Origin of the sequence: Enterovibrio calviensis DSM 14347, from assembly GCF_000621165.1 — a bacterium.
In the GTDB taxonomy this organism is placed as follows: Bacteria; Pseudomonadota; Gammaproteobacteria; order Enterobacterales; family Vibrionaceae; genus Enterovibrio; species Enterovibrio calviensis.
Genome location: NZ_JHZA01000001.1, coordinates 115,343 through 346,028, shown reverse-complemented (window position 1 = coordinate 346,028; position 230,686 = coordinate 115,343). Strand labels below are relative to the sequence as shown.

General features: G+C 47.7%; 192 protein-coding genes and 2 pseudogenes (1 of these 194 only partly in view). 92 read left to right on the top strand and 102 right to left on the bottom strand.

The genetic code is table 11. The features are described from left to right. Positions 1–15: 15 nt before the first annotated feature. Complete coding sequence (locus Q365_RS0101535) at positions 16–1,092, bottom strand: D-alanine--D-alanine ligase (protein ID WP_407637568.1); 1,077 nt, start codon at positions 1,090–1,092, stop codon at positions 16–18. A 47-nt stretch (positions 1,093–1,139) separates the two neighbouring features. Continuing rightward, a complete protein-coding gene (locus Q365_RS0101530; protein WP_028021684.1) occupies positions 1,140–1,718 on the bottom strand; it encodes a DedA family protein in 579 nt (192 codons plus the stop codon). A 291-nt stretch (positions 1,719–2,009) separates the two neighbouring features. Between Q365_RS0101530 and Q365_RS0101525 the strand changes: the two genes are divergently transcribed. The 5 genes from Q365_RS0101525 to Q365_RS0101505 all read left to right on the top strand — a co-directional run bounded on the left by Q365_RS0101525 (position 2,010) and on the right by Q365_RS0101505 (position 10,748). Next, positions 2,010–2,384 carry a nucleotide pyrophosphohydrolase gene (locus Q365_RS0101525; RefSeq protein ID WP_028021683.1) on the top strand — a complete coding sequence of 125 codons (375 nt, stop codon included), beginning with the start codon at positions 2,010–2,012 and terminating at the stop codon, positions 2,382–2,384. Positions 2,385–2,641: 257 nt separating this feature from the next. Then, positions 2,642–6,385: an EAL domain-containing protein gene (locus tag Q365_RS0101520; protein WP_028021682.1), complete on the top strand. Its 3,744-nt coding sequence runs from the start codon at positions 2,642–2,644 to the stop codon at positions 6,383–6,385. 172 nt (positions 6,386–6,557) lie between these two features. Further along, on the top strand, positions 6,558–7,748 hold the full coding sequence (lhgO, locus tag Q365_RS0101515; RefSeq protein ID WP_028021681.1) for an L-2-hydroxyglutarate oxidase: 1,191 nt from the start codon (positions 6,558–6,560) through the stop codon (positions 7,746–7,748). A gap of 179 nt (positions 7,749–7,927) precedes the next feature. Beyond that, positions 7,928–9,031 (top strand): membrane-bound lytic murein transglycosylase MltC, encoded by a 1,104-nt coding sequence (gene mltC, locus Q365_RS0101510; protein WP_028021680.1) that lies wholly within the window; start codon positions 7,928–7,930, stop codon positions 9,029–9,031. Positions 9,032–9,332: 301 nt separating this feature from the next. Then, positions 9,333–10,748 (top strand): coniferyl aldehyde dehydrogenase, encoded by a 1,416-nt coding sequence (locus tag Q365_RS0101505; RefSeq protein ID WP_028021679.1) that lies wholly within the window; start codon positions 9,333–9,335, stop codon positions 10,746–10,748. Positions 10,749–10,843: 95 nt separating this feature from the next. Here Q365_RS0101505 and Q365_RS0101500 read toward each other — a convergent pair whose 3' ends face one another. Beyond that, entirely contained in the window at positions 10,844–11,413 is a 570-nt protein-coding gene (locus tag Q365_RS0101500; RefSeq protein ID WP_028021678.1) for a TetR/AcrR family transcriptional regulator, read from the bottom strand. A 164-nt stretch (positions 11,414–11,577) separates the two neighbouring features. Between Q365_RS0101500 and Q365_RS0101495 the strand changes: the two genes are divergently transcribed. Both Q365_RS0101495 and Q365_RS0101490 read left to right on the top strand, forming a co-directional pair. Beyond that, positions 11,578–12,279: an NAD(P)H-binding protein gene (locus Q365_RS0101495; RefSeq protein WP_028021677.1), complete on the top strand. Its 702-nt coding sequence runs from the start codon at positions 11,578–11,580 to the stop codon at positions 12,277–12,279. 22 nt (positions 12,280–12,301) lie between these two features. Then, positions 12,302–12,697, top strand: coding sequence for a hypothetical protein (locus tag Q365_RS0101490; RefSeq protein ID WP_028021676.1), 396 nt, complete (start codon positions 12,302–12,304; stop codon positions 12,695–12,697). Positions 12,698–12,817: 120 nt separating this feature from the next. On the opposite strand, the gene Q365_RS0101485 is transcribed toward Q365_RS0101490, so the two are convergent. From Q365_RS0101485 to Q365_RS0101445, 8 genes are all read right to left on the bottom strand, one after another. After that, the gene (locus tag Q365_RS0101485) at positions 12,818–13,303 is read right to left on the bottom strand and encodes a GNAT family N-acetyltransferase (protein WP_028021675.1); all 486 of its coding nucleotides are present in this window, start codon (positions 13,301–13,303) and stop codon (positions 12,818–12,820) included. A 70-nt stretch (positions 13,304–13,373) separates the two neighbouring features. Further along, positions 13,374–13,856 carry a GNAT family N-acetyltransferase gene (locus Q365_RS0101480; protein ID WP_028021674.1) on the bottom strand — a complete coding sequence of 161 codons (483 nt, stop codon included), beginning with the start codon at positions 13,854–13,856 and terminating at the stop codon, positions 13,374–13,376. A gap of 76 nt (positions 13,857–13,932) precedes the next feature. Beyond that, positions 13,933–14,304, bottom strand: a complete 372-nt coding sequence (locus Q365_RS0101475) for a hypothetical protein (protein ID WP_028021673.1) — start codon at positions 14,302–14,304, stop codon at positions 13,933–13,935. A gap of 686 nt (positions 14,305–14,990) precedes the next feature. Then, a complete protein-coding gene (locus Q365_RS0101465) occupies positions 14,991–16,196 on the bottom strand; it encodes a sensor histidine kinase (protein ID WP_028021671.1) in 1,206 nt (401 codons plus the stop codon). Beyond that, the gene (locus tag Q365_RS25245) at positions 16,193–16,972 is read right to left on the bottom strand and encodes a response regulator transcription factor (protein WP_245621468.1); all 780 of its coding nucleotides are present in this window, start codon (positions 16,970–16,972) and stop codon (positions 16,193–16,195) included. The genes Q365_RS0101465 and Q365_RS25245 overlap by 4 nt, the downstream gene beginning before the upstream one ends. Before the next feature lie 26 nt (positions 16,973–16,998). After that, the gene (locus Q365_RS0101455) at positions 16,999–17,256 is read right to left on the bottom strand and encodes a hypothetical protein (RefSeq protein ID WP_035024241.1); all 258 of its coding nucleotides are present in this window, start codon (positions 17,254–17,256) and stop codon (positions 16,999–17,001) included. Between the two features lie 125 nt (positions 17,257–17,381). Further along, positions 17,382–17,933, bottom strand: a complete 552-nt coding sequence (locus Q365_RS0101450; protein ID WP_028021669.1) for a PepSY domain-containing protein — start codon at positions 17,931–17,933, stop codon at positions 17,382–17,384. Between the two features lie 268 nt (positions 17,934–18,201). Continuing rightward, a complete protein-coding gene (locus Q365_RS0101445; protein WP_028021668.1) occupies positions 18,202–20,409 on the bottom strand; it encodes an esterase-like activity of phytase family protein in 2,208 nt (735 codons plus the stop codon). A 247-nt stretch (positions 20,410–20,656) separates the two neighbouring features. Here Q365_RS0101445 and Q365_RS0101440 point away from each other — a divergent pair, with 247 nt between their 5' ends. Beyond that, positions 20,657–21,097, top strand: coding sequence for a DUF3291 domain-containing protein (locus Q365_RS0101440; RefSeq protein WP_028021667.1), 441 nt, complete (start codon positions 20,657–20,659; stop codon positions 21,095–21,097). A gap of 28 nt (positions 21,098–21,125) precedes the next feature. Beyond that, positions 21,126–21,479, top strand: coding sequence for a VOC family protein (locus Q365_RS0101435; RefSeq protein WP_028021666.1), 354 nt, complete (start codon positions 21,126–21,128; stop codon positions 21,477–21,479). 89 nt (positions 21,480–21,568) lie between these two features. On the opposite strand, the gene gltS is transcribed toward Q365_RS0101435, so the two are convergent. The 4 genes from gltS to Q365_RS0101410 form a co-directional block, all read right to left on the bottom strand. Continuing rightward, a complete protein-coding gene (gltS, locus tag Q365_RS0101430; protein ID WP_028021665.1) occupies positions 21,569–22,798 on the bottom strand; it encodes a sodium/glutamate symporter in 1,230 nt (409 codons plus the stop codon). Positions 22,799–23,061: 263 nt separating this feature from the next. Beyond that, entirely contained in the window at positions 23,062–23,502 is a 441-nt protein-coding gene (gene alaE, locus Q365_RS0101425; protein ID WP_028021664.1) for an L-alanine exporter AlaE, read from the bottom strand. A 211-nt stretch (positions 23,503–23,713) separates the two neighbouring features. Next, the gene (locus Q365_RS0101420; protein WP_028021663.1) at positions 23,714–24,232 is read right to left on the bottom strand and encodes a hypothetical protein; all 519 of its coding nucleotides are present in this window, start codon (positions 24,230–24,232) and stop codon (positions 23,714–23,716) included. 351 nt (positions 24,233–24,583) lie between these two features. After that, positions 24,584–25,039, bottom strand: coding sequence for a hypothetical protein (locus Q365_RS0101410; RefSeq protein WP_028021662.1), 456 nt, complete (start codon positions 25,037–25,039; stop codon positions 24,584–24,586). A 286-nt stretch (positions 25,040–25,325) separates the two neighbouring features. On the opposite strand from Q365_RS0101410, the gene Q365_RS0101400 reads away from it, so the two are divergent. The 3 genes from Q365_RS0101400 to Q365_RS0101390 all read left to right on the top strand — a co-directional run bounded on the left by Q365_RS0101400 (position 25,326) and on the right by Q365_RS0101390 (position 27,083). Then, positions 25,326–25,631, top strand: coding sequence for a hypothetical protein (locus tag Q365_RS0101400; protein ID WP_245621467.1), 306 nt, complete (start codon positions 25,326–25,328; stop codon positions 25,629–25,631). A 250-nt stretch (positions 25,632–25,881) separates the two neighbouring features. Next, complete coding sequence (locus Q365_RS0101395) at positions 25,882–26,403, top strand: CreA family protein (protein ID WP_035024237.1); 522 nt, start codon at positions 25,882–25,884, stop codon at positions 26,401–26,403. 101 nt (positions 26,404–26,504) lie between these two features. Beyond that, a complete protein-coding gene (locus Q365_RS0101390; protein WP_028021659.1) occupies positions 26,505–27,083 on the top strand; it encodes a DUF1415 domain-containing protein in 579 nt (192 codons plus the stop codon). Here the strand turns inward: Q365_RS0101390 and Q365_RS0101385 are convergent. Next, positions 27,080–27,745, bottom strand: coding sequence for a fumarylacetoacetate hydrolase family protein (locus tag Q365_RS0101385; RefSeq protein WP_028021658.1), 666 nt, complete (start codon positions 27,743–27,745; stop codon positions 27,080–27,082). The genes Q365_RS0101390 and Q365_RS0101385 overlap by 4 nt on opposite strands. Before the next feature lie 381 nt (positions 27,746–28,126). Here Q365_RS0101385 and yieH point away from each other — a divergent pair, with 381 nt between their 5' ends. Then, positions 28,127–28,819, top strand: a complete 693-nt coding sequence (yieH, locus tag Q365_RS0101380; protein ID WP_028021657.1) for a 6-phosphogluconate phosphatase — start codon at positions 28,127–28,129, stop codon at positions 28,817–28,819. Positions 28,820–29,007: 188 nt separating this feature from the next. On the opposite strand, the gene putP is transcribed toward yieH, so the two are convergent. From putP to Q365_RS0101360, 4 genes are all read right to left on the bottom strand, one after another. Continuing rightward, positions 29,008–30,504: a sodium/proline symporter PutP gene (gene putP / locus Q365_RS0101375; RefSeq protein WP_028021656.1), complete on the bottom strand. Its 1,497-nt coding sequence runs from the start codon at positions 30,502–30,504 to the stop codon at positions 29,008–29,010. A gap of 53 nt (positions 30,505–30,557) precedes the next feature. Beyond that, positions 30,558–31,295, bottom strand: coding sequence for a hypothetical protein (locus tag Q365_RS0101370; RefSeq protein WP_028021655.1), 738 nt, complete (start codon positions 31,293–31,295; stop codon positions 30,558–30,560). Next, complete coding sequence (gene putA / locus Q365_RS0101365; RefSeq protein WP_028021654.1) at positions 31,292–34,411, bottom strand: bifunctional proline dehydrogenase/L-glutamate gamma-semialdehyde dehydrogenase PutA; 3,120 nt, start codon at positions 34,409–34,411, stop codon at positions 31,292–31,294. The genes Q365_RS0101370 and putA overlap by 4 nt, the downstream gene beginning before the upstream one ends. Positions 34,412–34,613: 202 nt before the next feature. Further along, positions 34,614–35,387, bottom strand: coding sequence for a helix-turn-helix domain-containing protein (locus Q365_RS0101360; protein WP_028021653.1), 774 nt, complete (start codon positions 35,385–35,387; stop codon positions 34,614–34,616). 662 nt (positions 35,388–36,049) lie between these two features. Here Q365_RS0101360 and Q365_RS0101350 point away from each other — a divergent pair. Both Q365_RS0101350 and Q365_RS0101345 read left to right on the top strand, forming a co-directional pair. After that, the gene (locus Q365_RS0101350; RefSeq protein WP_028021652.1) at positions 36,050–37,888 is read left to right on the top strand and encodes an SUMF1/EgtB/PvdO family nonheme iron enzyme; all 1,839 of its coding nucleotides are present in this window, start codon (positions 36,050–36,052) and stop codon (positions 37,886–37,888) included. A 478-nt stretch (positions 37,889–38,366) separates the two neighbouring features. Further along, on the top strand, positions 38,367–39,071 hold the full coding sequence (locus Q365_RS0101345; RefSeq protein WP_028021651.1) for a helix-turn-helix transcriptional regulator: 705 nt from the start codon (positions 38,367–38,369) through the stop codon (positions 39,069–39,071). Between the two features lie 107 nt (positions 39,072–39,178). Here Q365_RS0101345 and pdxH read toward each other — a convergent pair whose 3' ends face one another. Then, the gene (pdxH, locus tag Q365_RS0101340) at positions 39,179–39,817 is read right to left on the bottom strand and encodes a pyridoxamine 5'-phosphate oxidase (protein ID WP_028021650.1); all 639 of its coding nucleotides are present in this window, start codon (positions 39,815–39,817) and stop codon (positions 39,179–39,181) included. Positions 39,818–39,937: 120 nt separating this feature from the next. Here pdxH and Q365_RS0101335 point away from each other — a divergent pair, with 120 nt between their 5' ends. The 8 genes from Q365_RS0101335 (at position 39,938) to Q365_RS0101300 (ending at position 51,337) form a co-directional block, all read left to right on the top strand. Then, entirely contained in the window at positions 39,938–41,746 is a 1,809-nt protein-coding gene (locus Q365_RS0101335; protein WP_028021649.1) for a sensor histidine kinase, read from the top strand. Then, on the top strand, positions 41,743–43,050 hold the full coding sequence (locus Q365_RS0101330; protein WP_028021648.1) for a sigma-54-dependent transcriptional regulator: 1,308 nt from the start codon (positions 41,743–41,745) through the stop codon (positions 43,048–43,050). Before Q365_RS0101335 ends, Q365_RS0101330 begins: the two co-directional genes overlap by 4 nt. Before the next feature lie 181 nt (positions 43,051–43,231). Next, positions 43,232–44,632 carry an HlyD family type I secretion periplasmic adaptor subunit gene (locus Q365_RS0101325; RefSeq protein WP_028021647.1) on the top strand — a complete coding sequence of 467 codons (1,401 nt, stop codon included), beginning with the start codon at positions 43,232–43,234 and terminating at the stop codon, positions 44,630–44,632. 54 nt (positions 44,633–44,686) lie between these two features. Further along, a complete protein-coding gene (locus Q365_RS0101320) occupies positions 44,687–45,997 on the top strand; it encodes a TolC family outer membrane protein (RefSeq protein WP_028021646.1) in 1,311 nt (436 codons plus the stop codon). A 13-nt stretch (positions 45,998–46,010) separates the two neighbouring features. After that, a complete protein-coding gene (locus Q365_RS0101315) occupies positions 46,011–46,604 on the top strand; it encodes an OmpA family protein (RefSeq protein WP_028021645.1) in 594 nt (197 codons plus the stop codon). A gap of 16 nt (positions 46,605–46,620) precedes the next feature. After that, complete coding sequence (locus Q365_RS0101310; RefSeq protein WP_028021644.1) at positions 46,621–47,289, top strand: transglutaminase-like cysteine peptidase; 669 nt, start codon at positions 46,621–46,623, stop codon at positions 47,287–47,289. Positions 47,290–47,295: 6 nt separating this feature from the next. After that, the gene (locus Q365_RS0101305; protein WP_028021643.1) at positions 47,296–49,227 is read left to right on the top strand and encodes a bifunctional diguanylate cyclase/phosphodiesterase; all 1,932 of its coding nucleotides are present in this window, start codon (positions 47,296–47,298) and stop codon (positions 49,225–49,227) included. Continuing rightward, the gene (locus tag Q365_RS0101300; RefSeq protein ID WP_028021642.1) at positions 49,220–51,337 is read left to right on the top strand and encodes a type I secretion system permease/ATPase; all 2,118 of its coding nucleotides are present in this window, start codon (positions 49,220–49,222) and stop codon (positions 51,335–51,337) included. Before Q365_RS0101305 ends, Q365_RS0101300 begins: the two co-directional genes overlap by 8 nt. A 105-nt stretch (positions 51,338–51,442) precedes the next feature. On the opposite strand, the gene Q365_RS0101295 is transcribed toward Q365_RS0101300, so the two are convergent. From Q365_RS0101295 to Q365_RS0101270, 6 genes are all read right to left on the bottom strand, one after another. Further along, positions 51,443–53,101, bottom strand: a complete 1,659-nt coding sequence (locus Q365_RS0101295) for a DUF342 domain-containing protein (protein ID WP_028021641.1) — start codon at positions 53,099–53,101, stop codon at positions 51,443–51,445. 297 nt (positions 53,102–53,398) lie between these two features. Further along, positions 53,399–53,788: a hypothetical protein gene (locus Q365_RS0101290; protein ID WP_028021640.1), complete on the bottom strand. Its 390-nt coding sequence runs from the start codon at positions 53,786–53,788 to the stop codon at positions 53,399–53,401. Positions 53,789–53,930: 142 nt separating this feature from the next. Continuing rightward, entirely contained in the window at positions 53,931–54,680 is a 750-nt protein-coding gene (locus Q365_RS0101285; protein ID WP_028021639.1) for a phosphatase, read from the bottom strand. Then, complete coding sequence (locus Q365_RS0101280; protein WP_245621465.1) at positions 54,677–56,743, bottom strand: GNAT family N-acetyltransferase; 2,067 nt, start codon at positions 56,741–56,743, stop codon at positions 54,677–54,679. The genes Q365_RS0101285 and Q365_RS0101280 overlap by 4 nt, the downstream gene beginning before the upstream one ends. 113 nt (positions 56,744–56,856) lie before the next feature. After that, positions 56,857–57,825: a ParB N-terminal domain-containing protein gene (locus Q365_RS0101275; RefSeq protein ID WP_028021637.1), complete on the bottom strand. Its 969-nt coding sequence runs from the start codon at positions 57,823–57,825 to the stop codon at positions 56,857–56,859. Positions 57,826–57,829: 4 nt separating this feature from the next. After that, positions 57,830–59,038 (bottom strand): AAA family ATPase, encoded by a 1,209-nt coding sequence (locus Q365_RS0101270; protein ID WP_028021636.1) that lies wholly within the window; start codon positions 59,036–59,038, stop codon positions 57,830–57,832. Positions 59,039–60,413: 1,375 nt separating this feature from the next. On the opposite strand from Q365_RS0101270, the gene Q365_RS0101265 reads away from it, so the two are divergent. The 7 genes from Q365_RS0101265 (at position 60,414) to Q365_RS0101235 (ending at position 69,065) form a co-directional block, all read left to right on the top strand. Then, the gene (locus Q365_RS0101265) at positions 60,414–62,396 is read left to right on the top strand and encodes a replication initiator protein RctB domain-containing protein (protein WP_028021635.1); all 1,983 of its coding nucleotides are present in this window, start codon (positions 60,414–60,416) and stop codon (positions 62,394–62,396) included. A 412-nt stretch (positions 62,397–62,808) separates the two neighbouring features. Further along, positions 62,809–63,177: a glyoxalase superfamily protein gene (locus tag Q365_RS0101260; RefSeq protein WP_028021634.1), complete on the top strand. Its 369-nt coding sequence runs from the start codon at positions 62,809–62,811 to the stop codon at positions 63,175–63,177. 29 nt (positions 63,178–63,206) lie between these two features. After that, positions 63,207–64,469 (top strand): ABC transporter substrate-binding protein, encoded by a 1,263-nt coding sequence (locus Q365_RS0101255; RefSeq protein WP_028021633.1) that lies wholly within the window; start codon positions 63,207–63,209, stop codon positions 64,467–64,469. A gap of 61 nt (positions 64,470–64,530) precedes the next feature. Next, positions 64,531–65,451 carry a carbohydrate ABC transporter permease gene (locus Q365_RS0101250; RefSeq protein WP_028021632.1) on the top strand — a complete coding sequence of 307 codons (921 nt, stop codon included), beginning with the start codon at positions 64,531–64,533 and terminating at the stop codon, positions 65,449–65,451. A gap of 1 nt (position 65,452) precedes the next feature. Continuing rightward, on the top strand, positions 65,453–66,283 hold the full coding sequence (locus Q365_RS0101245) for a carbohydrate ABC transporter permease (protein WP_028021631.1): 831 nt from the start codon (positions 65,453–65,455) through the stop codon (positions 66,281–66,283). A 7-nt stretch (positions 66,284–66,290) separates the two neighbouring features. Further along, on the top strand, positions 66,291–67,922 hold the full coding sequence (locus Q365_RS0101240) for an alpha-glucosidase (protein WP_028021630.1): 1,632 nt from the start codon (positions 66,291–66,293) through the stop codon (positions 67,920–67,922). A gap of 9 nt (positions 67,923–67,931) precedes the next feature. Then, on the top strand, positions 67,932–69,065 hold the full coding sequence (locus Q365_RS0101235) for an ABC transporter ATP-binding protein (protein ID WP_028021629.1): 1,134 nt from the start codon (positions 67,932–67,934) through the stop codon (positions 69,063–69,065). Positions 69,066–69,156: 91 nt separating this feature from the next. On the opposite strand, the gene Q365_RS0101230 is transcribed toward Q365_RS0101235, so the two are convergent. Next, positions 69,157–70,743 carry a glutamate synthase-related protein gene (locus Q365_RS0101230; RefSeq protein WP_281173687.1) on the bottom strand — a complete coding sequence of 529 codons (1,587 nt, stop codon included), beginning with the start codon at positions 70,741–70,743 and terminating at the stop codon, positions 69,157–69,159. A gap of 141 nt (positions 70,744–70,884) precedes the next feature. Then, on the bottom strand, positions 70,885–72,501 hold the full coding sequence (locus Q365_RS0101225) for an alpha-amylase family glycosyl hydrolase (RefSeq protein WP_028021627.1): 1,617 nt from the start codon (positions 72,499–72,501) through the stop codon (positions 70,885–70,887). A gap of 302 nt (positions 72,502–72,803) precedes the next feature. Here Q365_RS0101225 and Q365_RS0101220 point away from each other — a divergent pair, with 302 nt between their 5' ends. The 4 genes from Q365_RS0101220 (at position 72,804) to torA (ending at position 78,633) form a co-directional block, all read left to right on the top strand. After that, positions 72,804–74,519 (top strand): PAS domain S-box protein, encoded by a 1,716-nt coding sequence (locus Q365_RS0101220; protein WP_028021626.1) that lies wholly within the window; start codon positions 72,804–72,806, stop codon positions 74,517–74,519. Positions 74,520–74,734: 215 nt separating this feature from the next. After that, a complete protein-coding gene (gene torE / locus Q365_RS0101215) occupies positions 74,735–74,914 on the top strand; it encodes a trimethylamine N-oxide reductase system protein TorE (RefSeq protein WP_028021625.1) in 180 nt (59 codons plus the stop codon). A gap of 43 nt (positions 74,915–74,957) precedes the next feature. Further along, positions 74,958–76,136: a pentaheme c-type cytochrome TorC gene (torC, locus tag Q365_RS0101210; protein WP_028021624.1), complete on the top strand. Its 1,179-nt coding sequence runs from the start codon at positions 74,958–74,960 to the stop codon at positions 76,134–76,136. 13 nt (positions 76,137–76,149) lie between these two features. Continuing rightward, on the top strand, positions 76,150–78,633 hold the full coding sequence (gene torA / locus Q365_RS0101205) for a trimethylamine-N-oxide reductase TorA (protein ID WP_028021623.1): 2,484 nt from the start codon (positions 76,150–76,152) through the stop codon (positions 78,631–78,633). A gap of 197 nt (positions 78,634–78,830) precedes the next feature. Here torA and Q365_RS0101200 read toward each other — a convergent pair whose 3' ends face one another. Further along, the gene (locus tag Q365_RS0101200) at positions 78,831–79,244 is read right to left on the bottom strand and encodes a globin family protein (RefSeq protein ID WP_028021622.1); all 414 of its coding nucleotides are present in this window, start codon (positions 79,242–79,244) and stop codon (positions 78,831–78,833) included. Between the two features lie 527 nt (positions 79,245–79,771). On the opposite strand from Q365_RS0101200, the gene Q365_RS0101195 reads away from it, so the two are divergent. The 3 genes from Q365_RS0101195 to Q365_RS0101185 all read left to right on the top strand — a co-directional run bounded on the left by Q365_RS0101195 (position 79,772) and on the right by Q365_RS0101185 (position 84,064). Further along, a complete protein-coding gene (locus Q365_RS0101195) occupies positions 79,772–80,335 on the top strand; it encodes a GNAT family N-acetyltransferase (protein WP_028021621.1) in 564 nt (187 codons plus the stop codon). A 306-nt stretch (positions 80,336–80,641) separates the two neighbouring features. Then, positions 80,642–81,481, top strand: a complete 840-nt coding sequence (locus tag Q365_RS0101190; RefSeq protein ID WP_028021620.1) for an isopenicillin N synthase family dioxygenase — start codon at positions 80,642–80,644, stop codon at positions 81,479–81,481. Between the two features lie 150 nt (positions 81,482–81,631). Further along, complete coding sequence (locus tag Q365_RS0101185) at positions 81,632–84,064, top strand: methyl-accepting chemotaxis protein (RefSeq protein WP_028021619.1); 2,433 nt, start codon at positions 81,632–81,634, stop codon at positions 84,062–84,064. A gap of 312 nt (positions 84,065–84,376) precedes the next feature. Here Q365_RS0101185 and Q365_RS25240 read toward each other — a convergent pair whose 3' ends face one another. The 3 genes from Q365_RS25240 to Q365_RS0101170 all read right to left on the bottom strand — a co-directional run bounded on the left by Q365_RS25240 (position 84,377) and on the right by Q365_RS0101170 (position 89,130). Next, the gene (locus tag Q365_RS25240; protein WP_051563701.1) at positions 84,377–87,286 is read right to left on the bottom strand and encodes a methyl-accepting chemotaxis protein; all 2,910 of its coding nucleotides are present in this window, start codon (positions 87,284–87,286) and stop codon (positions 84,377–84,379) included. A gap of 7 nt (positions 87,287–87,293) precedes the next feature. Further along, entirely contained in the window at positions 87,294–87,914 is a 621-nt protein-coding gene (locus tag Q365_RS0101175; RefSeq protein ID WP_051563699.1) for a hypothetical protein, read from the bottom strand. Between the two features lie 325 nt (positions 87,915–88,239). Then, the gene (locus Q365_RS0101170; protein ID WP_028021617.1) at positions 88,240–89,130 is read right to left on the bottom strand and encodes a LysR substrate-binding domain-containing protein; all 891 of its coding nucleotides are present in this window, start codon (positions 89,128–89,130) and stop codon (positions 88,240–88,242) included. A gap of 205 nt (positions 89,131–89,335) precedes the next feature. Here Q365_RS0101170 and Q365_RS0101165 point away from each other — a divergent pair. After that, positions 89,336–90,196: pseudogene (locus Q365_RS0101165) on the top strand (DMT family transporter); the annotation flags it as partial. Positions 90,197–90,651: 455 nt separating this feature from the next. On the opposite strand, the gene Q365_RS0101160 reads toward Q365_RS0101165, so the two are convergent. Then, positions 90,652–91,569 (bottom strand): LysR family transcriptional regulator, encoded by a 918-nt coding sequence (locus tag Q365_RS0101160; protein ID WP_028021615.1) that lies wholly within the window; start codon positions 91,567–91,569, stop codon positions 90,652–90,654. A gap of 113 nt (positions 91,570–91,682) precedes the next feature. On the opposite strand from Q365_RS0101160, the gene Q365_RS0101155 reads away from it, so the two are divergent. From Q365_RS0101155 to Q365_RS0101145, 3 genes are all read left to right on the top strand, one after another. Further along, positions 91,683–92,402, top strand: a complete 720-nt coding sequence (locus Q365_RS0101155) for an SDR family oxidoreductase (RefSeq protein WP_028021614.1) — start codon at positions 91,683–91,685, stop codon at positions 92,400–92,402. Positions 92,403–92,816: 414 nt separating this feature from the next. After that, positions 92,817–94,148: a hypothetical protein gene (locus Q365_RS0101150; protein WP_028021613.1), complete on the top strand. Its 1,332-nt coding sequence runs from the start codon at positions 92,817–92,819 to the stop codon at positions 94,146–94,148. 162 nt (positions 94,149–94,310) lie between these two features. Continuing rightward, positions 94,311–95,417 carry a hypothetical protein gene (locus tag Q365_RS0101145; protein WP_028021612.1) on the top strand — a complete coding sequence of 369 codons (1,107 nt, stop codon included), beginning with the start codon at positions 94,311–94,313 and terminating at the stop codon, positions 95,415–95,417. Between the two features lie 1,605 nt (positions 95,418–97,022). Here the strand turns inward: Q365_RS0101145 and Q365_RS0101130 are convergent. After that, complete coding sequence (locus Q365_RS0101130; protein ID WP_028021610.1) at positions 97,023–97,361, bottom strand: hypothetical protein; 339 nt, start codon at positions 97,359–97,361, stop codon at positions 97,023–97,025. Positions 97,362–98,081: 720 nt separating this feature from the next. Between Q365_RS0101130 and Q365_RS0101125 the strand changes: the two genes are divergently transcribed. Next, complete coding sequence (locus Q365_RS0101125; RefSeq protein ID WP_028021609.1) at positions 98,082–101,456, top strand: Ig-like domain-containing protein; 3,375 nt, start codon at positions 98,082–98,084, stop codon at positions 101,454–101,456. Positions 101,457–101,846: 390 nt separating this feature from the next. After that, complete coding sequence (locus Q365_RS0101115) at positions 101,847–102,599, top strand: TSUP family transporter (protein WP_028021608.1); 753 nt, start codon at positions 101,847–101,849, stop codon at positions 102,597–102,599. A 116-nt stretch (positions 102,600–102,715) separates the two neighbouring features. On the opposite strand, the gene cydB is transcribed toward Q365_RS0101115, so the two are convergent. Next, positions 102,716–103,708: a cytochrome d ubiquinol oxidase subunit II gene (gene cydB, locus Q365_RS0101110; protein ID WP_028021607.1), complete on the bottom strand. Its 993-nt coding sequence runs from the start codon at positions 103,706–103,708 to the stop codon at positions 102,716–102,718. Next, a complete protein-coding gene (locus tag Q365_RS0101105; protein WP_028021606.1) occupies positions 103,705–105,045 on the bottom strand; it encodes a cytochrome ubiquinol oxidase subunit I in 1,341 nt (446 codons plus the stop codon). The genes cydB and Q365_RS0101105 overlap by 4 nt, the downstream gene beginning before the upstream one ends. Before the next feature lie 443 nt (positions 105,046–105,488). Here Q365_RS0101105 and Q365_RS0101100 point away from each other — a divergent pair, with 443 nt between their 5' ends. The 4 genes from Q365_RS0101100 to Q365_RS0101085 all read left to right on the top strand — a co-directional run bounded on the left by Q365_RS0101100 (position 105,489) and on the right by Q365_RS0101085 (position 109,536). Next, positions 105,489–106,400: a DoxX family membrane protein gene (locus tag Q365_RS0101100; RefSeq protein ID WP_028021605.1), complete on the top strand. Its 912-nt coding sequence runs from the start codon at positions 105,489–105,491 to the stop codon at positions 106,398–106,400. A 156-nt stretch (positions 106,401–106,556) separates the two neighbouring features. Next, positions 106,557–107,072 (top strand): RNA polymerase sigma factor, encoded by a 516-nt coding sequence (locus tag Q365_RS25235; protein WP_028021604.1) that lies wholly within the window; start codon positions 106,557–106,559, stop codon positions 107,070–107,072. A gap of 2 nt (positions 107,073–107,074) precedes the next feature. Beyond that, positions 107,075–107,662, top strand: coding sequence for a hypothetical protein (locus Q365_RS0101090; RefSeq protein ID WP_028021603.1), 588 nt, complete (start codon positions 107,075–107,077; stop codon positions 107,660–107,662). Between the two features lie 164 nt (positions 107,663–107,826). Beyond that, a complete protein-coding gene (locus tag Q365_RS0101085; protein ID WP_028021602.1) occupies positions 107,827–109,536 on the top strand; it encodes a methyl-accepting chemotaxis protein in 1,710 nt (569 codons plus the stop codon). A 125-nt stretch (positions 109,537–109,661) separates the two neighbouring features. On the opposite strand, the gene Q365_RS0101080 is transcribed toward Q365_RS0101085, so the two are convergent. From Q365_RS0101080 to Q365_RS0101050, 7 genes are all read right to left on the bottom strand, one after another. Further along, positions 109,662–111,347: a BatD family protein gene (locus Q365_RS0101080; protein WP_245621464.1), complete on the bottom strand. Its 1,686-nt coding sequence runs from the start codon at positions 111,345–111,347 to the stop codon at positions 109,662–109,664. A 71-nt stretch (positions 111,348–111,418) separates the two neighbouring features. After that, complete coding sequence (locus tag Q365_RS0101075; protein WP_028021600.1) at positions 111,419–113,308, bottom strand: vWA domain-containing protein; 1,890 nt, start codon at positions 113,306–113,308, stop codon at positions 111,419–111,421. Beyond that, a complete protein-coding gene (locus tag Q365_RS0101070; RefSeq protein WP_028021599.1) occupies positions 113,301–114,266 on the bottom strand; it encodes a vWA domain-containing protein in 966 nt (321 codons plus the stop codon). Before Q365_RS0101070 ends, Q365_RS0101075 begins: the two co-directional genes overlap by 8 nt. Next, positions 114,259–114,765 (bottom strand): DUF4381 domain-containing protein, encoded by a 507-nt coding sequence (locus Q365_RS0101065; RefSeq protein ID WP_028021598.1) that lies wholly within the window; start codon positions 114,763–114,765, stop codon positions 114,259–114,261. The genes Q365_RS0101070 and Q365_RS0101065 overlap by 8 nt, the downstream gene beginning before the upstream one ends. A 30-nt stretch (positions 114,766–114,795) precedes the next feature. Continuing rightward, entirely contained in the window at positions 114,796–115,782 is a 987-nt protein-coding gene (locus tag Q365_RS0101060; RefSeq protein ID WP_028021597.1) for a DUF58 domain-containing protein, read from the bottom strand. Further along, positions 115,779–116,735 carry an AAA family ATPase gene (locus Q365_RS0101055; RefSeq protein WP_028021596.1) on the bottom strand — a complete coding sequence of 319 codons (957 nt, stop codon included), beginning with the start codon at positions 116,733–116,735 and terminating at the stop codon, positions 115,779–115,781. Before Q365_RS0101055 ends, Q365_RS0101060 begins: the two co-directional genes overlap by 4 nt. A gap of 248 nt (positions 116,736–116,983) precedes the next feature. Then, entirely contained in the window at positions 116,984–117,490 is a 507-nt protein-coding gene (locus Q365_RS0101050; RefSeq protein WP_028021595.1) for a DUF3087 domain-containing protein, read from the bottom strand. A 168-nt stretch (positions 117,491–117,658) separates the two neighbouring features. On the opposite strand from Q365_RS0101050, the gene Q365_RS0101045 reads away from it, so the two are divergent. From Q365_RS0101045 to Q365_RS0101030, 4 genes and pseudogenes are all read left to right on the top strand, one after another. Next, positions 117,659–118,600 carry a hypothetical protein gene (locus tag Q365_RS0101045; RefSeq protein WP_028021594.1) on the top strand — a complete coding sequence of 314 codons (942 nt, stop codon included), beginning with the start codon at positions 117,659–117,661 and terminating at the stop codon, positions 118,598–118,600. A 14-nt stretch (positions 118,601–118,614) separates the two neighbouring features. Further along, positions 118,615–118,831, top strand: a pseudogene (locus tag Q365_RS27085) (GFA family protein); the annotation flags it as partial. A gap of 96 nt (positions 118,832–118,927) precedes the next feature. Further along, positions 118,928–119,302, top strand: coding sequence for a hypothetical protein (locus Q365_RS0101035; RefSeq protein WP_028021593.1), 375 nt, complete (start codon positions 118,928–118,930; stop codon positions 119,300–119,302). A 262-nt stretch (positions 119,303–119,564) separates the two neighbouring features. Further along, positions 119,565–120,536 carry a coiled-coil domain-containing protein gene (locus Q365_RS0101030; protein ID WP_028021592.1) on the top strand — a complete coding sequence of 324 codons (972 nt, stop codon included), beginning with the start codon at positions 119,565–119,567 and terminating at the stop codon, positions 120,534–120,536. Between the two features lie 209 nt (positions 120,537–120,745). On the opposite strand, the gene creD is transcribed toward Q365_RS0101030, so the two are convergent. Then, a complete protein-coding gene (gene creD, locus Q365_RS0101025; protein ID WP_028021591.1) occupies positions 120,746–122,182 on the bottom strand; it encodes a cell envelope integrity protein CreD in 1,437 nt (478 codons plus the stop codon). Between the two features lie 212 nt (positions 122,183–122,394). On the opposite strand from creD, the gene Q365_RS0101020 reads away from it, so the two are divergent. Then, positions 122,395–122,772: a nuclear transport factor 2 family protein gene (locus Q365_RS0101020; protein ID WP_028021590.1), complete on the top strand. Its 378-nt coding sequence runs from the start codon at positions 122,395–122,397 to the stop codon at positions 122,770–122,772. A 5-nt stretch (positions 122,773–122,777) separates the two neighbouring features. On the opposite strand, the gene Q365_RS26610 is transcribed toward Q365_RS0101020, so the two are convergent. Then, positions 122,778–122,942 (bottom strand): hypothetical protein, encoded by a 165-nt coding sequence (locus Q365_RS26610; protein ID WP_155858972.1) that lies wholly within the window; start codon positions 122,940–122,942, stop codon positions 122,778–122,780. Between the two features lie 578 nt (positions 122,943–123,520). Here Q365_RS26610 and Q365_RS0101010 point away from each other — a divergent pair. Beyond that, positions 123,521–125,059, top strand: a complete 1,539-nt coding sequence (locus Q365_RS0101010) for a trypsin-like serine protease (RefSeq protein WP_051563737.1) — start codon at positions 123,521–123,523, stop codon at positions 125,057–125,059. Positions 125,060–125,136: 77 nt separating this feature from the next. Here Q365_RS0101010 and Q365_RS0101005 read toward each other — a convergent pair whose 3' ends face one another. Both Q365_RS0101005 and Q365_RS0101000 read right to left on the bottom strand, forming a co-directional pair. Further along, positions 125,137–125,433, bottom strand: coding sequence for a DUF6506 family protein (locus Q365_RS0101005; RefSeq protein WP_028021588.1), 297 nt, complete (start codon positions 125,431–125,433; stop codon positions 125,137–125,139). A gap of 81 nt (positions 125,434–125,514) precedes the next feature. After that, complete coding sequence (locus Q365_RS0101000; RefSeq protein WP_028021587.1) at positions 125,515–126,402, bottom strand: LysR family transcriptional regulator; 888 nt, start codon at positions 126,400–126,402, stop codon at positions 125,515–125,517. 104 nt (positions 126,403–126,506) lie between these two features. Here Q365_RS0101000 and Q365_RS0100995 point away from each other — a divergent pair, with 104 nt between their 5' ends. The 3 genes from Q365_RS0100995 (at position 126,507) to Q365_RS0100985 (ending at position 128,615) form a co-directional block, all read left to right on the top strand. Beyond that, positions 126,507–127,412, top strand: a complete 906-nt coding sequence (locus Q365_RS0100995; protein WP_028021586.1) for an MBL fold metallo-hydrolase — start codon at positions 126,507–126,509, stop codon at positions 127,410–127,412. Positions 127,413–127,622: 210 nt separating this feature from the next. Next, complete coding sequence (locus tag Q365_RS25225) at positions 127,623–128,174, top strand: GNAT family N-acetyltransferase (protein WP_051563697.1); 552 nt, start codon at positions 127,623–127,625, stop codon at positions 128,172–128,174. 60 nt (positions 128,175–128,234) lie between these two features. Beyond that, a complete protein-coding gene (locus tag Q365_RS0100985; protein WP_028021585.1) occupies positions 128,235–128,615 on the top strand; it encodes a nuclear transport factor 2 family protein in 381 nt (126 codons plus the stop codon). A gap of 56 nt (positions 128,616–128,671) precedes the next feature. Here Q365_RS0100985 and Q365_RS0100980 read toward each other — a convergent pair whose 3' ends face one another. Genes Q365_RS0100980 through Q365_RS0100970 form a run of 3 tightly spaced genes read right to left on the bottom strand, consistent with a single transcriptional unit; the run spans position 128,672 to position 131,581 of the window. Next, a complete protein-coding gene (locus Q365_RS0100980) occupies positions 128,672–129,325 on the bottom strand; it encodes a hypothetical protein (RefSeq protein ID WP_028021584.1) in 654 nt (217 codons plus the stop codon). Further along, a complete protein-coding gene (locus Q365_RS0100975) occupies positions 129,322–129,867 on the bottom strand; it encodes a sigma-70 family RNA polymerase sigma factor (RefSeq protein ID WP_028021583.1) in 546 nt (181 codons plus the stop codon). The genes Q365_RS0100980 and Q365_RS0100975 overlap by 4 nt, the downstream gene beginning before the upstream one ends. Before the next feature lie 19 nt (positions 129,868–129,886). Further along, positions 129,887–131,581, bottom strand: a complete 1,695-nt coding sequence (locus Q365_RS0100970; protein ID WP_028021582.1) for a vWA domain-containing protein — start codon at positions 131,579–131,581, stop codon at positions 129,887–129,889. A gap of 209 nt (positions 131,582–131,790) precedes the next feature. Here Q365_RS0100970 and Q365_RS0100965 point away from each other — a divergent pair, with 209 nt between their 5' ends. Beyond that, positions 131,791–132,144, top strand: coding sequence for a hypothetical protein (locus tag Q365_RS0100965; RefSeq protein ID WP_028021581.1), 354 nt, complete (start codon positions 131,791–131,793; stop codon positions 132,142–132,144). A 145-nt stretch (positions 132,145–132,289) separates the two neighbouring features. After that, entirely contained in the window at positions 132,290–132,505 is a 216-nt protein-coding gene (locus Q365_RS0100960; RefSeq protein WP_028021580.1) for a hypothetical protein, read from the top strand. A 359-nt stretch (positions 132,506–132,864) separates the two neighbouring features. Here Q365_RS0100960 and Q365_RS0100950 read toward each other — a convergent pair whose 3' ends face one another. The 7 genes from Q365_RS0100950 to Q365_RS0100920 form a co-directional block, all read right to left on the bottom strand. Next, on the bottom strand, positions 132,865–133,722 hold the full coding sequence (locus tag Q365_RS0100950; protein WP_028021579.1) for a universal stress protein: 858 nt from the start codon (positions 133,720–133,722) through the stop codon (positions 132,865–132,867). 11 nt (positions 133,723–133,733) lie between these two features. Then, entirely contained in the window at positions 133,734–135,725 is a 1,992-nt protein-coding gene (locus Q365_RS0100945; protein ID WP_028021578.1) for a tripartite tricarboxylate transporter permease, read from the bottom strand. A 74-nt stretch (positions 135,726–135,799) separates the two neighbouring features. Further along, the gene (locus Q365_RS0100940) at positions 135,800–136,921 is read right to left on the bottom strand and encodes a Bug family tripartite tricarboxylate transporter substrate binding protein (RefSeq protein WP_035024234.1); all 1,122 of its coding nucleotides are present in this window, start codon (positions 136,919–136,921) and stop codon (positions 135,800–135,802) included. Positions 136,922–137,269: 348 nt separating this feature from the next. Continuing rightward, positions 137,270–138,334, bottom strand: a complete 1,065-nt coding sequence (locus Q365_RS0100935) for a 4-oxalomesaconate tautomerase (protein ID WP_155858971.1) — start codon at positions 138,332–138,334, stop codon at positions 137,270–137,272. 110 nt (positions 138,335–138,444) lie between these two features. Beyond that, entirely contained in the window at positions 138,445–139,485 is a 1,041-nt protein-coding gene (locus tag Q365_RS25220) for an ABC transporter substrate-binding protein (protein ID WP_081796098.1), read from the bottom strand. Then, positions 139,482–140,933: a sensor histidine kinase gene (locus Q365_RS25215; RefSeq protein WP_051563692.1), complete on the bottom strand. Its 1,452-nt coding sequence runs from the start codon at positions 140,931–140,933 to the stop codon at positions 139,482–139,484. Before Q365_RS25215 ends, Q365_RS25220 begins: the two co-directional genes overlap by 4 nt. Further along, positions 140,933–141,598: a response regulator transcription factor gene (locus Q365_RS0100920; RefSeq protein ID WP_028021575.1), complete on the bottom strand. Its 666-nt coding sequence runs from the start codon at positions 141,596–141,598 to the stop codon at positions 140,933–140,935. The genes Q365_RS25215 and Q365_RS0100920 overlap by 1 nt, the downstream gene beginning before the upstream one ends. Before the next feature lie 225 nt (positions 141,599–141,823). On the opposite strand from Q365_RS0100920, the gene Q365_RS0100915 reads away from it, so the two are divergent. From Q365_RS0100915 to Q365_RS0100870, 10 genes are all read left to right on the top strand, one after another. Then, complete coding sequence (locus Q365_RS0100915; RefSeq protein ID WP_028021574.1) at positions 141,824–142,249, top strand: GNAT family N-acetyltransferase; 426 nt, start codon at positions 141,824–141,826, stop codon at positions 142,247–142,249. 2 nt (positions 142,250–142,251) lie between these two features. Beyond that, a complete protein-coding gene (gene fos, locus Q365_RS0100910) occupies positions 142,252–142,650 on the top strand; it encodes a fosfomycin resistance glutathione transferase (protein WP_028021573.1) in 399 nt (132 codons plus the stop codon). Positions 142,651–143,021: 371 nt separating this feature from the next. Continuing rightward, positions 143,022–143,537: a transcription termination/antitermination protein NusG gene (nusG, locus tag Q365_RS0100905; protein WP_028021572.1), complete on the top strand. Its 516-nt coding sequence runs from the start codon at positions 143,022–143,024 to the stop codon at positions 143,535–143,537. A gap of 172 nt (positions 143,538–143,709) precedes the next feature. After that, a complete protein-coding gene (locus Q365_RS0100900; protein WP_028021571.1) occupies positions 143,710–144,183 on the top strand; it encodes a 2TM domain-containing protein in 474 nt (157 codons plus the stop codon). A 271-nt stretch (positions 144,184–144,454) separates the two neighbouring features. Further along, entirely contained in the window at positions 144,455–145,555 is a 1,101-nt protein-coding gene (locus Q365_RS0100895) for a substrate-binding domain-containing protein (RefSeq protein ID WP_028021570.1), read from the top strand. 30 nt (positions 145,556–145,585) lie between these two features. Further along, on the top strand, positions 145,586–146,947 hold the full coding sequence (locus tag Q365_RS0100890) for an ABC transporter substrate-binding protein (protein ID WP_028021569.1): 1,362 nt from the start codon (positions 145,586–145,588) through the stop codon (positions 146,945–146,947). A 70-nt stretch (positions 146,948–147,017) separates the two neighbouring features. Next, positions 147,018–148,280, top strand: coding sequence for a carbohydrate ABC transporter permease (locus Q365_RS0100885; protein ID WP_028021568.1), 1,263 nt, complete (start codon positions 147,018–147,020; stop codon positions 148,278–148,280). Beyond that, on the top strand, positions 148,277–149,521 hold the full coding sequence (locus Q365_RS0100880; protein ID WP_028021567.1) for a carbohydrate ABC transporter permease: 1,245 nt from the start codon (positions 148,277–148,279) through the stop codon (positions 149,519–149,521). Before Q365_RS0100885 ends, Q365_RS0100880 begins: the two co-directional genes overlap by 4 nt. Positions 149,522–149,575: 54 nt before the next feature. Further along, positions 149,576–150,823 (top strand): MGH1-like glycoside hydrolase domain-containing protein, encoded by a 1,248-nt coding sequence (locus Q365_RS0100875; RefSeq protein ID WP_028021566.1) that lies wholly within the window; start codon positions 149,576–149,578, stop codon positions 150,821–150,823. 4 nt (positions 150,824–150,827) lie between these two features. Continuing rightward, positions 150,828–151,883, top strand: a complete 1,056-nt coding sequence (locus tag Q365_RS0100870; RefSeq protein ID WP_028021565.1) for an ABC transporter ATP-binding protein — start codon at positions 150,828–150,830, stop codon at positions 151,881–151,883. A gap of 144 nt (positions 151,884–152,027) precedes the next feature. On the opposite strand, the gene Q365_RS0100865 is transcribed toward Q365_RS0100870, so the two are convergent. Next, entirely contained in the window at positions 152,028–153,323 is a 1,296-nt protein-coding gene (locus tag Q365_RS0100865) for a hemolysin family protein (protein ID WP_028021564.1), read from the bottom strand. 227 nt (positions 153,324–153,550) lie between these two features. On the opposite strand from Q365_RS0100865, the gene Q365_RS0100860 reads away from it, so the two are divergent. After that, the gene (locus Q365_RS0100860; RefSeq protein WP_028021563.1) at positions 153,551–154,144 is read left to right on the top strand and encodes a LysE family translocator; all 594 of its coding nucleotides are present in this window, start codon (positions 153,551–153,553) and stop codon (positions 154,142–154,144) included. A gap of 51 nt (positions 154,145–154,195) precedes the next feature. Next, positions 154,196–155,017, top strand: a complete 822-nt coding sequence (locus Q365_RS0100855) for a helix-turn-helix transcriptional regulator (RefSeq protein ID WP_028021562.1) — start codon at positions 154,196–154,198, stop codon at positions 155,015–155,017. Positions 155,018–155,116: 99 nt separating this feature from the next. Here the strand turns inward: Q365_RS0100855 and Q365_RS0100850 are convergent, their stop codons facing one another. The 5 genes from Q365_RS0100850 to murQ all read right to left on the bottom strand — a co-directional run bounded on the left by Q365_RS0100850 (position 155,117) and on the right by murQ (position 159,532). After that, the gene (locus tag Q365_RS0100850; RefSeq protein ID WP_028021561.1) at positions 155,117–156,325 is read right to left on the bottom strand and encodes an ammonium transporter; all 1,209 of its coding nucleotides are present in this window, start codon (positions 156,323–156,325) and stop codon (positions 155,117–155,119) included. A 398-nt stretch (positions 156,326–156,723) separates the two neighbouring features. Then, positions 156,724–157,533, bottom strand: coding sequence for a hypothetical protein (locus Q365_RS0100845; RefSeq protein WP_028021560.1), 810 nt, complete (start codon positions 157,531–157,533; stop codon positions 156,724–156,726). Continuing rightward, positions 157,518–158,060: an RNA polymerase sigma factor gene (locus Q365_RS0100840; RefSeq protein ID WP_028021559.1), complete on the bottom strand. Its 543-nt coding sequence runs from the start codon at positions 158,058–158,060 to the stop codon at positions 157,518–157,520. Before Q365_RS0100840 ends, Q365_RS0100845 begins: the two co-directional genes overlap by 16 nt. Positions 158,061–158,069: 9 nt before the next feature. Continuing rightward, positions 158,070–158,324, bottom strand: coding sequence for a COG4315 family predicted lipoprotein (locus Q365_RS0100835; protein ID WP_028021558.1), 255 nt, complete (start codon positions 158,322–158,324; stop codon positions 158,070–158,072). A 305-nt stretch (positions 158,325–158,629) separates the two neighbouring features. Beyond that, positions 158,630–159,532: an N-acetylmuramic acid 6-phosphate etherase gene (gene murQ / locus Q365_RS0100830; protein ID WP_028021557.1), complete on the bottom strand. Its 903-nt coding sequence runs from the start codon at positions 159,530–159,532 to the stop codon at positions 158,630–158,632. Positions 159,533–159,760: 228 nt separating this feature from the next. On the opposite strand from murQ, the gene rlmC reads away from it, so the two are divergent. The 5 genes from rlmC to Q365_RS0100805 all read left to right on the top strand — a co-directional run bounded on the left by rlmC (position 159,761) and on the right by Q365_RS0100805 (position 166,154). Continuing rightward, positions 159,761–160,897: a 23S rRNA (uracil(747)-C(5))-methyltransferase RlmC gene (rlmC, locus tag Q365_RS0100825; RefSeq protein WP_028021556.1), complete on the top strand. Its 1,137-nt coding sequence runs from the start codon at positions 159,761–159,763 to the stop codon at positions 160,895–160,897. A gap of 255 nt (positions 160,898–161,152) precedes the next feature. Then, positions 161,153–162,136 (top strand): glutathione S-transferase family protein, encoded by a 984-nt coding sequence (locus tag Q365_RS0100820; protein WP_028021555.1) that lies wholly within the window; start codon positions 161,153–161,155, stop codon positions 162,134–162,136. Between the two features lie 54 nt (positions 162,137–162,190). Beyond that, complete coding sequence (locus tag Q365_RS0100815) at positions 162,191–163,165, top strand: glutathione S-transferase family protein (RefSeq protein WP_028021554.1); 975 nt, start codon at positions 162,191–162,193, stop codon at positions 163,163–163,165. Positions 163,166–163,234: 69 nt separating this feature from the next. Beyond that, the gene (locus Q365_RS0100810; RefSeq protein WP_028021553.1) at positions 163,235–164,419 is read left to right on the top strand and encodes a questin oxidase family protein; all 1,185 of its coding nucleotides are present in this window, start codon (positions 163,235–163,237) and stop codon (positions 164,417–164,419) included. A 208-nt stretch (positions 164,420–164,627) separates the two neighbouring features. Beyond that, the gene (locus Q365_RS0100805) at positions 164,628–166,154 is read left to right on the top strand and encodes a phospholipase D family protein (RefSeq protein WP_028021552.1); all 1,527 of its coding nucleotides are present in this window, start codon (positions 164,628–164,630) and stop codon (positions 166,152–166,154) included. A 49-nt stretch (positions 166,155–166,203) separates the two neighbouring features. Here the strand turns inward: Q365_RS0100805 and Q365_RS0100800 are convergent, their stop codons facing one another. The 9 genes from Q365_RS0100800 to Q365_RS0100760 form a co-directional block, all read right to left on the bottom strand. Further along, complete coding sequence (locus Q365_RS0100800) at positions 166,204–166,758, bottom strand: 4Fe-4S binding protein (protein ID WP_028021551.1); 555 nt, start codon at positions 166,756–166,758, stop codon at positions 166,204–166,206. A gap of 16 nt (positions 166,759–166,774) precedes the next feature. Further along, positions 166,775–167,428, bottom strand: a complete 654-nt coding sequence (locus tag Q365_RS0100795; protein ID WP_028021550.1) for a TorD/DmsD family molecular chaperone — start codon at positions 167,426–167,428, stop codon at positions 166,775–166,777. A gap of 148 nt (positions 167,429–167,576) precedes the next feature. Further along, positions 167,577–168,419: a dimethyl sulfoxide reductase anchor subunit family protein gene (locus Q365_RS0100790; RefSeq protein ID WP_028021549.1), complete on the bottom strand. Its 843-nt coding sequence runs from the start codon at positions 168,417–168,419 to the stop codon at positions 167,577–167,579. Continuing rightward, positions 168,416–169,042, bottom strand: coding sequence for a DMSO/selenate family reductase complex B subunit (locus tag Q365_RS0100785; RefSeq protein ID WP_028021548.1), 627 nt, complete (start codon positions 169,040–169,042; stop codon positions 168,416–168,418). The genes Q365_RS0100790 and Q365_RS0100785 overlap by 4 nt, the downstream gene beginning before the upstream one ends. A 14-nt stretch (positions 169,043–169,056) precedes the next feature. After that, positions 169,057–171,483, bottom strand: a complete 2,427-nt coding sequence (locus Q365_RS0100780; RefSeq protein WP_028021547.1) for a DMSO/selenate family reductase complex A subunit — start codon at positions 171,481–171,483, stop codon at positions 169,057–169,059. Positions 171,484–172,012: 529 nt separating this feature from the next. After that, positions 172,013–172,408, bottom strand: coding sequence for a DUF2750 domain-containing protein (locus Q365_RS0100775; RefSeq protein ID WP_028021546.1), 396 nt, complete (start codon positions 172,406–172,408; stop codon positions 172,013–172,015). Between the two features lie 80 nt (positions 172,409–172,488). Next, entirely contained in the window at positions 172,489–173,250 is a 762-nt protein-coding gene (locus Q365_RS0100770) for an ABC transporter ATP-binding protein (protein WP_028021545.1), read from the bottom strand. Next, positions 173,247–174,005 (bottom strand): ABC transporter permease, encoded by a 759-nt coding sequence (locus Q365_RS0100765; protein ID WP_245621463.1) that lies wholly within the window; start codon positions 174,003–174,005, stop codon positions 173,247–173,249. The genes Q365_RS0100770 and Q365_RS0100765 overlap by 4 nt, the downstream gene beginning before the upstream one ends. 29 nt (positions 174,006–174,034) lie before the next feature. Further along, positions 174,035–175,027, bottom strand: coding sequence for an ABC transporter substrate-binding protein (locus Q365_RS0100760; RefSeq protein WP_028021543.1), 993 nt, complete (start codon positions 175,025–175,027; stop codon positions 174,035–174,037). A gap of 218 nt (positions 175,028–175,245) precedes the next feature. Here Q365_RS0100760 and Q365_RS0100755 point away from each other — a divergent pair, with 218 nt between their 5' ends. Further along, positions 175,246–175,563 (top strand): antibiotic biosynthesis monooxygenase family protein, encoded by a 318-nt coding sequence (locus Q365_RS0100755; protein ID WP_028021542.1) that lies wholly within the window; start codon positions 175,246–175,248, stop codon positions 175,561–175,563. A gap of 66 nt (positions 175,564–175,629) precedes the next feature. Here the strand turns inward: Q365_RS0100755 and Q365_RS0100750 are convergent, their stop codons facing one another. Both Q365_RS0100750 and Q365_RS0100745 read right to left on the bottom strand, forming a co-directional pair. Continuing rightward, the gene (locus Q365_RS0100750; RefSeq protein ID WP_028021541.1) at positions 175,630–175,818 is read right to left on the bottom strand and encodes a DUF1289 domain-containing protein; all 189 of its coding nucleotides are present in this window, start codon (positions 175,816–175,818) and stop codon (positions 175,630–175,632) included. A gap of 46 nt (positions 175,819–175,864) precedes the next feature. Continuing rightward, a complete protein-coding gene (locus tag Q365_RS0100745) occupies positions 175,865–176,302 on the bottom strand; it encodes a hypothetical protein (protein WP_028021540.1) in 438 nt (145 codons plus the stop codon). A 219-nt stretch (positions 176,303–176,521) separates the two neighbouring features. On the opposite strand from Q365_RS0100745, the gene Q365_RS0100740 reads away from it, so the two are divergent. Next, complete coding sequence (locus Q365_RS0100740; protein ID WP_028021539.1) at positions 176,522–177,427, top strand: Gfo/Idh/MocA family protein; 906 nt, start codon at positions 176,522–176,524, stop codon at positions 177,425–177,427. Between the two features lie 105 nt (positions 177,428–177,532). Here Q365_RS0100740 and Q365_RS0100735 read toward each other — a convergent pair whose 3' ends face one another. Further along, positions 177,533–178,081, bottom strand: a complete 549-nt coding sequence (locus Q365_RS0100735; RefSeq protein ID WP_028021538.1) for a porin family protein — start codon at positions 178,079–178,081, stop codon at positions 177,533–177,535. Between the two features lie 370 nt (positions 178,082–178,451). Continuing rightward, complete coding sequence (locus tag Q365_RS0100725; RefSeq protein ID WP_028021537.1) at positions 178,452–179,264, bottom strand: SGNH/GDSL hydrolase family protein; 813 nt, start codon at positions 179,262–179,264, stop codon at positions 178,452–178,454. A 208-nt stretch (positions 179,265–179,472) separates the two neighbouring features. Between Q365_RS0100725 and Q365_RS0100720 the strand changes: the two genes are divergently transcribed. Both Q365_RS0100720 and Q365_RS27300 read left to right on the top strand, forming a co-directional pair. Next, positions 179,473–180,789, top strand: coding sequence for a hypothetical protein (locus tag Q365_RS0100720; RefSeq protein WP_028021536.1), 1,317 nt, complete (start codon positions 179,473–179,475; stop codon positions 180,787–180,789). A gap of 266 nt (positions 180,790–181,055) precedes the next feature. Continuing rightward, positions 181,056–181,184, top strand: coding sequence for a hypothetical protein (locus Q365_RS27300; protein ID WP_281173685.1), 129 nt, complete (start codon positions 181,056–181,058; stop codon positions 181,182–181,184). A 286-nt stretch (positions 181,185–181,470) separates the two neighbouring features. Here the strand turns inward: Q365_RS27300 and Q365_RS0100710 are convergent, their stop codons facing one another. Beyond that, positions 181,471–182,379 carry a nuclear transport factor 2 family protein gene (locus Q365_RS0100710; RefSeq protein WP_028021535.1) on the bottom strand — a complete coding sequence of 303 codons (909 nt, stop codon included), beginning with the start codon at positions 182,377–182,379 and terminating at the stop codon, positions 181,471–181,473. A gap of 352 nt (positions 182,380–182,731) precedes the next feature. On the opposite strand from Q365_RS0100710, the gene Q365_RS0100705 reads away from it, so the two are divergent. Continuing rightward, the gene (locus tag Q365_RS0100705) at positions 182,732–183,043 is read left to right on the top strand and encodes a cyclic-phosphate processing receiver domain-containing protein (protein WP_028021534.1); all 312 of its coding nucleotides are present in this window, start codon (positions 182,732–182,734) and stop codon (positions 183,041–183,043) included. Here the strand turns inward: Q365_RS0100705 and Q365_RS0100700 are convergent. The 5 genes from Q365_RS0100700 to Q365_RS0100680 form a co-directional block, all read right to left on the bottom strand. Then, on the bottom strand, positions 183,024–183,299 hold the full coding sequence (locus Q365_RS0100700) for a hypothetical protein (RefSeq protein WP_028021533.1): 276 nt from the start codon (positions 183,297–183,299) through the stop codon (positions 183,024–183,026). The genes Q365_RS0100705 and Q365_RS0100700 overlap by 20 nt on opposite strands. A 1-nt stretch (position 183,300) precedes the next feature. Continuing rightward, positions 183,301–188,040, bottom strand: a complete 4,740-nt coding sequence (locus Q365_RS25210; protein WP_051563691.1) for an RHS repeat-associated core domain-containing protein — start codon at positions 188,038–188,040, stop codon at positions 183,301–183,303. Continuing rightward, positions 188,037–188,768 carry a DUF4123 domain-containing protein gene (locus tag Q365_RS0100690; protein WP_028021532.1) on the bottom strand — a complete coding sequence of 244 codons (732 nt, stop codon included), beginning with the start codon at positions 188,766–188,768 and terminating at the stop codon, positions 188,037–188,039. Before Q365_RS0100690 ends, Q365_RS25210 begins: the two co-directional genes overlap by 4 nt. Further along, positions 188,756–190,792, bottom strand: coding sequence for a type VI secretion system Vgr family protein (tssI, locus tag Q365_RS0100685; protein ID WP_028021531.1), 2,037 nt, complete (start codon positions 190,790–190,792; stop codon positions 188,756–188,758). Before tssI (Q365_RS0100685) ends, Q365_RS0100690 begins: the two co-directional genes overlap by 13 nt. Positions 190,793–190,951: 159 nt before the next feature. Beyond that, positions 190,952–191,470, bottom strand: coding sequence for an Hcp family type VI secretion system effector (locus Q365_RS0100680; protein ID WP_028021530.1), 519 nt, complete (start codon positions 191,468–191,470; stop codon positions 190,952–190,954). A gap of 338 nt (positions 191,471–191,808) precedes the next feature. Between Q365_RS0100680 and Q365_RS0100675 the strand changes: the two genes are divergently transcribed. Next, positions 191,809–192,162 carry a hypothetical protein gene (locus Q365_RS0100675; protein ID WP_028021529.1) on the top strand — a complete coding sequence of 118 codons (354 nt, stop codon included), beginning with the start codon at positions 191,809–191,811 and terminating at the stop codon, positions 192,160–192,162. 10 nt (positions 192,163–192,172) lie between these two features. On the opposite strand, the gene Q365_RS0100670 is transcribed toward Q365_RS0100675, so the two are convergent. The 5 genes from Q365_RS0100670 to Q365_RS0100650 form a co-directional block, all read right to left on the bottom strand. Beyond that, positions 192,173–193,162 carry a hypothetical protein gene (locus Q365_RS0100670; RefSeq protein WP_051563689.1) on the bottom strand — a complete coding sequence of 330 codons (990 nt, stop codon included), beginning with the start codon at positions 193,160–193,162 and terminating at the stop codon, positions 192,173–192,175. 11 nt (positions 193,163–193,173) lie between these two features. Then, positions 193,174–196,734, bottom strand: coding sequence for a hypothetical protein (locus tag Q365_RS0100665; RefSeq protein WP_028021527.1), 3,561 nt, complete (start codon positions 196,732–196,734; stop codon positions 193,174–193,176). Continuing rightward, positions 196,724–197,596, bottom strand: coding sequence for a DUF4123 domain-containing protein (locus tag Q365_RS0100660; protein ID WP_028021526.1), 873 nt, complete (start codon positions 197,594–197,596; stop codon positions 196,724–196,726). The genes Q365_RS0100665 and Q365_RS0100660 overlap by 11 nt, the downstream gene beginning before the upstream one ends. 4 nt (positions 197,597–197,600) lie before the next feature. Then, positions 197,601–199,703 (bottom strand): type VI secretion system Vgr family protein, encoded by a 2,103-nt coding sequence (gene tssI / locus Q365_RS0100655; RefSeq protein ID WP_028021525.1) that lies wholly within the window; start codon positions 199,701–199,703, stop codon positions 197,601–197,603. A 149-nt stretch (positions 199,704–199,852) separates the two neighbouring features. After that, positions 199,853–200,371, bottom strand: a complete 519-nt coding sequence (locus Q365_RS0100650) for an Hcp family type VI secretion system effector (protein ID WP_017007402.1) — start codon at positions 200,369–200,371, stop codon at positions 199,853–199,855. A 258-nt stretch (positions 200,372–200,629) separates the two neighbouring features. Between Q365_RS0100650 and Q365_RS0100645 the strand changes: the two genes are divergently transcribed. The 3 genes from Q365_RS0100645 to galM all read left to right on the top strand — a co-directional run bounded on the left by Q365_RS0100645 (position 200,630) and on the right by galM (position 202,721). Further along, entirely contained in the window at positions 200,630–201,157 is a 528-nt protein-coding gene (locus Q365_RS0100645) for a DUF4395 domain-containing protein (RefSeq protein WP_028021524.1), read from the top strand. A 147-nt stretch (positions 201,158–201,304) separates the two neighbouring features. After that, positions 201,305–201,520, top strand: a complete 216-nt coding sequence (locus Q365_RS0100640; protein WP_028021523.1) for a DUF3820 family protein — start codon at positions 201,305–201,307, stop codon at positions 201,518–201,520. Between the two features lie 136 nt (positions 201,521–201,656). After that, on the top strand, positions 201,657–202,721 hold the full coding sequence (gene galM / locus Q365_RS0100635) for a galactose-1-epimerase (RefSeq protein WP_028021522.1): 1,065 nt from the start codon (positions 201,657–201,659) through the stop codon (positions 202,719–202,721). Between the two features lie 83 nt (positions 202,722–202,804). On the opposite strand, the gene Q365_RS0100630 is transcribed toward galM, so the two are convergent. Together Q365_RS0100630 and Q365_RS0100625 are read right to left on the bottom strand one after the other, a co-directional pair. Then, positions 202,805–203,770, bottom strand: coding sequence for a nucleoside hydrolase (locus Q365_RS0100630; protein WP_028021521.1), 966 nt, complete (start codon positions 203,768–203,770; stop codon positions 202,805–202,807). Between the two features lie 167 nt (positions 203,771–203,937). Beyond that, positions 203,938–204,504 (bottom strand): pyridoxamine 5'-phosphate oxidase family protein, encoded by a 567-nt coding sequence (locus Q365_RS0100625; protein WP_028021520.1) that lies wholly within the window; start codon positions 204,502–204,504, stop codon positions 203,938–203,940. Between the two features lie 161 nt (positions 204,505–204,665). On the opposite strand from Q365_RS0100625, the gene Q365_RS0100620 reads away from it, so the two are divergent. The 3 genes from Q365_RS0100620 to Q365_RS0100610 all read left to right on the top strand — a co-directional run bounded on the left by Q365_RS0100620 (position 204,666) and on the right by Q365_RS0100610 (position 208,475). Then, positions 204,666–205,871 (top strand): iron-containing alcohol dehydrogenase, encoded by a 1,206-nt coding sequence (locus Q365_RS0100620; protein ID WP_028021519.1) that lies wholly within the window; start codon positions 204,666–204,668, stop codon positions 205,869–205,871. A 150-nt stretch (positions 205,872–206,021) separates the two neighbouring features. Continuing rightward, positions 206,022–207,458 carry a DEAD/DEAH box helicase gene (locus Q365_RS0100615; protein WP_028021518.1) on the top strand — a complete coding sequence of 479 codons (1,437 nt, stop codon included), beginning with the start codon at positions 206,022–206,024 and terminating at the stop codon, positions 207,456–207,458. 441 nt (positions 207,459–207,899) lie between these two features. Further along, positions 207,900–208,475, top strand: coding sequence for a hypothetical protein (locus tag Q365_RS0100610; RefSeq protein WP_028021517.1), 576 nt, complete (start codon positions 207,900–207,902; stop codon positions 208,473–208,475). A 337-nt stretch (positions 208,476–208,812) separates the two neighbouring features. Here the strand turns inward: Q365_RS0100610 and yegD are convergent, their stop codons facing one another. Continuing rightward, the gene (gene yegD, locus Q365_RS0100605; RefSeq protein ID WP_028021516.1) at positions 208,813–210,165 is read right to left on the bottom strand and encodes a molecular chaperone; all 1,353 of its coding nucleotides are present in this window, start codon (positions 210,163–210,165) and stop codon (positions 208,813–208,815) included. Positions 210,166–210,739: 574 nt separating this feature from the next. Between yegD and Q365_RS0100600 the strand changes: the two genes are divergently transcribed. Beyond that, positions 210,740–211,528: an HAD-IA family hydrolase gene (locus Q365_RS0100600; protein ID WP_028021515.1), complete on the top strand. Its 789-nt coding sequence runs from the start codon at positions 210,740–210,742 to the stop codon at positions 211,526–211,528. A gap of 59 nt (positions 211,529–211,587) precedes the next feature. On the opposite strand, the gene opgC is transcribed toward Q365_RS0100600, so the two are convergent. From opgC to Q365_RS0100585, 3 genes are all read right to left on the bottom strand, one after another. Further along, entirely contained in the window at positions 211,588–213,162 is a 1,575-nt protein-coding gene (opgC, locus tag Q365_RS0100595; protein ID WP_028021514.1) for an OpgC domain-containing protein, read from the bottom strand. A 217-nt stretch (positions 213,163–213,379) separates the two neighbouring features. Next, positions 213,380–215,494 (bottom strand): methyl-accepting chemotaxis protein, encoded by a 2,115-nt coding sequence (locus Q365_RS0100590; protein WP_028021513.1) that lies wholly within the window; start codon positions 215,492–215,494, stop codon positions 213,380–213,382. Positions 215,495–215,853: 359 nt separating this feature from the next. After that, positions 215,854–217,377, bottom strand: coding sequence for an FMN-binding glutamate synthase family protein (locus tag Q365_RS0100585; RefSeq protein WP_028021512.1), 1,524 nt, complete (start codon positions 217,375–217,377; stop codon positions 215,854–215,856). Between the two features lie 297 nt (positions 217,378–217,674). On the opposite strand from Q365_RS0100585, the gene Q365_RS0100580 reads away from it, so the two are divergent. Beyond that, positions 217,675–218,211 (top strand): DUF924 family protein, encoded by a 537-nt coding sequence (locus Q365_RS0100580; RefSeq protein WP_028021511.1) that lies wholly within the window; start codon positions 217,675–217,677, stop codon positions 218,209–218,211. A 77-nt stretch (positions 218,212–218,288) separates the two neighbouring features. On the opposite strand, the gene Q365_RS0100575 is transcribed toward Q365_RS0100580, so the two are convergent. The 4 genes from Q365_RS0100575 to Q365_RS0100560 form a co-directional block, all read right to left on the bottom strand. Further along, the gene (locus Q365_RS0100575; protein WP_028021510.1) at positions 218,289–219,152 is read right to left on the bottom strand and encodes an ABC transporter permease; all 864 of its coding nucleotides are present in this window, start codon (positions 219,150–219,152) and stop codon (positions 218,289–218,291) included. Positions 219,153–219,156: 4 nt separating this feature from the next. Beyond that, positions 219,157–220,017: an ABC transporter permease gene (locus tag Q365_RS0100570; RefSeq protein WP_028021509.1), complete on the bottom strand. Its 861-nt coding sequence runs from the start codon at positions 220,015–220,017 to the stop codon at positions 219,157–219,159. A gap of 9 nt (positions 220,018–220,026) precedes the next feature. Beyond that, entirely contained in the window at positions 220,027–221,136 is a 1,110-nt protein-coding gene (locus Q365_RS0100565; RefSeq protein ID WP_028021508.1) for an ABC transporter ATP-binding protein, read from the bottom strand. A gap of 104 nt (positions 221,137–221,240) precedes the next feature. Continuing rightward, positions 221,241–222,305 (bottom strand): extracellular solute-binding protein, encoded by a 1,065-nt coding sequence (locus Q365_RS0100560; protein ID WP_028021507.1) that lies wholly within the window; start codon positions 222,303–222,305, stop codon positions 221,241–221,243. Positions 222,306–222,749: 444 nt separating this feature from the next. Here Q365_RS0100560 and Q365_RS0100555 point away from each other — a divergent pair, with 444 nt between their 5' ends. After that, on the top strand, positions 222,750–223,025 hold the full coding sequence (locus Q365_RS0100555) for a DUF3081 family protein (RefSeq protein WP_028021506.1): 276 nt from the start codon (positions 222,750–222,752) through the stop codon (positions 223,023–223,025). A gap of 126 nt (positions 223,026–223,151) precedes the next feature. On the opposite strand, the gene Q365_RS0100550 is transcribed toward Q365_RS0100555, so the two are convergent. Then, complete coding sequence (locus Q365_RS0100550; protein ID WP_028021505.1) at positions 223,152–224,234, bottom strand: acyltransferase; 1,083 nt, start codon at positions 224,232–224,234, stop codon at positions 223,152–223,154. A 380-nt stretch (positions 224,235–224,614) separates the two neighbouring features. Here Q365_RS0100550 and fusA point away from each other — a divergent pair, with 380 nt between their 5' ends. Further along, positions 224,615–226,699, top strand: coding sequence for an elongation factor G (gene fusA, locus Q365_RS0100545; RefSeq protein ID WP_028021504.1), 2,085 nt, complete (start codon positions 224,615–224,617; stop codon positions 226,697–226,699). 121 nt (positions 226,700–226,820) lie between these two features. Here the strand turns inward: fusA and Q365_RS0100540 are convergent, their stop codons facing one another. From Q365_RS0100540 to Q365_RS0100530, 3 genes are all read right to left on the bottom strand, one after another. After that, positions 226,821–227,282, bottom strand: coding sequence for a DUF302 domain-containing protein (locus Q365_RS0100540; RefSeq protein ID WP_028021503.1), 462 nt, complete (start codon positions 227,280–227,282; stop codon positions 226,821–226,823). A 379-nt stretch (positions 227,283–227,661) separates the two neighbouring features. After that, positions 227,662–228,354 carry a response regulator gene (locus Q365_RS0100535; protein WP_028021502.1) on the bottom strand — a complete coding sequence of 231 codons (693 nt, stop codon included), beginning with the start codon at positions 228,352–228,354 and terminating at the stop codon, positions 227,662–227,664. After that, positions 228,355–229,914, bottom strand: coding sequence for an ATP-binding protein (locus Q365_RS0100530; RefSeq protein WP_028021501.1), 1,560 nt, complete (start codon positions 229,912–229,914; stop codon positions 228,355–228,357). 189 nt (positions 229,915–230,103) lie between these two features. Between Q365_RS0100530 and Q365_RS0100525 the strand changes: the two genes are divergently transcribed. Next, on the top strand, positions 230,104–230,686 hold the 5' end (the start) of the coding sequence (locus Q365_RS0100525) for a cytochrome-c peroxidase (RefSeq protein WP_028021500.1). 968 nt of this gene lie beyond the right edge of the window; 583 of the gene's 1,551 nt are visible here — the first part of the coding sequence; it begins with the start codon at positions 230,104–230,106; the stop codon falls past the right edge of the window.

Genomic DNA, 230,686 nt, shown 5'->3' with positions numbered 1-230,686 from the left:
TGACGCTGACTGACATTAGTCAGTCGACGGATAGTGACGTACCAAGGCTTTTTCACGCTGCCAAGCCTTGTAAAGTTCCATTAAGGTCGGCACTTTGTGCCCCGATTTACGCTGTAAATCGCCGATTTCGAACAAGATGCGATACTGCTCTAGCAGAGTGGAAAACGCGTCTTTCAGCGAAGCCCCTCTATCCCAAATATGTGCCGCTTCACTGCTTGCTCCATTGACTTCGATAAGCGCAAAATCGTCACCTCGCATTAAGCTGTTAATATCTCGGAACTTGAGATCGATGCGCCCATAGTGATAACCGGGGAAGTCATCAAAAATTTCATCTAAACGCGCCACCAGCGCATCGGTAATATATTCACTGCCATTTCTAAATATAGCGCCTCGACTATGGCTACCCGCAAAGGCCAACCTAAATGTTTCACCTTCTGCTAATACAAGGTCGAGCTTGTCTTCATGGCGGTCGCGATATAGATGTCGGACTTTGCTAGCACGAGGATCATCATCAATCAGCTCTGCCAATGATCGTTGGCCATCCCCAATAACGAACGGGTTGTATTTCAGAGTGAGTGAAAAAATTCGGCCTCTTTCTTCGCCGGGATAACGGACATAAAACACGCCTGCTTCAGCGTTATAGGGCGCTTTTTGTTGCAGCATTAAACGTGCGCCGCCGGGAAACAGACGCAAGTAGTCTTCCAATTCGGCTTTGTTTTCCACTAAACGTACGCCTGCGCCTCGGCAACCCAGATCAGGCTTAGCAACAACGGGAAAACCCAAGCCTGCGTTATGCAGAGCAGCAAGTGCGAGGTGCGCTTGAGATTCCGGCGAGGTAGTGTTCTTTTCCCACATCACGTAGGGCAGTATCCACGGCTTGGCTTGTTCGCCAGCAAGAGACAAGATGGCGTCTTTGGACTCTCCCACCATGCCGCTCAGCTCAATGCCAGGGTTCGCGATCAATGGCAAACTCGCACTGCGGTATTTAATGCCATGCCAAATCCACTGCACCGCAACGGGTGCATAAAATATCCATCCCGGCCAAAACTCGAAGGCAGACACTGCCTTACCTTTCATGTTCAATGGCGGCATTCCATGGTTAACGGGCAGCGCGGGGTTTGTCTTCTCGTCTACCAGTTTTAATCTATGCAAACCGCTTTCTCCTTAAGCTTGTTTCCAGCAAAACGGTTAATGCCGTACAACAAAATCAGTACGACCGGAATAAGGCCCCAACTTAGCGTGCTATTGATCCATTCAATTTCACCAAGCTGATACACCAAGGTGAACACCACAGCAGTCCACAATGCCGTCGCCAGCAACACCGCAGGCAAAAATGCTCGAAGCCCAACGTGGAAAAAGCCACTCAGGCAGAAACCAACAAAACGCAGTCCGGGAACAAATCGAATAAGGAAAAGATTGCTGACGGGATTCGCTCGCAGTTTTTTACGGATCAGACGCACACTGGGCTTTGTCAGCAATAAACCGCGTAAACGGCGCCATTTCCTTGCCCATATACCCAGAGCGTAAAGCCCCACATCGCCGCTCGCGATTCCTACGAATATAGATAACAACGCCATAGGGACCGTCATGACACCTTGAGTCGCTGCCACACTCGCGGTAATAATGGCGAGATCTTCAAGCAAGTAAGACAACAAAATCACCGCGAAGAAAAGGGTCAACGGCGAATATTGCAAAAGGGTCGTTGTCACATCATTCAAAATCTTGCCCTATTCGGCTGTTTCTCTCTTACAGAGTAGACAGGTTAAAAAGCAATTCGCTTTCAGATTGTTCAGAAAGTCTTTAAATTCACAAAAATAGGACACTGCACACGCCAAATTTGTACCATGACCTCACTAATGCAAATGTCTTATTCTCTGAACTTTCTAACGATTTGCGTTGCAAGATGATCGTGACACACTATTGCGTAACCCCGAGCACCCTGTAGATGATCGCTGAATCCTGAATATCCAGATTGTTTGGTATCAATTTAATGAACGAGCAGGCACACCATGACAAAAACAACATCGACTAAAGCAACATCCCCGTTTGTGCGGTTGCAGGACGAAATGTCCGAATTCGCCAAAGCTCGTGACTGGGAACAATTCCACAACCCAAAAAATCTAGTGATGGCGTTAAGCGGTGAAGTGGGAGAACTCGCAGAATTGTTTCAATGGCTAACGCCAGAACAAGCCGCCAACTTCCCTGCAGAAAAAAAAGAAGCGCTCGCGCACGAATTGGCTGATATTCAGCTGTACTTACTGCGCATCGCCGATAAGTGCCAGATCAACATTGAAGAAGCGTGTGACAAGAAACTTGCCCTCAACAACGAAAAATACCCCGTCGAAAAATGCTATGGGCGTGCAGTCAAATACAACGAACTGTAAATCCCAAAGTCGTATCAAGCCCCCCTTACACCCTCAAAAAACAGATTGATGCCAGCGTCCTTCATTGGCATCAATTTTAAATCCACGTCCCATTTATGAGACTTGCGCTAAACTTTCATTTACGTGCGTTCACTTGCAAATGCTTTGCATTGTCACTGCGGGTACAAAGTGCATGGTGACCCCAAGCCCATGGCCGTTAAACATAGGTGGCTGGATGTCATCATCGGAACTTTCAACTGGGAATGATGGGACTGTAAATGGCATTGGTTGGAGAGCAAGAACATGCAACAGACGGCTTCTCTCATGGTGCCTTGTTGACGCGTGCAGTCTTGGTTTTTTTTGGTTGTTTGTTCACAGCGCTCCTTGCCATTTATTTGCTTCGCCAACCCGGCAGTTCTGCATTCACTTGGTATGCCAATGGCCTCGCGATCGCGCTCATCACTCTTGCACCTAAATCACAACGGCTTTTCCTGATTGGTACTGCGTTTGGCGCGATCGTGCTCGCCAATATCCTGTTCGGTGATGCACTCATGCAAAGTGTGCAACTTGCACTCGCCAACACATCAACTATCGCGGTTGGCAGTCTTGCTCTCGCACACATCAACCGTACCTCCTCACCGTTTATTTCAATGCCTGCGTTTTATGTATTCGTGCTGTTGGTCGTCGTGATTAGTCCACTGTTTGGTGCCATTTCTGGTGGCTTTATCTTGCACAAAGCACTGTCGATACCTCTGATTGAGATCGTGATGGATTGGTACTTTGGCGACGTGATCGGTATTTTGTCCATCACACCATTTACCTTTATATTGCTATACCGCCCAAACTATCTGCCCTCGTCCCTTGTAAGCGTCAAAGCACTCGGCTTGATTATCGGCATTGGCGTACTTTGTGGATATGTGCTTTCACATGTGGCTTATCCATTCATTGCCATTGCGTTTGCGCTCATTCTTGCTAGCTCCATCCTTGATCGACTGTCTGCGTTCGCAGCCGCATTTACCGTGTCATTAGTACTCGACTTTCTCTTGATGTCGCCGTCAACCAACCTTGTTGAAGGTTTGTCTACAACCGCTCCCTCACTCTTACTCCCTCCAGTCGCCGGCGCCATGTTTATAGGCGTATTGCTGGCTGTGAAATCTGCACGTTTACAAGAAATACAAAAAATGAGCGATGAGAAAGCCTCACTGTTTTCGGATGCCATGGACGTCTCGGTTGTGGGTATGGTGATGGCGTCACCAGACGGGACGGTATTGAATACAAACCGAAGCTTTCTCGCCATGCTTGATCTGAATGCCGATGAATTAGACGGCAGTGACTTTAATCAGCTTATTTTTCATGCAGATCGCCAAAAGCTTCGAGAGCAATGCCATGACCTGGCCATGGCGAACAACACTCACTTTCAAATTTCTGCCCGCTTACTCACGAAAAAAAAGCGCGTGATTTGGACGCAAATTGGCGTGTCGGCTGTGCAAGATCGATGGTCAGGGGAAATTACCAATTTTATCTACCAAATTAGGGATATAGACAAAGAGCGACGAATTGATACAGAGCGAAATTTGTGGGCCCAGAAGTTTGAATTTGCTTTGGGTATTAACCGCATCACTGTCTATGAAATGGCGACGAATACTAAGTATATTCAGTTGTCTGAGAATGCATTTCAGGCCATTGGCATTAATGCCTTTAGCATACGGAAAATGTACGAATGGATGGCGCGCATCCACCCCGAGGACCTACGAGAGTACCAACATTCCATAAGCCAAATTGGGTCGGAAGCATTGGCGATGGAGTATCGAATATTAGATGACAACAACACCTATCGATGGATACGCGATTGTAGCCAACCGGTAGAAAACAAAAATGAAGACGCGGTTGAAAAAGTCATCGGCACCATCACCGACATTAGCCATGAGCGCGATAAACTTTCTAGAAGCACACAGCAAGGCGATTCATGCCATAGCTTGGAAGCTGGCCATATTGCCGTTTGGGAATACCATAGGGACACTGATGAGCTTGTCTGGGATGCGGAAATGTACGCAATCTTTGGCTTAACGAATAACGACGTCATCAATAAGCAATCTTGGAGCGATCTACTTCACTCAGATGATCAGCCGCAATTTGACGCGCTATTTACCACAATGCCGACATCCCAACCACATGATCTCCATCAAATCCATGTTCGAAGCGCCGCCAACCTCGACGAAAACACCCGCTACGCCATCATGGCAAAATCAACCGACGACCCTCAGCACCTTGTCGGTATTTGTACAAACATGCCCAATATTGCCTCGCAGGCACAGCATGCCACCAACAGCCTGCTGACAGCGGCCATTCATGCCTCTAACGACGGTGTTATTGTGTTGGATGCGAACCTCAACATTCAGGCGTTTAATCAAAGCTCTTGTGACATGATGCATTGCTGCGACAGTGACGTCGGCAAGCCAATCGACTCTCTGTTTTTACTGTTTGATGGCGACCAATTATTGACTTTTGAACACATGCTTAAATGCGCAAGCGGTGAGTATTTTTCGATTAATAATGTCTTTTGGTTACAGACCGCAAGAGGTGTCAATATCCAAATCGCACTCCGAGCCAAGCCAGCTCTATCGGAAGTAAACACTCTTGAAGGGTGGATCATTACCCTTCAGCACATATCTAAAGCCAGTTGGGTCGATGATTCAAACAAACACGTTTTGGTCGATCCGTTAACCGGACTCCCGAATCGGAGAGATTTCGAAGGCGTACTCCAACACTATATCGATTCGGAGACGGATAAACCCGGAGAACACATTGTCGCTGTCATTAAATTGAAGGGACTGCGCTCACTATCAGACTTACTCGGAAAACCAGCACGTGATCAAATCATCAAATCTTCCGCCATTGTGCTGAGAAGCATGATTAAAAGTGATGAATACTTGGCTCGAATTGATGACAACAAATTTGCTGTGCTTTTGCCTCAGCATTCCCTCATTGCCGCAAAATCACGCGCTGAAAACATCGTTGCTCGACTGGATCAACTCCAGTTTCAACATGACTCTCCAAGTCTTAGTGTTTCGAGCGCTATTGGCTTGGTTGCCATTGATGACCAATACACAGCGGCTTTGCTGTCGCTTTACCACGCCGATATCGCATTGACATCAGCATTAGCCCTTCCCTACGAAAAGGTGGCAGCATTCGATGGCTCAGTTCCCGATAATTACCAACCATATGGCAATGACAACCTCCTACAACAAATCGATGCCGCCATATCTAACAATGCCTTTACGCTACTATGCATGCCTATCGTCGCCCATCGCAAAGACCTAACAACATGGCACGAAGTACTCATTAGAATGATCACTGATGACGGCAAACTATTATTGCCACATGTGTTTTTCAATGCGGCAGAAAAAACAGGTCGACTTATCAATATTGAACGCTGGGTATTTCGTGAAGTATTGGAAACACAAGGCAAGGCATTGCAAGAATCGGGGTTGTCCATTGCCATTAATATTTCATCGTCCGCTTTCTACGACGATACGTTTATTGAACATTGCATTGCACTGATCAAAAAAAGCCCATTACCACCTGCGAATCTTTGCATTGAAATACATCAAAGCACCCTTCTTATTGATAAGGCAAAAGCCAAAGAAGTCATCTCGTCTTTTAGAGAGTTAGGCTGTGAAGTGGCAATTGATAATTTCGGCTCTGACGTTGGCGTCTTTAGCGATTTGAAAACGCTTAATATCACTTTACTAAAAATCGACAGCAGTTTGATTTCGCTGATGAAATCGAGCCGCGTCGAGCAACGTATTGTTGAGTCTATCAAACAAATCAGTGATTCGATGAACGTCAAAACCGCAGCGACAAAAGTAAACAACGAAGATGATTACCAACAGGTGAAACTGGCTTGTTTGGATTACTCTCAAGGCTATGTTTATGGAGAACCAACGCCACTCACACGCATCATTTCGTCTTCAAAAGCGGGAATAAGTCACCCTCTAATTTATCCAAAATCCGCCAGCTGAACCTGACAAAATTCGAACATCTCCATCACAGAGTCATCATTGCTTACTTTCTATTTTTTCGTTTTTCACATTCAATGCTAAACACTCAAGTATCCTGAAGGCGCAGTTTTCAGCGAGTTTTACTCGACGTTGCTTGAACATAACAACTGGCATTGAACGCAAAGGCAGGCAAATGAAAGATTGTGACTATCTGGTGATTGGCGCTGGCATTGTTGGGCTTAGCGTCGCGCATGAACTGCAAACGCGTTACCCCAACGCCAAAGTCATTGTTGTCGAAAAAGAAATTCAAGTCGCTAATCATCAAACGGGCCGTAATAGCGGTGTGATTCATGCTGGGGTCTACTATACGCCAGGCAGCATGAAGGCCAAATTTTGCACCGAAGGTAACCTCGCAATCAAAGCGTTTTGTCGAGAGCATGCCATTGCGTTTGAAGAGTGTGGCAAGTTACTGGTGGCAACCAATGACACCGAACTTCAAAGAATGGAAGCGCTGAAAGTTCGCGCAAAAGACAATGGTCTTGAATTTGATGTTCTGGATACTGCGCAGCTACGCCTGAAAGAACCCAATATTGAAGGTGTTGGCGCGATATATGTTCCATCGACAGGCATTGTCAGTTATCGACAAATCTGTGAGAGACTTGGAACGATGATCAAGAGCCATGGTGGTGACGTCATATTTCACGCCAGTGTCGAGTATATTCAAGAAACCGACGACGGAGTCACGGTTGTCGCGGGCACACAGATTATTCATACCAACAAAGTAATTGCCTGCGCAGGTATCATGTCTGACCGCATTATTCGGATGCTTGGCGAAACGCCAGATTTCCAAATGGTGCCTTTTCGTGGCGACTACTTTCAATTGCCCCATCAGCACAACAACATCATTTCTAGCCTGATCTACCCAATCCCCGATCCGGCTCTCCCCTTTCTGGGCGTGCACCTTACCAAAATGATCGATGGCTCAGTTACCGTGGGACCCAATGCCGTGTTAAGCCTCGCTCGCGAAGGCTATTCTCGGTTTTCATTCTCCATGAAAGACACCGCTGAGATGCTGCAATATAGCGGCTTTTATAGCCTTCTTCGACGCAACTTTTCATCTGCTATGAAAGAGCTTCGCAACGGTGTTTGGAAGCAAGGTTATTTAAAAGAAGTCCAAAAATACTGCCCATCACTGACGCAAGACGATCTCCTCGCTTACCCCTCCGGTATTCGCGCACAGGCGGTTTACCAGAACGGCGACATGGTGGATGATTTCCTCTTCCACCAAACAGCGCATACGTTGGTGGTGTGTAATGCTCCCTCTCCAGCAGCGACGTCCTGCTTCCCTATCGCGCGGCACATTGTTGACAAATTAACCGATTGAGGTCAACGCACGAATTTGGCACTGCTTTCGTCACGATTTCCCACAAACTTCTTTCCTTTTTTTAAGGCTGAGCATAGCATCGTCGCCACTATTCTAGAGTCGGCGACAGTCCCTCTCGGCCTTACGCCAACCATTTGATAAAAGCACGCTTCACGCTGAAAAAGAGATAAAATTCCGCCATGAGAAAAGCAGTTCTCCTTCTATGCACGGCGCTGTTCACAGGGTGTACGATAGCCCCTGAAAGCAACGACATTGTTACCCCTCCTATTGCTGGGCAACCCCTCTCAGACGCTAACAAAAAAGCCATTGCCACCCTGTTTTCGCTGCTCGCCAAAGAAGCCAAGAAACACTGGGGAGATGACGATTATGTTGAATCCAGTAAACACCGCTATGTGAAGTATCTTGATGGCTATCAAACACGTGCCCACATTGATTTTGATGCGGGCAAAATTTACGTTTCAACGGTGTCTCAGCATCAACCGATGGAAAAACTGCACAAAGCCATCGTACAAACCGTGCTGATGCCCGCCGATCCGAAAGACGTTGAACAGTTCAGCGACAAAGACGTAAAGCTATCAGGAAAGCCTTTCTTTATGGGGCAGATTGTCGATCAAGAAGGCAAGTCCATTGAGTGGGAATGGCGCGCCAATCGCTTTGCGGGCTATATGATTAACAACAAACTGCAATCGAAGCCTATCAAGCAAGGGAAAGCGTATTACGTTCAAATTGACATGGTGAAAGACCACCTCGAACAACGCGAATACCAATACGCCAGCATGGTGCGCGACGCGTCAAAGCGCTATGACATACCTGAAGATCTGATTTACGCGGTGATCAAAACCGAAAGCAGTTTCAACCCTTATGCGGTCAGCCACGCTGGCGCTTACGGTTTAATGCAGGTCATCCCAAAAACGGCGGGCGCGGATGTGTTTAATCTGGTCAAGAAAAAGCCGGGCATGCCGACCAAAGAATACCTTTTCGACCCCGCAAGCAACATTGATACGGGTACAGCTTACCTGCACATTCTGAAAACCCGCTATCTGCGTGAAGTCACCAATCCTTCGTCGCGCCACTTCAGCATGATTTCGGCATACAACAGCGGCACTGGTGGCGTACTGTCTACCTTCCATACAGACAGAAAAAAAGCCATGGTGATGCTTAACCAGAAATCACCAACGCAAGTATATGACGCGCTGACGACTGAGCATCCCAAAGGTGAAGCAAGGCGCTATCTGCAAAAAGTGCTGTATTTCCAAAAAGACTTCACTCAAGGGAAGATATAACGCTGGTGAGACACAATCTGACTACACCTCATAAAAATGAGCGGTTCTGACATGTTGTTGATCAGCTAAATCTTTTATCAGCAGATTCAACAGAAATGCCGCGATGTTCGCGGCATTTTTTATGCTCGCTCAATATCGAAAGTCGTCGCCATTTACCATCCACACCCTCAACCGCTTTCCCCCCTCACGCGCTGGTTAACGCTACCCCGAATAATAATGAGAAAATCTCTTGTCACAAAACACTAGACCGACCGGTTTGTTTTATTGTATTTTAGCCACTCCTAAAACAAGAGATCGCGGCATGAACACCATGACATCCATCGAGCAAATGAAAAAACACCACCTTCAAATGAAGCAAGCGTTCAACCGCAACCCCATGCCGACAATCGATGCACGGGTTGATAAGTTAGTACGTTTGAAAGCAGCCCTGATCAGCTATAGCGATAATATCTGCCAAGCCATGAATCAAGATTATGGAAGACGTAGCGTGCAAGACACACTAATGGCCGACATATTGCCGTGCGTTGCCAACATCGATTACAGCATCGACATGCTCAGTGACTGGATGTCACCTTCTGTTCGACACCCAAGTGCGTTGCTCGCTAGTTCTCACGTTGAGGTGATATACCAACCTAAAGGGGTTGTTGGTATCGTCACACCTTGGAATTTCCCGATCATGTTGTCGGTCGGGCCATTGATTGGGGCAATCGCGGCGGGCAACCGTGCGATGATTAAAATGAGCGAATTTACACCCGCCACCAATCAAGTTTTGGCCATCATGTTGGCATCGGTATTCGATATCGATGAAGTGATCGTGGTTGAAGGTGAGGCGGACGTATCGTCGCAATTTACTGCACTTGCGTTTGATCATTTGCTGTTTACTGGATCAACAGCCGTAGGGCGCTTAGTCATGAGAGCCGCTGCCGACAACTTAACACCTGTTACGTTAGAGTTGGGGGGCAAATCTCCTGTCATTGTCGCGGACGATGTTTCCATGGAGCTAGCAGTAGAGCGCATCATTTATGGCAAAAGCCTTAACAATGGCCAAGTGTGTGTCGCGCCTGATTATGTTCTTGTACCTGAACAACAAAAAGACGCGTTCATTGCAGAGTACAAAAAGCAGTATCAAACGTTGTTTGTCGATGGCGTAGATTCTGAGAACCTCACCTCGGTCGCCAATGATCGTCAATTCCAGCGCATCTCATCATTACTGAACAGTGAAATTGAAGCAGGCACGCGTGTTGAGCCTTGTCATGAAAACCGTATTGATGCAGGACAACATCGTCTAGTGACACACCTTGTTGTTGAGCCAAAACTCACAGCAAGCATCATGGAAGAAGAAATTTTTGGTCCACTGCTGCCAGTGATTGGCTACACCGACATTGAACAGGCGATTGCGATTGTGAATAGCAAACCGCGCCCATTGGCCTTGTACCTCATGTCATTTAATGTCGATTTACAAACACGTATTAAAACCACCATTCATTCCGGTGGTATGTGTATCAATGATTGTGTTTTCCACCTTGCGGTAGACGATGCGCCATTTGGTGGCATTGGAGAATCAGGACAGGGAAATTATCATGGGAAAGAAGGTTTCACGACGTTTTCACATGCAAAAACAGTGATGACGAGCGGCAAAGACCACCCAATCAAACTCCTATTTGAAACTGGCGACAATAACTTTAAATCACAAGTCCTGTCGCTATTAGGAAAATAAGAAAACTCTGGGTGGCTCTAGGTGACCCTAGGTGGCTATGGGTGGTGAAAGAAAAGGCAATGTCATGCTGAGAAGCTCACCTTGGTGAGCTTCGTTTACTCCATCACTTCAAGCGTTTTTTCCATCGCGACATTCAAGAAGCCGCGATCTCTTTGTATCGCTGCCAGCAGCGTGCTGCCAAGCCAAAGGCTAAAGATAGAGCGCGCCGCGTCGTAACCATTGGAAATATGAAAATGCCCGAGCGATGTTCCTTCAGAGAAAAAGTCACCCATGCGTGTGATCACTTTCTCTGCACCGTCACTTAATACCGCCTGCATGTGAGTGGAGCCGCCAGAAACTTCGCCAGAGAGTTTTACAATTAAGCACTTAATTCTAAAGTCTTCGGTCAGTTTCTCGTCAGTCCAATACTGAAAATAGGCATGAACACGCGCTTTATAGCTCAGTTCAGGATCCGTTAAAAAGCGCTCTAACGTGGCAAGGTGCTCGTCATAATAATTGTTGAGTAGCACAGTGCCGAAGTACTCTTTGGACTTAAAGTGATGATAAAAAGATCCTTTCGTCGCATTGGCAGCGTTGATAATGCTCATCAAACCTAAGCTGGCAAATCCCTGTTCGCTAATCAAATCAAAGCCAACATCTAACAGTGTTTGTTTTAAGTCTTTCATCGTGATCACTCAATATCATCAGGTGCCAATTATAAAGGCTAGGCATACCAACCGTACAGTCTAGGTTTTACTCACAACATGCGCAGATCGGTCTCAGGTCTGCAATAGCCGATAACGGCGGCTCTCCCTACAATTAAACGTGCATAGAGAAACGGGCATACAAAATGACGACATTATCCATTGTGCTAGCTGGGGCTACGGGCTTAATCGGGCACAGCATTTTACAACAAGCATTAAAAGACCTTTCCATCGATAAGGTCTCTGTTTTAACGAGGAAAAATCTCGATATTGAGCATGAAAAATTAACGCAATGGGTCAGTATTGATTTAAGCCTCATTGAATCTGATCAGCAGTTACCGCCGCCGGCAATTGGTATTATCGCTTTGGGAACAACGTTAAAAAAAGCAGGCACCAAAGAAAAACTGCACGACATTGATGTGGTGCTGGTGGTTAATACAGCTCGGCGCATGAAAGATCTGGGCGTTCAACACATTGTGGTCGTGTCTTGTTATGGTGCAAGCACCAATGCCAAATCGCACTATTTACGTTGTAAAGGAGAGATGGAAGACAAGGTCGAAGCGCTAAAGTTTGCGCGAACAACGTTTTTACAACCGGGGCCGCTGACAGGCACTCGTGACGAATCAAGGCAGGATGAAGCCATTCTTCAATTTGTATTAAGAGGGCTAACACCACTAATGAAAGGCCGTTTTAGCAACTATATTCCCATTCACGCCAACACGGTTGCACAGGCAGCACTCGGTGTCATTCACACTCCCATTCAATATGACGTAGAACGTCTGTCATCAACGTCAATAAACCTTCTCGCTAAAACATACGGCGATAACGTCGATTCTGCCTTCCCTTAGCCAACCCATGCAGGAGTAACTTATGAATAGACAAACCATCAAATGGGGATTCATTGCAGCAGGCGCAATGAACATCGGCGGAGTATTGCTGTTTTCACGTGCCTTCACCAATAGTGTTATCAATCAAACAGATCCCGTCGTGATGTCGAATTTCGGATTAATGATGATCGCGGTATGGGGACTGGCGTACCTTGGTGCTTCGACGATCCAGTCAAACATCCGTTGGCTCGCTGGCGCATTTGCATTAGAGAAATTGGTATATGTGGTGACTTGGCTAAGTTGGTTCAGCCAAAACAGCTTAGGAGACGTATACGACAAAGACCTTTTCGCTGGCATTTTCTACACCATCTACGGGGCAAACGATCTGATCTTTATGCTGTTCTTTGCGTTGGTCTTTTGGGCACAGAGAAACAGGTAACGCATTGAATTTTCGGTTAGGCAAGCCGGAGACGTGTCAGCCTCTGAGCACCAGAGAATTACAGTTCAGCAACAGAAACGCCGCGCATTGTCGCGGCGTTTTTAGCATCAATCGCGTGGGTTAGCTTGTTAGCCATTTATGCATCACGTAGCTATCAACCAACCCTAGCTGAGCGTGCCTATAGGCTTTTGGAATCGTCCCGATAATCGTAAACCCTAGCTTTTCCCAAAGCCTGATAGCCACATCGTTAGTAGATACAACACTGTTGAATTGCATGGCTTCGAAGCCAAGCTCAACGGCAATGTGCTGTGAGTGTTCACACATCCGGCGCGCGACGCCTTTGCCTCTGGCTTCACTGGATACCATATAGCCACAATTACAAATGTGGCTGCTCGGGCCCATCGCATTTGGCTTAATGTAATACGTGCCAAGTATCTGACCGTTTTCAACGAAGACAAAGGTTCTTTGCGGCATTTCACACCATAGGGTATAGGCCTGCGCTTTCGTCATATTAGGGTCGAATGCATAGGTTTCTTGAGCGTGAATAACCGCAGAAAATGTCGGCCAAAATGAATCAAAATCCTCTTTGGTGATTTCCCTAATCATGGCGCTTCCTTATGAACATTCCGTTAGCGGTAACTGGCAATTTTATCCAATCAACCTGACGATGCGAAATTCAGATTGATTGAGTATATTCAAACCGCCCACTTTTGACGTTAAAACCCAATTTTTCAAACAAAGCCTGAGAGCGAAAATTGCCACTTTCAATGTCAGCATAAAGCTTTCCGATACCCAATGATTTTGCATGGGAAAACAACAAAGGGAGCGCTTCTGACATATAGCCCTGTCGCCAATACGCTGAATTTAGCAAGCAGCCAACTTCACAAGCATCCCCGCTGTGACTAAAACTATGCAAACCACACGTACCGATAACCTTGTTAGTTGACCGCTCTACCACTGCCCATTCTAAAGACTCACCAGAGGCTTCTAGACGCGTTACGCTTTCCAACAGTTGCTTAATCATACCTTGGGAACTAAATGCGGGGTCAGATGCAAATTCCATCGTTTGGGCGTTGCCATAAATCTCAAACAGATCTTCGGCATCACGCGTTTCGATGGTTCTTAAATCAACTCGGTTTCCTGATAAATCAGGTTTCATTTGTCTGCTTTGCCTTAAACAAGATGATACGGAAGTTCGGAAGATACTGATTCACATATCAGCGGAGAAATACCTCCTATCGCCAATTGTCTGGATTGTCGCATTTCTCACTTTCTAAGTACTTTTCTGGAAGTGTGGCGATATAGGCTTCGCCTGCACATGTCCCAACAATAGTTCCCCAGTGTGCCCCATCATTTGGCTGAACGAATGTCTCAGGCAAGCTATCTTGATAGTTGCTCAAACAAACTCGCGTTGCTGATGCCGCGGTTTCTTCGCACTGCACGGGAGTGACATCAAAGCACTGTCGAAAATACTGTTGAGGGGCACAGAATGCAGTGGGTAGCGCTGTTTTCATCGCGTTGACCCAGTCTGCTTTCTCTACTTCAAATGCACTTGTCGAAAATGACCCTGCGATAGAGAGTAACGCGATATATGTTAAAACTTTCATTGACCTTCCTTGTTGATACAACGTTAATTCACACATCACTCTTTCTTGCTCGTTCGCTCGTCACATCAGTGGTATCCAAGAGCAAGTATCTCTCATTCTATGGCCTTGATATTTATCCTGATCTCTTAAAGCACCATACGACTTAAATAGGTCATACACTGCGGGGAACGCTAACAGTGAAAGCAACCACAGAAAGAAATCATCAATACCTAAGAACACGATTGCTGCTAGGCAAGAGAGACTCATCGTGAATACGACCCAGTTCATCACAATATGCATACGCTTAAAACTAACAAATGCGGCCCAATCATAAATGTACCAATCATTTGAGAACATGCCACATTGCTTGCACACATGAGATACAGGGAGGTTCTCCGTAATAGCATCACAATGAGAGCAACGAGCTTTCTTCATTGAAATGAACCTTTTTCGGCTTTTATCCGACACTAAAATAACGACACTTCAAAATCTTACGATATGACGCCGAACTTACTTAAGCCTTTTGGCGACCTGTTAGTGACTCTTAGAGGCATGTTTGATCGTTATGAATAGGCATCCCATTCAGGCAACAAAATCCTAAAGCGAGGGTATGCCCATGTGCAGATGGCTTTGCGGTAGAAAAGCGAAAGGAGTGCAGGTGGGAACGATAGAATGCGATTTATCACTGATGACAAATCGCAAAACTATCATGATTGCGGCATCGACACAGTAACCCCCAAGCCTGGCTTACTGTCTGTGAGCGTGATGGTGCCGTGATGCAAGCCTGCCACGGCTTTGGCAAGCGATAGTCCCAGCCCTAAACCACCGTCAGTGCGGCTTTTATCGACGCGATATAGACGCTCAAACACCCGCTCTCTTTCCGGTTCAGGAATACCTGGGCCGTTATCTTCAACAGTGAGCCAAAGATCGTGACTCGTTAACGAACTGCCGCAACTTAGCTGGATCTGACTGCCTTCAGGGCAGTATCTCAAGGCATTTTCAATCAAGTTCGCGACTTGTTGAATAAGCAGCTCTCTGTCGCCCTGCAACAAAAGCGGTTCGGTTGGCATATTCACCACCAGCAGCATTCCGGCATCTTCAGCGACATCACCATAGATTTCCGTCACGGTATCCATGATTTGTACTAAATCCACTTGTGTAAAACGGCTTCGACGCGCCCCTGATTCAATTTGGGAGATACGCAAAAGCGCATCAAAAATAGAAGCTAGTCGTTGTGAATCCGCCAATGCATGATCAAGCTCCTGCATAAAGGCATCTTGCTCAGTCACGTTCAACGCTTCTGCCTCGTCGCGGAGCGTCAGAAGGTTATGACGTAAACGCGTAATGGGCGTTTTTAGTTCGTGAGCGATGTTGGCAGAAATGTCACTCATTGCTGCGACCGAGCCTTCAAGGCGGGACAGCATTTCATCGACGGATACCGATATTCGGGCTAGGTCGTTATAGGTATGTCGCTCACCGGTACGCGCAGATAAATCTCCATCGGCGGCTAAATTCAATACACGTTCAATGCGGTTGATACGCTTTTGGCTCAAGCGCCCCATCGCTATCACGATGACGGTCGTAAACAGTGAAACCAAGATACCCGCAAGGATGAATCCTGACGTGAGTACAGCCAGAATTTCGTCATCTTCGATGGGGTCGTCATCAACCTTTTTGTCATGCCTCTTCGCCAATTCACGAGACTCTTTGACGATTTCGCGATTTTGGCTACTCAGTTCATGGTCAACATAAACAAACGTCACTGTCGCCATGAGCACAAGGCTGAGCAAAGAGACGGCACCAAACATTAATCCTTGCTGTGTCGCGGAGGTTTTCATCCAAGGCGGGAGTCGATCCAATAATCTGCGGCGAGAGAAAAACCGTCGTGCCGATGCGAGATAGGAGGCGATCATTTATCGCCCCCGAGATCACCCGAGTGCGATGTCTTTTCGCTGTCTGCACTGTCTGCACTGTCTGCACTGTCTGCACTGTCTGCACTGTCTGAGCGTACCTTGCGATCAAGCTTATAGCCCGCGCCACGCACGGTTTGGATCAAGCTGTCGCCAAAGGGTTTTTCAATCTTGTTTCTTAAGCGGCTGATATGGGTTTCTACCACGCTGGTTTGCGGGTCGAAGTGAATGTCCCACACATGCTCAAGCAGCATGGTACGCGTGATCACGCGCCCCGGGTGGCGCAAAAATAGTTCGAGGATACGAAACTCTTTGGGCTGCAAATCGAGCGCCACACCTTGTCGCGTTGCCGTGTGTTCAAACAAGTTGATCACCACGTCGTCGTAACTCAGTTCTGGCTTGGTTTCGTTGGCTTTCAATACCGAGCGGCGAGATAGCGCAGTGACTCGCGCCAGCAGTTCAGAAAAAGCGAAAGGCTTGGTCAGGTAATCATCGCCACCCGCTTCAAGCCCTTCCACGCGATCATCAACGCCGCCCAGTGAAGTAAGAAATAATATCGGTGTGCCGATTTGAGCGGCGCGGAGTGCTTTCACTAAGGACAAACCGTCTAAGCCGGGAAGCATGCGATCCACCACCGCCACATCGTATTGTTCGGTCATGCAAAGGGTTAACGCATATTTACCATTGTCAGTCACTTCAACCTGATGGCCCGCTTCACGAAACCCTTTTTCAACAAAACTGCTAAGACTAACATCGTCTTCAACCAGTAATATTCGCATGCATTTTCTCTCTGTCACGCTGGGGTTTACACCGCAGCAATTGGCTCGTCGTTAGCGTTTTTATACGTTGGGTTGGCAACGTCGTTTTCAAACTGACGTTGTTTCCATGCAGCGATGACCATGGCCGCCACACCCGCTAACAGTGTGATTCCTAGTGTAACCAGTCCCAGCATGAAAAGCAGAGAAAAACTCACAACGCCAATGACTGTCGTCAGGCCGTCTTCTCGTACTCGTTTCGACATTGCTTTTGCACGTAACCATAGGTTTGACATCAATTTACGCATAATGACTCCTCATCGGCACAGCGATATCTGTGCCGTAATCAATGTGGGCAGTGGCGTTGCCACCACTCGTTCATCGTATTGTGGTTTTGTTTTGATTGAGTGTGTGATTGTAAGGTTGTGCGGTTTTATTTGGCCGCTTGCACCATCGCATCAATGTGTGTTTCTACGCGTTTACCATTGGCATCCAACAGTTCGACTTCATAGGTAATGTCACCCCAGTGATCATCAACATCCACACTCCAAGCTTTGCCGCCAAACTCGGCTTCTGCTTGCGCAACGGCTTGCTCTAAAGACACATAGGTGTTGTTCTTCAGTCCAGATACCCACATGGCGTTTTCCACTTGGTCATCATGATCGTCGTGGTCATGATTACGACGTTTTTTCGTCAAGATGACATCGCCCGTTTGGGCATCAATGATGGTTTTAAGCTCTTGACCGTCAGCAGACGCGAGTTCAATTTCGTAAACCGCCTGCCCTTTTTTCATATCACGCTCAGCTTCTAAAGCCACCGCGCCCGTTTCATTTTTGGCTATTTCAACCGCTTGAAGCAGAGAAACCGCATCTTGATTCAGTGATGTTGGCGCATCACTCGCTTGGGCGGCACCCATCGCCATCATGGTGCTCATGCCAAGAAGTACAGAAACAGCAGCAGGTTTAAAATTCATGGTATTTTTCATGGTCACGTCCTCGTTATTGTTTTTTGTGCGACAGTCTGTGTTGCTGTCGATGAGATAACTTTACGCGGTGTCGTTTTCAAGGAGCTTTCCTGAACTATACATTTTTGTAAGGTTCGCTTTGGCGCGCTGTCTTGTTCACAACAAATCACAAAATCGAGGTTTTACAGTGTAAAAATAATTGGGCGGCGTGAAATAAAAAACGCCAGTAGGCACTGGCGTTTGAATAGGTTTTCAAATCAACACATTAAGCGTGTCGGAGCTGTCGTTGTTACGGACGCAATGTGGCAAAGTCCACAGCCTTGCCGCCTTGTTTTAGCGAGAAGAACAAGGTTTCACCGCTGCTGTCATCCACACCGTCATTATCGGTAATGGCGAAGGCATGACCACTATTGGTGATGGCAAAGCCCTCAATTTTGTCAGTAACGTAGCCACCAGTCGCTTTCAAATCAGGGATGAAGTCATACACCACCTCTTTTTTGACCAAAGGCAACGACTCACCCAGCGGCGCGGGTTCTACACCCGCCATGACAACGCGAGTCAATTGCTTCACCTTGGCCGCATCACCAATTTGATTGTCGCGTTCAATGATGTACAACGCGCCGTCATACGCTGTAATTTCTGACAAGCCAATCCAGCCTTTTTTTGCCACATCGGTTGGGTAACGTACGGCTTTCCACTCACCTGTCTTGGTGTTGTATTGCACCAACTTAACGGTGTTTTCTGGGTCATCTTTCCAGCTACGCTGAATCGCAATCCAAAGGTGGTCGCCAACGCGGGTGATACCCTCTGCGCCATAACGCTCTTCTACCGCCAATAGCTCCGCAGGGAAACCAACGGTATCAATGATCTTTCCGTTTGCATCTGTTCGGTACAGCGCATGCGGAACGTTTTTGTCTTTTCGCCCTTCAGAGGCTAGCCAAAAACCGCCCTTTCCATCCGTGGTGATCCCTTCCAAATCCAGTTTTTGTGCAGGCTTACCGTTGGCGGTAACCGAAATGCGCTGGGTGATTTTCGCAGGTTGAGTTGACGCATCAATCACGAAGATAGAAGGCTGCGCTTTGTAGAAGCTGTCATTGACTGCATACAAGGTGTTTTCGTTATTAGGATCGGCAACCAAACCGGACAATGCGCCCCAGCCAATAGGTTTGCCATCTTGCATCACCGATTCAATTTGCGGATAAGCCGGTGCATCCGTTGTCACTTGGTACAGCATCACGTGCGAACGTGCGCCGCCATCTTCAATCAAATCCGTTTCGTTTGCGGTCGCCAATAAACCACGGCTTGGGATCGCCACAGCGGATTCAGGGGAAATGCCAGAAGGCAGCAATTGCACAAATTCCGGCGCTGAACCCGTATCGCGATAAACGCCAACCAGTGACCCGCGCTCAGAGGTAACAAAGATAAACCGTTCGCCATTAAACGTGCCCACTTCTAGGCCTTCTGGCTCTACCCCTTTGTTGCCCGAGCGTTTTTCTGGGTAGTGCCCTGCCAGCGCCACGCGGTATTCAAAATCTAATCCAGATTCAAACAGCACTTTCCCGCTCTTATCGAAGATAGTAAAGCTGCGCGAACCGCCTTGATAATCGCCTTCGTTTGCGGTGACAAAGCGTGTGTCATCGAGCCATTTCACGGCATCAGGTTCGCGTTTGCGCGCCATTTGCTTACCGTCAAACGTTAGGGCGCGTTCTTCATCCAAATCGACGTTGTTTAGATCCACATCTCCGGCAGAGAAGTCGTTGATCACCGTCCCCGTTTTACCATTGACCACAACGAGGTGGTTGTTCTCTTGCAGCGTCACCACCACTTCGCCCAAGGCATTAATGTCAACGAACTCAGGTTCCGGATCGCTAGGCGCGATATCAGACAACCCCGTCATCGCGACTTTCTTTTGTCCATCACAATCCAACACGCCATTGGCTAGCGGAATGAGTGACAAATGGCCGGCAGGGAATTGAGGTAACACGCCGTCGTTCAAGTCTTCGTCGCGCTCATTTTCAATGGCAATCGCGACAAAGCTGCCGTCTTTTGCCACGGCAACAGAATCCGGCTGTCCGCCTAAATCACACTTGGCAATTTGCTTGCCTGTATCCAAACGGCCTTGTAGCAAAAAACCGGACGGTTGCGTGTAGCTTTGCGAGGTATTAATGGCGCTAACAAAGGTGTTTCCTACCACGTCGACGGCGGTTGGTTCACCTCCCATTGAGATAAAACCTTTGCTTCGTGGTTGTTTAGGGTCGCGGATATCCACCATGCCGATGCCATCTAACGGGCTGTCGGAATACACCAAGGTGTTGCCATCTTCACTGACGGCAATGATTTCCGCAGAGCTTTCATGCGTACGTTCTACACCTGCCGGAATATTATTGTCCGTTGAAAACGCACTGATTCGGTGGAACGACTGCTTGTCTGCAGCGTGAACGCCCGCCGTCACCGATGCCGCTAGAAAAGAGAGAAGAAGGGTATGCTTCGCACGCATGGGAAAACTCCTAAATACCAAAATAAGACGGCGCTACTTTTTCCTCTGGCGGTGACAATCACATGACAGTGAGATGGCAATTTGGTGATGCCGCGTAAATGTGCCTCAGAACAGTCAATTTGAGACATGCCGGTTTCACGTTGCAACATTATTGAGATCAAACATCGGGTTGATGACATGTTCTATGGTCTCACGCTCACAGACATGACAATGTTTTCGTTTGTCGCCACGATAACGGAGCCCTGTCATGCAACTTGCAGAACTGAACATTGCCCAAGCAAAAACCGCGATGGATGATCCGGTCATGAAAGATTTTGTCGATAACCTTGACCCTGTGAATGCCATGGCGGAAGCCTCACCGGGTTTTGTGTGGCGACTGAAGGATGATTCGGGCAATGCGACAGACATTCAGGTCTTTGACGACCCAAACCTATTGGTCAACTTATCTGTGTGGGACTCGGTGGAATCGTTGAAAACCTTTATGTTCAAAACCCACCACTTGAACATCATGAAACGTCGCAGTGAATGGTTTGAAAAGCCGAAGACTCACACCTATGTCATGTGGTGGGTCGAAGACGGACATATCCCATCGTTGCAAGAAGCCGTCGAGCGTTTGGAATACCTCCGTGAACACGGTGATAGCGCACACGCCTTCACGTTCGCAGACATCTTTTCGCCACCCGCCTAGCCCTCACGCAACCCAAAAGGAGCACTTCATGAACCCGAACGGAAAAATCAATTACGTTGAATTCCCAGCTTGCGACTTAGACGCGACAAAATCATTCTTTTCAGATGCCTTCGGCTGGACGTTTACCGACTACGGGCCAGATTACACTGCCTTTGCTGATCAAGGGGTGGATGGCGGGTTCTTCCGTGCCGATCAATGTGCAAATACTGCCAATGGCTCAGCGCTCATCGTGTTGTACAGCGATGCATTGGAGGACACCCAAGCCAAAGTACAAGAAAGCGGCGGAAAAATCGTCCAATCCATCTTCTCTTTTCCTGGAGGACGACGCTTTCACTTCACCGAGCCGAGCGGTAATGAACTGGCGGTTTGGTCAGACAAATAAGCAAAAAGCCGCATCAGCGGCTTTATCTTTTTGTGAATCGGCTTCATTCCAAAAGCGACGTTTGACTCTCGCCCACGTCGCGCTTGTCATTAGAAGTTTGAAAGGAAGAACGGAATCATCAGTGCGTTCACCAAATCAATAAAGAAAGCACACACTAGCGGCACGATAATGAACGCAAGGTGAGAGTTACCGTAACGTTGCGATACCGCTGACATGTTAGCCATGGCGGTTGGTGTTGAACCCAATGAAATCCCGCCAAAGCCACTACAAATGACAGCCGCATCGAAGTTCTTGCCCATGGCTGGAAACACCACATAGATATTGATCAAAATCGCCACCAAGAACTGCGCAGCAAGAATGGTGAAAATAGGCCCCGCCAAATCGATCAGCGTCCATAGCTGCATGCTCATCAAAGACATGGCTAAAAAGGTACCTAGTGAAATGTCAGCCAGCAGCGCAACCGCCGGTTTACGAGAAGGCCATTTGGTACCCGTGAGTCGTGGAAGTGAGTTAGGCACAACGTTCGTCATTATGATGCCGGCAAACAAACAGCTCACAAATAACGGTAACTGCAAACCTAACTGGCTAATGCCTTCATTGATACCAAAGCCCAAAATAATACAAACATGAATAGCAAACACGGCATCAAGAAAATCAAAGCTGTTGATTTGCTCTGGGGCTTTGTTATCCGCAGAGCCAATATCTAACGGTTCGACACTATTGGGCGTTAACTGGTGCTTATTGATCAAGAACTTGGCAATGGGTCCCCCCATCAAACTGGCAAGGATCAAACCAAAGGTTGCGCTCGCAATGCCAATTTCCATTGCATTCGAAATACCGTACTCTTCCGCGATCCGCGGTGACCAGGCAATCGCCGTACCGTGACCGCCAATCAATGAAACACTGCCACCTAACAGACCCACAGGCGCATCTAGCCCAAACAGACTTGCAACACTAATGCCCGTTAAGTTTTGAATCACCATGTAACCAATCGTAATGAGCAGCAAAACCACCAGCGGCTTTCCGCCTTGCATCAGGTCTTTCAAGCTAGAGTTAATGCCAATCGTGGTAAAGAAGTAGACGAGAAGAATGTCTCGCGCCACTAGGTTGAAAGACACCTCAAGGCTGGTAAATGCATAGAAAAGAGAGAAAAGCACCGAGAACAAAATACCGCCAGTGACGGGTTCTGGAATACTGAATTCTTTCAAAAAGGGAATCGCTTGGTTAAGTCGTCGACCAATAAAGAGCACGAGGATCCCTATCGTTACGGCGAAAAACGCATTAATTTGAATGAGATTTTGTTCGAGTAAAACGTCCATTGTTTATCTGACCCATCATTGCGAATGATTACTGAGTGCAGATAGCTAACCACAGGGAAAAAATCGAAACAGCAATAACTTAGCTGAGTGGTGGATAATGGATTCTGGTACTTTCTTTTTGCGAGGAAGTCTACATTGCTATCAATTTACAGGCATGATGATAAGTGAGGAAAACAGTCAGCGGCGAAGTGTGTGTTTGGCAAACATACACACGTGATGTTCACGCTCGCTGACCCTCTTTTTTCATGGCATGGTTTACGACATTACGCCGCAGTGAGCACCTCGACGCGGAACACTCGGCGACAACGCTCAAGAAACACGCCGTAGAACATACCCAAAATGCCTGATAACACAGCATTACTCGCGACAGCGGTGATGATTTGACTCGGCTCTGCGCCCACACTAAACAAGATGGCCGCGTACACTGGCGATTGAAACGTCACGTAAGCAAAGAAATCGGCGGCACGTTTGCTCAACCGTGAAGACGAGCGGCGTTTCGCAAATGAAAGGATGCTGTCTCGAAACACGCCGTAAGGCCACGCGATCATAATGTTCACTGGGATCGATAACAGTCTAGATGCCAGCGATTGTTCAAACGACATACCAGACACGAAGATCTCGATCATCATGCCCGTCACAAAGCAAAACACCACCATGGCAAACATGTCAGCCACGACAGAACGAACGCGGTTAGCGCCTTTCATTTCTCACCCCAAAATCGCATCAAAATAGTGCAGCAAAACGCTGCTAAAAAGTCTTAAAACGTGAACACGTTATTCGGCTATTAGAACAAAAGACGGGCAAATTTTGACAACATATTTATCGAAATGTGTAGTGATTAATTCTTATTTAAATGACAAAAATAGAATTAAACACCAAAGAATATTGGAGGAGTATCTTGCTGTGTTTACAGGCTTATTTTGACTTCCTAGAAAGGTCTCTTGCCATGATAAGCGCCAGCCCAAGTACCTGTAGGAACAATGCGAGGTTTCGATAGGCAGAAATCTTCCCAGCCAAATCGCGTTGAGTTTCCGCCAAGGTTAGGTTATCGAGATATAGCGTATCAATCTTATTTCTCAGGAGATCCTGCTTCTTATCGATACTGGACATAATCATGGGCATGTTCTGCAGAGAAATGTTGATATCAGCCATGTCGTTAAACGAAGACAGTAGCCTTTGGCTGAACATCGCCGTCAAAGCCTCACTGTCGGTATTACTCGCCAAGATAATAGTGATGGTCTCACGACGGCGCTCAAGGGCATCAACTTGTTGCCACGTAAGTTGAATGATTTGGTTATTGTTGGTTTGCGTCTCAATCACTAAAGCGGCCTCCTCGCCCAAGTCATCAATCACAAAGTTTGTCATTAAGGCGGCAACAATGTTCAGCACAAGACCTATGGCCACAATCACCCACGTTGGCATTCCTACTCGCAAACCTTCACTCCTTGTTTATCATCTTGCATAGCGATTCTCAAAATCGTTGACGCCTCGGCCTAATGGGCGAATATCCAAGCCATCTATAGATGCAGGAATCCGCAGATATCTTCAGACCGTTCAGGTTGATACACCTTCAGGTATAGTTGAGAACAGAACGAGCGGATACCCGATAGCTTTCAATACTGTGTTTTTCTTAGCATTAAAACGGAACAAAGCCAGCATAATGCTGGCTTTGGCAATGTTTGGAGCGCGAGAGCTAAGCGAGAAAACTAAGCGTAAAAATTACGCGAAAGATCTAAGCGAAAAGTCTATGGCGAAAGAGCTATGCGAAAAATCTATTCGAAAGATCTAAGCACTTTGCGCGACGGGCATGATGTGGGCAAGTTTCAAATAAGAGTGCAGTTCGCCGTTCTTATATTCGATGGCGGAGTGAATATTGACCGACTTGTTGGCTATCACTCGGCTCCGATAGGTATTACTACCCTTGAAGATTTCAATGTCCAATACGCCTTGTTCCAGCTTCCAACTGCCTTTTGTTGGCAACCGATTAAAGAGTGTGAATTCTTCCAGCGAGCCATCAGTGTGCAAAAACAATTCAGTGATATAACCCGCGCTACACGTTTTTATCCAACGCTGACCACTCACGTCGGCGGTTGAAAAAGACCGCTTGCTCGACATCCAATCAAAAAGTGCAATTGCATCGACATCAGACACATCTGGCAATCGGTCGATATCGAGCATGGCTGCGGTGTCTGACTCACGCATAAAGAGTTGTAAGTATGAACTATTAACCTGTTTTGGCATCTGCTACGTCGCTGTCGTTCCATCGAAAAGAAGAAGATAACGCCAAACCTTCCTTCGCTTCATCTCTCTTTTCGCAAGAATGTTAACCCACACCGATATCAGTGCACATTTTCAACAACTCTAATCATCTCGTCTTCCATTGAGAGCAAAGGGTTTTCAACAATAAATTTCCCTGCATCAACAATCATTCACCTGTCTCACTGGAGAGGCGGTCGCGTGTGAACTATCTTTAATTTAGGCGATTCATTATGAGGTTCACTCGATGCGTTATCTCTTTGTAACAACGATGCTTTTTACTCTTCTGACGACATCCACAACGTTTGCAGCAAAGAAAGAAACGTTAGGGGAAGTGGTAACAGAAAGAAACGAGTCGATTTGCAAACAAAAGTTCACGCAAGAGTTGTTCACTCAGCAGCGTATTTTTAGCTCAAATCGCAACGGCGCTGACAGTCGTCGTATCGCAGAACGTAAAATCGAGGCGGCTCGTGAGAAATACAACCTTACGGCAAGTTATTGCGATGCTTATGATGAACTTCGAACGTTCAACCCTGAAAGTTTGGAGCGCAAACCTGGCGACGCACAATTTAACTAATTTCACCTTAACGCTTTAAGATTGCTTTTATCACCGAAAGTCGCCACACGCATTTAACCCCTCATGCATGACTCACGACAATGACAACGCAGGTCGCGCCGTTTCAATGCGTCGCGCCCTATTGTCACTTCCTGTGACTGTTTGCTTCGATGATAAGTCGTTGTTAGACAAATGGTGCAGGCCACTGTTAAAGTGAATCTCTTCACGGTTATACCCATTTTAAACCAACCAATAAGCAGGTTATCCCGCTATGCGACCTAAAACGCGACCTAACACTTCAGTTCTGGCTTCACTTCGTGCTTTTTCACGCCCATTGCTTGCGGCTTCAGTTCTCGCACTTTCCTTGGCAGGTTGCTCAGACAATGAAGTGGGAGACGTCAGCTTGGGCTTGTTCACCACCAAAGACATCAAAATTCAAATTTTCAATGACCCAGAAGTGCCGGGCGTAACCTGTCACATCAGCCATGTTAAAGCCGATTTGGATTTTTCAGACCCATCAGACATGGGGATCTCGTGTCGTCAAACCGGTGAAATTACCGCAGCGATGATTGAAAATGTGGATCGTTCAAAATCAGGTGAAGTGGTCTTTACCGCATCAAAAAGTATTCTGTTCAAATCCATGAAGATTCGCCGCATTTTCGACAGCGAAAACCAAACCTTGATGTATCTGTCTTACTCAACCAAAGAGACCCAAGGTAGCCACAAACACAGCCTTTCTACCGTTCCTCTTTGGGGAACCAAAGCGTGGACAGCCCCTGTCGCGACCAATTAAGCAGCAACCAAGGGTGATTTACACTGCAAATCACCCTTGTTCGTAGGCTTTTCCCGTTCCGCTCGCTAAGATACCCGCTTGCATCTAATAGGGTACTTACCATGACTACGCAGCTTTCCGTTGAAGACATCGAACACGTAACCACACAATGGTTAGAACAGGTCGTGATTGGCCTCAACCTCTGCCCTTTTGCTGCCAAGCCACAACGTAACAAACAAATCAAAATCGAAGTGTGTGAGGGAACGGACGATCAAACAGTCATGGATTGCTTGCTTGCCGAACTGACACTGCTCGACACCAGTGACGCGGCAGAGCTCGAAACCACCTTGGTTGTTACCCCAAATATTTTCCAAGACTTTGACGAGTATAATCAGTTTTTGGATGTCGCAGACATGCTCGTTGACCAGTTTGGCTGGCGAGGGATTTATCAGATTGCCAGTTTCCACCCAGATTATTGTTTTGCAGATGTAGAGCCAGAGGACGAAAGTAACCTCACCAATCGTTCGCCATACCCGGTTTTTCATCTCATCCGCGAAGCGAGTATCGAGAAAGCGTTCAAATACTATGGTGGGAACGCGGAAGACATTCCTCAGATCAACATCGACCGCGTGTGTGGGCTTTCCGAATCGGAAAAGAAAACCCTGTTCCCCTATTTGTTTAGGGCGACGCCACGCAACTAACTTTCTACACAGTTAAATTGTGCGACCGTTTCACCAGACAATGAAAGCGTGAGCGCGTCGCCGTCATTGAGTTGACCGACACCTTTTGGTGTCCCTGTCAGCACAATGTCTCCAGGCAGCAGCGTGAAATACTGAGTAAGATGGCATATCAAACTAATAACCGGTGTGATCATCAAGCTTGTATCTCCCCGCTGACGCGACGCGCCATTGATGTCTAGCCCATATTGCAGCGCAGCAAGGTCATCGGTTTCACCCATATGAACAAACGGAGATTGCACACAACTGCCGTCAAAAGCCTTGGCAATCTCCCACGGCAAACCTTTCTCTTTAAGCGCGCTCTGTGCTTCGCGCCTTGTTAAATCAAGGGCAACACCCACACCTACAATGGCCTCACGCACTTCATCCGCTGACGCATGGGTCAAAGGCTTATCAATCAACACGGACAACTCGGCTTCATAATGAATAGGGGACAGTGCAGCTTGAAGCACGACGTCAGAGGCTGTACCGACGAGTGCGGTTGAAGGTTTAATAAATAACACAGGTTCATCGGGCACTGGGTTGTTGAGTTCCTGCGCGTGCTCAACATAGTTTCGACCAATACAGACCACTTTCCCTGTTGGTAACTTAATCTCATCACCGTTTAGCCATTGATGTGAATACATGTCTTCTCCTTCCCTGCGTTTCTGTTTTCAATGTCTCTGATTCGTAGCCAATCTCGTCAGTGTACCTGATCTAATCGTTAACAAAGAAAGACACTTTCCCTGTTAAATGAATATGCCCAATGACGACAAGATGGCGATTTGATGAATCACGAACTCTGACTGACGTTGCATTGAACATGGTTGATTTCAATGGAAATACGTCTCACTTTTAACGCATTGACTTACTTATAATAAAACTAGATCTGGCGTTGATTTTTCCGGCTAGTCACGCGGAATGGTAAGACCTAGTTGGCAATTTACTAAATACCATGTTGTTGAATTAACTAGTCAGGTCAAGGCTTACTGTATACCCGATCATTCAACTAGGTTAACTGAAATCGAATGAATCTTTTTGACTACGATATGCCCTTATCTTGCGTCATCTTCGATTGCGACGGTACGTTAGTCGACAGTGAAATACTCAGCCAGAGAGCCATGGTTGATGTGTTTGCACACTATGGTGTCGAGCTTGATTTACAAGAATGTTTAGATAACTTTCAAGGTGGCAAGCTCGCAGATGTTCTCTTGCAAACCTGCGAGCGACACGGGCTGTCGATTTCGCTAGATGAACTCGAGCCTCTGTATCGTCAAAAGTGTGAAAAGCTGTTCAAGACCCATCTTCAGCCGATAGAAGGCGTGCCTGAGTTACTGAGCATGCTGGAAGAGGCCGGAGTGGACATGTGTGTGGCATCCAATGGACCTATTGAGAAAATGGAGATGTCGCTTGGAATGACAGGGCTGTTACCACATTTTACAGGTCGCTTGTTTAGTGCTTTTGATGCGAACAGTTGGAAACCTGCGCCAGATTTACTTCACTACTCTGCCATGAACATGGCTGCGCCAACGGATCAGTGTTTGTTCGTAGATGACACGATTATTGGCGTCCAAGCGGGCGTGAATGCGGGTATGAGGACAATATACTTTAACAGCGGAAAACGGGCTCAGGTGGATCACCCGCTGGTGACATGCGTTAGATCCATTAAAGAACTTCAATCATTGATGTCTCGTCTTCCCCTCTCTAACAGTTGGGCGTAAATTCGTTTAGATAACATCGTTCAAAAGAAGTGCTATTCCTCTCCCTCTGCACGATCAACATCAATAAAAAAGGAGGAATGCTTACGCACTCCCCCTTTATACCCAAGCAACCTGAAGATGCTCGATTTCAGAGGCCATCAGGTTGATTGGGTATAGATATCTCTAAATTATCGCGTTTGTGTTCTGTCTTAAGGCAGAGTTTTCAAGCTTTTCTCATAATCATCAAAACGCTGCATCACAGTGGCTTTCGCACCACCAGTCATTTTACTCACGGCAATGATAGCGACAGATGCAAGGATAAAGCCTGGAACAATCTCATAAATATCGAAGATACCACCAGAAACTTGCTTCCAAGCCACAACAGTGACACCACCGACGATAACACCCGCTAATGCGCCATTACGGTTCATGTCTTTCCAGAACAAGCTCAATAGCAAGGCAGGGCCAAACGCTGCACCAAAGCCTGCCCACGCATAAGACACGAGGCCTAGAACCGAACTTTCAGGGTTCATCGCCAATGCCAGTGCCACAATGGACAAGCCAATCACTGCAAAGCGACCCACCATGACCACTTCGTTCGTAGAAGCGTCTGGACGGAACACTTGTTTGTAGAAGTCTTCCGCCAGTGCAGACGACGACACCAGAAGCTGAGAATCCGCGGTACTCATAACGGCCGCCAGAATTGCTGCCAGTAAAATGCCCGCGATCACTGGGTGGAATGCTGCGTTCACCAAGTACATGAAAATGGTCTCACCATCGGCCAGCTCACCGCCAAGGTGTTGATCAACATACAAGATGCCGACCAAGCCAATCAGAACGGCACCAATCATTGAAACCGCGCTCCATACCACGGCAATACGACGTGCAGTGGTGATGTCTTTGTTGGTTCGGGTCGCCTGAAAACGCGCCAGAATATGCGGCTGACCAAAGTAACCTAGGCCCCACGCGACAAGAGAAATGATCGCAATGGCAGACAGTGGTTCGCCGCTGACATCGTTCCAAAGGGTTAGCAACTCTGGGTTTTTCGCTGCCAATTGACCGGGTAAGTCAGTAAACGAGCCTTCCATTGTGGCGATCGGCACAATCATTAGCGCCGCAGACATCAATAAACCTTGCACCAAGTCGGTCCAAGAAACCGCCAGAAAACCACCAAAGAGAGTATATGACACCACGCAGACTGTACCAATGACCACTGCGACACTGTAATCAAGACCAAAAACGGTTTCAAACAGCTTGCCACCCGCTACTAGGCCAGAGCTGGTGTAGAAGAGGAAGAACAACAAAATGAAAAAGGCAGAGATCGTTTGCAGAAGTTTGGAGTTGTCTTCAAAGCGACGCGATAAAAATTCAGGAATGGTCAGCGCATTGTCGACTTCAATACTGTAAGTACGAAGCCTTTTGGCGCATATCAGCCAGTTTAAGTAAGTACCCGCTAACAAGCCGCCCGCTAACCATAGCGATTCAACACCTGCAGCATAAGCGTAGCCAGGCAACCCGAGCAGTAACCATCCGCTCATGTCTGATGCACCCGCAGACAATGCTGCAGGCCAAGGGCCAAGCGAACGACCACCCAAGAAGTAATCTTCCGAGTTCGACGTTCGTTTGTAGGCGTAAACGCCAATACCAAGCATAAGAATCAGGTACACGATAAACGTGGCACTGATTGCAACGCTGTTTCCAATCATTCTATTTCCCTCAATACACGGGCGCCAAAATCAGGCGCCCAATTCTGGTTGGATTAATGTTCACCACTGCCGAGTTCCAATAACGTCGCATTGCCTCCTACAGCAGTGATATTGATAGAGCGCGTTCGCTCGGTAATAAAGCGAAGCAGATAGGTTGGCGACGCGACAATAGGGAGCTGCTCTGTGTTGCTTTCAGCAACAAACTGAACCAGTACCCCATCGCGAGAGGCCAAAATACGGTTAATTTCAATCAGACGTGTTTCGCTTGCGATGGCCGCAGCGCCGCAAATAGGCGCGTGCTTCAACACGTCATCTAACGTTTCGAATTCTGTGGTTAGTACAAGACGGTGTGGTGCACTCGCTTTCACTAAATCAGCCAATAGCGCGTCAGTTTCATGGCGAAGTGTGTTCGGTACTGCGGCCAACACACAATTTCCTGCCACTAGCGCCGCCACGATTTGCCCAGCTAAACCCGCTAACGACAACGACTCATCACCAGCGACCAGAAATAACCCACGCCCTGCGGTATACAGTTCATTGGTTTCTCCCGTTGGGCCCGGCATATCATGCACTGGCTCAAGTAATGCTTCTGCTTGCTGCAAATGGAAGCGAATCATTTGGGCAGCAATCGCGAAGTCACCCCCTCGTTGACCCACGTTCTCAGCCCAAGCGCCAAGCAACACGCGACGACCACTCACGCCAAGACCATTCCACTCTTCCCATACAGACAAGCTTTGTGCTGCCAAGCGCTCGATATCCGTCATTTTCTGCAATCCTTGAAGTTTGTTCATGCCACTACCTCCTCTTTAGTGAAGCGATAGAGGTAATGCGGCCCACCCGCTTTTGGCCCTGTTCCAGACAAGCCCTGCCCACCAAAGGGTTGCACGCCCACAACCGCGCCAACTTGATCGCGGTTGATATAGCAGTTACCCACTTTTGCGCGTGATTCAATGTGGCGGTAGGTACTTTCATTTCGGCTATGAACACCAAGAGTAAGGCCGAACCCTGCGTGGTTAATGTCGTCAATCACGCGATCGAGATGATCAGCGTGATAGCGCACCACGTGCAAAATCGGGCCAAAGTGTTCTTGCGACAACTGAGAGATGCTGTTGATTTCAAACGCGACAGGGGCGATATACGTCCCTATGCGGGTTTCGCTGCCCATCGGCGCTTTGGCAATGAAGGTGCTGGTTTTGAACAGTTCATCGATGTGTTTTTGCAGTTTTGATTGTGCGAGCTCATCGATCACTGGCCCTACGTCGGTCGCATGTAAGTAAGGCAAGCCAACGTGCATTTCTGCCATTGCGCCTTTGATGAGACCAATCACTCGCTCAGCAACATCTTGCTGCACATACAGCACGCGCAGCGCAGAACAGCGTTGGCCCGCTGAAGCAAACGCTGAACGCACAACATCACGAGCTACCTGCTCTGGCAATGCTGTGCTGTCGACGATCATGGCGTTCTGTCCACCCGTCTCTGCGATAAACGGCACTGGCAGTGCTTGGCGAGAAGCAAGGGTTTGGTTGATGCGCTGCGCGGTTGGGGTTGAACCTGTAAATGCCACACCTGCGATACGTTCATCGCCCGTTAACGCACTACCGACCACCGCACCGCTTCCTGGTAGGAGTTGTATAACACCTGCTGGGATACCTGTTTCCAGTAATAGCTCTATCGTGCGGAAGGCAATTAATGACGATTGTTCAGCCGGTTTTGCCACCACGGTATTACCTGTCACTAACGCAGCAGAAATCTGGCCGATGAAAATCGCAAGCGGGAAGTTCCATGGACTAATGCAGGTAAACACGCCACGACCTTCACGGCGAAGGGTCGCTGTGCTGCCGTCAAAACGCGTAAAGTGCTGGCCGTTTTCCATTATTTTTTCCGCTTCTACTGGGTAGTAGCGAAGAAAATCAACCGCTTCACGCACTTCATCAATACTGTCGTGTATTGTCTTGCCAGCTTCGCGATGGCAAAGTGCCACCAGCTCGCCCAAGTTCTCTTCAAGCTTATCCGCCAGTAGGAGTAAGTACTTACCCCTTTCCTTTGCGCTAACAGCTTGCCATGTATCGACGCTGTTTGTCGCCGCCACTAACGCGGCATCCGCATCTTCCGCTGTCGCCCAACGCATTGAACCGACTTCAAGACGGTGATCATAAGGCGCGACAACGGTGTGATTGTCTGTATGGTGGTCTCCCAATAAACGTTCACCATTGATAATGGGACCCGCTTTCCATTGCGTCGTCATGTGTTGCTGAACGCGTGCATCGTAGCTCTGCCATTCACTTTCAATATCAATGGCCACACCCGCAGAGTTTTTACGTGATTCACCAAAAATCTCGCTTGGCATTGGTATGCGCGGATTATGAAGCGAAGGACGCGAAACAAGCATATCGACAGGGTGTTGTGTCAAATCGCTGATTGGGCATCTTGCATCCACAAGACGATGAACAAACGAACTGTTAGCGCCGTTTTCCAAAAGACGACGCACCAAATATGGGAGCAGATCTTTGTGATTGCCGACTGGCGCATAGATTCTGACAGATTGGCCGAACATATCGTGGGCATGCGCGTATAAAGCATCTCCCATGCCATGCAGGCGTTGGAACTCATACTGATCATGGCGTGCCATGGCAGAAATGGCCGATACCGTCTGTGCGTTGTGGCTGGCAAATTGCGGAAAAATAAGGCCGCTAACATGCTCAGACAATAGAAAACGAGCACAAGCAAGATAGGCGACATCAGTGCCTTCTTTACGCGTATAAACAGGATAACCTTGTAAGCCGTTTTGTTGAGACAGTTTGATCTCGCTGTCCCAGTACGCCCCTTTCACCAGTCGCATTGGAATCATGGTGCTGTTCTCGCGCGCAAGCGCAGCCAGCCACACGATCACAGGGAGTGCGCGTTTAGAATAGGCTTGCACGACCAATCCAAACTGACCCCAGCATTTGATATCTTCATGGGTAAATAGTTTTTCGAACAGCTTCAATGACAGCTCTAAGCGATCGGCTTCTTCCGCATCAATGGTAATGGCGACGTTCAATTCACGAGCGCGTTTCAATAAACCCAGCACAGTCTCAAACAACTCGCTCAGCACACGTTCTTCATTCGCGACTTCATAGCGCGGATGAAGCGCTGAGAGTTTGATGGACACAGAAGGGGCTGGCGCATCGCCCACACTTAGGTGGTCAGACACGGTCTCAATGGCTTGGATATAATCGTTGAGGTATTTTTGCGCGTCTTGCCTGGTCAGTGCCGCTTCACCCAACATATCAAAGGAGTAGGTAAAGCCTTTCTGTCGTTGCGGTTTACCATTGCCAAGTGCTTCATTGATGTCGCGACCCAATACAAACTGATGGCCCATCACTTTCATCGCTTGGTGCATGGCTTGGCGGATCACGGGTTCCGACATCTTGTTCACCAAGCGGTTAATCACTTTGCTTGGTGTACTTTCTTCTCGCTCATCCAAATTGACGACTTTACCCGTCAACATTAAGCCCCACGTCGACGCATTCACGAAGAGAGAGTCCGACCCTTTAAGGTGCGCTTTCCAATCTGCCACGCCGAGTTTGTCACGGATTAGAGCATCTGCCGTCTTCGCGTCTGGCACGCGCATTAGCGCTTCAGCCAAACACATCAGCAAGATGCCTTCGCGGGTATCAAGACTGTATTCAAGCAACAGGGCATCGATCATCTGAACGGCTTTTTTGTCCGCTCTTACACGTTCGATCAACTCGGCGGCGCGCGATTGTGCTTCATCACGCTCTTGCGCTGAAGGCGTCGCCAAAGGAATCAATGATTCCAACAGCTCACTTTCATCCACGCAATAGTGCGACGAAATTGACGCCCACAGTTCCTTTGTTGACTGCTCAAGATAGCTTGGCAACAACACATCGGTCGCTTTCAACATAAGCAGATTCCTCTCTCCTATGACCACAACACAGTGGCATATGTTACTAATATGTTAGATTAACGACCGATTCTAGGTAGGATGCGATGCGGAGTCTTTCAAAATTCTGCGGCATTATTGCAAAAAACTCCGATCATTAACAAACAGAGAACCGCAGCTTCTGTTGCCTGATAACAATTTGTTTCATATCTCTTGATTTAGATCAGTCTTGCTGGCGGAAGCGAGAAGGGGAAATGCCAAACTGGCGAGAAAATGCAGAGGTGAATCCGCTCTGAGAAGCAAAACCACAGCTGTCTGAGATCTGCGTGAGATTCAGTTCGCTGGAGCGTAACAATTCTTGTGCAAGCTCAAAACGTCGCATCAAAACGTATTGATGCGGGGTCATACCCACTTGTGTCTTAAACAGCTGGTGGAACTGACTTTCGGCCAAAAATACCGAGCCTGCCATTTGTGCCACGCTGATCTTGCGACTGATGTGTTGTCGAATATAGAGATCAATAATATCCATATTCAAGCGATGCCCATGACGGCGCGGAGCGAGTTGGTCACGAAAATGTCGTTCCATCACACACAACAAGGTATCGGCACAGGCGCGCCCCAACAGCTTGTCATTTGGATTTGCCACCATTTCAGCGGTCAGCGCCTTCACTAAGGTTTGTGCTTGGCTATCCAATTGGAAGTACGCTTCTCTTGCAAACAGCGTATCGACTTTCTGTTTCATGCTTAGCTCCCCCAACAACAGAGGCTCGGGAAGGTTTATCACCAGGATTTCATTGTGCCCTACGCCGGAAAACGCATGAAGCTCTGACTCAGACACCAGACATCCTTGACCCGGCCCGACAAGACTGCCGCGCCCAGAAAGCTCAAACTCTGTTTGGCCTTGCAACCCAATCACAACCTGACGGTAGTCGTGCGCATGCAACGACGGATGATTGGGAAGAGCCATGACTTGCGAGTGCTTAAATTCAGATGCCATAGATATAATGATAGGTGACTTAACAACTTGTCATTCTGCCACGCATCACATAAAAACGAGAAGCAAAATCACCACGGAAAGATGATCAAGAGATGCGTAAACTACGGGCAATGTCATTTCGACTCGATTTTTGTGCATGATCTCAACGAAAGCGCGAGTTTGATCAAGGTAGACAAGAACACCCATATACTCTGCACTTCACGAAAATACACATAAGTAACTGTAAATTAATAACTTAATATCAGTCGGCCACTGATTCTGTAGGTTTTACAACGCTTGATCATGCTTTCGAATCAATACACGCAAGATCCCTTCATGATCATCGTTCCGATGAAAGCGATCCTCACTGTTTCATTGTGTCGTTAACCTACCCGCGGAATTAAAATTATTTTCCACGTCGTCAATAATATGACGCTAAATAATAATTGAACGTCAAACTCGCCATTATTTCTATTTCATTAAGCAGTTAACGCGTTATATTTTTGGCGTCAACTAAATGTCACCGTTAATTATTGAGTTGTTTATCAAAATATAGATATTGATTAATAACGATAAGCATCAAATAATTAGTAACATGGACGAGCTAAATGACACTGACGTGTTAATCTAGCTATTTGGGACAACGCTTTTCTATTGAAATTCTGAGAATACGCAAGGGACATATGAAAAGTAATCGCATCACCGCGTTGGTCTTCGCGCTAACGCCGATTCTTCTTAGTGGTCAATCGCTTGCCAATGAAACCAATGTAGCAACCAATGACCCGGTCGTTGCTCTGGAACAAAAGCTAGCAGATAAAAGAAGTGAAATCGGCTCTCATGCTGAAAACCTCCAGACGCAAAGAGATAGACTGGACGCTTTACTCTCCGAACGTGAAAATTTGGCGACTAAAGCGATTGATTTGGAAAAAAGACGGACAATGGCGCAAGAGCGTCTAGACGAACAATTCCGTCGCCTCATTGAAAATCCTGACACCGATCTCACGCAGTATAAAGATGATTACCAAGCTGCATGGAAAGCGGTAAAAGAAAATCAAACTTTGACGCTGAGTAATGATCAAGCCGTCGCCGAACAACAGCGCATTGTCGAAGGCGAAAACCGCCAGAAACAATTGTTGGTGAGCTCGCTTGAAAACTTACAAGAGTCGAAGAAAGAAGCGCGTGTGAAGCGCCTTCGTCAAGAACTGACGTTTGCCGATACCATCGAAGTGGTTCACACCATTACGTGTAGCGAGTCGATGACGTTAGCTGCATGTTCCAATCAGGGTAAAACCCTGACCATGCAAAAAGCCGTTAACACCTTTCAATCACACGTTTTAGACAAAGTAACGGAATCTTCGACAGCCAAGCTGAATGCCAACCGTGTCTCGTTCAACATTCACGTAATGAACAGCAACGTGGTGGACAGCGGATTTAGCGGTAACAACCGTTACATCACGCGCTTGCAAGCGGAAATGCGCAGCAAGCCTGATGACAACGCTGCGTGTAAGTTGCTTGATTTTGCAGAGCGTTACTGTGTTGATAAATCATTTACTGCTGCAAAAGCGACACCAAAGCAGCAAGCTAAACGTTGGGTTAACGTCAAAATTCGCTCAAATCGCTTTGAAGACAATGTCACCATTAACGGCGTTACCTACGGATCTACCCCTGTGGAAATCATGTTGCCTGCGGGCCAACATCAACTGACAGTGGAAAAGCCAGGGTTCGAACCTTATAGCCGTCAAATGAACATGAACAAAGATTCCGTTGTATGGGCCAGCCTCAGAGAGCAGGAGAACCGCCCAAAACCGGGAAAGCGATTCGCTGACAAGCTAACCAACAACCGTCAGGCACCGAAAATGGTCGTTATCGGCGCAGGCCAATATAACGTTGGTTTTGAAGCCAAGCAGCCTGTGGTGGTCGATCAGCCCTTCTCTATCGCTGCAACGCCAGTCACGGTGAAGCAGTTTGGTGAGTTTGTTGCTGCAACCGGCTATGTGACGGAAGCAGAAGAAGGTCAAGGTTGTACCTCTCTTGTCAATGGCGAGCCTAAACAGCTACTCAATCATAACTGGCGCAAGCCGGGCTTTGACCAAGCAGACAACTCCCCTGTTGTTTGTATTACTCGTCAAGATGCAGTCACCTATTCTTCGTGGCTAAGCAAGCAAACTGGCTTTAACTACGCACTGCCTTCTGAAGTTCAGTGGGAAGTTGCAGCACGTGCTGGTAGCGCATCAGATTTTTGGTGGGGCAACGACATCGGTGTTGGCAACGCTAACACAGGTTGGAGCGGTACCGCTTGGTCAAACAGAAGTACGTCGCCCGTTGGCAGTTTCCCAGCTAACCCATTCGGCGTTTACGACACCGCAGGGAATGTGTGGGAGTGGGCAGAAAGCCAAGCACCCGTAGCTCGTGGCGGCGCATGGAGCTTTTCTCCAAGCAGCGCACGCGTCTCAGAACGCTTGGAACTGAAGTCCGACCTCAGCGCGAATTATTTGGGATTCCGAGTGGTTAGAAATATCTAGTCTCTCGCTATGACTCAATGATTGATGAAAGCCCGTCTCAATGTGTGACGGGCTTTTCTTTTGTAATCAACATGCTCTCTCAGGCACGAATAACAAGACACCCAATCGCGATCTTGATCTCTAGTTAAAAACAAATTAATCAATTAAATGCAAACTAGTCCATTCCCCCCCTGTCCGACTTTCTAGTAACTCTGTATAGTCATTCGCGAACAGAACATATTGCAGTATGTATCTGTTTAAACACTGAATTTACCTCGGTGTCCCACTTATTTATCGACGTTATTACGCTGATAACAAGAAAATAAGTGGCTCTTCTACACGTCGTACAAGACTCAGTGCTTAGTCGCTGTGATCTTGTCTTTACCGGCTTCTACGAGCCGGTTTTTTTTCGCCTAAAAAGCCCAAAATATGATACATTTGCAACTAAATGTAAGAAATTACAATACACTTAATGTTAAGGCGTATATCTAGTCGCGTTATGAAAAACCTCTCTCTCCCACCGCTAGCTTCCGTGTTTGAACAAATGCCAGGATGCTGGGGATGTAAAGACACCCATTCTTGCTTTGTTTACGTCAACAACGAGTTTTCTACGCTTGTTGGTGCCAGTTCTCCTGATGCTCTTATTGGTAAAAAAGGCACTGAATTTTCAGATTCTCTCTCTGTTTTTGCTGACGTTTTCCAACGGCAAGACACTCAAGTCATGGAAACCGAGCGCTGCATGCGCATTTTAAATGTCCATCCCTACCCAGATGGTCAGTGGCGTGCGCATATTTTCACGAAAGTGCCTTGGTACGATGATGAGGGGAATATAAAAGGGATTCTTTTCCACGGGCAAGCTATCAACAACAGCGCCATGTTGGAGGCAGGACAGTGGTTGTGCAAAGCCATAGAAAATGAGAATGAAATACATCATGACAAGAAAGAGCACTCAACACGCCCATCTCTGACGCCACGAGAATCTGAAGTCCTCTTTCTTCACCTATACGGAAAAAAACCTAAATCTATCGCTGATATGCTAGGGCTGTCGGTCAAAACCATCGAGAATCATTTTGCCAATCTTAGGGTAAAACTCGGTGCATCATCGAAAACCGAATTGGCCGACAAAGCGCTTGAATTCGGCGTAGGTTCGAGGATCCCCGATTCCTTGCTGAAAAAACAAATGGCCATCGTGATCGCAGAGTAATACCCACCGAATGGGTACCAGCACACTCACAGCGTCTATGCATCTCACCAGCACAAAAAAAGCAGCCTAAGCTGCTTTTTTACTGTGTATTTGGCAATGAATGGCGGCTAAGGCGCTAGACGCTCGACGTCCCATGACCCATCTTGGTCATCTTGATAGACGAACCTGTCATGCAATCGGTGCTCGCCACCTTGCCAGAACTCAAATGATGAAGGTTTAACACGAAAGCCTCCCCAAAATGTCGGCACTGGCACTTCGCCCTTCTCAAACTGTTGTTTGAGTTCCATGTACTTACTTTCTAACGCAGTACGCGCAGTAATGCGCTCGCTTTGACGACTTGCCCACGCTGCAAGCTGGCTCTCTTTTGGACGTGACATGAAATACTTCATCACTTCTAGCTTGCTTAATTTCTCTGCAACCCCTGTGATGTGTACTTGGCGCTCTAAGGGATGCCAAGGAAAATGCAAACTAATGCGTGCATTATCAGCAAGTTGTTTTGCCTTGCGGCTACCGAGATTGGTATAAAAAACAAAGCCGCCATCATCCACGTGCTTCAACAATACAATACGTTGAAAAGGCTGACCATTTTCGTCAACCGTCGCCACTGTCATTGCAGTGGGATCGGGAAGCTTCGCGTCAATGGCTTGTTTGAGCCAGTGCTCAAAGAATTGAACAGGGTTTTCAGGCAGGTCTTTGCGTCTCAATCCGCCTTGGTTATATTCTCTTCGAATATCATACAAATCCATTGTGGTGCTCCGATTTCTGTTTTCATCATTTTGATGTGGCTGGTCTCTTTTCTCAAGAGAATTTCATGGCATTAATAGGTATTCAATTAGCAGAACGCCCCATCACTCATCAGGGAAGCTATGCCTCGCCAAGTTTTTATTACGATCGTCACTCTCGTTGGCTTACTTTTAGCGTCGATAGTTGCGACGGTTACATACTTATCCGTTGAAGAGCGCCTTAATGATGACGTTGAAAATGATGTCTATCAGCTTCAAGAAAAGCTCACCGCAGAGCTCGCGCGATATAGCGAGATCCCTGTCGTGCTCTCCGCTGACCCGCGCTTAAAGCGGCTATTGAGAGTCCCCAACAGCCACCGTCTTCTTAAAAATACCCATCAACTTCTTTCTGATTGGAATACACGCTTAAACAGTGATGTTATCTATTTGATGGATCGCAATGGCTTAACGCTGTCTTCCAGTAATCATCAAGAAGAGGCCAGTTTCGTTGGGCACAACTACAACTATCGTCCTTACTTCCAACAAGCGATGGAAGGCAACAAAGGTCGGTATTATGCGTTGGGCGTCGTGTCGGATAAACGTGGCTACTATTTTTCTTATCCCGTTTGGGATGAGGGCGCTATTACTGGCGTGTTGACCCTGAAGGTCGACCTATCAATCATTGAGCGAATTTGGGATCAGCAAAAGTTTGACTACTTGATTGCCGACCCACTCGGTGTGGTCTTCTACAGTTCACGTGATGAATGGCTCTACCAATCTCTTGCCAAACTGACAGAAAATCAAAAACACGCCATCCGTGCTTCTCGTCGCTATGGCAATTCATCACTCAGCAGTCTGACTCATTACGCCGATCTCGCGTCGCTTAAGCCTTTGTCTACCCTGTCCTTGGGGATCCAAGCACAAGATAGATCTCGCGTTTTGTTATCAAGTACGGATCTCGGCAGTGCTGGCTGGCGGATTTATGGTTTTATTCCTACCACCCATATTTGGCCTGTTGTTATCCAAGCCATGTTACTTTTCGCGACGTTTTACGTGCTTCTTGTCTTGGTGATCACCGCTTGGATACAAACCTTAAAAACCCAAAGGAAACTGGCCAAACTCAATGATGGTCTGGAACAAACGGTCGCAGATCGTACCGCCAGCCTTGAAGAAACCAACTCCGCATTACGTCAAAGTATTCAACAATATGAAGAGACGCAACAAGCGCTGCGCCAAACTGAATCAGAGCTAATTCAAGCCGCCAAACTGGCCATGTTAGGGGAAATGTCAGCCAGTATTAACCATGAAATCAACCAACCTCTTGCTGCCATGCGCACCTATACAGAGAACAGCATTAAGCTGATGCAAAGAGAGCGCTATGACGCCGTTAACAGAAACCTCTCCACGATGAATGAGTTAATAGGTTTGGTGGCCGACATCGTTGCAAGATTTAAGATCTTTGCGCGCAAACAAAACAGTGACAGCAAATCACGCGCTGCCATTGAAGATGTGGTCAATGCATCCATCAAATTGTCTGAGGCTAGCTTCAACAAAATTGGTATCCATATTGATTGCCAGATCCCAGAGCAGGGGCTGATTGTGAATGCCGATACCGTTCAACTTGAGCAGGTGATCCTGAATCTGTTAAGTAATGCGTCTCAAGCAGTCGCCAACCAACCTTCTGCACAAATAGGCATGACCATTGAAACGCATCTAGACCGAGTGTCGATCCATGTGTGGGATAACGGCCCCGGCATGGATAACAGCACCAAAAAGCACATTTTCTCTCCTTTCTACACAACGAAAAAGGAAGGCCTTGGGCTTGGTTTAACGATTTGTCGTCGAATTATTGAAGGCTTTGGCGGCAGCTTACAAGTGCGAGATCATACCTCTGGAGGCGCAGAATTTATTGTTAACCTGCAGCGGCTTTACGATGGAGATACGCCAGCATGACGCACGAGATATGGATCATTGATGATGAGCGCGCTATTCGAGACGCTTTAAGCCAAACCTTGGAGATTGAAGGGTATCAATCACGGGCTTTTTCATCGGCGACAGAGGCCCTAGCGCAGCTTTCTTCCACTTTTGAAGGCGTGATTGTCTCTGACATCAACATGCCCATCATGGATGGGATGACGTTTCTCACCCAAGCGCAACAGATTGATCCTGAATTGTCCGTGGTCATGCTGACCGGACATGGCGATATTTCAACCGCCGTATCGGCGATACGAAAAGGGGCTTACGATTTTATCGAAAAACCCTTTTCTTCAGACCACCTTTTGGATGTTCTACGACGGGGGATCGAAAAGCGCCGCTTGGTCATTGAGAACAGAGAGTTGAAACGGGAATTGGAGACGCAAAGCGCACCAGGCCCCCGAATCCTTGGAAACTGTGAATCAATAAAACAACTACGGCGCTCTATTTTTCATCTAAAAGATCAATCCGGCGACGTATTGTTGCAAGGCGAACGTGGCACAGGTAAAGAGCTAGCCGCGCGATTTATCCACGATCACGGCAATCGCCAAGATGAACCCTTCGTGGCTTTTAAATGCCGTCAAACACCCGAAGCCCTAATGGAGCTAGAATTATTTGGCTCACAACATGGTGCTTTGTCCACATTGCCCACCCACAAAAACAGCAAGGTAGCAGCGGCAGGACAAGGTACTCTCTTTCTTGATGGTATTGAATCACTCCCCCCTCAAGTGCAAAGTAAACTCAATCAATGGCTTTTGGTGTCTCCTCGGCCGCGAGTTATCGCATCAACGCGCATAGATCTCTCCGAAAGCGCCAAGCAAAACAGGTTTTCTCAACCACTGCTAACGTCACTCTCAGAAACCACGCTAGTGTTCCCGCCATTACGTCAAAGACAAGACGACATCATCACCCTGTGCCAAAACTTTTTAAGAACAACCGCCTCTCGGTTCGGCATTGCGCCACCAAATATCGATTCAGCGCTAAAAGCGAAGATCAGTCATCATCCGTGGCATGGCAACGTGCGAGAGTTGAGGTCTTATGCGGAACGTTGGGTTCTTATGGGCGAGCAGCCTCTTAGCCAAGACGGTCAAAGTACCCATGACAATGAACATGATTCTCTGAGCGAACGCATGCAAAAGGTTGAACGGGCGATTCTTTTTGATTCCCTCAATAGACACAACGGCATGTTAAAGGAAGTGCAAACCGAACTGGGTTTGGCGCGTAAAACTTTATATGAAAAGCTAAAGAAACACGATTTAGACAAAGAAAACTTCAAGGGCTGATTCCAGCCCTTAATTCCTCTACAGCCCGCATATTTACTGACACTGACAATAATATCAACATTCTCATTTTTAAGAGCATTGAGACAGAGCACTGTCAGTAGACTGATTCAAATTCGTGAGATTCTCATAGTTAAACTACTCTTACATAGTAAGTTTCGTTGATTTTATAGTTGGTAAAACAATGACAAAACGGGATCAGTCTGGAGCCAGACTGCCAGCCAGTGAACACCTCGATTATATCGACGATAAAACGGCCGCACTTTTACTGTCTTCACCCAAAAGTGCCAGAGTTTTATTGTGGGTTATCGTGCTATTTCTTTCTATCAGTGTTGTCTGGGCATCATTTGCAGAATTAGACAAAGTCACCGTTGGGCAAGGAAAAGTGATTCCGTCGTCTCAGCTTCAGGTTGTGCAAAACCTAGAAGGTGGATTGGTGAAGGAACTGCTCATCCGAGAAGGGGATGTTGTCACCAAAGATCAGCAGCTGCTGTTGATCGATGACACCATGTTCCGCTCGGACTTTCGAGAGCGTGTCCAAGAATTAACGAGCTTGCAGGGTGACTCCGTGACCTTAAGCGCGCTGGTTAACTCCGTGGTAGTCAACCCAGATACAGACATTAATAACTGGCAGCAGTCCGTCACGTTGCCACGCAACGATTTGGTTTTTCAGCCCAAGTTTGAAGACGAACACCGCTCGGTAGTATCGAGACAACGTGCGGCGTACCGAGAAAAACTCAACAATTTGCAAAATCAGCTTTCCGTTACCTCTCAGCAAATACGTCAGAAAGAACAAGAACTGATCGAGGTGAAGTCTCGCGTACAAAACCTCAGGCAAAGTTACAACTATGCTCTCGAAGAGTACAACATCACGAAGCCCTTGGCGGATGAAGGTGTGGTTCCTCAAATTGATCTGTTGAAATTACAACGTCAGGTCAACGATACCAAAAGAGAGCTATCTTCGGCGGAGCTTTCGTTGCCCTCCCTTTCTTCATCACTGCAAGAGATGGTGTTCAAGCATATTGATGTCGCGTTGAAGTTCAGAGGTGAACAGCAAGAGCGATTAAACGACGTTGAAGACAAACTGCTCGCCATGACAGAGACCCGAGTCACGCTGGCTGACCGTGTTCAACGTACCGTCGTGCTCAGTCCCGTTGATGGAACCATTAAGAAACTACACGTCAATACGGTAGGCGGGGTTATTCAGCCGGGCATGGATTTGGTGGAAATCGTCCCCAGTGAAGACAATTTGCTTATTGAAGCCAAAATCGCCCCTCAGGACATCGCATTCTTGCGTCCAGGCTTAGAAGCTATCGTCAAATTCAGTGCGTATGACTTTACCGTGTATGGCGGATTAACCGGGATTCTAGAAACCATCAGTGCCGATACGATTCAGGATGAAGAAGGCAATAGCTTCTATCTTGTCAAAATTCGCACCGAATCTAACAACATTGGTGATGGCGAAGAACTGCCTATTATTCCCGGAATGACCGCGTCGACAGACATCATTACCGGTAAACGCAGTGTGCTTGATTATTTATTGAAACCAATTTTACAGGCTCAGAAATCAGCACTCAGAGAATAAGCTGATCGGTCAAGTTTTGGGTTGGTTATTCAGCCAATTAAGGGGGAATGTGCTTTGAACTGGAAAATGCTACTTATTGCGTCAGCCGTCAGTACGCTATGCACACAAGCATGGTCGATGTCGGTCGAACAAGCTGTTGCTACCACGATGGCGACAGATCCCGAATTGAAAAGTGCATTCAATGACTTCATGAGCAATCGTGAGGACATTAACTCTGCACAAGGTGAATACCTGCCCGATATTAATTTAAACGCGGGATATGGCTTCGAGAATATCGACAACAGTTCCACACAAGCCAGCGGAAAACAGGACTACAACAGAAAGGATGCCAATCTCAGTCTTACTCAGCTAATTTGGGATGGCACCACGAGTAACAATATCGATCGCACCGAATTTGAAGCCGAAGCGCAGCGTTATCAATTGCTGTCAGATGCTCAGGACAAGTCCCTGAGAGTGACCGAAGCTTACGTGGCAGTGCTGCTTGCCAAACAACTGTTGTCACTGTCGGAAGCCAATGTTGAAGTGCACAACAAAATGCTGTCAGACATTCAGCGCCGTGCAGAGTCAGGCATTGGTTCCACCGCCGATCTATCGCAAGTTCAGGCACGTGTTGCTCGCTCATTTACCAATATGCTCGCAGCAAAAAGCAATCTTGATGACGCTCATACTGAGTTCTTCCGTCTTGTCGGTGTGAGACTTGATTCGCCGGTTGATCCCGAAGTGGACTCGCTCTACATGCCGCAAAACCAAGCTGAGGCGATCGAAGTGGCTTTCGCCACCAACCCTGTGATTAAACTCGCCACCTACGACATTGATGCTGCGCGAGCGCAATATCGACAAAACAAAGGTAATTTCTATCCAACCCTCTCTTTCGAAGCCAGCCAGAATTGGACGGAAGACGCCAATGGCGTCGAAGAAGAGGTCAACGAATTCAGCGCCATGCTGCGCCTTCGTTTCAACATTTATAATGGAGGAAGCGATCGCGCGAACGTTCGCCGCAGCGCTTACCAACTCAACAAATCTAAAGATGTTTTCGAAAATGCATCTCGTCTATTAGGAGAAAGTACTCGTCTCGCGTGGAGCGCATATGAATTGACGGAACAACAAAAAACCTATCTCGCACAACATGTTGATGCGGCTTCCGAAACGGTCATTGCTTATGAGAAGCAGTTTCGAATCGGCCGAAGGACACTGCTTGATTTGTTGAACACCGAAAACGAATTGTTTGAGGCCCGTCGTTCATATTTAGATGCTCATTACGCTCACATCACCGCCAAGTACCGCGTGCTCAACAGCATGGGCAATTTACTTGATGCCCTGCGTGTCGATGTTCCGGAGGAATGGCTTGATCCCGTTATTGAATAAGAAGGTTTGATTCATGAAATACGTTTGGCTTTTCAGCAGCATTCTGTTGGCCATTAGCGGATGCTCTATCTCCGCCGATGCACCTCCCCTTGCTGAACAACGTTCCGATTTACTCGACGCCGATAACGATGGCGTTATTAACGCACGCGACTATTGTGACGATACGCCAAGCGTGGCGATAATCGACAATGATGGCTGTCCAACATACCTTTTACATGAAAGTGACAATTCACTAAGAATCCAGTTTGCTAACGATGCTGCAATTGTCGAACCTGCTTACTTAGAAGCACTGGACAAAATGGCGGAATTCCTTAATCTTTATCCCGAAACCTCTCTTGAACTTCAAGGACATACAAGTTCGATTGGGTCTAACGATTACAATTCTGACTTGTCTATCCGACGTGCGGAAGCAGTAAAAGCACAACTTATTGAAAGAGGCATAGATGCCAGCCGTCTCACCATACTCGGTCTTGGTGAAGGCGATTTGATGTTGGCTGACAGCACGGAAACCACACAATTGGTTAACAGACGTGTCGTTGGTCGGGTTAAAGGATTGAAAGGAGATATAAAAGAAGCATGGACCATCTTTACCCGACGGGAACAATAAGTGTTGAGATCGCTTAATGCTTAAGCGTGCGGCGCTTTTTTCATTGTTCCTGTTGCCGTCGATAATGACGTTTGCACTTAACAGCACTGATGCTCAGTGGGTTAACAAAGTGGCAAGTTTTTATGGCGAAAGAGCAGGAAAGCGCGTTACGGCGTGGCGTAACGTGGTTGCGGACTCTGCCAACCTCTCCGAGCAGGAGAAGTTGGCAGCGGTTAACAATTTCTTTAACCAACTCTATTTTGTCAATGATATCGACCTGTGGGGAAAGAAGGATTACTGGGCAACGCCACTGGAGTTTTTAGGTAGCGCTGCGGGTGACTGTGAAGACTTTAGTATTGCCAAGTACTTCACGTTACGAGAGTTAGGTGTCGATGATAAGAAGCTCAGGCTTGTTTACGTAAAAGCCATAGAGCTAAACCAGTTTCACATGGTTGTTGCTTATTATCCCACTGCTTCTTCAGAGCCGGTTCTGCTAGACAATATTAATCCTGAAATAAAAAAGGCGTCGAAACGACGAGATCTGCTTCCGGTATACAGTTTTAACGGTAGCCGGTTGTGGCTCATGAAAGAACGCGGTAAAGGTGAGCTTGCAGGTAAATCATCGCGCTTAGGATTGTGGAACGATCTCAGAGCGCGTATGGGGTCTGTCAAGCTAAACAGACCGATCAAAAACTATGATGGGTAAATGTCTATGACTTTATACCGGCAATTGTTTACATGGATGTTGGCAATATTCTTCCTGCTAATCTTAGCAGTGACGGGCGTTGAACTTAACACCACTCGTAACTTCCTGCTGACTCAGCAATCTGCTGAGGTTAATAACACAATCAACTCGATGGGGCTCGCGCTCGCACCGTATCTAGAAGACGATGACAAAGTCGCTACTGAATCTGTTATCAATGCCCTATTTGATGGCGGCTTCTATCAAGAAGTTCGCTTGAAAATGCTCTCCGATGGCAGTGAGATCATTCGCAAGTATCCCGTTACCGTCGAAGGGGTGCCGAATTGGTACATTTCATTGGACCTCTTCCCTGTTATCACAGAAGAACGGACGTTTACCAGCGGTTGGCTTCAGCTAGCAGAAGTCAAAGTGGTCTCTCACCCTGGTTACGCGTATCGCGAAATGTGGCACTCCACCATCCAACTTGGTATTTGGATTGGTGCGTTGTTTGTTGCCGCCATGCTGATCATCGCTGTTCAGCTAAGTCGATCGCTTAAACCATTGGCGAGTATCACCGAACGCGCCAAAGACATTGCGCGTAATAAATTTGGTGAACCGATCGAACTGCCGCCGACCACCGAACTCAGAACCGTTGTAAAAGCCATTAACCAGATGAGTAGCCAGCTTGAAGCTTACTTCGACCAGCAAGCGAAAGAAGCAGACAGACTAAGAGAGCATGCTTATCGAGATACCGTTTCCGGCCTCGGTAACCGCAGCTTCTTCGTGGGTCAGCTAAAATCGTGGCTCGCCGAATCAGCCGTGGGTGGCCTTGTGATGGCCAAGGTAGATTTGATCACTGACACCTACCAGAGCCAAGGCTTTGCGCAAGGTGACACACTGGTCACTCAGTTCTCCAAAAAACTGAACACAACCCTTACCGATGCAGACGTCACGGCTTCACGTATTTCAAAAGACGAATTCGTCATTCTGGCGCCTAATTGCAGCAGCGAAGAACTGACACTCATTGGTGAAAGCCTCCTTGCCATCGTCAACGATATGCAGCACGACCCTATGGGGATCACACCACCCAAAGTGGCTATTGGTTTAGCGGTCAACAACTCCGTAAACCGCGACCCAAGTGTATTGCTATCTCAAGTGGACAACGCACTGACACAGGCGCGTAACTCGCCTAGCCACCCAATCTCGATGATTGACCAAACCGCCAACGATTCATCCATGGGCAAACAACAATGGAAAGCCCTTATTTTGGATGCCATCGCGCATGATTGGTTTGTATTTAAGCTCCAGCCAGCATCAACCAGCGACCAGCAGGTTATCCACCGTGAAGTATTCTCAGCCATTGAAAGAGGCGACGACTATTACGGTGCTGCTCACTTCCTCGGGGCTGTTGAACAATTGCAATTGGGCGAATCGTTCGACCGGTACGTAGTGAACCACATGATTGAACGGTTAACAGACGAACCTGACCTTGGGCCAGTGGCTATCAACATTACGCAAAACAGTGTTACCAATGCATCGTTCATTCGTTGGCTAACGACTGCAATGCAAAAACATAGAAACTTAGCAGGACGTCTATTCTTTGAAATACCCGAGAGTGTATTCGTTCGTTTCCCAGACCACGTCAGTTTGCTGACCGAACAAGCACACAGATTCAACTTTGGATTTGGCGTTGATAACTACGGGCGTAACTTCCAGTCATTGGATTACCTCAACAAGTTCAAACCGTCATACGTCAAAATTGACTTTGCTTACACCAGCAACCTTGATGACGAAGCGCAAAGCCATGTGCTTGCTTCCATTTGTCGAACGGCACACAACTTAAACATAACCACCATTGCAACTCGAGTAGAAACGGAAGCCCAGCTCAACAAGCTTTCTGAACTGTTTGTTAGCGGTTTCCAAGGGTTCATCTTTGAGAAGAAAGTAGAGAATCATGGTTAAAGATCCACTCTTGCAATCTTTGGTTTACGTTAGCCGCTACTTCGGTCAATCAAACTCGCCTGATGCATTAGTATCAGGCTTGCCGATTTCAGACGGCTACCTAGCGCCATTTCTGTTTCCTCGCGCAGCAGAACGCGCTGGCATCGATGCCAAAGAAACAAGAATGAGTCTTAGTGATCTCTCGAGCCTCTTGTGCCCTTGTATTTTACTTCTCAAAAACAATGAAGCCTGTGTACTACTGGGTATCAACCAAGAAAAGGGGGAAGCAGAAATTGTTACCCCCCATACTGAAACCACGTCTAACGTTGTTCTGATCACCGATTTGGATGAAGAATACTTAGGCCGTGTTTTCCTACTGAAAAAACGCTTTCGATATGACGAACGCTCACCGGAGATATTAAAGGAACGTTCCGGACACTGGTTTTGGAGCACCCTTTGGGAATCCAGATCCATTTATCGAGATGTATTGATTGCGTCGATATTCATCAACACCTTTGCAATAGCAACACCGATATTTTCGCGCATTGTCTATGACAAAATTGTGCCTAACCTTGCCTTTGATTCTTTGTGGGTATTAGCCAGTGGCGTCTTCGTCATCTTCATCTTCGACCTCGTGCTCAAGATGTTGCGAAGTTACTTTATCGATATTTCTGGCAAGAAATCTGACCTTTTGATTTCTGCCCGTATTTTCCAAAAAGTCATGGGCATTCGGATGGAGGCTCGTCCTCCTTCTGTCGGCGCGTTTGCGCGGCATATGCAGGAGTTTGAGTCGATACGGGACTTCTTCACCTCAGCGTCCGTATCCGCATTAATAGATTTACCTTTTGCGTTCTTCTTCCTGTTCGTCATTTGGATAGTGGCTGGCCCCTTGGTTCTCGTCCCCATTGTGGCTGTGTTAATACTCATGATTCACGCCATGATTATTCAAAAGCCGCTAAGACACACCATTGAAGAAGGCTCTCGCCTTTCTTCACAGAAGAATGCCAACTTGATTGAGAGCCTTGCGGGGCTAGAAACCATTAAGTTATTTGGCGCAGAAAGCCAGTTTCAATATCGTTGGGAAGAAGCCGTGGCGCACATGGCTAACTGGGGGATTAAAACGCGTCGCTTAACCGACTCAGTGCAAAATGCCGCAGGGTTTATCCAACAGTTTGTTAGCGTCGCAATGATCGTATTCGGTGTTTATCTCATCTCCAATGGTGACCTCACCATGGGTGGCCTGATTGCTGCAACCATGTTGAGCTCTCGTGCAGTTGGGCCACTGGTACAGCTTTCTCTGTTATCTACCCGATACAACCAAGCGAAATCAGCGATGGAAATCATCAACCAGTTGATGGAGATGCCGTCAGAACAAGAAGAAGGTAAACGCTATATTCACCGCCCCATCATTCGCGGGAAAATCGAATTTGATCGCGTTAACTTCAACTACCCCAATTCAGAAGTATCAGCCCTACGCGATATCTCCTTTACCATTCTTCCTGGAGAGAAGGTCGCGATCATCGGGCGTATTGGTTCGGGTAAGACAACCCTAAGTCGCTTGCTAATGGGCCTGTATCACCCTACAGAAGGCTCAGTAAGGATTGATGAGACCGACATCAGCCAAATCCATAATATCGACATACGACGTAATATAGGCTGTGTACCGCAAGACCCTACGCTCTTCTTTGGTTCTATTCGCGACAACATCACGCTTGGACGCCCATTGGCGGATGACCGCGACATTCTCGATGCAGCCAACCGTTCAGGGGTGACCACATTTACACAACGTGACCCTGCTGGTTTGGAGCGACAAGTGGGTGAAGGGGGTAATCAACTGTCTGGAGGCCAACGCCAAGCTATCGCCATTGCACGCGCCTTACTTAGCCGACCACCCGTATTGATGATGGATGAACCAACCAGCGCCATGGATAACCGTTCAGAGCAATACATTAAGCAGCAACTGGCGACGCTGCGTCGTGACGAGACGTTAATCTTGAACACCCATAAAACGGGCATGCTAGATATCGTCGATCGCATCATTGTGATCGAACAAGGCAGCATTGTTGCTGACGGGTCGAAAATGGCAGTGCTTCAAGCACTCAAAGAAGGCAAGGTTCAGAAAGCCGGCTAACTAGTACAAAACGTTACCCATTAAAAAAGCACCCGAAGGTGCTTTTTTTTCGTTTCAATTTAGCGTCTTATTTACAGTTTTACAGTGTAAATGACGGTATCGGTATCAAAGCGGCTCGGCGACAACCTCTCTACCATTTGTGACAAAGCGACCAGCCCCATACTCGTTAGAGATATTCAAGACAGTGTCGCCGATATGAACATGTGCTCCTGGGTAGCAATTTTTCAATACATCAATGGAATACCTGCGGTATAACGCACTCATCTCAGAAGCGCTGCTCTCCATTTTTGACTTAATCTCAGCAATACGTTCAAAGTGGTGTGTTTTAGTCCACGACAAGCGCTCTATAAGCTCGTCAGGTCGCTTATTTGCTGGTTGCTGCAATAGTTTTAATTCAGCATCTTTAACCTTCATCAACTGTTCGTGCTCGTGGTCGAGTTCTTTCGACAAACTCTGCGTTTCTTCCATCAACTTACTCAAGCCAGTAAACGCATAAACATGAGTATGTACACCTGAAGCCGCACCAAGCGTCACAACTTGAACGCCTCGCTCAGCAATGTGAGTGCCGCCAGTCAGTGTACCGGTTCGCTTAGCCTGATCACTGACAATGAGATGATTATGGGTGTATGTTTTACAGTGCATGGCGTGCTGACTAATGGTGATGTCTTTTTTTGCTTCAATACTCGCATACTGAGCAAACTTTGCGATCACAGAACCATTTGCTTTAATGCTGGTAGTAATTTCCTGATCTGACTGAACTTGACGCCCCAAAATGCCGTTGTGGATGACAATGTCTCCGCCAGCTTCAAGTGTCGCTGACTCCACCACACCACCGACAGTAATTGAGCCAGTCGCGTTGACTTTCATGCCCGCATGAACGTCACCGTTTATAACCACACTACCTTCGAAGTCAATGTGACCCGTGGCAACAGTGACCGCCTTCATGCATAGCGCATTGTCCACTTCCACGCCGTCAGGATGAAGAATCGGCATGCCAGCAGTTTCAGACACGATAACGTTCTCGTCATTCGCACTGAACTTACTACCAGGATAAAGCTTAAGTGGTAAGTCTTTGCCCGTTGTTGTTGGAAGGACTTCTCCAGTGACTCGAAATCCTTCGATACCTTTAGTGGGCGGAATTCGTTTAGCGAGTGGTTGTCCTTCTTGTACCGTGATCATCTTACCGAGGTCACGCATGTCTACGGTCCCATCTTCACGTTGCTGAGGTCTTAGTACACGCGCTTTACTGTCTTGAACTAGGTACGCAATCTTTGAATCTTCACCGGGTGTCGGCCATTTTCCAGAGGCAATAGGAACTTCCAGGTATTCACCTGGTTTTAAACGAGCAGACGCTGTCAGCAACTTCTGCAAAGTTTGCTTTTTAACGCCTCGAACAATCTGAGATTTTTTTAACGCTCCAAGTAAATCGTTACCTTTTATTGGGTTACCGCCGCAAGCGCCATTTACGCGAAGAAGCGCTGTCATTTTTTGCTCGTCGAATCGAGCGCTAACCGTCGCATCGCGGCGTTCTGCCACAACAACGTCATCAGGCTCCCCTTTCCATTCATCATTCGATGCATTGATTTTATCGAGAACAGTTTCTATTGTTTCGTCGAAACGAAAAAAGCTGGCCACATTATGTTCTTGTAACCAGTTTACAATATGTTTTTTCTCTATACGGGGTGCATCTTCTTCTGCCTTTGATACTACGGTCATGTATACCCTGCGACCATCATTAGACAGCCGCAAAAGCTGTTGCAGCATGGAATCCCCTAAATCAGAAAATTAAAAATACGAACGAACATCACGCTAGCATTGTACCCAGATGCAAGACTCAGACAGTATCACCGTTAGGGGCAAGTTAGATTCAGATCGCATTAAATAAATTACAAGTGACTCAGTTATCAAACACGAGTCATATAAATGAATTATAGAGAGTTTTAACCATTCTGCTTTAATTGAGCGGGATTAATCTTGATAAGCCATATACAAAAAAAGCACACTGCATCAGTGTGCTTTTAAAATCAGTGAGTTACTCAGGATATTGTGTGGATATCACACCTAAGGTGACAGTGTTTGGTGCATTTCATCAGAAAGCCATTCATCTAAACTAAAACCATATCGAAACTTGCCTTCTTCCTCGCTATTTTGATAGACGAGGCTGCCCTTTAACTGTGGGACATCAACCACATTCAAATAGCAGCAGGCTGCAAGTTCAATATCTTCATCGGCCACAAGTCCAAGGCCACTTCTGCTGACATCACGAATGAGGACGCGGTGTCCAAACTCAGATTCTTCGTGATCATTATCTATATGGTGTGGAGCAACATGTAATCGGGCATGGATTCCACCATTCCCTAATTCGACGCGCTCTTGAAATCGCTTACACGCACTTTCGCCGCCAGATTGTTCAATCAATACATCGCATAGCTTTTCATAGGTCTTAATCATACTGGCTCCCCCCACCGCACCAACGAAGCGTTTTGCAGCAAGTTTGTATTATATTAGCATTCCGTTACACCAAGTGTATTGAAAGTTAGACGCGCAAGTCATGAAAGAATGTTTAATTTTGAGGGTTTACAGTGTAAATCACTTACAGAGATGAATCAGCCTGCACCCTTTGCTTTCGTATCGATTGGCGCTTGGTGACAAACGCTTCAAATAGAGTGGCGTCAGAGGTAATGATTTGGTCTTTAGGTAAGCCCACTTTCTGGATCAATTCAGACACACTGGCAAGGTCGCCCACATTATGTGAAAAATGCGCATCCGAGCCCGTTGTGACCCAAGCGCCCAATTCTTTCGCTAATGAGGCAAGAGTCAAGCAGTTCGGTTCGCTACCTTTTCTGGATCCATTAAGCGATGAATTATTAAGTTCGATGGCCACACCACACTTAACCGCTTCGCGTACAACGGCTTCCGCATCGATGGGATAAGAAGGGTTACCTGCATGTGCAATGGCGTCTACGCGCTCAGATCTCATTGCATTAATCAATGCCTGCGTGTGTGTGGCTTTATCAGAAGCGCGGAACACTGCCTCATGAAGACTCGCATTCACCCATTCAAGATCGCTGTAGACGTAGAGGGGCATATCAAGCTCACCTTCCCCATTCAAGATATTGGCCTCGACGCCTTTTAGGAGTCGAACGCCGCTCAGTGACGAAGGCAATACACGTTGATTGACAAAATGCCAGTGATGCGGTGCGCCTGGCATGGTTGTGGCGTGGTCAGTGACACACATAAACTGAAGGCCAGCTTTCGCTGCAGCGGCGGCATTTTCGATCACTGTACTATATGCGTGACCACTTGCCAGTGTATGCGTATGGGTGTCGGCGATAAATTTCATACGAGTTCCTTTTCGTTGGAGAGTTGTTCTGACACCCATAAGCGAATGGCAGACTCGGTTTCTTTCCGTCCCTGATAGCCACAATCCTTGGCAACATCTTGCCAAGAATGACGATTTAGAACGCGTTCAATCAGTGCCATACACGCGTTGCTTTGGTAAGCAAACGCGTTGTTTCGTGATAGCCAATAGATAAACCAACGCCATAGGCTTCCTGTCACCAAATCATAACCGAGCGCACCTTGTGCAAAAAGACTTACCTGCTTTTCTGCCAACTCACTAGGTGTGTCGATGCCCGGCACCTGATACAAAAGCTGAGCAATCAGATAGGGACTCATCACAGTGTATTGTTCATGAAGTTGAAGCGGGAAGTTCAAAGCAAAAAGCGTATGTGCCTGATGTATCCACTTTGGAGGAGACGAGAGTGCCTTTGCCATCTGCAATGAATACGTGCCGCTTGCGGCGTCTCTGGACACACCAAGCCGCACAGGAAGATATTCTAACGATGACCAGAATTGGAATAGATCAGAATTGACGCCAAAGCTGGTACCAATCGTGGCAATCCCCTTTTGCGTCGCCAAGCGTTCCATCGCATCAATGAGCGAACGCCCTATTCCGCAGTGACGAACGTCAGCCAAAACTGCGATACGGGTTATACGAAGCAAAGGACTTAACAAAGGGTCAATGATTCCCGTATGCGTCGCTAAGCTCTGAGCGAGAAGATGACCTTTCACACGACGCTTACCAGCCACGACGGATCTCGCCAGCTCATCGTCAAACCCACCTTCTTGTTGTGCGAAAACGACGCCAACCAGCGATTCGCCTTTAAACGCAGCAATCAGAAACTGATCATGACCATCAAGTAACTGAACCAAATCATTGGGAGAGGTTTGGTAATGAGCACTGACCAAAAGCGCGAAGACTTGTCTTAACAAAGATTCGTCCGCCAACAGTTCGCTTTGCTCGATAACGCGAAGACTCACATCATCTTTCGTCGCGACATAATCGGGCTCTGCATCAAACAAGAAAGCATCGAATAGCCACTGCTCCAGAAGATCATTTTCAGACCAACGGATAGGCTGAGCCAATCGAACCTCGTTCCAGCTTTTTGTTTTCTCATCCAGCAATTGACGGAAGCGGATACTGAAAGCGCGGCCAGTACCTTCATAACCGTGCTCAGTAGAAGAAAATACCACGCGGCTATAGTGTTCAAGGCAAGTATCTAACATAGGCAGCGGAATTGCTGCCGCCTCGTCAACGAGCAACAAATCGCAATCAGGTTTGTTTAGCAGCAAGGAGTCAGGAGCAACAAAGGAGAGTTCACTGCCATTTTCGCCCTTTAACCCATACTTGCCGTTGCGACTAATCCCACTCATAGAAGCAGCATGCTTAAGCAAAATTTCGACATTAGCGACGGTTGGTGAAGTGACAAGGAGTCGCTTCTTCGCGGTCTGCATCATCTTGGCGGCAGCTAACCCCATAGCAGACGACTTCCCTCGCCCGCGGTCAGCAACCAACAATGCAGGACGACGACGATGGCCAGACAATACGCGAACAATCGCGTCAATAGCGATATCTTGATCCGACGTTGTGTCCGTTCTCATTACGGTTGGGGATTCATTAATAACGGTTTTGGGTAGCGATATAAGTCCCGACTGACAAAACAACGCCGCATTAGCATGGGAGGCAAAACCCAAAAAGCGCTGGCGAAATGCTGACGTAGCCTTTTCTTCCCCATTATCGACGAGAAAAATCAGGAGTTCACCACCACGAATACAGCCGCTAATCGCACATAGTTTTTCAACATCAATGTGCTGGCGTACATCAAGCGCCAGAGAACCCGTTTCCTGCCCTAATAACTGCTTAGCATCGCCCCACCGTAAACGCTGAAACGTAAACGCACTGACGTCATTCGAATCATCGGTCACGACTGTGATGTCGGGTATTGCTTGCATCAAACTGAACGCGAAGTCTCGGTCACCGCGAATGAAAACAGGCACGCGCACATTGCCACGCGTTACCAATTGGTGGAGTTGTCGTAGAGCAGAGTTGGGTTCTGAAAGCACAGGGTCGCCACAAGTTATCAATCACTAAGTCATGATACCGGAACGACGTAGAATTCAAAAAAAAACGTGCCTTTAGGCACGTTTAATTTGGCGAGAAATGAAGAGAGAATACGTCAATCAAGACGCGACTTAATGAATGATAGAATCGCTTCCGCGTCTTCTTCGCTCATCTTCTTCAAATTTATCGACAGCGCGTCACCCTTACGGCGATACGTTGCACGGCCTTTAACCAGTTCAGTTGAGGGCGCTTCAGCCTTGGCAACCACAGGTTTCAAAGACTCGCACCACTGTTCCAAAATCAAAGTGACTTCACGAGTAATTCGGCTTACGCCTGAAGCATCCACGGTTTTCCAAACAGGGTTCTCATCCAACTTCACCAAGAACACGGTTTGTTCTTCTTGAGTCAGTGAGAAAAACATGCGGTGCAACTTAACGATGGTTGGTCGACCAAGTTCGCCCACGCTTGGGTAAGCTTGCAACAGCGCCAAAGGCAACGCTGCCGCCTTAAGCGCCCCACTCACTAGCGCTTCACTGCATTGGCAGACTTTTGCCAGTTCTTTTTGGTCAAGCACATCGCCACGATCAAGCATGGTCTGCATTTCTTTACCACGTTCAAAAAGCGAAAGTGGCTTATGTGCATTCGCAACATCGGATAAGAACTTCGCATGCTTACTGTTGATGCCCTTAGCGACATAAATCAGAAAGTCTTGGTTTGCTAAGATACAAGACATGCGACGGCGACTACCGTCTAGCACTTCAATCTTGTTACCTTCTAGCCAGCGTCCAACGGCCGGATACTGTTGACCACGATCTTTCAGGGTCACCAAAATATCTGACAGCGCCAACTCGTTTAGGAACGATTGTTCACGCGCATTTTCAGCAAACACTGAAGTTCGGGTCACGACATCTGCTGAAGCGACACGAACAAGTTCGAACTCTACCGTCGCTTCACCCGCAACGGACAACTCAATCACAGCCGCTTTTTCTGAGGCCGCCTTTTGCGCTTCCTGTACCGTGGATGCGCGTCGCTTATCCGCTTTACCAAACAAACGCGCATTTAATTCAGAGGTTTTAATGGCCATTTAATCACTCCTGATTGCGTTGCGACCAGTGACTGTGAAGCACGCGTTCAAGCTCCAGTCCTGCTCGGTGAACCGCTTCTTGTGCGGTAGAGAGTGTTTTCTTGCCGCCCTCAAAATCCTGAGAAGTCAGGTCAAACACTGTGCTGTAGGTATCGGCACACGTTTCAAACGCACGACTACGTGGAATGGTTGCCATCATCACTTGATCACTGAGCAGATAATTCATCTCAGTAAGCACAGATACCTGCTTTTTGTTGTCATCTTCAAACATAGTCGGAACAAGGCGAACAAACTCCAACCCAGGCCAATCTTCTGGAAACATTTGATAAACCGTCGGCAAATGTTGGAAGAAGTTAACCGTCGAAGCCCAATCCAGGCGTTTTGCCGCACAAGGGATCAGCAAGGCATTTGACGCATACATCGCGTTCCAAACCAGTGGATCAATATGCGGGCCAGTGTCCACCATGATCACATCAAATTCGTCAGCAATTTTATCGATGACCTTCTCTTTGAGAAGCTGCACCACATCCAATGAGCCATCAGTCGCAAGGCTTTGCCACGCTTCGGCATTAAACATCGCATCTTCAGGGAAAGCTGCAATGGTTTTCAAATTCGGGTATTGAGTCGGCAAGAGCACATTTTTCATCATGAACTCTTTATCAGCTTCCTGAGGCGTGTTTTCCAACATCACATCAACAGCAGAATATATCCCCTCTTGCTCAGTAACACTGATTTGAGGGTTTAAGAAAAGACGCAGTGACCCTTGAGGATCAAGGTCAATCAAACAGATACGGTAACGTTTCTCCAAATTTAGCGCCAAACACGCCGCGAGATGTACCGCAGTCATTGACTTACCGGTACCCCCTTTTTGGTTTTGAATGTTGATCACCCAAGGCTTATGGTTTGCCCCTTTACCTTGATGGAACGCTGGCATTTTTGCCGCTTCCATAATCTTGTGGGCTTCATCTAACGTAATCGAATAGTGGTTGGCGTTGTTTTTGGTGAACTGATGTCCCGCTTCTTCCATTCGCGTAATCGCTTCATCAAGCTTGCGACGGGTTAAACCAGAACGCGTTTCCATCAATGCTTTAGACATTGGCGGGAACAACTGATCGTGACGTTCTTCCATCACGATTTCAATTCTGTCGGCTTGTACCTGTTTGGTTTGCTCTGCAATAGTTTGCAGGTTTTCTATCGTCTTTTCCCTATTCATTTTTCTTTTCGCCATAAAAGAGAATTAAAATGATTGTACAACATATAACAGTACTTACAATAAAAAGCTGAACGAGTTGCTAAAAAAGCAAGATCGCGGTCACTTTACGTCAATATGGCAAATAACTGTGCAAAATTCTGAGTCTTATGCACGTCGAAATCATTCACTTTTTAAAGTGTTACGGCGTCACCTTTTTACAATGTAAACCGATATAACGACGATAAACAAGACAAAATAACCGGAACGTTGAAAACATCCGACTAGATTACGGCATAGTGCATTTCAACATGGCATCTTTCATTACGAGTGACAAAAACGGCAAAAAGAAAGGGGAGGGTACATCAATTGAGCGGGCAACGGCTGTCTCTTGATCATGTTTACGGAACAATGATCAAGAAGTAGATAGGTATGCCCATGTAAAGAAGGACGTTGCGGAAAGATACCTTGATCATCTTTCCAAAGAATTAGAAACACAAAGGAACTATGATCAAGGCGATATTCAGTGCAACAAATCACCATATCTCTCTGCAGTTGGATCCTCTTAGACCGAAAAAATGATCAAGACATTATCGACTGTAAATGCGCAGGGATTTAACCTCGGAACGATGAATGACACCGTCTAAATTACGGCTCATGCCTTCTCAATACTGAATCGAGAGCAGAATCAGGCACTAAAGAGCCCGATCAGAGCGAGAGAACGATGAATGCACGTATTCAATTGAAATACCAAATGACCGTCTTGATCATTCTTTCGTATCACGGACACATATGCATACGCGACTAGAATACGCTTGATGCTATTTCAATTGAACATATCCAAGCACAAACTTGTGTCAGTATCGTCCAACTTACCGCTCAGTATGCGCAGAAACATGTAAAAATAAGTCCAAATAGCATTTTCATGATCATCTTTCCGCAGCTATTTAAGCGCTAACGACCAAATTAGACGTACAAATCAAACGTTATACCCAATAGGGCCGCAACGATCTGTGGATAACCTGTGATTCAACCATGATCATTCTTTTGGACCATTGATGATCACGTTTTCATGCGTTTGATGATCATAGTTTCGGGCTTCTAATGATCATGCTTTCAAACATTTAATGATCATCTTTCCGCTCTTAACATGATCATTCTTTCGGAGAGTGCGAAAATAATAAATATTAATTTCAATGCCTTACAGGAAAAAACTCAACCTGATCATAAGATCATATAATCAATTAGATCCTATATAATCATAAAGATCAGTTAAAAAGACTCTTCAAAAAAGATCTTTCATTCTTGTTTTTTTTCTATTAATCTTCTCGGAAAGATGGCCTAATTACGGTCAAGTGTATTCTGATAACCTATCAGCTTAACAAGGAGCTGTGGCGAGATGGCCTCAAACCCCGTGGAAAAAATACTGATCACAGCGCCAAGATCACACAAAGATGGACACTTATTTCAAGTTCATGGTCAATTGATCGATTGGCTCCCTCAGTATGAACATTTCAAAGGGGTGACCAAAAGCATTCTCGAATTGCTGAACTTAATTTCGTTACGTGGATTTGCATCGAAAGATGGCTACGTTTCTACAACGGAACTGATTGAAGCCACAGATGGCCATCTCACTCGTGCTGCAATCCAACAGCGCCTTCGTGCCGCAGTACAGATTGGATTGTTTAAGCAACAAGGCGTTCGATTCGAAGAAGGCTTGGCTGGTAAAACCATGCTTCATCACTTTGTGAATCCAAGCCAGCTAATCTCTGTTCTTGGCGCTTCAGGTCTAATGTCTGAAAAGACAAAAGTGATGGAGAAACAGAAGCGCTCCAAAGCATTAGCTCAGAATCATGTCAATAAACAACTGCTTAGCGAACATGGTTTGGGCATTCCTCCGTCGATGCAAGATGAGAAAGATCATATTGTGATCGCACCAACCAGTTGGGCTGGGATCATCGACCAAGCGCTTGCGCCACCACGCACGAAAAAGAGCTATCAAAAATCCATGGTCGCAATCAGCGGCACCAAAGCGATCATCGAAACACGATCTTCCAAGTCGATCATGACTGTGGATGATCTGATGACCTTATTTGCATTGTTCACGCTGACGGTTCAATACCACGATCACCATCTGCCAAATTATGAACTGCAAACGCAAAAGGTCGGCAACAAAACGCCCGTGTATATCACTGATATTTTGTCACTTCGTGGTAAAAAAGACAGTGGTCCTGCCCGTGACTCGATCCGAGAAAGTATCGATCGTATTGAATTTACAGATTTTCAGTTGCATGAATTAACGGGCCGTTGGCTGAGTGAAAACATGCCTGAAGGTTTTAAGAGTGACCGATTCCGATTTATTGCTCGTACGATCACGGCCTCTGAAGAGGCACCTCGAGAAGGTGAAGACGGCGAAATTCGTATTAAACCGAATCTATATATCTTGGTTTGGGAACCATCGTTCTTTGAAGAATTGATGACACGCGATTACTTTTTCTTGTTCCCGCCAGAGATCCTGCGTCAACATACCCTGGTATTTCAGCTCTATAGCCTCTTCAGAAGCCGTATGTCGCGTCGATTAGAAGATTCCATGACATTGAGTGACTTGAACCAGAAAATCGCTAGAAACATCGAATGGCGACGTTTTTCGAGTGATTTGATCCGCGAGCTTCGCAAAATGGCGAAGAAGGAAACACAAACTGAGGATGTGTTTGCCCTGAATCTTTACGGTTACCATCTGACCGTGTCCCGAATGGATGACGACAAAAAGCATTCCGACTTCAGAATTGACATCAAGTGTAACGTCGACGAAGTGATCCGTTATTCGCGAGCAAAAACATACAACGAAGGGAAACGATCCTTAGCACCGACTATGCCTAACCCGCTTCGTAATGAGATCTTGCCTAAGCAAGACCTTGATCAGCTTTCCGGGATCATTGATGGTGAGTTTGAACCGATCCAGCGTAAAGAAAAGCGCGGAGGCCGTTTGGGGCGTCGTGTTAAGCAACGTAAGCACCTGGTTGAGATCAACGCGGATGAACTGACGATCACCTTGTCGAAGTACACTTCCCCAGAAGCGCTGCAGCGCAGTATTACCGCGTTGTCTGCAATGACGGGCCATCCTGTTGCAACGATTGCGGAAGAGTGTCAGGCATTCATGGAGAAGCTTGATTGGCTGAGGGTAGACGGCGATATCATGCCGTATGAGACCTTGAGTAAAACCATCGAGTTTTATAATCAGCAGCAAGATGTTAAACATCTGTCAATAGAACGTCTGATCTCCGGACTGGCTGTACGACGTAAGGTTTGTCGCCAAGTGTATGACGGTCATTTAGACAATTCAGTGCTAACAGTTCTCGATGAAGTCGCGTCTGGTGGTTAATAAACATGACGCTGTATTGACAGAACTCTGACATGGCAATATTGCGAAGCTACTAGGATTAAAGGCGAATAGATACCTTTGTCCTATTGGCATTCGGGGCCACCCGATGCATTATTTGCTAACCCTTTACGAGCCCGATGGCTCGTTTTTTTTGCCCAAAATTTCGGCAATAGACTTATCAATATGACAATTTGATAAATTAGTCACACCTTGAGATGTTGCAAAGTCGTTAATGCAGTGCTAGCGTTTAACCAGTGCCGCAGATATCGGCCTGCCGTCCACACTGGCAAAGCAAGCGCAATATCCCCCCAATTAAAACTTCTAAGAATTTGGTTGTCACCCGGAAGGGATGCTTGTCGTGAGTGGGCCGCGCAGCGCGTATTTTCACCGGTCAATGATCCAAAGGAACACTGTGACTTCCAAGATCCTGAGCGCCTCAGATCTCAAAGCCTTTAAACGGCAAGCGAAACAACAGCGACGTATCCTGCAATGTACCCACATGCAGGCGCTGGAAGCGATCGCACGCCAAAATGGTTTTGAAAGCTGGCATCAGGTGCTAAAAATTGCCGAGCATTGCGCCAATAATCAGGCCAAAGGCGAAGCATCGAGCACGCAACGTGTGCTCTTGGATAACTCACTGTACACGTCTGTTCCTTTCGGTTGGCTGATCGGTCGAAAACCTTACTCGGATTTTTCTCTTCACATTGAAGACAACCCTAGCGTCGATGCGTCGGAGCTAGAGGTGCCGTCATCACTGTGGAAAATAGAAAAAGATGGGTAACACCGGGATGACGCGACAGGGAGTTTTTCATGAAACGTTCTATCATCGGAGCTATGTTCGCCTCTTCTCTACTCAGTGTTAGCGCATACGCAGAGACGATTTCTATTTCATGTGGTGCGGTAGGCCAAGAATTGGAACTATGTCAGCAAGGGGTTGCGGCATGGGAAGCAGAGACGGGTCACACCGTAAAAATTGTCACGACGCCTAACTCAACCACTGAACGACTTGCCTTGTATCAACAGCTACTCGCAGCGGGTGCTAACGATATTGATGTGTTCCAGATTGACGTGATTTGGCCGGGTATCCTTGGCAACCACTTCATCGATTTGAAACCGTATTCGAATGGGGAAGAAGCCAGCCACTTTCCTTCCATTGTTTCCAACAACACAGTGAAAGATCGCTTGGTGGCTATGCCATGGTTTACTGATGCAGGCGTACTCTATTATCGCACTGATCTCCTCGAAAAATATGACGAAGAGCCGCCTAAGACGTGGGAAGCGTTGACGGCGACGGCTGAGAAAGTCATGAACGCTGAACGCGAAGCCGGCAATGACAAAATGTGGGGCTTTGTTTGGCAAGGTCGTGCTTATGAAGGCTTGACCTGTGACGCATTAGAGTGGGTGGCTTCCTACAATGGCGGCACCATTGTCGATCAAGATGGCAAGATCACCATCAACAATGACAATGCCAAACAAGCACTCACCACGGCGGCAGGCTGGGTAGACACGATCTCTCCACCAGGCGTGCTCAACTACGGTGAAGAGGAAGCGCGCGGTGTTTTCCAAACGGGTAACGCGGTATTCATGCGCAACTGGCCATATGCGTGGTCTCTTGGTAACAGCGAAGATTCACCAATCAAAGGCAACATTGGCGTCGTTGCTTTGCCTAAAGGCGGCGAAGATGGCAGCCATTCAGGCACCTTGGGCGGCTGGCAGCTTTCGGTTTCCAAGTACTCTGAAAATCCAGAGCTAGCAGCAAGCCTCGTGATGTACCTGACCTCGCTTGAAGAGCAAAAACGTCGCGCGATTGTTGGCTCGTACAACCCTACCATTGAATCCCTCTATGAAGATGAAGAAGTACTGACTGCGGTTCCTTTCTTCGGCAGCCTCTATGACACCTTTGCAAATGGTACGCCGCGTCCATCGACTGCGACAGGCGTGAAATACAACCAAGTTTCTAATGCGTTTTGGAATGCGACCCATAGCGTTCTGTCTGGCAGTAAAGATGCAGACGCTGCATTGACGAAATTGCAAAAAGATCTGAAGCGCATCAGTCGCGGCGGTCGTTGGTAAGGTGGCTTTCATGCAGTCAGGCGCTCTAAGCGGCTGACTGCAGCATTCAAAAGGAAATAATATGGAACAGACAAGCGCTCTCACGCGGAAACGCGTACGCGCCGCTTGGTGGTTTCTTGCGCCTATGCTCATTACCCTTGCCATGGTGGCGGGGTGGCCATTGCTGCGAACATTCTGGTTCAGCATGACCAATGCCACGCTCGACGGCAGTGGCGTTTCTGAGTTTATTGGATTTGATAACTACTTTATCTACGAAGACGGCGAATACTATGGGATTTTGTTTGACCCAACATGGTGGCAGGCGGTGTGGAACACCCTGTATTTCGCCGTCGTGTCAGTCAGCCTTGAAACTGTTTTCGGCATCATTGTCGCCTTGGTGCTCAATACCAAGTTCAAAGGGCAGGGGCTAGTTCGTGCTGCCGTGCTGGTGCCGTGGGCGATACCTACCATTGTGTCTGCAAAAATGTGGGGATGGATGCTGCATGATCAGTTCGGCATCGTGAACGACTTCTTGATGACGTTTGGCTTGATTGCAGCGCCGTTGGCATGGACCGCTGACAGTGACATGTCGCTCAACGTGGTGATTGCTGTCGATGTGTGGAAAACCACGCCGTTTATGGCGCTGTTAGTGCTCGCAGCATTGCAAATGCTGCCTTCCGATTGCTACGAAGCCGCCAAAATTGACGGGATCCATCCTGTGCGCGTGTTCTTTAAAGTAACGCTTCCCTTGATCATGCCTGCGGTCATGGTGGCGGTAGTATTCCGCGCCCTTGATGCATTGCGGGTCTTTGATCTGATTTACGTCCTCACACCCTCGAATGAGGCCACCATGTCGATGTCGATATATGCGCGGCAAAATTTGGTGGATTTCCAAGACGTCGGCTACGGATCAGCGGCTTCAACCTTGCTGTTCTTGATCGTGGCACTGTGCACCATTTTCTACCTCTACATCGGGCGTAGAAACATGAATGAGGGGACCTAATATGTCAAAGAAATGGTATTGGCGAGTCGGGTTTTATCTTTTAGTCGCGGTGATTGTCGTGTTCTCCGTGTTCCCGTTCTATTACGCCATCGTGACGTCATTTAAGTCAGGCTCTGCCTTGTTTGAGGTCGAATATTTCCCATCCGTTTTTGATTGGAGTAACTACGCATCCGTCTTCTCTGGCGGCACGTTTGGGCGAAACTTGCTCAACTCCGTGGGTGTATCCACCGTGGTCGTGGCAATTTCCCTGCTGCTTGGCGTCACCGCTTCTTACGCATTGGGGCGTATCCGCTTTCGTGGGCGAAACGTGGTCTTGCTAACGATATTGGGTGTGTCCATGTTCCCGCAAGTGGCGGTGCTGTCAGGGCTGTTTGAGTTGATCCGCGCATTGGGGCTTTATAACTCCATGCCTGGCTTGGCCTTGGCCTACATGATCTTCACCTTGCCGTTTACGGTGTGGGTGCTGACCACCTTCATGCAGCAATTGCCGCTCGAACTCGAAGAGGCTGCAATTGTGGATGGCGCAACGCCGTGGCAAATCATCACCAAGGTGTTGATGCCTCTGCTTTGGCCTGCGTTGGTGACGACGGGCTTATTGGCGTTTATTGCCGCATGGAATGAGTTCTTGTTCGCGCTGACTTTCACCCTCACTAACGAGGAGCGCACAGTGCCTGTGGCGATCGCCTTGATATCGGGTGCAGGTCAATATGAATTGCCTTGGGGCACAATCATGGCCGCATCGGTCATCGTGACGGTGCCGCTTATCGTTATGGTTCTGGTATTCCAGCGCCGCATTGTTTCAGGCCTCACCGCGGGCGCAGTTAAGGGATAAACACAAGATGACACAACAACAGATGCCTTGGTGGCGCGGTGCGGTGATTTACCAGATTTATCCGCGTAGTTTCTATGATGCAAACCAAGACGGAATTGGCGATTTACCGGGGATCACCCAACAGCTGCCTTACATTGCAGCGCTGGGTGTCGACGCCATTTGGCTATCACCCTTTTTCACATCGCCAATGAAAGACTTTGGCTATGACGTCTCTGATTATTGCGATGTCGATCCTTTGTTCGGATCGTTAGATGATTTCAAACAATTGGTTCGCGCCGCACATGATCTCGGCCTTAAAGTCATGATCGATCAGGTACTCAGCCATACCTCGGACGAGCATGCGTGGTTTGAGGAAAGTCGTGTGAGTCGCGACAACCCGAAATCCGATTGGTATGTGTGGGCGGATCCCAAGCCTGATGGCACGCCACCGAACAACTGGCTTTCGATTTTTGGTGGCTGTGCGTGGCAGTGGGAAAGTCGGCGCCAGCAGTACTATCTTCATAACTTCTTGGTCAGCCAGCCTGACTTGAACTTCCATAACCCAGAAGTGGTTGAACACTTATTGGAAGTGGTGAAGTTTTGGCTTGATTTGGGCGTTGACGGTTTTCGACTCGATACCGTTAATTTCTACACCCATGACCGCCAATTGCGCGATAACCCGCCGCTGTCGGCAGGCGACAGCAAATCACTTGGGGTACCGGGCACCAATCCTTACTCGATGCAAAAGCACCGCTACGATATTTCGCAGCCGGAGAATATTGGGTTTCTGAAGCGCTTACGAACACTGTTGGACCAATATGATGACATCACGACAGTGGGGGAGATTGGCGATGACAACCCACTGGCATTGATGGCGGAATACACCAGCGGCAACGACAAACTCCATATGGCGTATACGTTTGATTTACTCAACGTGCATCGCTCTCCAGCGTATTTGGCATCAGTGATCACCAACATTGAAGCGGCTATTGGCGATGGCTGGCCGTGTTGGGCACTGTCAAACCACGATGTAGTGCGTTGTATCTCGCGCTGGGGAGACCAAGAAGCCGATCCGTTCGCCTATGGCAAGGTGCTGTTGGCGCTGCTGACCACGCTGCGTGGCAGTGTCTGCTTGTATCAAGGCGAAGAGTTAGGGCTTCCTGAAGCCGATATTCCCTTCGATAAAATTCAAGACCCTTACGGCATTCCGTTTTGGCCTGAATACAAGGGCCGAGATGGCTGCCGAACGCCCATCCCGTGGGAAGCAAAGCAAGACCATGCGGGATTCAGTGTGAATGAACCTTGGCTACCTGTTGACGCGCGACACAATGCGCTGGCCGTTGATCAACAGGAAACGGACGTGAACAGCATGCTCGCGCATTACCGAGGCTATTTACGTTGGCGTAAACAGCATCTCGCGCTGGTTAATGGCGATCTCACCAATCTGACGTCCAACGAACAAGGCTTGAGCTTTGTTCGACGTGAGGGGGATCAAGCCGTGCTGGTGGCGTTTAACCTAACGGATTCTCCGATGACCATGACGTTGCCAGCAGGTGATTGGCACGCACTGGAAGGGCATGGATTTACCTTCGATATTCGCGATGACTCGGTCATCTTGCCACCGTATCAGGCGGCATTTGCAACAAAATTAAACGGGTAAGGACGCATTATGGCTGAGGTCATTTTAAAGCAAGTAAATAAGAAATTTGGCAAAGTTCACGTTACCAAAGACGTGGATCTCGATATTCATTCCGGTGATTTTGTGGTGTTTGTCGGCCCGTCTGGCTGTGGTAAATCGACATTGTTGCGATTGATCGCAGGGCTTGAAGATATCACCAGCGGCGAACTCATGATCGAAGGGCGGGTTTGCAACGATCTTCCTCCACCGGAACGTGGGATCGGCATGGTGTTCCAGTCCTACGCGCTCTACCCGCATATGACGGTCTACGAAAACATGGCCTTTGGTCTACAACTGGCTAAAACTGAACCGAAAACCGTGGACGAGAAAGTGCGCGACGTGGCGGCGGCGTTGCAATTAGAACCGTTACTAGAGCGTAAACCCAAAGAGTTGTCAGGTGGGCAACGTCAGCGTGTGGCGATTGGTCGTGCGATTGTGCGTGAGCCAAAAGTGTTCTTGTTTGATGAACCATTGTCGAATTTGGATGCGTCTTTACGTGTGCAAATGCGCATGGAGATCGCGCGACTGCACGAGCGTTTGGGGGCAACCATGATCTACGTGACACACGATCAGGTCGAAGCCATGACGCTTGCCACCAAGATCGTGGTACTCGATGCGGGTCGTGTGGAACAAGTAGGTTCACCCCTTGAGCTATACAACCACCCCGCTAATACATTTGTGGCGGGCTTTATTGGCTCACCGAAGATGAATTTCCTCACTGCGGATATTGTGGAAGCGGGGGAGTTAACCACACGTGTTCAAATTCACCGTGGGCAAGAGATTACTGTGGCTGCGAATACCTTGGGCGCGAGCGTGGGTGACCCGTGCGTGGTGGGTATTCGTCCCGAACATATTCAGTTTGGAGAGAACGACGCTATTCAAGAAGGCGGCGTTGAGCTGAGTGTGGTTGAGCAATTGGGTAACGAATGCTTGATGTATTTCAACACGCCGCAAAGCAACGATCCTGTGGTTATTCGTATCGAAGGACAAACTACGATCCGCGCTGGTGACAAGCGCTGTATCGAGTTTCCTCAAGAATACTGTCACTTGTTTGACCGTGACGGAAAAGCGTTTAAACGTTCAGTGGTGGGTGAAACCAAGCCATCACTGGTCGTCACACCGTAAAATATAATAAAACAACGTTAGAAGGCCAAAGAGGCAGGGTTAACCTGCCTCTTTTTTTATCTTCGTGTTACCAAGTTAGAACGTTAGCAGGCTACCTGTTTCGCGGTCCTACGCCGGAATACGGGATCCCCGTCAGCTCCGCCATGTCTTTGTGGAAAGTCGCCAGATCATCCATCACAAATTTATTGAGGTGATCATGCCCACATGCTCTCGCCATCACTTGCATCAAGTGTGTCGATGCATTGAAGAAGTTTTGCAGACGCTCTGCGCCAACTTCCACATTCATGCGTTTGCGAAGCTCAGGGTCTTGCGTGGCAATACCAGACGGACACATGTTGGAGTTACACATGCGCGCGCCGACACAGCCAATGGCTTGCATGGCACTGTTTGATAGGGCGATACCGTCTGCACCCAATGCCAACGCCTTCACGAAATCACTCGGTACACGTAAACCGCCCGTGATGATCAGCGTCACGCCGTTCACGCCCTGAGAATCAAGGAAGTGACGAGCACGCGCCAGCGCTGGAATGGTGGGCACACTGATATGATCGCGGAACATCACAGGCGCTGCACCTGTGCCGCCGCCGCGTCCATCAAGGATGATGTAATCAGCGCCGGCTTCCAGAGCGAAAGCCATGTCTCGTTCAACGTGGTTAGCACTGAGCTTAAAGCCGATTGGAATGCCGCCACTTTCTTTTCGAACCTCATCCGCAAAACGGGCAAAATCCGCCGCGGTTTTCATGTCCGTAAACGTTGAGGGTGAAATCGCATCTGTGCCTTCGGCAATGCCACGGACTTGGGAAATCTTCCCTTTGTTTTTGATCCCCGGCAGGTGGCCACCTGTGCCCGTTTTCGCCCCTTGACCACCTTTGAAATGGAAGGCTTGGACTTTTTTCATCAAGTCCTTGTTGTAGCCAAACTCCGCACTGGCAAGTTCATAGAAATAGCGGCTGTTCGCCGCTTGTTCTTCTGGCAGCATGCCGCCTTCGCCAGAGCAGATCCCCGTGCCTGCCAATTCCGCGCCGGTGGCGAGTGCAACTTTGGCTTCTTCAGACAGCGCACCAAAACTCATGTCAGAGACAAACAGCGGCGTTTTCAATGTCAGCGGCTTTTTCGCGTTCGGGCCAATCACCAATTCCGTCCCGACAGCGTCTTCATCCAGCAATGGCTTGGCCGCCATTTGCGCCACCATTATTTGGATTTGATCCCACTCCGGCAATTGGTAGCGGGGGACACCCATCGATGTCATCGGGCCATGGTGACCAAACTTGGTGAGGCCATCTTTTGCGAGCTGGTGGATAAGCTCCACATTCGGTTCTTCTTTGGTGGCTTTCGCCGCGGGTTGTGTCGCAGCGTCGGTGACGATCACTTCAGGTGCGGGTTTTCCCACATCTTCTGCGCTGTATCGGGTATGGGTGCCATCGCAAAACGGCATGTTGGCAGAGTGTTTACAGGCGCAGAAATAGGCTTCGCCATCTTTCTCTGCCTTGTACGCAAGCGGCGTGATGCCCGTGCCTGCATGGGAACCGTCACAGTAGGGTTGAGACGCTGATTTACCGCAGCGACAGTAGTAATACTCTTTCCCTTTTTCGAGGTCGACTTTTGTAGGTTTGTTATCAAACACGACAGGATCTGTCATCGTTAGCTCCTTATGAACGACATGACTTCCAGAGTCCAAGCTTGTTAGTTTATGTAAGGTGCTTGGTGATAACAGTATGGCTGTATGTTGCACTTTGTGTGTGTTCAATAATGAGCTTCATCTAAATTAGCATGCGCTCAGAATGGGCTTACTAGATCAGCTATGTGACTGAATAAACAACTAGTTGCTATGAATCTCTCCGACCCAAACTTGCCAAGGTCGTAAGTGCAGCGCCTCGTTGTGTGGTGGAGGTGACACCTGCATATGCGGAATAGGCAGTGTTTTCGCGGGGCTGGGTAAATTAAGGCGGATAGTTGCGTCTTGGTTTGAGCCATTGATGGCAATGACTAAGGTCTGTGACTCATGGTGACGTTCAAACACCATGAGTGCTTCATTATATGCCAGCATGCGGCAACTGCCTTCGCACAACGCGGGTTGCTGCTGTCGCCATGCCAGCATTTCGCGGGTGAAGTTGAGCGTAGATTGAGGATCTTCTTGCAGAGCATCAATTGAAAAGGCTTGGTGCTCGTCATCAATGGGTAGCCATGGTGACTGGGAACTGAACCCAAAGAAAGGGGCGTCTTTTTCCCATGGCAGGGGAGTGCGACACCCATCTCTTCCCACGTAGTTAGCAATCACTTGCTGGCCGAATAAATCTTTTCGATCGGATGGGGAAACATTCGCTTCGGGTAAGCCCAGCTCTTCGCCTTGATAAATGCTAATCACACCTTGCAGCGAGCAAAGCAACGCAAGCAGCATTTTCGCCGCCGCGGGTTGGTTGTTGGCCTGTTGCCAGCGGGAAACCGTGCGCGCGATATCGTGATTCCCCAACCCCCAGCAGCCTAATCCTGGATGAACGGCATTGAAGAACTGGGTGAACTGCTCGCCAACTTGCTGCACATTCTGGCAAAGACTCAGCGATTCAAAGATGTTGGCCGCATCAAGGGCATCCCCTTCACTGGTGTAGCGGTCGATCACGGCATAGGGTGAAGGGTCGCTTAATGAACCGAGCAGCCACTTTCTTTCATCATACCCGTCAGCAATCACCCGCAATTGTTTGAGCAAATGAATGTTTTCAGGACGACTGATGTTATAGCGTTGGCTTTGGTACAGATATGGGTCGTTTCTGGCTTCGTCTTGCCACCCCAAATGACGGGGGGGATTATTGCGTAGCTTATCATCGTGCAAAAACAGGTTCACTGAATCAAGACGAAGACCGGTGATGCCCGTGTCGAGCCAAAATCGTACATCTTTCATTAGCTGACGGACGACATTGGGATTTCGGTAATTTAAATCCGGCTGATTACTGAGGGTGTTGTGCAGATAATACTCACCACGCGTCGGGTGCCATCGCCACGCTGATTCGCCAAAAATAGTGAGCCAGTTATTGGGCGGCGTGCCATCAGCGCGAGCGGGCGACCAAATATACCAATCCGATTTTTCGTTGGGAGTTCCACTGGCGCTTTCCAAAAACCATGGATGCTTACTTGAGGTGTGGTTGGCCACGAAATCTAGAAAAACCGCAATGCCACGTGCTTTGGCTTCTTCCACCAGCGCCGCGAACGTCGACATATCGCCGTATTCAGGATTGATCGCGCAGAGATTGGTAATGTCGTATCCAAAGTCGCTCAATGGCGATTCAAATATTGGAGACAATAAAATGCCGTCGACATTTAGCCACGCAAAGTAATCGAGCTTTTCTCGAATGCCATTGAGATCACCAACCCCGTCGCCATTGCTGTCGAAGAAGCTTCTAACGTAGATGTGGTAGAGAATTGGCGATGCACTGAGTTTCATGGTTTTTCTTTATTTCCTAGTGGTTTACCCCCTATAGCGTAGCGCATGGATACGTGGTGTTCGTGATTTATTATCTAGACTTTCGGTTTACAGTGTAAATAGAAGTACATACGCAAATTGAGACTCAAAATGAGAAATCGCCTAAACCAACGGTGACCGATTAAACCATTTAGCTCGCAAGCTCTCCCATTGGTGACCTTCTCAAATAAACATATTTGTTGGCCTTAGAATATCTGTCTACGCTTTATACAAATGTCGTGTATGTGACACGGTTGTTCCTTTTACTCAGTACAGGTCGAGATATGGGATTGTTTGGAAGCAACACAAATGGCGTGAGCAAACAGATTCTGGATAAAGCGTCGGACGCTATTGTTTATACAGATAAGAAAAACAGAATTCATTACATGAATGCCGCTGCGGAACGTTTCTTTGGCGTGTCAGAGAAAGACAAAATAGGGCAAGATTTCAGTACGTTACAGATTGGTGCGCTTCAGGAAGGCACGACACGCGTTGAGCTGAAAGATCAGGGAAACAAGAAAGTGTGGTGCGATATCACACTAAACAAAGTGTCGGTTTCTGGTGGCGTTGGTTGGTCAGCCTTTCTCCGTGATGTCACTGAAGAAGTGCTCGCGCGCGAACGCTCAGAACAAATGGTGTCGCAATCGGTGAATGCCGTTGTCTCCATTGATGGCCAAAACTGTGTCACTTACATGAACGATGCTGCCGTTGAGTTGTGGGGTTACAGCAAAGAGGAAGTGATTGGGAAAAACGTCAAAATGCTCGTTCCCAAAGATATTCGCGCCTTCCACGATACCTACGTCAACACTAACCGTGAGTCCAAAGTCGATATGATTGTTGGAACAAGCCGGGATGTCGAACTGGAGCGAAAAGATGGAACAACCCTGTGGGCAAATCTGTCACTTTCTCGTATCGAAGTCGGCGATGAAGTGGGGTACACAGCGTTTACTCGAGACATCAGTAAAGAACGCCTCGCTCGCGAAGAAAATGAACAAGTGCTTCGACAGGCGATCGATGCCGTGGTCAGTATTGACTCTGACAATAATGTGACATTCTTTAACCCTGCGGCAGAAGAGCTTTGGGGATTCAAAAGTGATGAAGTCGTGGGCAATAACGTTCGCATGCTGGTGCCTGATGAGTTTCAAGCGAACCACGATAACTTCGTGAACGCGAACCGTCGCACGGGTAACAACAAGATAGTGGGTTCTGCCCGTGAGTTGGAAATGCAGCGTAAAGATAAGTCACGTATTTGGGTGAACTTTTCGCTGTCAAAAGTCGATATTGGCGGCAACATTGGTTACACCGCCTTTGTTCGGGATATTACAGAGCAACGCACAGCGCAAGAAGCAATCAATCAAACCTTGTCACAGGCACTGGATGCGGTTGTCACCATCGATGAAAACAACATCGTGACTTTCTTCAACCCTGCCGCTGAAAAACTGTGGGGCTATGACCCTTCGGAAGTCGTCGGGCAAAACATCAAAATGCTAGTACCGCCAGAAATCCAAGCCAACCACGATAGTTACGTTAACGCGAATCGTACGACAGGACAGGACAAAATTGTCGGCTCTAGCCGCGAAGTCCCTGTTCATCGTAAGGACGGCAAATTGGCCTACGGCTTACTGTCATTGTCTAAGGTCGAAGTAGATGGGAAAACCATGTACACCGCTTTTGTCAAAGATGTCACGGCGCAGGTTCAACAGCGCGAAGGCATGAGTGAAATCATGGGTGGCGTAGCAAACTCAAGTGCAGAAATATCCAACATCGCGAAAGTGATCGATGGTATCTCTGAGCAAACCAACTTACTGGCATTGAATGCTGCGATCGAAGCGGCGCGTGCGGGTGAACATGGCCGAGGGTTTGCCGTCGTGGCAGATGAAGTCAGACAATTGGCTTCGCGCTCATCAGAGTCGACCAACGAAATCAACCGTCTTTCTGATGATACCCAGAAGCTGTTGGACGAACTGGCTGCCGTTCTCAAAGTATCAACGGGTCAGTAATTTTAGACATGGGGACGCCCTGTCCCCATCCTTACATTTTTCGTCGTTATGTTCTTCTCGCCCTACCACTTACCGTACTGTAAACAATGACTTTATATTTATCCCAGAGTCAATAAAGAGACACGTTTTTATCTCCAATCTCCTAAACTACTTTTGTACATAAATTTAATTCTGGAACCATTTCGGTGTCGACACCGAGACAGAGGAAATAGGTCATGAGCCAACACGAAGCAGATATTGTTCAAGAGCCAGAGAAGCAGAGCTACGAGTGGCGTGCGTTCTTATTTATTACTGTGTTTCTGTTTCCGATTTTGAGCGTGATGCTCATTGGCGGTTACGGGTTCGCCATTTGGATGAGTCAGGTGTTCTTTTTCGGCCCCCCTGGGCATGGTTAGTACCCCGCAACACTTCCTGAGCGATGAATAAGAGCAGATAACCATGAAAGAATTCTTAATGAAACTCTGGACGACGCTGAAACGTCCAGCAACCAAAATCAGCCTTGGCACCTTGACCCTTGGTGGGTTCATTGCAGGGGTGATTTTCTGGGGTGGATTCAACACCGCATTAGAAGTCACCAATACTGAGAAGTTTTGTATCAGCTGTCACTCCATGCGTGACAACGTATATCCTGAGCTTCAGCACACCGTGCATTGGTCTAACACATCTGGCGTGAGAGCGACGTGTCCTGATTGTCACGTTCCTCATAATTGGACAGATAAAATTGCGCGGAAAATGCAGGCAAGTAAAGAAGTGTACGCGCAGATTTTTGGCGTGATTGGTACACGTGAAAAATTCCTCGATAAGCGCTTAGAGTTGGCTCAGCACGAATGGGCAAGGTTTACAGCCAATGGTTCGGCTGAGTGTAAAACCTGCCATAAATACGAAAGTATGCAGATTGAAAACATGCGCCCAGCGGCACGTCTGCAAATGGCGCAAGCGGCAGAACGTGACCAAAGCTGTATTGATTGTCACAAAGGGATCGCCCACGAGCTACCCGCTGAAATGGACTCAACAGGCGGCATGCTCGGTAAGTTGATTTCCATGTCTCACAGCACCAGTTACGACAAAGACAAACCCGTTTATAGCGTCAACTTCTTAGAAATGTATGTCGATAAAGAACTGACCACTGACGGTGGTGTGCTTGAGCCTGCAACCAAAGTGACTGTGATTGATGACAGTAAAGAGGCCATCAGAGTGTCTATCACTGGCTGGCGTAAAATGAAGGGTTTTGGTCGGGTGATTTATGAAGACTTCGGATTGAATATTGCTTCTGCCGCCTTGTCGAAAGCCGTCGCACAGAGTGATACCGACGTGAGAACCTTCGAGACCAAAGAAGATGACCTGACTGGCCTGACATGGCAGCGTGTTGAAGTGGACTTGTGGGCGAAAAAAGCCAACTTCCTCGACAACATTGACCCTGTGTGGACCGAAGCGAAGCAAGCATACGACACCAACTGTAGCTTGTGTCACACCCAACCCGATGTTGCGCACTTTGATGCCAACACGTGGCCGGGCATGTTTGACGGCATGATGGGCTTTGTGAATTTCGATCAGGCAACACAGTCGCTGGTGCTGAAGTATCTCCAAAAACACTCCAGCACATTTGCTGAACACTGAGAGGAATAGCGACATGGCGATGAATAGACGTTCTTTCTTAAAACGCATGTTGTCTGTCAGTGCAACCGTAGCTATCGGGCCAAGCCTGTTGGTTGCGACGGACGCAGAGGCGAATGCGGAATTACTCGAAGGTGCATGGCGCACGTCGGGTTCCCACTGGGGCGCTTTTAGAGCGCGAGTGGTGGGCGGTGAAGTGGCAGAAGTCGTGGCATTTAGCCATGACAAACATCCCACCGAAATGATCGAAGGGATCAAAGGATTGATCTACAACCCATCTCGGGTGAGATACCCGATGGTGCGATTAGATTGGCTGAAAAAAACCGAAGGCTGGAATACCACACGTGGCGATAATCGCTTTGTGCGTGTGACGTGGGATCAAGCGCTCGATTTGTTCTACGACGAACTAGAGCGGGTGCAGAAAACCTACGGGCCTTCAGGCTTACTTGCGGGTCAAACAGGTTGGCGACAGACCGGCCAGTTCCACAGCTGTACCACCCACATGCAGCGCGCTGTTGCGATGCATGGCGCCTTTGTTAAGAAGATCGGGGATTACTCCACAGGAGCAGGGCAAACCATCATGCCTTATGTTCTTGGGTCAACAGAGGTGTATGCACAGCAAACCTCGTGGCCTTTGGTGTTGGAGCATGCCAAACAAATCGTTATTTGGGCGAACGATCCGATCAAGAATGCGCAAGTGGGCTGGCAGTGTCCGACCCATGACGTGTATGGCTATTTTGCCGAGCTAAAAGACAAAGTGGCCAGCGGCGACATTAAAGTGATTTCTGTCGATCCTGTGGTGAGCAAAACACAGAACTATCTGGGTTGTGATCAGCTCTATATCAACCCGCAAACTGATGTTCCCTTCATGTTGGGGATTGCCCACACGCTCTATACCGAAGACCTCTACGACAAAGATTTCATCAAGCTCTATTGTCTTGGCTTTGAGCCCTTCGTCGATTATGTGATGGGTAAAACCAAAGACAAGGTAGAGAAAACACCCGAGTGGGCAGCGGAAATCTGTGGCGTACCTGCCGAAAAAATTCGCGAGTTCTCCCGCATGATAGCGAGCGAGCGCACTCAGCTGATGTTTGGCTGGTGTGTTCAGCGTCAACAACATGGTGAGCAACCTTATTGGATGGGTGCCGTGATCGCAAGCATGCTCGGAGGCATTGGCCTTCCTGGGGGTGGGGTGTCGTATGCGCACCACTACAGCGGTATCGGTGAGCCAGCAACAGGAGCAGCAGGCCCGGGTGGTTTCCCTCGTAACCTCGACCCCGGAATGACGCCGCTCCACCCCAATGCAGATTACAAAGGGTATGCCAGCACGATTCCTGTGGCGCGATGGATAGAATCCATTGAAGAGCCGGGTAAAGTGATCAATCACAATGGTAACAAAGTGAAGTTACCACCGATTAAAATGGTTGTGGTCAGCGGGAACAACCCATGGCATCACCACCAAGATCATAATCGGATGAAGAAGGCGTATTACAACATTGAAACCGCCGTCACCATTGATTTTGCATGGACAGCGACCTGCCGTTTCTCTGACATTGTATTGCCTGCCTGTACCCAGTTTGAGCGCAACGATTTAGATCTCTATGGCGCTTATTCAGCCACGGGCATCATTGCTATGCACAAGCTGGTGGACCCGCTTTATCAATCGCGAACCGACTTTGACATCTTCAAAGGGCTGGCACAGCGTTTTGGCGCGGGTAAAGATAAAGAATATGCCCAAGAAATGACGGAAATGCAGTGGGTTGAGAAGCTCTACAACGAATGCGTTGCCGCCAACAAAGGTAAGTTTGAGATGCCAGATTTCAGTACCTTCTGGAAAGATGGCTATGTCAGCTTCGGCGAAGGCAGCACCTTTGTTCGTCATGCACTGTTCCGAGAAGACCCAGAGTTGAACCCGTTAGGCACCCCTTCCGGCTTTATTGAGATCACCAGCCGTAAAATCGGCAGTTTTGGTTACGAATATTGCCAAGAACACCCGATGTGGTTTGAAAAGGCCGAGCGTTCTCATGGTGGGCCCGGGTCAGCATCCTTCCCCTATTGGCTGCAGTCCTGTCACCCTGATAAACGCCTTCACTCCCAGATGTGTGAGTCACCCGCTATCCGTGAAACCTATACGGTTCAAGGGCGCGAGCCAGCCTATATCAACCCAGATGATGCCAAAGCAAAAGGCATTAAAGATGGTGATTTGATTCGGGTGTATAACGACCGAGGCCAACTCATTGCGGGGGCCGTGGTGTCCGCCAACTATCCACCGGGTGTGATTCGCATCCAAGAAGGTGCTTGGTATGGCCCAACAGGCTCTGAAATCGGTGCGATAGATACTTATGGCGACCCGAACACGATGACCTTGGATATCGGCACGTCTGAGCTTGCGCAAGCGTGCAGTGCGTATACATGTTTGGTTGAATACGAGAAATTCAGCGGTGAAGCACCTGCAGTGAATGCCTTTAGCGGACCGATTGTCGTGGTACCGTCAACGTAAGTTCGTAAAGACGTTTTTCGTCAGTAACAGAAAGCACAAAAAAGAGCCGATGAGAGGCTCTTTTTTTTTGTGCTTTTTTACGGCGCTAACGATGACTGACTTACCACTACACCCAAACAACCTGAAGATGCAGGATTCAGTAAAAATCGAGCATCTTCAGGTTGTTTGGGTATCCATGCACATGAGTTTAACGCACGTTATGCGGCCATTTCAGCTTTCATCGTATCCGCAACGAAGTGCAACAGTGCGACCCAAGCAGCGCGAGTTTCTGGGGTGAAATCGTCCCCCAACCCGACTTTCAGGGTGTGAAGCAGGGCATTGCCGACAGGCGTGAAGTGGGATTTTTTTACCCCGTATCCTTCATGTCGTTTTGCCAATTGCTGCAATACAGGGAGCAACTGTTCGGGTGCATTCAATGTACTTACCGCTGCGTGGAGCATGGCCATCAACTTGCGACCTTGTTGTTTCATATCACCTTTAAACAGAGATTTAAGCGACGGATCATAAGAGAACAAGGTGTCGTAAAATATCTCTGCGGCTTTGAGCGAGATGGGCTCTACTTTTTTAAAGCTCTCTGTGATCAAAGTGACTTGGTGTGCTGTTAACGCCATGACAGGAATCCCCAAAAGATGATGCAATGAATATATACCCAAGCACCTTCAGGTGACTTGGGCATAAATATTTGTAGTGTCTTCTATCAAAAGGTTAGGAAAACCTAGCTCATTGTCCAGTTAACTTTTTCGTAACATGACGTGCGGTGATCTTTGATGTAAATGGAACGCGCTTAACATCCATAATTGGATCTCACCAATGTTATTGACTTTCCTATTAGCGATTTCAGCGGTTTGTTAGATAATTTAATTGAAATCATCTTCATACACTATTCAGAGTGAGCTTCTATATACCCAAGCAACCTGAAGATGCAGGATTCAACTCGTCCGAAGGTAGGCCGTCAAGTTGCTTGGGTATATAAGGCGAACTCTCGCTGATCAAGCACGTGATAGCAGCTTGGGCACAGCGTCAAACACTTTGCATGCAGATGATTGAAGCGCATAACTGGTTTGTCCTGATGGGTATCGGGTTCGCGCTACATTATCAAAAAAAAGACCGTCACAGCGGCGACATGACAAGGAGCAGCATGTTTACATTTAGCGATATTTGCTTGCGGCCTGCTAAAACAGAAGAGCGGGATCATCTTTGGCACTTTATCTATGTGGAAAATGAGTGGAAAGCGCATGATGCCCCTTATTTTCCATTGGAGCATCAATCCAAATTTCAGTTTCGCCGACATTTGTTTAAACGCCTAAAAGAAGCAAAAACGGCCATCGTCATTGATTATCACGGCGAAGCGATTGGTTATCTCTCGTGCTACTGGGAGGATCAGTCAACACGCTGGCTAGAAGTTGGCATCACCATTTTCACCTCAGCACACTGGGGAAAACAATTGGGCCGCAAGGCACTCACATTGTGGATCTCCCATCTGTTCGAACACTATGACGTCGAACGAATTGGACTAACCACGTGGTCTGGTAATCCTCGTATGATGAAATGTGCCACTGCTTTAGGTATGCAGGAAGAAGGAAGGATCCGTAAAGTCCGTTTCCACCAAGGTCAGTACTATGACTCTTTACGTTATGGCGTATTGCGTGATGAGTGGCAGGCTCTGCAAAAAAAGGACAATAAACTTCGCTGTGTTAGCTAGGGTCTGTCGGCCTTGGCTGGTTGAGTTTTTTCAAGCGAACAGCATGAAACGCTTTTCGCTCGGGACGTGCAGTCGAACTCTTCGGGCTGCGATTGTGACGATTCTCTCCTGCGTTATTGAGTGATTTGAGTATACTAAAAGCCCCACGACAGGTTTCGACGTCTCGTCGATTTAATTGCATAGATGCTCAACATGCTATTGCAGACGCCCAAACAAACCTGATGGTCTCTTGCATATGGCATCATCAGGTAACTTGGGTTGGTGTGGGTATTACAATAATCACAAACCATAAGAAAGTGAGTCACCATGAAATTGGAAGCCGTCGATTTCAATGCGCCCGATGCCGCGGCGCGTTTTGTTGAATCTCTGCGAAATACAGGATTTGGCGTACTGAAAAACCACCCGATTAACCAAGACCTTGTCGCGTCTATTTATCAAAATTGGCAGCAGTTCTTCGACAGTGAAGACAAACTGCGTTTTCGTTTTAACCCCGAAAGCCAAGATGGTTTGTTCCCTTCAGAAGTGTCAGAAGTCGCCAAAGGTCAGCAACAAAAAGACATCAAAGAGTTCTTCCATTACTACCCGTGGGGACAATGCCCCGACACACTCAGAGATGAGCTACAAGACTATTACGATCAGGCAAATGGCTTAGCCCAACAACTTCTCGCATGGGTAGAAACGCACTCCCCAGCAGAGGTTTCTCAGCATTATTCGCAATCGCTATCGAGCATGATTGATGGAAGCGACAAAACTCTGCTTCGTGTTCTGCACTACCCGCCAATGCAAGGCGATGAAGCCCCCGGAGCGATTCGCGCTGCAGCGCATGAAGACATTAACCTATTAACTATTCTGCCTGCTGCGAATGAACCTGGCTTACAAGTAAAGGGCAAAGATGGCGAATGGTTGGATGTGCCGTGCGATTTTGGCAACCTTATCATTAACATCGGTGACATGTTGCAAGAAGCGTCTGGAGGTTACTTCCCGTCAACCACGCACCGAGTGGTTAACCCTGAAGGTGCTGACATGCGTAAATCTCGCATCTCTTTGCCATTATTCTTGCACCCAAAGCCTGATGTCGTGCTGTCCGAGCGTTATACCGCAGACAGTTATTTGATGGAACGTCTACGCGAACTTGGGCTGATTTAGCCGATTCGATATGAATAAATACCAAAGCCAGCATCACGCTGGCTTTTTTTGTGGACAGTCGCCCAAAATATTATTGATTTAAAACGAGTCTTAGCAGGAAGAATATGTCTCATCGACTAGAATTCTAGTAACGGACTAGGAGAGGCGTAAATGCAAAACTCAATACTATCAAACTTGAAGCGAGCCATAGGCAGTGTGATTGGCTCTCACACCGACATTGGCAGTGATGCCAAGGCAAAGATAGCTGCGCTTGATAAATCGATAGCCATCATTGAATTTGATCCTTCTGGCAAAGTGCTTTCCGCGAACGATAATTTTCTGAAAGTGATGGGATATCAACTGTCAGAAATTCAAGGAAAGCATCATTCAATATTTGTTGAGTCCTCTTATTCTAATTCGCCAGCTTATCGAGATTTTTGGGCGCAATTGAACCAAGGGAAATCCTTTTCTTCGCAATATAAGCGACGTGGGAAAAACGGCGTGATTGTCTGGATACAGGCAACCTACAATCCCGTTTTTGCTGAAGATGGCAGTGTGGAGAAAGTTGTAAAGTTTGCCGCAGACATCACTCAGGAAAAGAATCAGAGCTTAGATTTTTCCGGGAAAATGGATGCAATAAACAATGTTCAAGCGGTGATCGAGTTCGATTTGCAAGGCAATATTCTCTCAGCCAATGAGAATTTCCTGAGTGTAATGGGATACAAGATCGAAGAAATTCTTGGTAAACATCATTCCATTTTTGTCGAATCTGAATTTTCGCGCTCTTCAGACTACAAAAGATTTTGGGAAACACTAGCCACAGGCAAAACCGTGTCTGAGCAATTCAAGCGCTTGGGCAAAGGCGGCAAAGAAGTGTGGATCAGTGCGTCTTACAACCCCATTTTTGATGACGAAGGCAACCCCTTTAAAGTGGTGAAATTTGCCACCGACATTACCGAACACAAACTGCGTAATGCTGACTTCGCGGGGCAAATCAGGGCCATTGGTAAATCGCAGGCGGTGATTGAATTTGAACTTGATGGCACCATTCGCAATGCCAACGAGAACTTCCTCAATGCGGTTGGCTACAAGCTGGAGGAAATTAAGGGCAAGCATCACTCAATGTTTGTCACGAGCGACCTGGCTTCTTCTAATGAGTACAAGAGTTTTTGGAATTCTCTTGCACAAGGGGAATTTCAAGCCGGCGAGTACAAGCGAATAGGAAAAGGAGGCAGAGAGATCTGGATTCAAGCCTCATACAACCCCATTTTGGATGCCTCTGGCCGGCCTTTTAAAGTGGTTAAATACGCCAGTGATATCACCGAACAGAAACTGAAGAATGCTGATTTTGAAGGCCAGATTGAAGCCATTGGCAAGTCGCAGGCAGTTATTGAGTTCGACATGGACGGCACGATTCGCTTTGCCAACGAGAACTTTTTGAATGCAATGGGTTACACCTTAAGTGAAGTTAAAGGTCGTCACCATTCTATTTTCGTTGATCCGAAAGACAGCAAATCTGCAGAGTACAAAGCGTTTTGGGCGAAGCTCAATAGCGGTGATTTTGAAAGTGCAGAGTTTCGCCGCATTGCCAAAGGTGGGCGAGAAGTCTGGATTCAGGCATCTTATAACCCGATCCGCGACATCAATGGCAAGCCCTTCAAGGTAGTGAAATACGCATCGGATATTACGGCAAAAAAACGTGCCGTGTCTTTAATCAGCGGCTGTTTGCTGTCTTTGTCTAAGGGCGACCTTGACCATACCATTACAGAAAAATTGGATGAAGAGTTTGAGCCTGTGAGGGATGCTCTGAACTCAATGATTGCGCATCTTAATACCTTGGTAAAAGACATTGTGAAAGCGTCAAACTCGGTCAGCTCCGGCGCGCGCGAAATTAAATTGGGAACCGGTGATTTGAGTGACAGAACCGAAACCCAAGCGGCAAGTTTGGAAGAAACTGCCGCAAGCATGCAAGAAATCACAGCGACCGTGCAGCAAAATGCGGAGACCTCGCAAAATGCCGTTATGCTCGCGACCGAGGCAACGAAGAAGGCTGAACTGGGTGGGAAAGTGGTCACGGAAGCTATTAGCGCCATGGCTGAAATTGAGAAATCGAGCAATCAAATCTCAGACATCATTGGCGTGATCAATGAAATTGCCTTCCAAACCAATCTACTGGCTTTGAATGCTGCTGTTGAAGCCGCCAGAGCGGGTGAACAAGGAAGGGGTTTTGCGGTTGTGGCAGGTGAGGTTCGAAATTTGGCGCAACGAAGTGCGAAAGCATCCGTTGAAATTAAAGAGCTGATTAACGCCAGCGTTAACAAGACCAAAGATGGCACACATTTGGTGAGAAAATCTGGCGAGAACCTTGATGAAATTGTTGAAGCCATTAAGAGCGTATCGACCCTGATCAATGACATGAGCACGGCGAATACCGAGCAGTCGCAAGGCATCGCTGAGATAAACCGTGCTGTGACGGAAATGGACAACATGACCCAACAAAACGCGGGTTTGGCGGAAGAGGCCACGGCAGCCAGTGAGAACTTGCTCGTTGAAGCCGAAGGACAACGAGACTTGGTGTCTTTCTTTAAAACGAAAGCAGGCTAGCACGCAGACAAATAGCCAAAGCGACTAAATCAAGCAACAAAAAACGGGCGAAAGCCCGTTTTTTTGTGTCCGAGGTTGCCCAGTTTCAACGCAATAATTTGGGTTTATGTATGTTTAGGTTTGGTTTATGGGGTAGTGCCTCTGTATTCAAGGCGCTGCATGCTAGATCTTGCGTACTTGGGCTTCGTGTTATCCGTTGCGGGTTTGGTTTCTTGCATCCAAACAAACGCAACATACGCTATTTAAGATGCCTATAGGTGACGCTTTCCCAATAAGAGGGTTGGTGAACTACCACGTTACCAAGTTATCTCGTTAAAACTCGCTGGTATCTTTATTGGTGCTGCTTCCTTGAGCCTCATCGTCGTCGTCATCATCCTCATCGTCGTCTTCAAAAATAAGGTGATCAGCAAACGAATTTGAAGGGGAAGCCTGTTGATTTCGTGGTTCGGTGCCGTCGTCTGGCAGGATAAAAAAGGCCAGCATTTCGGTCATGTCTTGCGATAGATGCCACATGCTTTCACTTGCCGTTGTTGCTTGTTGAACCAGCGCGGCATTTTGTTGCGTCATGTCATCCATTTTGGTGATGGCTAAGTTAACTTGCTCAATGCCGACACTTTGCTCTTGGGCGGCATCTGATATGTCTTCCATTTTGCTGCCGACCTCTTCGACCATGGCGACGATTTCTTTCAGCGTTTTTCCTGACTCTTCAACCAAATCGGATCCAACCGCCACTTTTTTCTTACTGGCTTCAATCAAGTCTTTGATTGCTTTTGCTGCGCTGGCGGAGCGTTGGGCGAGATTGCGCACTTCACCAGCGACGACAGCGAACCCTCTGCCTTGTTCGCCAGCGCGAGCCGCTTCCACCGCCGCATTGAGGGCGAGCAAGTTGGTTTGAAAGGCAATTTCATCAATCACGGTAATGATTTGGGCAATCTCGTTACTGGCCTCGGTAATGTCTCGCATTGCTTCAATAGTTCGGGAAACTGAATGCCCACCCTCACGGGCTTTTGCGCGCGCTTTCATGCTAACCATTTTCGTTGAAAAGGCATTCTCAGCGCTGTGTTTCACTGTCCCTGTCATTTGCTCCATGCTCGCGGCGGTGGATTGCAAAGACGTCGCCTGCGCTTCTGTTCTCGCGCTTAAATCTTGGTTGCCAGTCACAATTTCGCGCGAAGATGCAGCAACTGTCGAGCTGGTTTCGCGAATGCTATGGATCACGTCAGTTAATTTATCGATGGTTTGGTTGGTGTCTTTTTTCAGTTGGGCGAGTCGGCCACTGTAATTTTTTTCAACTTGCTGAGTAAGGTCGCCTTTCGCCATGGCGGCGAGAATGTGTTGCATGTCGGCCAATGAGTTATCGACATTCTCTGTGAGCAAATTCAACCCTTCAGCCAAATTGAAGAAAAACCCCTCTTTACCTGAGATTTCGATGCGTCCGCCAAACTCCCCGCGTGTGGCGCGAGAGATAACCTCGGCAATTTCACGCTCAATAGCGACTTCAGCAGTGCGATCTTTCCATTCTATTGCCGTTCCTATGCGTTCGCCGTTTGGGTTGCACATGGGCATGGCGTTGATGGCCATCACTCTATTTCCAACACTGAATTCACTGGAAAAAGGCTGCGTGAGAGAGGATAGGATTTTATGTTGTTTGGACGGTTCCTTGTGAAAAACATCAATCGGTTTTCCGATAACGTTATCAGGGTTAAAGCCAGTAATTTCTAGTGCAAAATCGCTTTGTGTTTCGTTTAGCATCGTTTTTGCAGCATCGTTGAGATAAATAATTTCATTGTCGTTATTCGCCAGCATGATGTTGTTTGATACACCATCTAACGCCTGTCTAACCTGCGCATTTTCCTCTGCAATAATGTTTGATGAATGCTCATACTCACGTTTAGCTTGCTCAGCCAATTCCGCATTGTTGAGAGAGAGGTTAGTGGCTTCTTTAATTGACAGTAGATCACCACAATAATCTCCTTTAATACGAACACTGTGGTCACCTTCAGAAATCCGTGCCATGACTGTGTTGATTTCGCTAAGTGCATTTTGAGTGGCATCCATCAGCGAGTTGAACGCGGCTGATGACTGGCTGATTTCGTCGTTCCCTTTAACGACAAGGCGAAGGGAATAGTCGCCCGATCTTGATACCTGCTTTAAGCTGCGCGTCATTTTTGTCAGAGGCGTTGTGACTGATCGCGTAATTAATACGGCAATCACAAGACCTAAAATGACCCCAACAATACCCGTTAACGCGAGGACGGTGGAAATCTCTTGGTTTAGCGAGTCGAGCGTTTTCACCTCGGTGTTTAACGCTTCCTGCTGAAGAGCGACAATTTCGCCAATCAGCGATAGAGATTGTGTCGCAAGCGGTGACGCTTTCGTGCCTAAGAGGTATTGCGACATGTTCCACTGTTCAGAGTCCCTCACGTTGAACATCTGCATCACCACGGGGGAAAACTGATCACGGTAATCACTGTATTCTTTGAATAGCTTTGCTTGCTCGCGAGTCAGCAGATGGGCTTTATCTTCAATGCTAAACAGGTGATTTTCATTGGTTGTCCATTTCTCGAAAAAAGACGCTTTGAATGCGGCTTCGCCAGTGATGAGGTACGAACGGGCAGCGGCAAGGCCTAAAGAAAACGACGCGCTTGATTCCGCAAATAAACCGAGTAATTCCTTACGTTCTGGCGTGGCAGGCAAGCCTCGTTCGATACTGGTGAGAAGATTGATGGCAGACACCAGACGAATCATGATGGGTTCGCCTTGCTCCCTGTAGATCTTCATGGCGGGTTGTTCATCGGCGGTGTTTGCAATGCGCTCAATGTCATCTTGTGCTGCGCGGTAAAGACTAAGGCTTTCTTTCAATCTTTCTATTTTGGCAATGTAGTCGTCGCTACTAACATGTGAACTGCTGATTGAACGGTTGAGAACAAGGAGTTGTTTGTCGATGTTTTCCCATGTCGTTTGCCGTTTTGACAAAAACTCCTCGTTACCAAGCACCACGTATCCTCGCAGAATGGCCAAAGAGCGATTCACCTCCGCCACTAACTGATTACTCGCCAGCGTGGCTGGGAATGTGGAGCCTACTAGCTCACGCTCCACGATATTCACATCGGCGAGACGTTGATTCGACAAACTCACTGCTGTCACTAAAATCGCAATGATCAAGCCAAAACCAAGTGTTAGGCGTTTACCAATCGTGTAGCGGAAATATCGACGATTCATGGATTCTTCACTTAATGGGTTCTAATGGTTGGCCAAGCAATATGGTCAGCTTTCTGTTAATCAGATCGACAAGGGCATAAACATCGGAGGGCGTTTTGTTGCGTGAATAGGTTCGGTGCGCGTAGAAATCGCCAAATGTATTGTTGGGTTCAAGGACTGCCATTGCTGCGGAAAACGTATCTAAACTGGCGCCAGCAAGTAAAAACACCTCGGCTGGAATGGCGTCTTTGGCTTCACGTTTGATACGTGTGACTGGCGGGACATTCTGTTGCTTTGCGAACACATCAATATCGTCACTGAGCTTTCCGAGCGCAACGAAGACTTGTTCTGGTCGGTAGCCGTTAACCGGTATGATTTTTCGAGGCAGTTTGCTTGCTGTCTTTGGTTTGTATCGATACGCGTAGTGCATCACCATCGAATCGATGTTTTTGACCAATGAGTAAACCTGAGTGGGCGTGAGTTCGCCGTACAATTTTGAGTAGCCGTAGTCGACATTAGCCGTTTTTGAGGCGTCAGCGGCAAGTGCAGGCCAAGCGCTGGCCCACGTGATAAGGGTGATGAATAAGGTCGCGCTAACCTTCAAAGAGGTCGCGATTGAGCGAACATAAATCTTCGTTAAATGTTTCATTCCCTAATTTCTCACTGCATCAAAATTAATAAGAACGGCTCAAAACTAAGTGATGGCTCACATTTGAGTTTAGACGGATTTCATCTAAATGCATGTTTAGACAAGTGCTTGTGCCAACTGCATTGCAAGGGGTGCTGCAAGAGGTGTAGCAAGGGAGCGAAGGAGTAGGGCAGTGGAGTAGGACGAAGGAGTCGAGCGAGGGGATATTTTGACGAAACGCTAAAACGAGCAAAAAAAGAAGAAACCCGTCAATGAAGGAACGCGTGAACGCGGCAACATCGGAATCGATACTGCGTCATGTCATATCCTCAGAAAGCGTGGCTTTTTAGTTGCCCAGTTCCTCTTGTGCCGAGATTTGCTGCAACCAGCGTCCAAGCTTGAGGATTTCTGGCTGACGGGCGCGATGCTTCTTATAAACAAAATACAAACTGTCGCCAGTCGGCATTTCGTGCATAGGAATGCGCACCAGTTGCTCGCGGTCGATTTCGTTCATGAAATAGTAATTCAAAAAAGTAATACCATGCTCATATCGCGCCGCTTCCGTGGCAAGCAGCATGTGGCTGAAAGAATGAATTTTCACATGATTAGGCAGCGCAAAGCCGCCCAATTTGCACCATTGCGCCCAGTCGTTTTCCATCAATGACGTGACAGACAATAGCGGGTAATCCCAAAGGGCGTCAGGAAGGGGTTTATCTTTGATCTGCTGCCAAATCTTATTGCTACAAACAGGGTACAGATACTCTTTGTACAGCAAATCATATTGGTAGTTTCGCCCCGGCTCAAAATCGACAATGAAGCAATCTGCCAACTTGTCGGAAAGGTGAGGGTGGTCGGCAAACATTTCGAGCGCAAGGTCGATTTCTGGGTGCTGCTGACGGAAATCAGACAATTGCGGCATCAGCCATTTCACGGCCAATGAGCTAAAAACCGCAAGCCTCAGTTGGCCTGATACGCCCTCTCGAACTTGGTGACTGGCTCGGGCAATGGCCTGCAATGGGTCGGCGACATCATCATAGTAACGCTGGCCAACAGGCGTCAGTTGCAACAACCTTCCTTGGCGATCAAACAATGATTCACCCAGAAAATCTTCCAACAAGCGTATTTGGTGGCTCACGGCGCTTTGGGTCACGCTGAGTTTTTCGGCGGCTTTAGAGAAACTATTGAGTCGGGCAACCACTTCAAAATATTGCACCGCTCGCAGTGGGGGAAGCTTCATTATCTAAAAAACTCATGAATAGCGAATTTTCATCATTATACGTCATGCTAAAGCAGCGCTACTATGCCCATTCTGTGATCCAGATTAGATCTTTGGGCCCTTAATCTCGAGAGGTTGCATGTCTGAATGGCGATAACTCAATCCGCTATTTTGAACGCCGCAACATCGTGAGAGAGGAAATACGACATGAACAGGAGCCTTTATCATGCGTAATATTTCAATTGGGATGGCCATGACCTTGTTGGTCATTGGTAACCTTAGCGCGACGTTTTCGGACGCGCTGGTTAAAACGATGGAAGGCGGGCCTGATGGCGCTATCTTCCAATTTGCTTTGTTTCGTCAGGTGTCAGCCGTTCTCATTTTACTTCCTTTCTGTTTAACGGCACCGAAGAAGAACCTGACACTTGGGCTTAAGTGGCACTTTCTACGTGCTCATGTGTGGCTAGTCGGTGTGTTCTTTTCGGTGATTGCGTTAACCACCTTGCCATTGGCAACGGCGAACGCGATCTTCTACGCAGCACCCTTGATCATGCTTCCATTGGCTGCCATGTTCTTGCGTGAAAAGCTGTCATCGGCATCTATTGCTGCTGCCGTGGTGGGCTTTATTGGTGTGCTTATCTTGGTGCGCCCGACAGAACTCAGCTGGGCGGCAATTTCCGCCATGATCGTGGCGGTCACGCTGGCGGTGAACAACTTGTTGATCCCGAAAATTCCGCGTGAACAAACCGTGCCGCAAACCTTGTTGCTGCATAACCTGATCGGTATTCCTATCGCATTGGGGTTGGCCTTGTATGAAGGTGCGCCATTTAGCATGGATTTATTCCTGCGTGCGTCTGGTTCAACCGCGTTCATTTTGGTGTATGCCGCCACGTGTGTAATTGCCTACCGCGCTGCGGAAAGTAACAAGATCGCGAGTGCAGAATACAGCGGCTTGGTTTGTGCAGTTGGCGTCGGCCTTGTTCTGTTTGGTGAAGTACCAGACATGCTAATGATTGTCGGAACCTCGTTGATTGTTGTGCCTCTCATCTGGCTTGCTGGCCTAGAAAAGCGCAAAACAAAACGCGCGGCGAGAGAAGAAGCGTTGGCGACAGAGACAACGTTTGCGAGCTTAACCGAAGACATGCGCACGGAAGATGATGACATCGCACTGGCTGAAAAGTCTGCGATGGCTGACAGTATCATTTTGCCCGATGATGACGTTGTGGCGAGTGAAGAGGAAACGCGAGAATCTTGTGTTCATGCTGACCACATCATTACGCCAAACAAAGTGACGGGCGCTGTTTGATAACGGTGGCGACTTTGGAGATAGTGGAGATAGTGAGTTAGCGGAGGTTGTAGCGATGAAGAAGATCGTGGCGACGGCTATCGACGATAAGTCATCGTGAGAAATGATATGCTAAAAAAACCACGCTATTCAGCGTGGTTTTTTATTGCCTGAAACCAATAGATAGGTAAGAAAATCAGCTTGTTTTAGCCGAAGTGTGTACTCACACTTAATCGTTCGGTTATTCGGCGTAACCGTTATGAAAGCTGAGGTGGTACGTCTGCAACCATGCGTTGTATTAAGGCTTTCAATCGTTTCGGCTGGTGGCGGTCTTTGTGATAAAGCAAATACAACGGGACTTTCTCCACTTCCCACTCGGTAAAGACGTTTTCTAATCTTCCCGCTTGAACATGGCTTTCGCAGTACAGCGATGGGAGTCGACAAATACCGTTTCCTTGTAACGATGCGCTCATCAACACATGGCCGTTTTTACATTGTAAATTGCCTTTCACATCGACATCGACATGTTGGGAATGGTCATCCGCACGGACATAACGCCAACGTGTCACAGACCCCGTTAAGCAATCGTGTTTCAGTAAATCCCTTGGGTGCTCAAGGCGACCCCGTTGCGATAAATAATGTGGCGCGGCATAGGTACCAATTTCAATGTCACCCAAGTAGCGACCAATCAATCGCGAATCATTCAGCGCACCCATGCGCAGTACCAAGTCAAAACGGGACTCAATCAGATCCACCCGTTCGCTGCTGAAATCCAATTCAACATGAATATCAGGGTGGTCAAAACAGAATCGGTGGATCACATCGCCCACCAGTGATTCTCCCAATATTCCTCCCACGCAGTTCACCGCAATGCGACCGCGTAGTTGGTCGGAATCATCAATGGCATCGGAAATAGCATCATCAATTTGCATCATCGCCGCTTGGCAACGTGTAAAGAAGGCCTCGCCTGCTGTGGTTAAACGTTGAGAACGGGTGGTACGAATAATGAGTTGCACACCTAGGCGGCTTTCAAGCTGACTAAGCTGACGTGACATGTGCGCGCGCGATGCACCGAGCTTTTCAGCCGCTTTGGAAAAGCTGCCCGATTCGGCAATCGCCACGAAGGCGCGGATATCAGCAAGGTTGTCATTCAATGGGTCTTTATTGGTGCTCATAGCGTAACACTGAGTTTTATTGTGACATATATATCAACAATCATGACTTATTTAGAATGCAGCCTCAATAAGAAATAGTTAATAAAAAACAAACATTCCGATCGAGGTAGAACATGAAAAAGTTAGTTGTTATCACTGGTGCAAGCTCAGGTATTGGTGAAGCCATCGCAAAACAATTATCAGCACAAGGTCACCCGTTGTTGCTGCTTGCGCGCCGTGCAGATCGCCTAGAAGCCCTTAACCTACCTAACACACTGTGCAAGAAAGTCGATATCACTGAAAAAGCCTCGTTTGACGACGCTGTTGCTGAGGCAGAAGCGATGTACGGTGAAGCTGATTTGTTGGTTAACAATGCAGGGGTGATGTTGCTGGGCGACATGGCAACGCAAGACGCTGCTGAATGGCAAAACATGTTCAACGTTAACGTGGTCGGTTTGATGAACGGGATGCAAGCCGTACTTGCCCCAATGATTGCGCGTAACAGCGGCACCATCATCAACATCAGCTCAGTGGCAGGCCGTAAAACCTTCCCTAACCACGCGGCTTACTGCGGCACAAAATTCGCGGTACACGCGATTTCTGAAAACGTGCGTGAAGAAGTGGCAGCCGCCAACGTGCGTGTTATCACCATCGCCCCTGGCGCAGTAGAAACCGAATTGCTTTCTCACACCACCAGTGAAGAAATCAAAGAAGGCTACGAAAGCTGGAAAGAAGACATGGGCGGCATCCTAGCCGCGGATGACATCGCGAACGCAGTGACTTACGCATACAACCAGCCGCAGAATGTCTGCGTACGTGAAATCGTGATTGCCGCAACACGCCAGCAGCCATAAAGCTTTTCAACAATTATTGAGAGCCCCAAAGCCATCTTTTTAGATGGCTTTTTTGTGTTGCGTGCGTGGGGAGTGGTCAGGGTTTTCTCTAGGATGATTGGGGTAAAGCCTGAGTTTTGGGGGCACTCTAAACTGTTTCTGCCCCATTCCTTCTTAGCGAAAGTTAACCTCATTATTGTCACATCGAGAGTTTTCGATAGATTTTCTAATCCAGTCGTGAGGTGTGGAGAAAATCCCGCACTTTGTCGTATTTTCCCGTTCGTGATTTTGTAGAGTATGATGATACTCTATTCAAAACATGCGCTTATGCTAAGTCCAAGTGTCCGGCGGATGCGCAAAAAATCCCAAAGTGGAGTGTTTAATTACCCCACTTTGGGATCTAATAAATTGTTATATTTTAAGGAGAGTTCATCAATGTCTTCAGTGTTATTGGACAATGCAACTATATCAAGTGTGCAGCGTGCTTTAGGTAAAGCTCCTACAAAGGAGCCTGCGTTACTTGATGTTGAGCATGTTGCACTTGAGCGTTTCAGTGAGGCATTTTTACTAAGCGATAGAATTATTGTTCCTGACACTTATAAACAAGCTCTCACTCCAGCTCGAAAAATAATGTTATCAGATCCAGTGTTCTCTTTTACTACTGTTGACGCGAAAGAGGATTCTGATTTGTTGACGATATCCAACGCTCTTTCTGATGCTTGGACGACCGCATACAAGGCAGGGTCAGATAGAACTTTATTCTCTCAATATTTTGAGCAAGCGAATGCATTTAGTAAATTTATTTGGGAGCATGCTAGTTCAGAGTTCTATTTGGTTTTTCGTAGTATGGGGGTAGAAAAAGAAAATCCATTAATTGAAGCTGTGTTGGCTAGTCCTGCTGATTATGGTTTAGGTGAAAAACTAAAAATTAGAGGGACAGATGGTCTCCCTGTAAACTGGGAAAAGTTATCGGGACATGTAAAGCGTATGCTTTCGGTTATGGCATGGCTTGGTAATCAATATATTTGGCATCAAGTATATGCAGCCAAACTTGGTGTCAATTATATGTCGCACCCTTTGAGAGATTTCTTTTCTTATGACTTCCTTGACCGATTAAATCATGGAGCAAATTCATCTGGTGATTTCGCGAAATCATTTCATGTGGGTATGCGAGGTTTTCAAAAGAAGATGCTCCAAACATACGGTGACCTAGATCTAGTACCAAATTCAGATGAATTACGCCTTCCTAACTTTATTCCAATGCTGGTAAAGGAGTGTGCAAATGGTCAAGAATACCTAGATGCACTATCACATTATAGAAAAACAGCGGAAGTTATTGAAATTAGAGAGCGTCTTACTGATATCGAGCGTGACATGGAACTTGGTCACTATCAGAAGCATTCAAAGATGGTTCGCGAAATTGAGGCCGTAGGAGATAACCTCTTAAAAGAGAAAGGTGTAGATCCTAGGTTTATAAAATTATCACCACCAACAAAAATGTTAGGTATTAGTGTTTCTGGTGATGATGCAAAAGTTGAGCTACCGATTCCTGCAGTATTGTATAAACAGTATTTTGTTGGTAAACGCTATCGTTCATTTGTCAAAAAGGTTATGAACGAACTTTCAATGCCTTCACAATATGGTGCTCTAAAAGACCGCTTAAATGGTTATGCCTGGGTTCAAAAGGAACAAATGCCTAAGTTTTATCTGAAGCAGGATGAAATGTCGTCACTGTATCACAAGCCATTCACGAAATCATCGGCATAAAAACAAGGTGATGCGTTACACTCTGCGGTTTTGGCATGGATTTCAGTGTGCTTTGCTGGTTTGGAGGGGCACACCTTATTGCAGACGTTGCATTCTTGTTTGGTTTATATCAAGTAAGGTTGAGTACCACTTAATTTGGTGTTGAAAATCAGAGGAAAAATTGTGGGACATAAATTCATTTCTCAAAAGAAACAAAATAAAGAAGAGATGTTTGATGCATTAGTAAAAAATGCAGTTGATTTTTTGGATTCCTCACTGGACGACCTTGATAAGAGACCAAAAAACTCTATTGTTGATTTTTACTCATCTGTCGAACTATTTTTGAAAGCAAGGTTAATGCATGAACATTGGACATTAATCCTTAGCCGTCCAGAGTTAGCGAACCTAAATAGTTTTCAAGTCGGAGATTTCCATTCTGTTTTCCTCGATGATGCGGTTAAAAGAATGAAAAACATTCTTTGTGAACCAATTCCCACGAAAGCGGTGGATGCATTCAAAGCTCTAGGAGAGCATAGAAACCAAATCGTTCATTTCGCGCATACGAAATATCATGACATTGATGCTACCAAAGTGAGTGTTGTAGTTGAACAATGGTGTGCGTGGCATTACCTGCATGAGTTACTAGTTACAACTTGGTCTCCTGTTTTTGATGATTACATCGAGGAAATTCAACGAATTCATAAACGAATGATGAGGCAGCAAGACTTCATTACAGCTCGGTTTACTGAAATTTACCCTGATATTGAAAATAAGAAGAAGTCTGGTAAACAAATTGAAGTTTGTAATCATTGCAATATGGCTGCTGCTGAGGTGATTGAAGAAAACAGATGGGGCAACGACTTCGAATGTTTAGTCTGTGGTGTCAAAGACACTTTGCTTAAAAAAACTAAGGCTACAATACCTTGTCAAAGTTGCAATGAGGACTTTGAATTCTTCAATAAAGACCTAAAAAACTGTCCTCATTGTGACGCGGAGATCGAGCATGAATATGTATTGAAAGCGTGTAAGGAGCAATACTCTGATGGCGATGGCTGGTGTGAGGAAGGTGAGTGGGTAGCTTACTGTCACGGATGCCATGACGATACTCCGTCCGTATTCTACATTGATGGTCTTTGGAGTTGCGTCTCTTGTTTTGATAGAGGCTGGGGAGCAATTTCATGTCCCAATTGCGATGAGTTTGTTACAGGAGACATGGATACTATTCAGTATTTTGCTTGTGTTAGATGCGAGGATGATGTTAGGGCAAGTATTGCGGAAAATGGTTTTTAACACATATGATCCCTTCTTCGGTCAATAGACTATAATCTTCTTTGGGCTGCATCAGCAGTCAGTGCGTTCGAACAACAAAGTCGACGACTTCGTTTTCTCCTATCGGAGTTTATACGAAGTGAACACACGAGTGCGTAGCCGCCAAATAACTTCTTTCTAAACTCGTCTAGCTTCTACTGAGATGTTGATGGTTTAGTGGGTATTTATGCTCATGATATTTTTAACTATTTTTTAATGTCATGAGGTCTGATGGGTTGTAGTTTTATTAGCTTCAATAAATAAACACATATTTATTTATTTCTTGTCTCGAAGTATAGAAAGCAAGGGTTATTTAACTAGCTATACTTTCATAATTGAATTTATCAGTATGTCAAGATTATGATTTATATGTTATTTGAACATCTATTAAAAGAATGGTTTCTTTCTAGGAGTAGTATTTATAGGAAGTTATACTTTGGACTGGAGGTGGTTGTTGGGGCATTAATCCTCTTGCTGTCTGAAAATTCTGTCATGGCAATAGTTTTATTGTTTTATATTTTTTGGATGCTGGTGAAGTATTTTGACCTAACATACCTTTCATACAAAAGAGAAAATAAAATATGGAATCCGTCTACTGAAGTGATTGTACTATACTCTATATATTTCATTTTGAAGATTGGTATACTTTCTTGTGCTTTTTTCTTTGTTTTATTTTTGTTATCATCCTTTATCATTGAGAATGAATATGGAGTTAAAGTTATATTTATTATATTGGTTTTGTGTTCCATTCCGTTACTCGCAAAGCTATTTGATGTATCTGAAACCATAAGGAAGTTACGCAATAAAGAGTGGCCAGGTGATGTAATTTAGTATACCTGTATTAGACAAAAAATAGAGCATTTTTTGTTTTAATAAATTAATTTAAGCTATTGAATTTTAACTAATATTTCCAATAGGATTTAAAGGTGGTTAGTGGTGAAATTAACAGCCATATGCTAATCTTTTATATGTGATATGCCTCTCATTTGAAATATAACTATAGATTAAATGGAGGGGGTATGCGGTGGTTTTTTACATTACACCAAAGCAAAGAGAATTTAGAGTTCAGGTAATGCAGTAAAGTCTGCTAAGAATATGATTTAGTCTAAGATATATAAGTAAGTAGTGTGTGAGGAAGCTCATTCCTCAATAATTTATAAGAATATTTTATTTACAATAGTCCAGTTCGCTGGTGCTCGCCAAGGAGGAAAAGGTTGATTTTTTACTATCTTAAGTGGTTAAAACTCAGCTTTTTGATCCGGGGAATACGATTTGTTGCTTGAGTAAGTTAAAAATAGGATCACTAGCTAATGTTTAAAATCTCGCTAAATTTTAAATTTGGGTTCGAAGTTGAAATTTTTAAGATAGTAAAACGAAAGCTAAGTAACTACATAAAGTTGACACTACGAAATCTTTGGGTGAGCGCATATCATATACAAGTTCTTCTCAGATAAGTAGACATTAGAGCTCTTTTGGCTGCGCCAACAGCCAATGCAATAGTCACTAGCTCAAAAGTGCCGAAATTCATGTCAGGTCGGTTTGCTCCGGCTCCGTTCAATTCGCCGATTTCAACTGACTGAACGATTTTCAGTCCATTCGGGTAATAAAGGTTTGCTCGTCACCCACAAAAGCCACAAAACCACCCCAGTAGATAAACACTCGACCACGACCTTCAACGAGGCAGGCAAGCAGTGGGTTCAAATCTTCTTCGTTGTCCTTGCTTTGAAAGACGCCTGTATCGGTGATCACGCCGCTGAGTGTCGGCAAATATCCATATGTGCGCTTGGCTTGATCAATCAGGTTCAATTCGCTGGCGGTAGAGAAGCAAGAGGGGATCGCACCGGCTTCTTCGATAAACATCGTTTTCAGTTCTTCAAAAGCTGTAATCACCAGCCAGTCGATGCCATTAACATGATGGATATACATAGAGTTTCTCGGTAATTCTGATGCGGAGATTTTATCACTATCAGGGAAGAACCTAGTAGAGGTTTAGCGGCGAAGGGCAGTAATACTGTGTTGTTCCGGCACATTCACTAGGTTAGCTTGAAACCCGTTTTTGTCCCTTTCCCATTTGGCGAAAGCCAGAGTATTCGATACCAACACAACCCAATGATTTTCTAGTCACGCTTAGTGTTGACCAAGAATCTGTGCAAGAAGCCACGAAATCTTCGTTCTGTTTAACCTCAGAATATCTCCAAATAGAGCCCCGAGATACTAAAGGTGGGTTGCTCGCCTTCAGCCAAGTCAATTCTATCCTTCCGCTTAAATAAACAAGCCACCGCGAAATCAGTGGCTTTGTTGCTTTTTTATACGTTAAAGGAATAGCGGCACATTATTACCTGGTTACTTAACACACGTGCTCCAATTATAAAATGAAGCAATGCCTCAAAATTAAAATAAATAACGCGGGGGATGCGATTTTTCATAGTTAAATTCAGAAAAATTAGAACGTTAACTTACATCGGTTAGTTGGGACTCCAAGCTTGGAGGATTTACGGACACACGGTGGCTGTTATTTAACCTGTCCGCTGACTTGCAAATCCTATCTTTGCTAAGTCGCCGTAGATAATAAATTCCCTCAATTCCCCGCAGTGTAAGTTAATAATGAGCTTGTCTGAAAAGATAGATAATTGAAGAGCTGAACCTTTGAGAAAACTAAATAATATAACCATCGCACTGGCGGGTGTGATGGTTAGTGGCTATTTGTATGCTGCTGAAGCGAGTGCGTCTGGTGTGGTCACTTTTGTTCCGGGTGAAACGAAAGTGCAGAATGGCGAGATGGTTTCGTATAACGGCGAGTGTTTTGTCGCTAAAAACAATCCAGGCGTATGGGAAACCCCGAATGCGAGTTCTTGGTTTTGGACGGCGGCTGAATGTTCAGGCGATCCAACGCCCGACCCCGATCCAACCCCTGACCCAGACCCAACGCCGGATCCTGACCCGACACCAGACCCAGATTTAGGCGATGTTATTCCTTTTATTCCTGGTCAGACGAAAGTGAAAAACGGCGATGTCGTTTCTTACGACGGGCAATGCTTTGTCGCCAAGAACAACCCTGGCGTGTGGGAAGCCCCAACCGCAAGTTCATGGTTCTGGGATGCCACCGAATGCCCGGGTGAGCCAGGTGGCCCTGATCCAGAGCCTGAACCAACTGAGCTGTCTATCCTGTCTCCCGTTGCCGGCCAAGTTGTTAACGCAGGCGAAGTGATTGCTATCAACACAAGTGTTGATAGCGAACTGGCGGCAGAGGTTGAGTTCTGGGTAAACAACCAGAAATTGGCAGTGAAGACCGTCGATCAAAGTCAAACTCGCTACTCACATAACTGGACGCCGACTGACGCCGGAAACGCGACGGTAAAAGTGGTTGTGCTGGATAAAAGCAACCAAGCACTGAAACAGCAATCTGTTGCTGTAACCGTTAAAGTGGACGTGAATGACGATTTTACTGCGCCAGTGGTAGCGTTCCTGACGCCAGCAAACGGCTCGACGTTCAATAAAGCAGACACCGTTTCAATTTCAGTGAACGCATCAGACGTTGATAACGATCTGTCCAAGCTGGTTGTTAAGGCGAATAACAAGCAAATCTGTTCGTTCGATGCCGCCAATACCTCTGCGTTCCAGTGTGATTGGCAACCAACGCAAACAGGCAGCTTTACACTGAATGCGATTGCAACCGATGCGCAGAATCTGTCTTCATCCGCACGTGTAAAAATCACTGTTGAGGAAGATGCGGTCGAGCCACCACCAGTAACGCCACCGGGCGACTTGTGTTCAGAATTTAATGTCTACCCAGACTGGACGCGTGGTGATCACGCGACGGGCGGCGACATTATGGTTCATGACAACATTGCCTACTCTGCGATTTACTGGACGAAATCTTTGCCGGGCAGCGATGCGTCTTGGGCACTTCACCTGAATTGTGATGGCACTGAGCCGGGCACTGCGCCGCTTTTGTCTCTGCAAAACCCGATGGATCCTATCCGCCTTGAAGTGGCAGGTTGGCCGAATACGTTTGTTGTTGCCAGCCCTTCAACAGAGGCTCCTGCGACCCTAACTGTCGACACCAGCAACAGTGATGCCTTGGCAGATACTGACATGCTGACCAAAGCATTTGTTACGGTCATTGGTCAGGCTGAGCAAGCAGGGTCAGCGTCTATCATCATCCGCAGTGATGTGCTGGATCTTGCGACGCAAGACAAGGGCGAGTCTTTCGGCCCTGTGGCGGTGAAAGAAGCCTTGTCACGTGCCGTTGAATCAACAGGCAGCAACATTGACCTTGAAGCCGTGAATGCACTGAGCAACGATGTGAAAGGCTGGGCGCAAGCGCACAACCTGATCGTTTCAAGCTTGGCACCAGACGCAACGTTTGGTTGGTCTCTGAGTATGGGTGACTTTGCTTACGACGCCCATTCAGGCCGTCAGTCTGTGTGGGACGAAGCATCGGTCTTTACGGCGGACATGCTCGACAACTTTGAACTGTACAAGGCGGATTCAGCAAACCAAGCAGACTTCGTTGTATTCACCAAGTCGGCAGCAACCGCTGCGTTGTCAGATGACCAATGGCATAACGCGATGGAGCACGTGAAGCAAGTCTCTGACTATGTGAAGGTGCCAGCCATGTTGGCGAACATGCCAACGGCGCAAACTGCTGGCTACTTCATGGGTGATAACGTCGGTAAGCCGCAACTTCGTAAAGCGGCATACAGCAACATCTTCGCCATTTTGTTTGATACGGATTCTTCAGAGCTCACCAGCAAAATTGACCGTTACCAAGACGCGAAAGTGCCGCTGTACTACGTGGGTGAAGAGTTAGAGCAAGGCTCACTGACCCGCATCGAAGCGCTTAACCAAGCGTTGGCTAACGCCGAAAGCGTGATGGACAATGAAGCCTTCTTGTACGAAACACCTGAATCGCAGTGGGAGCCGTCAACCGTTTACAAATGGAACGACTTCCTTGATGGCTTGAACGCCATGCACAACATCGGTGTTGCAGGCAATAAATTCTGGCTGATGAACGACGAAGTTGATGATGCAACCAACATCAAATACGCCAAAGTCGCGATTGCTGCTTTCCTTGCCCAAAGTATGCAAGAAACCATTCGCTACAACGCCTGTGACGAGAACAACTGGTCTGAAGTGAAATACGGCGCACCTGCTGACTACCCAATGACAGCAAGCTGCGGTCAATTGGGCCAGAAGTACGCGGACTACGGTGTGAATCCGTCATCCGGTTTGGATTACGCCTACTCGTGCCCTCGTGATAGCAAAATGGAAGTGAGCGCGCTGACTCACGCCAAGTGGTATGGCGCACCAGCACCTGTGTTTGCTGCTCCAGATTCAGTGCTTGAAGAACGTGGCCTACTAGTGAACGGTGCGGTTGGTCGTTGGACCAATAATGGTCACTGTAATGACGTACCAGACAGCGTTGATACATCTAAGCAAGTATGGGAACGCGACGAGTGTAAAGTCTACGAAGGCCAAAAAGCCGGTAGCTTTATTTGGGACGGAAGCAGCCAAGAAAGCGTGGAAGGTTGTGGCTGGTGGGGACGTGGTGTGATTCAAACCACGGGTCGCCAGAACTTCGGTACCCTGAACCACTATCTTGGTCGTTCACACGTTGACCCAGAAACCATTGGTCAAACCATTGATGGTGTAACGGTTGAAGCACCGCCAGCAAACCCGCTATACGCGGAGCTGGATTTCTGTTCTAACCCGGGCTTGATTTGTAGCTCTGAAGAGAACAAAGAAATTAAGTGGATTGCAGGCTTGTTCTACTGGGTCACCTCGGTTCAGGCTTACAACGATGAAGGCGGTCAATACAGTGATTGGAACTACTACAACGAACTGAAAAAGTACGTCGACAGTGGCCTACAAGGTTCGCAATTTATCGATGACGTATCAGGCATTGTTAACCGTGGTTGTCCAGACCTGACCTGTTCAACGGGTGACGTTCACAACGTGAAAGAGCGCCGCGAGAACTTTAATCTGGTACTGGAAAAACTGGGTCTAGATCCGCGATAAGGTTCAACGAGTCTTATTGAAAACAGCCAATGAACTTTGGTATAGAACATCGGTGTAGATGAATGAAGAGCCCTGCTTATTAGCAGGGCTCTTTTTTTTGGCGTCACGCCCCTAACTCTGCGGAGAAAGAAACCTTCGTTCATTTTTAGGCAGTCTCACCTGCAACACGAGCCCGCCTTCGGAGGGTGAAACGAAGAAGCTGGGTGTTTCGGCAATACTTCCTTTTTGAATCGACTCAACAATATTGTCCGCAATGATGCGATAGATTGGTTTCTTCTTCATATCTTCCAAAGATACAGAGAGGGGAAATCACCGTGCTTCATGTACGAGAGACAATGATTCAAATGTTTATCCTATGTTTCGGGGCCACTTTTACAGAGGAATTACGCAATGGAATTTGCTAATGAAATCCTCTTGTTTTTGTTTATGACCGCTATCGTTGCAGGGTGTGTTGATGCGTTGGCGGGAGGTGGTGGTTTGATTACGATACCAGCCATGTTGATGTGCGGAATGCCGCCGGTTGCTGCCATCGCAACCAACAAGGTAGGTGGCGTGGGTGGCACGCTATCGGCATCGTTGCACTTCATTAAAACCGGAGACATTAAGCTCAATGAAATAAAGTGGATGATGCTGACAACATTCCTCGGAGCGTTTTTCGGCGGAATGGTGCTAACCATGGTTGATAGCGACTTCCTATCCCTTATTGTCCCGTTTCTGCTGATTGGCTTTTCATTGTATTTTCTGTTTTCGCCCAACCTTGGTGAAGTCGACCAAGAAAAGAAAATATCCCCCTATGCCTATACGTTGGTTGTTGCTACCGCTATCGGGTTTTATGACGGCTTCTTTGGTCCAGGCACAGGCTCATTTTTTGCCATATCCTTGGTATTTCTGCTTGGGTTTAACTTAGTTAAGGCGACCGCTCAAACCAAAATCTTGAACTTCTGTAGCAACTTAGCGGCTTTGTTGTACTTCATTTATGAGGGCAGCATTGTTTGGGATGTGGGTTTGCTGATGTTTGTTGGGCAAGTTATTGGGGGAAAAATTGGCGCGAAATTGGTTCTGTCTAAAGGCAAGCAACTCATCAAGCTGGTGATGATCGTCGTGGCGATTGGGATCTCGACCAAAATGCTGTTTCTGTCCTGAGCAAAGCCCAGACAAAACAAAGACCAGATAGGCATGATTTGGGGAAGGAAAAGAGCCACGACTGTGGCTCTTTTTAGTTGGGTTATCTCCCGCCGGATAACGGCGACAGCGCCTCGTTATAGATAACTGAGCTCCGTCGCCTTACCCCTGAATATTCGATACACCACAAAGGTATACAGCAAAATCATGGGCATCACGATGGCAGCGCCAACGCCGACAATCATAAGTGTGGCGGGTGAGCTTGCGGCGTCCTGTGCCGTCATGATCCCCGGTACGACATAAGGGAAGAAACTGTAAGCAAGACCGAGGAAACTGAGCGCGAAAATCATGCTCACGCCAAAGAAAGGCCATCTTGCGCCTAGGTCATCTTTTACAGGGACTTGGCGCAAGTAGCGATCGACTAAGTAAATGATAGACATCACGACCAATGGCACAGGGGCGAGCAGCAGCATTTCTGGGAAGCTGAACCAGCGCTCGGCGACCTGTTCGTTAACCAGCGGGTTCACAATACTGACTGTCGCAATTCCCATTGCCGCTAACCAGCCCGCACGGCGAGACCATCTTGCCGCGCGTATTTGCAATTCCCCTTCGGTTTTCAGCACCAGCCAAGCCCCGCCGATATAGACATAGGCTGACGTCACACATAGCGCACTTAACAACGCAAATGCGTAAGCGGATGGCGATGACTCAAAGCCCATGATGTAACGCCCAACCATGTAGCCTTGTGATAGTGATGTGATGAGCGAGCCTGCTTTAAAACAGCGATCCCACGTATCTTTTCGTTCGGCCTTGGCTTTGGCACGAAAATCAAACGCGACGCCTCGCATGATCAGCGCCACTAACATCACGGCGGTGGGCAGGTATAGCTCGGTCAAGATTAGGCTATGTGCAGGAGGGAACGCGATCAGCAAAATACCAATCGCCAGCACTAACCAAGTTTCATTGGCGTCCCAGAATGGGCCAATGGAAGCGATCATCCTGTCGCGTTGCGCTTGGTTATTGGCAGGGAGCAAGATGCCGACACCGAGATCATAGCCATCGAGAATGGCGTACATGAAGGCGGAGAAGCCGAGCAGAAGCAGGTAAATTTCAGGCAAATAGTCCATCATGCGATTGCCTCCTTAGCGGGTTGTGCAGCCGACGTGTTCTCGACGTTGATGGCTTTTCTCGCCAGATAGAACAAGGTACGAATGTAGGCCACCAGCAACACGGCGTATACGACTAAGTACAGAGTCAGTGAAATCATCACATGGCTGCTGGGCACGGTGGTGACGGCTTCTGAGGTACGAAGCACGCCGTTGACTAGCCAAGGCTGGCGACCAATTTCTGTTACGTACCAACCTGCCAATGTGGCTACCCAGCCAGAAAAGGTCATGGCGACCAGTCCGTACAGATACGGCCTAGGTAACTCGCGTTTTCGAACGATTTTCACTGCGCCATAACTGGCCACCAACAGCATGAGCACGCCCATGCCAACCATGATGCGAAAGCCATAGAACAGCGGCGATACGGGCGGGTGATCGTCAAAATCGTTCAAGCCCACTAATTCACCATTCAAATCATGGGTCAGGATCAGGCTGGCTAACTTGGGAATGCCCACTTCCAGTGTATTGCTTCGGCTGTCTTCATCCGGCACCGCAAACAGCAGCAGCGGCGCACCTGTTTGTGTTTCCCACACGCCTTCCATGGCGGCAATTTTCTCTGGTTGATGCTCAAGCGTATTGAGACCATGAAGGTCGCCGACGAAGATCTGCACGGGAATAAGCCCAGCAGCCGCGAGTATTGAGACTTTTAACCCTTTTTTTGCCACGCGATGATCGGGCTTTTTTAGGTACTGATACGCGCTGATCCCCGCAATCAAGAAACTGGCCGTTAGCCCTGACGCCAACATGGTGTGTGCAAGTCGGTATGGCAGGGAAGGGTTGAATATCACCTCTTTCCAACTGGTGACATGGACAATACCATCAATCACTTCGTAGCCAGCGGGGGTGTGCATCCAACTGTTTAGCACCAAGATCCAAAACGCCGAGAGGCTGGTACCCACTGCCACTAATACGGTGGCGAGCGTATGCACCCAATCGGCGACTCTGTCACGCCCAAACAACATCACGCCAAGGAAGGTGGCTTCCATGAAGAAGGCGGTCATCACTTCGTAGCCCAGCAACGGCCCTGCGACATTGCCAACACGTTCCATAAAGCCTGGCCAGTTTGTACCAAATTGGAAGCTCATGGTGATGCCAGATACCACGCCCAGCGCAAAGGTTAACGCGAATATCTTTACCCAGAAGTAATAGAGATCTAGCCAGACGGCGTCTTGCGTTCGGTTGAAGCGGAGTTTGAAAAACACCAGCATCCAGCCCAACGCGATGGTGATCGTTGGGAAAAGAATGTGAAAGCTGATGTTCGTCGCGAACTGTATTCGCGACAACATTAGGGTTTCTAACATGTGGGTACCTCAATCATGAATAACTCGAAAAATGGAATCGTGAAAATACGAAAAAAAGAGAGACACGAGTTGCGATTGGGTCGAAACCCAGACCGTTGGTGAAGGTGTCGTTTATTGATCTATATCAACATACAGGTGGGTACGATAGGAGGTTTGAGTGAGGATCTACGTCGAATTGTATTTAAATATTAAGGGGTAACACCGCGGCAACAAACCGGTGTTAATTGTTACATTATTAACCTCGGTCACCACCTCAATCGCCTTGCTATCCCAATCCTATCGCCACGGATTGCCAACTGGATTTTCGTCAGTTTGCCTCAACATGCTTCCCACATTCGGCGTTAAAAAATAAACAGAGATGCAATCAAACGCGCCATTGGTTCGTTAGTGAAGGGAAACAGCATGTTTTTACATGTGCCTTATTCCATCACTCAGGATTTCCTATGAACAAAAACAGTACGCTTTATGCAAACGCCGCCTTCGCATTACGCATCGGACTCGGGTTGGTGTTTGTGATTGGAGGGCTTTCGAAACTTAGCCTACTTCTTTCCAGTTCCAAACAAGCCGCCATGGTGGCGAATTACATGGGAACGACAGGCTATATCAACGAACTGTTTCAAGATTATCTGTTTAGCAATGGCGTGCTCACTCCGTGGTTCTTTTTAACATCACTTTCCACGTTTGAGTTGTTTTCCGGTGTTGCCCTCATTGCTGGGTTCATGGTGCGCCCTTTGGCGTTGCTTTATGGGTTTCTGCTTTGGACATTCGTGTTCTCTTTGCCGGTAGACACTGTGCCTGGCGCTTCTGTGGGGGTGAAAACCTACACCTCACCAGCGATGTTCGTGCAGATCCGCGATATCACCTTATCCGGAATGATGTTCGTGCTCTTTAATCTTGGCGCTGGGGCAAGAAGTCTCGATCTGTGTCGAGGTCAAGGAGGTGTAGATGCGCAGCCAAATTGGGAGGTGTTAGGGTTGTTGCTTCGTTTCTCGCTCGGGCTGACGTTTATTATTGGCGGTTTTTTCGGTGCCTACGCAAAGATCCCATCTTTCGCGACGTATCAGCTTATTTTGGCGGTCATCGGCTTGGTGCTGATTTTTGGCCAAGGCACATCATTGAAGGCCGCGGCAGGGGCCGTCGTATTGGTCATGGCATGGTATATGTTGCAGAAATTTAGTGTCGATAAAGGGGTGATCGCGAATCTAAATGGCGTTAAGCGGGAATTTGCATTGGCTGCTGCGGGTCTGGTTCTGTTGAGGTTGGGTGGCGGCGTACGCTTCACCTTGCTTGATTGTGTGCGAAGAACGAAAGAAACCTTGGGTCTTCAAACATCTCAACCCGAGATTGAGCATTAAAAGCGAACAGCGAGATCACGCGAGGAGTGGTTTTTTGCCACTCCTCACGCTACATCAATGTATTACGAGAGAGGGACATTTCCTTTTCATGATTGAAAGCAGGTGGGTTTATCAGGCACCTGCTTTATCAATTTCGTCATGTGAAGGATATTCGCCATGCTAAATTTTTTTAGAAAACGTCGAAAGGTCATCTTCACGGAAGGCTTGCTCAATCAGCTTTTTCGCTATGCATTTTCTTTATGCCATCACGAACCTCAAGCTTATGATTTAGTGCAAAGTTGCTGTGAAAAAATGCTAAAAAATGAAGATGAAACCACACATAACAAAGCGTACATGATGCGAGTGATCCGCAATGAGTTTGTTGATCACTGCCGCCGCAATCAGCTGGAGGTGATCACGTCTTCTGAATGTATTGAGGATGAAGAAGCGGACAGCTTTGCGTTCAATGCGCTTGAACAAATGACGATCGACGAGCAACACGTCGATATCTTGCTGAACAATATTTCTGCAAAGGAGCGCGAATTGCTTTATTTATGGGCGGTAGAAGGGTTCAGCATTCAAGAAATTGCCACCTTAACGGACATTCCAAGAGGAACGCTGCTTTCACGTTTGAGCCGCATGAAAGCCCGCTTGGTGGATGAATTTGGCCACATGTTAAAGCAGGTATCGTAGCCATGACGTATTCAAATAATCGTAACGCGTTAAAGTCACGCCTCGCCAAGCATTACGGCGAAAAGTCCTTATCTGCGGCGCAACTGAATGCGTTGACCAAGCTCGAAGAAAAGGCATCAGATGAAGATGCTGTGCCTCGGTCATACGTTAGGCGAACAGGGATGGCAATGGCTGCCATGCTGATGCTGGCAGTCAGCGTTTGGGCATTTTGGTATAAAGGATATGACTACAACGCGATTTCAGCCGAGATTGCTTATAACCACAATAGCCAGATGCAAATGGAAGTATTAAGCAATTCGTTTGCGGATATTGATACATACCTCAACCGTTTAGATTTCGCCTTGATCACGCCAACGCGGTTACCCGTTGAAAAGTGGAACTTATTAGGCGCACGTTATTGCAGTATTGACGGAAAAATTGCCGCTCAGCTTCAGGTGCAAGATTTAGATACCCAACAGATATATACCTTTTACCAAGCCAAACTGCCTCAGGGCGTTGATGCAGATCTGAATGAGGTTGTCATGGATATTGATGGCGTGAGTGTCGCTTTGTGGGAAGAAAACGGCTTATTGATGGGGCTGGCAAAGTAGCTCTAAACCAAAGGTCATCAATGCTATTTGATGGCCTTTTTGTATTTGCGTCTATGTCTACTGATTGCCCAGATATAAAGTGGGGTTATTGGTTTCTTCTTACTATACTTTTGGCATGAGAAAGAAATTAACTATCTGATACCAAATGTATTTTAGGGGATACTATGTTGATTAGACAGAAAGTCATGCTTTCTATATCTGCCGCTATTCTGGCGATTTTGGTTGCCATTTTGGCAGGGTTTCAGGTCACAAATGTCAGTAATGGCCAGCGCGATGCGGCAGAACAACGCTTCCTTTCTAACCAAATTGCCAACGAGTTTGTCGACGTCTCTGCGTCGTTGACGAGAGAAGCGCGTTCTTTTGTTGCGACGGGTAATCAGATGCATTGGGACAGATATTTTTCCATCATCGATTGGAGTAGCGGCAACACAGCGCGTCCTGATTGGGTGCATCGCGATCTGTTTCCCGGCAAGAAAATCGATCAGCTTGCGATCATGACAAACCTTGGTTTCACGGAAGAAGAATTGGGCTTGTTAGAAACGTCGATTTCCTATTCAAACCAGTTGGTTGAAACCGAGACTCAGGCTATGGAAAGTATCAGCCAAGGGCGTTTTGTTGAAGGGCCGTTTGACATGCTGCCGGGCGAAACAGTTCAGCAGTTTGCTATCCGTATTCTTTACGATGCGAATTACTTTAAAGAGCTAGATAAAATCGCTGTTCCCGTTAACCAGTTCTTTGATCTTCTGGGGGACCGTTCTAATGCGAGTGTTATGCAAGCTCAAGGAAGAACGGACTACTGGATGATGATGACGGTGTCGTTGCAAGGTTTGGCGGCAGCGCTATTCCTGTTTATGGCATGGCTTGTTATTGGCCGTTTGCTGAACCCTTTGAGTGTTGTTATCGATACCGTGTCTTCCGTCAGAACGGCGAACAATGAAATAGACTTGCGCAAGCAACTGCCGCAGTCAGGCAATGATGAAATAGCCAAGCTTTCGACCAGCTTTAACTTCTTTATTGGGGCGCTGCGAGACATTACAAAACAGCTCAACCAATCGACGGGGAATTTGAAAAGTTCAACGGTGGAGCTTGAAGACATCGCTGGAAAGAATGAGCAGATCAGTCTGGTTCAGCGAGATTCGTTGTCTCAAGTGTCGCTATCTGCCAACGAAATGGTGTCGTCGGTCGGTGAAGCCAGAGAGAGTGCGTCATCAGCTGCATTGGAAGCAGAAGGTGCGGTGAAAGCGGCCGAATCGGGATTGTCTGATATCAGCCTCGCCAACGACAGCATCAATGCACTGAAAGTCCTGATGCTCGATGCATCGAATGTGGTTGAGTCCCTCAAGCAGGACAGTAACAACATCACCAATATCCTTGAAACGATCCAAAGCATTGCCGAACAGACCAACCTGTTGGCGCTGAATGCTGCCATTGAGGCAGCGCGGGCTGGTGAGCAAGGGCGAGGTTTTGCGGTGGTAGCGGACGAAGTTCGTTCACTGGCGGCACGTACGCAAGACTCCACGGCGGAGATCCAATCGATGATCAGCCGTCTGCAGGAAAATTCGACCAAGGCGGTCTCGTCCATGGAGAAGAGTACCGAGCAGGCTGAAGTCTGTGTGCAGCAAACCGCGAACACGAAAACGTCATTAAATGACATTTCCAATAGCATTAACACCATCACGGCGATTAACACCAGTGTGGCGCAGTCTACTGATGCGCAAAGCGCGGTGATTGAAGAGGTCAGCCAAACCATCAACCGTATTCTGACTGAGGTGGATAACCTCGCGAGTCATGCCATCAATACCAGAGAGAACAGTAACCAATTGGCGAAGATAGCGTCAGAGCTTGATTCAGAGAATCGTCGCTTCTTGAATTAGCCCACGCCGCACTTAAACAGAAACCAATAAAAAACCGGAAGTCTCCTTCCGGTTTTTTATTGCGCGACGTTCAGTTTGTCTGTCATCGCTTGCGCGTTATGGCTGTTAAGCCTTAGTGCCGAGACCTATGGCGTTAGCTCGCTAAGCGATTGGCCTTTGGTTTTGTGGCGTTTCACTTGCTCGGCTTGTTTGAGCAGTGCAAGCAAGTCGCTATTGTTCCAGCTTTGGGTGTGCGAGCTGTATCGGCTTGCCATCATGGTGTTGATTTCAGCGTCAATACCCTCGCGCAGTTCGACGGGTAAATGGTCGTTTTTCCAGTTGCGATAGTGAGTCGCCACCGCCACGGTATCGTTGGCATTCACTGCCGCTTTCAACGCTAGCAGGACGTTATCGGAGCTTTTTGCTGATGGGCGATTTGCTGCTTGGTTTGATGGCACGATAACCTTAGGTCGACGAAGATACATACCGAGCGTACCAAGCCACAACACGGCAAACACGCCCGTTGCCCACGGCCAGTAACCAGCCGTGACGACCACTGTTTCATGATTACTTGGTGTTGAACCCGTCGGTGTTAGCGTGACATCTGGCAGCACCGCTTGCGTGACAGTCGCGCTTTCACCTGCTTCGACCAACAGCGTTAAACCGTCAATTTTACTGGTTTCTTGCTGTTTGTCTGAGGTGTTAAACCAGTTGATAGACAGCGGTGGTAAGGTCACGTCTCCTGCTTGGCGGGGAATGATCACTTGTTTTACGGTCATCACGGTGTAGTCGCCGTCTTTGCTGTATTCCGGTTTATCAGAATACACGCTCACGCTGGTGGGATAATCCAGATTGAGATCGGGCATGGCGCTCTGTGCGATGTTTTTTATCTTCAATGAGATCACACGGTTTATCGGCTCGCCAACTTGGGTGTTGAAGCGCTCATTTTGCGTGTTTGGTTCCCATTGCTGCGTGAGCTTGAGATCTGGCGAAGGCAGCCACAACCCTTGGTAGTCAGCAGGCTTGGCGGCGATGTTTAATGTCAGGCTCTCTGCCTGACGACTGATAGGCAGGCCAACGGACGATCCCCAAGTATTCCCTTTTATTTCTGTGCCACTAAATACGGCACCTTCAATAGTCAGCGCACCAGATTGCGTTGGCGTGATTTGATACTCACGGCTGATCACCACGTAACGGCGTCCGTTGACGACGGCTTCGGCTTGCACATCTTCGCCAACTTGCGCCACTTCCATTCCTTCGCCGAACGGCGCTTGTAGCGCAGGGGAATCTAGCCGAGTGCCAATCATTAAGCGCACGCGGTAATTAAAGGTTTCACCAATATAACCGTCGACGCGGTTAAGAGTTGCTCTCACTTCTACCGACTGCGTATCGCCTTGTGCGCCTTTGTCTCCAGCATTGATAACCTGAACCGTGATTGGGTCTGTGGTCATGTCCTCAATGCTGAGCGATGGAATGGTGAAATTGCCGACGCGCTTTCCTGCAATGGCGACCCGCCAAACCGTTCTGCGCGAGAAGTTACCATTAGCGTATGACGTGTTGCTGCTGACGTTGGGTCTGCCGTAGATAAAATCTTTATCGAGCGGCGACAGATCTAATGCATCATTACTCACGCTTTCATCGACAGCGATAGTCAGCTGCAAGGCATCCCCTAGTGTGACAACGTTCTGCGATATGGTGGCTTCTGCAGTGCCCGCAAAGGCGGCACTTGGCAACGCGCTTAACGCCAATACGGCGATCAGTGCGGCGGCTCTTATTTGCAGAAACGGGGACATCAGGGAAAATCTCTGAGGTTTCATTGTTGGCTTACCCATGTAATTTCTTCACCAATTGGCTTCTTACTCATCGTTTGATGACGTTGTAATTCAATCACGGTATGGCTTGCTTACCATGAGTTTTCCGCGGGCTTAGGCATGTCTTTTTCCCGAGCTTGAAGCATCAACTGTGCGCGAATTAACGCGGCAGTATCGTCGTCCACTTGCTCGAGTTTTTTCAGCACAGGATGGCTCGCTGTCAGGGCGTCGCTGTCATTCCCAGACTCGCCAGATTCAGACGCCATGGCTGCGGGCTGCTCGCCTTCTTCTTCGCTTTGTTCGGGCTTTCCATCATGCCCCTGTTCAGATTGTTGCGCTTCTGACTCGGGTTCACCGTCTTTGCCTTGAGCTTGTTCTTGCTGTTCTTCGTTGCCTTGCTGCGATTCGCCATCTTGCTGCTCGGCATCAGCGTTCTGCGACTGGCTTTGTTCTGATGATTGACCTTGTTGATCAGACGGCTGGTCTTGCCCTTGTGAATCTTGGGGCTGACCTGATTGGTCAACATTTTGTTGCTGATCATTTTGCTGACCGCTTTGCTGATCTTGTGATTGTTCGCCTTCACCGTCTTGCTGCTGGTCGCCGTTCTGATTCTGATCTTGTTGCTGTTGCTGTTGCTGTTGCTGTTGCTGTTGCGCTAGCGCCTTTTTCACAACGTCCAAGTTGTGCTTAGCATCCGTATTGTTTGGGTTTTGCTTTAGCAGCGATTCGTAGGTTTCCTGTGCAGCCTCCAAGTTGCCCGATTGTGCGAGCGCATTGCCGAGGTTGTATTGAGAAACCGGATCGGTCAGCGTTGATAATGTCTCGATCGCGCCGTCAAAATCGCCCGCTTTGTATTGCGCGATCCCTTTCCAAGATGGCGACGCAAACGTGCTTGCCGCCCCTTGATAATCGCCAGACTCAAACTGCTCGTAAGCCTGTTGGTCGTCGGTTTTAAACGCCGCGGCAGACACAGGCTTAATTGGCATCACTACAAACAGTGCTGCCAATACCACGCCTTTTCGAAAGCCAAATAGCGAGAGCAACATAATTGGGATGATCAGCCAAAATCCGTCGTTGATGCGCTCTTCGATGGTTTTGTCTTTGCCGTTCGCTTTTCCATCGAGCGGCATGGCGGTGTAGGCCACCAGGTTATCGACATCTCGGTTCGACGCTTGCCAAATCTGCAAAATACCGCCGGTTTGTTGGGTGAGTGGCGCTAAGGTATCAAGGTCGAGTTTGGCGATAACCGGTGAGCCGTTTTGTTCCAACAAATCGCCATCTGGCAAACGGATAGGCGCACCTTGTTGTGTGCCGACCGCGAGGACGGACACGCGGTATTGGCCGCCGTCTAGCGCCTTGAGTGCCGCATCGGATTCGCTTTGGCTCAGTCCATCGGTCATTAATATGATGTCACCTTGTCCGTAGCCAGCTTGTTTCAACAAATCCATTGCTTGAGTAATCCCCGCCGCCGCATTGCTACCGGGGATCGGCATGATTGCCGGAGACAAGTTCGGGATCAGGGTTTTCAGCGTAGCGGAATCTTCGGTGAGTGGGCTGACGATATAGCCGTCTCCCGCATAAGTGACCAGTCCGGTGCTGCCCTCTTTCCAACCCGGTAGCATATCCAGCGCTTTGAATCGTGCCTGAGAGAGACGATTGGGCGCAATGTCGGTGGCATACATAGAGCGGGACATATCCATGACCAACACGCGAGCACCGGCGAGGTTCACCGCAGGAAGTTCGGTCTTTTGCCAACTTGGGCCAGCCAATGCAACCACAGAAAGCGCCCATGCCGACGCTAATACCACGGTGGGCCAGCGTTTGGGCGGGCTGTTGCTTGCTTGGTTGCCTGACAGTAGCGCCGAGAGATGCGGCGCGATTAATCCCGTTTTCTTGGCTTGTCCTTGAACCCAAGGAAGAAGCGCAGCCAGCGGCAACAGTGCCAGCAGCCATGCGGGATGCATAAACGTAAAATCAGCCATGACGTCTCCTTAGTACTACGATGACGACAGACAACACCAGCGCTAGCCCCAGAGGGAAGCGGAATAGCTCATCTCGCGGTCGCCACGTTTGCTGGACGGTCGAGATCGGCTCTAACTGGTCGATGAGTTGGTAAATGGTTTCAAGTTCTTTTCGGTCACGGGCGCGGAAGTATTCACCGCCCGTCATCTTGGCGATTTCAGTCAGTGTTTTTTCGTCGAGATCTTGTGACGGATTTACACGACGTGACCCAAACAAGCTGCGTTGAATCATGCTGTCTGCACCGACCCCGATGGTGTAAATGGTCACATCGTTATCTTTCGCCAGTTGCGCCGCTTCCAGTGGGTCAATCACACCCGCGGTGTTTGCGCCGTCGCTGAGCAACACAATCACTCGTTGTGGGGCTTGGCTATCAATAAAGGTTTTGGTGGCAACACCTAGGCCTTCGCCGATTGCTGTGCTTTCCCCAATCAGCCCTAATACCGCGCGATCGAGTTGTTGCGCCACGGTGTTGCGATCTAGCGTCAGCGGCGTTTGTAGATAACCGTGATCGGCAAACAGGACTAAACCCACACGGTCGCCTTCGCGTTTGGTGATGAAATCCGCCAGCACATCTTTGACCGCGGAAAGACGATCGGTGGTGTTGCCGCTGTGCATCACCATGTCTTCCATCGCCATTGAACCTGACAAATCCACCGCCAGCATCATGTCTCTATGTTCGGGCTGGATTTGAATGGGGTCGCCGTACCATATTGGTCTTGCTGCCGCCACGACCAAGCTGACCCAAAACACGGTCATTGCGATAGGTCTGAATAAGCTGCGTTGGTGTTGACCCCCTAAGCCTGCTGGTAAGCGCGGCAAATGGATAGCGGCAGGCTTGGGAACGGGCTTGGCCAGTTTGTAAACCAGTAAAGGAAGAGGCAGCAGAACAAATGCCCACCACCAGACAAACTCAAACATGGCTTGCCTCCTTGTTGGCACGGTTAGCCGTTGATGCGGTTTTTGGTGGAAGCGCGTTGTTGAGCCAATGCTCCGCTAACGCTTTGCATTGCGCGAGTTCTGTTTCTGAAAGCCCTTGTGGGGAAAAGATGCCTTTTTGCCAACATTCTTCGTGCGTCACAAAGCCTTGTTTCGTGTCGCGGAGCTGGCTGTCGAGAAACGTCAGCCACGCATTACCCGTCAGGCTCGCGACTTGATCGCGGTCGAAATAGCTCAATGCTGCACGTTTTAACAGTGCATTAATGGTAGGTAGAGTCTCTGCCTGCGAGAGCTCAACAAGTGCTTCGTTTCTGGCTTGAGCGCGTTGCGTTCTTCTGCGCAGGAAAAAGACAGCCAGCAATACTGCCGCCAATAACGCGGCAATCAATAACCACCAGCCCCATGCGAGCGGCCAGAGCCCAGGGGCACTCTGGAGCTGAATGTCAGCCAATGGTAATGCGGTTGGGGGAGTGTTCGTCATGCTTACGACAATGCCTTCATCGTGTTTAACCTAGTGTTTGGATTGCGGCTTCGGGTTTGCGGCGTGCGCACTGGCGCGTCGCGTGTTGCCAATCTGCTGCAATAACGGCTGTGCCGCGGTGATAGTATGCAGAGGGATCGCCAACGACCTCGCCATATCGGCAATGAATTGCTGGTGGTGTTGGTACTGCTGCGCCAAGCCTTCTCGGGTTTTACGAGACGCGAAATCCAGCCATGCCGTGCTGCGATCATCTGAAACCCATTCGTGACCACGAAACGCCGTCTGCCCTTGTTCAAGGGGATCGGATATCTGCACAAACTGAATGCGATTGTGTTGGCGAAGCTGACTCAATCTGCGTTTATCGTGCTGCGAAAGTGCATAAAAATCACTGATGATGGCGATTTCACTGCCCTTAGGGCATAAATGATGCAGATGGCGAAGCGCCGCTTGCCAGCCTTCATTTGATGCCGCGTGATTGTCAGCCGCCAACATTTCTTTGTGGGCTTCCATCAGCGCGTGAATGATCTGCAAAGTGCCTTGTCGTCTCGCAGTCGGCTTGCATTCCCGTACTTTGATACCGTTGTAAATCACTGCGCCAATGCGATCTTGCTGGCTGACCACCAACCAACTGAGCAAGCTGGCAAAGTGGGTGGCTTGCACCGATTTGAGCATCAGCTGCGAGCCAAACTTCATGCTGGCACTGAGATCCACCATCAGCATCACGGGTTGTTCCCGTTCTTCGGTGAATAGCTTGGTGTGTGTTTTACCGGTACGCGCTGTTACCCGCCAATCAATGGCACGAATGTCATCGCCAGATTGATAAGGGCGCACTTCCGAAAAGTTCATGCCGCGCCCTTTCTGGCGACTACCATGCTGACCGCTTAACTGCGACCAAATGCTCAACGCGGGCGGTAGCCATCGCACCGCCTGTTTCTGGTAATGCAGCAGCTCAGCCAGACCCACGTTGACGCCGTCACAGTGTGGAGGCAAAACCGCGGTGGTGTCTGTCAGGCTCATACGCTGGCGACCTGCTCAATCAAGTGTTTCACCACGCTGTCGGCAGCAATACCTTCGGCTTGCGCTTCGTAGCTCAGTAGTAAGCGGTGACGCAATACGGGGTAGGCCATGGCTTGAACATCATCGGGGGTGACGAAATCTCGCCCTGCTAGCCATGCATGGGCGCGGGCGCAGCGATCTAGCGCTAAGGTGGCTCGAGGGCTGACACCCATCTGCAGCCATGCTGCTAAATCATCGCTGTAGCTATGTGGTTCTCGGGTCGCCATGATCAAACGAATGATGTATTTCTCGACATCGTCTGCCATGTGAATACCAAGCACGGCCTGACGCGCCTCGAAAATACTGTCTTGTTTCAACACGACATGTTCTTGTTTTTCGATACCTTGGGCTTCGCCGCGATTAAGACGGAGGATCTCAAGTTCGCTATCGGCGTTAGGGTATTCCACGTTTAGTTGCAGCAAAAAGCGGTCAAGTTGCGCTTCTGGCAGCGGGTACGTGCCTTCTTGCTCAATCGGGTTTTGCGTCGCCATCACCAAGAATAGTTCTGGCAGGGCATAGGTTTTACGGCCTGCTGTAATTTGCTTCTCTGCCATTGCTTCCAGCATCGCCGCTTGCACTTTGGCAGGGGCGCGGTTGATTTCATCGGCCAATAGTAAAGAGTTAAAAATCGGCCCCGGTTGGAAGGTGAACTCTCCGGATTCAGGGCGGAAGATGTCAGTGCCCGTCAAATCAGCAGGCAGCAAATCCGGCGTAAATTGAATGCGGTGGAAATCCCCTTCAATGCAGTCTGCGAGCATTTTTACGGCGCGAGTTTTGGCTAGCCCCGGCGGCCCTTGCACCAAGATATGGCCGTCAGCCAACAATGCGATAAGAAGCTGTTTAACCAGTTCAGGTTGACCGATAACCTGACTTTGCAGGTAAGTGTTAAGACGTTGAAATGTATCCGATAACATAGATATTTTTGTCCTTGGATATTCAAAAACAAAGGAAAATGACGAGATTGAGACCGCTTTCCCGCTCAGAGGTTCATTGTGACTGAAAATGGTGGCGTTTGACTGTGCTTTCAAGGGGAAGAGGTGGGATGAATCAGTGATTTTGATTGAAGTATCAAAAAGGTGGGCTTCTACTTGGCGTTCATTCAACGCCAAGTAGGGTGTGATGCGCAGTGACGGGTAAACTCTTGGGTGATGCTAACGTCAGGTCAAAACGCCTTCAGTGATTCTGAACGATAGTTCGCAATGTCTAGTTGAACATTGTATTGCTCCATCCACTCATCAAGCTGTGCTTGTGCTTCATTGAGGCTGCTCATGGTGATGGTGTTATCGTCGAGTTGCCATAACTGGCGTGAGCCTGCGTAACTAAATTGAAGCGCCAGCATGGCTTCTGGGTTGCCTTCTTTGGCAGCGGCGATCAGCTTTCGGTTCTTTCGATAGATTAGGTTCAAAGCCTGCTTAAGATCCCAAACGTAGGCCACTTCGCGCATTTTTGGGTGAGTTTTCAGCTTGAACAGTGTCGTTACCAAACCCACGGTACTGACAATCACACCGAGTAAGTTCCAATGGAAATGGCTACCAGATTCATCAGGGAAGAGGTAAATCAACGTCTGAGAGATCGCCAAGCTTGAGATCGCTAAACACGCGATACAGGCGACAATCACGATGTTTAAACGTGAACGGTAAAGTGCTTTGTCGATCTTGATCAGTTGCATGAGTTATCCATTGTTCGTGGTCTGCCTCGAATCATACACCTTTCAATGCCTTGAATAAGGGATACTTTGTTGCAAACCGTATCCGCTCAGATCCATCCCACTGACTCTAGATACATTGGCACGGTTTCCACGTAAACTACTGGTATTCGTTCAAACGTAAAAACCGCCATGCATACTGACTCTCACTCGTTAATAGATATTCCGTTCAACCTTCGCCATATCTGCTGGTTTTGTGGTGAACCTGCATCAAAAATCCTGCCTTTTCCCCGTCGTGCTAACAAAAACGTGGAACATCCGATGCTGGCCCTACCGGCGTGTAAAGAGTGCGATGCATTTAGTCACCCTCGTGACATCAATTCGATTTGGCGGTTACGTGCGCATCTCAAGCAAGCGCTTATCTCGAAATACACCAAGCATCTTGCTATCGGTGAAAACTGGACCAGAGAAGAACTGGAAGATAGCGAGTTTTCGGGTTCAATTTTGGGCGGCTTTGGTGAAAGTGCATGGCACATGTATGAAATCGCCAAACAGCGAATCGCGTTTGAGGGTTGGCCCCTAATCGTCGACGGGCTTCCGTTAGACGACATGGATGACACTAGCGGTTTTGAATTCAACGGTATGCGCTATTCCTCACTCAGCACGTGTATTGAATTCTTTGTGAGCGGAACAAACGTTGATAAAGAATTGCTCACGAAATTGGTTGAGATAGTCACACCCGCGCGATTTGATTACGCCTTGAAAATCGCCAAATTGAATAAACGAATTTCGCCACCTCGTCGTACTCAAATCATCGAGGACATTGCCGTTCAAGAAGCGGAAGACCGCGAAGCCGAACGCATTCGAACCGCTCAAAGCGCCCAAAATCAATCGATTGTTGAAGTCACGGTGGCAGGCATTATCGCCCCAACATTCGCGATTCAATGGGCAATGGAAAAAGGCGCGCACACGCTCTCTGAACTTTGCCCACTCGAAGATGATTACTTTGATGATTTCCAACACCTAGGAGGCGCAGCCGCATTCGCCACATACAATGGTTTGCAGTTGTATTTAGAAGCGCGAGAAGACGACGCGTGGGTAGAGGCCAACGATCCCAACAGGGACCTGTGGTAAGTGAAAACTGAGGAGGCTTTTGCACTGAGTGCGGGACGCATCTGTTCTACAAATTCAAAGCAACAGGTGAGTACAATATGCCTGTGGGCTTGTTTCCAAACTTAGAAGGGTTGGAAATGGATAGATATGCAATACTTTAGCGATAAGCGTCCTAGTTACTATTGCTTTGCCAATGAGACCAAGGAAATGACCACCGAAGAAATCATGGCTTACTTCGCGGACAAGGTGTAACTCGACCTATAGCAGCGTCTTCAATGTCTTTTGAGATAGTATTTTGCTAGAAAACGCTCATAATCTTGCTACAAAACACTTAAAGAAAAATTATCTATGACTGACTTTCAATACTACTTTCATCAACTTCCTTGTTTTAACTGCAAAAAAACCACAGTAAGCACTGATCTTGGTTGGTTAACAGCGTCGATGAAAGAAGACGTGCAAGCGCAAATGACCGCGATTATTGCGCAAGGTAACGTTGAACCAGAGTTTTCGGTGAACGTGTCTTGTACGAAAGACGAAGCGCGTGATTACTTGTTGCTGAATTTCTATGGTTACTCTGAAGAAGATCTGGCGAATCAAGTGAAAGCGGAAGATGCGCAAGAAGTCGCGGATGAAATCGCAGAGCTACTGGCAGAAGGTGGCGATGTCGCCGTCTTTGAACATGAAATCGAGCTGCAAAGCTGTACCGATTGCAACATTGGCTAAGCGTTAAACGAAGCGTAGTCGTTGAGCTCAGACATGTTAGCCATGCGTAACATGATGTTCTTATTAATAAAGGCGTTAGCAAACTCGGTTTGGTAACGCCTTTTTCGTTTCTATATTCTGATTTCTCTTGTATACCCACCTAACGTGGCTCCGTGACTAAAAAAAACAAATTTCAAAGTTAAGACTTATACCCTATTGCTACGCATCCCTTACTTTGTCATCGTTTTAGCATAGGAATAGTCAGCCGTTGTGAGAAGGTTATATGGAATTAGGTCGTTCGTTCTTTACTGTATCTTTATTGTCATTGGTATTAGTTGGGTTTAATAGCAACGCTGCTATATTTGGCGAAAAAATGTCCGCTGAAGAAAAAGAAGCCTGGATTAACAGCTTAATCATAACAATGGAAAGCAACGAAGAGTTTCTTTCTATGTCAGAGTGCTCGGGAATATCCTCCAATAATTTAAAAAGCGGGTTTAAGCAAACCATGTCACGGTGTTATGACAACAGCTCAACACCCATTGGGTTCAATAAATGTGTTGATGATGGGGTGACTAAACTGACCGGTCTCACGATAGAAAAAATTGATCAGTGTGATATGGGTGTTGATGCGGATAGTCAGAAGAAAATCGATGAAATTCAAGAACAAATCGATGCTATTGATGAAAAGGATGTGTTGACTGAAAGTGACGAATTAAAACTCGATCAACTCTACGCGGAATTAGATGCAATCTACGATGTTTTGGAGCGCTCCGACGAGCAGTTACGACAAGAGATGATTGATGCGTTGAATGAAAATCATGGCTCATTGGCACCACTTGAGCTCGATTTCTCAAGTGATGACATCATCGACGTGCCTTGGCGAGAGCTCCCCCCTCGATATGATCACCTCCCTTCGGATGAAGCCAGCACAATGAGGAATCGCTGGGCGATATGCAGCAATATGAGCAGGGACTCTGTGTTAGTCGCTGAAACAATAGGTGCGGTCAAAAAGCACCCAGATCGTTATGCAATAACGGATAAGCAAAACCAAACTCAAATGAAAGATAAGTATCATGCGAGTTACGGTACGTTTCTTGACGTTATTGATCGAAAAATTCTTGAGCTAGGGTTTGCTCATTGGGTGTCTGCGGGCACCAGTGCCGCAAACTATGAAATCGCGCAAAGTGCTTGGAACTGGTGTATTAATCAACCTTTACATCATTTTGAAGATTTAGATGATTCGCGGTTAGATTGAGCGTGAGAGACTATTTGTTCCTCCCATGCGGTTTAATGACCAGTAGAGGAATCCCTACTGGTCTTAATGACATGCTTACATAAGTAGATATGAGGCTAATGGGGCTGCATTTATATCAGCCTCTTTTCGTTAGTGTTCGCTTGCTATTGGTATGTAACTCTTTAACCCCTGCTATTCATCTATCTTCCGCTTAACCTTCCATTCTGACTTTATCTGCTTTTTCGTGTCATAAACATCAAGGTTAATAACACGGCCACCAACAAACCACTGCCCATCAGTAATGCATAATCTTCGAGCCGCAGGATGGAATACAAGAGCGCATACAAACTACCAAGCATGGTTAGCATGATGACGCCCCGACCTTTGCTAGCGGTCGCACTGCCCACGTAGGCGGGAATGCTGACCAAAGGAATGCTGGCGGCCGCCATAAATGCCATGGTGAAACTTAAGTGTTCAGAGAGTGCCAACAGCACTAGATAAAATAGCGTCATGGCTGCGCCAACCATGGCGTATTGCAGCGCCGACAAACTTGATGTGTTGTCCTTCTGCATGCCGAGTTCGAACATCATTAATACGATAAACGTCAGGGCAACAAACAGCAGACCGTACTTGAGCGAGCGCTCGATTTTTCCGTAGTGTGTGTTTGGCTGAAATAACTGCGTATAGGCATTGGCTTCTTCGAGATTGACGCTGGAAGAATCGACAAAGATCTGCGGATAATTGCGGCTTAAATGGCTGATGTTCCAATCTGCAGAAAAGCCTCCTTCGTTGATGTGTCTTGCTGAAGGCAACGCGCCGCTAAAGCTTGGATGGGGCCAATCCGTATCAAGCTGGAATGTTGAAGTCTCGCCTAAAGGCAAAAAGCCGATACCCTGTGAACCGCGAAGGCGAAGCTTGAAATCCAGCGTAAACGGTGCCGGTGTTTCAGCTAAAGAAACAGGACGGTGAAAGCCCCTTTCCAATGCTGTCGTGTTCAGCCCTGTGCCTGACATTAAGCTTGCTTCGGATCTCGCCCCTACGCCCGTTACTTCAAACACATCGACGCCATCAATGGCCTTGTTGGCCGACAAACCAAATGCCAAACGTGCCGCATCAAAATAGAAGTGCTCGAGGTTGGAAATCGTCGGCAGATCAAAGGCAAATTGTGCCTTCCCTTCAATCACGCTTTGATACACCAATGACTCGTAAATACCTCTGGTGCGAAAATCATGGGTTAAGCTCGATTTCAGCGTTAGGTTTTTGGGGAGAATAACCAACTCATCATGATGGCGAACCCGGCGCTCTCGCACTTCACCTTCCGGGGTTTCTACCTCTTGCACAACGATGTAACTGTAAGGCAGTACCAACACGGGGCCCGCTAAGGTTTGTTCACTCCCCCAAGACTGACCAATTTCATTCACTACGTCGTTGTACAAGTACTCTCGTTCATTCGCCATATCATGCACCATGGAAAGCGGCACGATCGCCACTAAACAAAGCACTAAGGCCAAGACACCTTTCAGTAACACAGTGCTTCGTGTCTGCAGTTCAGGTAAATCAATGTTGACGTTCAAGCGGTTTAGCCCTGTTTTGATCAACACAAAGGCACCAAAACCAAAAACGGCGAGCAACAAGAGGGCAAGCAGCCCGAAGAGTAATTCAGTCATGAGTCTTCCTTGCGATTAGATGACCAGATGATATGTGAGAGGACATTAAACCAAAGCAACGAAGTCACAGGCTGGCAATGTGGTGATCAATTGTGGCGAGAAGATGGCGAGCGGAATTGCTATGGCTTTTAAGGTCTGCGAACAAGCTCAAAAATGACCTGTATATCAGAGTGATATATTCTGCGTTCGATGACAATTTTAAAGGAAGCGCCATGAACAATAAGGAATGTGTTCGTGAACTTTGGGAGCGCTTTAGCCAGGGCGATTATCAAGGCTCTCGTCACCTTATGAAGCCAAACATCAACATCGTGTGGCCAACAAGCCGCGAGTGCTACGAAAACGCAGACGAATACCTCGCAGTCAATGAAGTGTTTGGCGAAGGTTGGACGTTTGAAATCCTTTCCCTTGAAGAAACCACCAGTGGCAAGGTGATCAGTGTGACGTATGTTTCCTGCCCTCAGTGTAAAGACAGTTTCTATGCGACCAGTATTTGCCAATTTGAGGATAATCTAATCAGCCACATGGAAACATTTTGGGCTTTTCAAGATCAACAACCAGAATGGCGAAAAGGATTAAGCCATGTTTATTGAGCAAGTCACTTTATTAGTGGTGACGGGTTCTCTTTCACTCCGTCGTTGACGGCTTTTTCTTTCTGTTTCTGTTTAACAGGAAAGTACAGATACGGCGGAAAGTTGAAGATAAATGTCATGAATCGTTTGATGAGTGCCATTTTCGATTTGTTTTTATTGGGTGTAGACATACGCAAACTCCAAGAATCCGTTTATATGCCCACTGCAATAAATCATCGTGACCTTAGGTAACGTTCAGATTTATCGTGGTTTTATTGTGGGCTGTTGTTGTTTTTCGGGCATGTTACGAGGGGAGTCAGCGCATGAATACCGAATTTACGTTCCATTACAGTAGATTGCATAAACTCACAGTGCTTGGCAAAAATTGTCGTAAATCGAATGATTGATGAGCAAAAGAACGGCACCGCACTTGCCCTTACTACTGGCACTGTTGCGCTTTGGAAGAGCCAGAGGGTAACGAAAGGCTTTCTCCCCTTGACGATGCGCTTGTTCTCAAACTGATTGCAACACTACCCGATGTCACCCAAAGGCTTTGACCCGCATTTGTTGCTCCGTCCCTAAAATACTGGAAATGTAATCGATATCATTCAGTAGGTTATAACGCCAATCACAAATAAAAAAGACTCTGCATCTTCATGTTGTTAGCTCAGTGAATCCTCTGCTTTTTTTAATGATGAGCGATAAAGCTCGTGAATATTGCAAGGGGAAACGATTGAATAAAAGCATAAAAATAGCACTGACCATCACCATGATGGCGCCATGTCTTTTGGCTGCAGAGACAACAACTCCCGACATTGCCGATGTGTCACCACGCATTGTTGGTGGCATTGATGCTAATCCCGCTGATTGGAAATTTTATACCCAGATTGTGAATCGAAACAGTAACCGCTCATTTTGTGGCGCGAGCTACATTGGCAACGGATTCGTTTTAACAGCAGCACACTGTGTAGATACCGATGCCCCAAATCATATTGCAGTCAAAATCGGCGGGAGCCGATACAACGGTACCGATGGCACTCGCCTCGACGTGTCACAGATACATATTCACCCAAACTTTAATACTTCCAATTTGGCGAATGACATCGCCCTACTCAAACTAACGAACGCTCCTGCTGGCCTGACGGCGGTCGATATCGCCAGTGGCTCCCTTTACCAATATGCTTCAGATGGTGATTATCTCACCGTTGCGGGTCTTGGGCGTACCGCTGAAGGTGGCAGCTCACCTTCGGTTTTACAGGAAGTCGATGTGCCTTTGGTGTCGGATGCTGATTGCCGTTTGGCTGGGGGAAATTACACCTCAATCGGCGGTGTTTCATTTTGTGCGGGGTTACCTCAAGGTGGAATCGATTCCTGTCAGGGCGATAGCGGTGGCCCGATTGTTATCAACCGCGGTGGTAACGTAACGCAATTAGGCATTGTAAGTTGGGGTATCGGCTGTGCCCGTCCTGGGAAATACGGGGTGTACAGTGACATCGCTGCCCTTAAGACCTTTGTCGATGACATTGTTATTGGTGGTAGCGATAAAGTTCATGTGGCATTTGATGAGAACGAAGTGCTGTCAGACTTCATCGTCGGAGAGCCAAAACAGCACAGCTTTTCCGTCCAGAATGCGGGTTTTGCACCCTTCACGATCGACCGACTCTCCGTTTCAGGGGCGGGAGTGGCGACATCTCCGGTTGTCGTAACAGACAGTTGCTCACAAACCACGTTATTGGGGAGCGAGTCTTGTCAGGTCACCATTGAATTTGGTGCGTCCCAAGTGGGCACAGCAACGGCAACAATGACGTTTGAAGTGGATCAAACCACCACCATCTACAATGCCACGGTATCGGCAACGGCAAACCCTGCTTCAGGTTACTGCTCCACAGATTGGAAGGAAGACACTGTGTACCTTCCAAAAGACACGGCAACGTGGGGTGGTAAGCTTTGGAAAGCTAAATGGTGGACGCAGGGACAACATCCATCGACGAGCGGCCCTTGGGGACCCTGGGAAGAAGTCGGTGTCGCCCCCGATTGTGGCGTCACCACGCCAGTTGAACCGCCTGTTCAGCCACCTGTAGAGCCGCCAGTACTTCCACCAGTAGAGCCTCCTGTAACGCCTGAGCCACCAACGAATGGCGAAGGTTATGTTGCCGGAACCCAATACTCGGCTGGCGATATTGTTGTTCATAACAATAACACTTACGAATGTAAGCCGTGGCCTTACAACCTTTGGTGTGGCGCAGCGCCAAGTGCTTATGCGCCGGGAACAGGTACTAACTGGCAAGATGCTTGGATAAAGCGCTAAACGCTATTACAGTTCTCAGTTCTCAGCCCTCAAAACTTGAGGGCTTTTTACATCCTTGCGCTTTGAATGGCATGTGCTTATTCAACTGAGCTATCGAGTTTTTTCATCTCTTGCTCTGAGAATTGCACATACCCAATAGGAATATCGCTGTCCAGTTTAGCGATGATTTTCTCGGCACTTTCTTGACCAAAACCGCCGCAAAGCTCCACCACCTGAGCGCCATTGGCAATGAGTTTTTGCGCCGCTCCGAGTGCTTGGTCATCTGAACTGACACCAAGGATTTCGGTGCGAAACAGAGGCGACTCAATCACGGATTGATGCTGCTCTTGCTGGTAGTCCGGTGATTTAATGATGAAACCGTAACGGGAAATCATGAGGAGTCCTTGCGTGCTTGATTAGTGATTTGTAGATTGCGTAATGGTGATCCAACTTGCGTGAGTAACTGATTGCAAGGTTTAGTCACCCAATGCAGCGAGTTGCTCGACAACACATTCGATAAACAATCGCGTCTTCTGAGGCAGGTAATCTCTCGCAGTATAAACTGCAAAAATCGAGAACCCTTTGACTGGGTGTTCTGGAAGTAATTCCACTACGCCCCCTTCATCCAAATCTTGCTGATATAACCACCTTGGCCCCCAATGGATCCCTGAGCCTGCCGCCACTAAAGGCCGGATGGCTCGTAAGCTGTTGGCGGCGACATTGCTATGAATGCCCTGATGGGAGAACAGGTTGCCATCTTCAAACGCAATATCCACTCTTGCTTGAGAAAGTGAATACAGCACAAACTGATGCGATGTCAGATCTGCCAACTTCTTGGGTGTTCCCATCCGCGCTAGATAGTCAGGGCTGGCCACTAACACGCGGGGGATCTCGCCCACTTGCCGTGCGTAGAGAGAAGAATCCGCTAATGGTCCAAAACGAAAGGCGACATCAATATTCTTCTCCAGTAGATTATCGACGTCACTGCCGAGTAGCAGCTCTACGGACAAATCTGGAGCCTGCTTTTGGATTTGAAGGATGGCAGGAATAAGAAACCGCTCGCCAAAGTCTACCGTGGCGCTTACGCGCAATCGTCCGCGAACTGACGATGACCCTCCTGTAATTTCTTCTTCCAGCGCAGATTGCTCAGTAACGAGCTTGCTAAGACCTTTGTAATAAGCCTGTCCCAATTCCGTGGGTAGCGAGCGGGTTGTAGAGCGTTGTAGCAGTTTGACTTGGAGCCTTGCTTCGAGTGCCGCGACTTTTCGACTGAGTGATGAGGGCTCAACATCCAAATGCAGCGCCGCTTTTTTGAAGCTGCCAGATTCAACAACTTGCAGAAATGCTTGTTCGGGAGTGATCATACTTATTGCACATTTAACAATCCTTAAATGCAAATTAGCACCTTCTTTCCACATTGTCACAACTGCTACTTTTAATGATTAAAGGACTAAAAAGGAATGACGATATGAAAAGGCTTCAAGTGTTTACCGCGATATTTATTGCGTATTTTGCATTTGTCACTGCACCGTTTGCGCAAGTAAAGGAATCGGCGAAGGCCGTAGAGATTGCTGAAAATATCTACAGCTTCTCTCAATCTGGCGAATACATCTCCATGTTTGCCGTCACCGGTGAAGGTGTCGTCGTGTTTGAAACCATCAACACGCCTCACGCCAAAGCTATGGTGGAAGAGATAAAAGCCATCACAGACAAACCGATTATTTGGGCGCTGCAAACGCACAATCATTGGGATCACTCAAGTGGAGGGCAGGTCTTCCTTGATGAAGGCGCAAAGATTCTGGCTCATAAAGATGCGGCGAAATGGATAAAGGCCAACCCTTATCCAGACATGGTTAACCCGACGGACACGTGGTCTGGCTATCGCAAGGATTTGATGTTTGGTGATACCAAGGTTGAACTGCATTTTCTAGGTTTAAACCATGGCATGGGCATGACGGTTTTTGTCTTGCCGAAAGAGCGTATTGCGTACATTGCCGACCTTGTGACCCCTAATCGCGTGATTTTTGCCGTCGTCCCAGATTTTAACCCCCGAGAGTGGGAGCGCTCATTGAGTAAAATCCTAGAGCTCGATTTTGATCGCGCAGTGTTTTCTCACAATGAAGGAGAGAACCCGCTTCAAGGCGGTGGCAAAGCAGAAATTCAGGCGCAGCTCGAGTTTATTCAGGACTTACGTGCTGGCTTCTATGCAGAGTTACAAAAAGGCACCAATCCCTTCTTGATCCCATCAGTATTGAAGCTGCCCAAGTATGAGAACTGGGTGGGTTACGATCAGTGGTTGGAAATGAACATCTGGCGCATTTTGTCAGACGAATTCATGGGGCCTTTCCCCTGGTATGAAGTCAACGCCGATTAATACCCAAAGGCCGGATTGATAATCCGGCCTTTTCATTTTATATGCTCGATCTCAGAAACCATGTTGGCACTAACGCGATGTTGTGTGACGCCTTCTCATTACCCTTCCTCAATATTGCGCCCGATAGCACGTTTGCAGATCTATCCTCCATACTGAGAAATTTGATAATTTAGTCAAAGGGTTAGTGGGTGTTGGGAAAGGCGGAAGAATATGCAAAAAAGCATCGAAACGGAAAGGCTTAGATTGCGAGCGTTTGTTATTGATGATGCCCCAAAGGTTGCCGAGTTGGCTGGGAATAAAATGATTGCTGAAATGACGGCGAACATTCCCCATCCCTACACGGTTTCTGATGCAATGACATGGATTGATTCTCACAGCGCGTTGTTCAACCAAAAAAAGGCAGTTGTTTATGCCGTGACGCTGAAAGAGACAAGTGAGGTGATTGGGACGGTTAGTTTTCCAACATTACGTGATGGGTTGGGCGTTCTAGGTTATTGGTTTGGCATTGATTTTTGGGGAAATGGCTATGCGACAGAAGCATCCAATGCCTTGATTGCCTTTGGTCAAAAACACCTTGGGCTATGGCGATTGCAGGTCATGCATTTGGTCGAAAATGATCGTTCACGATCGGTGATCGAAAAGCTCGGTGTTCAATATGTTGAAAATCGCGTCAATCGAATGCAAGGGCAAGATCGTGAAGTCTGTGTTTACGAGTCGGACATTGAGAACTTAACGCTGAGTGACATGCGTTCTGAATGTTAGGCAGATTGTCCTATCGAGGTTAGCTCTGAATGTCGCACTTTTTTGAGGAGTTTTAAGTCAATGAATTCAAAGGAAGTCGTTCTCGCTTTTTGGAACGCGATGAAGACCAATGATTTTGCTCGCGCCAGTGAATGGTTGAGTCCTGACTTTGAAGGCTTTTGGCCTCAGTCAAGCGAATTGACGATCGGTAGAAAGAATTTCGTCTCCATTAACAGTTATTACCCCGCCAACGGGAAGTGGGAATTTGAGATTCACTCTGTTGTTTGTGATGGTGCAACTGTGGTCACGGATGTATCAATAACTGATGGCGTCCAAAATGCGCGGGCAATAACCTTTCATACTGTCGAAAATGGACTGATTCGAAAGCAAAAAGAGTTTTGGCCAGACCCAATGGAAGCCCAAGAATGGCGAGCGAAATGGGTTAATGTGGTGAAAGCATAAGCCCAATCGGAGCATACGTTTTGGGCTTATGCTTTGGTTCTTTATACCTTACTTAATCACTCTCGCTTTTCGGCTGAATCTTCATCAAGAAGACGTTCTAGATGCAATGGCAGTTCGCTGAGTAACTCCGGTTTTTCTTCAAGTTGTTGCTTAAGCAGTGCGATGGCTTTTTGTTTCTCTCCCGCCGCTAATAAGTTTTCCACGGCTTCGAACGGGTTGCTTAGTGCTTTCATCGCGGCGCTGGCATCTTCTTGAGGTGCGAATTGGAACTTCATTGAACGAGAAGCTTCGCTAGGCGCGGATTTGCGGATGATTTGTTCTTCTGCGGGTGCAATTTTTGCCTCAACATCTGCCTCAGCACCTGCATCAATGACAGCGTCAATCGTGGCGTCGAGCTCTAGACTGTCTGCTTGTTCGACATTATCCATTAGCACTGGGGCTTTCATTAACTCGTGCTGAATCGGCGATTGCAGGCTTTGGTCGACCCATGTCCACGGAGCGAGCAAGGCGACAAACCCCACCGTTGCGGCGATCCCAGCATACGTCCACCACGGCATGTGCTTGCGAGTTTGTGTCTTTGCTTTGGCTTGTGCCTGAGTTTGGGCTTCGGCATAGCCAAGAATACGATTGTCCAAGTCATCACTTGGAGTTTCTGTCGCGCTTTCCTTGTACAGCGCGACGATCTCTTCATCTTTGAATGGCGCTGTCATTGTCGTTCTCCGAGTTTTTTCGTCAGGCAGTCTCTCAACTGTTCCATCGCGTAGCGAAGGCGAGTTTTCACGGCTTCGGCTTTCGCGCCGACGATCTCGCAAATCTGCGCAGGCTCAAACCCCGCTTCATGGCGCAGCAAAAAGGCTTCACGTTGCAAAGGCGCTAACAAGCTCATACAGGATTTGATGGCTTGATGCTTATCGCCGTCCATATCTGGCGTGTCGCTTTGTTCATCATTGAGCGTTTTCGCGTAGTTGTCTGACGACAGGTTCTTGCGGTGCTCATCAATCACCAAATGGTGGGCGATATGATAGAGCCAAGTGGTGAACTTGGCCGACGGTGTGTAGCTTTCCCGTTTATCAATCACGCGATACCAGACGTCTTGATACAGCTCTTCTGCACGGGCGTGTTGGCTCGCGCCAAGCTGCCGGAGGAAGTAGCGGTAAAGCGGGTTTTTGTGGCGTTTGTAGAGTTCAGCAAAGGCGCGTTGGTCGCCTTCGCTGAAGTTCACCATCAAGTTTTCGTCGCTTAGACTGTTCATGTAAACCGTAGACTGTCCATTAAAGGCTCTGAGCTATCTCCACCAGGCTGATAAATTCGCCGCGGTAGTTGTGAGGGTCGTCTCCTCGGTTTTCTCGGGCGATATCAGCAATTTGACTGTAGGCTAAACCATCCACATAGTGGTTGTCTTTGAGTTTCTGCGCAAAGGCGGCAACCGCGGTAGCAAACTGAAAATCAGCACTCGCTTCTGTGAAGGCTGGCTTGCCAGAATTGCCTTTCACGGTATAGGACGTGAGTTTGCTTTGATCTTCATTCGGCAACTTATATCTGACTTTTACCTGTGCGAGTTCGTCACCAAAGCCCGTTTTGCCGGCTTGCTTGTCTTGATAGCGAAGATCGTCGATACGGCCTTTATCACCCACAAGGGTCACTTCATAGAGTGCGGTCACCGTGTGGCCTGCGCCAATCTCTCCTGCATCGACGTTGTCGTTGTTAAAATCTTCGTCTCGAAGCTGGCGGTTCTGATAACCAATCAAGCGGTATTCTTTGACGGTGCTGGGGTTAAACTCCACTTGGATTTTAACGTCCGAGGCGATGCTTTGTAGCGTACTGCTCATTTGGCGTAATAACACTTTTTGCGCTTCATGCAGGGTGTCGATGTAAGCGTGGTTGCCATCACCGATATTCGCGATCTGCTCCATCATGGCATCGTTATAGTTGCCACGTCCAAAACCTAGGGTTGTCAGTGAAATGCCATTTTCTCGCTCCTCTGCCACTAAGGTCTTTAGGGCATCTAAGCCAGTAACGCCGACGTTGAAATCGCCGTCTGTCGCCAATATGACGCGGTTAACGCCATCATCAATATAACCTGCTTTGGCTTGTTGATAAGCGAGTTTAATGCCACTTTCCCCGTAAGTGCCGCCGCCAGCTTGTAGGCTTTTCAGTGCGTTGACGATGGTAGTTTGTTCACTGCCTTTGGTGGGTTTAAGCACCACGGAGGCATTGCCAGCATAGGTCACCACGCTGACGTTGTCGTTAGCACTGAGGTTTTTCACCATCAGCGAGAGACTTTGTACCAGCAGCGGCAGTTTGTTGGGTTGGTTCATTGAACCTGATACATCCACCAGAAAGACGAGATTCGATGCTTTTCGCTCGCTAACCGGAATGTCATAGCCTTTAAGGGCAATGCGCATCAGTTGATATTCTGCATTCCACGGAGCGGGTGCGACTTCTGTATTCACAGAGAACGGCAGAACCTTGGTGGAAGGCGCGGCGTACTGGTAGTCAAAGTAGTTGATGAACGCTTCTTCACGAATGGCATCCGCTGGGGGTTTGTTTCCCATTTTGAGGTAACTGCGCACGTTGGCATAACTGCCGGTATCGACATCAATGGAAAAGGTCGAAAGCGGAGACGTCGCTACTAATTTTGTGTCGTTGCTTGGCGTGTCCAAGTAGTTATCACGATTTTCAGGTTGGAAATAAGAGTCAGGGCTTGGCATCGGCATGACAGCAAGCTGATGATGTGCAGCGCTAACTCGGCCCATTTTCGACATCTCTGCCATCCCTACCATCTTTTGTAGGGGCGGAGAGGGCAAGACTTGCACGGCGTCGGCTTCTGCCAGAGCGACTTCTTCTTGAATGGCTGGCTTAGGCGCATCGGCGTTGGTGGACTTGCGATCATTGATGGATTCTGAACAACCGATGATCACTGTGAGGGCTGCTGCAACTGCAATAGAGACTTGATTGCGCTTCATATACCGTTCCTTTTTTCTGTAGGTTTTTCGGTATAAACGGGCGAGTCTTTGAAAGGGGTGAAATATTTTCTCACTTTTTTGTGCAGTGCCAGCGAGAGTGTTCTGCGTAATGGGCACTGTTGCCTTCGTATCCTTCTGGTATTATCTGGGCGAGCAGGACACAAGCGTTGTTATTTCCTGCCATTTTGCGTTTGAAGGAGAACGAATACATGGATCTGAAAGGTCTGGAAAAATACCTTGCGTTAAACCGCATTGATTACAAAGAAGCGACAGATAATGATGGGTTGCTCATCAACCTTGGTTTTCTGGTTGGCCGCGTTCACGTTAGATTCGATGAAGACAGCAAATCGTTTAACTTTAATGATAAGTCGCGTTGGATCATTCAGGCCGTGTTAATGGCATTGATGCTGTATTTCTTGTTCACAAACTTGGGTGTTTACTCACAAGTTCAACTTTATACCTGCATCGGTGTCACTGCCGCGATGTTCGGCATCTTTGGCTATAAAGAAATGCGAATCAAACAGTTGAAGCAAGCGATTACTGCTGAGTATCAATCGTCATAACGGTGTGTTCAGAGTCTGTAATAAATGATTCGCGAGATTGTCATATTTCTCTGCTAGCTTCGATATTAGGTTAGTGCCCAGATAGTGTGAAGAGTGAGTTTTCTCTCGGTTTGGGTACAAGGAAACGCCTGACGAGAGGTGCAGTATGAAGCTGGTAAATGTACTGAGCGGCGACATCGTTAAAGAATCAGAAAACTTGGAAGAGCTCAAACAGCTCGGCCTGTCTATCGCGTTGCATGATGGGATCGAATCTCCTCATTGGAACCTAGATGACGCATCCAGTTATTCTCGACCGCGTAAAAAATCCCTGTATTTGAGTGATGAAGAAGGGGCGTTATTTCGCATTTTCTTGCCGAAATAAACGTTTCTCAGTGAGCCATACGCGCTTTCGCTTGTTGCGTTCAAACAATGCAGCAAGCGCTAGTTATTTGCACTCGTCTTTTTCTTCACCTGCATGCAATGCATCGCCATGTTCCTCGTTGCCATGTTCCTTGTTGCTATGTCCGTCATTGGTAATTTCTTGATTGGCAGTTTCTTCATTGGCAAGATCTTCATTGGAATGGTTTTCGCGATTTCCCCATACCCATTTCTCAAGCCTGTTTTTATCTAGCCCCTAATGTGCCTGCTTCCCAATGCACCCGTTACCTAATATATATACTAAATCAAGGGTTTAACGTTAAAGGCCACCTTGCTCGGTGGCCTTTGTTGTGTGTCTACCTGTCATCCAATCATGAGCAGCGGGATCGTCGATTTCCTCAACAGTGTTTTAGTTACATCACCAAACATCTGCTGGTGAATACGCTGGTGTGCGTAAGCGCCGCAAACAATTAAATCGGCGTCATGCTGTTTGGCTGTCTCCAAGATGGCTTGAGGTACACGCATACGGCCAGATTTAAATACCACACAGTGACTTTCTATGTCATGCAGGGCGAGGTAATCACACAGCCCGGTTTGGGTTGGGCGCTTACTTTCAGAGCGTTCACTGGTGATGATAGTGACGGTGTTTGCACGCCGTAATACGGGCATTGCGGCGGCCACGGCACGCACTGCCTGAGTATCACCGTTCCACGCGATAACGACATGCTTTGGTGAAAATTGAGCTTGCGTGCGCGGCATCACCAGAACAGGTTTCCCGCTGTGAAGAATCGCTGCCTCAAAGCTCACGCTCGACTTCCCGCGCTTGGGCTGCGGCACGACCGTTAAGTCGGCGAGTTTTCCTTTTTCTGCCACCACTTCGCCGCGAAAACCCGGTACGTCTTGCCAATGTGCCGTGCTGGCACTTTGCTTCGGTGTAGCAGGCATTTGGGTGATCCCCAGTTTCGCGCAGGTATCATCGAAGGTTTCGCGCACTGATTCAAAATCTTCACTGACATAGTCTGAAACGATTTGGTCGATGCGTTTATAGAACTCGTCAGAGATGAGTTGGCTTTCTTCCGGTAATAACTGACGCGGATTTATCTGGGCGTGCAATACCTCTAAGTGTGCATCGAAGTAGCGCGCGACATTCAACGCGCCTTCTAGTCTCTCTTGGGCGTGAGCATGGGACGCGAATGGCATGATAATGGTTTTGATGGTCATAGTGGCCCCCGTTAGTAGCCAAGCGGCCAAGGCAGTTCAACGTATTCCTGAAGCAAGCCGACAGGCAACTCCAGCACCATGGCGTCGGTCAAGAACAGCAAGAAGCCGACAGCCAGCGCGGTGAGCAACGATGCACGAGGCAGCGAGACACCGGCTTTCACCACCAGGAAGGCGATGAAAAACACCGTAATTGCGATGACATAACCCACCAGATAACAGCCCACGATCAGGGCAAGCAGCCAGTAAAGGTAATGCATCATGCTGGTGGCATCTTTGTTTAGGGCATAGCCTTGCTCATATTCCAGATCAAAGTAGACGGGGTCAGTGCTGGGTTTGGTTAGCAGTTGCCAGAGCACAATGCCGGACAACGCAGACATTAAACAGCCAATCACGATGGTGAAGATACCGCCGAGGAAACTTTGCTGGAAGCCATCATAAATGCAATACAGGAACGCGAGATTCACCGCCGCTGCAAAAATAACTTGAGGCTTGCGGTTGTAGGCCAGTGGCGCACCAACGCCCGCATCTTGTTGCGCTTCACGTTGCTTTTTGGTGTTTTGACGGAACATAAAGAACAAAGACACCAAGGTAATCACACCGATGATGATGACACCCGGACGCAATAGGAAGCCTGTTCCATCGAACTGTACGGCTTGATAGAGGTAGGTTTCCATACCGCTAGCCAGCACAAAGCCGATGAGAAACGCGGGGCGAGGCCAATCAAATCGCTTCATCAGCACACCTAAAAAGCCAATCGCAAGCAGCGTGATGAGATCACCCAAATCTCGTGTGGCCTGAAAAGCGGCAAAGCAAATAACCATCACCATAAACGGCGCAAGCAAGGCATAGCGAATAGTGGTGAGCTTGGCGACCCAAGGGGAGATAAACATGCACGCACCCGCGCCAAACACATTCGCGAGTGCTAATGACCATACGATGGTGTAGGTAATATCAAGGTCGGTGCTGACCATGGCTGGCCCCGGTTCTAGTCCGACAAGCACCATGCCACCGAGAAAAACGGCCATGCTGCCTGAACCTGGAATACCAAACAGCAGCGTGGGAACCAGCCCGCCCCCTTCTTTGGCATTGTTTGAGGATTCAGGGGCGATCACGCCGCGAACATCGCCGTGGCCAAATTCTGATTTCCCTTTGGTGGTTTGCACGGCATGGCCGTAGGCAATCCAGTCCACCACGCTTCCACCAAGACCGGGAAGCGCACCAATAATACAACCGATCACGCTGCAACGTACCGCGAGCCATTTGTTGTTCAGGAAGTCTCTCACGCCTTCCATCCAGCCGCTTCCGAGGGTGCTGGCATTTGCAATGGGCTTGTTTTGGCGCAATAAATCAATGATCTCCGGAAGCGCGAAAATCCCAAGGCCGACAACCACCAACGGGATGCCGTCCATCAGGTAGAAGTTGTCGAAAACCATGCGGTATTCGCCCGTGGCTGGGGCGCTACCTAAACTGCCAAGAAGTACACCAAGCCCACAGGCTGATAACCCTTTTACGAAACTTTTGCCGGCGAGCGCGCCCACCATGCTGAGGCCTAGAAGCGTCAGCATGAACAGTTCTGCCGATCCAAACGCGAGGATCACTGGGCGGGCAATCAAGACAAATCCCGTGAGGATCACGGCACCAAACAAGCCGCCAAAAAGAGAGGACGTAAAAGCCGCGGAAAGGGCGCGGGCGGCTTGCCCTTTTTTCGCCATCGGAAAGCCATCAAGCACGGTGGCTTGAGAGCCGCTTGAACCGGGAATGCCCATCAATACCGATGTGAAGGTGTCGGATGTTGGGATAACGGCGACCAAGCCAATGAGCATGGCTAACGCCGAAATGGGGTCCATGCCGTATAAGAATGGCAGTAACAAGGAAAGCCCGGCGATGCCGCCAAGCCCGGGGAAAATACCTATTGCCAGCCCAAGCACCACGCCGCCCAGCATGTAGGTGATGTGGTTCAGGCTGAGAATGGTCTGGAGAGCATCGAATAATTCGCTGAACATACAACGTCGCCTTTCAATGAAAAAGGAGGCGCTACACATTGGCATGAATGTGCAGAGCCCCAAGATGGAGTCGCTTAGAACTTGGTGTTGTATTTCTCGGTGAGCCAGTTTCTGACCCAGTTACGATTGGTTTCGTCGAGCGAAAGGGCGGTTTTCAGTGCGGCTTGTGCATTGTCGCCAGTGAGCTGCGGATAGTCGCCGAGTACTTTGTCAGACTTGGCTTTGAAGTCTGGCTGACTGACTAACGCCGTGGCGGATTGACGCCATGTTGCAAGCACTTCGGGAGACACGCCTTTTGGCAAGAAAATCATTTTCTGTGCCGCAAAACCCGCGGCAAAGAAGGCTTTCCAAACTTCAAATCCTTGCTCCGCTGATTTGTCTGGGTTCGCCATGGCATACACTTCGGCAAAGTGCGGTAAATCAGGGAAATTAGGGTCGCGTTGCAGCTCGCCATCGTCACCAAGTATCCCAAAGCTAAACAGTGGAATTGCTTTTCCTTCGCCAACCAATGGTGTCACTTTTTTCAGGTAAGAAGAGCTTGTTTGCGAATCAATGTTCACTTCGCCGCGCTCGAACGCCAATCGACCAGCGCCGCGACCTTTCATGCCAAAGGTGGCTTGAACGTCCATATCTAACAAATCCATCGCCAGTAATGGCACGAGATCGATAGAGGTTGCGCCTTGGCTGGCGTACTTGAACTTGAGGTCGCCTTTTTTCTCTATCAGTTCTTCTGCCGAAGAAATGCCGGTAGACGGTGACACATACACCACACCGCCTGTTGGTGATGCCAGCACAACTTCCCAGTCGTTATAGTTATATTTCACTCGGCGATCTTGAAGCAGGTAAGGATATTGGGTGGACGCGGAGCTTGCGAAAATGTTTAGCCCGTTGTCTTTGGCTTTACGGGCAAACTGGTTTGCACCTTTGGTTGAACCGCCGCCGGGAATGTTTTTCACGACCACCACTGGGTTCCCTGGTAGCTCTGTGCTCAGAAGCGGCGCATAGAAGCGTCCCCATGTATCGGTGCCGCCACCTTCTTTATAGGGAATGGTGAATTGCACGCGCTTTCCATCGAATGACACCTCTTCTGCCATTGCGGCTTGAGGGACGACAACCATCGCACCCATTGCCAAAACCATGGCTTTCAGTGAGAACGTTTGAGAAATGACTTGCTTCGCTTTGCTGTGAATAAACATCTTTTCACCTTTTGTATCTGTTCAAACCGCTCTTGGTGGCGGTGAGATGAGTGATTAGTTTGTATTTCAGGATTCACGCTAATCGGCGAAGCTGTCATGAAGCTGGCACGTTACAACCGGATAACAAAATAGTTACATCGATCACTGCTAACTCGATGGAGCGTCTTTGTCAGCCAACAAAAAACGCCACCGTGCTGGTGGCGTTTGGAGGGCGGGTTACCCTTGTTTCGCGGCTAAACGTTTTTCGCTATCGGTGTTTTGTTGTAGATTTTTGGCGATAGCTTTGTGGCGATAGCTGTGTGGTTATAGACATTTGGCTCTTGGTATTAGACAGCTGACCCTGAGCGTCTAGTAATACGCATTGCCTTTGAACAGTGGACGGGCAGTTCTGACCAAAGCGGCTTGGCGAATTTGTGGTTCGTCCGTGCCGGGTTCAATCACCACGCTGACCTGAATTTTGCCCGCAGGGTGTTCAATCTCAATACGATTGCTGGCGATGTCTCGCGCACAATCATGGCCTACCGTGCCCGGCAACATGGTGGAAACCGCCACGCAAATGGCCCCTGTCACCGCATGGCTTGCATGGCAGTTATGTGGCACGAAATAGCGCGATGTGATGTTACCGCCAAAGGCCGGTGGTGAGAGCAAGGAGACTTTAGGGATCACGCTGTCACTGACATCGCCCATGCCCATTTTCTCTCCGGCTTCGCGGCGAATCGATTCCAGCTTTGTTAAAAACGCCGCATCACTATCCAGTTCTTCTTTGGTTTCATGACCGGTTTTTCCTAGCGATGGTGCATGAATGTGAACCATGGGGACAGAGGCATCAATACAGCTGACGGGGACGCCTTGTATCTCGTCCTTTCGGTTACCTGTAGGGAATAGGTGTCCTGTTTTCGCGCCGCCGACGTTGAGAAAATTCAGCAACACGGGGGAGCCGGTTTCTGGCACGCCATCAATCTTAATGTCACCGTCTAATTTTACTTGGCCGTGGGGAGTCTCTGCGGTCACTTCGATGATGGTATTGGTATTGACGTTACGCACTCGGATAGTGGTTTCAGGGGAATTCAGTGTGATGAGCTTTTTCTCTGCGCCGAACAGCAAAATGCCGGAGAGGATGTTGCCGCAGGATGGTTTGGTATCGACAATTTTCTGTTCTACTCCGACTTGTGCGAAGAGGTAATCCAAATCGACGTCTTCAACCGCACTTTGCGAAACGATGGCCACTTTGCTGGTCAGGCTAGTGCCGCCGCCAATGCCATTGATTTGCTGGGTGTCTCCTGAGCCCATGACATGAATAAGCACATCGTCACGTTGTTGCGCGTTGTTGGGAAGATCGCTGGCAAGAAAATAGGCTCCCTTGGATGTGCCACCACGAATGAGCATGCAAGGAATGCTGATTGATTGTTCCACTCTGTAACTCCTTAGCCAGATACGTCGAAAACTGTGGCTAAAGGGTAAAAATCGAAACTGTCAGAAAGCTGTCATGGTCAATATGGGGTCTGAAGGGGAAATACCGCGGGCTATTCAAACTCCTTCAGGGCGTTCTCCCACTCGGTGATCACGATGTCGCGTTTATTCTGATCTGAGCTCACCAACAAGGTGACGTCCATCGGTATAGGCTTTAACTGATCGGTCAGCGTGGCGCGCATAAAGTTGGCAGATTTTGGGCTATTAATGTCTGAGCGGATAGGCGGCATGTTGGTTTGGCGCGCCATTAATTGCTGACCTTCGTAGGACACCAGATAGTTGAGAAAACGCTTAGCAGCATCGGGGGCTTGGGTCGATTTATTGATAAATGCCGAACGAATCACCACGGGGGTATAATCCTCGGCAGCGACAATAATCACATCCTCATACCGCTGTTCCCAGCTTCGAGCGTATGAGCCCATGATGTTGTACGCGAGCAGAATTTCTTCGTTGTGCAAGGCCGTCAGCATAGAAGCGGAGCTTGGGAAAGTCCGTGCATTGTGTTGTTTAAAGAGCTCTAAAATTTGACCGTAGTTGGTGGCTTGAATGCGCTCGAACGACCACAAAAGATACCCAATGCCCACTGTGCGAATATCGAAGGTGCCAATTTTCCCGTTCAGCTGATCCCCGTAGCGGCGGATAAAACTCAACAGCTCGACGCGATTTTTCGGCACAACTTTGCCTTCCATGAAGGCTTTGTTCAGCACGATCACTGCAGGTTCATAACTGAATCCATAGAGTTCATCGCGCCACACTGCCCAGCTAGGCAGGTGCTCTTTGCTATCGGGCATCCGGCTAGCGACTGGCTTGTAAGGTAAGGCAAAACCATCGTTGACGAGCCTAAATTGTAAGTCCATCACCGAACTGACCGTTACATCTGGTTTGGGCTCAGTGCCATTGCGAATGTATTGATTTAACGTGTTACTGCTGATGGCTTTGTATTGAAGATCAATGTCTGGATGGCGCTTTTGAAAGTCATCAAGCAGCGGCTGCATTTCAGAAATGTAGGCCGCGGCATACACGCGGAGTGTTTCACCAAATGCCAAGGGCGAGGCGAAAAGTAGCGTAATGTTCACAATGCGAGCAAGGTTCATACGCGTCTCCAACTGCCAGCGGGGAAGGTCACTTTCACGGTCAGCCCCTGTGGCTGCGTGTCTTCAAGGGTAAGCGATGCATTGAAGTTGGTGGCGACGTCATGGGCTATCGCCATGCCTAAACCCGTACCTTGGCTGGTATTGTTGGGGCTTCGATAAAAACGCTCAAACACATGAGGCTTATCCTTTTCTGAGATCCCATCGCCGTGATCTTGAATGCGTAACACCGCCGCGTTGTTCTCGACCCCCAGAAAAATGTCGACAGCGCTGTTATCCGGACTGTACTTGATGGCATTTTCGATAAGATTTAAGAGCATTTGAGACAGCGCGAAATCATCCCCCACAACAAATACCGTATCCGATTCGTTGTAGCCCAGCTCTACCCCTCGCGACAGGGCGTTAATGGCGAGATCGCGACACACGGATTTCACCTGTTCATTGAGGTCGATTGTACTGGGAGCAAGGCTTCGGTGGCGATGGGTGATCGTGGCTTGATTGAGTAGCTGAGTAATGGTTCGGTCAAGATGGTCACACGCCGTTAATACGTGCGTCAGGTGCTTAGTGGCTTCTTCATCTTTCGTGGAATCTAACGCCATTTGAGCTTGCGCTTTCAACCCTGACAGCGGCGTTTTCAGTTGATGTGCCGCTTCACTGGTGAAGTTTTTCAGGTTGCGTAGTGTGGTATCGAGTTGTTCCATAAAACGATTGATGGTGGTGATCAGGTGATCAATCTCTTGCGGCCCTTGATGGCTGATCGGCGTTAAATCCACGTTCGATCGTTTTGCGATTTTCTTGTTGATGTCGCGGATCGGACGAATGATTTTCCATGTCGACAGCAGAGTTAACGTCAGAGAGGTCAGAATGACCAACACAACCAAGTTTTGTGCTTGGAAGGTGATTTCTTCTTTGAGTTCTTGGCGCGAGTTTAGTGTTTGCCCCACCAACACATATACGTCTTTCAACCCACTCGGCGTGTTAATCGAGTTACTGACGATGGTGAAGCGAAAAGGCTCATCGCGATAATCCATATCGAAAAATGATGCGCTGGGTTCGAGTTGATTGGTGTGCTTTTCAATGCGGGTCGTGATGTCGGAGCTGTTCATCAAATCTTGATAGCCGGTAATGACTTCTCTGTCTTCATTCACAACCAGATAAAACACCCGATCTCTAGGTGATTGCGCCAGTACTTTAAACGCCGATAGGGGAATGTCGACCACCCAGCTTAGATTGATGAAGCGTACATTATCGATGATTTGAAATGCAGCGCCGCCAAGAGAGCGATCATAAGACAGCTGGGCGGTGTGGTGTGCGTAGCGATTGGCCGCCCACAGGGTAACAATACTGACTGCAAGCAATACAGTGAACGCCGTGGCAAGCAGCTGAAAACGCAGACTCTTGCTTGACCAATGCAAAGGGAATAAACGGCCGGATTCAGCGCTTTGCATCATTAGCTTTGCTTATCAATGGCGTAGCCCAAGCCACGGAGTGTTTTGATTTCAACATTGCTTTGTGAAATGGCTTTTCTGAGGCGGGCCACATAGGTTTCGATGGCATTGGTATTCGGCGTGTCATCAAATCCGTAGAGATGGTCGATGATTTCTTCTTTGCTCATCACACGATTGGTATGGCTGAGGAATATCTCCAATAATCGCAATTCGCGCTGTTTGAGCACGATTTCTTCACCCTGCACAAACACCTTGCAACGCACTGCGTCAAACTCAATATCGCCAAACATCAAGTTGTTTGTATCGGTGCCCTGTCGACGTCTTACCACAGCGCGACATCGTGCTTCGAGTTCGCCAAAATCAAAGGGTTTGGTGACGTAATCGTCAGCGCCCAAATCTAGCAACTGAATGCGATCTTGCACGTCGGTTCGTGCGGTTAACACAAGGATGGGGCTATCGGAATGATGGCGGATTTTTCTGGCGATTTGCTCACCAGACTTGTTAGGTAGGTTTAGGTCTAAGATCACCAGATCGTATTCAGTTTGGCTCACCATGGCGTGCGCGATATTGCCATCATAGGCACAATCCACACCATGGCCTTGCTTAGTAAAGCGCTGTTCAATCGCTTCGCTGATCAATCTGTCATCTTCGACGATAAGAATACGCACGATACCACCCAATACGACTCGCAAGAATGTAAATTATTGGTTGATAAAATGTTAATTGCAACGATTCTAATTTGAAACTGAGTAATGGGTGAGGTTAGCTGTGTGTTCCAATCTCGACGATTGGGTGAAAACTGCTCGAAGTTCAAAGACGAGAAAGTGCGTCTGGTGCGATAGGTTCACAATGAGCCGAGCAGGCGCAAGCAAAACCAGATTTAAGGAAAAGTGATGGAATACCAAGTGGTGACTAACCTCTCCGAACAAGACATTCAGGATGTCCGAGCGGGGCTGCGTGCGTTTAACGACCCGTTTGTTGAACACCTCAATGAGACTCAAGTCGGCGTTTTTGCGTTGGATGAAAATGGCGTTCGTGTGGGGGGCATTATTTCGCGCTTATGGGGGAATTGGATGCACATCCTTTACCTTTGGGTCGACCCTTCATTAAACGGAAAAGGAGTGGGTTCAGATTTAATGCAAAAAATGGAAGCCCTCGCGATTGAACAAGGTTGTAAGTCAGCCATGGTAGATACCTTCAGTTTTCAGGCAAAGCCCTTCTACGAAAAAATCGGCTATCAAAACAGAATGACACTTGATGACTTCCCTGGTGATGAGCAGGCATTGCACTTTCTTACTAAATTGCTGGTGGATGCGTAACCATGCTGCGCGGAATTAATCACGTCACTCTGGCGGTTTCGAACCTGGATGCTTCGCTGAAATTTTATATTGGGCATCTCGGTTTTACCGGACATGTCCGTTGGAACACTGGCGCATATTTGACCCTTGGCGATTTTTGGCTTTGCCTGTCGGTTGACGAGCCTTGTGATAAAAGTGACTACACACACCTTGCGCTTGATATTGATGAGCAAGCGTTTGATGTAATGGCTGACAAGCTTAGAGCATCGGGAGTTAAAGAATGGAAAGACAACCGAAGTGAAGGGCGTTCTATCTACATTCTTGACCCTGATGGGCATAAGCTTGAAGTGCATACGGGCGGCCTGTCGCAAAGACTTAAAAGCTTGAAAAAGAAACCCTATGAAGGACTTATCTGGCTTTGAATCTGCGTATTGAAATGGTACAAAACCCTGAATAATACAAACGACTGATGACTGCGTGATAAAGCCTATTCACGTGAACACTGCCGCATTGTTCCCTCAGTGGACATACTATCCGCCAAGACTTTGACGCACTTAAAAGCCCTTCTATCACCAACATGCTAATTTGCTTTCATCAGTGAGTAACTAGCGATAATATCGCGCCCATTATTGGTTTCGTCGTTCGCGAATGACGATCATTCCGCGCAACGAGACTTCTTGAACCGTAAAACAAGCCGCGACGCCGTTGGCTTGATTTCACTCAGACAAATTTATTTTTACTTTTTGGGCCTTTGAAGGCCGTTTCAATACGTTGAAAGTTAGGAGAGATGGCATTGCATTACTATCGTTGGTATGCAGTTTATACCCATGATCATTCGGAGAATATTCTGTTCGATCATTTGTCAGCTAAAGGGTATGACGTTTATTTGCCGCGCCGAGCTATTAGAACCATGGTGGGCATTAAAACTAAAACCACGTATGAACCTTTGTTTAAATCTCATGTTTTTGTACGTACGTTACCTGAAGGTTTGCAACAGGTGAAACTCGCACCAGGTTTCTCGCATTTGATCAGAAATGGCAATTACCTCGCTGCTATTCCTGAAACTCACATCGTGAAAATTAAAACGATTCTGTATCACTATGATGATGTCACGTCATTGGCGAATAATCTTATTAGTGGCTCGACGGTGGCAGTGATTAATGGTTCGCTCCAAGGCATGACCGGAACCTTGGTTGATGGTGAAGGCGCGCGACCTATTGCGATGGAAGTGGGTCAACTTGGACGCTCTGTTATGGTACCTGTACCAATGGCGAGTGTGGTGCGTACTGAGATCCCGTCACCCGCGTAGCGGGTCTTGTCGGGTTTGAGTCGCAAGGTTGTCGCCCAATGTTGCGTATGCTTATTTTCGTTTTAACATGTTGTTTTTAATAGATTGTCATGTTGGTGTCGGGCTGGTGTCGTTCTCGCATCTGGTCATTTTTCGGTAGTTTTAAAGGGCACACAGCACAAAGGATTGAACAATGATTATCAGGAAACTTAGGTTACAGCGCGGTTGGTCTCAAGAACAACTTTCTGAAATGAGCGGATTAAGCGTTCGCACTATTCAGAGAATTGAGCGCGGTGATAAACCGGGGTTGGAATCACTGAAATCTTTGGCTGCTGTCTTTGAACTTCAAGTCTCTGATCTTCAAAAACTCCCGGAGCCCGACATGACCCAAGATATTAAAATTACGGAAGAAGAAACACGTATCCTCAACCAGGTTCGAGAAATCAAAGGTTTCTATTCGCACCTGATCACTTATGCCTCGGTGATTACTGGGCTGTTTATTTTGAACTACATGACCAGCCCTGAGTATATTTGGGCATGGTGGCCTGCACTTGGTTGGGGTATTGGTATTGCTTCCCATGGTTTAAGTGCGTTTGAAGTGTTCAATTTCTTTGGCCCCGAATGGGAAAAGAAGCAGGTTGAGAAGCGACTGGGACGCAAGTTGTAGCCGATTAACGTTCCCTCTCTAAAATGCGAAGGCCAGCAAATAGCTGGTCTTTTTTGTTTCCTCCTCTCCTTATTTCACTTTCCAACCCTTCCTTCTTATTCCTCGTTCTTATCGACGATGCCTAAACAACTTTAAGGTATTCGATATCAACCCCCCTTCGGTCGGTTCGCTTATGGGGGCATTTTTTTCTCACTATTGATGCATTCATTATTTGCCGAAACCGGTTTCGTTAAATAGTTTTTAAAAGAATGATGCAAAAAGTGAGTGACCAATGACATTCAGTCTTCGCGCCAAGAGTGTGACCAAATCACAACGAGATAAACGTCCGACGATTAATGATCTGTCGCGTGCCTTGGGGTTGAGCAAAGGCACGGTTTCTCGAGCGCTGAATGATTATCCCGACATTTCACCTGTGACGAAGCAACGCGTCAGAGCGAAAGCTGAGGAAATTGGCTATCGGGCGCTGAGCTATGCGCAGGCGATAAAAACGGGACAGGTCAGAGCGATTGGCCTCGTGCTTAATTTGGGTAACGACAACGCCCACCGTCCATTTTTGACTAACTTTATTGATGGGATAAGCCGTGCAGTTAGCCGTCAAAATTGGACGCTGACGGTGGCAACTGCCAACAGTGAAGATGACGAACTATCGACGCTGTCGCGATTGATTGCGGAGCACAAAGTGGATGGCTTTATTTTGCCCAGAAGCCGAGTGGATGATGGGCGTGTTCATCTACTCAAAGCGGCCAAGGTGCCGTTTGTGATTTTTGGTCGTACCGCTGATATGTCCGGTGTGAGCAATTTCGATATTCGTGGCGAGTCAGCCATGCAGGCATCTGTCAGCCTGCTGGCGAACAAGGGACATCGCCGCATCGCATTCATCAATGGCGGCAAAGAATACAACTATAGCCATCTTCGTGAGCAGGGCTACCGAGATGGGATCACGCAGGCTGGGCTAGACATTGATGAAGCGCTCATCGTATCTGGCGGGATCACCAAAGCTGCGGGTCAGCGACTGGGTGCGAAGCTGCTTGGGTTGCCGCAACCGCCTACCGCGATTGTGTGTGCACTGGATATTGCTGCGCTGGGTGTCTACCGAGCGGCAGCGGACAAAGGATTAGAAATTGGGTCTGATTTGGCCGTGATTGGCTATGACGGACTGCCAGAAAGTGAGTTTGCTTCTCCGCCACTTACCACGTTTTCCGTTGATATGCGGCTATCAGGAGAACAATTGGCGTCGTTGCTATTGCGACAAATTAACGGCGAGCAACCCGAAGCGTTGCGTGAACTCATGGATGCCCAACTGATGCAACGACGTTCTCATTGTCATCGTGATGATCATGAGAGCGTCAGTACTGACACGTCGTCAGTGTAGGAAGTAGTGACGCACTAAAAGGAGAAAACCATGAATAATCAGCAAGCAGGCAAGCGTCGTTGGTTGGCAGGTATTGTGTTGTCAGCGATGTTTGGTGCTTCATCCGCTTATGCGGCCGACACGTTTAGATTCTGGACAACAGAGGAGCAACCTGAGCGGCTTGAGCGCCAAAAAGACATGGCAAAGGATTTTGAAAAACTCACTGGCACCAAAGTGGAAGTCATTCCTGTAACGGAAAGCGACCTTGGCACACGTGCTACGGCAGCCTTCTCTGCCGGTGATTTGCCTGATGTGATTTATCACCCGCTGCAATATACCTTGCCGTGGAGTGAAGCTGGGATTCTCGACGCTGATGCTGCCACCGAAGTAGTGGAAGAGCTAGGGGATGACACCTTTGCTTCTGGCGCACTGCAAATGGCCACGGTGCCAGATGGTTACGCGGCGGTGCCCGTCGATGGTTGGACACAAATGATTGTGTACCGAAAAGACTTATTCGACGAGAAGAAACTTGCTGCGCCAGATTCATTTAAGAATGTCGTTGCGGCGCTGAAAGCGCTACACAACCCGCCAGAAATGTTTGGTTTTGTGGCAGCAACCAAAGTGGATGAAAACTTCATGAGCCAAGTGCTAGAGCATGTTTTCCTCGCTAATGGTGTGTCTCCGGTTAACAAAGAGGGTATCCAAGCACTGGATAAGAAAAAGACCACAGAAGTGCTCGATTTCTACAAAGCAATTGCCAATGCCTCACCGGATGGGGAGTTGTATTGGAAGCAATCGCGTGAACTGTATTTCGCAGGCAAGGCAGCCATGATCATTTGGTCTCCCTTCATTCTTGATGAGCTAGCAGGCTTGCGAGACAGTGCGCCACCAACCATCAATGACGATCCAACCAGCCCTGAGTTGGCGTCTAAAACCGGTATCGTGACGCGTTTCTCCGGCCCGTCTAACCCAGAAGGCGCCGCGTGGGGCGATGTGCGTTATTTCGGTATCACCACGGACGCGGATATTGATAACGCCATGGCGTTTGTTCGCTATTCAATGAGCGACGGCTACACCAACACCTTGGCCATTGCCCCTGAAGGTAAATTCCCTGTTCGACGTGGTGATGAAAACAACCCGACGTTATATACCGAAGCGTGGTCAAAACTGCCTGTGGGCGTTGACCGCAAAGCACCACTCTCTGAGCTGTACGAAGCAGAGATGATCGACGAAATCGTGTCGGGTTTGAACAATGCACAACGTTGGGGTGTGGCAGAAGGCCAATTGGCGCTGGCATCTCGCGTGATCAACAGCCAATCCATCAATCGTCTGGTACGTGAATACATAGACGGCAAACGTGACGCATCCAGCACTGTCGATGCGATGAATAAAGCGTTAGCTGAAATCCAATAGCGTTATTTTGCCTTAACACAGGAGCGGATATTTCCGCTCCTGACGGGCAGATATTATCCAAGGAATTGGGATGAGCGAACAATCTTACAATACTCAGCCTCAACCGCCGAAAGGGGTAGGGCCACTGCAACGGCGCGAAACGCGGCTTGCATGGGGCCTTTTGTCTCCCACTCTGATCTCTGTGGCATTGGTGGTACTGCTGCCATTGCTGGCCATTTTCTGGATCAGTGTGAAACCCATTCAACTCTCAGATTTACGTGCGGTAGAGCCCAACGTTTATGAACGTTTTCGAGGCAAAGCGAAAGCTGTCGGCGATGACATTCTCATTGAATACCGTTTAACGAACCGATCGAAAGAAAAGCCGATTACAGAGGTGACGCTGAAAGACGTGCTGCCTGAAGGGCTAGCCGTTCAGTCTGTGCCAGAAAACTGCACGCTCAGCGGGCGCGAAATCAATTGTGATTTGGGTGACTGGGAACCAGGCTACAAAAAGAGGCTTCAAATACCGGTTGTGGTAGAAGCAGCGTACCTTGCTAACCCTGTTGGGATGCGTGATTACCCTGCAGAAATGACGGGCGTCAGCAGCTCAGATCTCTTCAATGCCAATTTTACCACCGAAAACTTCGCCAAAGTGTTTGATAGCGACGAGTTTGGAGAAGTGCTGTGGGTGACCATCTTTTACACCGTGTTTGGCACCGTCGGTGCGCTCGTGGTGGGCATGATGGCGGCGCTCTTGCTGAACAAAACGTTTAAAGGACAAGGCATCATCCGCGGATTAATGCTGTTCCCGTATGTTGCGCCTGTCATTGCCGTTGCCTTTACGTGGGTGACATTGTTCGATCCATTTTCCGGTTCAGCCAATGCACTGCTCATTCAAATGGGCGCGATTGAATCCCCGATCAATTTCTTTGGTGAGAAGCCTCTGGCCTTGATCAGCGTGACTGTGTTTGAAATTTGGCGCTATTTCCCCCTTTCGTTCTTGTTCATTTTGGCGCGAATGCAATCTATTGATGCGGACATGTATGAAGCCGCGCGTATGGATGGAGCATCACCTTTTCAGCAGTTCTGGTATCTCTCGATTCCGCAGCTACTGGGCATCTTGTCCGTTCTGTTCTTGCTGCGCTTTATCTGGACGTTCAACAAATTTGACGACATTTTCCTTCTCACTGGCGGTAACGCAGGCACACGGACACTCACAGTGAATGTATACGAACAGGCATTCGCCTTGTCGAACATTGGTGCGGGCGCGGCCGTTGCTGTGGTGATCTTCGCGTGCTTGTTGATCTTCTCGTTCTTGTTTTTCCGATATGTCAGCAGGGAGGAGGGGTTATGAAAACGACTTCCGATCAGATTTGGTACCGACAATCCGATTTTGTGTGTGCGGCAATTGGTGCGCTGTGGGGTGCAAGCTCCGCAGTGACTGTCACGGTAGCATTGGCACTGATGACAGGGGCCGCCGTAGCACCTGTGATGTTAGCGTCTTTGATTGCGGGTGCGGTTTCCGCGGTGTATGTGCTGCGCATGCAACAACGCTTAGAAGGCACGGCGCTTGTGGTCAGTGGCACGACGGTATTCTTGCTGTTATTCCTTGTAATGACGGGCTTAGAGCCATTTTCGCTCTCGCTACAAATCGATACGATATCGCAAGCCGTCGCCTTGGTTGTCATGGCGTTGTTCACCGTCTGGCCGCTGTCGCGCATGCTGGTGGATGCGCCGAAAGGTTGGCTGGATCGCCATGAATTTGAAGGCGCGATCATTAACTTCTTCTATTGGTTTGGGTATTTGTTTTTCATCATTATCGTGGCGATACCGTTTTACGTGATGGTGATGACGAGCCTAAAAAGCCAACAAGCGTTGCTCGCCAACCCCCTCGATTTCAGTTTGGATTTGGACAAAGGGCTGGGCTTGTTCCGCTCTTACATTGAGCTGTTCGAGCAGTTTAATTTTGGCGAATATTTGCTGACCTCATTTAGCGTGTCGGTCGCGACCGTGTTTGTCACCTTGCTGTTCAGTGTGCCAGGTGCGTACGCCGTAGCGCGATTACGTTTTCGTGGTCAGGCGGCCATGTCGCGCTCAATCTTGCTGATTTATATGGTGCCGATGATCGTTCTCGCGCTGCCGATATACATTGGTTTTAGCATGCTGGGGTTGAGAAATTCCTTGTTCGGGATTTTGCTCATCTATCCCGTCACCACCATTCCTGTCGCCCTTTATATGCTGCAAGGCTATTTCCGTGGTTTGCCCGCAGAGATAGAAGAAGCCGGGCTGATGGATGGATTGTCGCGACTCAAAGTGATCTGGAAAATCACCCTGCCACTGAGTTTGCCAGCCATGGCGTCGGTTTCGCTATACGTGTTCATGATTGCGTGGAATGAATTCCTATTGGCATTCATGTTATTAGATGACCCATCGAAATTCACCCTGACTCGAGGGGTTGCCATGCTCAACAGTTCTGAGATCCCACGGCAGCATTTGATGGCCGGTGCAGTGATTGCGACGGTGCCGATCATGCTTATTTTCCTCGGACTAGAGCGCTTTATGGTGAAGGGACTTACCGCAGGGTCGGTGAAGTAGCCACGTGAAAAGATCAATGAAGATTTGGACAGAAAACAGTTTAGGGAACCGATGATGGAAGCGTTAGATCAACAAGCTATCAATATATTGAAAGACAATGATCGTGGTGGCTACACCGTGCCGACAGCCGGGTTGTATCCGTACCAGTGGAACTGGGATAGCGCCTTCGCGGCACTAGGGTTTGCTACCTTTGATCTGCCACGCGCATGGCAGGAAATAGAAACCTTGTTCACCGCACAATGGGACAACGGCATGGTGCCGCACATTGTGTTTCATCAGCCTGATGAGGGGTATTTCCCCGGGCCAGATGTGTGGCAAGGAAAAGGGCCAATCGCCTCTTCGGGCATTAGCCAGCCGCCTTTGGTGGCGACCTTTGCGCGAAAGATTTATCAGCGTGATCCCGAGCTAGGCGAGCAAAAGCTGCGGTCGCTCTATCCTTCGCTGTTGAAATGGCATCGCTGGTATATGGAAAGCCGCACCGAATCAGGCGCAGTGGCGAGCACACACCCTTGGGAAAGTGGCCGAGACAATGCGCCAGATTGGGATGAGGCTTCACAAGCGATTGATACCTCGAAAGTTGGGGAATATCAGCGTCGTGATACCTCACACGTAGATGCGTCTATGCGTCCAACCAAGCTCGACTATGACCGTTACCTTTCCCTGCTTTATTTTGGCAGAGACGCCAATTGGGATGAGGCTGAAATTGCGCGCAATGCGTCGTTTAGAGTCGCAGACCCCACGCTTACGTTTACCTTGCTGCGTGGTCACCGCGACTTGGCGGAAATTGGGCGCATGTTGGGCGAAGATGTCAGCGAAATCGAAGCATGGATTGCGGCGTTAGAAAAAGGCTGCATGACGCTTTGGAACCAGGAAATCGATGCGTTTGATAGCGTTAACCTTCGTAATGGGAAATTTGCAGGCAGCTTGTCTAACGCCTCATTTCTTTGTTGGTATGCCGGCATTGAAAGCCCTGACATGATTGCGCATCTCGAACGACTGCTAGCAAGTGGCCACAACATTGTGCCTAGTTATGACCCCGCGGGCGATGACTATGACGCGATGCGTTATTGGCGCGGCCCTGTGTGGGCAATGATGAACGCATTAGTCGGCTGGGGATTGGAAGATCAAGGGCACGTGGTGCTAGCGCGAGCGGTTAGACAACAGACAGCAGGGCTGATTGCGAATTTCGGTTTTGCGGAGTATTTCAACGCAGACAATGGTCAGCCCGCAGGCGGTGGTCATTTCACATGGACGGCATCGGTTTGGCTGTCTTGGTCGTTGTCAGACATAGCAGGAGGCTAGGATTATGGGCTCTATTCAACTTAATCGTGTTGAGAAGTGGTACGGCGATACGCAGGTTATCAAAGGCATCGATTTGTCGGTCGAAGAAGGGGAGTTGGTCATTTTCGTCGGCCCGTCTGGGTGTGGAAAGTCCACATTGCTGCGCATGATTGCGGGTCTAGAAGAAACGAGCCGCGGTCAAATCTTGATTGATGATGTCGACATGACCGATCAGCCGCCTGCAAAGCGCGGCCTCACCATGGTTTTTCAAAGCTATGCCTTGTACCCGCACATGTCGGTGCGTGACAACATGGGCTTTAGTTTGAAAACGCAGGGTAGGCCAAAAGCTGAAATTGATGAGAAGGTCAATTACGCAGCGCAGGTGCTCAAGCTAGAACCTTATCTCGACCGTCGACCTCGACACCTATCTGGTGGTCAGCGCCAGCGAGTGGCGATAGGTCGCTCCATTGTGCGCGATCCCACGGCATTCTTGTTTGATGAACCGTTGTCGAACCTTGATGCGGCACTGCGCGTAGAAATGCGTTATGAAATCGCCAAGCTTCACCAGTCTTTGCAATCGACGATGATCTACGTGACGCACGACCAAGTGGAAGCGATGACGCTTGCCGATAAAATCGTGGTGCTACAAGGAGGGATCATCGAGCAAGTCGGCAGCCCGAAGACACTCTATGATCATCCCGCAAACCTATTTGTGGCGCAATTTATCGGCAGTCCGAAGATGAATATCATCCCGTGTGTGACCGAGGGTGGAGAGTTTGGCCTCGCCGGAGGCAAAGGCGGAGAGTATCCGTTTGATAGGCCAGCAACGCAAATGGGCATCCGTCCTGAAGCCATTAATTTGGTGTCGCCAGAAGAAGGAAACTGCAAAGGCATTATTGATGTGACTGAATACCTAGGTGCGGATATCTATCTAGTTGTTGATTGCGGCGAATTGGGCAAAGTGACTGTTCGTACCGACGGAGAAAGTGAAGTGCGAGCGGGAGATCCTATTGGACTCCAGTTCCACGCCAACAAGCTTCACTTTTTTGATGCAAATGGACTCTCTGTTTCGTCGTCGTGATCATCAGCGCTAAGGCCTTTCGAGTTGGCACTAGCGCAAACACACTCCTTTGATAACAGTATTTTTCATTCGGTTCTGTTATCCATACCCGGCATTTCCTCCTTGGGTGCCGGGCTCTTTTTTCCCCTGATTTTTCGTGCCTAATTAGATAACCGCTTCTTCAACAGAGATGTTCTCAGTGACTTTCACGCGGGCAATTCGGTTGTGATTAATCAACAACACCTCAAACAACCATTGGTCGTGCTGAATGGTTTCCCCTTCAACAGGTAGGCGACCTGCTCGCCACGTCAGCATGCCGTTGAGTGTTTGAAAGCCTTCCACTTCTTCACCATCAACGCGTGTGACATTGAATTTGTTTTTGAATTCACTGATTGGGATCAGCGCATCCATCACCCAGCCGCCTTCTGGCAGCGGCTTGGCCCATTGCTCCTGAGGTGACAATGACAGCTCGCCTGCAATGGCTTCCAGTAAATCGTAGTGCGTGACAAGACCTTGAATGTCGCCGTATTCATCGACAATGAATGCCATCTCCGCACTGTGCATTTGCAGATGGTTGAGCAAGGTTAGCCCTTTCATGGATTCAGGGACGTACAAAGGCTGCTTAAGCAATTTACCGATGGTGATGGTTGAGAGTTCGTTTTCTGTACTCAACAACATCTTGGCCGAGACTGTGCCGATCACACTGTCCAAATTGCCTTGGCATACCGGAAACACGCTGTGCTTGGTGCTTCGAATACGTTTGTGGATCTGTGTGATGGGTTGTTCGATGTCGAGGAAATCAATGTCACGCCTTGGCGTCATCAGTGAGCCAACGAGTCGATCATTCAGGTGAAGGATATTTTGAATCATTACTTGTTCACGCGGCTCGATCGCGCCGGATTCCGACCCTTCATTCACTATGGCTTGAATATCATCTTCCGTCACGATGCCGTCGTTGTCTTGATTAACTTTAAGCAGTTTCAACATCATTTGTGTTGATGTGCTCAGTGCCACCACGAATGGGCGCGTGATAATCGATATCCAAAGGATAGGGAATGCGACCACCATAGAAATCGCTTCCGCATTGGATTGCGCAATACGTTTAGGAACCAGCTCGCCAACCACGATGGCGAAATACGTGATGCCCAAGACCACACACGCTGTCGACAGCAGGTTTGCAGTTTCTGCATCCATGCCGTTTTGAACCATGATCTCGGCGAATGGCACGGACAATGTGGCTTCCCCGACGATACCGCTGAGCAAGCCAATAACCGTGATGCCGATTTGAATGGTAGAGAGGAAGGTGTTTGGGTTCTCTTTTAAAGTAAGCGCAACGGCAGCCGCTTTGCTGTTTGCGGCGAGCTTTTTAAGGCGACTGGTTTTTGATGCAACCAGAGCAATTTCTGACATCGCAAACAGTCCATTTAATACAATTAAACCAACAAGTAAGAGGGCATTCATATACGACCAATTTAGGTAATTAACAGCGCTCAGAATAATCTGCAAATCCGCTTTGGAATGTGATTCAACGAATAGATTTGACGCATCATGAGAAGGTTTTTATCCGCCTTGCTGATCAATGAGTTAAAAGTGCCTCGTCGACCGGCTGCAATATCGTTCAATACCCTGACTCTGGCTTGCCATACGCTGTGCCTATCGAAGAAGGAGTACGATATGGGAAGTGCGATATGGAAAGTGTGATTTTGGCGATGGCGACCTTTGCGTTCGTCGGCGCAGTAACCCCTGGCCCTGTGAATATTCTGGCGACCAGCACAGCGGTGAACGCAGGCGTATTGGAAGCGGCAAAGCATGTTTTGGGGGCGTCATTGGCGTATGCCTTTGTGGTGTATTGTTCAGGCAGTGTCATGCACAGTTTGTTGGCCGTATTGCCGAAACTGGAAGGGATCATGCAAGTCAGCGGAAGCCTGTATTTATTCTATTTGGCGTATAAGATTTTTTCCGCGCCCGTCACATCGATGGCAACGGCACACTCAATGCGATCAGGGCTTTGGACTGGCTCGTTGACTCAACTGCTGAACCCGAAAGCGTGGTTGGTTGCAATGTCTGGCATCAGCTTGTTTGTGGTGGGGCGCGGCGACGAAGGCTTGTACTTGTTGATATTCACCAGCGTGTCATTGGTGTTGTGTCTGATAGGGGTCGGTGTCTGGGCAGTACTAGGGACAGTGCTCGCTACCCGTCTCGAAAATCCCAAACAGCAACGTGCCTTCAATCGCATCATGGGTGGGTTGTTGGCGGTTTCTGTGGTAATGATATGGACGTAAGGAAAGCCACACTCTTAACGCATCATCAAAGCAATATCAAAAAGGACAGCGATGAAAAAGGACACTAGCGCCAGTTTCAAGCAAAGCACCGTGCTGCCTTGGGTGGAATTGCGAGTGGCAAACCAAAGTCATGCTTGTTACGAAGCGCATTCTCATGATGAATTTTCGTTTGGCATCATCAATCAAGGACACGCGCATTATCGCAATCGCCAGAACATCCATCAAATTGGGCGTGGCGATGTAGTGACGATCAACCCCGCGGACGTGCATGCCTGCAACCCTCAAGCGGGCACTTGGTCTTATAGCATGTTGTTTGTAGACACTCTCAAAATGGGTGACGTACAACGCGATGTCCTTCAACGTGATTCGTCAGACTACACACCATTCCTTCATGACGTAGAACGTCATTCCGCCATTCAGCAGCGATTTGAAGCCTTATTCGAAGCATTACAATCTGATTCGAGTGCGTTACAAGCCCAAGTGTGCCTGTTCGATTTCATCGAGGTCATGCTGGGTAAGTGGGGGCGTGAACAGGTCGGTCGAATGACAAAGCAGCCACGATTGATGCAAATTCGCGAGAAGCTGTTAGATGATATTGACCATACCCATCAACTCGAAGACTTAGCGCAAGAGGCGGGTATGAGCCGCTATCAACTGCTCAGAGCATTTAAAAGTCAGTTCGGCTTGCCGCCGCATGCTTACTTGATGGATGAGAAAATTAAGCGCGCCAAAGTCATGCTGAAATCGGGCAATGACATTGCTGACGTGGCGCTGCAACTTGGCTTCGCGGATCAAGCGCACTTTCAGCGCCAATTCAAAAAGAAACTCGCCGTTACGCCGAAATATTATCAATCTCATTTCTTGCAAAAATAACGCGCTGAACAGTGCGTTTTGCCAGAAACAAAAAGGCCATCTCATATGTAGAGATGGCCTTTTTGATCGTGTTTCAATGGCGGTGTTTAAAGCGCGCGATTAGTCTTCTGACGTTGCGGCAATTTTGTGAATGGCCAAATCTGCGCCGTTGTATTCGTCTTCTTCTGTCATACGAATACCAGCCGTTTTATCTACGGCAGTGTAAACAATCCAACCGCCGACGAAAGCGATAACCACACCTGCAATGGTGCCGATAAGCTGAGACATAAAGCTCACGCCGCCCAAGCCACCCAAGGCTTCCAAGCCGAAGATACCCGCAGCAAGGCCACCCCACATGCCACACACACCGTGCAATGGCCAAACACCCAACACGTCATCAATCTTGAAGCGGTTTTGCGTTAGGGTGAACAACCAAACAAACAATGCGCCAGCAACACCACCAGTAACGAGCGCACCAATTGGGTGCATTAGGTCAGAGCCCGCACAAACGGCAACGAGACCCGCTAGCGGACCGTTGTGTAGAAAGCCTGGGTCATTTTTGCCGACAATAAGTGATGCGACGATGCCGCCAACCATTGCCATTAAAGTGTTCACTGCGACCAAACCGCTGATGCCGTCGAGTGTTTGCGCTGACATGACGTTAAAGCCAAACCAACCGATGGTCAGGATCCATGCGCCAAGGGCGAGGAAAGGGATGTTAGAAGGTGCAAATGCAATCAAACGATCGCCACGATAGCGACCATTTCGCACACCAAGGATGAGCACGGCTGCGAGTGCAATCCACCCACCGACGGCGTGAACGACGACTGAACCCGCAAAATCGTGGAAAGCCGCGCCAAATGTCGCTTCAAGCCAATCTTGGAAACCAAAGTTACCGTTCCAAATCAGGCCTTCAAAGAATGGATAGACAAATGCCACGATGGCTGCAGCCGCAACAAGCATAGGCGCGAACTTAGCGCGTTCTGCTACGCCACCAGAGATTATGGCGGGAATGGCGGCGGCGAATGTCATCAAGAAAAAGAACTTAACCAGTTCATAACCGTTGTTGGCGGACAGTGTTTCTGCGCTGCTAAAGAAGGTGGTGTCGTAGGCTACCCAGTAGCCAATAAAGAAGTATGCAAGCGCTGAGAAGCCAAAGTCTGACATGATTTTTACCAAGGCATTGACTTGGTTGCGATGCCTAACGGTACCGACTTCTAGAAAGGCAAAGCCTGCGTGCATGGCAAGTACCATAATGGCACCCATCAAGATAAAGAGCGTGTTCGCGCTTTCCGTTAGCGTTTGAATCGCGCTACTAATATTTTCCACTGTGATTTCCTCTACTTCCTTGAGAACAGAATTTTCCTAGAGAGCGATAAAGCACAAATCATGCCTAGTCGCTCAATAAGGGTGCAGAGAAACACCAATAGAGTGCAGGCTATCTATAATTTATTGATATATATTCAATTAATGGATTTTGTTTTTTGGGTAAGTTGCACCGAGACTTTGCGGCTTCGATGTGTTTTCTGCATCATTGTTGTGCATTTCAGGTGATTTAGATGCACTGATATGGTGCTTTTCGAGAGAAAGCACAAAAGGGCATAGAGATGTTCACTCATATGCCCTTCAATTTGCTCAAGACCCTTCAACTTGCTCAAAACCTAGATGGTTTCACGGAGATTGCTTCACGCGCATAGATAGCTGCACTTTGTTTTTTATCTTCTCGCTTAGATCGCGTTCCAATCACTCAGCTCTACACAATCACCTTGGTAAATTACTGTGCTTGTTGGGTCATTGGTTTCTGTCACCAATAATTCCGAACTGTTTTTCAGCGCCTTCCATTCAGTTGGGCTCATAAAACGTGTGTCGTTGATGCGTCTGAGTGTGTCGATACGTTGCAGTTTTCCGCTCGATTTATCACGCATCCATACCATGGCTGTCTCGGACGGCAGATTGGCTTCCCGAAGGTTTCGTTGTAAGCGGATGGTTGATTCACCTGGCCTCACACCTTGATACGCCACCAGTGCGAACTGATTATCTTCAACGTTCGAGGACATCATCGCGAAGTAGGCTGCGGGTTGAACATGCGAAATTAACGTTCCTGTTAGGTTGGACTCATCAGGAGGCAATATAGGCTCAGGTGTAATGATCGGTCTGAGGTACAAGCCCAGCATAAGCGCGAAAGCGAATCCAATTGGTGTAAACCACGATGGCCAACGGCGAGTGGGGGAGTGTGTCGATAGGCTTTCTTCGTGTCGGTGGCTTCTTGGGAACAGCGCAAGAGAAATACGATCCCACACTTTTTGTGGGGCAGGAGAAAACAGCTGCTCTTCAAGATTTTCATCCATAGAAGGGGTTAGCCCACTAAAGTGTTTTTGCCAATGGGCGATATCTTCCCACCACGTTGGATCCTGTTGAATCAAACGCTCGAGCCGACGACGAACTCGGGGAGTTAACGTACCCAACACATATTGTGCAGCCAGTCTGTCGCGAACCTCGGATGATGCATAGCGCTTGGCTGTTATTCGGTTAGGCATCGTTTCAACTCCTGCAGTCCGCGTCTGATCCATGACTTTACTGTGCCCAGCGGCGAATTGATGTGCGCGACGATTTCTTGGTGTGTCATACCGTGTTGATAGGCGAGTATGATGGCGTTGCGTTTCTCATAAGGCAACGCCTCGAGACAGAGATCGAGGCGTTGTCGTTTCGTTGTATTTGGGGTGGACGTGTTGTCATTGGCTGCCGCTTCTTGGGATAAAAGCACTGAGCTGTCATCACTTTGTTGACGCCGTCGTCGTTGGCGCAGTTCATCAATGGCAAGGTTTCTCATGCTTTGGCAAAGCCAAGCCCATGGGTGCTCAATAGGGTGATGACGACTATTAAACCAAAGCTTCAAAAAGCCTTCTTGAAGAAGGTCTGCGGCGAGTTGGTCGTCTTTCACAATGGATTTCACTAAGCTAAAAAGTCGCGCGTTCGTCAAAGCATAGAGCGCCTCGAATGCTTCTTGATCTCGAAGCGCTACGCGTGAGAGTAGCGATGTTAGTTGTTGTTTATCGACGCTCACTGTCTTCCCTTACTGCTGCACGAAATACCAAACGTTTTTCACACCATCACCGATAGTGTCGCTGGGAGCCTTATCTTTAAACCATAGATCCAAAGGAAACCATAAATACATAGGAAGCCACGGATACAAAGGCTTGTTATTGTGCATCCATTGGTATGTGTCATCTGTCCTTTCTGTGATACCGAAGCCACCTGTAAAGTGCGTATTCGCGCGGGCAGAGGCCAGCGCTGGAAAAAACAGAGCCAATAAAGTCCAATGTTTCATCTTTCAGTCCTTTCATAAGCACTTCGGCGTCGAAGTGGTAAGCGCATTGCTTTTTCTCACGACCATGTGAAAAGAGGTGTTAAAACAAGAGACGACGAGGTTTGGAATTTAGATGCAGGTGCGAGAAAAAATAAAACCCTTTGCTCGTAAAGAGGGAAATATTAGGGATGTTTAGACGAGGTTAACGGCGCTTTTAAACTTAAAAACGCCGTGTTAAAAGTGGCTAGTTGGTGCGCTTGTGAAGGGTTTTATTCACGGAGACTTCAGCGACAATTGCTTCATCGTGACTCACCAAAATAAACGCACTACTTGGCGTTCAATGCGGTGCGGATAAAACCATTGTGTTGCTCTAAGCGCGCTTTTGCTTCTGAGGCATCAATTCCCGCCAGTAACATTAAGATTGCGGTTTTGCAGTGGCGATTGCAGGCATTGAGCGCGGCTTCCGCGGCTTGAGGTGACTCACCTGTGGCGTCAATCACGATGTTCACTTGACGCTGAACGAGCTTGGCGTTGGTGGCTTCTACATCCACCATCAAATTGCCATACACTTTACCACTGCGAATCATTGCGCCGCTGGTCAGCATATTCAGTACAAGTTTCTGAGCGGTACCTGCTTTCATGCGCGACGAGCCTGTAACAACTTCAGGGCCAACCACCGGTGTGATGGCGATATCCGCTTCATCAACCATTGGGCAGTGCGGGTTGCAGGCAATGGCGACCACCGTTGCAGCAACTGATTTGGCGTAGCGCATGCCGCCCAATACATAAGGAGTGCGCCCACTTGCCGCAATACCCACCACCACGTCTTTGTTCGTGATGTTCAGTGCTTCAAGATCTTTCTGACCAAGCTCTGTGTTGTCTTCGGCGTTTTCGACCGCTTTCAATATGGCGGGATGGCCACCGGCAATCAGCCCAACCACCATGTCAGGGTTCGTGCCATAGGTTGGCGGACATTCACTGGCATCCAAAATACCTAAGCGGCCTGACGTTCCCGCACCCATGTAGATTAAACGGCCACCGTTGGCAAAAGCGTGAGTGATGGCATCGACCGCCAGCGCGATGTTAGGCAGTTGCGCTTCCACTGCAAGGGCGACTTTTTGGTCTTCTTGATTGATCACCGTCAGCATGTCTAACGTCGACAGTGTATCAATGTCGGCACTGGCTGCATTTCGACTTTCCGTGACCAGTTGGGTTAAATCAATATTCATTGGATGCGTCTCTTATGTCACTCGGGAACAAGGATTTTTCTGTTACGGTCAGTATTCCTTATCTGTGCCTTTAACCTCAAGGGAAAAGCCGTTTTCTGCGCTGTTAGAGCCATGATTTTCTGACTTTTACTACGATAAAAAACGTTTTAGATAACGAGAAATAACGCGATTGGTCATTTTTTTCAGGAAGCATAGACTTGCGTTTTTTTCTGGTGGTGGTGGATCCCCATGCGTTGCAAATTCTTTGATCAGCATACGTGCCGTTCCTGTTCATTGAGAGAAATACCTTACACAGAACAGATTGAACAAAAAGACGAGGCGTTAAAATCCTTGTTTGAACAACGTCTGCCGGAGCAGTGGTTATCGCCTGTGCTAAGCGACGAAGTAGCTTGTCGTAATAAAGCGAAAATGGTGGTGATGGGTGCGGCTCACGCGCCAATATTGGGCATTGAAATGTCTAATGGAGAACCCGCTAGTCTGACGCATTGCCCGCTATACACGGACGACATGAAGGAACTGTTGGACTACCTTCGTGATTGGATTCGCACCTCGGGCATTTCGCCATATAACAAAGCCAAGAAGAAAGGCGAACTGAAGTACGTTTTACTGACCCGTGCGGCGATAAGTGGCGAGTTCATGCTGCGTTTTGTCACGCGAAGCCGCGAGTCCATGGCACGTTTTGAATCGAATCTGGATCGATTGCAGCAGGCGTTTCCTAAGTTGCGTGTTGTTACACTGAACATTCAGCCCATTCATATGGCGCGCTTGGAAGGTGACGAAGAAATTTTCCTCACGCAAGAGCAACATCTGGTTGAGCGCTTTAACGATGTGCCTTTGGTGATCCGTCCGAAAAGCTTTTTCCAGACCAATCCTAAAGTTGCAGCTCAACTCTATGCCACTGCGCGTGAGTGGGTAAAAGAGAAAAAGCCTGCACGTATGTGGGATCTTTTCTGCGGTGTGGGCGGTTTCGCGTTGCATTGCGCCGATGTCACCCGCTCGGTGACGGGCATTGAAATTGAACCCGAGGCCATCGCAAGCGCTAAACGTTCAGCGAATGAAATGGGGATCACTAACCTCGACTTTGACGCGTTAGATTCCACCAAGTTCTCACAAGGTCAAGATTCCGCACCTGAGCTGATTTTGGTGAATCCACCACGCCGCGGTTTAGGACGAGAATTGGCTGAACAACTTTCGGCATTGGCGCCAAAACACATAATATATTCAAGCTGTAATCCTGACACGCTGCGCACGGATCTCGATGCATTGCAGAGTTACCCCGTTAAGCGTTTGCAATGGTTTGATATGTTCCCGCACACGGAACATGCTGAAGTGATGGTGCTGCTGGAGCGTTCAAGCATCGCTTAAGTTTCGCGTTATTGGGCGAGGGATTGCCCTGTGTCGGTTTTAAGTGCTGCTTCCTTTATCTTTTGATGTCTCCTCCCTTTTCTTTTCTCTCTCTTCATTTCTCCCCGTTTACTTTTTTCGTTTCTACCCTCGGCTCGACTTTTGTTCTTTATTGTTCTCAAATGAAGAACAATTAATTCAATCTGGCGCTGTTTATTCGAATACTGAGGTTGATTATTGTTTGTCCATTGAAGGTTGAGAGGAAGGACACAAACAATGGGTTTATTAGTCGACGGAACATGGCGCACCGATTGGTATGACACATCGAAAACCAACGGGCGTTTTACCCGCAAAGCCACAAGCTTTCGCAGTTGGGTAACGCAGGACGGATCGGCAGGGCCAAGCGGCGAAGGCGGATTCCAAGCCGAACCATATCGCTATCACTTATATGTGTCTCTTGCGTGTCCTTGGGCGCATCGCACCTTGATCTTCCGAGCGTTAAAAGGGCTAGAAGACATGATTTCGGTGTCCGTTGTGAATGCCTTTATGGGCGATGACGGTTGGACATTCTTGCCGGGTGACGACGTGATTGAAGACAGCGTGAACAACAAGGCGTATCTGCACCAAGTGTATACGGCAGCACGCTCTGACTATACCGGACGGGTGACCGTGCCTGTGCTTTGGGATAAGAAAACCCACACCATTGTGAGCAATGAATCTGCAGAAATCATTCGTATGTTCAACAGCGCGTTTGATGATGTCGGCGCGAAAGATGGCGATTTTTATCCCGAAGCGATGCGAGAGGCAATTGATGACATTAATGACTTCATTTACCCGAACATCAATAACGGCGTTTATCGCGCAGGGTTTGCGACGACTCAAGAAGCCTATGACGAAGCGGTGGAGGAACTCTTCAATGCCTTGGACAAGCTGGAAGAACGCTTGGCAGAACGCCGATATTTGGTCGGCGACCAAATCACTGAAGCTGACTGGCGTTTGTTCACTACCTTGGTCCGATTCGATGCTGTTTATGTCGGACATTTCAAGTGCAGCCGTCGCCGCATCGTCGAATATCCCAACCTCTCAGGCTACTTGCGCGAGCTCTATCAACAGCCGGGCGTTGCCGAGACAGTGAATATCGACCACATCAAAGCGCACTATTACGGCAGCCATGAAACGGTGAACCCGACGCGCATTGTGCCGATTGGCCCTGCATTGGATTTCACGAAGTCACACGGCCGTGAACAAATTGGTCAATGATTCAAACGCGTCAACGCAGAGAAGGCGAGTGGCGTGTAGTTAAGGAGTGTAGCAATGGGAAGATTAGTTGAAGGCCGCTGGCTGACCGATGATGCGTTGCGTGAATGGGAAGCCAAGGAATATGAAAACGCACAAGGGCGATTTGTGCGCGGGACGGCCAAATTCAGAAGCTGGGTGACAGCCACAGGCGAAGCGGGGCCAAGCGGTGATGCAGGCTTTAAAGCCGAAGCTGGTCGCTACCACTTATTTGCGGCGCTGAACTGCCCTTGGGCACACCGCACTTTGATCTATCGACAAGTGAAAAAGCTCCAAGATGCGGTGGGTGTGTCTTTGGTTGCGCCGCTTCGCACCGACCAAGGTTGGGTGTTTGATGCGAGCAATCTGCGCTTTACCGACGAGCTGTTCGGCCTTGAAGCCATGCACCAGCTTTACGTGAAATCGAACTCTGATTTCACTGGGCGCGTCACAGTGCCCGTGCTCTGGGATAAGAAAACCCAGACCATTGTCAGTAATGAATCCTCAGAGATCATTCGCATGTTCAACAGCGCGTTTAACGAGGTGACGGGGGACGAGCAAGATTTTTACCCCGCCGCATTGGCGCAAGACATTGATGCGCTGAACGATTGGATTTTTAACACAATCAATAACGGCGTGTACAAAGCTGGGTTTGCACGGACGCAAGATGCCTACAACGAAGCGGTGACAGTTCTGTTCGAATCGCTGGAAAAGATCGAAACACGCCTTGGCGAGCAGAAGTTCTTGCTCGGCGATGTGATCACCGAAGCCGATTGGCGATTATTGCCGACGCTGGTGCGCTTTGATGTCGGCTATTTCACCGCCTTCAAATGCAATCTCAAAGCGTTACGTGATTACCCGAATATTTCGGCGTATTTGAAAGCATTGGTGAAACAACCGGGCGTGCGAGACACCATCGATCTGGATGTGTATCGCCGTGGTTACAACTCAAAAAGTCCGCTGCGGAACCCGCACGGTATTGTGCCGGTTGCCCCAATGGTCGACTTTTTGTAAGCGCTGTTTTCTATGCGTTAAGAAAAAACACGAACAAAGAATTCATTACCAACGTACGGAGGAGTCATTATGTTATTCACAAAATCAAACACGGCGACAAGGCTATTCAACGCAGCGCCAGACATGTCTGCGTTGGTAAACGATGAAATGCTGAAAGACAGCGCGTTTCACCCCAACTTGGGCGGCGTGACAAAAGGCGGCATGGCGAACCATTACCCAATGACCATCATGTCATTGCAGGGATTGGGTGCGAGCGATGAAGACATTCGCAACTTCCGTTCAACCTGGCCTCGTTATCGCTCAAAAATCAGCGATGATTTGCGCCTGATGGACAAAGGCGTGATCACCCAAGAAAACTGGCCTGACTATTTAGGGCAAGCCAACATGCTGGCTGACTTCCAGCGCGTTTTCTTTGAAGGCTTGAATGTGACTGACGATCAAAACGCGTACTTACTTACCGTGCTTGAAAGGCTGCAATACGCGTTGCCAATGGGATTGTTCCACCCATTGATCAGATTGAGTTTTGCCATGATGCACGGCGACAAAGGCTTGATTGCGGATGCACTCGCTTACTGGGCGATCCGTTATGAAGATTTGTACAAGCGCATGCTGCCGCCTCGCACTGACCTGACAACCTTATCAGCTAGTGCGTTGTCAGCCAGTGCCGCCGAAAACTGGGCACTGCTGCATGCGGCGAAACCGCAAATCAGTTTCTGGGGTGGAAGCTTGAGTGTGTGTGAACGCTTATGTTCTGAACCTGTGCTTCATGATATCGCGGTTGCTGAGAACTTCTTCATTACCGAAGAAAACCTTGAGCTGAAAATGCAAGAAATCGGTGATCGTGCCATTAGTTTGTACTTGTACGAGCCAGCACTCACGACGTTGCATAGTGTGACGGCGTATCAAGCATTGGCGGATATCACCCAACAAATGTTGGACAGCGGCAACGGCACTCGCCCCGTATTGGCAGAACTTTGGCAGCGCTATTGGGTATGGCTGACTGGCTTGTACCTTGAAAAAGGCTTCCCAGAAACCTTGCCGACAGTGGCGGAAGACGCTCAACAGTACGTGGATGCTTCTGATTGGCAGGACATTGCAAGCGGTATAACGTCGGTGCCAGAAGTGCATGCCATCAAAATGGTGTTTAGCTGTAAGTGGCTTTACGAACATATTGAAGCGAACCCGCTCTACAAAGCGGCAGCCATCAATGTGTTGGCAGAGCACACAGGGATAAAACCGGTGGCACTGAATTGACAGCATGATGCGCCATCACGGTAAAAACGAAAGAGCGGGCATTGCCCGCTCTTTTTGTAGTACTGAGCAAAGAATCAACGCTCACGGTGAGAATTTTAGAACTCCGCGCCAATCCAGCGATAAAAGCGAGCTGCCTTTATTGTTATATGCGCCAAATTGATCTTCGTATGGTAGTTTGTGCTTAATGCTATTGAACGGATTCAACCTCTTGATAAAGAAACTGTTACTGTCTTTTTTAGCCATTCTCATCGTTTGTGTCGCCGTGGCGTTTACCTATCATCCAAACTATGGCGAAGGACATGGCCCAAAGGCCCAGCAAAGTCATTTAGGCTATCAAGCCAATTCTGTGCTTTCGAATTACTTTTCCAAGCCCGAAGGTGTGCCTGATGCGTTTTCAGGGTTTTTCCCGTTAGAAACCGGACATGATGCATTGCTAACGCGTTTAGCCATGATTGAGTCGGCGGAACACAGTCTCGATCTGCAGTACTACATCTTCAGTAACGACGAAACGAGCCAACTGATTGTTTGGCGATTGTATGAAGCGGCGGAGCGTGGCGTAAAAGTCAGGTTGCTGATTGATGACATGCAAAGTCGAAAAGACAGCGATATTGCGTACCTTGATGGCCATCCGAACATTGATGTTCGCTTGTTCAATCCTCATCAGTTTCGCGCCCTTAGAATGCTTTCTTGGATCACCGATTCAGAGCGTTTAAACCGTCGAATGCATAATAAGTCGATGACAGCAGATGGCGTGGCCTCGGTTGTGGGTGGGCGCAATATTGGTAATGAATATTTCTCGTTCCGCTCGAGCGTGGAATTTGGCGATTTCGATGTGTTGCTTAACGGCCCCGTTGTCGAAGAGACTGCAGAGCAGTTCGACTTGTATTGGAACAGTGAACATTCCGTGCCGATGTCGTGGATCCAAAAGAGCAAGCGAATCCCTATTGCAGAAGATGTCACGCGCTGGCGAGAAGCGTCGCGCATTGAACACAAATTCACCAGTGATGAATATAACTTCGCGACCTTGCCGTTGTACAAGAAAATCAAAGACAATCAAATTGCCCTCAATTGGGGATCTGCAAGGTTATTGTTTGATTCTCCGACGAAAGTTGATGATGGCGATAGCCAGCTAATCACAGGGCTTACCGAGGTGTTGGAAGGCGTTGAAAGCTCCATGACGCTTATTTCGCCTTACTTTGTGCCGACAGAAGCGGGCACACGTGCTTTGGTTGAAGCCTCATTGCGTGGAAAACGGATCGTGATTTTGACCAATTCGTTAGCATCAAACGATGTTTTCGCTGTTCACGGTTGGTATGCCAAATATCGTGAAGCGTTGGTGGAAGCGGGTATTGAATTGTGGGAGATGAAAGCACACGCGAGCGTTGAGCATCAATGGAGTGTGACGGGAAGCAGTCGTTCTAGCCTTCATGCCAAAGTAATGATGTTGGACGACAAAAAGCTGTTTGTCGGCTCGATGAACATGGACCCAAGATCTGCCCGCTTAAACACGGAAATGGCGGTGATGTTTAATACACCCGCATACGTTGAGAGTGCCCAGAGCACATTCTTTGATGAGCTAAGTAAAAGTGCTTATCAAGTGACGATGGATGGCGGAGAAATGCGCTGGATTGATCATGAAAATCAACGTTCATTTGAGACCGAACCAGATTCAGGGTTGTTGCTGCGCACTGGCGCATGGCTTAGCGGCTTGTTACCGATAGAAAGTTGGTTGTAAGCAAGTTTTTCTGACGAAGAGAAAGCCAACGCAAATGCGTTGGCTTTTTTTATTGCATCACCATTTGAATGGCGTGAGCTGGGCAAGCGACACGACATTGGGCACAGCCCGAGCATTTATCGGTATTGATAGCAATGCTGCGATTTACAGTGTCAATTGCTTGATGAGGGCACGCTTCCGTACAAGATTGGCAAGGCGCACTCATTTGACGAATACACATGCCTGACAGCGTCGCTATAGCACCTGTAAATGGCAATTTATCGGGCGATGTATTGGCCAATGCCAGCGTGGGGCAAGCACGTTGGCACTCCCCACACTCAGTACATGCACCACCATCTAACGACAGTGTTGGCTGGCTTTCAATCATGCTGATAATGCGTTGTGGGCATGCTTCTTCACACTTTCCGCATCCATCACACAAACGAGTAAGCAAGCCTTCATCAACTGCTGTCGGTGGCCTTGGAACCGTGCGCTTTGCCGCGAGGCCTGCTTGTGTTTTTACTGGTTTACTGACGCCAGACCACAAGCCACGGAACAGCCCGCGACGGCTGCACGTTTGCATGTTGAGTTGCGCGGCGTAATAACGCTCGTCTCTGTCTGACATGATGTTGCTACCTGTTTTAACGGTAAATCGTGACCACTTTGTATTGTGCACCGACCTGAGAGGCCAATTGCTCCAGCGTGCCTTCAGCCAAGAGGCTTAGCCCTTGGTAAAACTCGGTGGTTGCGCCTTCACGCATCATCGCGAAGAAACGTGGAGCCCACGTTAATACATGGTCAGTCAAAAAGGTTTGCACTGAGGCCAAGCTGTCATTGTGTGCGGCTTCAACCACTTGTGTATTCAGTGCGGTTTCAATCAAGTAGGCAATGAATGAAAACACTAAGCCGATGTGATCCTCAGGCTCGCGTTCGCCGGTGTCGATGGCAATACCGTGGTCTGCATAAAAGGCGCGGATCGCCAAGGTGGTTTTGCCACAGGTGGTTTGCTCTTCTGCGAGATACACAGAGCCCCACGGCGCAGCCGCAAGGGTGTTGGGTCCTACAAACAACTGCGCGTAATCTCGGGAAATGGCGTGCAAGTCCGGGCGTGTTTCTAGCAGCGCTAAGCCTTGTTCCACTTTGTCGCTGCGAACATCAACAGGCCATTCTTCGAACAGCGCTTCGTCGTACAAGGCATTGATAAACGCTGCATCTGGCGCTTGGTGCAGAGCACGGTAAAAAAAGTGGCTAGCGATGGTAAGGCTTGCAAGCGTTTGGTAACGAAAGTCATTCATGGCAATGGGCTTATTCGACTGAAATTAATAATAAAAAACAAAGTGATAAAAATAAAAATAAAAAGACATAGAAAAAAGAAAAAACGAACACGAAAAAACAAAAAGAAGGGGCTGGCTATCCAGCCCCTTTGGAACGCATTGGCGATGCTTACATGCCAGAACTTGCGCTGATGAAGGCGTCGTAGAAGAACGCACGACCAGACAGTTCCGCCATCACAACCATCAAAAACGCGGCAATGGCGATGCCCGCATTTTTGTTGTTGCCGCGCAATGCTTGAGAGGCAAACAACACAACACCTGATGCCATCAAACCGATGCGTGCCATGGTGAAGGCTTCTGCGTTCGCAATGGCGAATGGGTTGGTGTAAGCGTCTAGTTGGCCTAGCCACACCGCATAACCACCAAAGCCAATCAAAGAGATTGCCATGGTGATCAGTGCTGCCATACCCAGCGTGCGGTCAGCGCAGACTTGAGTTTTACCAAGCTGAGGGGCAAGAACACGCAATGCTGTCGCTGCTGCAACTGGGCCAACAACGCCCGCCGTCATCAGGAATTGGAAGGTTGTCCAATGTGAGTTCCAGCTCACCACGGTTGGCAAACGGTACACATTAACAATCGCAAGGATGAATACCACACCCAACGCCATGGCTGCAGGAAGCGTAAGCTTTTGCAGCATCGGCTGAATGTTCAACACGCGCAGTGCGGTGTAGGTAAACGCTGCGCCACCAAACAGGGATAGCGCGACGATTTCCAAGCTCAGTGCTGATATGTGTGCCAGACCAAACATCACGTTAAACATGCGGAAAGGCTGACCCAAGTGAGTCACCGATGCCATTGCACCCAAGCCTAGCAACGCCAGTGATGCCATGAATGCGATGTTCATGCCTTTGCGTTCAGGTTTGAAGAACAGCTCAACCAACCCTAGCGCGATAAACATACCGACAGCGGATTGCGCTAGAACGGTAAAGAAGACCAGCGATAATTCACTCATAGCGATACCTCTGTCGGGTTTTGGATGCTGCCAGTGGTGTCGCCAGTTGGGCGAGAGTTACGGCAAGTGGTCACGATCAAGTTAGGTGAAGTCAGACGTGGGTCTGGCAATGGCGCAACGTCGTTCTTGGTGCCATACATTTCACGTAGCTCATCCATTGGACCAAAATCCAACGCTCGCAGTGGGCAAGATTCAACACACACAGGCTTGCGGCCTTCAGCGATGCGCTCGTAACAACCATCACATTTGGTCATGTGTTTCTTCGCAGGGTCGTATTGTGGTGCGCCGTAAGGACACGCCATGCCACAGTACTGACAGCCAACACATACGTCTTTGTCGACAACCACGAGGCCGTCTTCAGTACGTTTGTGCATCGCACCCGTTGGACAGGCTTTCACACACGCAGGGTTTGAACAGTGGTTACATGAAATCGACATGTAGTAGGCGTAAACGTTCTGGCTTACTGTGCCGTCTTCGTTTTGTACCCAGTCACCGCCAGCGTATTCGTAAACACGACGCCAGTTAACGCCCACAGGCAGATCGCTGCGGTCTTTACATGAAACCTGACAGGTTTTACAGCCAGTACACTTACTGGTATCGACGTGGAATCCGAATTGAGTCATTTATTTATCTCCCCTTAAACCTTGGCCACTTGAACCAAAATGGTGTGCTGAGGATTCCCCTTTGACAGTGGAGTGTTCTTTTGTGAGGTCAATGTGTTGATACAACCGCCCAAATCGACACCGTCTTTGTCTGGGTTGTACCAAGCACCTTGGCCTAGCGCAGTCACGCCCGGCATGATGCGCGGGGTCACTTTGATAGCAACGCGGATTTCGCCACGATCGTTGAACACGCGAACATAGTCGCCGCTTTCAAGACCACGCGCTTTCGCATCGAGTGGGTTCATCCAAATGCCGTCGAATACCACTTCACGCAGCCACGGAATGTTGTGGTAGGTAGAGTGCGTGCGGCCTTTGGTGTGGTAACCAAAGAATTGCAGCGGGAACTGCTCAGTCTTTGGATCCAAGTGGCTTTCCCAGGTGGTCACGTACTGAGGAATTGGCGTGATGATTTCATCGTCAGCCAAGGTCCACTCTTTCGCGATGGTTTCCAGCTTGGTGGAGTAGATTTCAATCTTGCCAGACGGCGTGCCTAGGGCGTGCTTCTCTGGGTCGTTACGGAAATCTTCCAGTGCGATACGGCCTTCTTTTGGCGCTGCCAAGGTGTAAGGACCGTTTTTACGCAGGTCTTCCAGCGTAGGCAGGTTCGCATCTTTGGCACGCGCACCTTCGTACAGGTATTCCAACCAACCATCACGGGTACGGCCTTCGGTGAACGCATCTTTCACGCCTAGGCGCTCTGACAGACCCACACACATGTCGTAGGCGCAACGTGTTTCGTACAGTGGCTCGATAGCACGAACCAGCGGGAACACACCGCCCAATGAACCTGAAGAGTAACCGTCAGAGCTCACTTCGTTGTTTTCGATGGTAGTTACGTCTGGCAGTAACAGGTCAGCAAAGCGTGCAGATGAGGTCATGTGGTTATCACACACCACGATGAATTCTGCTTGGCTTTCATCTTCGATCAGTTTGCGGTGTTTGTTGATGTCCGCATGCTGGTTCATGATCATGTTGCCTGAGTAGCTCAGTAGGAACTTGATCGGGGTACGAAGACGCTCACCACCTTGAATGCCGTCGGTTTTGTCGGTCATTTCGTGGTGACGGTAAATTGCATCGCTCCATTTGAAGAACGGTACTTTCACTTGAATAGGGTTAACGCCGGTTGGAATGCGTGGCGCTGGGTAGCTCCAGTTCGCTGGCATATCACCGGTGTTGGTACCTGGGCGGCCGATGTTACCCGTTAGGATTGGCAGCATCACGATCGCACGAGAGGTTTGCTCGCCATTTGCTTGACGCTGAATACCGGTACCTTGGGTAATGAAACACGCTTTTGCGGTGCCGATTTCGCGCGCCAGTTGAACGATTTGATCAACAGGAATGCCGGTGATTTTTGATGCCCACGCAGGTGTCTTCTCAATGCCATCTGGGCCTTGACCTAAGATGTGCGCTTTGTAGTGACCGTTTTGCGGTGCGCTTGCTGGCAGGGTGGACGCGTCGTAGCCTTGGCAGTATTTGTTCAAGAAATCTTGGTCAACCAAGTTCTCGTTGATCAAGGTGTGTGCGATACCTTCAACCAGTGCCGCATCGGTACCAGGGCGGATAGGTAGCCAGAGGTCTTCTTTACCCAACATGGTGTCGGTGTAACGCGGGTCGATAATGATGGTACGAACGTTGTTCTTACGCTGTGCGTTGATGTGCTCGTGGATCTCACCGCCACCACTCATGCGGGTTTCCGCAGGGTTGTAACCGAACATCACTAGCAGGTCAGCGTTCTCGATTTCCGTGGTGTAGCTACCGTAAGCAGACGGTTTGATTGAGCCGTAAGTGAACGGTAGAGCAAACTGAATTTGGCCCCAGCTGTAGTTACCGTAGTAATCAAGGAAACCACCCACAAGGTTGAACAAACGCTTAAAGCAGTCTTTACCGTCAGTACGGTAACCTTGTGTGCCTGAACCGTACGTAATGAAGATCGAATCATTACCGTACTCTTTGATGGTGTACTGGAGTTTTTCAGCCATCAAATCCAGCGCTTCGTCCCAGCTAATGCGTTCAAACTGGCCTTCGCCACGCTTGCCAACACGCTTCATTGGGTACTTCAGGCGGTCTGGGTTGTAAACACGGTGTTTGATAGAGCGGCCACGCAGACACGCACGCACTTGGTGATTACCAAAGCCTTGGTCATCGCCACGGTTGTCTGATTCAATTTGGGTGATCACGCCGTTTTGCGTGTGAACTTGCAGCGCACAACGGCTACCACAGTTCACCATACAAGCGGACCACACCGTTTTGGTTTCAATGGCGTTTGTTGCCGTGGTTTTGGCAACCGCTTTCAATGGTAGGCCAGCAGCCAGTGCTGTACCCCCGCCAATGGCTGCCCCCCACTTCATGAAGCTTCGACGCTTCATTGGCGCTAATACCGCCTTATCGATCCAGTTTTTCATTGTCATTCTCACACCGCTTTCGCGGATCTGTGTGCTAATTGACTTAGCTATTTTTATTTGCTTCAAACCCCGCAACAAACCATTCACCAAGCGAATGATTTCATGGGTCTAAAACGTAGAATCTTCGATGAAATATTACGGAGGGAACTATAAGTACTCACTAATTGTGAGGGAATGTTTATTCGGGGTAAATTGGTGCTACAAACAGCATGAATGAAGGTTTATTGATTCTAATCAAGATTATTGAGGAGTGATTTTTCCTGAATGCGATCTATTCGCAATTTAAGAATAATTACCCAGTGTGGGCTGGCGCAGTTACGTGCCTATTTATTTGCCTAATCAATTGATATTTTTGAGTGATGCTAGTTGTTTAGTAATAGCATGGTGTGAATCATTCATGATGATATCTTATTGAATTATGCAGTGTGCTTGGTGAGTCTAGTGGTGGGGAAACAGAGAGATCTTGCTGGTTGTTTGCATAAAAAAAAGAGCAGACAAGCTGCTCTCTCATTTCACATTGACGCATACATTAGCGTTTTTGTTTTTTCGCCAAACTGGTGAGATCGAAATCAAACTCATCTGGGAACAACACCACACCTTCAAGGTCAGTGTTCGGGAATGCTACGATAGAAAGCTCATCGTCTAGCAGGCCGTTTGTCCAGCGGCTATGCCATTTGTTCAAGCCAATAGCTTCTGGTTTGCAGTGTTCCCACTCACCGGTTGCCCACTCTTGCGCGAACTCTTGGTTTGGCCACACTGGCACACAATCTTCTTCTTCGGTATTGAGCATGACGCAACCGTGTTCGTCAATCAGTATCCAGATTTCACGATTCTCGACGACTTCTTTCACGAGGTATTTATAACGTTGGTCAACGTCTAATTTGAGGATCTCTGCGATGCGCTCTTGTGTCAGCGTCTTTGCCATGTTGGATTCCACCGGCCTGTAAGAAAGGGCTTATTATACTCACCTTGCAGATAAATGCGCGATGCGAGCGGAGGATTTTTCTATCGTGATTTGGTTTGGGTTTGCCCTATGACGCCGCTCAGCAGGTGAGGGTGCTCATGGAGCAAGCGTTCGGTGAGGGTATCAATCGTCGATCGTCCCTTCGGTGAGGCGATTAACCGCCCAATGGATTGTTCGATGGGCAAGGAGTGGATCACTGAGGTGGGGGAGCGGCTTAGAAACCAGACTTCATCCGCAAGAGAGATGGCTTCGCGTAGATCGTGTGTGACAAAAACCATGGTGGATTGGTGCTGAGCCCACAGTGTCAGCAGTTGAAGCCGCAGTTGGTGTGCAGTCGGTGCATCAAGGGAGGTAAAGGGTTCATCAAGCAACAGAAGATCTGGGTTATAAACAAAAGCGCGCGCGATGCTAACGCGCTTTTGCATGCCGCCTGAAAGCGCTGCGGGGTAAGCGCTTTGTTTATCGAGCATGCCCATCGCATCTAGGGTTGCGTTGATGCTGGGGTTATCGTTTTCGCTCACCAATGCCAAATTTTCTCTGACCGTTAGCCATGGCATGAGTCGCGGTGTTTGAAAAATATACCCCACTTTGGGTTGGGTAACGTGACGGCTGGAAAATCGAATATCGCCAGTTTGGGATGTTTCCAGCCCTGCTATCATGTTCAGCAGAGTGGATTTACCGCAACCTGATGGCCCCACAATGGCAGTGATTTTGCCTGCTGATACCTCTCCAGTTAGGTTGGCTATCACCACGGCATCATCTTGATAGTGTTTACGCTGAATGTTCAACGTGATTGAAATCATAGGCGACCTCGTGACACGACCTTGTCCAATGGCCTGAATATTAGTGCCTCCAGAAGATAGATAATGGCAACAAACGCGAAGGTATAGGCGAGGATGCCGGCAATGTCGAAGAACTGGAAAAGCGTATGAAGCTTAAAGCCGACACCGTTACTGCGCCCAATGAGCTCGACGACCAATACAATCTTCCAGATAAGAGAAAGCCCCGTGCGCGCAGAAGCCATGATGTAAGGGTATAGCTGAGGCAGAAAGACGCGGAAAAATCGGGTGGCGGGAGAGAGCCGAAATACACGTGCAACGTCGATTAAGTCATTGTCGACCATGCGGGCGCCTTCTCGAATCATCGCGACAACGGTCGGAATTTTATTAAGTGCGACAGCCGTGACAGCAGCGGCCTCAACAAGGCCAATGCTTAGGTAGCAAAGCAAGATGGTGACTAACGCGGGAATATTCAACGCAAGAATCAATACGGGGTCGGACAGCTCATTAAGCCTTGGAAAGCGCCCCATCATGATGCCAAATATAACGCCAAGCACCATGGAAAACGCGAAGCTTAAAACGACACGCCAAAGTGTCATGCCAAGGTGATAAAGCATGTGTTCTTGCGTTAGCTCAAATACCAACGCGTGATAAACCGCCACGGGTGTTGGGTAATCCGGGCTGTCGATTAGCACAGCTGACCATTGCCAAAAGACCATCATACACAGCGGCATGATGAGTCGCAGATAGTTGAGTCGAATGGCTCTCGGTTTTATCACGTGATGGTATGTCCTTTACCGAAGCACGCTTATTGATTGAGCCAGAATGTGCCTTCACTGAGTGAAGAGGATTTCCCAACCAGTTTAGGCCCGCCTTCTTTGGCTAGGATGTCGAAAATCTGTTCTGCCGCCTTTTGTTGCTTGTCGCCAAATGTGCCTGAGAAACCGCGTCGATATGCCGTTCTTAAGGCCATAAACACTTCGTCACTTTTGGCTTTGGTTAACGGGCGAATGACCTCCCATTCAGCGTCTGATGTTCTTAAAATGGCTCTGGCTTCTGAAGAGGTTTTCAAAAACGCAGAGACCAATTTAGGATTGGCCTTGGCCCATGTTTCATCAAACACCCAACCCAGCATGGGGACTTGCGTATCAACGCCTAAACCTTCAACGATTTCATCAAGAGAGATCACGGGTTGAAAGCCTGCGGCTTCGAGTCTTGCGCCGTAGTGCCAAAAGTTGATACCTGCTGGGAGCTTGCCTTGCATTAGCAGTTTGTTCAGCAGAGGCGGAGAGACAAACTGTTGTTCGGTTTCTTCACTGATGTCTTTGTTGGCCGTGGCTTTGCAATAGGCCTGATAGAGAAGCCATGTTTTATCGACTGCACCGCCCGCAATGCCCAATTCCTTCCCAGACAGGTCGCATGGCGAAGCGAGCGAAAGTTCACTTGAGGCGAACAGACCGCCTGCTGTCGCGGAGGTGGGGGACAAAGTGTAAGTTTTGCCCGCTGCTCGCTGGCGGCTTACCCATACCCAATCGGAGAAAATGACGTCGACAGCTTTGCCTTGCAGCGCAACAGACGACGCATTTTTGGCAGCAAGTGGTGTGATATCGAGAGTGAAGCCCGCTTTTTCATCGAGCTTATTGCGCTTTATCACGTCCATTTCCCAATTGACGGTGCCGAATTTCAGCACGCCGACTTTGATGATGGGAAGATCTTTTGCGAAGGTCGTTAAAGGGACAGTAATCAACGCGATAGCGACACATACAACACGAATTTTTTGTGCGAGTTTCTTGCTGTCCATGACCATTTAACCTCTTGATTTATTTATGTTCAAAATAAACCTAAGCCCATCTAGTCATTGCCGCAATGCTACTTTGTGAGGAAAAAACCATTAATCTGAGCTTGATTAGTGCATTTGAGACGACCACGACTTGCGAGGAAAATACTCGTAATCTTGGGTTGTCATGTTTTCTGCGTTAGGCTGTACGTCTTCGTGATTGAACAGGGAAAGGGATCTCCATGTCAGACATCGCCAACACCCCACCACCACCTTACTACGCCGTTATTTTTACCAATCTCAGAACAGAGCTTGAAGAAGGCTACGGCGAAACCGCCGCGCGAATGGTTGAACTGGCTGAACAGCAACCCGGCTTTCTTGGCGTGGAATCGGCGCGAGATACGCTAGGTATTACCGTCTCATATTGGAAAGATCTCGATTCCATCAAGCAGTGGAAAGCGAATGTCGAGCATATCGAAGCACAGAAGCTAGGACGCAAGAAATGGTACGCGGCATTTACCACGCGCATTGCTAAAGTAGAGCGGGAATACAGCTTATAACGCGGTGAAAGGTGGCTTATCTGGCGTCGCAGCGCCAAAGGAATAGAGCCCGCTTTCCTTTAATGGTTACTCCTTGCTTTTTGCCATTATTTTGGACATGCGCTTTTTCAGTTCTTTTTGAAGGATGTTTTTGTCATAGGGTTTCATTGCCTTCCATTTTTGGCATTCTTCCCGAGTGCGGCCGCAGCCCAAACACCATCCCTTGGGGTCTGAAAAATCACACACATCAATGCAGGGACTCTGATTTCGCTTCATATTGTATGCTCCCGTATAGAGTTGTCGGGGCTTGCCAGCCGACTATTCAGCGTGCTTGCAAGGCCTGTTCAATACCAGCTTCCAATTGTCTTAGGCGGTTAAATTCTTCAAACAACCGTTGTTCGAGGTTTTTCAGATTGAGAGGCAGCGTTCGCTGACAGATATGGTAGCCATTACCAATGGTTTGATAGCCTTTCCAGCCCTTGATACGGTCGCCTTCAAGCTCAAGAAATTTCCGGATAAACTCAGATTGGGATGGACAGTCTTCTTCTGCATGCATGCAAATAGGGAATTGTTTTTGCTTTATTTCGCGCGCTTCAATGTAGGTTTCAAAGTGGACACCGCCTTGGCGCTCATTGTGCCAAGTCTCTTTATATAGCTGCATGTAAACGCCACGGTTATAAATCTCCCAACCGTCATCAAACCAAGGGGATTGCTTGAGCATTTTCTCGAGATTTCGGAAAATCGGTTTAATGTCTTTCATGTGCTAATCCCTTAAAACACTGTCTGATGGTTTCGCCTTTAAGCTCATGCCTGAGCAATGCGGACTTCGCATGGCCACAGCATGTCGTTTCGACAAAAGGCAACAAATGTAATGTTATAACATAACTTTTAAGGGTGTGCAGTTCAGTGTTACCACAGTAGACTTTGTAAAACGGGTGCGTCAGTATCACTAGGCTTTGAAAAAAAGGAATAAGAATCAATGAAAATTGCCGTTATCGGCTTGGGTGACATAGCCACCAAAGCTTACTTACCTTTGCTGACGCGAATGTCAGATCTCGACCTCGTTCTTTGCACCAGAAACCCTGAAACGTTAGCCGCCGTCGCGCACGAGTATCGTATTGCCGCTACCTGCCGTGATTATCGCGATCTCGTTGATATGAATGTCGATGGGGTGATGATCCATACCAGCAGCGAAACCCACGCAACCATCGCGACGTTCTTTATCGAGCAGGGCATTCCGGTTTTCGTTGATAAACCCGCTGCTCTGAAATTCGCGGATTATAAAAAGCTGCATGATCTGGCTGAAGAGAAAGCCGTGCCATTATTTGTCGGCTTCAACCGACGCTACATCCCTATTTGGCGCTCGCTGGTGGCACGTGATGACCTTAGCAGCATCAGTTGGCATAAACACCGCTTGAACCTTGTAGGGGCGGCACAAGACTTCGTCCTCGATGACATGATCCATGTGATCGATTCGCTTAACCTACACGGACAAATCGACCAACAAGAGATGCAGATTTCAGTCCAGCGACAGGGCGGAGACATCGCTATGGTCAACCTGAACTGGGAAGAAAACGGCACTCTATTCAATGGCCAAATGAACCGTTTATTTGGCAAAACCTGTGAATCCGTTTCCCTCTGCTTTGAAAACGAAGCCTACCAATTCGACAGTTTCCTGCGCGGCGAAAAGTTCGAAAACGGCAAAACCGAGCGCATAGAAATGGCCGATTGGACAGATACGCTGGAAACCAAAGGCTTTAAAGCCATGCTGAAAGACTGGGTGGGCGTGGTGGCATCAGGTCAAATGGATGAGAAAGTGAAGCAACGAAACCTGTCAACGCATGCGTTTTGTGAAAAGCTGGTGGGTGAGATCGTAACGCCTTAGCGAAACGGGTAGGCATATTTGAAGCGAAGCAGACAAGAGGTTTGCATGAGTCAGCCAAGAGGTGGCTGACTCATAACGTTGACGTCGATCGAGGCACAGAGCGAACTAGAAGTTGTAACGAACGCCAAGGGTCACACTTTGGTTGGATACATCCACGCCATAGAAACCATCAAAATCAGCGACTTGGTAACGGTAGCCAAGACCGATATCCCATTCGTCAATCATATAGCCAATTTCAAAACCCGCTTGGTAAGACAGATCCGAGTCTTTAATCGATTGACCATCGATATTGATTTCAGAGGACATAGAGCCAACACCCAAAATCAGAGCACTGTACAGGCTATTCCCAACTTCAATAAACTTTGGCTTTGCGTTGATATAAACAGCTTCACTTTCTACGTGGTAAGTATCGGTAAATTTCGCCTTACCGTAATGCACGTATTCAACTTCAACGCCTAGCTCAAAGCCGGATGACATTGTGAAGCTGTAGCCAGCAAGAGCGTTAGCCCCGATATCACTGTTTTTACTCGCTGAGTTACCGCTAAGTTTTAATTCCGTATCGTTGAAGATGGACACACCACCGCCTGCATAGAAGTGGTCATCGGCAAAGGAGGGGGTACTGAAAAGAAGCAATGCAATAAGGAGTTTTTTCATCGGTAAACCATACGTAGCTAGATAAAGGCTTAAGAGGCATTTGAAAGAAATGCCGTTTCCGAACGGTTTGCTTCTTGTTTTACAAACAATGAAGGGTGTTTTCCATTCTTAGGAAACAACTTTTCCATGTCTCTCAGAGAGTTATCGATGAAATATACCATTGCAGCTGAAACGCACCGTTTGAAGGCCGTCTCAAATGGTGGCTTTATCTGCGCAAGGTGGCAACAAAGTCTGAGGAATGTATTCTGGGTTGAAATTTGGCTTGTCGATCAGGAGCTTGTTGTTTTTAATTGCGAGCCATGTTCTAAGTTTTTTCTGTGTAGCACACATTACACATTATCCGTACATGCACCACTAGATGAGTATTCAATCAAGCGTTCTTCGTTGATGTCGATGAAATCGCCTTATAGATTTTTTCTGAAATTAGCTTAAAGCCTTCGGAGGTAGGATGGATTTCATCGTTCCAATGATTTTCTCGAAGTGTTCTCTGGGTATTAACAACCACGAGAGATGGATATCGTCGAGAAATTCGCTTAAGTGCCTCGTGAAATTTCTTGAGAATATAAGTAATGATGTTTTTTTGATCCTGATGGTCAAAAATCTCTTTTTGGTAAAAGTATGGATATAACCAAGGCTCTCTCAAGGGAATTATGTCAAATGCTTTATAGCCCCTTGGGCTTGGAATAGGGTAATCGTACGTGTGAGCGACAATTTTTACATCTTTTTTTTTTGAATACATAAGTACCAATTCACAAAGATACTCGTAGGTGGAAGCTATCTGAGTGAATCTCAATTTAAGCCGTTTATCGTTAATACATTGACGCCATGTCATTTCTGGAGTTTTCGTGTTTAGCAAAAACCCGAAGTCATATCTACCGACAATATCATTACCTCCGCCGGAAAATAAAATGTAATCAAACTCAGTGTGGGAGATTCGTTTTAGCAACGAGAACTTTTGTTTTCCGCTCAGCATTTCAATGGCTTCATCACTGTTAGATGAAGCATCATATATCACTAAATCGTCTTTTTTATTCAGATGGGCAATGATGTTTGGTGCTCTACCTAAATAGGCATATTTCCCTGGATATGCAAACCATGAGTCACCTTCGGCAAGTACTTTCTTGGCTTTTGGGTGGAGTTCAACAAGATCTTTAAACAATCTGGAGTCTGAAGTGGTTGGCATAATGGGTCCTTAGTGCCAAATGCACCGAGTTCGTTTTAGTGTAAAGGACTAACTCTTGCTTAAACCACATACAATTAGTGATCGTTAATATTAGCAATATAAATATCTTAGATTTTTAAATGATCATTCGATGTTTCATTATTGACACTGTGTTGTGTTTCGTTGGGAATATAATTAAAAGTCTCTGGCGTTACTTCGAGTGAATGTTATGGCAAATATAGAGTTCAATAAGAAATCAATTGTTAATGGTGGTAAAATCTTTAAATCGATTCATATCATATCTTTGGTGCTTATATTATCCGCATGTTCAAGCGGTACTGTTACACGTTCCTTTGATGAAATCACCTCGGACTTTGATAATGAAGGAATGTTTACACAGATTTTCGGTTGGCCTTATCAGAATAAACTTCTCTCAATATCTGGCATGGTAACAGCGTACGAAATTGGTATGACATGCAATACCTCTCCATGGCGCGGTGTTTTCACTATGTTTTGTTACGATATGGCTGCCGAGAAGTCCTATGTGTCTGCGCTTAATTTTAACGGATACGATGAGACTGATAAGGATAAGACCTTAAACGATCTTCGACTTTTAAAGAGTAAGATAGATCTTTACCAAAGCATGGCGTTGCAAACGTCTTTGCTCTCTATTAAGTTGGCCGGTTGTGAGTTTGAAAAAAAGAAAAATGAACAAGAGATTACAAAGCTGTCGAGCGACAGTAGCAACGATGCGGATGCACAAAAAAGAATCGTAGAACTGCAAGCTAACAATGCATCTTTGAATTGTGAACCAATCAATCAAGAAGTGTTGGCTGCTAACACAAAACTTGATGAATTACTGTTGGAAATTCAAAAATTGAAAGTAGCGAATGGCGTAGTTTCATATACGTGGTCTGCAGATTCAAGTGTGGGGGGTAATGTCAACGCGACGGATGCTGCGAGTGTTTCCGGCTCTGCTGGCAAAGCTATTTCTGGCTATGCATTGGTTCAAGGTATCAGAGTTAAGACTATAGTGATTGGTCAAGACTTCGAAAAAATGTATGGGAAAGTTCGAAGTAATTGGTGGCCATCAACACAGTTAAAAATGCCAACAGCACTGGTACAAGCAAGGAATATTGTCTATGGCTCGTCAGAAGACTTTAGCGCAATCATCAAAGCGGCAGCAGATGTTAGTAAGCTGAAAGGGGTGAAGATTGACAAGACTTTACAAGCTGAATTTAATGCAACGATCAATCGAGCTCTTTCTAATTCAGGGGCTTTAAACCTCGTTAACATTCAGAGAAAGCCGCTTGACTGTAATTATGGTGATGCAGGAGAATCTTCAGGTACCAATTCAGGCAGTGCTCCTTGTGAGTTTCAAGCTGTCGATTCGCATTCCACTAACAGCAATAATTCAAAAATGGATTTAAGTAAGAATTATGGATTTCTCACCACCTATGCGGTTTTCACCAGTGTAGAAGATCTTATTGACTCCGCGCCGGATGGAATGTTTAACAGTAAAGCTAAGGAGGAGGATACTAAATGAAGTCACCTCCTTTCCAACTGTGTTACTTACATCGCCTATCCGCTGGATAGCCGGATAACGTCAGATTGATAGCGAATATCATTTTGAAAACTAGAAAAAAGTATTGTTCATTAACTGCTTTCCAAGCCGGTCGAGTATTAGACATTTTCATTTTTTCTTGACTGGCAATAGACTATTTACCTGAATGTTACATATCTGACCCCGAGCTCTCTGCCACCTAGATTTTTGGCCATATTGAAATTTGCGAGTTGAAAGCGGAAGGCGTGATGGATGCAGAATCGTCCATCAAAGTGGGGACTGGTGTCCGAGATCATTTTACCACTGCAGAGGTCAACTGGATAAAAGCGACTGTCCTCGGTACTGCTAACGCGGGTTTGGTTCCTGGCGATCGCTAGTCAAGTTTAGAAGGCTGGTAAGCGGTTATTGATCATTTGTTGTAGGCTTCGTCGAGAACAGTCAGAGGGATAGAGAGGGTTGGCGCTTAGTATCGGTTTGGGTTCAAAACGTTTCACTTGCCGACGCAGTTTCGTTAGTTGTCATGGCGCATTGAATTGAATCGAGCTGCGTGTCGTTGAGCAGGACTTCATCAGTTTATTCACCCCTTACGTATTTCGCTTGTTTTTACTGGCAGGTAGCTAAAAATGCTGGTCGATAGTGAATCGACCAGCGTTTAGATCAACGTTACTTGCTAAGCTTATTTGCTCCTTTGAGCTGCTTTAACGCGCCAGCCCAATCTTCTACGTGATGCGATTTTGTGATTTTGCCATTCTCGATGGTGTGAATATCAATCGTCATAATGTCGAATCTTTTACCGGCACCATCAACGCCGAAGAGAGGACCCGTAGGCGTGCCGGTTGCGCGGCCTCGCACAATCACACGATCACCAGAGTGCGTCATCTCTTCGATATTCCAATTTAGGTCTGGGATTAATGTTGCGAAGTATCCCATTTGACCTAAGAAAGCACCTTTCGATTTATTCTTGCCAGAATAGTCACCGACACTTTCCCAGGTATCTGCCGTGTTAGTGCTGAATGCTTTGACCGCTTCTTCAGAGCCAGGGTTACTAAGAAGTGTATAGAAGGTCTCTACCGTCGCTTTGTTCGCTTGTGAGTTGTCATTGTACGCGTTAGATACCGCATAGCTGTCTTCCATCCAGTTCCAGCTTTTTACTTTATCGTCTTCTACATGAACACGAACTGCCCACGTGAATTTGCCAGTATCGACCCCCGTGTTGTTGAGGATAGCGCTCATTGAGCCCATAAACACCGCTTGATCTGCGTTAGCAAAACTGTGGTCGGTGCTCCAGCTTGTCACTGTAAAACCTTTACCGAATGCGGGCATAAACTTGCCCATCACGTCTTCTTGGCCTTTCCAAGGACCAATCCAAGGGATGCGTTTGTCGCCTTCGTTATGCCAAACAAAATCATCGGTCATGAGTTCGGTCAGCTTTGCGCCGTTACCACTTCCAGCGGCTTCGAGAAATGATTTAGCAACCGCTAACGTGTTGTCTGATTGCGCATCTGCATGGCTGATACCCAAAGGAAGCATCGAAATCATCGATACTGCAATTATTCTTTTCAACGTATCCATACTATTCACCTTTTCAACAAGTTAAGAGCAGTATTGCTCCATTTGTGACGATGAAGATGATCTTATCGAAACTTTCATTGATTGATAATTGTGTATTATTTGACTTTATAGTTCGCGAAATCGGAACAATGAGAGATTGACAGAGCAACGTCGAGGGACGAACGGGTTAAGGGGATTGATTTGAATTTGGTTAGAGGTATGCTTGTCGAAGCGCCATAACTTTCTAATAAAGGTGTTTCGACAGATTTTCATCTTTTCTAACAGCGACTGTCCCAGTTGTTTCAAGGAAAAGAGATCATCAACATGACTGTGATAAAATGACTAAAGTAATCAGTCTTTTGAGCAAAGTTAAATGAAGATATATCTGGATGATGAACGTAAACCACCTGAAGGTTGGATCCTGGTTCGATGGCCGAAAGAAGCCATTGAGTATTTAGAGCAAGGAAACGTTGAATGTATCAGCCTTGACCATGACCTTGGTGACGATTCACTAGGGACAGGTTATGACGTTATACTGTGGATAGAAAAACAGGTGGTTGAAAATGGGTTCCAGCCTCCTGAAATGAAAGTTCACTCTGCTAATGTTTCAGCCAGAGTCAAAATGACTGCTGGCATTAAAAACATCTATAAATTATTTAAGCAAATTAGCTCCAATAATCCGTAGCATATTCAGATAGAACTTTCTCAATACCACTTTCCAACTCATCAGTTTCACATCTGAAGAAGTCACCTTTCAGAGGTGGCCCTTCAATCACTATAGTGTATACATCAGATACTCTCTCTCCATCTGATTTAAAGAAGAAAGAGACACCGTCTTGTTGTAACTTTTCGATCAGAGGCAACGCGTAGCCCCAGAAAGAGTATGGCTTCGGTGATTGAGATGGTAAATGTTGTTCAAATAGTTCAGAAATTTTAGCCATATTAGCCTCCCCCTAATGCTTTGGCGATTTCATCAACGTTCTTCATATTACCTTTACCTACTTGATCAATGACGATTCTTAATTGTTTAGGGTTAATACCTAGATCAAACGATTCTACTAATGCTTGTGCTGTTCGCTTATTCCCATTTTGGAATAGGTGACCTCCAGCAATGTCTCTAATGACTGAAGCTGCTTGGTTTATGCCACCCTCGCGATAGGATGCATTTGCAAGAACGGTTGAGATATCTTTTCCTGGAATAGTAAGGCCATTACTAAATTGTTTATTTAGCGCGGCGATCTGGTCTACATCGAGTTTATCAAAGATGTCAGTGTTTCTCAGTCCACTATTTGTAGCATCAGGGGGCGTCTCAATATCTTCATTTATAGGCCCACTTTGGTCAGACGGCTTTACCTCTTCTGGACAGCTTCCTTCAAGCTGACTTAAGCCTAGTGGGTCAACCCATGATAAAGGGTTCTTTACATATTGATAGCTATTTAGACCGCCAGCTAATCCAATAGGGTCAGATGTTATAAACCTTCCTGTTGCTGGGCTATAGTAGCGATGTCGGTTGTAATGTAGACCGCTTTCTTCATCGAAATACTGCCCTTGAAAGCGTAAGTGACTGGTGACTTTCTCTGCCCGCTTTAAGGCTAAGTTGCCATACGCTTTATAGTCTACAGACCAGACAACTTCTCCAGATACACTCGTAATTTCTAGTGGGGTACCGAGCTGGTCGAGTTGATAGAAGTAGGTCTCTTGGTTGTTAGCCCCTTCACCATCTATTAGTGCTAAAGGACGGAAGCTACCATATTCATAGAGGTAGGTTTGGTAGTGCTCGACATTGTCGGTTTCTACCAATAATTTGTCGGCCTGCCAGATAAACTCCGTTGAGCTCGTATTGCCCGCTTTATCAGTGATGGATTTGGTAATCCTTCGCCCAAATGCGTCGTATTGATAGGACGCCGTTGAGCCATCAGGTTTTTCCAGCTGAACGAGCCTGTGTTGACAGTCATAGGTATAGCTGGAAACGAGCTTGCTACCTTTTCCTCTTGCTTCCAGTGTTAGCCGGCCAAATTCATCGTACTGATAATGGCTGTCTCCCTGAAATAGCAATTTGTTGCCTTCAACATTGGCCTGTTTATTCAGCAGCAGGTTTCCAGCGGGGTCATGATGAAAATCTTCATTCTGAACACCTCTTACTGCAGTAAGACGATCAAGCGGGTCGTAGTGGTATTGCTTCTGACCACGTTCGCTGTCTTCTATGTTGGTGAGGTTTCCAACGCTGTTGTAGTGATACTTACGGTGGATTTTCTCAAGCTGCTTTTGCTTAACGCGATGTTCGAGTAGCCGGCCTTGGTCATCATGTTGGTAGTAACTCGTTAAGGCACCTTGCTGACGTTGCGTTTCAAGGCCGGAACCTTGATAAGTATGCTTCGATAGCAATTGGTCATTGAGGTTAACCTGACTTAGCTGACCGCTGTCAAAATGGTAGTCAATGCGTTGACCATCAGGCAATACCATGGCATTGAGTCTGCTGACTTCATCGTAGCGGTACCCCAGCGTTGCCCAGCCTTGGTGTTCTTGTGTGAGTCTGCTTAACAGGTCATATTGATAAGCGAGTGGCCAGTGGCCATCATCAACAGCAACTAGCCTTCCGTGGGAGTCATATTCATAACGTACCTCATTGTCATCTGGTAGCGTTTTGACGATGACATTGCCCAAGCTGTCATATTGGTATTGAGTGGTGAGCTCAGCACCGTTGACCCCTTTTTCTGTTTTTGAAGTAAGTTGAGTATGTTTGTCATACTGATACGTCAACTCACGCCCATCAAAGGTGACTTCTCGGCTGACGTGCCCTGTTGATGCGTAATCAATATGGTAGTGCTCACCATTTTCATTGACGATATCGCTCAGAAATTGGAATGCGTTTTCATATTGATAAGAAACTTCCGTTCCATCTGGATTGATTGTTTTTGATACCTGATGAGAAGGCCAACGATATTCATATTGAGTAAGGCGGCCTTTTTCATCAGTGAATTTAGTGACTTTGCCATAGGCGTTATATTCGTAATATCGCGTTTTACCACCAGGCAACACATGTTTAGTGAGTCGGTCGCTTCGGTTGTAATGCATTTCATGAATGCCGAGGCTATCTTGCCGGTATCTTAGTCTGCCCAATATGTCGTAGCGGTAGCGGATTTTTTCTCCCTGAGGCGTTATCTCTTCAACCAGCTCACCTTTAACGTTCCAAACTAGCGTGTGTTCCGTGCCATCCGGGTGGTGAATGGCACTGATGAGACCATGGCTGTTGTACCCGTAGCGAGTCACATGCCCTAATGGGTCACGTTGCCATGTGATGTTACCCAATTTATCGTGCTTATAATCCCACTGGGCTTTGCCTTGGCTTACCTGAATAAGACGTCCATTGAGATGGGTGTAATGTGTCTCTAATCCATTGGGTGCTATTTGGGTTTGCAGTTCACCTGATTTGGAATAGATATACTCAGTGGTATTACCGAGTGGGTCGATTTCTTTTAGAAGCTGGCCTTTATCATCGTATTCTTTTAGGTATTCTCCGCCGCCAGCATCAACCTCCTTAACGAGCCGTGCATTTTCATCATGTTGATAAACCTGCTGAGTCCCATTGCTGTTCGTTAACGTAACAGCGTTGGATGATTCATCCCAAGCGTAGGTCGTATCAATGTTGGAAAGGTTACTGTACTGACGTATCGCTTTAGATGACTTACCTTCCCCTTGCCACTCCCAATAAAATATAGCGCCGCCTGCTAATTCGCGGGACTGGATAACATTGTGGTCGTTGTATTGATAGTGTTCGGTTTCTCCACTGGCATTGGTTGCTGCGATGAGCTGCTCAGATTCGTTATAGGAGTATTCCGCTTGTGTGTGTATGAATACCCACACAGGGCGTTCGTCTTGTTCTTTTTTGTGATAGAGGTCGACGCGAGACAACAATAGATCTTGGTAAATGAGTCTGAAACGAAGACCAGACTCTGTTGTTACTGTTTCCACTCTATTATGGTTGTCGTGTTGTATAAGTAAGCGATGATGATATTTGTCGCTTATCTCATCTAGCAGCCATTCATCCTCTTTTGCTTTGAAATGAAAGCGCTGACCATTTTCTGCGATGGTGACGATTCGCTCATTTTCATCAAAGTAAGCGGCAGCATGGGCTGTCGTGTTGGTAATAATAGGGAGCTTGCGGCTAGGTTTTGGGAACCGTGTTTGTTTGTTTTCAGCATCAGACCAAATGACATCTTTACCAGCATTATGGAGTTGATGTGAGAGACTATGTGACCAACCAAAGCCTAAACCTTGGTTTAATTCAGCGGCACTGGTGCGGTAAAGCCTTTTCCACTCAAAGGGAAGCAGCCCAGGTAGATGGCCATCTTGAAGGGACAGCAGTTCTTCACCTGTGGCCATTGATATTGGGTCTTTGTCAAGCTCAGTGTTTTTTTCGCTTTGTGTCGGTTTATCATCGGGATTGGTAGATGGACTGCTATCGTCAGGTATGTCGGCGTCACTGTCTAATTTCGTTGTTTTCTGGTTGTCAGTTTTGAGTTGAACCTTGCCGTTTCGATAACTTCCACCCTTTGCATCGTTGATGGCAACACGTTTAAATGTACTCGATGCGTTTTCTATCAGCTTTTTGACCATATCAAACACATCGGTCATGAAATCCGCAATAGGCTTTAGAATTCGTTGAACAGCGTTTACTGCAGTCTTTGCTGCGCGATACAAAAAATAGGCTGTACCAATGGCCGGTGATGCAATGAACGATATTATTAACCCGCCCAGAATACCAATAATGATATCTCCGATAACGGCACCGGAAAGCTTTGAGAGTTCATTGATCATACCGCTGATAGGAATGATCGAGAGGTAGATCATTATTGCTCTGGTTAGCAGATATAACGCAGCTTCATCAGAGGCGAACAGCATTGCTTTTTCAAGTTGTTTTGGAGCATTCGATGCGGCATTTCTTATTGCTGAAATGATTTCACTGGCGCCTTCTGACATGTTTTCCAGCGTTTTTTCTGGATCTTTTAGTAGATCATAAATTTCGCCAATACCATTCCACAAAGACTTTATTGCATCCCAGATGCCTTCAAAAAACTTACCTATATTCTCTAAAACGGTGTCTACTTTTGATTGAGCAAAATAGTGATCCCATTCAGACTTAAAGCCTTTCCACTCTGGTTCAAAGCCTACCCATTTTCCTTTCAGCCAGTTAACCAGATCTGTTCCCATAACGTTATAGTTGGAAAATAAGGCATCTAGTTCTGCTTGTGTAGGTTTATGGTCAACGACGATTTCATATACTACCCCTGCCTCTAGATTTTCAACTGTTGCTTTACCTTGTTGATCCAGCGTAACGGAATGCACTTCTTTACCGTCTTCTGATTTTACGTATACCTGAATGGAGCCTAACGGCACGTTGTATATAGATTGAAAAACACTCTCAATTTGGAGTTTTCCGCTCTTTGGGCAAAGCGCTTTAACGGCATAATCATCATCATCTTTACCAACGGTGGTCGTTGAGTCACCCGCCTTGATGGTTTTGTCCATAGATAAGAGGGAGGGTAGGTCGAACTTTTCGGAAGCATAATCTGCGGATCTAAGATACCACGCGTTCATTTGCTCACGATAAGCATCCAATAGTGTTGGGAAAGCAGTGAATTGCTCATCTATATAGTTATAATAATCCTGCTTACTACTCATCGTGTATACCCTAAACGTTGTTGTTCTTCTTCTAGTTGAATGATGAAATTGGCTAGATAGCTTTGATCGTTACCTTCATAGCGATTTACAAATCGAGTCGCTTTGTATTCCAATATTTTTTCTGGATAACTCAGATAAATATCCTCTCTCTCCCCAGCCAGCCCTTTCACTAGGTTCATCGCTAATACACTTTTATCTAAACTTATTTTCTTAACGACATCCTTCGGTACGTCCCACCAAGGAAACGGTTTTTCGCTTAGAAACGGGCTCGGTGTCGTGTTGGTCACTAAGCGGTTTTTTGCGTTCCAACTGATACAAGGTCCCATCAGATCGCAGCGCTGTTCGTCGTTGCAGTATTGCGCGACATTCAGGCTAAATCTTGGGTCGTAGAATCGGAAAAAAACGTGTCCGCTGGCGGGCATCCAAACCTGAGTGAGACTTCGAAAGTGCTTAAACACGTTTTCAAATGTATCTTGCGTGGTGACTATGATGCCCCAGTCATCGGGGGCTTCTTGTTGCTCCCAATTTAGGAACGCGGGGTGATCGGACACATCTGCCATGTAGGGCATAACATCATGCCATTCAGCGTAAACCGTGCCGCTCCAAAGTGCCTTGGCATCGTTGCCGCCTAATCGATAGAAATGTCTAAGCGCGTTCTCTTCACTGGTGCCGTTAAAAATGGCATAGGTATTGAGGTTGGAGCTTTGCTCGGTATCTATACTGCGCATTGACCATCCTTACAGGCTTCGCACTCTTCACAGAAAGGCGCTGCAGATTTCATCGTCGCGATTTGTGCGGGTGAGAGCATAGGTAATGGGTCGGCTGGCTTTGGTGGTAATTGCCCTGGCAATGTCGGCGCTATCCCCCCAAACCCTGAGCCGCTCCCCCCGCTGCCACCGGCATTAAGATTAACCACAGGGCCGGAAATGTGGACGCCTGAACCGTCAACCGTTACAAAGCATCCCCCTGCTTTGAGGGTGATTTGACTTCCCGCTTCAATGACCAGTTTGGCGCCTGATTTTTGGTGTATCTCTGATCCTGCGTCCACAAGTTGAGATGTGCTTTGCTTGATATGTATCGAACTGTCTGTCGTGATGGTTTTGTCACCCTTCACGTGTTCCTTACTCTGCCCATCCACCGTCAGATGGTCATCCTCCTTGATGTGCGAGAAACGCTCGTTCTCCACATCCAGATGTAGGTCATGCTTGATGTTGTCTTTGCGGTCATTCTCAACCAGCAAGTTCATGTCCTTTTGGGCATGGACATAGATTTCTTCTTGCTCAGCTTGGTCTTCAAACCGCAGTTCATTAAAGCCTTCGCCCTGATGGGTTTCGGTTCTAATGACCGTACGGGTTTTGTTGGCTGGCAACGGGTAGGGCGGCACATTGGTCGCGTGATAGGTGCGGCCCGTGATAATCGGTTGGTCTGGGTCACCTTCAAGGAAAGACACAATCACTTCATGGCCGATGCGAGGTATCGCCATCATGCCGTATTGACCGCCCGCCCAACCTTGAGAGACGCGCACCCAACAGCTAGAGGCTTCGTCACTGTTGCCATATCTGTCCCACGGGAACTGCACTTTCACCCGTCCGTGTTCGTCACAGAAAATCTCTTCACCGGCAGGGCCAGTGACAATCGCGATTTGCGGGCCATGAACACAGGGTTTGGGCTGCGGCGTGGCGCGCCAAGGTCGATGCGCAGGAATGACTGAGAAGGTGTTGTGATACGTGGTCATGCCCTCACCACCATGCTCTTCAAGCGCTTGCGGCTGCGTACCCTCAAACGCCGAGCTCACCACCACCCAATCACGGTTAATGGCTTCATCGAGGTGGTCGGTTAAATCAAACAATAAGCCGGCTTGGATTTGGAGCACATTGCTGGATGCCGTCGCCGTGATGGCATCGCTTCTCAAATGCTCTAAGCGGTATTGGGTAAACGGTTTTCCTGCCGCATCGCTTTTATAGCGACCAGGGAAATCATAATGCTCATAGGTGCCACGCTGGAAACTCATCTCCGTGCCAGCATGGTCATGCAAAAAGCCATAAGCGGGCTTTTTGAAGCTGTAATCTTTCAGTTGCGCTGAAGAAGGCCGGGTTTGCGTAGAGAACTGCCAGCCTTTCACAAAGGTTGAACGGGCGGTGCCGCCCACCGTGGCGTTATACGGCAGCGCTAGAGACGAGTGAGAGAGCGTCTGGGTATCATCTGAAAACAGCACCGTGTGTTTGTCTTTACTGTGCAAGAAGGTATAGAAAATCCCTTCTTCTGCCGCAATGCGCGCTAAGAATTCAAGGTCAGACTCACGATACTGCACACAGTATTCACGGGTTTGAGGGCTGCCTGAGAGAGAAAACGCATAATCATCAATGCCCATTTCTTGCAGCAAGATACTCATGATTTCAGGGACAGATTGTTGCTGGAAAATACGGCTGTTATGACGAAGCGACAAACGAGAGAGGGCCGGCACTATCTCAAGGGAATAACGTGTGTGACTGAAGCCTGTGTCTCCGCGGGTAAAGCAACGGACAATGCCATGAAAGCGCTGTTCAAGCTCCCCGTCTTTCCACAACATCAGCGAGACATTTCGGTCAACGGTATCATTTTCCGTGAAAGTGGCTTGTCGGCTGGCTAAATTAACCTGATACAGAAAAGGCGCAGACAGGCTGTCGCTGCCTGAGAAATCGATCACCACAAAGGCGTCGTCAGGTAAACCTTCAACAACAAGAGTAAATTGGAGACCGCTTTCCGTAGCCATAAATCATCCCAGCATGACCCTGTGTCGCCAGAGTCGGTACATCAATCAACATCGAACAATATCAATCACATTGTGTCGTCATGCCTCAATGCTTGACGACAAAACCCGCCATGAAGGCGGGTTGGTGACAAAGGGCGTTACGCCCTTTGTAAAGAAGCCTTACGCTTCAATCGGCGCACGCCAGTCATCAGCACCCGAAGTACCTGCGACTGTGTGTTCCCAATCAATCTTGCGGTAGGCAACAGACACAGTCACCAGCTGGGTGAACTCTTTCTTTTCTGCGTCCTGACAATGCGGCATTTGGCAATCGATATCGATGATGGTGCCGTCCGTCAGAATGGTGGAGAAGAAGTGCTCTTGCTTGCCTTCTACAGAAGTGCGGTACCACTTGAGTTCAATCTTCGGCAGCATCTCGCCAGACGCGAGTGAGTTGTACATCAGGGGCACGGCTTTGTTCAGTGCCACGGTGAACTTGAACGGCTTGTGAACACGTTGGCCAGAAGGCTGACCGCTTTGTGGGTCAGTCGGTACGGTTACGATGTGGTCAAAGGCTTGAACCAGCATTTGGTCTTCGTGGCCTTCAACGTAGATGTTACCGACAGAATCAGCGGTGAACGCGCCAGCGGTGATGTTGCCCTGAGTTTTGCCTTCGATGGCGATATAACATGGAGTTGGCATTGCGATGTCCTTATTCAATGGAAGCCCACCCAGCGGGGTGAGCAACGAAACGGGTGATACAACGTAAGGAATAAGGCAAAGGGTGTGCCAGCTATTGTTATCAATAAAAACAGAGAGTTAGATTTGATGATGTATCAATAGAGCAAGGAGTTGCTTGCGGGGCGGGCGAAAACTTGCTCGCTGAGCAACTTTTCGCCGATATAGAGTTCGGAAAATCGATTCACGGCTGCTATTTGTCATGGCATTAATTGCCTCTCTGACGCAGCGATCAGACACTTCAATCGTATTCTGTGCTGGTAAGCTTCACCGACAATAAAACGTCATAGTCAGGGAACGATATGGACGATATAACATTTTCAGTGGGTGCTGTGACCTTCAAGTATTCGCTCACGCCAGAGCAAAAAAAGTTCTTACGACTCACACAAGAAACCACGGTTGACCTTAATCAGTGGCCTGTATTTGCGGATCATATTACCGACACGATCCATGCTGCGATCCCTGATGAGCTAAAGCTACCTACAGAAAAACAGCTCAAGTACGCCCAAACAATCTCAAAGGATTTAAACGTCCAACTACCGAAAGATCATGATGAAAGCGCGTTGGAGTGTTTGTCGTTTATCGCCGAACACAAGCCAGCCCACGATAGGGTGCTGGCGGTGTTCAATGGGATCAAAGGGAAGTTGTTGGGGTGACGTTATTTTTCTAGAGCGGCCTTTCGCTTTCAAAAATATCAATTTCAGGCCCAGAAGAGGGTTGGTAGTTCTGCTCTTGACGGATTTTATCAATTGTCATTTCAAACTCCTCATCCGTCATGTCTCGCCAGTATCTCGGGTTTCTAGCATGTTTCTTGTCGTAAGTCGCAGTTGTTGGATCTCGTTCTCGTGAGGGTTCGAGAACCATAATATCTGGCATTGGCTGACTAACATCCATATAACGCTGGATCATGTTCCAAAGGCGGTGATACTCGGCCACCATTTCGTTTGGGCCAAGGAGATTACCAATAGGCACACCGACAGAATAATCGTTGTAACGGTGGATCAGTACGAGCGAATAATTGAGCTGCCCTTGGGGGCTGGGTGCTGACATGAGCACGCAGTCAAATTCGACAAAGGGATGAGTAAAGTGGATTTCATCTTTACCTTTATACAGCGTGACCATGCCCGTTTTTCTGTTGAGTTGAAAAAGTAATCTTGCTTTTAGGAAGGGGGCAAGGAAAAAGTATCCGGCACAAAATAGCTTGAAGTGTCCCCAAATCATTAATGCTGGTAATACAAAGTATAGAGAGAAGCCAATAAACAAAGGCTCCCAAGAGTGCCAACCTCCTTCGCCAAATGTTAAACCAAAAAGCATGATGATATAAACAAGAGGGAAAATTATAATCAGACAGGCTTTGGCTAAACCAACAAAGAAAAAATAAAAATGGGCAAATGGACTTAAAGTCTGATCTAGAAGTCTTTCATCATCCCAGTAGATTTCCTTACCCTTATCTTCGGGCTCGGCCATCTTTGATGGTGTTAAATCTTTGATTGCCTTTGTTGAAATGACGCCATTGGCTTTCGTAAAAGAAAATTTTTGCCCCTTCGTGATCATTTTTCGCAAAAAGCCTTTTGAGGACTGGTTTTTCTGAAGATGTATGCTTTCAGAACTGTGCGCGGTTTTGTGATAGCTATCTGTTGAGTTATTATTTCTCATTGAACACCTGATTATTGACTGAAGGCAATCTGATTAATCCAATACTTCTCATCATCTTCGAAGGTAGGGGTGGAGCTTAAGCTTCTACTGTTTGTTGGTATTGACTCATCAAGATTTGGACCTGGAAACACAGTCTCTCCAACTATTAAGCGTGCCCTAGCAACAAATGCAGCTTTGTAGGTGTGTGCTTGGGGAGTCGTCGACCAGAAGCTAAATTCGGTATTCGCTTCGGGAATTTTAATATCGTGTTTGACAAAAAATGCGTAACCATTAGTACTTATTTCTTGGCCTAATATAGGTGAATTCTTCTTGTCTTTTTTTATGATTTGGCTCGATTCGGATTCTAAGATGCTAGCGCGTTTAGCTTTCGTGGTCTTCTGAAGTATCGATTGTCGAACAAATAACTCAGCTTTGACCATGTTTTGGTTAAGTAGGGCTGCCAAGTTAGTATCCACCCAAATTACATGGGTTGCGCCTCTTAGTTGCATGGTTTTGGCTATATCTTCAGGCAATAGGGTATCTTTGCTTATATGGTACATTTTAAGCGATACATTGAACAAGATATCAATAAATCGATTAAAGGCAATATTGCCGTCTTGCAAATGTAAATATTTTTGTGGAGGTGAATCACGAAATGGCCCATTCTTAAGCCAGATCTCCATGGGGGAGTCCTTGAAATGTATGTAAAGTGCAAAACCAGCCAAGGCAATGCTTATACCTAGCCATGCTGCTGGCCCCATTCCAAAGAGCGTAGGTGCGCTAGTAGTAAAAAAACCAGTCGTAATTGTAGTGACCAAGGTGCCGGCAAAAATAATTCCTTGCGCAATACTAGCATCATAATCATGTCTATTAAAAAGACGAATACTATCCCACAAAGCGATTCCAGCAGTTAGAAAACCAGCACCAATACCAATTACACCAATCATGCTAATATGTTTTACCAAAGTTGTTGTCTTCGATATCTTATCTACAAATGTTTTGGCATTTTTTGGCATGGAGAAAGCTGTTTTATGGGATTGTTGTGCAAGAAATGAAGCATTCTTTGTATATAAGTTTGAGGCGTGAGTAATTGCGACACTTAAGTCCAATAGTGCACTAACAGCAACGGTAATTGAATACACTCGATCCTTGTCCTTTGCAATATTGGTAAAGTGGTTTTGAGCCTTGATTAGATTTATTGTCTCAATGACAACAATAAAATATGGTACTCGAAATTTTTCGTAAACATTACTTTTGGTTATGCCACTTTTATTTAAGTCTTGCAGTGTACGCTGGGTTTTTTCTTTGCTAAACTCTTCTGCCATATGGCTATCTTCAGGGAGGATAAAAACGTGGGTCGGTAATTTAGCACCTACGTGTTGAGAGGCGGGGCCTTTCAATCCTGGTTTGAAATCACCCTTCTTGAAGGCACTTTTAGCAGTCGATGCAAACAGCTTCCCATTTTGTTCATACAATCGACCTAATCTCGTTTTTCTCTTCTGAGTGTTGACATAGTCTCTCTCAGCCTCTGTAATTCCGTAGCTGAGTCCCTGACCATGTACGCCAACAACATTTCCTTCTATTGGATTTCCGCCAAATGGTACATATTTGGCCTTGCCCCAATACTTTGAGTTTGATGCTTTCATCATAGATATCACTGGCGCATAAGCTGCATCAAACTTAACCATGAAAGCTTCTTTCGCAAGATTTTTGCTGAGTTCCTGAAGAGCATCAAAGTACCCTTTGAAAATATTATCAGTAACATTTGCAGCTCTTCGTAATGCTCCGAACGAGTCTTCTTCGTTATTTTCTGCTTCAGCCATAAAAGCGAGATCCATCATTTCCAGTTGATCTTCTTCGATGGTGAAATTAGCTTTTTCCCATTCGCTAAACCAACTAGTAATCAATTCTGTGCAGGCATATCCGGATCCGTCATTCTTCGGTTTTGGCGGCTTGTATTCATTTTCACAATCTACTGTGCCTTTTGGGGGGAAAAGAACAGCATGAAGAGGATGATTCATATCAGGTGTTAAAATTCGTAATAAATCATCAGCGAATGACAAAGGATCTTTGTCTTTATCCAATGTCATTTGATCAAGAGCGTCGATGTTTATGCTTAGAGCTGAAAGACCGTAACCACAAATTTTGGCGGCAGCACAACCGTTTATGTCACCAAGCGAAGTTATATCCCTCAACACACAGGCGAGCCTATCCGTTTCAAGCAAGCTTTTAACGACAGCTTGCATAGCTTTAACATCTCGCATGCAAACTTGGCGCTCAACGGTTCTTAAAGCGCGGTGATATCGTCCACCCAAATATTGATCGACATCATCTTTGTATTTGAACCATACATTTTCTTGTTCCCCAAATTTTTTGGGAAGAATCAACTTTTGCACCGCCTCGGCACATCTAAAGTATTCTTGCTCACTCATATCTATGTGGACTTGTTGAAAATAGCCTATTCCATAAAGTGCGCAAAAAGCATGATGTCTAAGCTCAAAGACTGGGTCATCAAGTACTATTGCTCTCAGTTTTCTTGCTTTGGCGTCTTTCAAAAAATCTTCTTTAGCTTCTGTTTTCCATAGGTCTTCATTTGATGTGTCTTGTGATAGAAGCTGTTTAAGCGCATTTTGCTTCATCCCATATTCATACTGATAACTTGTTTTATACTTGAGTAAGCTCAGAGCTTTATCGTTATCTTTGCGGCAGTCTAATACTTCATTTTTTATCTCTTTGAATTGTTTCTCAAGCCAAGCGCCAGAGAGATCATGGTTGAGGCTAGATGGCTCTGCGAGAACCATCTCTATTTCTGGCTCTCTTACTCTAATTTCGGGCAAATTTCCTGCTTTAAGTACGTCGACGGTATCGAATACATTCAGTTTGTGAAATGCTACTGCTCTGCTTGTCATTTCATCTTGGTTTTCTTCAAAATAATTGAGCCTTTCCCCGCTCCATTGAATTTCAGAATAAGCAAGATTGACTTGACTCCTCTTTGCATTATCTCGAGCAGGTAGCCATATTTCATTCAGTTCAACGCCACTAGCTAACCGTTTTTCAAAATTGAAAGGTTTATCTCTTCCGGAGCGATATTTAAATAAGTCGATATCACGAAAACTCGGTGTGCCGTCTTCGTTGGTTCGGATCTCTATTTCTCGCCATGCTCTATCGTTGAAAAAAATATAGATATAACCATTTCTCGTTGGGGCAATTCTTTCTTTATAACTCAAAGATTGGTTGAAGGTTGGTAGAAGAGTGAGTGGTAATACAGCATGTAGCAGATAGTCTTGCTCGCCATCGACTCGATTTTTAGCCTCTACATCGTTGTACAAAGGGAGTTTAATGACACCGTCATCTGATGAAACCGCTAACCAAGTGTTTGTTTCATTCTTTTCGTTAGTCCAATCCCAACTAAAAATCGTAGTGTCTGACAACGTTTCGGTTTCAATTTTCCCTTCAAGATGTGCTTTCTGTATGTAATCCGTATTGTCATAAAATTGAATTGCATGCTCAGTTCCATGGTCAATACCTGTTACTTCTATAAATAACTTTTTTTTGTCACATGCAGGATTGGCACTAATTTTATCAACTGACATACAATTCTTCCCTTTGTAATGCGTGTTTGTAAATCTTTAGCTTATCTTCTTGATTTTTAGTACTGACAAGTTTGGTGTAAAGTGTTTTTTCTCGATGTGGAAGCCCATTTCGTTCTATGATCTTGAAAAATTCAAAGATATATTGTTTGTCAACAAGCCCCATCTCTTCAGACCGCTTGAAATATTCGCGATATTGTTTCCAAATATCAGGTGTTAATTTGAGTTGAATGTTGTTTTTGAAATATGACGCCAATATCTTATCGTCGTAAAGCTGCTCTAGCGCTTTTTCTTGAGATGAAGTGAGTACCCATGGAGACTGAGTTGTTGTTGACTTATCTTTATTGCTTTGAGGAGATTCAACGCTGCACCACAAGTTAAATCTCGGCGAAAGTGTTTGGTTTCGCCACGTAAATTGCACAATAGGACCAAGCCATCGTGCTGTGTCATCGTAATTGGACTCACCGATAAAATAGTCTGCCACCACCGGATTGTAGTAATGCATTACCCCTTTTCTGCCCTCAGAAAATGTGGTCATTAATCGTTCTTGCAGGTGGAGAATTAGCGCCTCAAAAGTCAGGGTCGATGATGTAGATACAATCACTCCAGACCAACTATTTCCGGTTTCTGTTGAATTAACAAATAGGTTTAAAAGCGTGTCACCTATTTCAACTTTAGTAATATAGGGACTGATGTCTAGAAAATGTGAAAAATCTGAATCCAAATACAACGGCCTAATGTCAGCAGAATCACTATGACAATACAAATTTGCTAACATCTCTGGAGTGTTATTTGCGATTAAGTAGTGGCTAAGGTGCTTACCCTGTCGAGAGTCGTTCAAGTTCAGAGATTTGGAAACAAGCATCTGATTATCCTTCTCTGCATGGGCAGTTAGTTAATGGACAGGAACCATCAGCTTGTTTTTGGCATATTTCAGATATTGGTGAGTTGTTGACCATATCTGCTTGTATCTTATGTTTTAGCGCTGGTGTAGCGCTGATCAAACCGATTGTTGCCAATTTTGCTTCTTCAATACCAGAATGCTTCACTATCTCAACCCCGCCCGGCAGCATCGGCATTTCCCCACCAAATCCAGAACCCGAACCAGCGCTTCCACCTGAGTTGATATTGATGACAGAACCGACGATGTGAATACCTGCGGGGTCGATCTTCACGAAGTTGCCGCCTACTTTTAGGGTGACTTCGGTATAGGCTTCCAGAACAGATTTGTGTCCGCTTTTTAGGTGAATTTCTGAGCCTGCTTCGTTAAGGAAACTGTCGCCCGCTTTGATGTGCAGGGAACTGTCGGTGACGATGGTTTTGTCGCCTTTCACGTGCTCTTTGCTTTGTCCATCCACCGTCAGGTGGTCATCCACTTTGATGTGCGAGAAACGTTCGTTCTCCACATCCAAGTGCAAGTCATGTTTGATGTTGTCTTTGCGGTCGTTTTGGACCAACAGGTTCATGTCCTTTTGGGCATGAACGTAGATTTCTTCTTCTCCCGCTTGGTCTTCAAAACGCAGTTCGTTGAAGCCTTCACCTTGGTGAGTTTCGGTGCGGATTACCGTGCGGGTTTTGTTCGCGGGCAACGGGTAGGGCGGCACATTGGTGGTGTGATAGGTGCGGCCTGTGATTATCGGCTGGTCTGGGTCGCCTTCAAGGAAAGACACAATCACTTCGTGGCCAATACGAGGAATGGTCATCATGCCGTATTGTGCGCCTGCCCAGCCTTGAGAAACGCGTACCCAGCAGCTAGAGGCTTCATCACTTTTGCCATATCGATCCCACGGGAACTGCACTTTCACGCGTCCGTGCTCATCACAGAAGATTTCTTCCCCTTCGGGGCCCGTCACAATCGCGATTTGTGGGCCTTGGACACAGGGTTTGGCTTCAGGACAAGGGCGCCAAGGGCGATGTCCTGGGATAACTGAAAAGGTATTGTGGAATGACGTCATGCCTTCGCCGCCATGTTCCTCTAATGCTTGATGCTGTGTGCCTTCACATTGCATGGATACCACAATCCAATCACGGTTTGTGGTGTCATCTGGGTGGTCTTCTAGGTTAAATACCATCCCTGTATCAACCTGCATGATCGTGCTGGAAGCGTGCGCCGTGAGTGCATCACTTCGCAAGTGCTCTAGGCGATATTGTGTAAACGGTTTGCCGGCTGCATCGCTTTTGAATCGGCCTGGGTAGTCATAGTGTTCATAGGTACCGCGCTGAAACCTCATTTCCGTGCCGGCTGTGTCGTGCAAAAAGCCATAGGCAGGCTTCTTGAAGCTGTAATCTTTCAGTTGCGCTGAAGAAGGACGAGTTTGCGCAGAATACTGCCAGCCTTTTACGAAGGCTTCTTCACTCATACCACCGACATTGGCGTTGTAAGGAAAGGCTTGCCCTGAGGAAGTGAGTGTCTGGGTATCATCAGAGAATAAAACCGTGTGTTTGTCTTTGTCATGCAAGAAACAATAGAAAATGCCTTCTTCCGCGGCGAGGCGCTGAAGGAAGGCCAAATCCGTTTCACGGTACTGGACACAATATTCACGCACTTGCGGCTGCCCTGAAATGGAAAAGGCATAGTCATCAATGCCCATTTCTTGCAAAAGAACACTCATGATTTCAGGTACAGATTGCTGCTGGAAAATACGGCTGTTATGACGCAGAGATAATCGAGAAAGGGCCGGTACCATCTCAAGGGAATAACGCGTGTGACTGAAGCCGGTGTCGCCACGAGTGAAAGCACGAACAATGCCATGAATGCGTTGCTCCAACTCTCCATGACGCCACAGCATAAGGGTCACATTTTGGTCGACGACGTCGTCTTGTGAGATAGATTCATCACGACTGGCGAGCTTGATCTGATACAGAAAGGGCACTGAGAGTGCTGACTGTCCTGAAAACTCAACCACCGCGAAGGCGTCGTCAGGTAAACCTTCAACAACAAGAGTAAATTGGAGACCGCTTTCCGTAGCCATAAATCATCCCAGCATGACCCTGTGTCGCCAGAGTCGGTACATCAAATAACATCAATCAAATTGTGTCGTTCAGCGTCATTGCTTGACGACAAAACCCGCCACGAAGGCGGGTTGGTTGCAAAGGGCGCTATGCCCGTTGCTTAGAAGCCTTATGCTTCAATCGGCGCACGCCAGTCATCGGCACCAGAAGTACCTGCTACTGTGTGTTCCCAATCAATCTTGCGGTAGGCGACAGACACAGTCACCAATTGGGTGAACTCTTTCTTGTTGGCGTCCTGACAATGCGGCATCTGGCAATCGATATCGATGATGGTGCTGTCAGTCAAAATGGTGGAGAAGAAGTGCTCTTGCTTGCCTTCTACAGAAGTGCGGTACCACTTGAGTTCAATCTTCGGCAGCATCTCGCCAGACGCGAGTGAGTTGTACATGAGGGGTACGGCTTTGTTCAGTGCCACGGTGAACTTGAACGGCTTGTGAACACGTTGGCCAGAAGGCTGACCGCTTTGTGGGTCAGTCGGTACGGTCACGATGTGGTCAAAGGCTTGAACCAGCATTTGGTCTTCGTGGCCTTCAACGTAGATGTTACCGACAGAATCAGCGGTGAAAGCGCCAGCGGTGATGTTGCCCTGAGTTTTACCTTCGATGGCGATATAACATGGAGTTGGCATTGCGATGTCCTTATACGAATGAGTTAGATAACGTTACAACGCAAGGATTAACGCAAAGGCTGTGCCAGCTATTTTAACCAATAAAAACAATTGGTTAAATTTTATAGTGTATCAGTAGAGCAAAGAGTTGCTTGTGGGGTGGGCGAAAAGTTGCTCACTGAGCAAGAATTGGCCGACTTGGTATTAACATACGCTGCTCATTCAAACTTGATTTGAGGGTATAGACTTAAAGTCGGTATCAGGGATGAGGATCGACTTGTGCGCTCAAAAGAACAGAAGCAATACCATACCTTTTTCACCATACCCATGTTGGCAATGGGGCAGAACATTCCCGGAGAGGGTGACCTGAGAATTGATGAAACGGCCACGCGTGCGCGTGCTGGGCTGCTCAATATCTTATCTGCCGCCACTATGTTCATTTTGATTGTCCGCCCAGAATGGGATCCTGTCATCTATGTTGGGCCGTATGTCATTTTCGATATGGCAATGGCAGCCATGTTTGGGCTCACACCGCTAAGTCCGAGTGGCGTGTTAGGTACGGCAATCACTATGAAATCTAAACCCGTTTGGAAGCCGATCAAACCTAAGCGTTTTGCCTGGATTTTGGGCGCAACCATGGGGATCACCTGCTTGGTATTTCGCTTACTCGATTACTCAAATGTTTGGCTGCTTTCAGTTTTAGGAATGTGTTTCATGTTGACATGGCTTGAAGCCGTTTTGGGCTTTTGCGTGGGGTGTTGGATGCACAGCAAACTATTTGGTTGTGAAGAGTGTGACGTGAATTGACGCTTAAGACGCCATTGTTACATCGTTACTGGTTTTGGTTTTGGTTTAAGTGAAGCCAATCTGACGTTCTGTGCGGGCTTTTTCTGATCTTACCGTCGTAAACAGATACACTGCCTGCCTTGTTTCCCCGTAAAAAGCGCAGACCCCATGCTAGAAAAAGAGAACATGCTCAAACTTGCCCGCTTCAAAATGCCTTTCGGCAAATATTCCGGCAGAGTGCTTATCGACTTACCGGAAGAGTATTTACTGTGGTTTGAGAAACAAGGGTTCCCGAGTGGCGAGCTTGGCAAGCTGATGGCGTTGTGCCTTACTTTGAAAATTGAAGGGTTGGACGAAATCGTCAAGCCGCTAAAGAATATGTAATCCTCAAAAGCCTCCCGCGTTTGTGTGGCAAGGGTCAGGGAATAGGCTAACGTTAGGTTTCTTTGACCTGAAATGATCGTTAATTCGCTCTGAAGAAACTGCTTTTTATGGAGAATGAATGCCAATGAGCCAACAATTGTTGCCCCATCTTTCCCAAATTAGTTCTTCGATGACGTCACATCCCGCGGCAGATAACCTTCCGGCGGCGGTTGTTCATCTTCAAAATGCGGGAGGAATGACGGCATCATTCATGGACGTGGGTGCGACTTGGCTTAGTGCGAATTTGCCTGTTGGCAACGAGCGCCGTGAGGTACTGCTTCGATCCTTTGATATGAACGCGCATTTGGCACAAACCGCTTACTTTGGTTCTGTTGTTGGTCGCTATGCGAACCGTATTAAGGGGAGTCGTTTTTCCTTGAATGGCACAGAATATACGTTGGCCTCTAACGAAGGTGAAAATACTTTGCATGGCGGGCTCAAGGGTTTTGACAAGTTACGTTGGGAGATCGTTTCTAGCACGCAGCAGCAGGTGGCTTTTCAGTTGAAAAGCAGGGATGGGGATCAAGGTTTCCCCGGCAATTTTGAGGTGACCGTGACATACTCGCTGACCGACGACAACGCCGTAGAAATTCAGTACGACGGCGTGTGTGACGCCGATTGTCCGATAAGTTTAACCAACCATGCGTATTTTAATTTGAATGGTGAAAACAGCGGTAATGCAAGCCTAGAACATTCACTGCAGATGCATGCGGACCACTACCTGCCAACCCATGAAGACATGACGCCAAAGGCGGATTGGCAAAGCGTGGTGGGAACGACATTTGATTTTAATTCATCGAAAGTCATTGGGCGTGATTTCATGAAAGATGATGATCAGGTCACTGCTGGTGGATATGATCATGCGTTCATCCTTAACAGCGCCTATTGTGATGGAAAAACAGTCGTGGCAGTGGTTGGGGCACCAGATGACGCCGTTTCTATAGCAGTTAGTACGACGAAGCCTTCGATTCAATTCTATTCTGGCAATTTCCTCGATGGTTCATTAGGAGCAAGCCATGCATATGAAAAATATGAAGGTTTAGCGCTAGAGACTCAATATCTTCCTGATGGCCCAAATCAACCTCAATGGGGTGCCTTATGCGGTATTCAAAAGGCGAATGTTCCCTATCATCATCTGACCCGCTATCACTTCAATTTTTGATGCAAGTGCTCGCCGCTAATAGGACTTAGCGGCGATGATAATTTTCGAACTGAACTCTACAGATTCAAACCTGACGGTCAGACTTAGCGATTCCCGTACTGAGTCATGGCATCCAAGTACAAATCGAGCACTGCCTGATCGTTAACCGCAACAGCAACGTGTTGTGGTCGCTTGTCGGCCCATTCATCTGTTTTGTGTTTGGTCGGTTTGTATTTTTGTATGGTTAAGCCTTCTGCGGGGCCGTCGCAAACCACTCGAATAGGACCTTCTCTAAGCGTAAACAATGATGGGTCGATAACATAAGCAATGGCAGAAGGGTCGTGAACAAAACAGCCATCTACATCCATACGAGATTTATAAAAATCTAAGTAGAATCGGCTAATATCCCACATAAATTCCCCCACCTCACCGCACGTATCTCTCAGGGTGTCGATGTAATCTGTCGAGAAGAAGGTTTCATGGGTGACATCTAAACCGATCACAGTGACAGGCCAGTCGGCAGTGAAAACAATGTCAGCGGCGTGAGGGTCGTCATGCACGTTGGCTTCTGCAAAGGGGGTGACATTGCCCGTATGTTCATGGGTACCAAATGCCCCGCCCATGATGACCACTTCTTTCACCAAGTCACCAATTTCGGGCGCTTGGGTGATAGCCATTGCCAAATTAGTCAGCGGTCCAACAGCAACCAAAGTGATTTCATTCGGTGACGCTTTAACCGTATCTATGATGTATTGATGAGCGGGGCGAGGATCTGCTGCGAGCGTTGGCGCATCCAACGCAATATCACCAAATCCATTATCTCCGTGAACCGCGGTGCTGGCACCGACGGGATCGCGCAGCAAGGGTTTGCTCACCCCTTTGGCAACATCACAGTTCATGCCAAAACGTTGTTTGAGGTAGAGTGCGTTGCGTGTGCTGGTCTCAATATCAGCGTTACCAAATATCGTCGTCAGCGCAACCAAATCTACGTTTGGATTTGCTTCAGCAAACAGTATGGCCATTGCGTCGTCGATACCTGGGTCGGTATCAAGGATAATTTTTGTTTTCATTTTGAATGTACCTAGCTCTGCGTATGCCTTGAGTATACTGCCAAAGCAAATTGAATCTGTTGGCATTTATTATGAGAAACATCAACAAACAGAACAAAAAGTGAATCGATAGACGTGTTAACCGTGAAGGGGGAAATCAAAAGGGACTGCAATGAATCCATCCCCTTTTATTCTTCGACTTTTAAGCCGGACTTTTCTGCGATCTGAGATTCAAATCCATCTAAGCTGGTTTGGTTTTTCTTCAACCAATACTTTTGAATGCCTTGTGAACCTTGTTTTTCTGACCACTTCTGCAGCTCTCGGCGATCACCTTCATAGTCAAATAATGGGACGGACATGCCACAAGAGGCTTGTACCAAATCGATATCCAATAGGAATATCTGACGAGATGCGATGCTCTCGGGAAAAAGAGAAACATAGATTTCCCATTCAGGATCGTTGCGATGAATCGCTCGCGCATTGCCATAGGCTCGAAGGATAAGAGGAGAACCTTCGAAAGCACAAAACATGACGGTCATTCGAGGTGCTTGCAATACGTGCGCAGCGGATTCGTTGCCGCTGCCAGTTAGGTTTAACCATGCCAATGTTTTGCTGTCGATCACGCGAAGAGAGTCACCGCCTTTGGGTGAAATATTCACGGAACCCGTCGGTGCTGCTGTGCCAACAAAGTAGATTTTTTGTTGCTCGATAAATGCGATTTGTTTTTCGTTAAGCGATTTGGTGGTTTGTCCCATTGTCGTCCTCTGACATGTGGTGGTAGAGGGTTCGAGTATATCAGGTGATGAATAGTTAACCATCCACCGTGATGAATCGCTGTTTTTGAAAGGAAAAAGCTAGATACCCCTCTTTACGTTGCCTAGGCTGTAATGACAGTCAATCTGAGGTGCTGAACACAATGGGTCAATCGTCTTTGTTTTTCTTCAAAGGGTATATGAAAGCGTTGAAAATCGCGGCAAGCGTGATCCCGATTCCTCGACCGACCTTGTTTGCTGGCGCAGATAGCACGGAACAGATGTGTGAAGCGATTGGTTTGATGAATCTCGGTAAATTACTGATTGTGACTGACCAGCCGTTAGTGGATGTAGGTATTGTTGAAAAAGTGGAAGACCATCTTTCACGCTATGGTGTTAGCTTCGTTCGCTATGCCAGTGTGAAACCTGACCCCACTTACCCAATGGCAGAAGAAGGTCGAGAGATCTATTTGCGCGAACAATGCGCCGGCATTTTAGCGATCGGCGGGGGATCGCCCATGGATTGCGCAAAAGTGATTGCGGCGCGAGTGACAAACAAAAAATCGATTCGTCGGTTATCGGGCATATTGAAAGTGTGGCGAACGCCAGCGCCACTGTTTGTTATTCCAACCACGGCAGGCACAGGTTCAGAGGTAACGGTTGCCGCTGTTATATCAGATCCATTTACTCATCAAAAAACGCCCTTGATGGATCCCAAACTAGTGCCAATGATGGCAGCGCTAGACCCTGTATTGATGACAGGGCTTCCTCCTCAGGTCACCGCCGCGACGGGAATGGATGCGTTGACGCATGCAGTTGAAGCTTACTTATCGGTGAACGCGACCTCGGAAACCGACGGTTATGCTAACGCGGCTATTACGCTTATTAGTCACAATCTTGTTTCTGCCTACAAAGATGGTCAGTCGCTGAAGGTGAGGCTCAATATGGCCATGGCGTCATACTATGCGGGACTCGCCTTCACCAAGGCCAGCTTGGGTTACACACATGCTATTGCGCACAATCTCGGGGCCAGATATGGCACTCCCCACGGCATTGCCAATGCACTGGCGTTGCCTCATGTGCTGAGGTTCTCTCAACCAAATGCAACGTCACGTATGGCTAAGCTCGCAAAGATGGTCAATGTTGGCGATGAAACATGGGATGACGCCACCAATGCTGCTGCGTTTGTTGACTATGTGGTGTCGTTGCAGGATGCCTTGTGTTTGCCGAAAACACTGGTCGAAATTCAAGCATCAGACGTGGCAGTGATTGCCAAGAATGCCATTCAAGAAACGAAATGGAACTACCCAGTCCCGCGTTATGCCACGCAACAAGAATGTGAGCAAATCATCGAGAAAATCATGGCGTAAGTAATGATTGTTGGCAGGCGTTGTTGCAGTGTAAGAAGGCCTGAATAGACATCGCTCTGTTTTTCAAATCACTCGTGCTAGAATGCGCGCCCTTTGTGGTGGTGATATCTGCCATACTTGTTGTCATTTCTTTTTACGCCGAGATTTCTCATGCCATTCTCCAAGCTGGGCTTAAGCCTGCCGATTGTTTCTGCTGTCACTGAACTTGGGTATCAAACCCCAACGTCGATTCAGGAAAAAGCCATTCCTGTGATCCTACGTGGTGAGAACTTACTCGCTGCAGCACAAACAGGTACCGGCAAAACGGCGAGTTTTGTATTGCCTATTTTAGAGATGCTCAAAGGCGGCGAAACTCAGCGTAAGAAGCGCGTGCGTGCATTGATCCTTGCGCCAACCCGAGAGCTGGTGGCTCAAGTAGAAAAGAATGCCGAGCAGTACGCCAAGAACTTGTCGTTGACCACGATGGCTATGTACGGCGGTAAAGACATCGCGGCGCAGAAACAACGTCTAATTGAAGGTGTTGATATTTTGGTGGCAACGCCAGGACGCTTGCTAGACATGTATGCGCAGCGCGCTGTCCATTTTGATGAAATTGAAATTTTAGTGTTGGATGAAGCTGACCGCATGCTGGACATGGGCTTCATCGAAGACATCAACAAGATCATCGAACGTTTGCCTGTAGAGCGCCAAAACCTGCTGTTCTCGGCAACCCTGTCGGACAAAATTCGCTGGTTGGCGAAAACAGCGGTGCCAAACCCAGTTGAAATTTCAACCGCGAGCTCTCAAAGCAAAGCTGAGATCCAACAATGGCTGACCACGGTTGATAAAGACAGAAAATCAGCATTACTTAGCCATCTGATTACTGAACAACAGTGGGATCAGGCGCTCATCTTTTTGGAAACCAAACACGGTGCCGCTAAGTTGGTAGAACAGTTGGGTAAACGAGGCATTGCAGCTGAGTCTTTCCACAGTGGCCGTAGCCAAGCGGTACGTGAGCAACTGCTGGAAGATTTCAAAGCCGGTGACCTCAAGTACCTAGTTGCAACGGGTGTTGCATCGCGTGGTATTGATATTGAAGAACTCACTCGCGTAGTGAATTACGATTTGCCGTTCCCGGCGGACGACTATATTCACCGTATCGGCCGTACGGGTCGTGCGGGCGCTAAAGGCGAAGCCATCACTTTCTTGTCGAAAGATGACTTCAAAAACCTATGTATGATTGAGAGCCGTTTAGGGCACTTGATTGAACGCCGAGAAATTGAAGGTTTTGAACCTCGCAAGCCAGTGCCTATTTCTGTGTTGAACTATCAGCCAAAGCACCAACCAAAGAATAAGCCAAAAGCAGAACGTTCTGATAAAGGCGACACAAACAATCAACGTGATGGCCGTAGTAACACATTCTCTGGCCCATTAAAAAGCCGTTCAAACGATGCAAAGCGTTCGTCAGGAGACAAACGTTCGTCAGGAGACAAACGTTCGTCAGGAGACAAGCGTCGTTCAGAGAGCAAACCTGCTGCGCGTCCAACCCGATCGGATTCTGGTCGCAGTTCTCCTTGGGATACTGTCAAGCCGCGCTCTGGCCGATAAATCGGCTGTTAGTGTGACGCGATTCTGAATCTTCAGAGAGTGCTATTGAGAAAAAGTCCGCTTCGGCGGACTTTTTTATGCTTGGTATCTATGGCATTCATCCGTATCAAATGAAGAGTCAGTGAAGGAGTGAAAAAGAAGAAAGCAGCGTCCAATCTTAAAGTTTCTTTGAATGTTCGCCGTCATCGCGACAAACCAAAATGATAAACATTTTGTTGCACATGTGCTTGGTCACCCAAGAATCACACGAAGAACGTGAACCTAAAGAATGGTTGGTTTATGTTAATAATATGAAAATCAATGTGGTGCATCGCCATCGTTTATCGAGTAGGTGGAATGTCCATGTTGATGGATGAGCGACCAAGATGGTCGTGATTGATAGGGATAGCTTGAGATGTCGTTGTTTTCAGCGTCATGGTCAAAGGGAATTAGGGTGGCTGATTGAGAAAAATAACCTGCATATTGATGACAGCAATGCTTGTTGGTTGTGCGAGTGCGCCATTAGATTGGGTCGCGCTGAATGGGGCGGAGCTAATGCAAAGCGACGTAACGCGTGTTCAAGGGCAGTGTGATGCTGAGCAAAACACCCTAACTCAAAACAGCGATATAGAAGAATTTGACGCTTGTATGTTGTCATACGGACTTATTCGGCAAGACGCCATATACGATGCTGCTCCCTACCTAGTAAAAGCCGCTGCAGTGCGCCTTAATCGCGATTTGCCTGCCATGGTGGATAACGACACCCGCTTAGATTCGGTCACCCAAGAAGGGCGCACGTTACGTTTGAACCACACTATTGTCGATGATGTCGTCGACAACATTAACATTTCTTACTTTCTGCAAGTTGTCCCACCTCTTGTTGCTAATAATGCCTGCCGAGCGCGTTCGACCGTTCTGCTTTTTGAGAATGATGTCGTTTTTCGTTACAGCTACTTTGATGCCTTAGGCGCGAAGATCACGCAATTTGATGTGAAACACTCAGATTGCCAAAGAAATACGTCAGCCAGTGCGCCTTAGCGCTTGTTTGTCATTCTGCCAGTAGGCTTATTAACGATAATAATTTTAGAAGTGTGCCGCACAAAACAGCTCTCTTCGCGCTATTTTTATCTCACTATGTCATAAATTACACTCCACTCAATAGTAGCCACTTTGAATGGAGTTTTTTATCAGCAATCCACTGCCTTTTCTCGCTGATTTCAACGGGGTGAAAATCACCTGTTGAAAATTCGTCCTGATTGACGAGCGCCCGGCTGAATGTTTCTCGATTGAGATAACTTTCAGCACGGGTGGTTTCTTTTCTTGTTTCTACTTTTTGATGATGGGCTTGCCGCAATGAGCAAGCCGATTCAATTCATCAAGCAAACTTTGAGGCTGCATGACGAGCAAGCCCCGACGTCACCGAACCAAAATAGTCCCCAGCAACAATTGGCACGCCCGGTAAGGTGTTTTCGAGCAATGCACGTAAGATCGGCGATCTCGCACTGCCGCCCGTCATAAAGATAACATCCGGCTTTGTCTCAGCTTGCGCTAGCGCTTCCGTGACCAACTCTGCAATTTTGGTCACTGGCTTGATAATCGCATCCGACAATTGAGCTGATGCAATATCAACTGCCAATTGCTTACCTTGAATAGGCAGCGTCACACATGTTGATGCTTGCTCTGATAGCAAAATCTTGGCTTCTTCAGCACTTCGCACGATTTGGTAACCCAGTGTTTCTCTGTGCACCTTAATCAAGCGCTCAATCTTCTCTGGGTCACTCGCATCCCGCATTAGCTGTTCGAGCACCTTCCTATTGGTTGACGCATAGAAATCGGATTGTGCCGCCACGTTATTGATAGCGATCGGATTCCAAAACTGCGTGACAGGCATTTCAATGCCACGTTGCAGTGTTGAGCCTTTGCCAAACAGCGGCATGAGCTGTTCGAAAGCCAAATGGATATCGAGGTCGTTACCACCGACGCGACAACCTGAGTGGGCAAGCAGTGATGCTTGTCGGTTGTCTTGGTTTACCCAGCTTGGTCCCATTTGAATCAAGCTGCAGTCGGTCGTACCGCCGCCGATGTCGACAACCAACACGGTGCGGTCTTGGGTCAATGTACTTTCATATTCTAGGCCCGCCGCAACAGGTTCAAATTGAAACAGAACATCTTTAAAGCCAGCACGTTTTGCAGCGGCAGTCAGAATTGATTCCGCTTGTTGGTTCGCTTTTTCGCCACCACTACCTTGAAAGTTAACAGGGCGGCCGATAACAGCTTGCGTAATGTCATCTTGAAGGTCGGATTCTGCTTGCTGTTTGATATTAGACATCATGGCGCAAACAAGGTCTTCGAAGAAACTCACCTGTACATCACGTAGCCCTGTTGCGCCAAGAAACGATTTTGGTGATTTAACGTAGTAGACCTCTTCAGGATCTTCCAAATAAGTAGCAAGTGCTGCTCGCCCGAAGCGCAGATCGCCCGGCTCGACATCAATCCCTTCTTCGCGATTAAATGCGACGGCGCGACGCAGTAGCTGCTCACCGACTTGATCGCTCGGTTTGATATCAAAGTGACGCCAAAGATACTCGCTCACCGCTTCACGGGTTGGTGCGCAAAGGGTTGAGGGGATAAAAGGGCTGTCGCCTTCCAAAGAAAGCAAGCGCGGTGCGCCATTCTCAATGACAGCCACAGAACAGTTAGCGGTTCCGTAATCGAAGCCGATAAACATTAGAACTCTCCTGCGTCAAAAAAAGCTGGTCAGTTTACGTGAATCGGAAATCATAACAAGCAACTAAAGGTAATTATTAATGGTGGCATTGTTGTTTTTTCATGTTTTATTCAGAGTGTTTGATGCAAATGGGCGATGTGGTTAGAAAATTGAGTCTAGTACAAGCACGTTTGCAACCAAATGGCAGGCGGTAACGGTGAATAGACCCATTAAAGCGGTCCAAAGTCATTCGGTCTTTTGGCGTGACAATACGAAAAAAGCGAAATATTTTTCTTATTGATATTGAATGCGTTACGAAGGAATAAAAGAGTGAACAGGCAACAATCAATAAGATAGATATCATGCGGTAAGACCCACTGCCTTCCTTTCTCTGCCATTCTGCTAAATTAGAATGACAACGTTACTTTTCACTGGCTGCTGCCTTCGCCATTCGTAGCCTTTAACGTTTCTGTTGACCCAAAACTGTGCATTCTTAAGCGTACTTCTTCTCCCAGATAGGGCTAACCCTCATTGCGCAAGCCTGCTTGCTATACGGGAACGCGCTCACAAACACATCATTACTTTGGAGTGACCTATGTTGCCAGCAACAGAGGTGAAAGCCGTTGTTTTTGAATTGGATGGTACCCTCGTTGATACTGCCGCAGACGTCTGTCTAGCGGCGGAAGAAATGTTGGCAGATCTGCGTCTGCCAAGTTTAAACACGGAGCTTGTTCGTGATTGGATGGGTGATGGCACAGACAGGTTGATCCACCGTATTCTGTCTCGCAAGATCGACGGCGTGGTGCCCGATCCGATCTTTCGAATTGGAAGCGCACTCTTTTTGAAAGCATACCAACGTTGTAACCACGCGAGTGCGGAACTGTACCCTGGCGTGCAAGCATGTTTACGTCAACTCACGCGAAAAAATGTTCCCATGGTGGTGGTGACCAATCAAGCGACGTCATTGGCTAACGACATATTGATTCGTTTAGGGATCCGCAATCATTTTGCATTGGTGCTCGGACGAGACGCGCTTCAGGAGCCAAAACCCTCGCCAGATGGATTGTTAGAAGCGGCATTGTTACTTCACGTCAATCCCGATCAACTCATGATGGTGGGAGGCAATGTGAATGATGTGAACGCGGCGCGATCGGCAGGGAGTCCTGTTGTTTGTGTGAGCTACGGGTTTAATTACGGCGTAGATATTCGCTATTCGGCTCCGGACGAGGTGATGGATTCTCTTGCTTCTCTTCCCGCTTACGTGAATAAAGGCATGGCGGTGTCGACAAAGGTTAGGCCCGAGAAACCGCGGCGTGCTTCTAGTCGAACTAAACCGCCTACTCGGCGAGGGGCATCCTCCCATTCAACGAAAGAGAAGCGCTGATTAGCGCTTCTCCTTCTTCTGCCTGTTGATGGCGACTGTGATGTTTTTGTTGGCAGAGGTTAGGGCATATTCACCAAGTGGATGGTCTTGGCTTGCGCCTTGTTGTGAGAGAACTTAATCATGTCGAAGGTGGGTGGTGCTTGAAGAACGGGGTTGTTACTAAAGCCAAACCCTTCGGTTGGAAATCCGTCAGCATTGAAAGACAGCATCATATTTTCATCGAGATCCTGAAATACCATGATGGCATATTCTCCAGACTGTATCGGGTCTAACGTGACACCATTGCGCATTTGCTCAGTGGTATAAGACCCAAAGTGCTCACTCGGCACACCCTTTAAATCATCCGTTTCTTTGTAGATAAGAAGATGCATTGCAGCATCGTCTTCTTTGATGTCTTTAATGGTCACGGTGAGAGGGTAGCGTTGACTGACGTCGAACACGTCAGCAGCGTCGGATGAGGCTTCTTGTTTCGTGCTAACAAGGCTGGCTGTCAGAATTAGCGCAAATGTCGAGGTAAGCAAAGCGCCTTTTGGCAGCGTTTTTGATGTTTGTTTTCGACTCTCTTGCCACCATGCTGCTACCCATAGCGTTACGGTGAATGCTAAAACCAGAGCGGTGTAGTAAGAAGAAAGTCTGACTGAATTCAGGAATGGCGCGCTGGCAAAAATCAAGATGGTTTGCCACGTGAACACTTGGAGTGAGTATTTACCGATATAACCTAGCGGTTTGAAGGCGAGAGCATTGGGTGCCATGCGAATAACGACCGCGATGAGGTAAATCCAAGCTGCAAGATTCAGTAAACGCAACCAACCCAATTCAGGTTTATCTGCGAGATCGTACAATACGCCTTGATGAATTCCCCATGACAGAAAAGCGTTGTGATGGGCTGCAAACATGACGATAGCAAACACTCCCGCCAAAGCAGCGACGGTTGGGTGATACCAACGCAGCGTGCCTTGCCGTTGTGTATAGCCCAATGCTGCGCCAGAGACAAAGAGAAGTTGCCATGCGAAGGGGTCAAAGTATCCAAATTGGACGGTGAGATCCGGAGATATGGGGGCGAGTAATGCGGATACCGCTGATGAAGTGATACTGCCACTGAATGCCCAAACCACAATGCTGCTTGCGACTACTAGCCATAAATACCCTTTGCGAAACGCGACGAGCACGAGCGGCAGGATCAGCATGAACATGACGTAAAGCGGTAAAATCTCCAGAAAGTCGGGTTTGTTGATGAGTAATGCACTCAGGACAAGCGTTGAAATAGGCGCATCAAGAAGATTATTGAAACTACTACCGAGAGACGTTACTGCCGAAGGATAAGCAAAAGTACACAGGGAGAACCAGAGGATCACGACAAGCAGGCTAGTAAGGTGGTATGTGTAAATGGTGGAAGCCCGACTCAGTATTTTTTGAGTCATTTCGCGGTTTGAATACTCACTGCGACAGTATACCCCGCCCGCCAAAAGGCCAGAGATAAAGACAAACCCTTCCGCTGCACCAAATTGACCCAAAGGTTGTAACGAAAAGTATTGAAGTACGCTCCGACCGCCACTGATCCAGATAAGATGGTTGATAGTCATCACCACCAGAAGTAATCCGCGAATACTGTCGAGGGCAGGTATCCTTTTCATGACATTTCTCCTATCAATCTATTGCGAGATATTCTATTGAAGGAAAAAATAGGGAGCTTGATAGAAGTTGCTGTTTTGAATGAAAAAGCGTGTGCTTTAGATGCAATTGTTACATGGCTCGAAGAAGAGGCTGATTGGGTGTATGCAATACTAAAAAAGGGGCACTCAGTGCCCCTCAAGAATTCTGCATACTGCAGATTTATGCATTATTGATGGATTACACCGTAAAATGGCTGACCATTTTATCGAGTGACTCTGCGGTGTCTTTCAATTGCTGGTTGCTGCTTTGTGATTGGTTTGCAGCGTCTGAAAGTTCCGTCACCACTTGGCTAATCTCAACCAAATCTTGGCTGACTTGTTCTGACACCATACTTTGTTGGATAGCAATGCTAGCAACTTCAGTATTCAGAAAGGAAATATTATCCACTTCATCGGTCACTTGTGTCAGTTGAGCCGCGGCATCATTGGCCAGTTCTACGCAGCCTTGCGCACTTTGACTTCCAGAATCCATGGCTTCAACGGCACTTTTTGCATCCACTTGAAGTTGGTTGATGAGGTCATAGATTTGCTGGGTAGACGATTGGGTTCTTAGAGACAAAGAACGTACTTCATCTGCAACGACCGCAAAACCGCGACCGTACTCTCCTGCTCGTGCAGCTTCAATAGCAGCATTTAGCGCTAGCAAGTTAGTTTGGTCGGCAATGCCTTTAATGACATCAATAATGCCATGAACGTTCTGGCTGTTTTCACCTAAACGGGCAATGACACCAGACGTTTCCAAAATTTCCGTTTCTAGCTTCACGACGGCTTGCTGAACGTCAGACAGCATACGCTGACCTCGAACTGCTGCATTCTGCGTCGTCGATGCAGCAATGGCCGCACTTTCTGCATGTTCCGCAACGGTTTGAGCTGTTGTGCTCATCTCTGTTGCAGCGGTAGCGACTTGATTCACCATTTGCATTTGACGGCTGACGCCCTCAAGCGTTTGCTGAGAGACCGCAGAAGATTGAATCGTGCTATCAGAAACGGCGTGGCTGGTGGTAATCACCTGTTTGATCACCTGCTGGGTTTGATCCAAGAAGGTGTTGCAGGCACGCGCGAGTTCGCCCGTTTCATCTGTTGCCCTTGCTTCTTCGGTCAGTCGACGAGTGAAATTGCCGTCGGCTACCTGAAGCATAAATTGTGCAGTGCTTCGAAGTGGAGACGCGATACGACCTGCAATCATCCAAATCAGCGCAATGTTAACCAGCAAGACGAGCACACCCATCATCAGGGAAATGAGCGTTTGGTCGCGTTGATCTTCCACCGCCTGTGTTTGCAGTGCGATAACATTTTTGAGTACTAAGGTTTTATCGAGTGTGACGACCAATGACCATGGTGCGGTATCAGCATTAGGCTTCACTGGGATCATCGCGGTAATGCGTTGAGCATCATCACTGATGAAACTTTGATAGCCATTGCGCCCCAGTCTTGGTGCCCAATGTGTGGCATCGCCACGTAGTGTTTTTACGGATTTCCCTAAGGCTTCGTCTTCGCTGTCAGCAGCGATAGTGCCGCGATCAGTGACCAACATGACGTGACTTTGGCCGCTATATAGACGCTGACTTAGCGATTCTGCCACCTGCGATAGAGATTGGAGCGAAATATCTAGACCTGTGATGCCGACAAATTGACCGTTAACAGTAATTGGGGATACCACGGAGGTAAGCAGGACATTCTGCCCGTTTACTGGATACACATACGGATCGAGTAGGCAGTTTTTGTTGCTGTCGCGGGAGCAAAGGTAATATTCGCCGACTCTCGCCCCGCCATCGCTGCGGGATTCATCCGCATAACCTGTCAACGGCGCTAGTTGGAAGCGTCCAGAAGCATCACGGATCCAGTTAGGAATAAAGCGACCTGAATCGTCATGCCCAATCTGATTAGCATACAGACTGTCATTGCCATCCAATGCATTGGGTTCCCACGCGGAAAAAACCCCAAGCGCGTTGTCGTTGCTGCTGAGTAAACCTTGCAGTTGATGATTTAGGCTTGCGCGAAGCGTGTCGCGAGTATTTGCTTCATTGCTATTTTGTAAGCGCGCGAAGTTTTCAGCAAGTAATGAAGTTTGAAGAAAACTGTCTGAAAGCTCGTCAGCAATAAGTTCAGCCGCATTGCTGAGTTCAGCTTCCAATCCGTTGTTAAACATTTCCAGCAGCAAGGCTTGGTTTCGTTCATTCGATTGCGTTTGCAATTGCGTGGAAGAATAGAGAGAAAAAGCGGTCATGGTGCTAATAGCAACTAGCGTGGCAATCCCAGTGAAGAGCGTAATTTTGTGTTTTATGGACTTCATAAAGTGTGTCTTTAGGACCGTAAATTAAGGAACTAAATTAACCCATACTTCTACAAATGGTGAGTCTGTGACTATAAGGGCATAAAAGGCGCGCAATATTCATTGAAGTTGATGGGAATGTCCATATAAGTCATCAAAATAAAATAGTCTTTATCGTCAACAATGACTCATATATTGGAACTCCTGTGTGTTTTGTTTATTTTTTTGAGCTCTTCGTGCGATTTCATTGTTTAATCGGATAAAACGGATTTTGAACTGAGAGGGGAAACGAAAGGAAAACGATGGTGTGGCGTGCGTGAACGGGAGCGGATTCGGCCCCCCTAAAACAAGAGGCCGATATGTGCTATTTGATGATGTGTTTAGTGCAACTTTTGTTGATATTCAGGCTTAATGTCAGCCGGAGGGTGCATTTCATCCAATGACTGCGGCAAGCCATGATCATTGATCATCTGGGCATGAAATCGTCTTAGACGACGAGGTTCTTTCACGCCGCATGAATGGGCAATAACACCGACTTCATACATCATGTTTTTGGCGTAATGAGCCACCCGCTCAGCCTTATCGTTTACCACTAGCCCTTTATGCAATTTCGGATCATGGGTAGTGATGCCCGTTGGGCAGGTGTTTTTGTTGCATTGCAGTGCTTGAATACAGCCGAGTGAAAACATGAAGCCACGTGCTGATACGATAAAGTCGGCGCCAATACACATTGCCCACGCAACTTCAGCAGGGTTAATGAGCTTGCCGGATACCATCACTTTAATGCGTTGTTTCAAGCCGTAGCTATTCAGCATGTCGACCAATAATGGCAGGCTACGTTTAATGGGAAGCCCCATGTAGTCCATGAGCGACTGAGGCGCGGCTCCAGTGCCGCCATCCGCGGAATCTAGAGTAATAAAATCAGGCGCTGACTCAATACCACGGGCATGAATTGCCGCCATTAAATCATCGAGCCAGCCGTATGCGCCGATCACGGCTTTGAAGCCGACGGGCTTTCCTGTGACTTGTCGTATTCTGGCGATCATGTCTAATAATTCATCAATGCTTTGAATGTCGGTATGACCGTTAGGACTAATTGAATCTTGTCCTTCTGGTATGCCGCGAATGGCAGCGATTTCTGCATTGACTTTGTTGCCTGGGAGAATCCCACCTTTACCTGGCTTAGCCCCCTGACTCATTTTTATTTCAAACATACGTACTTGATCATGCGCCGCGATCTCCTTGAGCTTCTCATCGCTCAAGTTACCGTTCTCATCGCGTACGCCGTATTTCGCCGTGCCAATTTGAAAGATGATGTCTGCGCCGCCTTCTAGGTGATACGGTGATAAGCCGCCTTCACCCGTGTTCATCCAAATTCCTGCTTTGTTAGCGCCTTTGGAAAGAGATAACACCGCAGGTACGCTCAGCGCACCGAAACTCATGCCTGATATGTTGAAAAAGCTTGATGTTGTAAAAGGCTTACGCGCAACGCCTTCGCCGATTGTCACTTCACTGGCAGGGGCAGTATCTTCCGTCAGCGTTGGAAACGGGCAGTTAAGGAAAATGATATCGCCCGGCTGATTCAGTGGTCGGGTTGAACCAAATGCAATGGTGCTATCCACGTTTTTGGCTGCGCGGTATACCCAACTGCGATGCGCACGATCAAAGGGGAGTTCTTCCCGATCTTGTGCGAAAAAGTATTGGCGAAAGAATTCACCCATGTGTTCAAACCAGTAACGGAATCGCCCGATAACGGGATAGTTTCTGCGAATGGCCTGCTTGGTCTGGGTAACATCTCGAATATAAATGTAGATAATCGCCAATAATCCGCAGCCGATAAAAAACACGAACAGTGCCGCGCTTATTTCGAGTATGCGTGACGCCCAATGGGTAACAACGTCCATTTTGTATCCTTCTTGGTTTATGCCAAAGTTTAACTAGGCCACTTGATGAGGTGACTACCTCCAAAGACCGGACTGACTAGGATAAGCTTTCGGGATTTATCGTGAGCCTCGTAAACTGAACTGAGGGAATCTTTTTTCATGTCGAACGCGTCGCCGCTTTCGGTATCGATGGAATTGGAATCGCAGGAAGATGGTTGGAACAGGTATCAAATTATCTGGTACGTGACATTACAAGTTGTGGGTTTACACTAAGCTGAACGTCGAGGACATTCGTCGAATAATGGCAGGGAGATGGTGATGTATAGAAAAGTGCTGACATTTTGGTTTGAAGAACTGACCTTAAAGCAATGTTTTGCCAAAGACGAAACTATTGATCGAACCATTGAAACGCGCTTTTCGGCGGTATTGGAAGCGGCATCGCGGGCAGAGTATTTTAATTGGCGAGAAGAACCAACGGGGCGTCTTGCCGAAATCATTGTATTGGACCAGTTCTCGCGCAACATTTATCGAGATACGCCAAAGGCATTTTCTCAGGATGCGTTGGCATTGGCGCTCGCGCAGGAGGCAGTTTCTCTCGGGATAGATAGAGAACTACCGCCGCTTCAAAGAAGTTTTCTCTACATGCCTTACATGCACAGCGAATCTGCGTTGATTCATGAAGAAGCGTTGCGGCTGTTTAACCAAGTGGGACTTGAAAATAATTATGAGTTTGAGGTCCGCCACAAAGCGATTATCGATCGTTTTGGTCGCTACCCTCATCGAAACGCCATTTTGGGTCGCGAAAGCACACCGGAGGAATTAGCATTCTTGGAGCAACCGGGGTCTAGCTTCTAATTTTAAGAAAGGAAAGATTTGAGAAGAGAACCCTTGCGCTATCGCAACTTGCTTTGTGGCTAAGGGTTCTCGGTTGGTTAGTCGATGCGGTTGCCTCGAGATGAGACCCAGATACTGGCAAGCGCAAGTATTCCTGAAGCCACCATTAACAGCAGCGATACGGCGTTTATTACTGGCGTTGAGCCTTCTCTAAGCCGATCGAACATGGCAATGGTGAGTGGTGCGTCCGAACCCACGAGCATCAAGGTGGTGTTAAAGTTCTCAAACGACATCAAAAACGCAATAATCCCCGCACCTATCAATGCCGGTCGCAAGAAAGGCAGTGTGATGGTAAAAACCGCTTCTGTTTTGGTGGCACCAAGATTGAGAGCGGCTTCCTCTAAGCTGAGATCAAATTTACGTAAACGTGCTGCAATGACCAAGGTGCAGATGGTCGTGATAAACGCAAATTGGCCTAACACCACAAGCACTAACCCCGGTCGCATCCACTCAATGTCCCAACCAATGTTGTCTTCTATTCCATTGGCGATGGTGCTACTCATCAACAAAATAGACACCCCTAAGATCACGCCAGGAATAACTAACGGCAATAGAAGAAGTACATAGCAAAACCCTTTAAAGCGAAAATCAAATCGTTCAAACAGAAACGCATTGGTGGTGGCAAAGACCAAGGAACAGAGTGTCACGGCAATGGCCACAAACAGACTGACACCAATACCATCGGTGAGTTCTCTGTCGTTGAACACGCCTAGTTTCGGGGCTTGTGTTCCTGTGAACCAGTCAATCGTAAATCCGTTCCAGGGTAGCGAGGGAAACAAACTGTCGTTAAAGGCAAAAACAGCCACGACGATCAGGGGCAGCATCAGAAACAAAAAGAACATCGCCACGTAGGCTTGATAGATGCGACTAAATGATTTGTTAGTCGGTAGTGAAGGGATCATCTTGTCACCCCATAGTCTTAACGAAGGATTGGCGAGTCAGCTTTAAGCCGCCCCAAACCATCAGTGATGAAAGCGCTAACAGCAAAATGCCGAATGCTGAACCTTGCTCCCAATTAAAGCGGGTAATGAATTGGGTAAAGATTTGTTCGGTAAACCAAAGGCTATCTTTACCGCCCAGTAATGTTGGAGTGAGGTAGTTACCAAGCGTAAGCATAAACACGACGATGCACCCAGCTACAATGCCGCTCATGGCATGGGGGATAACCACTTCGCGCATCACATCCCAACTGCTTCCGCCTAAATCATACCCCGCTTCGATTAGGCTGTTGTCCAAGCTATCAAGGGTGGTAATAAGTGGCACCACCATAAATAACATGGAGGTATAAACCAGTCCCACCATGATGGTGGCGTCGTTGTATAGCAACTCAATCGGTTGATCCACCACGCCGATGGCTTGAAGAAACCCACTCACTAACCCTGATTCGCGAAGTAATATCATCCAACCGTAAGAGCGCACTAGCTCACTGACCCAAAATGGCAGTAAGCAAGCAACAAACAAAAGGCTCTTGGCTTTTCCCTGACACACTTTTGCAATGTAAAAGGCGATAGGGAACGCAATAACCAAAGTCAAAACGGTGGCAAGCAAAGACATCACGGCGGTGCGCATAAATGTGCGCCAATACAGGGGTTCACTAAAAAATGTGGTGTAGTTTTCCATACTCAATACGGTAGCGCCGCCAACCGCACGATCATGAATCGAGATGGAGAACATCTGAATGTGGGGCAAAATGATCAGCAACATGAGCCAGAGCAAAAAGGGCGTAAGCAACAGAAATAGGGCGAGCCGATTGCCTCGTTCAATCATGGTTTTCTCCTATTTCATAGACGGTAAGCAGCGCGAAAACTGCGCCTGCCAATGGACAAAAAGGGAGTCTCCAGGGCAGATCTGACGGAACGCTTCCGTTTGCGGCAGTTGCACAGAAAATTGCGTTTGGTGTTGAGGGCAATCCACGACTAATTGGCTGCGAGAACCGTCAAACAGAATCTCTTTTACCGCGACATCAAAGCCATTGTCAGCATGGGTCGGTTTGGCATTGGGCAACGCAATGCTGATGGCTTCTGGGCGAACAAATACATCGGAACGTTCACCAATACTCAATGGGCTTCCTGCCGTTGCTTGCATGATGTCGCCGCCTTCACCGGTTAACGTCACGATGTTGCCATTGATTGCCGTCACTGTGCCTGAGCGTTGATTGTTTTCGCCCACGAATTTGGCAACAAATGCTGTGGCGGGTGAATAGTACAGATCTTGCGGTGTCCCAACCTGTTCAAACTCCCCCTGATTCATGACAGCAACTTGATCAGACATCACCAGCGCTTCTGATTGGTCATGGGTGATGTAGACAAAGGTGGTACCAAATTCTTGCTGCAAATGCTTGAGCTCGACTTTCATTTGCTCGCGCAATTTTAAATCCAGTGCGCCGAGAGGTTCATCAAGCAATAGTACGTCGGGGTTAAGTACGAGACACCGAGCGATGGCGATGCGCTGCTTCTGACCGCCTGATAGCTGCGAAATTTGCTTTGGCCCACTACCTGAAAGGCCAACGCGTGCCAGCACTTCGTCAACTTTTTTATTGATGTCAGAGGAGGGCGTTTTGCGTCGGCGAAGGCCGTAGGCAATGTTCTCTGCCACTGTCATGGTTGGAAACAGCGCCAAATGCTGAAACACCATATTGACGGGGCGGCGATTGGGGCTGATGTCGTTTACCCGCTTACCTTTGATGAAAATGTCGCCGCTGGTGGCTTGTTCGAAACCGGCCAACATGCGCAGTAATGTGGTTTTGCCGCAACCTGAAGGGCCAAGAATAGAGAAGAAACTGCCATTGGGCACAGTAAAATCGATGTTGTTCACGGCCGTGAATTCGGCGAAGGATTTAGTCAGTGCCCGACATTCAAGATCAGGGGTGTGTTGCTGTTCATCCATGAGCGTACCGCCAGTTGGTTCTTGCTAGGTCACGATTCTTATTAGCAAAGAATGTGATAAAAACGGCCTGTGTGAACCACAGGCCGTGATGGGAAACGGTTAAATTAGTTGGCTGCCTTCACACGGTCGAGAACCAAACCTTCCATTTCTTCCAACCCAGCAGGCACGGTCGGATACCATTTGATGTTATCGATATCTGCTTGTGGGAAGCTGGTTTGGAATTGCGCCTTGGCTGTGTCGTTAACGAAGTTATCTGCGCCTTTCGAGGCGGTGAAATTACCTGCTGACTCAGTGATCTTTGCGGCCACTTCTGGTTGGTTCACAAAGTTGATCCATTGATATGCCGCATCGACTGCTTTGGATTTTTTCGGAATGGCAAAGGTATCTATCCAACCCAGAGCCCCTGATGCTGGCGCGACAAAGTTGATGTCCTGATTGTCACGATTCACCTTCCAGCCGCCAGCATCCCATGCCATTGCGCCCACAACTTCACCCGAGCGGACAAGGTTAAGTAGCTCATCACCGCCAGACCAATATGCTTTTACGTTTGGCTTACATGCGACCAATTTGGCTTCGACTTTATCCAAAATGGCCTTGTACTCTTCAGGATTATTGTATGCAGCAAACGGGTCTTCACCCATGGCGAAAGCGAAGCCGATCAAGGTAGGACGTTTAAGACGGTAAGAAACCTTTCCTTTAAACTGATCGTTACAAAGGTCGGTATAGTCTTTAATAACGCCAGCATCTTTTGTGTTAATGACGAGTCCGCTAGTACCCCAAATGTGCGGAACACCATAAACTTCACCGTCTAATGCCGTGTTCTTCTTTGTTGCATCAACCATAGATGGAATAAGCAGTGAAGTGTCTACTTTACTCATGTCGATAGGTTGATAGATCCCAAAATCACGCTGTGCACCAGTAATACGGTCTTGGCTAGGTTGAACGAGATCAAACCCCGCCCCTCGTGTTGCACGAAGTTTTGAGATCATGTCTTCGTTGTTTGATTTGGTCACTTTCACGTCTATGCCGGTTTCTTTCTCAAACTGGTCAATCACTTCCTGCGGTGCATATCCACCCCAAGTCAACAATCTCAATGTTTCGGCATTCGCGACGGGTGCAGAGAGTAAGGTTCCTACTGCGAGCGCAGTAGTGATCTTTAAGCTATTCATTTTTCGTTCCTTTTGATGGGTACAGCGTAGGCGTCTTCCTTGCTGCTCAGAGCCAAATCAGCACGTTCTGCATCGAACGTTACGAATATCTCGTTTCGTTTTTTTTACAACTTAGTGAATTAGCTATGATCCAAAGGTGGGCAAATCGCCAATATGAAATACAACTTCTGTGAAGAAAGTCACCTGCCTATCAAAGAAAATATTCTTTATTTTTAATTGCTTGACCCTGTCTTACTTGCGATGCGCTTGCATTGAGAGTGACGAGTTATTCGTACTAAATGTCTAAAGAAGCCCGATTTAAAGCGGCTGTCGTATGGTTTCTGATCACTCTTTGACGCTTTCATTTTGGCTTTCGTCTTCTTTGAAAATCATACTGTTAACAGGGAACCGAGATGATCTCTTTGAACGCGTGACTGGCGCGTCTATCTATACCTGAGGTGCGCAATGAAAAATGAACTTAATGCAGCCAAGTTGTTAGCGGCGTTTGAAGTGGTGATGGAAAAAGGGACAGACACCGAGTTTGGGAAGATTTATGAAGGCGTCGAGGCATCAACGGATTACGATGGCTACAACGTCTTTTTGAAGGGCAATGGCGTTGAACTGCACATTGGTTTTCATAACACGTATGATCTCAAATACGATCAGGCCCATTTGAAAGACAGTTTTTTGAAGAAAATTGATAATCTAGTGCGCGACCAAATCGTTGATGACCACCACTAGCAAAAAAGTCCGGAAGCCCGGACTTTTCTTTTTGTACCTCTATATCTACCCAAGATATACCTAAGCGTCTTCAGGTTGCTTGGATATAGGTATTCTATTTCGCGGGCGTTGATATCACTTCGCGATTCACTGCGCTTTGGTCTTTGCTGTGCTGTTGTTGGAGGCGATATGCGCGCCTTTGTTTTCCATTTGCACTAAGAAACGAGTGAACGGCATTTTCTCAAGCGCCATAACTAAACCAAATGAAAGTAATAGGGTGAGCGGGGTGAGCAACATGTCCTTTGTTGGTCCATCTATACCGTTCGCGCCAAAGACGTTGAACAGTATAATCATTACTACGAAGTGAGCCACGTATACGCCAAGGACTCGTTGACTTAACGTGAATACAATCGGGTAGCTACCCCACTTAGGGTTGTTCAGCAATAGACAAAAAATACCGATGGCCATGAAAGGTGTGCCAAGCAGGAAGTCATGGGTCGCCATCCATATATCGTATTGACTCAAAAACGCACCTTCCGCAAGGCACATTAACAAACCTCCGATAAACATCGTGAGTGCGATGTTTGAAGATAACGTGATGTTTCTGCGGCGCAACTCAAACCCCGCAACCACCATGAGCAAGCTAAAGAAAGGTCCATTGCGGGTAAAAATTGGCGCATTGCCTTCAAGAATGACTTGGTAGCTTCCTGCACCGAGTCCCCACACGTAAAGACCCAACGCCAACGGCACCATCAGACTTTGCTGATTGTATTTGATAAGCAACGCCATAATGCCAAGGGCGCACAATAGACCCGGAATATACCAAAGGTGAACTAAGCCACCTTCGAAAAGTGTATTGAGTGGCGCCTCTAACAAGTAATTCCAATACCCGCTGCGTTCTGTCAAATACCCTTCGCTCATGACAACATCCATCCGGAAAGGTAACAGTAGATAGATAACGCTCCAGGCAAGCCAAATAATCATCAGTGGTTTGGCATAGCGACGGAAGGTATGCAAGGGATCTTGTGTCAGTTTTGGTTGTACAAAGTACCCCGTTAAAAGAAAGAAGAAGGGGACAGCAAAACGAGACAGTTGATTGAGCGCATCAGAGACTATATTGATGTTCTGACTATATGCTTCGCCGCGTAATGGTCCTGCATGGATGATGATAACGGCGAATATGGCTAATAGTCGGCCCATCTCCAACGATGAGATACGAGCAGAAGGCATGTAAATTCCTCGGGTTGATAAATACGCGCCGACTATAGGGATTTATTCACGCAATAACGAGTCGTTAATCTCGATTGTGAGATGGACGTAATCAAAGAGGAGTAACAGAGTTTCGGGTGGTTGAAAAAAAGCCGATCTGGAACCAGTAACTGTGTCGAAATGCTCAACCAGAATCAGGAACAACACCTACGCTGCCACGTTTTTATTTGGTTTGGCGGGTAGACCTGAGGAAACGGACGTGATTTGCTCTGAAACGTGTACAGAAAAGCGGCGAAAAAAACTTATCGAGGCTCGCTGCGCACTACATGTTTCTTTACGCGACAACGCCTGCTATAATCGCGGCCCTTATATAAGCCAGTAATTGTTTATAGAGACGAACAATGACAGATCTAAGTAAATACAGAAACATTGGTATTTTCGCGCACGTTGATGCGGGTAAAACCACTACTACCGAGCGTATCCTGAAGCTGACCGGTAAGATCCACAAGCTTGGTGAGGTTCACGATGGTGAATCTACTACCGACTTCATGGAGCAGGAAGCTGAGCGTGGTATTACAATTCAGTCTGCAGCGGTTAGCTGTTTCTGGAAAGACCACCGTTTTAACGTTATCGATACTCCGGGACACGTTGACTTCACCGTTGAAGTTTACCGTTCACTGAAAGTACTTGATGGCGGTATCGGTGTATTCTGTGGTTCTGGTGGTGTTGAGCCTCAGTCAGAAACCAACTGGCGTTACGCGAATGATTCAGAAGTTGCACGTATCATTTTCGTAAACAAACTAGACCGTATGGGCGCAGATTTCTTCAGCGTTGTTGACCAAGTTAAGAAAGTACTTGGCGCAACTCCGCTAGTTATGACTCTGCCAATCGGCCGTGAAGATGACTTCGTGGGCGTAGTAGACGTTCTTGAGCGTAAAGCGTACGTTTGGGATGACTCAGGTCTTCCAGAGAACTTCGAAGTTCAAGACATTCCTGCGGACATGGTTGACGATGTTGAAGCATACCGCGAAGAAATGATCGAAACTGCTGTTGAGCAAGACGACGAACTAATGATGGCTTACATGGACGGCGAAGAGCCTTCTATTGAAGAAATCAAACGTTGTATCCGTGCAGGTACTCGTACTTGTACGTTCTTCCCAACGTTCTGTGGTTCTGCGTTCAAAAACAAAGGTATGCAACTAGTTCTTGACGCAGTTATCGACTACTTGCCTTCTCCTACAGAAGTTGACCCACAGCCGTTGACTGACGAAGCTGGTGAGCCAAACGGCGAATACGCTATCGTATCTGCAGAAGAGCCACTACGTGCTCTTGCGTTCAAAATCATGGACGACCGTTTCGGCGCGCTTACCTTCATCCGCATCTACTCAGGTGTAATGAAGAAGGGTGACACCATCCTTAACTCAGCAACAGGTAAAACTGAGCGTATCGGCCGTATGGTTGAGATGCAAGCTGACGAGCGTAACGAACTGACTTCTGCACAAGCGGGTGACATCATCGCTGTTGTAGGTATGAAGAACGTTCAAACTGGTCACACTCTTTGTGATGTTAAGCACGAGTGTACGCTTGAGCCAATGATCTTCCCAACGCCAGTAATCTCTATCGCTGTTGCTCCTAAGGACAAAGGCGGTTCTGAGAAAATGGGTATCGCGATCGGTAAAATGGTTGCAGAAGATCCAACGTTCCAAGTTGAAACTGATGAAGAAACTGGCGAAACCATCCTTAAAGGTATGGGCGAACTTCACCTAGACATCAAAGTAGACATCCTGAAGCGTACTTACGGCGTAGACCTAATCGTTGGTCAACCACAGGTTGCTTACCGTGAAACTATCACTCAACAAGTTGAAGATAGCTACACGCATAAGAAACAGTCTGGTGGTTCTGGTCAGTTCGGTAAGATCGACTACCGCATGAAACCAGGTGAGCCAAACTCTGGCTTTACCTTCAAGTCTGTGGTTGTTGGTGGTAACGTTCCTAAGGAATTCTGGCCTGCAATCGAGAAAGGCTTCAAAGGCATGATGGATACCGGTGTTCTTGCTGGCTTCCCTGTTCTTGACGTTGAAATCGAGCTGTTTGACGGTGGCTTCCACGCAGTCGATTCATCTGCAGTAGCATTTGAAATCGCAGCACGTGGCGCATTCCGTCAGTCTATGCCTAAAGCTGGCGCGCAACTTCTTGAGCCAATCATGAACGTTGACGTGTTCACTCCAGACGATCACGTTGGTGATGTTATCGGTGACCTTAACCGTCGTCGTGGCATGATCAAAGATCAGCAAGCTGGCGCTACTGGCGTTCGTATCAAGGGTGACGTACCACTTTCAGAAATGTTTGGTTACATCGGTACCCTGCGTACAATGACTTCTGGTCGTGGTCAGTTCTCTATGGAGTTCTCACACTACGCACCATGTCCAGCGAACGTTTCTGAGAAAGTAATCGCTGATCAAAAAGAGAAAAATGCTAAGAAGTAATTCTTAACAATTCTCTATAAAAAAACCCGCATGCGAAAGCCTGCGGGTTTTTTGTTGTTTGATACTTTATGTTTTGATTCTGCTTACAGATTTAAAACAAGAAGAACCATTTGCGTCGAATCTAAGGCGAAGGTTGAGTAGCGAGCTTAGCCAAAGAGACCAGCGCCTTTTCCACCTTTTGCACCGTTAATCCGCAATCGTCGATCCGGTGACGTTGTGCGACATAGTTAGGGCTATTGTAGCCTAGCCAAACTTTACCCTTGGCATCCTCCCAAATCAGTGCTTTTTGCGGCAAATCGATACCAGCAGACTGGCTGCACTCCATGATGGGTGTGCCGACTTTTGGGTTGCCGAAGATCACCAATTCAGTTGGGCGTAATTTCAACCCTGCCTTCTGTGCGCCTTCAGCATGATTGACGCGTCCAATCACTTTGAGTCCGCGGGCTTTTGCCGCGACGATTAGACGTTCTGTCGTGACCGGAACACTGTATTGGCTTTGAATCTGAACCATGCCTTCTTGAGCGAAAGAAGGGATAGCAATGAATGCAGCCAGAACAATGACTAGTCGGAAAGGTGATTTCATAGTCTATTCCTTATTGCGAATACCTGAACGATATAGCGAATAAAAAAGGCTCCACTTTTCTTCCCATTGAATAAAGTAGTAATGCATGCCGACACATATAGACTAGCAAATTGTTCGGAATGTCACTGAAATACATAAGAGAATATTGGGATTGCCAAAATTAAATGGCATTTGTGGTGGATATCTAACGGGTGTTTGTAAATTTCACTAGGCATTGTAAGTCTGTGCTAATGAAACTAATTGACTACAAAATTCGCCACATTGCCGCGGCTGTCGCAGACCCATAAAAGCGTGTAACGATGTGTGCCGTTAAAACGTTAAGTGCTTTTTCTAGGGCTGCAAATGCTTGTGTGGCAATAGGTGCGCGCGGTCAAATTGTTCAAAGCATCAATTTGTAGCCGACACTGTAAACTGACTGTACAGGATCTCCTTTTGGCTTCACAGCGTTGAGCTTTTTTCGTAGCTTTTTGATGTGGCTGTCGATGGTTCTCTCACTGACCACGCGGTGATCTTGATAGATATTATCAATCAGCTGCTGGCGTGAGAAAATCCGACCGGGCTCGCTGGCGAGCAATCGGAGTAAATTGAATTCGATGGCGGTGAGTGCGATTTGGGTGTTGTGAAAACACACGTCATGTCGTACTTCATCGAGGGCCAAAATGGTTTGCTGGGGATCGTTATCGCCGTTTGCTTGGTTGCTATCGCTTGCGCTTGGCTGAACACGTCGAAGTACTGTTTTGACTCTCGCCACCACTTCTCTTGGAGAGAAGGGTTTACAGATATAGTCGTCGGCGCCGAGTTCTAGCCCGATCAATCTATCAATTTCTTCCACACGTGCCGTCACCATAATGATGGGAACGTTGGAGAAGGTGCGGATTTCCTTGCAGAGCGTTAAGCCATCTTTAACGGGCAACATTAAATCCATCAAGATAAGGTCAGGGCTGTTGGTAGCGACCCATTGCTTAACGCTTGCACCATCATAAAGCTGTGTGACTTGATAGTTTGATTTAACCAGATAGTCAGCGACTAACTGAGAAATTTTAGGCTCATCTTCGACAATCAGTATGTGCATTTACACCTCTCCATGCGATGAAGGTAAGTCTGCTCTGCCTGATGTACTTGCCACTTCTAGCGCTACGGTGACACGAAGACCGCCTTTGTCAGAATGTTTTGCGATAATCGTGCCATTGTGTGCTTCGACAATCTTCTTAACGATAGCGAGCCCTAGCCCTGCACCACCCGTTCTTCTGTTTCGCGAGGTTTCAACACGGTACAGCTTTTCAAATAACCTCGGTAACGCTTCATCGGGAACGGAAGGTGCAGTGTCATCAATGGTTAGGATGACGTTTGATGCTTCTCGCGCTAACGTGACGATGATTTCCCCAGGCGCATCCGTGTACTTCTCGCTGTTCTTCAAAAGATTTTCCAACAGCTGATGCAATCGTGTTTCATCTCCCTTGATATATGTTGGAGATACAGAAAGAAGTACGCTTATCGAAATCCTTTTATCTGCGGCAATAGCGCGGTAACGCTCGACCGTGTTCGTCACCAAGTCATCGAGATTACACAGCTTCATGTCATAACGAAACGCACCGATATCTGCGTTCGAGAGGGTGTAGAGATCTTCAATGAGCGTTTGAAGGTGCGCGACCTCTTCCTCAATGGAAGCGAGAGTGTTTTTATCGGCAGGGCGAACACCATCAATGATCGCCTCAAATTCCCCTTTGATGATGGAAAGTGGTGTGCGTAGTTCGTGTGCCGTATTGGCTAACCATTCTCGTCGGGCTTTTTCATTGGCGTCCAACGTGGTTGCCAATGTATTGATATCAATGGCTAGCTGGCCAATCTCATCGGTACCTTTTACGTCGGTTCGAGTTTGGTACTCGCCTTTAACCAGCCGCTTGGTGGTCGCTGCGATACGGTTTATCGGTGATGTGAAAATGCGGGAAAAGAAAAAAGCAGCTACTGCGCCAAGAACGAGGGCAATAGAGGCAAGAAGCAAAAACGCGTGCCGTTGGCTTTCGGCAAATGCAATATCGTAAGACGCTTCGGGCACCTTTGAAGGTGGCCAGGCAATGTAGCCAACTACGGTGTCATCAATCTTGATCGGCAAGGTGTCAAAGTCCTCTTTGTAGGGGCCAATCAACGGCGTAAGTGCGTCTGAAAGTAAACTGACTCGTACATCATTTGTTCTTCCTTTAAGGCCGCGTTTGTGAGGCGGTGCATCTCCTATTCTCGGTGCGGGGGCGTGATGATCGGGCGGTGGCAGATGTCCACGCCTTCCTTCTGGAGGAGGGCGTTTGGGTGGGAGACGATGACGTTTGGGCTGTTCGAATAGCGCTTCAACTTCCCACTCACTGAATTGTAATTGGGTAAAAGCCTCTGTTCTCTGTGAAAGTAACACCAGTTTTCGCCAGTAAAACGGTTCATTACGAAGCTGAGAGAAATCGCCTTTCCATTGATGGAAGCTGGCAAGGTTGTGAGTCAATGTTGTATATGTCGCGGCTTCTCGCTCGTTAATGTAGCGGATCATGCCATTATCAAAACTCCACTGTACGGCGCCGTACAAAAGCACCAGCACCATACCGAGTGTGACCAAAAAGCTGAGCCATAACCGAATGAAAAGTGACATGAAAGCTCCTTTTTGATGTCATTAAATGAGTATATACCTAAGCATCTTCAGCTTGCTTGGGTATATCGGCGTCAATCTGACAGCGAACACGGAATAGCCAAGTTGCACATTTGTTCCACATTTCGAATGCAATTTATCTCTAATATCGTCCTACGCTAAGAAAACGCTGTGTAAAATATCGGAGAAATCATGTGTAACAACGATAAGAATAAATACACCAATTGGCTGCTGATATTCGGTCTATGTGCAGGGTTGCAGGGTTGCGGTGGTGACGGCAATGCTGATGCGAACGGTGGTGCTGACAATACCAACGTCACGTTGACGGAAGAGCAAACAGCGCTGAACGCCATTATTGAAAATTTGAACTTGGCAGTTAGCCCGACGGCGGGGCGAACGATCCCTGATATTAATGATCCTCTGGCGACGCTGGGCCGGAAGTTGTTCTTTAGTAATAGCCTGAGTGGCGATCAGGATGTGGCGTGTGCCAGTTGTCATCACCCTATGTTGGGTGGAGCCGATGAACTGAGTCTTCCCGTTGGCGTGAATGCAACACAACCAGAAGTCTTGGGTGAAGGACGCGTAGATGCTGATGATTTGCCAGATGTGCCAAGAAACAGCCCAACCATTTTCAACATGGCATTGTGGGACACTGGCCTGTTCTGGGACTCGCGCGTTGAGAGCTCAGGAAAAGAAGCAGGGCAAAATGGTGCCGGTTCAACCATTAGCACGCCTGATTCTGGCTTTGGTGTGGCCGATGCGAATGCAGGCGATA

Bases quoted from the DNA above. Each gene is read 5' to 3' on its own strand.
- Q365_RS0101350 (WP_028021652.1), top strand. From the start codon at position 36,050: ATGAAAAGTAATCGCATCACCGCGTTGGTCTTCGCGCTAACGCCGATT.
- Q365_RS0101020 (WP_028021590.1), top strand. From the start codon at position 122,395: ATGAACAATAAGGAATGTGTTCGTGAACTTTGGGAGCGCTTTAGCCAG.
- gltS (WP_028021665.1), bottom strand. From the start codon at position 22,798: ATGGACGTTTTACTCGAACAAAATCTCATTCAAATTAATGCGTTTTTC.
- Q365_RS0100750 (WP_028021541.1), bottom strand. From the start codon at position 175,818: ATGAAGCGAAATCAGAGTCCCTGCATTGATGTGTGTGATTTTTCAGAC.
- Q365_RS0101050 (WP_028021595.1), bottom strand. From the start codon at position 117,490: ATGCAACTGATCAAGATCGACAAAGCACTTTACCGTTCACGTTTAAAC.
- Q365_RS0100895 (WP_028021570.1), top strand. From the start codon at position 144,455: ATGACATTCAGTCTTCGCGCCAAGAGTGTGACCAAATCACAACGAGAT.
- mltC (WP_028021680.1), top strand. From the start codon at position 7,928: ATGAGAAAAGCAGTTCTCCTTCTATGCACGGCGCTGTTCACAGGGTGT.
- Q365_RS26610 (WP_155858972.1), bottom strand. From the start codon at position 122,942: ATGTCTACACCCAATAAAAACAAATCGAAAATGGCACTCATCAAACGA.
- Q365_RS0100845 (WP_028021560.1), bottom strand. From the start codon at position 157,533: ATGCCTAACCGAATAACAGCCAAGCGCTATGCATCATCCGAGGTTCGC.
- Q365_RS0100865 (WP_028021564.1), bottom strand. From the start codon at position 153,323: ATGAATGCCCTCTTACTTGTTGGTTTAATTGTATTAAATGGACTGTTT.
- Q365_RS0101465 (WP_028021671.1), bottom strand. From the start codon at position 16,196: ATGATCGCCTCCTATCTCGCATCGGCACGACGGTTTTTCTCTCGCCGC.
- Q365_RS25235 (WP_028021604.1), top strand. From the start codon at position 106,557: ATGCTAAATTTTTTTAGAAAACGTCGAAAGGTCATCTTCACGGAAGGC.
- Q365_RS0100740 (WP_028021539.1), top strand. From the start codon at position 176,522: ATGAAAATTGCCGTTATCGGCTTGGGTGACATAGCCACCAAAGCTTAC.
- Q365_RS0101085 (WP_028021602.1), top strand. From the start codon at position 107,827: ATGTTGATTAGACAGAAAGTCATGCTTTCTATATCTGCCGCTATTCTG.
- Q365_RS0101150 (WP_028021613.1), top strand. From the start codon at position 92,817: ATGTCTTCAGTGTTATTGGACAATGCAACTATATCAAGTGTGCAGCGT.
- Q365_RS0100755 (WP_028021542.1), top strand. From the start codon at position 175,246: ATGTCAGACATCGCCAACACCCCACCACCACCTTACTACGCCGTTATT.
- Q365_RS0100900 (WP_028021571.1), top strand. From the start codon at position 143,710: ATGATTATCAGGAAACTTAGGTTACAGCGCGGTTGGTCTCAAGAACAA.
- Q365_RS0100980 (WP_028021584.1), bottom strand. From the start codon at position 129,325: ATGACAGCGCCATTCAAAGATGAAGAGATCGTCGCGCTGTACAAGGAA.
- Q365_RS0101360 (WP_028021653.1), bottom strand. From the start codon at position 35,387: ATGGCATCTGAATTTAAGCACTCGCAAGTCATGGCTCTTCCCAATCAT.
- Q365_RS0101385 (WP_028021658.1), bottom strand. From the start codon at position 27,745: ATGTATTCACATCAATGGCTAAACGGTGATGAGATTAAGTTACCAACA.
- Q365_RS0101440 (WP_028021667.1), top strand. From the start codon at position 20,657: ATGCAACTTGCAGAACTGAACATTGCCCAAGCAAAAACCGCGATGGAT.
- Q365_RS0101330 (WP_028021648.1), top strand. From the start codon at position 41,743: ATGACGCACGAGATATGGATCATTGATGATGAGCGCGCTATTCGAGAC.
- Q365_RS0100775 (WP_028021546.1), bottom strand. From the start codon at position 172,408: ATGGCAAAGACGCTGACACAAGAGCGCATCGCAGAGATCCTCAAATTA.
- Q365_RS0101390 (WP_028021659.1), top strand. From the start codon at position 26,505: ATGACTACGCAGCTTTCCGTTGAAGACATCGAACACGTAACCACACAA.
- Q365_RS0100550 (WP_028021505.1), bottom strand. From the start codon at position 224,234: ATGCCTTCTGCTCGTATCTCATCGTTGGAGATGGGCCGACTATTAGCC.
- Q365_RS0101245 (WP_028021631.1), top strand. From the start codon at position 65,453: ATGTCAAAGAAATGGTATTGGCGAGTCGGGTTTTATCTTTTAGTCGCG.
- Q365_RS0100965 (WP_028021581.1), top strand. From the start codon at position 131,791: ATGGATCTGAAAGGTCTGGAAAAATACCTTGCGTTAAACCGCATTGAT.
- Q365_RS0101255 (WP_028021633.1), top strand. From the start codon at position 63,207: ATGAAACGTTCTATCATCGGAGCTATGTTCGCCTCTTCTCTACTCAGT.
- Q365_RS0101195 (WP_028021621.1), top strand. From the start codon at position 79,772: ATGTTTACATTTAGCGATATTTGCTTGCGGCCTGCTAAAACAGAAGAG.
- Q365_RS0100855 (WP_028021562.1), top strand. From the start codon at position 154,196: ATGAAAAAGGACACTAGCGCCAGTTTCAAGCAAAGCACCGTGCTGCCT.
- Q365_RS0100960 (WP_028021580.1), top strand. From the start codon at position 132,290: ATGAAGCTGGTAAATGTACTGAGCGGCGACATCGTTAAAGAATCAGAA.
- Q365_RS0101005 (WP_028021588.1), bottom strand. From the start codon at position 125,433: ATGATTTCCCGTTACGGTTTCATCATTAAATCACCGGACTACCAGCAA.
- Q365_RS0101240 (WP_028021630.1), top strand. From the start codon at position 66,291: ATGACACAACAACAGATGCCTTGGTGGCGCGGTGCGGTGATTTACCAG.
- Q365_RS0101485 (WP_028021675.1), bottom strand. From the start codon at position 13,303: ATGATTAGGGAAATCACCAAAGAGGATTTTGATTCATTTTGGCCGACA.
- Q365_RS0100615 (WP_028021518.1), top strand. From the start codon at position 206,022: ATGCCATTCTCCAAGCTGGGCTTAAGCCTGCCGATTGTTTCTGCTGTC.
- Q365_RS0100535 (WP_028021502.1), bottom strand. From the start codon at position 228,354: ATGCACATACTGATTGTCGAAGATGAGCCTAAAATTTCTCAGTTAGTC.
- tssI (WP_028021525.1), bottom strand. From the start codon at position 199,703: ATGGCTACGGAAAGCGGTCTCCAATTTACTCTTGTTGTTGAAGGTTTA.
- Q365_RS0100950 (WP_028021579.1), bottom strand. From the start codon at position 133,722: ATGACCATCAAAACCATTATCATGCCATTCGCGTCCCATGCTCACGCC.
- Q365_RS0100565 (WP_028021508.1), bottom strand. From the start codon at position 221,136: ATGGATGAACAGCAACACACCCCTGATCTTGAATGTCGGGCACTGACT.
- Q365_RS0101200 (WP_028021622.1), bottom strand. From the start codon at position 79,244: ATGGCGTTAACAGCACACCAAGTCACTTTGATCACAGAGAGCTTTAAA.
- Q365_RS0101370 (WP_028021655.1), bottom strand. From the start codon at position 31,295: ATGAACAAACTTCAAGGATTGCAGAAAATGACGGATATCGAGCGCTTG.
- Q365_RS0100880 (WP_028021567.1), top strand. From the start codon at position 148,277: ATGAAAACGACTTCCGATCAGATTTGGTACCGACAATCCGATTTTGTG.
- pdxH (WP_028021650.1), bottom strand. From the start codon at position 39,817: ATGGATTTGTATGATATTCGAAGAGAATATAACCAAGGCGGATTGAGA.
- Q365_RS0100940 (WP_035024234.1), bottom strand. From the start codon at position 136,921: ATGTTTATTCACAGCAAAGCGAAGCAAGTCATTTCTCAAACGTTCTCA.
- Q365_RS0101535 (WP_407637568.1), bottom strand. From the start codon at position 1,092: ATGCCGCCATTGAACATGAAAGGTAAGGCAGTGTCTGCCTTCGAGTTT.
- yieH (WP_028021657.1), top strand. From the start codon at position 28,127: ATGAATCTTTTTGACTACGATATGCCCTTATCTTGCGTCATCTTCGAT.
- Q365_RS0100975 (WP_028021583.1), bottom strand. From the start codon at position 129,867: ATGAACAGTCTAAGCGACGAAAACTTGATGGTGAACTTCAGCGAAGGC.
- Q365_RS0101225 (WP_028021627.1), bottom strand. From the start codon at position 72,501: ATGAAACTCAGTGCATCGCCAATTCTCTACCACATCTACGTTAGAAGC.
- Q365_RS0100680 (WP_028021530.1), bottom strand. From the start codon at position 191,470: ATGCCAACTCCATGTTATATCGCCATCGAAGGCAAAACTCAGGGCAAC.
- Q365_RS0100795 (WP_028021550.1), bottom strand. From the start codon at position 167,428: ATGAATGACTTTCGTTACCAAACGCTTGCAAGCCTTACCATCGCTAGC.
- Q365_RS0101030 (WP_028021592.1), top strand. From the start codon at position 119,565: ATGGAATTAGGTCGTTCGTTCTTTACTGTATCTTTATTGTCATTGGTA.
- opgC (WP_028021514.1), bottom strand. From the start codon at position 213,162: ATGAAAAGGATACCTGCCCTCGACAGTATTCGCGGATTACTTCTGGTG.
- Q365_RS0101220 (WP_028021626.1), top strand. From the start codon at position 72,804: ATGGGATTGTTTGGAAGCAACACAAATGGCGTGAGCAAACAGATTCTG.
- Q365_RS0101270 (WP_028021636.1), bottom strand. From the start codon at position 59,038: ATGAATAGGGAAAAGACGATAGAAAACCTGCAAACTATTGCAGAGCAA.
- creD (WP_028021591.1), bottom strand. From the start codon at position 122,182: ATGACTGAATTACTCTTCGGGCTGCTTGCCCTCTTGTTGCTCGCCGTT.
- Q365_RS0101175 (WP_051563699.1), bottom strand. From the start codon at position 87,914: ATGAAACATTTAACGAAGATTTATGTTCGCTCAATCGCGACCTCTTTG.
- Q365_RS0101060 (WP_028021597.1), bottom strand. From the start codon at position 115,782: ATGAGCCTGACAGACACCACCGCGGTTTTGCCTCCACACTGTGACGGC.
- Q365_RS0100820 (WP_028021555.1), top strand. From the start codon at position 161,153: ATGGGTTTATTAGTCGACGGAACATGGCGCACCGATTGGTATGACACA.
- Q365_RS0100580 (WP_028021511.1), top strand. From the start codon at position 217,675: ATGTATAGAAAAGTGCTGACATTTTGGTTTGAAGAACTGACCTTAAAG.
- Q365_RS0100530 (WP_028021501.1), bottom strand. From the start codon at position 229,914: ATGTCACTTTTCATTCGGTTATGGCTCAGCTTTTTGGTCACACTCGGT.
- Q365_RS0101010 (WP_051563737.1), top strand. From the start codon at position 123,521: ATGATGGCGCCATGTCTTTTGGCTGCAGAGACAACAACTCCCGACATT.
- putP (WP_028021656.1), bottom strand. From the start codon at position 30,504: ATGATTGGAAACAGCGTTGCAATCAGTGCCACGTTTATCGTGTACCTG.
- Q365_RS0101445 (WP_028021668.1), bottom strand. From the start codon at position 20,409: ATGCGTGCGAAGCATACCCTTCTTCTCTCTTTTCTAGCGGCATCGGTG.
- Q365_RS0100860 (WP_028021563.1), top strand. From the start codon at position 153,551: ATGGAAAGTGTGATTTTGGCGATGGCGACCTTTGCGTTCGTCGGCGCA.
- Q365_RS0100810 (WP_028021553.1), top strand. From the start codon at position 163,235: ATGTTATTCACAAAATCAAACACGGCGACAAGGCTATTCAACGCAGCG.
- Q365_RS0101115 (WP_028021608.1), top strand. From the start codon at position 101,847: ATGGAATTTGCTAATGAAATCCTCTTGTTTTTGTTTATGACCGCTATC.
- Q365_RS0101345 (WP_028021651.1), top strand. From the start codon at position 38,367: ATGAAAAACCTCTCTCTCCCACCGCTAGCTTCCGTGTTTGAACAAATG.
- Q365_RS0100570 (WP_028021509.1), bottom strand. From the start codon at position 220,017: ATGATTGAACGAGGCAATCGGCTCGCCCTATTTCTGTTGCTTACGCCC.
- Q365_RS0100735 (WP_028021538.1), bottom strand. From the start codon at position 178,081: ATGAAAAAACTCCTTATTGCATTGCTTCTTTTCAGTACCCCCTCCTTT.
- Q365_RS0100670 (WP_051563689.1), bottom strand. From the start codon at position 193,162: ATGAGAAATAATAACTCAACAGATAGCTATCACAAAACCGCGCACAGT.
- Q365_RS0101395 (WP_035024237.1), top strand. From the start codon at position 25,882: ATGCGACCTAAAACGCGACCTAACACTTCAGTTCTGGCTTCACTTCGT.
- Q365_RS0101300 (WP_028021642.1), top strand. From the start codon at position 49,220: ATGGTTAAAGATCCACTCTTGCAATCTTTGGTTTACGTTAGCCGCTAC.
- Q365_RS0101450 (WP_028021669.1), bottom strand. From the start codon at position 17,933: ATGAAAAATACCATGAATTTTAAACCTGCTGCTGTTTCTGTACTTCTT.
- Q365_RS0101250 (WP_028021632.1), top strand. From the start codon at position 64,531: ATGGAACAGACAAGCGCTCTCACGCGGAAACGCGTACGCGCCGCTTGG.
- Q365_RS0100770 (WP_028021545.1), bottom strand. From the start codon at position 173,250: ATGATTTCAATCACGTTGAACATTCAGCGTAAACACTATCAAGATGAT.
- Q365_RS25225 (WP_051563697.1), top strand. From the start codon at position 127,623: ATGCAAAAAAGCATCGAAACGGAAAGGCTTAGATTGCGAGCGTTTGTT.
- Q365_RS0100780 (WP_028021547.1), bottom strand. From the start codon at position 171,483: ATGAAAAACTGGATCGATAAGGCGGTATTAGCGCCAATGAAGCGTCGA.
- Q365_RS0101410 (WP_028021662.1), bottom strand. From the start codon at position 25,039: ATGCCAAAACAGGTTAATAGTTCATACTTACAACTCTTTATGCGTGAG.
- Q365_RS0101315 (WP_028021645.1), top strand. From the start codon at position 46,011: ATGAAATACGTTTGGCTTTTCAGCAGCATTCTGTTGGCCATTAGCGGA.
- Q365_RS0100995 (WP_028021586.1), top strand. From the start codon at position 126,507: ATGAAAAGGCTTCAAGTGTTTACCGCGATATTTATTGCGTATTTTGCA.
- Q365_RS0101100 (WP_028021605.1), top strand. From the start codon at position 105,489: ATGAACAAAAACAGTACGCTTTATGCAAACGCCGCCTTCGCATTACGC.
- Q365_RS0101475 (WP_028021673.1), bottom strand. From the start codon at position 14,304: ATGAAAGTTTTAACATATATCGCGTTACTCTCTATCGCAGGGTCATTT.
- Q365_RS0100625 (WP_028021520.1), bottom strand. From the start codon at position 204,504: ATGGGACAAACCACCAAATCGCTTAACGAAAAACAAATCGCATTTATC.
- torC (WP_028021624.1), top strand. From the start codon at position 74,958: ATGAAAGAATTCTTAATGAAACTCTGGACGACGCTGAAACGTCCAGCA.
- Q365_RS0100555 (WP_028021506.1), top strand. From the start codon at position 222,750: ATGAAAAATGAACTTAATGCAGCCAAGTTGTTAGCGGCGTTTGAAGTG.
- Q365_RS0101265 (WP_028021635.1), top strand. From the start codon at position 60,414: ATGGCCTCAAACCCCGTGGAAAAAATACTGATCACAGCGCCAAGATCA.
- Q365_RS0100620 (WP_028021519.1), top strand. From the start codon at position 204,666: ATGGGTCAATCGTCTTTGTTTTTCTTCAAAGGGTATATGAAAGCGTTG.
- cydB (WP_028021607.1), bottom strand. From the start codon at position 103,708: ATGATGGACTATTTGCCTGAAATTTACCTGCTTCTGCTCGGCTTCTCC.
- Q365_RS0101055 (WP_028021596.1), bottom strand. From the start codon at position 116,735: ATGTTATCGGATACATTTCAACGTCTTAACACTTACCTGCAAAGTCAG.
- Q365_RS0101295 (WP_028021641.1), bottom strand. From the start codon at position 53,101: ATGCTGCAACAGCTTTTGCGGCTGTCTAATGATGGTCGCAGGGTATAC.
- Q365_RS0101000 (WP_028021587.1), bottom strand. From the start codon at position 126,402: ATGATCACTCCCGAACAAGCATTTCTGCAAGTTGTTGAATCTGGCAGC.
- torA (WP_028021623.1), top strand. From the start codon at position 76,150: ATGGCGATGAATAGACGTTCTTTCTTAAAACGCATGTTGTCTGTCAGT.
- Q365_RS0101080 (WP_245621464.1), bottom strand. From the start codon at position 111,347: ATGGGTAAGCCAACAATGAAACCTCAGAGATTTTCCCTGATGTCCCCG.
- Q365_RS25245 (WP_245621468.1), bottom strand. From the start codon at position 16,972: ATGCGAATATTACTGGTTGAAGACGATGTTAGTCTTAGCAGTTTTGTT.
- Q365_RS25220 (WP_081796098.1), bottom strand. From the start codon at position 139,485: ATGAACCTTGCTCGCATTGTGAACATTACGCTACTTTTCGCCTCGCCC.
- Q365_RS0101105 (WP_028021606.1), bottom strand. From the start codon at position 105,045: ATGTTAGAAACCCTAATGTTGTCGCGAATACAGTTCGCGACGAACATC.
- rlmC (WP_028021556.1), top strand. From the start codon at position 159,761: ATGCGTTGCAAATTCTTTGATCAGCATACGTGCCGTTCCTGTTCATTG.
- Q365_RS0100720 (WP_028021536.1), top strand. From the start codon at position 179,473: ATGGCAAATATAGAGTTCAATAAGAAATCAATTGTTAATGGTGGTAAA.
- Q365_RS0100600 (WP_028021515.1), top strand. From the start codon at position 210,740: ATGTTGCCAGCAACAGAGGTGAAAGCCGTTGTTTTTGAATTGGATGGT.
- Q365_RS0100800 (WP_028021551.1), bottom strand. From the start codon at position 166,758: ATGTCAGACAGAGACGAGCGTTATTACGCCGCGCAACTCAACATGCAA.
- Q365_RS0101305 (WP_028021643.1), top strand. From the start codon at position 47,296: ATGACTTTATACCGGCAATTGTTTACATGGATGTTGGCAATATTCTTC.
- Q365_RS0101495 (WP_028021677.1), top strand. From the start codon at position 11,578: ATGACGACATTATCCATTGTGCTAGCTGGGGCTACGGGCTTAATCGGG.
- Q365_RS0100665 (WP_028021527.1), bottom strand. From the start codon at position 196,734: ATGTCAGTTGATAAAATTAGTGCCAATCCTGCATGTGACAAAAAAAAG.
- Q365_RS0101505 (WP_028021679.1), top strand. From the start codon at position 9,333: ATGAACACCATGACATCCATCGAGCAAATGAAAAAACACCACCTTCAA.
- Q365_RS0100870 (WP_028021565.1), top strand. From the start codon at position 150,828: ATGGGCTCTATTCAACTTAATCGTGTTGAGAAGTGGTACGGCGATACG.
- torE (WP_028021625.1), top strand. From the start codon at position 74,735: ATGAGCCAACACGAAGCAGATATTGTTCAAGAGCCAGAGAAGCAGAGC.
- Q365_RS0101235 (WP_028021629.1), top strand. From the start codon at position 67,932: ATGGCTGAGGTCATTTTAAAGCAAGTAAATAAGAAATTTGGCAAAGTT.
- fusA (WP_028021504.1), top strand. From the start codon at position 224,615: ATGACAGATCTAAGTAAATACAGAAACATTGGTATTTTCGCGCACGTT.
- Q365_RS0101325 (WP_028021647.1), top strand. From the start codon at position 43,232: ATGACAAAACGGGATCAGTCTGGAGCCAGACTGCCAGCCAGTGAACAC.
- putA (WP_028021654.1), bottom strand. From the start codon at position 34,411: ATGTTGAAAGCGACCGATGTGTTGTTGCCAAGCTATCTTGAGCAGTCA.
- Q365_RS0100690 (WP_028021532.1), bottom strand. From the start codon at position 188,768: ATGCGCAGTATAGATACCGAGCAAAGCTCCAACCTCAATACCTATGCC.
- Q365_RS0101435 (WP_028021666.1), top strand. From the start codon at position 21,126: ATGAACCCGAACGGAAAAATCAATTACGTTGAATTCCCAGCTTGCGAC.
- Q365_RS0100970 (WP_028021582.1), bottom strand. From the start codon at position 131,581: ATGAAGCGCAATCAAGTCTCTATTGCAGTTGCAGCAGCCCTCACAGTG.
- Q365_RS0100560 (WP_028021507.1), bottom strand. From the start codon at position 222,305: ATGAATAGCTTAAAGATCACTACTGCGCTCGCAGTAGGAACCTTACTC.
- Q365_RS0100640 (WP_028021523.1), top strand. From the start codon at position 201,305: ATGCTAGAAAAAGAGAACATGCTCAAACTTGCCCGCTTCAAAATGCCT.
- Q365_RS0100835 (WP_028021558.1), bottom strand. From the start codon at position 158,324: ATGAAACATTGGACTTTATTGGCTCTGTTTTTTCCAGCGCTGGCCTCT.
- Q365_RS27300 (WP_281173685.1), top strand. From the start codon at position 181,056: ATGGATGCAGAATCGTCCATCAAAGTGGGGACTGGTGTCCGAGATCAT.
- lhgO (WP_028021681.1), top strand. From the start codon at position 6,558: ATGAAAGATTGTGACTATCTGGTGATTGGCGCTGGCATTGTTGGGCTT.
- Q365_RS0100540 (WP_028021503.1), bottom strand. From the start codon at position 227,282: ATGAAATCACCTTTCCGACTAGTCATTGTTCTGGCTGCATTCATTGCT.
- Q365_RS0101335 (WP_028021649.1), top strand. From the start codon at position 39,938: ATGCCTCGCCAAGTTTTTATTACGATCGTCACTCTCGTTGGCTTACTT.
- Q365_RS0101275 (WP_028021637.1), bottom strand. From the start codon at position 57,825: ATGGCCATTAAAACCTCTGAATTAAATGCGCGTTTGTTTGGTAAAGCG.
- Q365_RS0101130 (WP_028021610.1), bottom strand. From the start codon at position 97,361: ATGTATATCCATCATGTTAATGGCATCGACTGGCTGGTGATTACAGCT.
- yegD (WP_028021516.1), bottom strand. From the start codon at position 210,165: ATGTTTATCGGCTTCGATTACGGAACCGCTAACTGTTCTGTGGCTGTC.
- Q365_RS0101490 (WP_028021676.1), top strand. From the start codon at position 12,302: ATGAATAGACAAACCATCAAATGGGGATTCATTGCAGCAGGCGCAATG.
- Q365_RS0100700 (WP_028021533.1), bottom strand. From the start codon at position 183,299: ATGGCTAAAATTTCTGAACTATTTGAACAACATTTACCATCTCAATCA.
- alaE (WP_028021664.1), bottom strand. From the start codon at position 23,502: ATGAAAGGCGCTAACCGCGTTCGTTCTGTCGTGGCTGACATGTTTGCC.
- Q365_RS0101455 (WP_035024241.1), bottom strand. From the start codon at position 17,256: ATGCGTAAATTGATGTCAAACCTATGGTTACGTGCAAAAGCAATGTCG.
- Q365_RS0100760 (WP_028021543.1), bottom strand. From the start codon at position 175,027: ATGGACAGCAAGAAACTCGCACAAAAAATTCGTGTTGTATGTGTCGCT.
- Q365_RS0100790 (WP_028021549.1), bottom strand. From the start codon at position 168,419: ATGAGTGAATTATCGCTGGTCTTCTTTACCGTTCTAGCGCAATCCGCT.
- Q365_RS0101065 (WP_028021598.1), bottom strand. From the start codon at position 114,765: ATGACGAACACTCCCCCAACCGCATTACCATTGGCTGACATTCAGCTC.
- Q365_RS0100875 (WP_028021566.1), top strand. From the start codon at position 149,576: ATGGAAGCGTTAGATCAACAAGCTATCAATATATTGAAAGACAATGAT.
- Q365_RS0100590 (WP_028021513.1), bottom strand. From the start codon at position 215,494: ATGAAGTCCATAAAACACAAAATTACGCTCTTCACTGGGATTGCCACG.
- Q365_RS0100745 (WP_028021540.1), bottom strand. From the start codon at position 176,302: ATGAAAGACATTAAACCGATTTTCCGAAATCTCGAGAAAATGCTCAAG.
- Q365_RS25215 (WP_051563692.1), bottom strand. From the start codon at position 140,933: ATGATGCAAAGCGCTGAATCCGGCCGTTTATTCCCTTTGCATTGGTCA.
- Q365_RS0100725 (WP_028021537.1), bottom strand. From the start codon at position 179,264: ATGCCAACCACTTCAGACTCCAGATTGTTTAAAGATCTTGTTGAACTC.
- Q365_RS0101520 (WP_028021682.1), top strand. From the start codon at position 2,642: ATGGCATTGGTTGGAGAGCAAGAACATGCAACAGACGGCTTCTCTCAT.
- Q365_RS0101500 (WP_028021678.1), bottom strand. From the start codon at position 11,413: ATGAAAGACTTAAAACAAACACTGTTAGATGTTGGCTTTGATTTGATT.
- Q365_RS0100705 (WP_028021534.1), top strand. From the start codon at position 182,732: ATGAAGATATATCTGGATGATGAACGTAAACCACCTGAAGGTTGGATC.
- Q365_RS0100675 (WP_028021529.1), top strand. From the start codon at position 191,809: ATGGACGATATAACATTTTCAGTGGGTGCTGTGACCTTCAAGTATTCG.
- Q365_RS0100660 (WP_028021526.1), bottom strand. From the start codon at position 197,596: ATGCTTGTTTCCAAATCTCTGAACTTGAACGACTCTCGACAGGGTAAG.
- fos (WP_028021573.1), top strand. From the start codon at position 142,252: ATGCTGCGCGGAATTAATCACGTCACTCTGGCGGTTTCGAACCTGGAT.
- Q365_RS0101160 (WP_028021615.1), bottom strand. From the start codon at position 91,569: ATGAGCACCAATAAAGACCCATTGAATGACAACCTTGCTGATATCCGC.
- Q365_RS0100815 (WP_028021554.1), top strand. From the start codon at position 162,191: ATGGGAAGATTAGTTGAAGGCCGCTGGCTGACCGATGATGCGTTGCGT.
- Q365_RS0101525 (WP_028021683.1), top strand. From the start codon at position 2,010: ATGACAAAAACAACATCGACTAAAGCAACATCCCCGTTTGTGCGGTTG.
- Q365_RS0101170 (WP_028021617.1), bottom strand. From the start codon at position 89,130: ATGAAGCTTCCCCCACTGCGAGCGGTGCAATATTTTGAAGTGGTTGCC.
- Q365_RS25240 (WP_051563701.1), bottom strand. From the start codon at position 87,286: ATGAATCGTCGATATTTCCGCTACACGATTGGTAAACGCCTAACACTT.
- Q365_RS0101075 (WP_028021600.1), bottom strand. From the start codon at position 113,308: ATGGCTGATTTTACGTTTATGCATCCCGCATGGCTGCTGGCACTGTTG.
- Q365_RS0101190 (WP_028021620.1), top strand. From the start codon at position 80,642: ATGAAATTGGAAGCCGTCGATTTCAATGCGCCCGATGCCGCGGCGCGT.
- Q365_RS0100945 (WP_028021578.1), bottom strand. From the start codon at position 135,725: ATGTTCAGCGAATTATTCGATGCTCTCCAGACCATTCTCAGCCTGAAC.
- Q365_RS0100710 (WP_028021535.1), bottom strand. From the start codon at position 182,379: ATGGATACGTTGAAAAGAATAATTGCAGTATCGATGATTTCGATGCTT.
- Q365_RS0101070 (WP_028021599.1), bottom strand. From the start codon at position 114,266: ATGTTTGAGTTTGTCTGGTGGTGGGCATTTGTTCTGCTGCCTCTTCCT.
- murQ (WP_028021557.1), bottom strand. From the start codon at position 159,532: ATGAATATTGATTTAACCCAACTGGTCACGGAAAGTCGAAATGCAGCC.
- Q365_RS0100575 (WP_028021510.1), bottom strand. From the start codon at position 219,152: ATGATCCCTTCACTACCGACTAACAAATCATTTAGTCGCATCTATCAA.
- Q365_RS0101480 (WP_028021674.1), bottom strand. From the start codon at position 13,856: ATGAAACCTGATTTATCAGGAAACCGAGTTGATTTAAGAACCATCGAA.
- Q365_RS0100890 (WP_028021569.1), top strand. From the start codon at position 145,586: ATGAATAATCAGCAAGCAGGCAAGCGTCGTTGGTTGGCAGGTATTGTG.
- Q365_RS0100985 (WP_028021585.1), top strand. From the start codon at position 128,235: ATGAATTCAAAGGAAGTCGTTCTCGCTTTTTGGAACGCGATGAAGACC.
- Q365_RS0100915 (WP_028021574.1), top strand. From the start codon at position 141,824: ATGGAATACCAAGTGGTGACTAACCTCTCCGAACAAGACATTCAGGAT.
- Q365_RS0101310 (WP_028021644.1), top strand. From the start codon at position 46,621: ATGCTTAAGCGTGCGGCGCTTTTTTCATTGTTCCTGTTGCCGTCGATA.
- Q365_RS0100885 (WP_028021568.1), top strand. From the start codon at position 147,018: ATGAGCGAACAATCTTACAATACTCAGCCTCAACCGCCGAAAGGGGTA.
- Q365_RS0101290 (WP_028021640.1), bottom strand. From the start codon at position 53,788: ATGATTAAGACCTATGAAAAGCTATGCGATGTATTGATTGAACAATCT.
- Q365_RS0101035 (WP_028021593.1), top strand. From the start codon at position 118,928: ATGACTGACTTTCAATACTACTTTCATCAACTTCCTTGTTTTAACTGC.
- Q365_RS0100650 (WP_017007402.1), bottom strand. From the start codon at position 200,371: ATGCCAACTCCATGTTATATCGCCATCGAAGGTAAAACTCAGGGCAAC.
- Q365_RS0100785 (WP_028021548.1), bottom strand. From the start codon at position 169,042: ATGACTCAATTCGGATTCCACGTCGATACCAGTAAGTGTACTGGCTGT.
- Q365_RS0101185 (WP_028021619.1), top strand. From the start codon at position 81,632: ATGCAAAACTCAATACTATCAAACTTGAAGCGAGCCATAGGCAGTGTG.
- Q365_RS0101400 (WP_245621467.1), top strand. From the start codon at position 25,326: ATGCTTTTTACTCTTCTGACGACATCCACAACGTTTGCAGCAAAGAAA.
- Q365_RS0101285 (WP_028021639.1), bottom strand. From the start codon at position 54,680: ATGAAATTTATCGCCGACACCCATACGCATACACTGGCAAGTGGTCAC.
- Q365_RS25210 (WP_051563691.1), bottom strand. From the start codon at position 188,040: ATGAGTAGTAAGCAGGATTATTATAACTATATAGATGAGCAATTCACT.
- tssI (WP_028021531.1), bottom strand. From the start codon at position 190,792: ATGGCTACGGAAAGCGGTCTCCAATTTACTCTTGTTGTTGAAGGTTTA.
- Q365_RS0101045 (WP_028021594.1), top strand. From the start codon at position 117,659: ATGCATACTGACTCTCACTCGTTAATAGATATTCCGTTCAACCTTCGC.
- Q365_RS0100585 (WP_028021512.1), bottom strand. From the start codon at position 217,377: ATGGACGTTGTTACCCATTGGGCGTCACGCATACTCGAAATAAGCGCG.
- Q365_RS0101155 (WP_028021614.1), top strand. From the start codon at position 91,683: ATGAAAAAGTTAGTTGTTATCACTGGTGCAAGCTCAGGTATTGGTGAA.
- Q365_RS0101090 (WP_028021603.1), top strand. From the start codon at position 107,075: ATGACGTATTCAAATAATCGTAACGCGTTAAAGTCACGCCTCGCCAAG.
- Q365_RS0100630 (WP_028021521.1), bottom strand. From the start codon at position 203,770: ATGAAAACAAAAATTATCCTTGATACCGACCCAGGTATCGACGACGCA.